This is a genomic window from Streptomyces sp. NPDC032822 (assembly GCF_055578825.1).
In genome coordinates this window covers 1-224,073 of sequence record NZ_JBVIOL010000010.1, presented here as the reverse complement: position 1 = coordinate 224,073, position 224,073 = coordinate 1, and the positions used below count along the sequence as shown (strand labels likewise).

At 69.9% G+C, this 224,073-nt stretch carries 212 protein-coding genes, 4 tRNA genes, 1 pseudogene and 1 riboswitch (1 of these 218 only partly in view); of the genes and pseudogenes, 70 read left to right on the top strand and 147 right to left on the bottom strand.

The genetic code is table 11. The annotated features are described in order from the left end of the window. Nucleotides 1-633: the start of an NAD(P)H-hydrate epimerase gene (locus tag ACZ5VD_RS27775; RefSeq protein WP_468683649.1), read on the bottom strand. The gene continues 849 nt to the left of window position 1, outside the view; the window shows 633 of its 1,482 coding nt (coding positions 1-633); its start codon is at nucleotides 631-633; the stop codon falls past the left edge of the window. Between the two features lie 154 nt (nucleotides 634-787). On the opposite strand from ACZ5VD_RS27775, the gene ACZ5VD_RS27770 reads away from it, so the two are divergent. After that, nucleotides 788-1,951 carry a hypothetical protein gene (locus ACZ5VD_RS27770; protein ID WP_468547621.1) on the top strand — a complete coding sequence of 388 codons (1,164 nt, stop codon included), beginning with the start codon at nucleotides 788-790 and terminating at the stop codon, nucleotides 1,949-1,951. A 592-nt stretch (nucleotides 1,952-2,543) separates the two neighbouring features. Here ACZ5VD_RS27770 and ACZ5VD_RS27765 read toward each other — a convergent pair. Beyond that, the gene (locus tag ACZ5VD_RS27765; protein ID WP_468547622.1) at nucleotides 2,544-2,915 is read right to left on the bottom strand and encodes a holo-ACP synthase; all 372 of its coding nucleotides are present in this window, start codon (nucleotides 2,913-2,915) and stop codon (nucleotides 2,544-2,546) included. A gap of 175 nt (nucleotides 2,916-3,090) precedes the next feature. After that, on the bottom strand, nucleotides 3,091-4,938 hold the full coding sequence (gene glmS, locus ACZ5VD_RS27760) for a glutamine--fructose-6-phosphate transaminase (isomerizing) (protein WP_468547623.1): 1,848 nt from the start codon (nucleotides 4,936-4,938) through the stop codon (nucleotides 3,091-3,093). A 197-nt stretch (nucleotides 4,939-5,135) separates the two neighbouring features. Between glmS and coaA the strand changes: the two genes are divergently transcribed. After that, nucleotides 5,136-6,104, top strand: coding sequence for a type I pantothenate kinase (coaA, locus tag ACZ5VD_RS27755; protein WP_468683703.1), 969 nt, complete (start codon nucleotides 5,136-5,138; stop codon nucleotides 6,102-6,104). 31 nt (nucleotides 6,105-6,135) lie between these two features. Next, nucleotides 6,136-7,071 (top strand): DUF389 domain-containing protein, encoded by a 936-nt coding sequence (locus tag ACZ5VD_RS27750; protein WP_468683648.1) that lies wholly within the window; start codon nucleotides 6,136-6,138, stop codon nucleotides 7,069-7,071. A gap of 133 nt (nucleotides 7,072-7,204) precedes the next feature. On the opposite strand, the gene glmM is transcribed toward ACZ5VD_RS27750, so the two are convergent. The 3 genes from glmM to rplM all read right to left on the bottom strand — a co-directional run bounded on the left by glmM (nucleotide 7,205) and on the right by rplM (nucleotide 9,767). Then, nucleotides 7,205-8,563, bottom strand: coding sequence for a phosphoglucosamine mutase (gene glmM, locus ACZ5VD_RS27745; RefSeq protein ID WP_468547626.1), 1,359 nt, complete (start codon nucleotides 8,561-8,563; stop codon nucleotides 7,205-7,207). Between the two features lie 188 nt (nucleotides 8,564-8,751). Continuing rightward, complete coding sequence (gene rpsI, locus ACZ5VD_RS27740) at nucleotides 8,752-9,279, bottom strand: 30S ribosomal protein S9 (RefSeq protein WP_468547627.1); 528 nt, start codon at nucleotides 9,277-9,279, stop codon at nucleotides 8,752-8,754. 44 nt (nucleotides 9,280-9,323) lie between these two features. Further along, entirely contained in the window at nucleotides 9,324-9,767 is a 444-nt protein-coding gene (gene rplM / locus ACZ5VD_RS27735) for a 50S ribosomal protein L13 (protein ID WP_468547628.1), read from the bottom strand. A gap of 524 nt (nucleotides 9,768-10,291) precedes the next feature. Between rplM and ACZ5VD_RS27730 the strand changes: the two genes are divergently transcribed. Then, nucleotides 10,292-11,185, top strand: a complete 894-nt coding sequence (locus ACZ5VD_RS27730; protein WP_468547629.1) for a hypothetical protein — start codon at nucleotides 10,292-10,294, stop codon at nucleotides 11,183-11,185. 19 nt (nucleotides 11,186-11,204) lie between these two features. Here ACZ5VD_RS27730 and truA read toward each other — a convergent pair whose 3' ends face one another. The 47 genes from truA to ACZ5VD_RS27495 form a co-directional block, all read right to left on the bottom strand. Further along, nucleotides 11,205-12,062, bottom strand: a complete 858-nt coding sequence (gene truA, locus ACZ5VD_RS27725; protein WP_468547630.1) for a tRNA pseudouridine(38-40) synthase TruA — start codon at nucleotides 12,060-12,062, stop codon at nucleotides 11,205-11,207. Nucleotides 12,063-12,202: 140 nt separating this feature from the next. Continuing rightward, the gene (gene rplQ / locus ACZ5VD_RS27720; RefSeq protein ID WP_468683646.1) at nucleotides 12,203-12,715 is read right to left on the bottom strand and encodes a 50S ribosomal protein L17; all 513 of its coding nucleotides are present in this window, start codon (nucleotides 12,713-12,715) and stop codon (nucleotides 12,203-12,205) included. 189 nt (nucleotides 12,716-12,904) lie between these two features. Then, complete coding sequence (locus ACZ5VD_RS27715) at nucleotides 12,905-13,927, bottom strand: DNA-directed RNA polymerase subunit alpha (RefSeq protein WP_003966937.1); 1,023 nt, start codon at nucleotides 13,925-13,927, stop codon at nucleotides 12,905-12,907. 124 nt (nucleotides 13,928-14,051) lie between these two features. Beyond that, nucleotides 14,052-14,456 (bottom strand): 30S ribosomal protein S11, encoded by a 405-nt coding sequence (rpsK, locus tag ACZ5VD_RS27710; protein WP_003956432.1) that lies wholly within the window; start codon nucleotides 14,454-14,456, stop codon nucleotides 14,052-14,054. Nucleotides 14,457-14,524: 68 nt separating this feature from the next. Continuing rightward, nucleotides 14,525-14,905 carry a 30S ribosomal protein S13 gene (gene rpsM, locus ACZ5VD_RS27705; RefSeq protein ID WP_053753917.1) on the bottom strand — a complete coding sequence of 127 codons (381 nt, stop codon included), beginning with the start codon at nucleotides 14,903-14,905 and terminating at the stop codon, nucleotides 14,525-14,527. Between the two features lie 209 nt (nucleotides 14,906-15,114). Further along, complete coding sequence (gene rpmJ / locus ACZ5VD_RS27700; protein WP_003998809.1) at nucleotides 15,115-15,228, bottom strand: 50S ribosomal protein L36; 114 nt, start codon at nucleotides 15,226-15,228, stop codon at nucleotides 15,115-15,117. Nucleotides 15,229-15,286: 58 nt separating this feature from the next. Next, a complete protein-coding gene (infA, locus tag ACZ5VD_RS27695) occupies nucleotides 15,287-15,508 on the bottom strand; it encodes a translation initiation factor IF-1 (RefSeq protein WP_003948620.1) in 222 nt (73 codons plus the stop codon). Nucleotides 15,509-15,770: 262 nt separating this feature from the next. After that, a complete protein-coding gene (gene map / locus ACZ5VD_RS27690) occupies nucleotides 15,771-16,607 on the bottom strand; it encodes a type I methionyl aminopeptidase (protein ID WP_468547632.1) in 837 nt (278 codons plus the stop codon). 120 nt (nucleotides 16,608-16,727) lie between these two features. Next, on the bottom strand, nucleotides 16,728-17,396 hold the full coding sequence (locus tag ACZ5VD_RS27685) for an adenylate kinase (protein WP_468547633.1): 669 nt from the start codon (nucleotides 17,394-17,396) through the stop codon (nucleotides 16,728-16,730). Then, a complete protein-coding gene (gene secY / locus ACZ5VD_RS27680) occupies nucleotides 17,396-18,709 on the bottom strand; it encodes a preprotein translocase subunit SecY (protein WP_468547848.1) in 1,314 nt (437 codons plus the stop codon). Before secY ends, ACZ5VD_RS27685 begins: the two co-directional genes overlap by 1 nt. 428 nt (nucleotides 18,710-19,137) lie before the next feature. Beyond that, complete coding sequence (rplO, locus tag ACZ5VD_RS27675; protein WP_266831346.1) at nucleotides 19,138-19,593, bottom strand: 50S ribosomal protein L15; 456 nt, start codon at nucleotides 19,591-19,593, stop codon at nucleotides 19,138-19,140. A gap of 2 nt (nucleotides 19,594-19,595) precedes the next feature. After that, nucleotides 19,596-19,778 carry a 50S ribosomal protein L30 gene (rpmD, locus tag ACZ5VD_RS27670; protein ID WP_005481207.1) on the bottom strand — a complete coding sequence of 61 codons (183 nt, stop codon included), beginning with the start codon at nucleotides 19,776-19,778 and terminating at the stop codon, nucleotides 19,596-19,598. Next, entirely contained in the window at nucleotides 19,778-20,386 is a 609-nt protein-coding gene (rpsE, locus tag ACZ5VD_RS27665; protein ID WP_217237693.1) for a 30S ribosomal protein S5, read from the bottom strand. The genes rpmD and rpsE overlap by 1 nt, the downstream gene beginning before the upstream one ends. 70 nt (nucleotides 20,387-20,456) lie before the next feature. Then, nucleotides 20,457-20,840: a 50S ribosomal protein L18 gene (gene rplR, locus ACZ5VD_RS27660; protein ID WP_468547634.1), complete on the bottom strand. Its 384-nt coding sequence runs from the start codon at nucleotides 20,838-20,840 to the stop codon at nucleotides 20,457-20,459. Nucleotides 20,841-20,843: 3 nt separating this feature from the next. After that, complete coding sequence (rplF, locus tag ACZ5VD_RS27655; RefSeq protein WP_468547635.1) at nucleotides 20,844-21,383, bottom strand: 50S ribosomal protein L6; 540 nt, start codon at nucleotides 21,381-21,383, stop codon at nucleotides 20,844-20,846. Nucleotides 21,384-21,407: 24 nt separating this feature from the next. Beyond that, nucleotides 21,408-21,806: a 30S ribosomal protein S8 gene (gene rpsH, locus ACZ5VD_RS27650; RefSeq protein WP_013001411.1), complete on the bottom strand. Its 399-nt coding sequence runs from the start codon at nucleotides 21,804-21,806 to the stop codon at nucleotides 21,408-21,410. A gap of 213 nt (nucleotides 21,807-22,019) precedes the next feature. Beyond that, a complete protein-coding gene (locus ACZ5VD_RS27645; protein WP_003948630.1) occupies nucleotides 22,020-22,205 on the bottom strand; it encodes a type Z 30S ribosomal protein S14 in 186 nt (61 codons plus the stop codon). A gap of 5 nt (nucleotides 22,206-22,210) precedes the next feature. After that, complete coding sequence (gene rplE / locus ACZ5VD_RS27640) at nucleotides 22,211-22,768, bottom strand: 50S ribosomal protein L5 (RefSeq protein ID WP_398401897.1); 558 nt, start codon at nucleotides 22,766-22,768, stop codon at nucleotides 22,211-22,213. Continuing rightward, entirely contained in the window at nucleotides 22,768-23,091 is a 324-nt protein-coding gene (rplX, locus tag ACZ5VD_RS27635) for a 50S ribosomal protein L24 (protein ID WP_266435029.1), read from the bottom strand. The genes rplE and rplX overlap by 1 nt, the downstream gene beginning before the upstream one ends. Nucleotides 23,092-23,093: 2 nt before the next feature. Then, complete coding sequence (gene rplN, locus ACZ5VD_RS27630) at nucleotides 23,094-23,462, bottom strand: 50S ribosomal protein L14 (RefSeq protein WP_003992364.1); 369 nt, start codon at nucleotides 23,460-23,462, stop codon at nucleotides 23,094-23,096. Between the two features lie 97 nt (nucleotides 23,463-23,559). Continuing rightward, entirely contained in the window at nucleotides 23,560-23,847 is a 288-nt protein-coding gene (rpsQ, locus tag ACZ5VD_RS27625; RefSeq protein WP_053753927.1) for a 30S ribosomal protein S17, read from the bottom strand. After that, a complete protein-coding gene (rpmC, locus tag ACZ5VD_RS27620) occupies nucleotides 23,847-24,071 on the bottom strand; it encodes a 50S ribosomal protein L29 (protein ID WP_003998824.1) in 225 nt (74 codons plus the stop codon). The genes rpsQ and rpmC overlap by 1 nt, the downstream gene beginning before the upstream one ends. After that, nucleotides 24,071-24,490, bottom strand: coding sequence for a 50S ribosomal protein L16 (rplP, locus tag ACZ5VD_RS27615; RefSeq protein WP_004927269.1), 420 nt, complete (start codon nucleotides 24,488-24,490; stop codon nucleotides 24,071-24,073). The genes rpmC and rplP overlap by 1 nt, the downstream gene beginning before the upstream one ends. A 5-nt stretch (nucleotides 24,491-24,495) precedes the next feature. Beyond that, nucleotides 24,496-25,332 (bottom strand): 30S ribosomal protein S3, encoded by an 837-nt coding sequence (gene rpsC, locus ACZ5VD_RS27610; protein WP_030619145.1) that lies wholly within the window; start codon nucleotides 25,330-25,332, stop codon nucleotides 24,496-24,498. Further along, nucleotides 25,332-25,679, bottom strand: coding sequence for a 50S ribosomal protein L22 (gene rplV / locus ACZ5VD_RS27605; RefSeq protein ID WP_030619142.1), 348 nt, complete (start codon nucleotides 25,677-25,679; stop codon nucleotides 25,332-25,334). The genes rpsC and rplV overlap by 1 nt, the downstream gene beginning before the upstream one ends. 42 nt (nucleotides 25,680-25,721) lie before the next feature. Continuing rightward, the gene (rpsS, locus tag ACZ5VD_RS27600) at nucleotides 25,722-26,003 is read right to left on the bottom strand and encodes a 30S ribosomal protein S19 (RefSeq protein WP_391352845.1); all 282 of its coding nucleotides are present in this window, start codon (nucleotides 26,001-26,003) and stop codon (nucleotides 25,722-25,724) included. Between the two features lie 12 nt (nucleotides 26,004-26,015). Next, complete coding sequence (gene rplB / locus ACZ5VD_RS27595; protein ID WP_020132633.1) at nucleotides 26,016-26,852, bottom strand: 50S ribosomal protein L2; 837 nt, start codon at nucleotides 26,850-26,852, stop codon at nucleotides 26,016-26,018. A 38-nt stretch (nucleotides 26,853-26,890) separates the two neighbouring features. Beyond that, nucleotides 26,891-27,310: a 50S ribosomal protein L23 gene (gene rplW, locus ACZ5VD_RS27590; RefSeq protein WP_468547636.1), complete on the bottom strand. Its 420-nt coding sequence runs from the start codon at nucleotides 27,308-27,310 to the stop codon at nucleotides 26,891-26,893. Next, complete coding sequence (gene rplD, locus ACZ5VD_RS27585) at nucleotides 27,310-27,966, bottom strand: 50S ribosomal protein L4 (protein ID WP_468547637.1); 657 nt, start codon at nucleotides 27,964-27,966, stop codon at nucleotides 27,310-27,312. Before rplD ends, rplW begins: the two co-directional genes overlap by 1 nt. A gap of 8 nt (nucleotides 27,967-27,974) precedes the next feature. Then, complete coding sequence (gene rplC, locus ACZ5VD_RS27580) at nucleotides 27,975-28,619, bottom strand: 50S ribosomal protein L3 (protein WP_468547638.1); 645 nt, start codon at nucleotides 28,617-28,619, stop codon at nucleotides 27,975-27,977. 17 nt (nucleotides 28,620-28,636) lie between these two features. Further along, complete coding sequence (gene rpsJ, locus ACZ5VD_RS27575) at nucleotides 28,637-28,945, bottom strand: 30S ribosomal protein S10 (protein WP_003948644.1); 309 nt, start codon at nucleotides 28,943-28,945, stop codon at nucleotides 28,637-28,639. Between the two features lie 594 nt (nucleotides 28,946-29,539). Continuing rightward, entirely contained in the window at nucleotides 29,540-30,745 is a 1,206-nt protein-coding gene (locus ACZ5VD_RS27570) for an acyltransferase family protein (protein WP_468683645.1), read from the bottom strand. 317 nt (nucleotides 30,746-31,062) lie between these two features. Continuing rightward, the gene (gene tuf, locus ACZ5VD_RS27565; protein ID WP_053753935.1) at nucleotides 31,063-32,256 is read right to left on the bottom strand and encodes an elongation factor Tu; all 1,194 of its coding nucleotides are present in this window, start codon (nucleotides 32,254-32,256) and stop codon (nucleotides 31,063-31,065) included. A gap of 143 nt (nucleotides 32,257-32,399) precedes the next feature. After that, nucleotides 32,400-34,526 (bottom strand): elongation factor G, encoded by a 2,127-nt coding sequence (fusA, locus tag ACZ5VD_RS27560; protein ID WP_468547640.1) that lies wholly within the window; start codon nucleotides 34,524-34,526, stop codon nucleotides 32,400-32,402. A 39-nt stretch (nucleotides 34,527-34,565) separates the two neighbouring features. After that, nucleotides 34,566-35,036 carry a 30S ribosomal protein S7 gene (rpsG, locus tag ACZ5VD_RS27555; protein ID WP_005481264.1) on the bottom strand — a complete coding sequence of 157 codons (471 nt, stop codon included), beginning with the start codon at nucleotides 35,034-35,036 and terminating at the stop codon, nucleotides 34,566-34,568. Nucleotides 35,037-35,038: 2 nt separating this feature from the next. Then, on the bottom strand, nucleotides 35,039-35,410 hold the full coding sequence (rpsL, locus tag ACZ5VD_RS27550; protein WP_003948652.1) for a 30S ribosomal protein S12: 372 nt from the start codon (nucleotides 35,408-35,410) through the stop codon (nucleotides 35,039-35,041). A gap of 303 nt (nucleotides 35,411-35,713) precedes the next feature. Further along, the gene (locus tag ACZ5VD_RS27545; protein WP_468547641.1) at nucleotides 35,714-36,274 is read right to left on the bottom strand and encodes a DUF1707 and DUF4190 domain-containing protein; all 561 of its coding nucleotides are present in this window, start codon (nucleotides 36,272-36,274) and stop codon (nucleotides 35,714-35,716) included. Nucleotides 36,275-36,422: 148 nt separating this feature from the next. Continuing rightward, nucleotides 36,423-40,322 (bottom strand): DNA-directed RNA polymerase subunit beta', encoded by a 3,900-nt coding sequence (locus ACZ5VD_RS27540; protein ID WP_468547642.1) that lies wholly within the window; start codon nucleotides 40,320-40,322, stop codon nucleotides 36,423-36,425. Between the two features lie 94 nt (nucleotides 40,323-40,416). Beyond that, on the bottom strand, nucleotides 40,417-43,902 hold the full coding sequence (gene rpoB / locus ACZ5VD_RS27535; RefSeq protein ID WP_468547643.1) for a DNA-directed RNA polymerase subunit beta: 3,486 nt from the start codon (nucleotides 43,900-43,902) through the stop codon (nucleotides 40,417-40,419). Between the two features lie 614 nt (nucleotides 43,903-44,516). After that, a complete protein-coding gene (gene rplL, locus ACZ5VD_RS27530; protein ID WP_468547644.1) occupies nucleotides 44,517-44,900 on the bottom strand; it encodes a 50S ribosomal protein L7/L12 in 384 nt (127 codons plus the stop codon). Between the two features lie 111 nt (nucleotides 44,901-45,011). Then, the gene (gene rplJ / locus ACZ5VD_RS27525; RefSeq protein WP_468547645.1) at nucleotides 45,012-45,542 is read right to left on the bottom strand and encodes a 50S ribosomal protein L10; all 531 of its coding nucleotides are present in this window, start codon (nucleotides 45,540-45,542) and stop codon (nucleotides 45,012-45,014) included. A 332-nt stretch (nucleotides 45,543-45,874) separates the two neighbouring features. Further along, nucleotides 45,875-46,732 carry an SCO4651 family lipoprotein gene (locus ACZ5VD_RS27520; RefSeq protein WP_468683643.1) on the bottom strand — a complete coding sequence of 286 codons (858 nt, stop codon included), beginning with the start codon at nucleotides 46,730-46,732 and terminating at the stop codon, nucleotides 45,875-45,877. Between the two features lie 120 nt (nucleotides 46,733-46,852). Continuing rightward, on the bottom strand, nucleotides 46,853-47,578 hold the full coding sequence (rplA, locus tag ACZ5VD_RS27515; protein WP_468547647.1) for a 50S ribosomal protein L1: 726 nt from the start codon (nucleotides 47,576-47,578) through the stop codon (nucleotides 46,853-46,855). Nucleotides 47,579-47,657: 79 nt separating this feature from the next. Then, nucleotides 47,658-48,092: a 50S ribosomal protein L11 gene (gene rplK / locus ACZ5VD_RS27510; RefSeq protein ID WP_355741501.1), complete on the bottom strand. Its 435-nt coding sequence runs from the start codon at nucleotides 48,090-48,092 to the stop codon at nucleotides 47,658-47,660. 180 nt (nucleotides 48,093-48,272) lie between these two features. Next, on the bottom strand, nucleotides 48,273-49,175 hold the full coding sequence (gene nusG, locus ACZ5VD_RS27505) for a transcription termination/antitermination protein NusG (RefSeq protein WP_468683642.1): 903 nt from the start codon (nucleotides 49,173-49,175) through the stop codon (nucleotides 48,273-48,275). A gap of 77 nt (nucleotides 49,176-49,252) precedes the next feature. Next, nucleotides 49,253-49,540: a preprotein translocase subunit SecE gene (gene secE, locus ACZ5VD_RS27500; protein ID WP_030039741.1), complete on the bottom strand. Its 288-nt coding sequence runs from the start codon at nucleotides 49,538-49,540 to the stop codon at nucleotides 49,253-49,255. Between the two features lie 108 nt (nucleotides 49,541-49,648). Continuing rightward, nucleotides 49,649-49,721, bottom strand: a tRNA-Trp gene (locus tag ACZ5VD_RS27495). 282 nt (nucleotides 49,722-50,003) lie between these two features. Between ACZ5VD_RS27495 and ACZ5VD_RS27490 the strand changes: the two genes are divergently transcribed. Next, on the top strand, nucleotides 50,004-51,230 hold the full coding sequence (locus ACZ5VD_RS27490; protein ID WP_468547649.1) for a pyridoxal phosphate-dependent aminotransferase: 1,227 nt from the start codon (nucleotides 50,004-50,006) through the stop codon (nucleotides 51,228-51,230). Between the two features lie 124 nt (nucleotides 51,231-51,354). Beyond that, nucleotides 51,355-52,386, top strand: a complete 1,032-nt coding sequence (locus tag ACZ5VD_RS27485; RefSeq protein WP_468547650.1) for an adenosine deaminase — start codon at nucleotides 51,355-51,357, stop codon at nucleotides 52,384-52,386. A gap of 14 nt (nucleotides 52,387-52,400) precedes the next feature. On the opposite strand, the gene ACZ5VD_RS27480 is transcribed toward ACZ5VD_RS27485, so the two are convergent. The 8 genes from ACZ5VD_RS27480 to ACZ5VD_RS27445 form a co-directional block, all read right to left on the bottom strand. Continuing rightward, on the bottom strand, nucleotides 52,401-53,456 hold the full coding sequence (locus ACZ5VD_RS27480) for a UDP-N-acetylmuramate dehydrogenase (RefSeq protein WP_468683641.1): 1,056 nt from the start codon (nucleotides 53,454-53,456) through the stop codon (nucleotides 52,401-52,403). Between the two features lie 562 nt (nucleotides 53,457-54,018). After that, complete coding sequence (locus ACZ5VD_RS27475; RefSeq protein WP_468683640.1) at nucleotides 54,019-55,467, bottom strand: DHA2 family efflux MFS transporter permease subunit; 1,449 nt, start codon at nucleotides 55,465-55,467, stop codon at nucleotides 54,019-54,021. A gap of 93 nt (nucleotides 55,468-55,560) precedes the next feature. After that, nucleotides 55,561-56,130 carry a TetR/AcrR family transcriptional regulator gene (locus ACZ5VD_RS27470; RefSeq protein WP_468547653.1) on the bottom strand — a complete coding sequence of 190 codons (570 nt, stop codon included), beginning with the start codon at nucleotides 56,128-56,130 and terminating at the stop codon, nucleotides 55,561-55,563. 146 nt (nucleotides 56,131-56,276) lie between these two features. Beyond that, nucleotides 56,277-56,705 carry a MaoC family dehydratase gene (locus ACZ5VD_RS27465; protein ID WP_468683637.1) on the bottom strand — a complete coding sequence of 143 codons (429 nt, stop codon included), beginning with the start codon at nucleotides 56,703-56,705 and terminating at the stop codon, nucleotides 56,277-56,279. A 4-nt stretch (nucleotides 56,706-56,709) separates the two neighbouring features. Continuing rightward, a complete protein-coding gene (locus tag ACZ5VD_RS27460; protein ID WP_468683636.1) occupies nucleotides 56,710-57,162 on the bottom strand; it encodes an FAS1-like dehydratase domain-containing protein in 453 nt (150 codons plus the stop codon). A 76-nt stretch (nucleotides 57,163-57,238) separates the two neighbouring features. Next, a complete protein-coding gene (gene rpmG / locus ACZ5VD_RS27455) occupies nucleotides 57,239-57,403 on the bottom strand; it encodes a 50S ribosomal protein L33 (protein ID WP_003948671.1) in 165 nt (54 codons plus the stop codon). 88 nt (nucleotides 57,404-57,491) lie between these two features. Next, nucleotides 57,492-57,564: transfer RNA gene (locus tag ACZ5VD_RS27450), tRNA-Met, on the bottom strand. Between the two features lie 45 nt (nucleotides 57,565-57,609). Then, a tRNA-Thr gene (locus tag ACZ5VD_RS27445) sits at nucleotides 57,610-57,682 on the bottom strand. 272 nt (nucleotides 57,683-57,954) lie between these two features. On the opposite strand from ACZ5VD_RS27445, the gene ACZ5VD_RS27440 reads away from it, so the two are divergent. Further along, nucleotides 57,955-59,298: an amidohydrolase family protein gene (locus ACZ5VD_RS27440; protein ID WP_468683635.1), complete on the top strand. Its 1,344-nt coding sequence runs from the start codon at nucleotides 57,955-57,957 to the stop codon at nucleotides 59,296-59,298. A gap of 109 nt (nucleotides 59,299-59,407) precedes the next feature. Further along, nucleotides 59,408-60,064 (top strand): SDR family oxidoreductase, encoded by a 657-nt coding sequence (locus ACZ5VD_RS27435; protein WP_468683633.1) that lies wholly within the window; start codon nucleotides 59,408-59,410, stop codon nucleotides 60,062-60,064. 10 nt (nucleotides 60,065-60,074) lie between these two features. Here the strand turns inward: ACZ5VD_RS27435 and ACZ5VD_RS27430 are convergent, their stop codons facing one another. Together ACZ5VD_RS27430 and ACZ5VD_RS27425 are read right to left on the bottom strand one after the other, a co-directional pair. After that, complete coding sequence (locus tag ACZ5VD_RS27430) at nucleotides 60,075-60,287, bottom strand: hypothetical protein (protein WP_468683632.1); 213 nt, start codon at nucleotides 60,285-60,287, stop codon at nucleotides 60,075-60,077. Nucleotides 60,288-60,458: 171 nt separating this feature from the next. Beyond that, nucleotides 60,459-60,540, bottom strand: a tRNA-Tyr gene (locus ACZ5VD_RS27425). Between the two features lie 234 nt (nucleotides 60,541-60,774). Between ACZ5VD_RS27425 and ACZ5VD_RS27420 the strand changes: the two genes are divergently transcribed. Then, nucleotides 60,775-61,263, top strand: a complete 489-nt coding sequence (locus ACZ5VD_RS27420; protein WP_468547659.1) for a YajQ family cyclic di-GMP-binding protein — start codon at nucleotides 60,775-60,777, stop codon at nucleotides 61,261-61,263. A gap of 122 nt (nucleotides 61,264-61,385) precedes the next feature. Here ACZ5VD_RS27420 and ACZ5VD_RS27415 read toward each other — a convergent pair whose 3' ends face one another. Next, nucleotides 61,386-61,652, bottom strand: coding sequence for a GlsB/YeaQ/YmgE family stress response membrane protein (locus tag ACZ5VD_RS27415; RefSeq protein ID WP_468547660.1), 267 nt, complete (start codon nucleotides 61,650-61,652; stop codon nucleotides 61,386-61,388). A 202-nt stretch (nucleotides 61,653-61,854) separates the two neighbouring features. On the opposite strand from ACZ5VD_RS27415, the gene ACZ5VD_RS27410 reads away from it, so the two are divergent. Beyond that, a complete protein-coding gene (locus ACZ5VD_RS27410) occupies nucleotides 61,855-63,084 on the top strand; it encodes an APC family permease (RefSeq protein ID WP_468683630.1) in 1,230 nt (409 codons plus the stop codon). A 961-nt stretch (nucleotides 63,085-64,045) separates the two neighbouring features. Here the strand turns inward: ACZ5VD_RS27410 and ACZ5VD_RS27405 are convergent. The 12 genes from ACZ5VD_RS27405 to ACZ5VD_RS27350 form a co-directional block, all read right to left on the bottom strand. Continuing rightward, nucleotides 64,046-64,438 carry a YccF domain-containing protein gene (locus ACZ5VD_RS27405; protein ID WP_468547662.1) on the bottom strand — a complete coding sequence of 131 codons (393 nt, stop codon included), beginning with the start codon at nucleotides 64,436-64,438 and terminating at the stop codon, nucleotides 64,046-64,048. After that, nucleotides 64,435-65,298, bottom strand: a complete 864-nt coding sequence (gene htpX / locus ACZ5VD_RS27400; protein WP_468547663.1) for a zinc metalloprotease HtpX — start codon at nucleotides 65,296-65,298, stop codon at nucleotides 64,435-64,437. The genes ACZ5VD_RS27405 and htpX overlap by 4 nt, the downstream gene beginning before the upstream one ends. 206 nt (nucleotides 65,299-65,504) lie before the next feature. Then, nucleotides 65,505-67,028 (bottom strand): NADH-quinone oxidoreductase subunit N, encoded by a 1,524-nt coding sequence (locus ACZ5VD_RS27395; RefSeq protein WP_468547664.1) that lies wholly within the window; start codon nucleotides 67,026-67,028, stop codon nucleotides 65,505-65,507. Further along, nucleotides 67,025-68,599 (bottom strand): NADH-quinone oxidoreductase subunit M, encoded by a 1,575-nt coding sequence (locus tag ACZ5VD_RS27390; protein WP_468547665.1) that lies wholly within the window; start codon nucleotides 68,597-68,599, stop codon nucleotides 67,025-67,027. Before ACZ5VD_RS27390 ends, ACZ5VD_RS27395 begins: the two co-directional genes overlap by 4 nt. Nucleotides 68,600-68,605: 6 nt before the next feature. Beyond that, on the bottom strand, nucleotides 68,606-70,600 hold the full coding sequence (locus tag ACZ5VD_RS27385; protein ID WP_468547666.1) for an NADH-quinone oxidoreductase subunit 5 family protein: 1,995 nt from the start codon (nucleotides 70,598-70,600) through the stop codon (nucleotides 68,606-68,608). Continuing rightward, nucleotides 70,597-71,049, bottom strand: a complete 453-nt coding sequence (nuoK, locus tag ACZ5VD_RS27380; RefSeq protein WP_468547667.1) for an NADH-quinone oxidoreductase subunit NuoK — start codon at nucleotides 71,047-71,049, stop codon at nucleotides 70,597-70,599. The genes ACZ5VD_RS27385 and nuoK (ACZ5VD_RS27380) overlap by 4 nt, the downstream gene beginning before the upstream one ends. Continuing rightward, nucleotides 71,049-71,771 (bottom strand): NADH-quinone oxidoreductase subunit J family protein, encoded by a 723-nt coding sequence (locus ACZ5VD_RS27375; protein ID WP_468547668.1) that lies wholly within the window; start codon nucleotides 71,769-71,771, stop codon nucleotides 71,049-71,051. The genes nuoK (ACZ5VD_RS27380) and ACZ5VD_RS27375 overlap by 1 nt, the downstream gene beginning before the upstream one ends. Then, on the bottom strand, nucleotides 71,768-72,361 hold the full coding sequence (locus tag ACZ5VD_RS27370; RefSeq protein ID WP_468547669.1) for a NuoI/complex I 23 kDa subunit family protein: 594 nt from the start codon (nucleotides 72,359-72,361) through the stop codon (nucleotides 71,768-71,770). The genes ACZ5VD_RS27375 and ACZ5VD_RS27370 overlap by 4 nt, the downstream gene beginning before the upstream one ends. 2 nt (nucleotides 72,362-72,363) lie before the next feature. Then, on the bottom strand, nucleotides 72,364-73,332 hold the full coding sequence (locus tag ACZ5VD_RS27365; RefSeq protein WP_468547670.1) for a complex I subunit 1/NuoH family protein: 969 nt from the start codon (nucleotides 73,330-73,332) through the stop codon (nucleotides 72,364-72,366). Next, a complete protein-coding gene (locus ACZ5VD_RS27360; protein WP_468683629.1) occupies nucleotides 73,329-75,032 on the bottom strand; it encodes an NADH-quinone oxidoreductase subunit C in 1,704 nt (567 codons plus the stop codon). The genes ACZ5VD_RS27365 and ACZ5VD_RS27360 overlap by 4 nt, the downstream gene beginning before the upstream one ends. After that, nucleotides 75,029-75,646, bottom strand: a complete 618-nt coding sequence (locus tag ACZ5VD_RS27355) for an NADH-quinone oxidoreductase subunit B (RefSeq protein ID WP_468547672.1) — start codon at nucleotides 75,644-75,646, stop codon at nucleotides 75,029-75,031. Before ACZ5VD_RS27355 ends, ACZ5VD_RS27360 begins: the two co-directional genes overlap by 4 nt. Beyond that, the gene (locus tag ACZ5VD_RS27350; RefSeq protein WP_468547673.1) at nucleotides 75,637-76,032 is read right to left on the bottom strand and encodes an NADH-quinone oxidoreductase subunit A; all 396 of its coding nucleotides are present in this window, start codon (nucleotides 76,030-76,032) and stop codon (nucleotides 75,637-75,639) included. Before ACZ5VD_RS27350 ends, ACZ5VD_RS27355 begins: the two co-directional genes overlap by 10 nt. 354 nt (nucleotides 76,033-76,386) lie before the next feature. Here ACZ5VD_RS27350 and ACZ5VD_RS27345 point away from each other — a divergent pair, with 354 nt between their 5' ends. From ACZ5VD_RS27345 to ACZ5VD_RS27320, 6 genes are all read left to right on the top strand, one after another. After that, nucleotides 76,387-77,616, top strand: a complete 1,230-nt coding sequence (locus ACZ5VD_RS27345) for a sensor histidine kinase (RefSeq protein ID WP_468683627.1) — start codon at nucleotides 76,387-76,389, stop codon at nucleotides 77,614-77,616. Nucleotides 77,617-77,851: 235 nt separating this feature from the next. Then, nucleotides 77,852-79,210, top strand: a complete 1,359-nt coding sequence (locus tag ACZ5VD_RS27340) for a sensor histidine kinase (RefSeq protein WP_468683626.1) — start codon at nucleotides 77,852-77,854, stop codon at nucleotides 79,208-79,210. 189 nt (nucleotides 79,211-79,399) lie between these two features. Continuing rightward, nucleotides 79,400-80,059, top strand: coding sequence for a response regulator (locus ACZ5VD_RS27335; RefSeq protein WP_468547676.1), 660 nt, complete (start codon nucleotides 79,400-79,402; stop codon nucleotides 80,057-80,059). Between the two features lie 289 nt (nucleotides 80,060-80,348). Continuing rightward, a complete protein-coding gene (locus ACZ5VD_RS27330) occupies nucleotides 80,349-82,274 on the top strand; it encodes a 2-oxoacid:acceptor oxidoreductase subunit alpha (protein WP_468683625.1) in 1,926 nt (641 codons plus the stop codon). Then, complete coding sequence (locus ACZ5VD_RS27325) at nucleotides 82,267-83,346, top strand: 2-oxoacid:ferredoxin oxidoreductase subunit beta (RefSeq protein ID WP_468547678.1); 1,080 nt, start codon at nucleotides 82,267-82,269, stop codon at nucleotides 83,344-83,346. The genes ACZ5VD_RS27330 and ACZ5VD_RS27325 overlap by 8 nt, the downstream gene beginning before the upstream one ends. Before the next feature lie 240 nt (nucleotides 83,347-83,586). After that, nucleotides 83,587-83,787, top strand: a complete 201-nt coding sequence (locus ACZ5VD_RS27320; protein ID WP_468547849.1) for a hypothetical protein — start codon at nucleotides 83,587-83,589, stop codon at nucleotides 83,785-83,787. 78 nt (nucleotides 83,788-83,865) lie between these two features. On the opposite strand, the gene ACZ5VD_RS27315 is transcribed toward ACZ5VD_RS27320, so the two are convergent. After that, entirely contained in the window at nucleotides 83,866-84,423 is a 558-nt protein-coding gene (locus ACZ5VD_RS27315; protein WP_468547679.1) for a DUF6082 family protein, read from the bottom strand. Nucleotides 84,424-84,888: 465 nt separating this feature from the next. Between ACZ5VD_RS27315 and ACZ5VD_RS27310 the strand changes: the two genes are divergently transcribed. Together ACZ5VD_RS27310 and rarD are read left to right on the top strand one after the other, a co-directional pair. Continuing rightward, a complete protein-coding gene (locus ACZ5VD_RS27310) occupies nucleotides 84,889-85,743 on the top strand; it encodes an SDR family oxidoreductase (protein ID WP_468547680.1) in 855 nt (284 codons plus the stop codon). A 164-nt stretch (nucleotides 85,744-85,907) separates the two neighbouring features. After that, complete coding sequence (rarD, locus tag ACZ5VD_RS27305; protein WP_468547681.1) at nucleotides 85,908-86,921, top strand: EamA family transporter RarD; 1,014 nt, start codon at nucleotides 85,908-85,910, stop codon at nucleotides 86,919-86,921. 80 nt (nucleotides 86,922-87,001) lie between these two features. Here the strand turns inward: rarD and ACZ5VD_RS27300 are convergent. Then, nucleotides 87,002-88,081, bottom strand: a pseudogene (locus ACZ5VD_RS27300) (MFS transporter); the annotation flags it as partial. A gap of 165 nt (nucleotides 88,082-88,246) precedes the next feature. Here ACZ5VD_RS27300 and ACZ5VD_RS27295 point away from each other — a divergent pair. The 3 genes from ACZ5VD_RS27295 to ACZ5VD_RS27285 all read left to right on the top strand — a co-directional run bounded on the left by ACZ5VD_RS27295 (nucleotide 88,247) and on the right by ACZ5VD_RS27285 (nucleotide 90,467). Then, on the top strand, nucleotides 88,247-88,690 hold the full coding sequence (locus tag ACZ5VD_RS27295) for a winged helix-turn-helix transcriptional regulator (RefSeq protein WP_468547682.1): 444 nt from the start codon (nucleotides 88,247-88,249) through the stop codon (nucleotides 88,688-88,690). Nucleotides 88,691-88,821: 131 nt separating this feature from the next. Further along, nucleotides 88,822-89,286: a VOC family protein gene (locus tag ACZ5VD_RS27290; protein WP_468547683.1), complete on the top strand. Its 465-nt coding sequence runs from the start codon at nucleotides 88,822-88,824 to the stop codon at nucleotides 89,284-89,286. A 230-nt stretch (nucleotides 89,287-89,516) separates the two neighbouring features. Beyond that, nucleotides 89,517-90,467: a M28 family metallopeptidase gene (locus ACZ5VD_RS27285; protein ID WP_468547684.1), complete on the top strand. Its 951-nt coding sequence runs from the start codon at nucleotides 89,517-89,519 to the stop codon at nucleotides 90,465-90,467. A 24-nt stretch (nucleotides 90,468-90,491) separates the two neighbouring features. Here the strand turns inward: ACZ5VD_RS27285 and ACZ5VD_RS27280 are convergent, their stop codons facing one another. Beyond that, on the bottom strand, nucleotides 90,492-92,426 hold the full coding sequence (locus ACZ5VD_RS27280; protein ID WP_468547685.1) for a DNA polymerase III subunit gamma/tau domain-containing protein: 1,935 nt from the start codon (nucleotides 92,424-92,426) through the stop codon (nucleotides 90,492-90,494). Nucleotides 92,427-92,694: 268 nt separating this feature from the next. Here ACZ5VD_RS27280 and ACZ5VD_RS27275 point away from each other — a divergent pair, with 268 nt between their 5' ends. From ACZ5VD_RS27275 to ACZ5VD_RS27265, 3 genes are all read left to right on the top strand, one after another. Further along, nucleotides 92,695-93,273 carry a DUF6668 family protein gene (locus ACZ5VD_RS27275; protein ID WP_468547850.1) on the top strand — a complete coding sequence of 193 codons (579 nt, stop codon included), beginning with the start codon at nucleotides 92,695-92,697 and terminating at the stop codon, nucleotides 93,271-93,273. Then, nucleotides 93,270-94,517 (top strand): amidase family protein, encoded by a 1,248-nt coding sequence (locus ACZ5VD_RS27270; RefSeq protein WP_468547686.1) that lies wholly within the window; start codon nucleotides 93,270-93,272, stop codon nucleotides 94,515-94,517. The genes ACZ5VD_RS27275 and ACZ5VD_RS27270 overlap by 4 nt, the downstream gene beginning before the upstream one ends. A 152-nt stretch (nucleotides 94,518-94,669) precedes the next feature. Then, nucleotides 94,670-95,266: a flavodoxin family protein gene (locus tag ACZ5VD_RS27265; RefSeq protein ID WP_468547851.1), complete on the top strand. Its 597-nt coding sequence runs from the start codon at nucleotides 94,670-94,672 to the stop codon at nucleotides 95,264-95,266. A gap of 15 nt (nucleotides 95,267-95,281) precedes the next feature. Here ACZ5VD_RS27265 and ACZ5VD_RS27260 read toward each other — a convergent pair whose 3' ends face one another. From ACZ5VD_RS27260 to ACZ5VD_RS27245, 4 genes are all read right to left on the bottom strand, one after another. Continuing rightward, nucleotides 95,282-96,154: an ABC transporter permease gene (locus ACZ5VD_RS27260; RefSeq protein ID WP_468547687.1), complete on the bottom strand. Its 873-nt coding sequence runs from the start codon at nucleotides 96,152-96,154 to the stop codon at nucleotides 95,282-95,284. Beyond that, entirely contained in the window at nucleotides 96,141-97,142 is a 1,002-nt protein-coding gene (locus ACZ5VD_RS27255; RefSeq protein WP_468547688.1) for an ABC transporter ATP-binding protein, read from the bottom strand. Before ACZ5VD_RS27255 ends, ACZ5VD_RS27260 begins: the two co-directional genes overlap by 14 nt. A 32-nt stretch (nucleotides 97,143-97,174) precedes the next feature. Then, nucleotides 97,175-98,413, bottom strand: coding sequence for a LolA family protein (locus ACZ5VD_RS27250; protein WP_468547689.1), 1,239 nt, complete (start codon nucleotides 98,411-98,413; stop codon nucleotides 97,175-97,177). Between the two features lie 360 nt (nucleotides 98,414-98,773). Then, nucleotides 98,774-99,784: a polyprenyl synthetase family protein gene (locus ACZ5VD_RS27245; protein WP_468547690.1), complete on the bottom strand. Its 1,011-nt coding sequence runs from the start codon at nucleotides 99,782-99,784 to the stop codon at nucleotides 98,774-98,776. A 207-nt stretch (nucleotides 99,785-99,991) separates the two neighbouring features. Here ACZ5VD_RS27245 and ACZ5VD_RS27240 point away from each other — a divergent pair, with 207 nt between their 5' ends. From ACZ5VD_RS27240 to ACZ5VD_RS27230, 3 genes are all read left to right on the top strand, one after another. Then, on the top strand, nucleotides 99,992-101,494 hold the full coding sequence (locus tag ACZ5VD_RS27240) for a peptide MFS transporter (RefSeq protein WP_468547691.1): 1,503 nt from the start codon (nucleotides 99,992-99,994) through the stop codon (nucleotides 101,492-101,494). Between the two features lie 18 nt (nucleotides 101,495-101,512). Next, nucleotides 101,513-103,555: a CocE/NonD family hydrolase gene (locus tag ACZ5VD_RS27235; protein WP_468547692.1), complete on the top strand. Its 2,043-nt coding sequence runs from the start codon at nucleotides 101,513-101,515 to the stop codon at nucleotides 103,553-103,555. 298 nt (nucleotides 103,556-103,853) lie between these two features. Further along, a riboswitch (cyclic di-AMP (ydaO/yuaA leader) is annotated at nucleotides 103,854-104,027 on the top strand. 4 nt (nucleotides 104,028-104,031) lie between these two features. Then, nucleotides 104,032-104,514 (top strand): transglycosylase SLT domain-containing protein, encoded by a 483-nt coding sequence (locus tag ACZ5VD_RS27230; protein WP_468547693.1) that lies wholly within the window; start codon nucleotides 104,032-104,034, stop codon nucleotides 104,512-104,514. A gap of 43 nt (nucleotides 104,515-104,557) precedes the next feature. On the opposite strand, the gene ACZ5VD_RS27225 is transcribed toward ACZ5VD_RS27230, so the two are convergent. The 5 genes from ACZ5VD_RS27225 to ACZ5VD_RS27205 all read right to left on the bottom strand — a co-directional run bounded on the left by ACZ5VD_RS27225 (nucleotide 104,558) and on the right by ACZ5VD_RS27205 (nucleotide 109,789). Further along, entirely contained in the window at nucleotides 104,558-105,376 is an 819-nt protein-coding gene (locus ACZ5VD_RS27225; RefSeq protein ID WP_468547694.1) for an HAD family hydrolase, read from the bottom strand. Between the two features lie 140 nt (nucleotides 105,377-105,516). Then, the gene (locus ACZ5VD_RS27220; RefSeq protein WP_468683624.1) at nucleotides 105,517-106,545 is read right to left on the bottom strand and encodes a LacI family DNA-binding transcriptional regulator; all 1,029 of its coding nucleotides are present in this window, start codon (nucleotides 106,543-106,545) and stop codon (nucleotides 105,517-105,519) included. 42 nt (nucleotides 106,546-106,587) lie between these two features. After that, a complete protein-coding gene (locus ACZ5VD_RS27215; protein ID WP_468547696.1) occupies nucleotides 106,588-107,466 on the bottom strand; it encodes a carbohydrate ABC transporter permease in 879 nt (292 codons plus the stop codon). Then, nucleotides 107,463-108,458, bottom strand: a complete 996-nt coding sequence (locus ACZ5VD_RS27210) for a carbohydrate ABC transporter permease (RefSeq protein ID WP_468547697.1) — start codon at nucleotides 108,456-108,458, stop codon at nucleotides 107,463-107,465. The genes ACZ5VD_RS27215 and ACZ5VD_RS27210 overlap by 4 nt, the downstream gene beginning before the upstream one ends. Continuing rightward, nucleotides 108,455-109,789, bottom strand: coding sequence for an ABC transporter substrate-binding protein (locus tag ACZ5VD_RS27205; protein ID WP_468547698.1), 1,335 nt, complete (start codon nucleotides 109,787-109,789; stop codon nucleotides 108,455-108,457). The genes ACZ5VD_RS27210 and ACZ5VD_RS27205 overlap by 4 nt, the downstream gene beginning before the upstream one ends. A gap of 265 nt (nucleotides 109,790-110,054) precedes the next feature. Between ACZ5VD_RS27205 and ACZ5VD_RS27200 the strand changes: the two genes are divergently transcribed. Then, complete coding sequence (locus ACZ5VD_RS27200) at nucleotides 110,055-112,121, top strand: beta-galactosidase (RefSeq protein ID WP_468683622.1); 2,067 nt, start codon at nucleotides 110,055-110,057, stop codon at nucleotides 112,119-112,121. Nucleotides 112,122-112,185: 64 nt separating this feature from the next. Continuing rightward, nucleotides 112,186-113,325, top strand: a complete 1,140-nt coding sequence (locus ACZ5VD_RS27195) for a glycoside hydrolase family 53 protein (protein ID WP_468547700.1) — start codon at nucleotides 112,186-112,188, stop codon at nucleotides 113,323-113,325. Between the two features lie 259 nt (nucleotides 113,326-113,584). On the opposite strand, the gene ACZ5VD_RS27190 is transcribed toward ACZ5VD_RS27195, so the two are convergent. Beyond that, nucleotides 113,585-114,076: a carboxymuconolactone decarboxylase family protein gene (locus ACZ5VD_RS27190; protein ID WP_468683621.1), complete on the bottom strand. Its 492-nt coding sequence runs from the start codon at nucleotides 114,074-114,076 to the stop codon at nucleotides 113,585-113,587. A gap of 74 nt (nucleotides 114,077-114,150) precedes the next feature. Between ACZ5VD_RS27190 and ACZ5VD_RS27185 the strand changes: the two genes are divergently transcribed. From ACZ5VD_RS27185 to ACZ5VD_RS27145, 9 genes are all read left to right on the top strand, one after another. Then, a complete protein-coding gene (locus ACZ5VD_RS27185; RefSeq protein WP_468683620.1) occupies nucleotides 114,151-114,780 on the top strand; it encodes a hypothetical protein in 630 nt (209 codons plus the stop codon). Between the two features lie 144 nt (nucleotides 114,781-114,924). After that, complete coding sequence (gene fahA, locus ACZ5VD_RS27180) at nucleotides 114,925-116,166, top strand: fumarylacetoacetase (RefSeq protein WP_468547703.1); 1,242 nt, start codon at nucleotides 114,925-114,927, stop codon at nucleotides 116,164-116,166. Nucleotides 116,167-116,423: 257 nt separating this feature from the next. Beyond that, nucleotides 116,424-117,362 (top strand): M56 family metallopeptidase, encoded by a 939-nt coding sequence (locus ACZ5VD_RS27175; protein WP_468547704.1) that lies wholly within the window; start codon nucleotides 116,424-116,426, stop codon nucleotides 117,360-117,362. Nucleotides 117,363-117,699: 337 nt separating this feature from the next. Continuing rightward, nucleotides 117,700-118,488: a GntR family transcriptional regulator gene (locus tag ACZ5VD_RS27170; RefSeq protein ID WP_468547705.1), complete on the top strand. Its 789-nt coding sequence runs from the start codon at nucleotides 117,700-117,702 to the stop codon at nucleotides 118,486-118,488. An 89-nt stretch (nucleotides 118,489-118,577) separates the two neighbouring features. Continuing rightward, nucleotides 118,578-118,805, top strand: a complete 228-nt coding sequence (locus ACZ5VD_RS27165; protein ID WP_030790138.1) for a 4Fe-4S dicluster domain-containing protein — start codon at nucleotides 118,578-118,580, stop codon at nucleotides 118,803-118,805. Nucleotides 118,806-118,822: 17 nt separating this feature from the next. Next, nucleotides 118,823-120,169: an ABC transporter substrate-binding protein gene (locus ACZ5VD_RS27160; protein WP_468547706.1), complete on the top strand. Its 1,347-nt coding sequence runs from the start codon at nucleotides 118,823-118,825 to the stop codon at nucleotides 120,167-120,169. After that, nucleotides 120,166-121,077, top strand: coding sequence for an ABC transporter permease (locus tag ACZ5VD_RS27155; RefSeq protein WP_468683619.1), 912 nt, complete (start codon nucleotides 120,166-120,168; stop codon nucleotides 121,075-121,077). The genes ACZ5VD_RS27160 and ACZ5VD_RS27155 overlap by 4 nt, the downstream gene beginning before the upstream one ends. Continuing rightward, a complete protein-coding gene (locus ACZ5VD_RS27150; protein WP_468547708.1) occupies nucleotides 121,061-121,834 on the top strand; it encodes an ABC transporter ATP-binding protein in 774 nt (257 codons plus the stop codon). The genes ACZ5VD_RS27155 and ACZ5VD_RS27150 overlap by 17 nt, the downstream gene beginning before the upstream one ends. 101 nt (nucleotides 121,835-121,935) lie before the next feature. After that, complete coding sequence (locus ACZ5VD_RS27145) at nucleotides 121,936-124,953, top strand: fumarate reductase/succinate dehydrogenase flavoprotein subunit (protein ID WP_468683701.1); 3,018 nt, start codon at nucleotides 121,936-121,938, stop codon at nucleotides 124,951-124,953. A gap of 60 nt (nucleotides 124,954-125,013) precedes the next feature. On the opposite strand, the gene recQ is transcribed toward ACZ5VD_RS27145, so the two are convergent. From recQ to ACZ5VD_RS27070, 15 genes are all read right to left on the bottom strand, one after another. Beyond that, nucleotides 125,014-127,077 (bottom strand): DNA helicase RecQ, encoded by a 2,064-nt coding sequence (recQ, locus tag ACZ5VD_RS27140; RefSeq protein WP_468683700.1) that lies wholly within the window; start codon nucleotides 127,075-127,077, stop codon nucleotides 125,014-125,016. Nucleotides 127,078-127,283: 206 nt separating this feature from the next. After that, complete coding sequence (nuoN, locus tag ACZ5VD_RS27135; RefSeq protein ID WP_468547709.1) at nucleotides 127,284-128,933, bottom strand: NADH-quinone oxidoreductase subunit NuoN; 1,650 nt, start codon at nucleotides 128,931-128,933, stop codon at nucleotides 127,284-127,286. Further along, nucleotides 128,930-130,525 carry an NADH-quinone oxidoreductase subunit M gene (locus tag ACZ5VD_RS27130; protein ID WP_468547710.1) on the bottom strand — a complete coding sequence of 532 codons (1,596 nt, stop codon included), beginning with the start codon at nucleotides 130,523-130,525 and terminating at the stop codon, nucleotides 128,930-128,932. The genes nuoN and ACZ5VD_RS27130 overlap by 4 nt, the downstream gene beginning before the upstream one ends. A 5-nt stretch (nucleotides 130,526-130,530) precedes the next feature. Continuing rightward, complete coding sequence (gene nuoL, locus ACZ5VD_RS27125; protein ID WP_468547711.1) at nucleotides 130,531-132,444, bottom strand: NADH-quinone oxidoreductase subunit L; 1,914 nt, start codon at nucleotides 132,442-132,444, stop codon at nucleotides 130,531-130,533. An 11-nt stretch (nucleotides 132,445-132,455) separates the two neighbouring features. After that, complete coding sequence (gene nuoK / locus ACZ5VD_RS27120; RefSeq protein WP_037929353.1) at nucleotides 132,456-132,755, bottom strand: NADH-quinone oxidoreductase subunit NuoK; 300 nt, start codon at nucleotides 132,753-132,755, stop codon at nucleotides 132,456-132,458. Next, a complete protein-coding gene (locus ACZ5VD_RS27115) occupies nucleotides 132,752-133,594 on the bottom strand; it encodes an NADH-quinone oxidoreductase subunit J (RefSeq protein WP_468683617.1) in 843 nt (280 codons plus the stop codon). The genes nuoK (ACZ5VD_RS27120) and ACZ5VD_RS27115 overlap by 4 nt, the downstream gene beginning before the upstream one ends. Next, nucleotides 133,591-134,202 (bottom strand): NADH-quinone oxidoreductase subunit NuoI, encoded by a 612-nt coding sequence (gene nuoI, locus ACZ5VD_RS27110; protein WP_468547713.1) that lies wholly within the window; start codon nucleotides 134,200-134,202, stop codon nucleotides 133,591-133,593. Before nuoI ends, ACZ5VD_RS27115 begins: the two co-directional genes overlap by 4 nt. Then, a complete protein-coding gene (nuoH, locus tag ACZ5VD_RS27105; RefSeq protein WP_468547714.1) occupies nucleotides 134,195-135,559 on the bottom strand; it encodes an NADH-quinone oxidoreductase subunit NuoH in 1,365 nt (454 codons plus the stop codon). The genes nuoI and nuoH overlap by 8 nt, the downstream gene beginning before the upstream one ends. Next, nucleotides 135,556-138,060 carry an NADH-quinone oxidoreductase subunit G gene (locus ACZ5VD_RS27100; protein WP_468683616.1) on the bottom strand — a complete coding sequence of 835 codons (2,505 nt, stop codon included), beginning with the start codon at nucleotides 138,058-138,060 and terminating at the stop codon, nucleotides 135,556-135,558. Before ACZ5VD_RS27100 ends, nuoH begins: the two co-directional genes overlap by 4 nt. Next, entirely contained in the window at nucleotides 138,057-139,406 is a 1,350-nt protein-coding gene (gene nuoF, locus ACZ5VD_RS27095; RefSeq protein WP_468547716.1) for an NADH-quinone oxidoreductase subunit NuoF, read from the bottom strand. Before nuoF ends, ACZ5VD_RS27100 begins: the two co-directional genes overlap by 4 nt. Next, the gene (gene nuoE, locus ACZ5VD_RS27090; RefSeq protein ID WP_468547717.1) at nucleotides 139,403-140,275 is read right to left on the bottom strand and encodes an NADH-quinone oxidoreductase subunit NuoE; all 873 of its coding nucleotides are present in this window, start codon (nucleotides 140,273-140,275) and stop codon (nucleotides 139,403-139,405) included. Before nuoE ends, nuoF begins: the two co-directional genes overlap by 4 nt. Beyond that, nucleotides 140,272-141,594, bottom strand: coding sequence for an NADH-quinone oxidoreductase subunit D (locus ACZ5VD_RS27085; RefSeq protein WP_468547718.1), 1,323 nt, complete (start codon nucleotides 141,592-141,594; stop codon nucleotides 140,272-140,274). The genes nuoE and ACZ5VD_RS27085 overlap by 4 nt, the downstream gene beginning before the upstream one ends. Continuing rightward, entirely contained in the window at nucleotides 141,591-142,346 is a 756-nt protein-coding gene (locus ACZ5VD_RS27080) for an NADH-quinone oxidoreductase subunit C (RefSeq protein ID WP_468547719.1), read from the bottom strand. The genes ACZ5VD_RS27085 and ACZ5VD_RS27080 overlap by 4 nt, the downstream gene beginning before the upstream one ends. Further along, nucleotides 142,343-142,897: a NuoB/complex I 20 kDa subunit family protein gene (locus ACZ5VD_RS27075; RefSeq protein WP_006382209.1), complete on the bottom strand. Its 555-nt coding sequence runs from the start codon at nucleotides 142,895-142,897 to the stop codon at nucleotides 142,343-142,345. The genes ACZ5VD_RS27080 and ACZ5VD_RS27075 overlap by 4 nt, the downstream gene beginning before the upstream one ends. Before the next feature lie 13 nt (nucleotides 142,898-142,910). Further along, complete coding sequence (locus ACZ5VD_RS27070; RefSeq protein WP_007383963.1) at nucleotides 142,911-143,270, bottom strand: NADH-quinone oxidoreductase subunit A; 360 nt, start codon at nucleotides 143,268-143,270, stop codon at nucleotides 142,911-142,913. A 746-nt stretch (nucleotides 143,271-144,016) separates the two neighbouring features. Between ACZ5VD_RS27070 and ACZ5VD_RS27065 the strand changes: the two genes are divergently transcribed. Next, nucleotides 144,017-144,826: a C40 family peptidase gene (locus ACZ5VD_RS27065; RefSeq protein ID WP_468547720.1), complete on the top strand. Its 810-nt coding sequence runs from the start codon at nucleotides 144,017-144,019 to the stop codon at nucleotides 144,824-144,826. Nucleotides 144,827-145,286: 460 nt separating this feature from the next. On the opposite strand, the gene ACZ5VD_RS27060 is transcribed toward ACZ5VD_RS27065, so the two are convergent. After that, nucleotides 145,287-145,499 (bottom strand): hypothetical protein, encoded by a 213-nt coding sequence (locus ACZ5VD_RS27060; RefSeq protein ID WP_468547721.1) that lies wholly within the window; start codon nucleotides 145,497-145,499, stop codon nucleotides 145,287-145,289. A gap of 141 nt (nucleotides 145,500-145,640) precedes the next feature. Between ACZ5VD_RS27060 and def the strand changes: the two genes are divergently transcribed. After that, nucleotides 145,641-146,297, top strand: a complete 657-nt coding sequence (gene def / locus ACZ5VD_RS27055; protein WP_468547722.1) for a peptide deformylase — start codon at nucleotides 145,641-145,643, stop codon at nucleotides 146,295-146,297. Here the strand turns inward: def and ACZ5VD_RS27050 are convergent, their stop codons facing one another. Continuing rightward, nucleotides 146,298-147,587: a geranylgeranyl reductase family protein gene (locus tag ACZ5VD_RS27050; protein WP_468547723.1), complete on the bottom strand. Its 1,290-nt coding sequence runs from the start codon at nucleotides 147,585-147,587 to the stop codon at nucleotides 146,298-146,300. Between the two features lie 97 nt (nucleotides 147,588-147,684). Here ACZ5VD_RS27050 and ACZ5VD_RS27045 point away from each other — a divergent pair, with 97 nt between their 5' ends. Beyond that, a complete protein-coding gene (locus ACZ5VD_RS27045) occupies nucleotides 147,685-148,191 on the top strand; it encodes a GNAT family N-acetyltransferase (protein WP_468547724.1) in 507 nt (168 codons plus the stop codon). A gap of 234 nt (nucleotides 148,192-148,425) precedes the next feature. After that, nucleotides 148,426-148,752, top strand: a complete 327-nt coding sequence (locus ACZ5VD_RS27040; RefSeq protein ID WP_468547854.1) for a PASTA domain-containing protein — start codon at nucleotides 148,426-148,428, stop codon at nucleotides 148,750-148,752. Nucleotides 148,753-148,773: 21 nt separating this feature from the next. Here ACZ5VD_RS27040 and ACZ5VD_RS27035 read toward each other — a convergent pair whose 3' ends face one another. The 4 genes from ACZ5VD_RS27035 to ACZ5VD_RS27020 are packed head-to-tail and all read right to left on the bottom strand — an operon-like array spanning nucleotide 148,774 to nucleotide 153,688. Further along, nucleotides 148,774-149,475 (bottom strand): demethylmenaquinone methyltransferase, encoded by a 702-nt coding sequence (locus tag ACZ5VD_RS27035; protein WP_468547725.1) that lies wholly within the window; start codon nucleotides 149,473-149,475, stop codon nucleotides 148,774-148,776. 35 nt (nucleotides 149,476-149,510) lie between these two features. After that, complete coding sequence (locus tag ACZ5VD_RS27030) at nucleotides 149,511-150,977, bottom strand: acyltransferase family protein (RefSeq protein WP_468547726.1); 1,467 nt, start codon at nucleotides 150,975-150,977, stop codon at nucleotides 149,511-149,513. Beyond that, nucleotides 150,977-153,364, bottom strand: coding sequence for a bifunctional polysaccharide deacetylase/glycosyltransferase family 2 protein (locus ACZ5VD_RS27025; RefSeq protein ID WP_468547727.1), 2,388 nt, complete (start codon nucleotides 153,362-153,364; stop codon nucleotides 150,977-150,979). The genes ACZ5VD_RS27030 and ACZ5VD_RS27025 overlap by 1 nt, the downstream gene beginning before the upstream one ends. 18 nt (nucleotides 153,365-153,382) lie before the next feature. Next, nucleotides 153,383-153,688 (bottom strand): hypothetical protein, encoded by a 306-nt coding sequence (locus ACZ5VD_RS27020; protein WP_468547728.1) that lies wholly within the window; start codon nucleotides 153,686-153,688, stop codon nucleotides 153,383-153,385. Between the two features lie 400 nt (nucleotides 153,689-154,088). Here ACZ5VD_RS27020 and ACZ5VD_RS27015 point away from each other — a divergent pair, with 400 nt between their 5' ends. Beyond that, on the top strand, nucleotides 154,089-155,132 hold the full coding sequence (locus ACZ5VD_RS27015; RefSeq protein ID WP_468547729.1) for a chitinase: 1,044 nt from the start codon (nucleotides 154,089-154,091) through the stop codon (nucleotides 155,130-155,132). A gap of 28 nt (nucleotides 155,133-155,160) precedes the next feature. On the opposite strand, the gene ACZ5VD_RS27010 is transcribed toward ACZ5VD_RS27015, so the two are convergent. The 5 genes from ACZ5VD_RS27010 to ACZ5VD_RS26990 form a co-directional block, all read right to left on the bottom strand. Beyond that, entirely contained in the window at nucleotides 155,161-155,616 is a 456-nt protein-coding gene (locus ACZ5VD_RS27010; protein ID WP_468547730.1) for an imidazolonepropionase-like domain-containing protein, read from the bottom strand. Nucleotides 155,617-155,623: 7 nt separating this feature from the next. Continuing rightward, nucleotides 155,624-156,838 carry a cyclic dehypoxanthinyl futalosine synthase gene (gene mqnC / locus ACZ5VD_RS27005; protein WP_468547731.1) on the bottom strand — a complete coding sequence of 405 codons (1,215 nt, stop codon included), beginning with the start codon at nucleotides 156,836-156,838 and terminating at the stop codon, nucleotides 155,624-155,626. Nucleotides 156,839-156,907: 69 nt separating this feature from the next. After that, entirely contained in the window at nucleotides 156,908-157,669 is a 762-nt protein-coding gene (locus tag ACZ5VD_RS27000; RefSeq protein ID WP_468547732.1) for a prepilin peptidase, read from the bottom strand. After that, nucleotides 157,666-159,369, bottom strand: a complete 1,704-nt coding sequence (locus ACZ5VD_RS26995; RefSeq protein WP_468547733.1) for a serine/threonine-protein kinase — start codon at nucleotides 159,367-159,369, stop codon at nucleotides 157,666-157,668. The genes ACZ5VD_RS27000 and ACZ5VD_RS26995 overlap by 4 nt, the downstream gene beginning before the upstream one ends. 64 nt (nucleotides 159,370-159,433) lie before the next feature. Beyond that, entirely contained in the window at nucleotides 159,434-160,282 is an 849-nt protein-coding gene (locus ACZ5VD_RS26990; RefSeq protein ID WP_468683615.1) for a menaquinone biosynthetic enzyme MqnA/MqnD family protein, read from the bottom strand. A 287-nt stretch (nucleotides 160,283-160,569) separates the two neighbouring features. Between ACZ5VD_RS26990 and ACZ5VD_RS26985 the strand changes: the two genes are divergently transcribed. Both ACZ5VD_RS26985 and ACZ5VD_RS26980 read left to right on the top strand, forming a co-directional pair. Further along, nucleotides 160,570-160,773, top strand: coding sequence for a cold-shock protein (locus tag ACZ5VD_RS26985; protein ID WP_003992177.1), 204 nt, complete (start codon nucleotides 160,570-160,572; stop codon nucleotides 160,771-160,773). Nucleotides 160,774-160,926: 153 nt separating this feature from the next. After that, nucleotides 160,927-161,592, top strand: a complete 666-nt coding sequence (locus tag ACZ5VD_RS26980; protein ID WP_468547735.1) for a class I SAM-dependent DNA methyltransferase — start codon at nucleotides 160,927-160,929, stop codon at nucleotides 161,590-161,592. Between the two features lie 347 nt (nucleotides 161,593-161,939). Here the strand turns inward: ACZ5VD_RS26980 and kstD are convergent, their stop codons facing one another. Further along, entirely contained in the window at nucleotides 161,940-163,715 is a 1,776-nt protein-coding gene (kstD, locus tag ACZ5VD_RS26975; protein WP_468683613.1) for a 3-oxosteroid 1-dehydrogenase, read from the bottom strand. A 136-nt stretch (nucleotides 163,716-163,851) separates the two neighbouring features. Further along, nucleotides 163,852-165,237 (bottom strand): FG-GAP and VCBS repeat-containing protein, encoded by a 1,386-nt coding sequence (locus tag ACZ5VD_RS26970; RefSeq protein ID WP_468683612.1) that lies wholly within the window; start codon nucleotides 165,235-165,237, stop codon nucleotides 163,852-163,854. Nucleotides 165,238-165,482: 245 nt separating this feature from the next. Here ACZ5VD_RS26970 and ACZ5VD_RS26965 point away from each other — a divergent pair, with 245 nt between their 5' ends. After that, entirely contained in the window at nucleotides 165,483-165,839 is a 357-nt protein-coding gene (locus tag ACZ5VD_RS26965) for an effector-associated constant component EACC1 (RefSeq protein ID WP_468683611.1), read from the top strand. A gap of 2 nt (nucleotides 165,840-165,841) precedes the next feature. Further along, nucleotides 165,842-168,271: a caspase, EACC1-associated type gene (locus tag ACZ5VD_RS26960; protein WP_468683610.1), complete on the top strand. Its 2,430-nt coding sequence runs from the start codon at nucleotides 165,842-165,844 to the stop codon at nucleotides 168,269-168,271. Here the strand turns inward: ACZ5VD_RS26960 and ACZ5VD_RS26955 are convergent. Further along, nucleotides 168,266-168,685, bottom strand: coding sequence for an ATP-binding protein (locus tag ACZ5VD_RS26955; RefSeq protein ID WP_468547740.1), 420 nt, complete (start codon nucleotides 168,683-168,685; stop codon nucleotides 168,266-168,268). The two genes, ACZ5VD_RS26960 and ACZ5VD_RS26955, sit on opposite strands and share 6 nt — an antisense overlap. Before the next feature lie 123 nt (nucleotides 168,686-168,808). On the opposite strand from ACZ5VD_RS26955, the gene ACZ5VD_RS26950 reads away from it, so the two are divergent. Together ACZ5VD_RS26950 and ACZ5VD_RS26945 are read left to right on the top strand one after the other, a co-directional pair. Continuing rightward, nucleotides 168,809-169,681, top strand: a complete 873-nt coding sequence (locus ACZ5VD_RS26950; protein WP_468683608.1) for a helix-turn-helix domain-containing protein — start codon at nucleotides 168,809-168,811, stop codon at nucleotides 169,679-169,681. After that, the gene (locus ACZ5VD_RS26945) at nucleotides 169,678-169,917 is read left to right on the top strand and encodes a DUF397 domain-containing protein (RefSeq protein ID WP_468683606.1); all 240 of its coding nucleotides are present in this window, start codon (nucleotides 169,678-169,680) and stop codon (nucleotides 169,915-169,917) included. Before ACZ5VD_RS26950 ends, ACZ5VD_RS26945 begins: the two co-directional genes overlap by 4 nt. Nucleotides 169,918-169,928: 11 nt before the next feature. On the opposite strand, the gene ACZ5VD_RS26940 is transcribed toward ACZ5VD_RS26945, so the two are convergent. Next, on the bottom strand, nucleotides 169,929-171,842 hold the full coding sequence (locus ACZ5VD_RS26940) for an AMP-dependent synthetase/ligase (protein ID WP_468683604.1): 1,914 nt from the start codon (nucleotides 171,840-171,842) through the stop codon (nucleotides 169,929-169,931). A 242-nt stretch (nucleotides 171,843-172,084) separates the two neighbouring features. Beyond that, entirely contained in the window at nucleotides 172,085-173,431 is a 1,347-nt protein-coding gene (locus ACZ5VD_RS26935; protein WP_468683602.1) for an acetyl-CoA C-acetyltransferase, read from the bottom strand. Nucleotides 173,432-173,516: 85 nt separating this feature from the next. Here ACZ5VD_RS26935 and ACZ5VD_RS26930 point away from each other — a divergent pair, with 85 nt between their 5' ends. Together ACZ5VD_RS26930 and ACZ5VD_RS26925 are read left to right on the top strand one after the other, a co-directional pair. After that, a complete protein-coding gene (locus ACZ5VD_RS26930; protein WP_468683601.1) occupies nucleotides 173,517-174,812 on the top strand; it encodes a 3-oxoacyl-ACP reductase in 1,296 nt (431 codons plus the stop codon). After that, entirely contained in the window at nucleotides 174,785-175,714 is a 930-nt protein-coding gene (locus ACZ5VD_RS26925) for a MaoC/PaaZ C-terminal domain-containing protein (RefSeq protein ID WP_468683698.1), read from the top strand. Before ACZ5VD_RS26930 ends, ACZ5VD_RS26925 begins: the two co-directional genes overlap by 28 nt. Nucleotides 175,715-175,742: 28 nt before the next feature. On the opposite strand, the gene ACZ5VD_RS26920 is transcribed toward ACZ5VD_RS26925, so the two are convergent. The 8 genes from ACZ5VD_RS26920 to ACZ5VD_RS26885 form a co-directional block, all read right to left on the bottom strand. Beyond that, nucleotides 175,743-176,429, bottom strand: coding sequence for a TetR/AcrR family transcriptional regulator (locus tag ACZ5VD_RS26920; RefSeq protein WP_468683599.1), 687 nt, complete (start codon nucleotides 176,427-176,429; stop codon nucleotides 175,743-175,745). A gap of 37 nt (nucleotides 176,430-176,466) precedes the next feature. Next, nucleotides 176,467-176,766, bottom strand: a complete 300-nt coding sequence (locus tag ACZ5VD_RS26915) for a DUF4229 domain-containing protein (RefSeq protein ID WP_468683596.1) — start codon at nucleotides 176,764-176,766, stop codon at nucleotides 176,467-176,469. Nucleotides 176,767-176,862: 96 nt separating this feature from the next. Next, a complete protein-coding gene (locus ACZ5VD_RS26910) occupies nucleotides 176,863-177,387 on the bottom strand; it encodes a GNAT family N-acetyltransferase (protein WP_468547748.1) in 525 nt (174 codons plus the stop codon). A gap of 230 nt (nucleotides 177,388-177,617) precedes the next feature. Next, nucleotides 177,618-178,781, bottom strand: a complete 1,164-nt coding sequence (gene mqnE / locus ACZ5VD_RS26905) for an aminofutalosine synthase MqnE (protein WP_468547749.1) — start codon at nucleotides 178,779-178,781, stop codon at nucleotides 177,618-177,620. Nucleotides 178,782-178,864: 83 nt separating this feature from the next. Next, nucleotides 178,865-179,320 carry an Lrp/AsnC family transcriptional regulator gene (locus tag ACZ5VD_RS26900; RefSeq protein WP_468547750.1) on the bottom strand — a complete coding sequence of 152 codons (456 nt, stop codon included), beginning with the start codon at nucleotides 179,318-179,320 and terminating at the stop codon, nucleotides 178,865-178,867. Nucleotides 179,321-179,475: 155 nt separating this feature from the next. Then, entirely contained in the window at nucleotides 179,476-180,147 is a 672-nt protein-coding gene (locus ACZ5VD_RS26895; RefSeq protein WP_468683595.1) for a UbiX family flavin prenyltransferase, read from the bottom strand. Nucleotides 180,148-180,349: 202 nt separating this feature from the next. Then, the gene (mqnP, locus tag ACZ5VD_RS26890; protein WP_468547752.1) at nucleotides 180,350-181,252 is read right to left on the bottom strand and encodes a menaquinone biosynthesis prenyltransferase MqnP; all 903 of its coding nucleotides are present in this window, start codon (nucleotides 181,250-181,252) and stop codon (nucleotides 180,350-180,352) included. Beyond that, nucleotides 181,249-182,706: a menaquinone biosynthesis decarboxylase gene (locus ACZ5VD_RS26885; RefSeq protein WP_468547753.1), complete on the bottom strand. Its 1,458-nt coding sequence runs from the start codon at nucleotides 182,704-182,706 to the stop codon at nucleotides 181,249-181,251. Before ACZ5VD_RS26885 ends, mqnP begins: the two co-directional genes overlap by 4 nt. 87 nt (nucleotides 182,707-182,793) lie before the next feature. Between ACZ5VD_RS26885 and ACZ5VD_RS26880 the strand changes: the two genes are divergently transcribed. Beyond that, a complete protein-coding gene (locus ACZ5VD_RS26880) occupies nucleotides 182,794-183,147 on the top strand; it encodes a PLD nuclease N-terminal domain-containing protein (protein WP_468547754.1) in 354 nt (117 codons plus the stop codon). An 80-nt stretch (nucleotides 183,148-183,227) separates the two neighbouring features. On the opposite strand, the gene ACZ5VD_RS26875 is transcribed toward ACZ5VD_RS26880, so the two are convergent. Together ACZ5VD_RS26875 and ACZ5VD_RS26870 are read right to left on the bottom strand one after the other, a co-directional pair. Next, nucleotides 183,228-183,842 (bottom strand): hypothetical protein, encoded by a 615-nt coding sequence (locus ACZ5VD_RS26875; protein WP_468683593.1) that lies wholly within the window; start codon nucleotides 183,840-183,842, stop codon nucleotides 183,228-183,230. 54 nt (nucleotides 183,843-183,896) lie between these two features. Then, on the bottom strand, nucleotides 183,897-184,256 hold the full coding sequence (locus ACZ5VD_RS26870) for an ArsR/SmtB family transcription factor (RefSeq protein WP_468683592.1): 360 nt from the start codon (nucleotides 184,254-184,256) through the stop codon (nucleotides 183,897-183,899). A gap of 111 nt (nucleotides 184,257-184,367) precedes the next feature. Between ACZ5VD_RS26870 and ACZ5VD_RS26865 the strand changes: the two genes are divergently transcribed. Together ACZ5VD_RS26865 and ACZ5VD_RS26860 are read left to right on the top strand one after the other, a co-directional pair. Beyond that, the gene (locus tag ACZ5VD_RS26865; protein WP_468683590.1) at nucleotides 184,368-185,345 is read left to right on the top strand and encodes a quinone oxidoreductase family protein; all 978 of its coding nucleotides are present in this window, start codon (nucleotides 184,368-184,370) and stop codon (nucleotides 185,343-185,345) included. Nucleotides 185,346-185,656: 311 nt separating this feature from the next. Further along, nucleotides 185,657-185,992 (top strand): ankyrin repeat domain-containing protein, encoded by a 336-nt coding sequence (locus ACZ5VD_RS26860; RefSeq protein WP_468547758.1) that lies wholly within the window; start codon nucleotides 185,657-185,659, stop codon nucleotides 185,990-185,992. Between the two features lie 108 nt (nucleotides 185,993-186,100). On the opposite strand, the gene ACZ5VD_RS26855 is transcribed toward ACZ5VD_RS26860, so the two are convergent. Both ACZ5VD_RS26855 and ACZ5VD_RS26850 read right to left on the bottom strand, forming a co-directional pair. Beyond that, a complete protein-coding gene (locus ACZ5VD_RS26855) occupies nucleotides 186,101-186,868 on the bottom strand; it encodes a CDP-alcohol phosphatidyltransferase family protein (protein ID WP_468683589.1) in 768 nt (255 codons plus the stop codon). 87 nt (nucleotides 186,869-186,955) lie between these two features. Further along, a complete protein-coding gene (locus ACZ5VD_RS26850; protein ID WP_468683588.1) occupies nucleotides 186,956-188,215 on the bottom strand; it encodes a PucR family transcriptional regulator in 1,260 nt (419 codons plus the stop codon). A gap of 98 nt (nucleotides 188,216-188,313) precedes the next feature. On the opposite strand from ACZ5VD_RS26850, the gene ACZ5VD_RS26845 reads away from it, so the two are divergent. From ACZ5VD_RS26845 to ACZ5VD_RS26830, 4 genes are all read left to right on the top strand, one after another. Further along, a complete protein-coding gene (locus ACZ5VD_RS26845) occupies nucleotides 188,314-188,772 on the top strand; it encodes a nucleoside deaminase (RefSeq protein ID WP_468683586.1) in 459 nt (152 codons plus the stop codon). Nucleotides 188,773-188,782: 10 nt separating this feature from the next. Beyond that, nucleotides 188,783-189,775, top strand: coding sequence for an isopenicillin N synthase family dioxygenase (locus tag ACZ5VD_RS26840; RefSeq protein WP_468547762.1), 993 nt, complete (start codon nucleotides 188,783-188,785; stop codon nucleotides 189,773-189,775). Nucleotides 189,776-189,908: 133 nt separating this feature from the next. Continuing rightward, entirely contained in the window at nucleotides 189,909-192,077 is a 2,169-nt protein-coding gene (locus ACZ5VD_RS26835) for a hypothetical protein (protein WP_468683585.1), read from the top strand. Next, nucleotides 192,077-193,651 (top strand): type 1 periplasmic-binding domain-containing protein, encoded by a 1,575-nt coding sequence (locus tag ACZ5VD_RS26830; RefSeq protein ID WP_468683583.1) that lies wholly within the window; start codon nucleotides 192,077-192,079, stop codon nucleotides 193,649-193,651. Before ACZ5VD_RS26835 ends, ACZ5VD_RS26830 begins: the two co-directional genes overlap by 1 nt. 18 nt (nucleotides 193,652-193,669) lie before the next feature. Here ACZ5VD_RS26830 and ccsB read toward each other — a convergent pair whose 3' ends face one another. The 7 genes from ccsB to hemL form a co-directional block, all read right to left on the bottom strand. Beyond that, nucleotides 193,670-194,764 carry a c-type cytochrome biogenesis protein CcsB gene (gene ccsB, locus ACZ5VD_RS26825; protein WP_468683582.1) on the bottom strand — a complete coding sequence of 365 codons (1,095 nt, stop codon included), beginning with the start codon at nucleotides 194,762-194,764 and terminating at the stop codon, nucleotides 193,670-193,672. Beyond that, nucleotides 194,761-196,488 carry a cytochrome c biogenesis protein ResB gene (resB, locus tag ACZ5VD_RS26820; RefSeq protein WP_468683580.1) on the bottom strand — a complete coding sequence of 576 codons (1,728 nt, stop codon included), beginning with the start codon at nucleotides 196,486-196,488 and terminating at the stop codon, nucleotides 194,761-194,763. Before resB ends, ccsB begins: the two co-directional genes overlap by 4 nt. 3 nt (nucleotides 196,489-196,491) lie before the next feature. Further along, nucleotides 196,492-197,262 (bottom strand): cytochrome c biogenesis CcdA family protein, encoded by a 771-nt coding sequence (locus tag ACZ5VD_RS26815; protein WP_468547767.1) that lies wholly within the window; start codon nucleotides 197,260-197,262, stop codon nucleotides 196,492-196,494. A gap of 1 nt (nucleotide 197,263) precedes the next feature. Further along, a complete protein-coding gene (locus ACZ5VD_RS26810) occupies nucleotides 197,264-197,872 on the bottom strand; it encodes a TlpA family protein disulfide reductase (RefSeq protein ID WP_468683579.1) in 609 nt (202 codons plus the stop codon). A gap of 78 nt (nucleotides 197,873-197,950) precedes the next feature. Then, a complete protein-coding gene (locus ACZ5VD_RS26805) occupies nucleotides 197,951-199,249 on the bottom strand; it encodes a polysaccharide deacetylase family protein (RefSeq protein ID WP_468683578.1) in 1,299 nt (432 codons plus the stop codon). 111 nt (nucleotides 199,250-199,360) lie between these two features. Next, a complete protein-coding gene (locus ACZ5VD_RS26800) occupies nucleotides 199,361-200,008 on the bottom strand; it encodes a histidine phosphatase family protein (RefSeq protein WP_468547856.1) in 648 nt (215 codons plus the stop codon). A gap of 47 nt (nucleotides 200,009-200,055) precedes the next feature. After that, complete coding sequence (gene hemL, locus ACZ5VD_RS26795; protein ID WP_468547770.1) at nucleotides 200,056-201,372, bottom strand: glutamate-1-semialdehyde 2,1-aminomutase; 1,317 nt, start codon at nucleotides 201,370-201,372, stop codon at nucleotides 200,056-200,058. Between the two features lie 747 nt (nucleotides 201,373-202,119). Here hemL and ACZ5VD_RS26790 point away from each other — a divergent pair. Both ACZ5VD_RS26790 and ACZ5VD_RS26785 read left to right on the top strand, forming a co-directional pair. Next, complete coding sequence (locus tag ACZ5VD_RS26790; RefSeq protein ID WP_010986216.1) at nucleotides 202,120-202,557, top strand: hypothetical protein; 438 nt, start codon at nucleotides 202,120-202,122, stop codon at nucleotides 202,555-202,557. A gap of 173 nt (nucleotides 202,558-202,730) precedes the next feature. Continuing rightward, on the top strand, nucleotides 202,731-203,207 hold the full coding sequence (locus ACZ5VD_RS26785; RefSeq protein WP_468547771.1) for a hypothetical protein: 477 nt from the start codon (nucleotides 202,731-202,733) through the stop codon (nucleotides 203,205-203,207). 21 nt (nucleotides 203,208-203,228) lie between these two features. Here ACZ5VD_RS26785 and ACZ5VD_RS26780 read toward each other — a convergent pair whose 3' ends face one another. After that, nucleotides 203,229-204,230 (bottom strand): caspase family protein, encoded by a 1,002-nt coding sequence (locus ACZ5VD_RS26780; RefSeq protein ID WP_468683576.1) that lies wholly within the window; start codon nucleotides 204,228-204,230, stop codon nucleotides 203,229-203,231. A gap of 431 nt (nucleotides 204,231-204,661) precedes the next feature. Here ACZ5VD_RS26780 and ACZ5VD_RS26775 point away from each other — a divergent pair, with 431 nt between their 5' ends. The 3 genes from ACZ5VD_RS26775 (at nucleotide 204,662) to ACZ5VD_RS26765 (ending at nucleotide 211,183) form a co-directional block, all read left to right on the top strand. Next, nucleotides 204,662-206,635: a hypothetical protein gene (locus ACZ5VD_RS26775; RefSeq protein ID WP_468683574.1), complete on the top strand. Its 1,974-nt coding sequence runs from the start codon at nucleotides 204,662-204,664 to the stop codon at nucleotides 206,633-206,635. A 23-nt stretch (nucleotides 206,636-206,658) separates the two neighbouring features. After that, entirely contained in the window at nucleotides 206,659-209,589 is a 2,931-nt protein-coding gene (locus tag ACZ5VD_RS26770) for a hypothetical protein (protein ID WP_468683573.1), read from the top strand. A gap of 217 nt (nucleotides 209,590-209,806) precedes the next feature. Continuing rightward, nucleotides 209,807-211,183 carry a histidine-type phosphatase gene (locus ACZ5VD_RS26765; RefSeq protein ID WP_468683572.1) on the top strand — a complete coding sequence of 459 codons (1,377 nt, stop codon included), beginning with the start codon at nucleotides 209,807-209,809 and terminating at the stop codon, nucleotides 211,181-211,183. Between the two features lie 49 nt (nucleotides 211,184-211,232). On the opposite strand, the gene ACZ5VD_RS26760 is transcribed toward ACZ5VD_RS26765, so the two are convergent. The 4 genes from ACZ5VD_RS26760 to ACZ5VD_RS26745 form a co-directional block, all read right to left on the bottom strand. Further along, nucleotides 211,233-212,678 (bottom strand): sensor histidine kinase, encoded by a 1,446-nt coding sequence (locus tag ACZ5VD_RS26760; protein ID WP_468683571.1) that lies wholly within the window; start codon nucleotides 212,676-212,678, stop codon nucleotides 211,233-211,235. 3 nt (nucleotides 212,679-212,681) lie between these two features. Further along, complete coding sequence (locus tag ACZ5VD_RS26755; RefSeq protein WP_468547857.1) at nucleotides 212,682-213,392, bottom strand: response regulator transcription factor; 711 nt, start codon at nucleotides 213,390-213,392, stop codon at nucleotides 212,682-212,684. 129 nt (nucleotides 213,393-213,521) lie between these two features. After that, nucleotides 213,522-214,136 carry an FMN reductase gene (locus ACZ5VD_RS26750; protein WP_468683569.1) on the bottom strand — a complete coding sequence of 205 codons (615 nt, stop codon included), beginning with the start codon at nucleotides 214,134-214,136 and terminating at the stop codon, nucleotides 213,522-213,524. Next, nucleotides 214,133-215,242 (bottom strand): LLM class flavin-dependent oxidoreductase, encoded by a 1,110-nt coding sequence (locus ACZ5VD_RS26745; RefSeq protein ID WP_468683568.1) that lies wholly within the window; start codon nucleotides 215,240-215,242, stop codon nucleotides 214,133-214,135. The genes ACZ5VD_RS26750 and ACZ5VD_RS26745 overlap by 4 nt, the downstream gene beginning before the upstream one ends. Nucleotides 215,243-215,371: 129 nt before the next feature. Between ACZ5VD_RS26745 and ACZ5VD_RS26740 the strand changes: the two genes are divergently transcribed. Continuing rightward, on the top strand, nucleotides 215,372-216,181 hold the full coding sequence (locus tag ACZ5VD_RS26740; protein ID WP_468683567.1) for a DUF6597 domain-containing transcriptional factor: 810 nt from the start codon (nucleotides 215,372-215,374) through the stop codon (nucleotides 216,179-216,181). A 131-nt stretch (nucleotides 216,182-216,312) separates the two neighbouring features. After that, nucleotides 216,313-216,660 (top strand): DoxX family protein, encoded by a 348-nt coding sequence (locus ACZ5VD_RS26735; protein ID WP_468547780.1) that lies wholly within the window; start codon nucleotides 216,313-216,315, stop codon nucleotides 216,658-216,660. 12 nt (nucleotides 216,661-216,672) lie between these two features. Here the strand turns inward: ACZ5VD_RS26735 and ACZ5VD_RS26730 are convergent, their stop codons facing one another. Both ACZ5VD_RS26730 and ACZ5VD_RS26725 read right to left on the bottom strand, forming a co-directional pair. Continuing rightward, nucleotides 216,673-217,164, bottom strand: coding sequence for a MarR family winged helix-turn-helix transcriptional regulator (locus ACZ5VD_RS26730; protein WP_468683565.1), 492 nt, complete (start codon nucleotides 217,162-217,164; stop codon nucleotides 216,673-216,675). A 96-nt stretch (nucleotides 217,165-217,260) separates the two neighbouring features. Next, nucleotides 217,261-217,761, bottom strand: a complete 501-nt coding sequence (locus tag ACZ5VD_RS26725) for a hypothetical protein (protein ID WP_468547782.1) — start codon at nucleotides 217,759-217,761, stop codon at nucleotides 217,261-217,263. 124 nt (nucleotides 217,762-217,885) lie between these two features. On the opposite strand from ACZ5VD_RS26725, the gene ACZ5VD_RS26720 reads away from it, so the two are divergent. The 3 genes from ACZ5VD_RS26720 to ACZ5VD_RS26710 all read left to right on the top strand — a co-directional run bounded on the left by ACZ5VD_RS26720 (nucleotide 217,886) and on the right by ACZ5VD_RS26710 (nucleotide 220,489). Then, entirely contained in the window at nucleotides 217,886-218,221 is a 336-nt protein-coding gene (locus tag ACZ5VD_RS26720; protein ID WP_468547783.1) for a YnfA family protein, read from the top strand. Between the two features lie 157 nt (nucleotides 218,222-218,378). Next, nucleotides 218,379-219,155, top strand: coding sequence for an SDR family NAD(P)-dependent oxidoreductase (locus ACZ5VD_RS26715; protein ID WP_468547784.1), 777 nt, complete (start codon nucleotides 218,379-218,381; stop codon nucleotides 219,153-219,155). A gap of 80 nt (nucleotides 219,156-219,235) precedes the next feature. Next, entirely contained in the window at nucleotides 219,236-220,489 is a 1,254-nt protein-coding gene (locus ACZ5VD_RS26710) for a tyrosine-protein phosphatase (RefSeq protein WP_468683564.1), read from the top strand. Between the two features lie 55 nt (nucleotides 220,490-220,544). Here the strand turns inward: ACZ5VD_RS26710 and ACZ5VD_RS26705 are convergent, their stop codons facing one another. After that, nucleotides 220,545-221,738: an RtcB family protein gene (locus ACZ5VD_RS26705; protein WP_468683562.1), complete on the bottom strand. Its 1,194-nt coding sequence runs from the start codon at nucleotides 221,736-221,738 to the stop codon at nucleotides 220,545-220,547. A gap of 240 nt (nucleotides 221,739-221,978) precedes the next feature. On the opposite strand from ACZ5VD_RS26705, the gene ACZ5VD_RS26700 reads away from it, so the two are divergent. Next, nucleotides 221,979-222,845: a DUF3558 domain-containing protein gene (locus tag ACZ5VD_RS26700; RefSeq protein ID WP_468683560.1), complete on the top strand. Its 867-nt coding sequence runs from the start codon at nucleotides 221,979-221,981 to the stop codon at nucleotides 222,843-222,845. A 118-nt stretch (nucleotides 222,846-222,963) separates the two neighbouring features. Continuing rightward, nucleotides 222,964-223,872 (top strand): DUF3558 domain-containing protein, encoded by a 909-nt coding sequence (locus ACZ5VD_RS26695; RefSeq protein ID WP_468547788.1) that lies wholly within the window; start codon nucleotides 222,964-222,966, stop codon nucleotides 223,870-223,872. Nucleotides 223,873-224,073: the final 201 nt, after the last annotated feature.

Here is a 224,073-nt window from a genome sequence, read left to right as displayed (position 1 = left end):
GGGCAGGGACAGCCCGATGTCGACGAGCAGCACGGAACCGGCGTACTTCCGCCCCGGGTCGACCAGCAGCCCCGGCTTGTGGGTGCCGAAGGTGACGGTCAGGTCGGCGCGGATCGCGGCCCCACCGACCTCACCGGTGTCGGCGTCGACACCACTGGGCAGGTCGACGGCGACGACGGCGGCCCGTGCCGCGGCGGCCAGCGCGGCGAGGGGTGCCGCGTCCGGCCGCAGCGGCCCCTTGCCGCCGATCCCGACGATCCCGTCGACCACGAGGTCGGCCCGTTCGATCAGCTCGGCGGCACCGCCCGTGGGGGCGCAGACGCCACCGGCCCGCCGCAGCGCGTCGAGCCCGCCGGCATGCACCCGCTCGGGCGCGAGCAGTACGGCCGTGACCCCGGCGCCCCGCCGGGCCAGCCGGGCACCGGCGTACAGCGCGTCGCCGCCGTTGTCACCGCTGCCCACCAGCAGCACGACCCGGCTGCCGTACACCCGGCCGTGCACCCGCCCCAGCAGGTCCGCGCAGGCGGCGGCGAGTCCGGCCGCGGCCCGCTGCATCAACGCCCCCTCGGGGAGCCGTGCCATCAGCTCCCGCTCGGCGGTCCTGACCGTCTCCACGCTGTACGCAGTACGCATGCCGTCGAGTCTCCCCCGTACCGCACGAACCTCGTCCCAGGCATTGACCCTTTACCACCCCTTTGCCAAACTCGCCGCTCCCCCATCGTGAATCGATTCAGTCGAACCGATTCGACGAGAGCTCTCCACGAGCTCCGAGAGAGGACGTCTCCCCATGGGACGCAGAGCCGCACTCTTCGCCACCACCTGTGCCACAGCGCTCCTGACCACCGCCGCCACCGCGACCACCGCGCCGAAAGCCGAGGCAGTCGCGGCAGCCCCGGCAGCCGCCTGCGGCGAGGGCTCCTACCAGGCCGAGGCCGTGCTCAACGGCAGCACCTGGACCGCCCGCCGGGGCACCACGACCGTCTACACCGGCACCGATCTGCGCGCGGCGGCCCAGGCGGCGGTCAACAGCCTCACCGCCGGCCGCACCGCCAAGGAGCGGGTGGTGGTCCGCGGCTCGGGCTCGATGTCCGCGGGCGCGCGCATCTCGCTGCCCAGCTACACGACCCTCGACGTCTGCGGCACCATCAACGTCACCGGCACCGGTTCCGGCGACCAGGCCCCGGTCTACTCCCGCGGCACCCGCGACATCGAGGTCCAGCACCTCACCCTCACCGGCAGCCCGCTCTACGGCGTCTTCCTGCGCAACGTGCAGAACGTGGTCCTCGGCCAGTTGGACATGCGTCTCTCCGCGGGCCTCGGCGTCCGCATCGACAACCGCGGCGACACCACCCAGTGGACGCGCAACGTCCGGATAGACAACGCGTACGTCTCCGGCGCCTCCAGTCACGCGGTGGAGACCTACGGCGTCGACGGCCTGACCGTCGGTACGGTCACGGCCCGCAACGTCGGCGAGTCGGGCCTGCTCCTCAACCAGACCGTCAACGCGACCGTCACCAAGGTCGACGCGGACGGCGCGGGCACCGGCACGGGGTACGCGGCCTTCCGCATGGCCAACCGCAACGGCCGGATCGGCAACGCCTACCCCACCAACATCCGCGTCGGCGAAGTGATCGCGCGCGGCGGCGGACGCGGCGTCTTCTGCGTCTCGGAGAGCGGCGGCGCGGTCATCGACAGGGTGACGCTGTCCAGCACCGGCAACAACGCGGTCCTCATCGAGAACTGCTACAACGTGAACCTCGCCGCCCAGAGCGGCACGGTCACCGGCGGCGGCGAGATCCGGCTGGCGGCCCGCTCGGAGTTCCCCAACAACTCCGACATCACCGTCCAGAACCTGAGGGTGACCAACTCCGCGATCCGGGAGAGCCCCTGCGGCACGAACACCACGTTCCGCAACAACACCCTGGTGAACAGCGCCCAGTCCATCTGCTGACGCGTCAACGAGGTTGCCTCGACCTGATGTTCCTCACGAACAGGCGGACAGCTCCGAAGAGGCACAGGGTCATCACCAGGACGACCCAGCCGCCCGAATTCCCCGCCACGATGAGAAACACCGACAGGACTGTTCCGGCGACCGTGAAAAGGGAGACGCAGAGCATCCACCTCTTCACGGCCGCCCGCTGTTCGAGCGACCATCCGACGTTCGGCATGTGCGCAACCTTTCCGATCGGTCTGATCGAGGGACGCTTCCATCAGGCCGGATCGGCCTCACCCCCTAGTGCCCGTCATCGCCGCCGATGATGACTATCCGGGCCTTCGAGTTCGAGGTTCCGGTACGCCGGACGCCCGCTGTGCCGGGACCTGGCTGTCGGCACGGTCACGGCCGCCGTCGACTCCACCCTCCACCGGCGCTCCCGTGGGTGGCACCTCACCTGGCCACCGCCCCGGTTTCCCACCTGCGCGTCCGCCGTCACCCGGGGCGTGCCGCGGGTCCACGAGAGGGCCGACTCCGCGCCACCGAGGGAAGGGGAACCCTTGAGGGAGTGGGGGGCGCGGCCTGACAGGTGGCGGGCCCCGGGCCTACGTCACCCCTCCGCGATCACCACGGCCGACGCCACACCCGCGTCATGGCTGAGCGACACGTGCCAGGACCGTACGCCGAGTTCCGCGGCCCGCGCCGCCACCGTCCCGGTCACCCGCAGCTTCGGCTGCCCGCTGTCCTCGACGTAGATCTCCGCGTCGGACCAGTGCAACCCGGCCGGGGCGCCGAGCGCCTTGGCGACCGCCTCCTTGGCGGCGAAGCGCGCCGCGAGTGAGGCGATGCCCCGCCGCTCCCCGGTGGGCAGCAGCAACTCGCTCTCCAGGAACAGCCGTTGGGCCATCTGCGGCGTACGCTCCAGCGACGCGGCGAACCGGTCGATCTCGGCAACGTCGATGCCGACCCCGATGATGCTCACCCGGGAACTCTACGGGGTGATCCAGCCCAGGCCGGGAGCCGCACAAGACACATCCGGTCCGTCGCCGAACCACTCCCCCACCCACCTGGCCGTCCGCGACAACGCCCCCCACCACCGCGACCCTCACCTTCCCGGCCGCGGCCTTCACCGCCTTCCCGAGCGGCGTGAAGGGCGGCTACTCCACCGTCACCGACTTCGCCAGATTCCGAGGCTGATCCACCTCGTTGCCCCGAGCCGTGGCCAGCTCGCAGGCGAACACCTGCAACGGCACGGTCGCCACCAACGGCTGGAGCAGCGTCGGCGTGGCCGGGATCCGGATCAGGTGGTCGGCGTACGGCACGACCGCCTCGTCCCCCTCCTCCGCGATGACGATGGTCCGTGCTCCCCGCGCGCGGATCTCCTGGATGTTGGACACCATCTTGTCGTGCAGCACCGACCGCCCGCGGGGCGACGGCACGACCACCACGACCGGCAGGTCGTCCTCGATGAGGGCGATCGGCCCGTGCTTCAACTCCCCGGCCGCGAAGCCCTCGGCGTGCATGTAGGCGAGTTCCTTCAGCTTCAGTGCGCCCTCCAGGGCCACGGGATACCCCACGTGCCGCCCGAGGAAGAGCACGGTCCCCTTGTCGGCCAACGACCGTGCCAGTTCCCGCACCGGCTCCATGGTCTCCAGCACCCGGTCGACCTCGCCGGAGACCTTCGACAGGTCACGAATGACGGCGGAGACCTCGTCCCCCCACTTGGTGCCGCGCACCTGCCCCAGGTACAGCGCGACCAGATAGCAGGCGACGAGCTGCGTCAGGAACGCCTTCGTCGACGCGACGGCGACCTCCGGGCCGGCGTGCGTGTACAGCACCGCGTCCGACTCGCGCGGGATCGTCGAGCCGTTGGTGTTGCAGATCGCCAGCACCTTCGAGCCCTGTTCCCGCGCGTGCCGCAGGGCCATCAAGGTGTCCATGGTCTCCCCGGACTGCGAGATGGCGATGACCAGGGACCGCCCGTCCAGGATGGGATCCCGGTACCGGAACTCACTGGCCAGCTCCACCTCGCATGGGATCCGCGTCCAGTGCTCGATGGCGTACTTGGCGATCAGCCCGGCGTGGAAGGCCGTACCGCACGCGACGACCACGACCTTGTCGATCTCCCGCAGTTCACCCGCCGGGATCCGGACCTCGTCCAGCGTGAGCGAACCGGACGCGTCGATGCGCCCCAGCAAGGTGTCGGCGACCGCCTTCGGCTGCTCGGCGATCTCCTTGAGCATGAAGTAGTCGTAGCCGCCCTTCTCGGCGGCCGAGACGTCCCAGTCGACGTGGTACGAACGGACCTCGGCCGGAGCGCCGTCGAAGCCCGTCACCGTCACCCCGTCGCGGCGCAGCTCGACGACCTGGTCCTGCCCCAGCTCGATCGCGGAGCGGGTGTGGGCGATGAACGCGGCGACGTCCGAGGCGAGAAAGGCCTCGCCCTCGCCGACGCCCACCACGAGCGGCGAGTTCCGCCGCGCCCCCACCACCACGTCCGGCTCGTCGGCGTGCACCGCGACCAGCGTGAACGCACCGTCGAGCCGCCGGCACACCAGCCGCATCGACTCGGCGAGGTCGGCGCAGGAGGAGAACTCCTCGGCGAGCAGATGGGCCACGACCTCGGTGTCCGTCTCGGAGCCCAGCGCGTGCCCGCGCTCCTCCAACTCGGCTCTCAGGAGGGCGAAGTTCTCGATGATCCCGTTGTGGACGACGGCGACCCGGCCCGCGTTGTCCGTATGAGGGTGCGCGTTCGCGTCCGTCGGCCCGCCGTGCGTGGCCCAACGGGTGTGCCCGATACCCGTGGGACCGGTCGGCAGCGGCCGGTCGACGAGATCCTTCTCCAGATTGACCAGCTTCCCGGCCTTCTTCGCCGCGGCCAGCCCGCCGTCCGCGAGCACGGCGACGCCCGCCGAGTCGTATCCCCGGTACTCCAGTCGCTTCAGTCCGGCCATCACTACATCGAGCGCCGGCTGCGACCCCACGTATCCCACGATTCCGCACATGGGCCGCAGCCTACGCACGAACCCCGGCCCGAAACCGCTCCCGTGTGCCCGATTTCGGAAATTCCCACGGCCATACGAGGCCTCCCGCAGCCCCCGACAGCCCCCGACAGCCCCCGACAGCCCCCGCGTGACGGACCCCACCCACCATCCCGTTCAAACTCCGTTAACAATGGACTGTGATCTCTCAGGTCTCCCCGATGCCCCGGAGCGCCCACCGGCACAGGCCGGAGGCGACTCCCTACGTCGACCTCACCCGCGCCGAGTGGAGCGCGCTGCGCGAGAAGACGCCCCTGCCCCTCACCGCCGAGGAGGTCGAGAAGCTGCGCGGTCTCGGCGATGTCATCGACCTCGACGAGGTGCGGGACATCTACCTCCCGCTGTCCCGCCTCCTGAACCTCTACGTCGGCGCCACGGACGGACTCAGAAGCGCCCTGAACACGTTCCTCGGCGAACAGGGCTCCCAGTCCGGCACCCCCTTCGTCATAGGGGTCGCCGGGTCGGTCGCGGTCGGCAAGTCCACCGTCGCCCGCCTCCTCCAGGCCCTGCTCTCCCGCTGGCCCGAGCACCCGCGCGTCGAACTCGTCACCACCGACGGCTTCCTGCTCCCCACCAAGGAGCTCCAGACCCGCGGCCTGATGTCGAGGAAGGGTTTCCCCGAGTCGTACGACCGCCGCGCGCTCACCCGCTTCGTGGCCGACATCAAGGCGGGAAAGGACGAGGTCACCGCACCCGTCTACTCCCACCTCATCTACGACATCGTCCCCGACCAGCGGCTCACCGTCCGGCGGCCCGACATCCTGATCGTCGAGGGCCTGAACGTCCTCCAGCCCGCCCTGCCCGGCAAGGACGGCCGCACCCGGGTCGGCCTCGCCGACTACTTCGACTTCAGCGTGTACGTCGACGCCCGCGCCGAGGACATCGAGCGCTGGTACCTCAACCGCTTCAAGAAGCTGCGCGCGACCGCCTTCCAGAACCCGTCCTCGTACTTCCGCAAGTACACACAGGTGTCCGAGGAGGAGGCCCTCGACTACGCGGGCACCACCTGGCGGACCATCAACCGGGTCAACCTCATCGAGAACGTGGCCCCCACCCGTGGCCGCGCCGCCCTCATCATCCGCAAGGGCCCCGACCACAAGGTCCAGCGGCTGAGCCTGCGCAAGCTGTGAACGGGTGACCGGCGCCTGTTAGAAAGACGTCATGCTGCACCTGCGCCTCATCACACCCGCCGACCGGACCGACGACGTGGTCCGCCTGATCGAGCGGACGGTCGGCACCACCCACCTCGTCGTCCTGCCGAACGCCGCCCGCGACCCGGCCGGAGACGTGGTGATGTGCGATGTCGCCCGCGAGGCCGGCGACGAACTCCTCACCGGACTCCAGGAGTTGGGCCTCGACACCACCGGCTCCATCGCCGTCGAGAACATCGACCTGTCGCTGTCCGAGCGCGCCGACAAGGCCGAGAAGGACGCCCCCGGCGAGGGCGCCGACGCGGTCCTGTGGGAACACCTGACGGAGGCCACCCACGAGGAGTCGACCCTCTCCGTCACCTACCTCGCGTTCCTCACCCTCGCCACGATGATCGCGGCCTGCGGTGTGGTCCTCGACAACGCGATCCTGATCGTCGGCGCGATGGCGGTCGGCCCGGAGTTCGGCCCCCTGGCCGGTATCTGCACGGCCGTGGTGCAACGCGCCCCGCGCCTGGCCCTGCGCTCACTGATCGCCCTGCTCGTGGGCTTCGCCGTGGCGATGGCGGTGACGGTGGGCTTCACCTGGATGATGGACGGCCTGGGCCTGTTCACCCGGGAACAACTGGAGGCCGACCGCCCCAACACCGGCTTCGTCTACGCCCCCGACGCCTTCTCCTTCGTGGTGGCGGTCCTCGCCGGCATCGCCGGCACCCTCTCCCTGACCTCGGCCAAGTCGGGCGCCCTGGTGGGCGTCGCCATCTCGGTGACGACGGTCCCGGCGGCGGCCAACGCGGCCATCGCCCTCAGCTACGGCGACACCGGCCAGACCACCGGCTCGACCAACCAACTCCTGCTGAACCTGCTGGGCATCGTCCTGGCGGGCACCGCCACGATGCTGCTCCAGAAGTGGCTCTGGTCAACCCAGAGAAAGCGAACGGCGACGTAGAAACGCCGGGTCGGCGTACCTCCAGGGGCGCGGGGCCCTGTCCACATGCGGCTCCGCCGCGTGGGCGCGACAAGCCACCACGAACCCGCGGCCCGCCCACCACGGCGCCCCCACCCCCGACCCGGCAAACCCCTTACCCCAGCGCCGACTTCACCGCATCGGCAAGCCGCCCGGCAACAGACCGGGCCTGATCGATATCCGCCGCCTCGACCATCACCCGAACCAACGGCTCGGTCCCGGACGGCCGCAACAGCACCCGCCCCGTCGCGCCCAACTCCCGCTCCGCGTCGGCGACGGCCGCCGCCAGCTCCGCGGACGTACCGACCCGCGAGCGATCCACGTCCGGCACGTTGATCAGCACCTGCGGCAACCGCTCCATCACCGCCGCCAGTTCCCGCAGCGACCGCCCGGTCTCCGCGACCCGCGCGGCGAGGAGCAGCCCGGTCAGCGTGCCGTCACCGGTGGTCGCGTGATCGAGGATGATCACGTGCCCGGACTGCTCGCCGCCCAGCGCGTACCCGTGCTCCTTCATCTCCTCCAGCACATAGCGGTCGCCGACCGCGGTCTGGATGAGCGTCAGGCCCTCGCGTTCCATCGCCAGTTTGAACCCGAGGTTCGACATGACCGTCGCGACAACGGTGCCGGAGCGCAGTGCGGAACGCTCCCGCATCGCCAGCGCGAGTACGGCCATGATCTGGTCGCCGTCCACCTCCTCACCGGTGTGGTCGACGGCGAGGCAGCGGTCCGCGTCACCGTCGTGCGCGATGCCGAAGTGCGCCCCGTGCTCGATGACCGCGGCCTTGAGCAGACCGAGGTGGGTGGAGCCGCAGCCCTCGTTGATGTTGAGGCCGTTCGGCTCGGCGCCGATGGTGACGAGGTCGGCGCCGGCCCGCTTGAAGACCTCGGGCGAGACCCCGGCGGCGGCGCCGTGCGCCTCGTCGAGGACGATCTTCAGCCCGTCGAGCCGGTTCGGGAGGACGGAGAGGAGGTGGGCGACGTACTGCTCGAAGCCCTCCTCGTGCGCGCGCACGCGGCCCACGCCCGAGCCGGTCGGCCGGTCCCAGGGGGCGCCGGTGCGGTGCTCCTCGTAGACGGCCTCGATCCGCTCCTCCAGCTCGTCGTCGAGCTTGTGCCCGCCGCGGGCGAGGAACTTGATGCCGTTGTCGGGCATGGCGTTGTGGCTCGCGGAGAGCATGACACCGAGGTCGGCTTCGAGGTCGGCGGTGAGGAACGCCACCGCGGGGGTCGGCAGCACACCCACCGTGAGGACGTCGACGCCGGCGCTGGCCAGGCCGGCGACCACGGCGGCCTGCAGGAACTCCCCGGACGCGCGCGGGTCCCGGCCGACCACAGCGGTCGGCCGGTGGCCGGCGAAGGTGCCCGCCTCGGCCAGCACGTGTGCCGCGGCGACGGAGAGGCCGAGCGCCATCTCGGCCGTCAGATCCGCGTTGGCGACACCGCGCACGCCGTCCGTGCCGAAGAGTCGTCCCACTTGTCCTCCTGATGAAGCTTCAGATTCGGAAATCATCCGATCACACGAGCCTTTGAGCACCTTGTGCCGTTATACGCCTAAGGCCGTGATAAACGAACGCCCCGGTGGCACTGTGGCGTGCCGCCGGGGCGTTCGGACGTACTGCGTGTACTGCGGGTAGTACTGCGCGTACGAGCAGGCAGCGAAGCTTAACGCTTGCTGTACTGCGGGGCCTTGCGGGCCTTCTTGAGACCGGCCTTCTTGCGCTCGACCGCACGGTCGTCGCGCTTGAGGTAGCCGGCCTTCTTGAGGGCGCCGCGGTTGTTGTCCACGTCGGCCTCGTTCAGCGCGCGGGCCACGCCGAGGCGCAGGGCGCCGGCCTGACCGGAGACGCCGCCACCCGAGATGCGGGCGATGACGTCGTAGCGGCCGTCGAGCTCCAGCACCTTGAAGGGCTCGTTAACTTCCTGCTGGTGCACCTTGTTCGGGAAGTAGTCCTCAAGCGTGCGCCCGTTGACCTTCCACTTGCCGGTGCCCGGGACGATCCGGACGCGCGCGATGGCGTTCTTGCGACGGCCCAGGCCGGCGGCCGGCTGCGGGTCGCCGAAGCGGCCGGCGAGCGACTCCGAGGTGTACTCGCCCTCGACGGGCACCTCGGACTCGGTGGTGTAGCTCTCGATGTCGACGTGCTCGGTCTCGGTCTCTTCGACCGGCTGCTCAACAGTGGTCTCGGCCACGATGCTCCTCAGATTCTTTTCTGTCTTAGGGGGTGTGGCCGGAACTACTGCGCGACCTGGGTGATCTCGAACGGCACCGGCTGCTGCGCAGCGTGCGGGTGCTGGTCGCCCGAGTAGACCTTCAGCTTGCCGAGCATCTGACGGCCCAGGGTGTTCTTGGGGATCATGCCCTTGATGGCCTTCTCGACGGCCTTCTCGGGGTTCTTCGCCAGCAGCTCGTCGTAGCGGACGGAGCGCAGACCACCCGGGTAGCCGGAGTGGCGGTACGCCATCTTCTGGGTCCGCTTGTTGCCGGACAGGTGCACCTTGTCGGCGTTGATGATGATGACGAAGTCGCCCATGTCCATGTGCGGGGCATAGGTCGGCTTGTGCTTGCCCCGGAGGAGGGACGCGGCGGTGGTGGCGAGACGGCCCAGGACGACGTCCTGAGCGTCAATGACGTGCCACTGGCGCGTCACATCGCCGGGCTTGGGGCTGTACGTACGCACGGTTCGTAGCCTTCGCTTCGAGTGAATGGTCCTAAACAAGGTCACCGAAGACGATCGACAGCCCTGACCGCACTGCGGTGACGCATACCGCGCGCTGGTCGCTGATCATCGGCCCGGTGGACCGGTGTAAGGGCCCGTCCCGTGAGAGTGAGCAAGCCAATACACAACGAAGAAGCAGGATACCTGCGCTCCCCCGGACGGGTCAAAACGAGGCGACTGGCGCAGTCCGATCCGATTCTACGCGCACCGCACACCCCTGTGACCTCGCACGACGCGCGACCGTGAACACAGGCGCACACAGCGTAACGGCTCGCGCCGCCCGCCCCTAGCCCGGGGCCGGCCCTGCCGTACGCGTCGGCGTGACCCTCGGCACAGCCGCCGGACCCCCCGGAGACACCCGCCCACCCTTCGCACCAAGCACCCGAAGATGTCGCTTTTGCGCACGCCCACCGGCCGAACGTCAGGGGTTCCAGCGCTCCTTGGGACTGACCGGTACACCGCTTCCCCCGTCTAAGATGCGGGCCATGAGCTATGGGCAGCAGGGGGGACCCCAGTCCCAGTGGGATCCCTGGAAACCGCAATCCCAGCAGCCGTGGGACGGCGCCGGCACCGACGAGACTCCGGACTGGGCCGCTCTCGCCGAGGCGTCGGAAACGCGCAACAAACGACGCCGGCTGCTGTTCATCGGCGGCGGGGCACTCGCCACGGTCGCGATCGGTACGGCCGTGGCCATGGCCGTGGTGTCGGCGAACGGCAACGACGAGGGGGCGGACCGCCCCTCCGGCCTGCCGGTGAGCGCGGACATCCCGAGCGGCACCGACACCGCGGACCCGTCGTTCGCGCCGACCAGCGCCCCACCGCCGCTGGACCCGAAGGACTTCGTCTCCAGCAAGAACAAGGACGTCACCCCGGTCAGCCCGAACATCCTCTTCCCGGGCACCCAGCTGACCATGGGCTCGACCGTCTACAAGAAGGGCCCGACGGCCGACAGCAAGAACTGCGCCGCGACCGACACCGTGCAGGCCAGCCTCGGCAAGATCCTCAACGCCAACGACTGCACCCGCGTCATGCGGGTCTCCTACACCAGGGACAACGTCGCGGTGACGGTCGGTGTGGCCCTCTTCGACACCGAGGCCCAGGCGACCAAGGTCAAGGGGCAGGTCGACACCAAGAAGGACTTCGTCAAGTCGCTCTCCGGGGACGGCGTCAAGGCCTTCTGCAACGCCGCCGTCTGCCGGTCGACCACCAACTCCTACGGCCGCTACGTCTTCATGACGGTCGCCGGCTTCACCAACGGCAAGGACGCGACGGAGAAGTCCACCACCGTCTTCAGCGCCGGCGACGACCTGGCCGAGTTCACGTTCCGCCAGATCCGCCGCCGCGGCGAGGCCCAGGCATCGGCCGCGGCGAACGAATGAGAGACCGTCGGGGCCGGCGTCAGCAGCAGCCGGCCCCGGGCAACGTCCGCTTGTTGCGGGCCTCCTTGTTGCGCGCGGCCAGCAACTCGTCGGCGGGATAACCGACTTCTTCGAGCGTCAGCCCGTGCGGCCGTACGACGTGCACCGCCGAGTCCCGCACCCCGGCCGCCAGCACCTTCCCGGGCCAGTCGGCGGTGCGGTGCCCGTCCCCCACGAACAGCAGCGCCCCGATGAGCGAGCGCACCATGTTGTGGCAGAAGGCGTCGGCCCGCACCGTCGCCGTGACGATCCCGTCGTCCCCGCGGACCAGGCTCAGCCCCTGGAGCGTACGGATGGTGGTCGCACCCTCGCGCCGCTTGCAGTAGGCGGCGAAGTCGTGCTCGCCCAGCAGTTCTTGCGCGGCCTCGTTCATCGCGTCGACGTCGAGCGGCCAGTCGTGCCACAGCACATGGTTGCGCAGCAACGGGTCGACCCCGCCGACGTTGTCGGTGACGCGGTAGGCGTAACGCCGCCAGATCGCCGAGAAACGGGCGTTGAAGCCCGCTGGGGCCTCGGCGGCGCTCCAGACCCGTACGTCCTTCGAGAGCCGCCCCGCGAGCCGCTTGAGCAGCTTCTCCCGGTGCTCCGCCCACAGCTCCTCGGGCAGATCGACGTGCGCCACCTGTCCGCGCGCGTGCACCCCGGCGTCGGTCCGCCCGGCCACGGTCAGCTCGTACGTCGTCTCCCCCGACCGCGTCACGGTCCGCAGCGCGTCCTCGATCTCGCCCTGCACGGTCCGCCGCCCCCCGGCCTGCTTGGCCCACCCGGAGAACGCCGTCCCGTCGTACGACAGGTCGAGGCGAACACGAACATGCCCGGCCGCTGCTTCATCACTCACCCAGAGATCCTCTCAGGAACACCGAAGCGGGCCCGCTCCTGAGAAGGAACGGGCCCGCGAACGCCCTTCAGGGGCGCGGGGAACTGCGCGAGCAACCACGACGAAGCCGCGGCCGCCGACGAACAGCGCCCGGCAGACGCTTACGCGTCCTTGGACTCCTCGGCCGGAGCCGCGTCCTCGACCTCGTCGGCCTTGGTCGTGTCGACCTTGGCCTCCTCGGCGGCCGGAGCCTCGGCGTCCTTGGCGGAACGCTTGGTGGCGGCCTCGGCCTCGCCGGTCGCCTCCTGCGCGACCGTCAGCGCCTCGACCAGCTCGATGACAGCCATGGGCGCGTTGTCGCCACGGCGGTTACCGATCTTGGTGATACGGGTGTAGCCACCGGGGCGGTTCTCGTAGCGCGGGCCGATCTCGGTGAAGAGCGTGTGCACGATGCTCTTGTCCGTGATCACCTGGAGCACCTGACGGCGGTTGTGAAGGTCACCCTTCTTCGCCTTGGTGACCAGACGCTCGGCGTACGGGCGCAGCTTGCGCGCCTTCGCCTCGGTGGTGGTGATACGGCCGTGCTCGAACAGCGACTTCGCGAGGTTCGCGATGAGCAGCTTCTCGTGCGCGGCGCTGCCGCCCAGACGGGCACCCTTGGTGGGCTTCGGCATGGTGTTTCTCCTAGGTGTCTGCCCCGGCCGTATCAGGTACCGAGGTCAGTATCCGAGCGGGCGGCTGCCCGTCGAAGATCCGGCCGCCTCTTTCGAGGCCCCGGAGACCCGCGCCCCGTGAGGGGCGCGGGGAACTGCGCGACCAGCCACAACGGCCCCGCAGCCAGGAACCGGCAGTCGGTCCCGAGCTCAGTACTGCTCGGTCTCGACGAAGCCGGCGTCCGCGTCGTCGTCCGCACCGAAGGCGTCGGCGGCGGCGGTCGGGTCGAATCCGGGCGGGGAGTCCTTGAGCGCGAGGCCCATCCCGGCCAGCTTCGCCTTGACCTCGTCGATCGACTTCGCACCGAAGTTGCGGATGTCGAGCAGGTCCGCCTCGGACCGCGCCACGAGCTCACCCACGGAGTGGATGCCCTCGCGCTTGAGGCAGTTGTACGACCGAACGGTGAGCTCGAGCTCCTCGATCGGCAGGGCGAGATCGGCGGCGAGGGCGGCGTCCGTCGGGGACGGGCCCATGTCGATGCCCTCGGCGTCGATGTTGAGCTCGCGCGCCAGACCGAACAGCTCGACCAGGGTCTTACCGGCCGACGCCATGGCGTCACGGGGACGCATGGCCTGCTTGGTCTCGACGTCGACGATCAGCTTGTCGAAGTCGGTGCGCTGCTCGACACGGGTCGCCTCGACCTTGTACGTGACCTTGAGCACCGGCGAGTAGATCGAGTCGACCGGGATGCGCCCGATCTCCTGACCGACCTGCTTGTTCTGCACGGCGGAGACATAACCACGGCCACGCTCGACCGTGAGTTCCATCTCCAGCTTGCCCTTGCCGTTGAGCGTGGCGAGGACGAGGTCGGGGTTGTGCACCTCGACACCGGCCGGGGGCGCGATGTCGGCGGCGGTGACCAGACCCGGGCCCTGCTTGCGCAGGTACATCACGACCGGCTCGTCGTGCTCCGAGGAGACGACCAGCTGCTTGATGTTGAGGATCAGGTCGGTGACGTCCTCCTTGACGCCCGGCACGGTGGTGAACTCGTGCAGCACGCCGTCGATCCGGATGCTGGTGACAGCGGCACCGGGGATCGAGGAGAGGAGGGTCCGGCGGAGGGAGTTGCCGAGGGTGTAACCGAAGCCCGGCTCCAGCGGCTCGATCACGAACCGGGAGCGGAACTCGTCGACGACCTCTTCGGTCAGCGACGGGCGCTGAGCAATAAGCATGGTGCGATCCTGTCAGTCATGGACGCCCGCTATTTGACGTCCTACTGGTACTGCAAGGGTACGGGCGGCACGTCTCCGAAGAGCCGTACCGCCCGAACGCCGGGAAAGCTAAGACAACCGTGCGTCAGACGCGGCGGCGCTTGGGCGGACGGCAGCCGTTGTGCGGCGTGGGCGTCACGTCCTGGATGGAGCCGACCTCAAGACCGGTCGCCTGGAGCGAACGGATGGCCGTCTCGCGACCCGAACCCGGGCCCTTGACGAAGACGTCGACCTTGCGCATGCCGTGCTCCTGCGCGCGACGGGCGGCCGACTCGGCAGCCATCTGCGCGGCGAACGGCGTCGACTTGCGCGAGCCCTTGAAGCCGACGTGGCCGGCGGAGGCCCAGGAGATCACGTTGCCCGAGGGGTCCGTGATCGAGACGATGGTGTTGTTGAACGTGCTCTTGATGTGCGCGTGGCCGTGAGCGACGTTCTTCTTTTCCTTGCGGCGCACCTTCTTGGCAGCGCCCTGACGACCCTTGGGGGGCATCTATAACTCCTACGGGAGGTGGTCGGTCCTACAGCGAAGACCGCTGATGAAGCGTTGTCCGCTGAGGACTACTTCTTGCCCGGCTTCTTCTTACCGGCGATGGCGCGACGCGGGCCCTTGCGGGTGCGGGCGTTCGTGCTGGTGCGCTGACCGCGGACGGGCAGACCGCGACGGTGACGGAGGCCCTGGTAGCAACCGATCTCCACCTTGCGGCGGATGTCGGCCTGAACCTCGCGACGGAGGTCACCCTCGGTCTTGATGTTGTTGTCGACGTACTCACGAATCGCGACGAGCTGCTCCTCGGAGAGGTCGCGAACGCGGGTGTTCGGGTCGATGCCGGTCTCGGCCAGCGTCAGCTGGGAAAGGGTCCGGCCGATGCCGAACACATAGGTCAGGGCGACCTCCACACGCTTTTCGCGCGGGATGTCAACACCGGAAACGCGTGCCATTCAATGGCTCCAGTTGATCTTCGGAGGTCTTCCACAGAACCGCGTCCCGACCGCCGGCCTCTTCTGTCTCGAAGATTTGGTACGGCAGGGTCCCCGGCCTCCGAACCGGGGGTGTCAGAGCGGCGCGCACGCCGTCTGGGCTCTGCGTATGAACATGTTCAGCTCGCGTCGCGCGAAGTTCTGCGAAGGTGCAGAGGGTGGGTCGTGCGTCAGCCCTGGCGCTGCTTGTGGCGCGGGTTCTCGCAGATGACCATGACCCGGCCGTGACGGCGGATCACCCTGCACTTGTCGCAGATCTTCTTGACGCTCGGCTTGACCTTCATGGGGTGAGGTTCTCCGGGTCAGTGCCACCACCCCGCCGGAACGGGGCAAAGGCAAGATCTACTTGTACCGGTAGACGATCCGGCCACGCGTCAGGTCGTACGGAGACAGCTCCACCACGACCCGGTCGTCAGGGAGGATACGGATGTAGTGCATCCGCATCTTGCCGCTGATGTGTGCCAGGACCTGGTGGCCGTTCTGGAGCTCAACCTTGAACATGGCGTTCGGAAGAGACTCGACGACAGTGCCCTCGATCTCGATGGCACCTTGCTTCTTGGCCACGCTTCGCCCTTCGAATCGACTACCTTGATCGACTCTCTTTGCGTCCCTTACGGGCGCATGCGGACATGCGGGTGCACGAGAGCCGACGAGTCAGTCTACGACAGCGCACCCGGAAAGACGAATCGAGGAAGGATGCCCCAGGAGGAAGATCATTAAGCGCGCCGGGGACCGCGGCGCCCCATAAGGGGCATGCGGCCGGATCGATCCACGGCCCCGCCACGGGGCGCGACAGGTCCCCACACACCCACGGACGGCGGACGGCTCACGCCGACGGATCCGGAGCCGCGACGACCCCGTGCTCCGCCAGCTTCGCCCGGCCGCCGTCCGGAGACGTCAGGACCAGCGGCCCCTCCTCCGTCAGCGCGACCGAGTGCTCCCAGTGGGAGGACCAGGTGCCGTCGGTGGTGATGACCGTCCAGTCGTCCTGGAGGACCTCGGTCTTCGGGGTGCCGAGGGAGACCATCGGCTCGATGGCGAGGCAGAAGCCGGGGATCAGCTTGGGGCCCTTGCCGCGGCGCCGGTCGACGTAGTTCAGCAGATGCGGGTCCATGTGCATCTCGGTGCCGATGCCGTGGCCGCCGTAGTCCTCGATGATGCCGTAGCGCCCGCCGCCGGGCTTCGGCTGGCGGCGGATGTACGTCTCGACGGCCCGGGAGATGTCGACCAGCCGACCGCCCTGCTTCATGGCCGCGATACCGGCCCACATCGACTCCTCCGTCACCCGGGAGAGCTCGATGAGCTCCGGGGCGTGACCGGAGCCCACGAAGGCCGTGTAGGCCGCGTCGCCGTGCCAGCCGTCGATGATCGCGCCGCAGTCGATGGAGATGATGTCGCCGTCCTTGAGGACGACCTCGTCGGACGGGATGCCGTGCACGACGACCTCGTTCACCGAGGTGCAGATGGTCGCGGGGAAACCGCCGTACCCGAGGAAGTTCGGCTTCGCCTGGTGCTCCGCGAGGACCTTGCGCGCGACCTGGTCCAGGTCCTTCGTCGTGGCCCCGGGCACCGCGGCCTCGCGCGTCGCCGCGTGAATGGCCGCAACGACCAGCCCCGCCTCACGCATCTTGGCGATCTGCTCGGGGGTCTTGATCTGCACCATGCGGACGGGGGCCTTTCTCTGACCGGGGTAGGACGGGTGCCGTCAACGATACGTGCACCCACACAGCAGCCGCGGCCCCCTCGGAAGGGAACCGCGGCTACGGCGGTGTACGGAGAGGAACTACTGGGCGGCGGGCTCGTCCTCGCGGTTCAGCGCCTCCATGGCCCGCGCGGTGACGTCCTCCACCTTGCCGAGCGCCGAGATCGTGACCACCAGGCCCTGGGCCTTGTAGTAGTCGATGATCGGCTCGGTCTGCGTGTGGTAGACCTCCAGCCGCTTGCGGACCGTCTCCTCGGAGTCGTCGTCGCGCTGGTACAGCTCGCCGCCGCAGACGTCACAGACGCCTTCCTTCACCGGCTGCTTGTACGTCACGTGGAAGACGTGCGCCGAGTCGTTACGGCAGATGCGGCGGCCGGCGATGCGCTTGACCACCTCGTCCTCGGGGACCTCCAGGTCCAGCACCGCGTCCAGCTTCATGCTCTCGGACTGCAGCATCTCGTCCAGCGCCACGGCCTGGGACTCGTTGCGCGGGAAGCCGTCCAGAAGGAAGCCGTTCTCGGCGTCCGGCTTCTCCATGCGGTCCTTGGCCATCGCGATGGTGACCTCGTCCGGGACCAGGTTGCCCGCGTCCATGTAGGACTTCGCCAGTTTGCCCAGTTCCGTCTGCTGGCTGATGTTGGCCCGGAACAGGTCGCCCGTGGAGATGTGCGGGATCGACAGGTTGTTGGCGAGAAACGCGGCCTGCGTTCCCTTACCGGCGCCCGGCGGCCCGACGAGGACGATACGCATCAGCGGAGGAACCCTTCGTAATTGCGCTGCTGAAGCTGACTCTCGATCTGCTTCACCGTCTCAAGACCCACACCCACGATGATCAGGATGCTTGTCCCACCGAACGGGAAGTTCTGGTTTGCCCCGAAACCAGCCAACGCCATCGTCGGCACGAGAGCGATCAGCCCCAGGTACAGCGAACCCGGCCAGGTGATCCGGTTGAGTACGTAGGACAGGTACTCAGCGGTCGGTCGGCCAGCCCGGATGCCCGGGATGAAGCCACCATACTTCTTCATGTTGTCCGCGACTTCCTCGGGGTTGAACGAGATCGCCACGTAGAAGAACGCGAAGAACACGATGAGGAAGAAGTACATGATGATGTGCGGCGTGGCCGCCGTGTCCGCGAGATTGTTGGTGATCCAGCTCGCCCAGCCTGCTTTCGAACCGGAGAACTGCACGATCAACGCCGGGATGTAGAGCAGCGACGAGGCGAAGATCACGGGGATCACGCCCGCCTGGTTGACCTTCAGCGGGATGTACGTCGACGTACCGCCGTAGGAACGGCGGCCGATCATCCGCTTCGCGTACTGCACCGGAATGCGGCGCTGGGCCTGCTCGACGAAGACCACCAGGCCGACCATCACCAGGCCGACGAGGATCACGGTGCCGAACTCGATCCAGCCGCCGGCCAGCGAGCCCTGCTGCTTGATGGCCCACAGCGCGGACGGGAAGGTCGCGGCGATCGAGATGAACATCAGGATCGACATGCCGTTGCCGATACCGCGGTCGGTGATGAGCTCACCGAGCCACATGACGACGGCCGTGCCGGCGGTCATCGTGATGACCATCGTGATGGTGGAGAAGATCGAGCGGTCCGGCACGATCGACGTGGCGACCGGGCAACCTTGGAAGAGGGCGCCGCTGCGGGCGGTGGCCACCAGGCCGGTGCCCTGCAGGATGGCGAGCGCCACCGTCAGGTACCGCGTGTACTGCGTGATCTTCGAGGTACCGGCCTGTCCCTCCTTCTTGAGGGCTTCCAGGCGTGGGATGACCACGGTCAACAGCTGGAGGATGATGCTCGCCGTGATGTACGGCATGATGCCGAGCGCGAAGATCGTGATCTGCAGCAGCGCGCCACCACTGAACATGTTGACCAGACCGAACAGACCCTGGTTCGCACTGGCCTGGTCGATGCAGGTCTGGACGTTCTTGTAGTCGATACCGGGGATCGGAACATGCGTGCCGACGCGGTAGACCACGATGATGCCGAGCGTGAAGAGCAGCTTCTTGCGCAGGTCGGGCGTCCTGAACGCCCGGGCGAACGCGGTGAGCACGGAGCCTCCTGCGCCCCCCGCACGCAGAGCAGGGAGGCTAGTCGTAGACAAGGCATTGAAGCCAGAAGATGGTCGCCCAACAGTGCTGCGGGAGACAGACATCTGTCACCACTAGCTATGGATGGACCACAGGACTCTAACAGTGCGGACCCCCTTGCAAGAAGCGGACGAACCCGACGATGGCCCCCCGGGAGCGACTGTGCGCCACGGCCAGGAATCACTTCTTCCGCACACATCGCCGCATTTCACGTCAATCACCTCTACGAAAGTGGCCGAGGTGTGCGGTGACGGGCTTCAAAGGGGTGCGGTGACACGCTTCATATGAAAAAGGCCCGCCGAAATATCGGCGGGCCTTTTTCGATCGGGGATACCCACAAAAGAGGTATCCCCGATCGGGGTCATGCACGTCAGGGAGACGTCCGAGAGACTCAGACGAGCTCGGTGACGGTACCGCCGGCGGCGGTGATCTTCTCCTTGGCGGAGCCGGAGACGGCGTCGACCGTCACCTGCAGCGCCACGGTGATCTCGCCCTGGCCGAGGACCTTGACGAGGCTGTTCTTGCGCACCGCGCCGTTGGCGACGAGCCCCTCGACGGTGACCTCGCCACCCTCCGGGTACAGCGACGCCAGCTTGTCGAGGTTCACGACCTGGTACTCGGTCTTGAACGGGTTCCGGAAGCCCTTGAGCTTCGGGAGACGCATGTGGAGGGGCATCTGGCCACCCTCGAAGCGCTCCGGAACCTGGTAACGCGCCTTCGTGCCCTTGGTACCACGACCAGCCGTCTTACCCTTCGACGCCTCACCACGACCCACACGGGTCTTGGCGGTCTTGGCGCCCGGGGCGGGACGGAGGTTGTGGATCTTGAGCGGGTTGTTCTCCGCCATGATCAGTCGACCTCCTCGACCGTCACGAGGTGGCGGACGGTGTGCACCATGCCGCGGAACTCGGGACGATCCTCCTTGACGACCTGCGTGTTGATGCCCTTGAGACCAAGGGAACGCAGGGTGTCACGGTGGTTCTGCTTGCTACCGATGTACGACTTCGTCTGCGTGATCTTGAGCTGTGCCATTACGCAGCACCAGCCCCGGCACGCGCACGCAGCAGAGCCGCGGGAGCGACGTCCTCAAGGGGCAGGCCACGGCGGGCCGCGACCTCCTCGGGACGCTGCAGACCCTTCAGGGCCGCCACGGTCGCGTGCACGATGTTGATCGCGTTGGACGAGCCGAGCGACTTCGACAGGATGTCGTGGATACCGGCGCACTCGAGCACGGCACGCACCGGGCCACCGGCGATAACGCCGGTACCGGGGGACGCGGGCTTGAGCAGTACGACGCCGGCAGCCTTCTCACCCGTGATCGGGTGCGGGATGGTGCCCTGGATACGGGGGACCTTGAAGAAGTGCTTCTTGGCCTCTTCAACACCCTTGGCGATCGCGGCCGGCACCTCCTTGGCCTTGCCGTAACCGACACCGACGGTGCCGTCACCATCGCCCACCACGACCAGCGCGGTGAAGCTGAAGCGACGACCACCCTTCACAACCTTGGCAACGCGGTTGATCGCGACGACGCGCTCAACGTAGGCGGTCTTCTCGGCGGCAGCAGCGCCACCGTCGCGACCCTTCCGGTCCCGCCGCTCGCCGCCACCGGCACCGCCACCGCGGCGCTGGGGTCCAGCCATTGGAATTACCTCTCTCTGTTTCCGCTAGCTACGCGCCAACGATTTGTGTCGCTGACGCGACGGGCGGCCTCTAGAACTTCAGGCCGGCTTCGCGGGCGGCGTCCGCCAGGGCAGCGATGCGCCCGGCGTACTGGTTGCCACCACGGTCGAATACGACGGTCTCGACACCGGCGGCCTTGGCACGCTCGGCAACGAGCGCGCCGACCTGCTTCGCCAGCGCCGACTTGTCGCCCTCGCCACCGCGGACCGAGGCATCCAGGGTGGACGCCGACGCAAGGGTGTGCCCCTTGAGGTCGTCGATCACCTGAGCCACGATGTGACGGTTGGAGCGGGTAACGACCAGACGAGGACGCTCCGCCGTTCCGTTGATCGACTTGCGGATCCGGATGTGGCGGCGCTTGATCGCGGCGCGCTTGTAGGCGTCGCCCTTGAGGATCTTCTGTCCGTATGCCATGGCTTACTTACCCGCCTTTCCGACCTTGCGGCGGATGACTTCGCCCTCGTACTTGACACCCTTGGCCTTGTACGGGTCGGGCTTGCGCAGCTTGCGGATGTTGGCCGCAACCTCGCCGACCTTCTGCTTGTCGATGCCCTCGACCGAGAACCGCGTGGGGTTCTCCACCTTGAAGGTGATGCCTTCGGGCGCCTCGACGGTGATCGAGTGGCTGTAGCCGAGCGCGAACTCGAGGTTCGATCCCTTGGCCGCAACGCGGTAACCGACACCGCTGATCTCGAGCTTCTTCACGTAACCCTGGGTCACGCCGGTGATCATGTTCGCCACCAGCGTGCGGGACAGGCCGTGCAGGGCCTTGTTCTGACGCTCGTCGTTGGGGCGGGTGACGTTGAGAACGCCGTCCTCACCCTTGGCGATGTCGATCGGCGCGGCAACGGTGTGGCTCAGGGTCCCCTTGGGGCCCTTGACCGCGACCGTACGGCCGTCGATGGTGACGTCCACGCCGGCGGGAACCGTGATGGGGAGCTTGCCAATACGCGACATAGCTTTTTCCTCCGTTCCCTTCCGCTACCAGACGTAGGCGAGAACTTCTCCGCCTACGCCCTTCTTGCCGGCCTGCTTGTCGGTGAGGAGACCGTGCGACGTGGAGATGATCGCCACGCCGAGGCCGCCAAGCACCTTGGGCAGGGAGGTGGACTTCGCGTAAACCCGGAGACCGGGCTTGGAGATCCGCTTGATGCCCGCGATGGAGCGCTCACGGTTGGGGCCGAACTTCAGCTCCAGGACGAGGTTCTTGCCGACTTCGGCGTCCTCGACCTTCCAGCCCGTGATGAAGCCCTCCTGCTGGAGGATCTCCGCGATGTGAGACTTGATCTTCGATGCCGGCATCGTCACGGAGTCGTGGTATGCCGAGTTCGCGTTCCGCAGACGCGTAAGCATGTCTGCGATCGGATCAGTCATGGTCATGAATTGGCCTTCGGCCTCTCTCGCCGGGGTTTCCTGGTGCGCCATCCCTCTCCCCGATCCGAGACGGGGCGGGTGCGGCGCGGTGGACCTACGGCGTAGTAAGTCGTATGGGCGGCAATCAGGCGCCCAACCCCCCTAGCCTAAGCCATGAAGGGGTGGGCACCTGACCGTGCCCTTTACTTACCGAGAGCTTCGGGAATCCCTAAGTGGGGATTACCAGGAGCTCTTGGTCACGCCCGGCAGCTCGCCACGGTGAGCCATCTCACGAAGGCACACGCGGCACAGGCCGAACTTGCGGTACACGGAGTGCGGACGGCCGCAGCGCTGGCAGCGCGTGTAGCCACGCACGCCGAACTTGGGCTTGCGAGCAGCCTTCGCGATCAGAGCCTTCTTCGCCATCTCGGTCACGCCTCCTTGAAGGGGAAGCCGAGGTGACGAAGGAGCGCGCGGCCCTCAGCGTCGTTGGTCGCCGTGGTCACCACGGTGATGTCCATACCCCGGGTGCGGTCGATCTTGTCCTGGTCGATCTCGTGGAACATGACCTGCTCCGTGAGACCGAAGGTGTAGTTGCCACGGCCGTCGAACTGCTTGGGGGACAGACCACGGAAGTCGCGGATGCGCGGCAGCGCGAGCGACAGGGTGCGGTCCAGGAACTCCCACATGCGGTCGCCACGGAGCGTGACGTGGGCACCGATCGGCTGACCCTCGCGCAGCTTGAACTGCGCGATGGACTTGCGGGCCTTGGTGACGGCCGGCTTCTGACCGGTGATGGTGGTCAGGTCACGGACGGCACCGTCCATGAGCTTCGAGTCACGGGCGGCGTCGCCGACACCCATGTTGACCACGATCTTGACGAGACCGGGGATCTGCATGACGTTCTCGTAGGAGAACTCCTCACGCAGCTTGCCCGCGATCTCCTCGCGGTACTTCGTCTTGAGACGCGGAGTCGTGGTGGTAGCCATCAGATGTCCTCACCCGTCCGCTTGGCAACGCGAACCTTGTTGCCCTCGTCGTCGAAGCGGTAACCGACACGCGTGACAACCTTGTTGCCGTCCTTCTCAACGACCAGCTGGACGTTGGAGACGTGGACGGGCGCCTCGGTCGTGACGATGCCGCCGGCCTGCGAACCCTTTGCGGTCGGGCCGGCCTTGGTGTGCTTCTTGACCCGGTTGACACCCTCGACCAGGACCCGGTCCTCACGGGGGAAGGCCGCGATGACCTTGCCCTGCTTGCCCTTGTCCTTACCGGTGATGACCTGAACCAGGTCGCCCTTCTTGATCTTCATGCTTACAGCACCTCCGGCGCGAGCGAGATGATCTTCATGAACTTCTTCTCGCGCAGCTCCCGGCCGACCGGGCCGAAGATACGGGTGCCACGAGGGTCGCCGTCGTTCTTCAGAATGACAGCGGCGTTCTCGTCGAAGCGGATGTACGAGCCGTCCGGACGGCGACGCTCCTTGACGGTGCGAACGATGACGGCCTTGATGACGTCACCCTTCTTCACGTTGCCGCCGGGGATCGCGTCCTTGACGGTGGCGACGATGACGTCACCGATGCCCGCGTAGCGGCGACCGGAGCCACCGAGCACACGGATGCAAAGGATTTCCTTCGCACCAGTGTTGTCGGCGACACGCAGTCGCGACTCCTGCTGGATCACGTCTATCTCCTGATTGTCTGCCGGTTCCCCGGGAGCCGCTCAGCGAGCGGCTCCCGGAGCCTGGCGGAACTGTCCTGCGAGTTTGCCCGCAGGAGATTTACTTGGCCTTCTCGAGGATCTCGACGATGCGCCAGCGCTTCGTGGCGGACAGCGGACGCGTCTCCATGAGGAGGACACGGTCGCCGACGCCGGCAGCGTTCTGCTCGTCGTGCGCCTTGAGCTTGTTCGTACGGCGGATGACCTTGCCGTACAGCGCGTGCTTGACGCGGTCCTCGACGGCGACGACAACGGTCTTGTCCATCTTGTCGCTGACGACGAGACCCTCACGGGTCTTGCGGAAGCCGCGGGCCTCTGCAGTCTGCTCAGTCACGTTGCTCTCACTCATCAGGCGCTCTCCACCGTCTCGATGCCCAGCTCGCGCTCACGCATCAGGGTGTAGATCCGCGCGATGTCCTTACGGACGGCCTTGAGCCGACCGTGGTTCTCGAGCTGACCGGTCGCCGCCTGGAAGCGGAGGTTGAACAGCTCTTCCTTGGCTTCGCGGAGCTTCGCGAGAAGCTCCTCGTCACCCAGTTCGCGCAGCTCGGACGCCTTGGTACCGGCCGACATCACGCTTCACCTGCCTCGCGCTTGACGATCCGGCACTTCATCGGCAGCTTGTGGGCTGCGCGAGTAAGGGCCTCACGGGCGATCTTCTCGTTGGGGTAGGACAGTTCGAACATGACCCGTCCCGGGTGCACGTTCGCGATCCACCACTCCGGCGAACCCTTACCGGAACCCATGCGGGTCTCGGCAGGCTTCTTCGTGAGCGGGCGGTCCGGGTAGATGTTGATCCAGACCTTGCCGCCACGCTTGATGTGGCGGGTCATCGCGATACGGGCCGCCTCGATCTGGCGGTTGGTCACGTACGCCGGCGTGAGGGCCTGAATGCCGTACTCGCCGAACGCGACCGTCGTACCACCCTTGGCCTGACCGCGGCGCTTGGGGTGGTGCTGCTTGCGGTGCTTGACCCGTCGGGGGATCAGCATGTCGGTCAGGCCTCCGTTCCGGTGCTCTCAGCCGGAGCGGCAGCCGCCGGAGCCTCGGCCTTGGGGGCCTCGGCAGCGGGAGCCTGCTGCGGCTTACGACCGCGACCGCCGCGCTCGCCACCACGGCCACCACGGGCCGGGCGGTCGGCGCCGCCGCCGCCACGGGCCGGGCGGTTGCCGGCACGGGCTGCGGCGTTCTCGGCGCGGACCTCGGCGATGTTCTTCACATCGCCCTTGTAGATCCAGACCTTCACGCCGATGCGGCCGAAGGTCGTCTTGGCCTCGAAGAAGCCGTAGTCCACGTTCGCGCGGAGCGTGTGCAGGGGCACACGGCCCTCGCGGTAGAACTCCGAGCGGGACATCTCGGCGCCGCCGAGGCGACCGCCGCACTGGATCTTGATGCCCTTGGCGCCGGCCTTCATCGTGCCCTGCATGCTCTTACGCATGGCGCGACGGAAGGAGACGCGGGAGGAGAGCTGCTCGGCGACGGCCTGGGCAACCAGCTGAGCGTCGGTCTCGGGGCTCTTGACCTCGAGGATGTTCAGCTGGACCTGCTTGCCCGTGAGCTTCTCGAGGTCACCGCGGATGCGGTCGGCCTCGGCGCCACGGCGGCCGATGACGATGCCCGGACGAGCGGTGTGGATGTCCACACGCACACGGTCACGGGTGCGCTCGATCTCCACCTTCGAGATGCCGGCGCGCTCCATGCCGGACGTCATCATCCGACGGATGGCGACGTCTTCCTTGACGTAGTCCTTGTACAGCTTGTCGGCGTACCACCGCGACTTGAAGTCCGTGGTGATGCCGAGCCGGAACCCGTGCGGGTTTACCTTCTGGCCCATTACCGGGTTCCTTCCTTGCTGCTGACGACCACGGTGATGTGGCTGGTCCGCTTGCGGATCCGGTAGGCGCGGCCCTGGGCACGCGGACGGAACCGCTTCAGGGTCGGACCCTCGTCGACGTACGCCTCGGAGATGACGAGGCTGTCGGCGTCGGTGTGGTCGTAGTTGTGTGCGGCGTTGGCAATGGCGCTGTCCAGCACCTTGCCGACCGGCACGCTCGCGGCCTGCGGGGCGAAACGCAGGACCGCCTGAGCCTCCGTGGCGTCCATGCCACGGATAAGGTCCACCACTCGGCGGGCCTTCATGGGCGTAACGCGGATGTACCGCGCCTGGGCCCTGGCTTCCATGGTTGTCCTTCCAGTGTCTGTCATGGTCGATTCCACCCCGCGTTAGCGGCGCTTCGACTTCCGGTCGTCCTTGACGTGACCCCGGAAGGTGCGCGTCGGCGAGAACTCGCCGAGCTTGTGGCCGACCATCGACTCGGTGACAAACACCGGAATGTGGGTCTTGCCGTTGTGCACCGCGATCGTGTGGCCCAGCATGGCCGGGACGATCATCGAGCGACGGGACCAGGTCTTGATGACGTTCTTGGTACCGGCTTCGTTCTGTACGTCCACCTTCTTGATGAGGTGTCCGTCGACGAAGGGTCCCTTCTTGAGACTGCGCGGCATCTAAACCCGCTCCTAGCGCTTCTTGTTCGTCTTGCGGCGGCGGACGATGTACTTGTTCGAAGCCTTCTTCGGCGAACGAGTACGACCCTCCTTCTGACCCCACGGCGAGACCGGGTGGCGACCACCGGAAGTCTTGCCTTCACCACCACCGTGCGGGTGGTCAACCGGGTTCATCGCCACACCGCGGACGGTCGGGCGGACGCCCAGCCAGCGCTTGCGGCCGGCCTTGCCCCAGTTGATGTTGCTCTGCTCGGCGTTGCCGACCTCGCCGACCGTGGCGCGGCAGCGCTGGTCGACCAGGCGGATCTCACCGGAGGGCATACGAAGGTGGGCCATCGTGCCCTCCTTCGCCAGCAGCTGCACCGAGGCACCGGCGGAGCGGGCGAACTTGGCGCCGCCACCGGGACGGATCTCGATCGCGTGGATCGTGGTACCGACCGGGATGTTGCGGAGCGCCAGGTTGTTGCCCGGCTTGATGTCGGCCCCGGGACCGTTCTCGACGCGGTCGCCCTGCGACAGGTTGCGGGGGGCGAGGATGTAGCGCTTCTCGCCGTCCGCGTAGTGCAGCAGCGCGATGCGCGCGGTGCGGTTGGGGTCGTATTCGATGTGCGCGACCTTCGCCGGCACGCCGTCCTTGTCGTGACGACGGAAGTCGATCACTCGGTAGGCGCGCTTGTGTCCGCCACCTTGGTGGCGAACGGTCACACGACCGGCGTTGTTACGGCCGCCCTTGCTGTGCAGCGGGCGGACCAGCGACTTCTCCGGCGTGGACCGCGTGACCTCGACGAAGTCGGCGACGCTGGAGCCACGGCGGCCCGGCGTAGTCGGCTTGTACTTGCGGATTCCCATTTCTCAGTCCTCGTCCGATATCGGACGATCCGACCCGCTTACGCGGTCGGACCGCCGAAGATGTCGATACGGTCGCCCTCGGCAAGGGTCACGATCGCGCGCTTGCTGTCGGCACGCTTGCCGAAGCCCGTCTTCGTCCGCTTGCGCTTGCCCTGGCGGTTGATCGTGTTGACCCCGGTGACCTTGACCGAGAAGACCGCCTGGACGGCCTGCTTGATCTGGGTCTTGTTGGAGCCGGGCGCGACGACGAAGGTGTACTTGCCCTCGTCGAGCAGCGCGTAGCTCTTCTCCGACACGACCGGCTTCAGCAGGACGTCACGGTGGTCCGTGAACGACTTGCTGACCGGGGTGACGACGGTGTTCTTGCCCTCGGCCTCGTGGCGCTTCGCCTTGGCGACGCGGGCGACCTTCTTGGCCTTGGCGGCCTTCGAGGCGATGCTCGGGTGACGCGTAGCCATCAGGCTTCGCTCCCTTCGGTGTCGGTGGCCTGCGGGCCGGACACGAAGGACTCGAAAGCGGCCTGGGTGAAGACCACGTCGTCGGAGACGATCACGTCGTACGTGTTCAGCTGGCCCGGCTCCAGGATGTGGACCTGGGGCAGGTTGCGGGCGGAGAGCCACGCGGCCTCGTCGGCGCGGTCGATGACCAGGAGCAGGTTCTTGCGCTCCGAGATCTTGCCGAACAGCGTCTTGGCGGCCTTCGTGGAGGGGTTCTCGCCCTCGATCACGCCGGTGACGACGTGGATGCGGTTGTGGCGGGCCCGGTCGGTGAGGGCGTGGCGCAGGGCCGCGGCCTTCATCTTCTTCGGGGTCCGCTGCGAGTAGTCACGCGGCTGCGGGCCGTGGACGACGCCACCGCCGGCGAACTGCGGCGCGCGGGTCGAACCCTGGCGCGCACGGCCGGTGCCCTTCTGGCGGTACGGCTTCTTACCGCCACCACGGACTTCACCGCGACGCTTGGTCTTGTGCGTGCCCTGACGGGCAGCGGCGTTCTGCGCGACGACGACCTGGTGGATCAGCGGGATGCTGACCTTCTCCACGCCGAAGATCTCCGCGGGGAGTTCGACGCTTCCGGTCTTCTCGCCTGCAGGCGAAAGGATGTCAACAGTGCTCATCGGTTACCTCAGGCCCCCTTGGCCGCAGTGCGGACCAGGACGAGGCCGCCGTTCGGACCGGGGATGGCTCCCTTGATGAGGAGCAGTCCCTTCTCCGCGTCAACGGCGTGGACGGTCAGGTTCTGGGTGGTGACCCGCTCATTGCCCATGCGGCCCGCCATGCGCATGCCCTTGAAGACACGGCCCGGGGTGGCACAGCCACCGATGGAGCCGGGAGAGCGGTGCTTGCGCTGGGTGCCGTGACCGGCGCCGAGGCCCTTGAAGTTGTGACGCTTCATGACACCGGCGAAGCCCTTGCCCTTGCTCTTGCCGGTCACGTCCACCTTCACGCCGGCCTCGAAGACCTCGGCGGAGATCTCCTGACCCAGCGTGTACTCGGAGGCGTCCGCGGTGCGGATCTCGACGAGGTGGCGGCGGGGGGTGACGTCGGCCTTGGCGAAGTGACCCTTGAGGGGCTTGTTCACCTTGCGAGGGTCGATCTCGCCGAAGGCGATCTGGACCGACTCGTAGCCGTCGGAGTCATTCGTACGGACCTGGGTCACGACGTTCGGACCGGCCTTGACGACGGTGACGGGAACAACACGGTTGTTCTCGTCCCACACCTGCGTCATGCCGAGCTTCTCGCCCAGGATGCCCTTGATCTGCTTAGCCATTCTCAGATCACCGGCCCCTAGAGCTTGATCTCGATGTCGACACCGGCCGGGAGGTCGAGTCGCATCAGGGAGTCAACGGTCTTGGGAGTCGGGTCGAGAATGTCGATCAGGCGCTTGTGCGTGCGCATCTCGAAGTGCTCGCGCGAGTCCTTGTACTTGTGCGGCGACTTGATGACGCAGTACACGTTCTTCTCAGTGGGCAGCGGCACCGGGCCCGCGACCGACGCACCAGTACGCGTCACCGTCTCGACGATCTTCTTCGCCGAGGAATCGATGACCTCGTGGTCGTAGGCCTTGAGCCGGATGCGGATCTTCTGTCCCGCCATGGCTACTAGTAGTCCTGTCTCTCGAAACGCTCTGGAACCCGGTGTTCCGAACACTTGCCTCCGACCCACGCGGTCGGGTGTGTCGCGCTCTCACTGACACAGATGTCCCATCTCTGGAACATCCCGTCGGGGAAGCACGGCCCTTCCGGAACCGCAAGCCGAAGGTGCGGCGTCAAACGTGCTGACGCGCGGCCCACCGGGTGCCTGGTCGGTGCTGCACTGTCACTTCCCGAAAGATTCCCGTACGTCCGCCCCAGCGCTGCCCTGGGGCAGTTGGGGCGACGAGTACTGTGGGACTCGCTTTCGGTCCTCCCGGCGGGAGGCGCGCAGCATCAACACTCGACCGAGCAACTCCGACAGTCTGCCATATGGGGCAGGGGGCTGGCCAATCGGGCCGGAGACCATACCCCGGGAGTGACGTAGGTCAAACCGACCGCCGCGCCGCACCGGGTGTTCCGGACAGGCGATTCCCCGCGATCCCCCCGCACGGACGGGCCGGTGACCTGCTCGGAGTCGGCGAAACCGACCCCGAACCCGACCCGGCTCCGACGCCCCGACCGAGGATGTCCGACGGGCTCCCGCCGCCCCTGAGCGCTATGCCCCCGCGTTCCGCATACGCGCGAACGACGTGTCCAGCCCCCGCTTCAGCGCCGCCGCCACCGGCCGCTCCACCGCCCGATGCACCACCCAGCTCAGCACCATGAACCCGGCGATCACGACCGCCACCAGCAACCGCGCGTCCATCGTGTCCCGCAGCCGATGGATGGCGGTCGTGCCGGCCGCGTAGTGGATCAGGTAGAGCGGATACGTCAACGCCCCCGCCGTCACCAGCCACTTGCCGCGCACACGGTCCGTGGCGCCCAGTGCGATCGCCACCATGGCCAGCAGGAACACCGTGAAGATCAGCACGCTCCCCCGCCAGCCCGACACCCGTTCGACCTCGTCGATCCGGTGCCCGAGTTCCAGCTGGCCCATCAGCCAGGCCATCCCGAGGATGCCCCAGAGCAGCAGGTCCTGGCCGAAGCGGTGCATGAGGTACAGCGCCAGGCCCGCGATGAAGTACCAGGCGCCCTCGGGGTTGGCGGCCAGCTCCAGCAGAGGGAGACCGGACACCGGTGCGAGCATCGCCGCCGCCCCCCACACACAGCAGAACACGACGACCTTCCGGTACGTCAGCCCGGTGGCGACGACGACCAGGAACAGCAGGTAGAAGCGGAGCTCGGACCAGAGCGTCCAGTAGACCCCGTCGACGTTGGCCACGCCCGAACCGGACTGCAGCATCGTGAGGTTGAGCAGGACCTCGCGCAGGCGCAGCCGCTCCCACACCCCCGGGAGCGCCGCCAGCACGCCCGTGGTGAAGAGGACCGCGAACCAGTACGCCGGGTACAGCCGGATCACCCGCGAGACGAAGAACTGCCGCGGGGTCCGCCCCCAGCAGGACATGCAGATCACGAAGCCACTGATCACGAAGAAGATCTCGACGCCGATCCAGCCGTAGGAGGCGAGGCGGAACACCGTCGGCATGATCTCGGACACCGGCCGGCCCCAGATCGCGTTGCCCGGCTGGTCGACGCGTCGGGTGCCGGCGTAGTGGTGCACGGCGACCATCAGGGCGGCCAGGAGGCGGATGCCGTCGATGGCGTAGAGCCGACGGCCCACCCGTTCCCGTACGGCGGTGTGGCGGCCGCTCACCGCGTCGGGCCGCGGTGGCCGCCTCGCGGGCGGGGCGGGCGGGGGCAGCCTGCCGCCCGGGCCCGTCACCCGCGTCGGGATCGTCGCACTGCCGTCCGGACCACGCATCGGCACCTGTCAGTCCATCCTCGCGAGGGGATCCCGGGCCGGGCGGCCCCCGACCGCCGGACACGCTACGACCGCCACAACCACCCCACAGGGAGCAGACAGGATCATTTACCCCTGCCCCGGCACGGAATTGGCGGAACCCTCGCGCACCCGTCCACCAGCGTTCCCCAACACTTCACCTGCTGCCCGGGGACAACCGCCCTGCCCACGAACGGCGTTCGACACCCACCGGGCACGGCAAAGGGGCCCGTACGACCGAAGTCGTACGGGCCCCTCCAGGTGCTCGCGGTGGAGCTACCAGGTCAGACCGACAAGAACTACTTGTTGATCTTGGTGACCTGGCCGGCGCCCACGGTCCGGCCACCCTCACGGATGGCGAACTTCAGGCCCTCTTCCATGGCGACGGGCTGGATGAGCTCCACCTTCATCTCGGTGTTGTCACCCGGCATGACCATCTCGGTGCCCTCGGGGAGGGTCACGACGCCGGTCACGTCCGTCGTACGGAAGTAGAACTGCGGACGGTAGTTGTTGAAGAACGGCGTGTGACGGCCACCCTCGTCCTTGGACAGGATGTACGCCTGGGCCTCGAACTCCGTGTGCGGGGTGACCGAGCCGGGCTTGATGATGACCTGGCCGCGCTCGACGTCCTCGCGCTTGATGCCACGAAGCAGCAGACCGACGTTCTCACCGGCCTGGCCCTCGTCGAGCAGCTTGCGGAACATCTCGATGCCGGTGACCGTGGTGGTGGTCTTCTCCTGCTTGATGCCGATGATGTCAACGGTCTCGTTGACCTTCAGGACACCACGCTCGATACGGCCGGTGACGACCGTACCGCGACCGGTGATCGTGAAGACGTCCTCGACGGGCATGAGGAACGGCTTGTCGACGTCACGCTCGGGGGTCGGGATCGCCTCGTCGACGGCGGCCATCAGGTCCAGGACCGACTGGCCCCACTCCTTGTCGCCCTCGAGCGCCTTGAGCGCCGAGACCTTGACGACCGGCAGGTCGTCGCCCGGGAACTCGTACTCGGAGAGGAGCTCACGAACCTCGAGCTCGACGAGCTCCAGGATCTCCTCGTCGTCCACCATGTCGGCCTTGTTCAGGGCGACGACGATGTACGGAACGCCGACCTGGCGGGCCAGGAGCACGTGCTCCTTGGTCTGCGGCATCGGGCCGTCGGTGGCGGCGACCACGAGGATCGCGCCGTCCATCTGCGCGGCACCCGTGATCATGTTCTTGATGTAGTCCGCGTGACCGGGGCAGTCGACGTGGGCGTAGTGACGCGTCTCCGTCTGGTACTCGACGTGCGCGATCGAGATCGTGATACCGCGCTGGCGCTCCTCAGGAGCCTTGTCGATCTGGTCGAAGGCCGAGGCCTCGTTCAGGTCCGGGTACGCGTCGTGCAGCACCTTGGTAATGGCGGCCGTGAGGGTCGTCTTACCGTGGTCGATGTGACCGATGGTGCCGATGTTGACGTGCGGCTTAGTCCGCTCGAACTTTGCCTTCGCCACTGGGGTCCTCCTGCGGAGTGGTTCTGGTACGCCTTACTCATCGGCGCCAGGTGATCTTTGCTGGGATGCCGCCCGCCGGGGTTTACCCTCCCGGGTCTGCCCCGGCGGTCGGTGTCAAGCCTAAAGCGTGTAACAGGGGTGTGTTACTCGCCCTTGGCCTTCGCGATGATCTCCTCGGCGACGTTCCGGGGAACCTCGGCGTAGGAGTCGAACTGCATCGAGTAGCTTGCGCGACCCGAGGTCTTGCTGCGGAGGTCGCCGACGTAGCCGAACATCTCCGAGAGGGGCACGAGGCCCTTCACGACGCGGGCACCGGCACGCTCCTCCATGGCCTGGATCTGGCCACGGCGGGAGTTGATGTCACCGATGACGTCACCCATGTAGTCCTCGGGCGTGGTGACCTCTACGGCCATCATCGGCTCCAGGAGCACAGGGCTCGCCTTGCGCGCGGCCTCCTTGAAGGCCTGCGAGCCGGCGATCTTGAACGCCAGTTCGGAGGAGTCGACCTCGTGGTAGGCACCGTCGAGAAGCGTGACGCGGACGCCCGTCATCTCGTAGCCGGCGAGGATGCCGAACTGCATGGCCTCCTGCGCACCGGCGTCCACCGAGGGGATGTACTCCCGCGGGATACGGCCACCGGTGACCTTGTTCACGAACTCGTACGAGGCGTCGCCGTCCGTGATCGGCTCGATCGCGATCTGCACCTTCGCGAACTGACCGGTACCACCGGTCTGCTTCTTGTGGGTGTAGTCCACGCGCTCGACGGCCTTGCGGATCGTCTCACGGTATGCGACCTGCGGCTTACCGACGTTGGCCTCGACCCGGAACTCGCGCTTCATACGGTCGACCAGCACCTCGAGGTGCAGCTCGCCCATACCGCCGAGGATGGTCTGGCCCGTCTCCTCGTCCGAGTGAACGTGGAAGGAGGGGTCCTCCTCCGCGAGACGCTGGATGGCGACACCCAGCTTCTCCTGGTCACCCTTGGACTTGGGCTCGATGGCGACCTGGATGACCGGCGCCGGGAAGTCCATGGACTCCAGGATCACCGGGTTCTTGTCATCGCAGAGCGTCTCGCCGGTCGTGGTCTGCTTCAGACCCATGACCGCGACGATGTCGCCGGCGCCCACCGCCTCGATCTCCTCACGCTTGTTCGCGTGCATGCGGTAGATCTTGCCGATGCGCTCCTTCTTGCCCTTGACGGAGTTCAGCACCGCGGTGCCGGTCTCCAGGCGGCCCGAGTACACCCGGACGAAGGTGAGCTTGCCCAGGTGCGGGTCGCTCATGATCTTGAAGGCGAGCGCGGACAGCGGCTCTTCCACGGACGGCTTGCGCTTGACGACGACCTCGGGGTCCTTGACGTCGTGGCCCTCGATGGCCTCGACGTCGAGCGGGGTCGGCAGGTAGCGCACGACCGCGTCGAGCAGGGGCTGGACGCCCTTGTTCTTGAACGCGGTACCGCAGAACACGGGGGTGACCGTGACGCCGTCGGACTTGCCGGAGGCGATGGTGACACGACGGATCGCGGCGTACAGCTGCTCCTCGGTGGGCTCCTGGCCCTCCAGGAACAGCTCCATGATCTCGTCGTCGTTCTCCGCGACGGTCTCGACCAGCCGGCCGCGGTACTCCTCGGCCGCCTCGGCGTGCGTGGCGGGGATGTCGACGACGTCGTACATCTCGCCCTTCGCCGCCTCGGCGGACCACACGAGCGCCTTCATGCGGACCAGGTCCACAACGCCCTTGAAGTCCATCTCGGCGCCGATCGGCAGCTGCATGATGATCGGCACGGCACCGAGCCGGTCCTTGATCATGTCCACGCAGCGGTGGAACTCGGCGCCGGTACGGTCCAGCTTGTTCACGAAGCAGATGCGCGGCACGCCGTAACGGTCGGCCTGACGCCATACCGTCTCGGACTGCGGCTCGACACCGGCGACACCGTCGAACACGGTGACGGCACCGTCGAGGACGCGCAGCGAGCGCTCCACCTCGACCGTGAAGTCGACGTGCCCCGGGGTGTCGATGATGTTGATCGTGTAGTCGTTGTCCTCAAGCGGCCAGTGACAGGTGGTGGCAGCAGAGGTGATCGTGATGCCACGCTCCTGCTCCTGCTCCATCCAGTCCATGGTGGCAGCGCCGTCGTGGACTTCACCGATCTTGTAGCTGACGCCGGTGTAGAAGAGGATCCGCTCGGTGGTGGTCGTCTTGCCCGCGTCGATGTGGGCCATGATCCCGATGTTGCGGACCTTGGCCAGGTCAAGTGAAGTGGTAGCCATAAGGCTTCGGTCTTCTCTCGGTCTCGTCGTGGGTAGCGACTACCAGCGGTAGTGCGCGAAGGCCTTGTTGGACTCGGCCATCTTGTGGGTGTCCTCGCGCTTCTTCACAGCGGCACCAAGGCCGTTGGAGGCGTCGAGAAGCTCGTTGAGCAGACGCTCGGTCATGGTCTTCTCGCGACGGGCGCGGGAGTAACCGACCAGCCAGCGCAGCGCGAGCGTGTTGGCGCGACCGGGCTTGACCTCGATCGGAACCTGGTACGTCGCACCGCCGACACGGCGGGACTTGACCTCAAGGGTCGGCTTGATGTTCTCCAGCGCGCGCTTCAGCGTGATGACCGGGTCATTGCTGGTCTTCTCGCGCAGGCCCTCCATGGCGCCGTACACGATGCGCTCGGCGGTGGAGCGCTTGCCGTTCAGCAGCACCTTGTTGATGAGGGAGGTCACCAGAGGAGAACCGTAGACCGGGTCGATGATGACCGGGCGCTTCGGGGCGGGGCCCTTACGAGGCATTTCTACTTCTCCTTCTTGGCGCCGTAGCGGCTGCGGGCCTGCTTGCGGTTCTTGACACCCTGGGTGTCGAGCGAACCGCGGATGATCTTGTAACGAACACCGGGCAGGTCCTTCACACGGCCGCCACGCACGAGCACGATGGAGTGCTCCTGCAGGTTGTGTCCCTCACCCGGAATGTAAGCAGTGACCTCGATCCCGCTGGTCAGACGCACACGCGCGACCTTACGCAGGGCCGAGTTCGGCTTCTTCGGGGTGGTCGTGAACACGCGCGTGCAGACGCCCCGACGCTGAGGGGAACCCTCGAGTGCGGGCGTCTTGTTCTTCTCGACCTTGTCCTGCCGGCCCTTCCGGACCAGCTGCTGGATCGTAGGCACTACTTCTCCGGTTTCTGTGTGCCGAATGGTGAAGCTAACCTGAAACATCGCCGACCCACGCGGTCGGGTGTGTCGAATCCGGCGTACTTCCGCCGCGAGGCGGGAAGAGGCGCGGATCGCGGTGGCCGCTGACGGCTCCCGAGTGCGGTTGAAGGCACGCACAGGAGCCAGGGCACACCCCAGGCACAAGGTCTGAGCGTACCTAGCTCATTCGCTGCGGTCAAAACAAATGCGATCCCACCGCATACCCAAGCGGTGCACGTCATATCCGTGCAGCGTCCGTGATCTTCGCCGCCCGTCCTCTCAGCCGGAAGCGAGCCCCACCGCGAACAGCAGGATCAGGATGAAGACCCAGGCCGCGGTGGACAACCAGCCGAGCACCAGACCGGTCAGCGCGAGCGCGTCCCCGCCCTCGCCCGTGCGCTGGATCTCCGTACGTGCCGTGTGCCCGAGAAACACCGCCGGGATGCCGGTGAGCCCGAACGTGGGCAGACAGAGCACCCCGCACAGCGCCGCACCGACCGCTTTCCCGTTCACCCTCTGCCTCGGGTCCGGCAGAAAGGTCTGGGGAACGGCCACAACGGCCACAGGCTGCGGCACAGGCCCCTGAGGCAGGTCGGCGACCAGGAGCGCCAGCTCCCCCACCGTTCGCGCCCCGTAGGCCCGCTCAACCCGCTTGTCGAACTCCGCCTTCTCCAGCCGCCCCTCGCCGTACCCCGCTCTCAGCACATCCACCGCGCGCTCACGGTCGGCGTGCGAGGCGAGCATGGCCGGAGCACCGGGACCCTGCCAGGGCCGCGGGCTGTGCTGGCCGTACTGGCCCTGGGACGGATGCCAGGGCTGCCAGGGCGACGGTTGCGACACGGAGACCCCTCCCCGGGACGACTGTGCCTACATCATCCCCCAACGCGGTATTTCCGGCACGGGTTCCCGCACAGTGCCCTCGACCCGTTTCCGGCACGCCGAAGGGCGGCCACCCGAAGGTGACCGCCCCTCAACTCAAGCGACCCGCTTACTGGTTGTACGGACCGTAGTCGTAGTCCTCCAGCGGAACGGCCTGGCCGGAGCCCGTGCCGAACGGCGAGTAGTCGATGTCGTCGTAGCCGACGGCCGAGTACATCGCGGCCTTGGCCTCCTCGGTCGGCTCGACCCGGATGTTGCGGTAGCGGGACAGACCCGTACCGGCCGGGATGAGCTTACCGATGATGACGTTCTCCTTGAGGCCGATCAGGGAGTCGGACTTGGCGTTGATCGCCGCGTCCGTCAGAACCCTGGTCGTCTCCTGGAAGGACGCCGCCGACAGCCACGACTCGGTGGCGAGCGAGGCCTTGGTGATACCCATCAGCTGCGGACGACCGGAGGCCGGGTGACCGCCCTCCTGGACCACACGACGGTTCTCGGTCTCGAACTTCGACCGCTCGACCAGCTCGCCGGGCAGCAGCTCGGCGTCGCCGGACTCGATGATCGTCACACGGCGCAGCATCTGCCGGATGATGATCTCGATGTGCTTGTCGTGGATCGACACGCCCTGCGAGTTGTAGACCTTCTGGACCTCGCCGACCAGGTGGACCTGGACGGCACGCTGACCCAGGATGCGCAGCACGTCGTGCGGGTTGGTGGCACCCACGGTGAGCTTCTGGCCCACCTCGACGTGCTCGCCCTCGCTGACCAGGAGTCGGGCACGCTTCGAGATCGGGAACGCCGTCTCGTCGCTGCCGTCGTCCGGGGTGACGACGATCTTCTTGGTCTTCTCGGTCTCCTCGATCCGCACGCGGCCCTGGGCCTCGGAGATCGGGGCGACACCCTTGGGCGTACGAGCCTCGAAGAGCTCGACGACACGGGGCAGACCCTGGGTGATGTCGTCACCGGCCACACCACCGGTGTGGAAGGTACGCATCGTCAGCTGGGTACCGGGCTCACCGATGGACTGGGCGGCGATGATGCCGACCGCCTCACCGATGTCGACCAGCTTGCCGGTGGCCAGCGAACGGCCGTAGCACATGGCGCAGGTGCCGACGTGCGACTCGCAGGTCAGGATCGAACGGGTCTTGACCTCCTCGACGCCGTGGTGCACCAGCTGGTCGATGAGGACATCGCCGAGGTCGACGTTGGCCGGCGCGATCACCTTGCCGTCGATGACGACGTCCTCGGCGAGCATGCGGGCGTAGACGCTGGTCTCGACGTCCTCCGTCTTGCGCAGCACGCCGTCGGCGCCGCGCGTGGCGATCTTCAGCTTCAGACCGCGCTCGGTGCCGCAGTCCTCCTCGCGGATGATGACGTCCTGCGAGACGTCCACCAGACGACGGGTCAGGTAACCCGAGTCGGCGGTACGCAGGGCGGTGTCCGCCAGACCCTTACGGGCACCGTGCGTGGAGATGAAGTACTCCAGCACCGACAGGCCCTCACGGAACGAGGCCTTGATCGGACGCGGGATGGTCTCGTTCTTCGCGTTCGACACCAGACCACGCATACCGGCGATCTGACGCATCTGCATCATGTTTCCTCGGGCACCCGAGTCAACCATCATGAAGATGGGGTTCGTCTTGGGGAAGTTCGCGTTCATCGCCTCGGCGACCTCGTTGGTCGCCTTGGTCCAGATCGCGATGAGCTCCTGCGTGCGCTCTTCCTTGGTGATCAGACCGCGCTCGTACTGCTTCTGGACCTTCTCGTCCAGCGCCTCGAAGCCCTTGACGATCTCCTTCTTCGCCTCGGGAACGACGATGTCGGAGATGGCCACGGTGACGCCGGAGCGGGTGGCCCAGAAGAAGCCGGCCGCCTTCAGGTTGTCGAGCGTCGCCGCCACGATGACCTTGGGGTAGCGCTCGGCCAGGTCGTTGACGATCTCGGAGAGCTGCTTCTTGCCCACCGAGTAGTCGACGAACGGGTAGTCCTCGGGCAGCAGCTCGTTGAAGAGCGCACGGCCCAGGGTCGTCCGCAGGCGGAAGGTGTCACCCTGCTGCCACTCCGGCTCGCCCTCCTCGCGCGCCGGCGGGGTCCAGCCACGCGGCGGGATGGTGCCCACCGGGAAGCGGACGTCGATCGCCGACTGCAGCGCGAGCTCGCCGGCGTCGAACGCCATGATCGCCTCGGCCGTGGAGCCGAAGGACCGGCCCTCGCCCTTGACGTCACGCAGTTCGCCGTCGGTGGTGAGGAAGAACAGACCGAGGACCATGTCCTGGGTCGGCATCGTCACCGGACGGCCGTCGGCGGGCTTGAGGATGTTGTTCGAGGACAGCATCAGGATGCGGGCCTCGGCCTGCGCCTCCGCGGAGAGCGGAAGGTGCACGGCCATCTGGTCACCGTCGAAGTCCGCGTTGAACGCGGTGCAGACGAGCGGGTGGATCTGGATGGCCTTGCCCTCGACCAGCTGCGGCTCGAAGGCCTGGATGCCGAGGCGGTGCAGGGTGGGAGCACGGTTCAGCAGCACCGGGTGCTCGGCGATGACCTCTTCGAGGACGTCGTACACGACCGTGCGGCCGCGCTCCACCATGCGCTTGGCGCTCTTGATGTTCTGCGCGTGGTTCAGGTCGACCAGGCGCTTCATCACGAACGGCTTGAACAGCTCCAGCGCCATCGCCTTCGGCAGACCGCACTGGTGCAGCTTCAGCTGCGGACCGACGACGATCACGGAACGCGCGGAGTAGTCCACACGCTTGCCGAGCAGGTTCTGACGGAAACGACCCTGCTTGCCCTTGAGCATGTCGCTCAGGGACTTCAGCGGGCGGTTGCCGGGACCGGTGACCGGGCGACCACGACGACCGTTGTCGAAGAGGGCGTCCACGGCCTCCTGGAGCATGCGCTTCTCGTTGTTCACGATGATCTCGGGCGCGCCGAGGTCGAGAAGCCGCTTCAGGCGGTTGTTGCGGTTGATCACACGGCGGTACAGGTCGTTGAGGTCGGAGGTCGCGAAGCGGCCACCGTCCAGCTGCACCATCGGGCGAAGGTCCGGCGGGATGACCGGGACGCAGTCGAGGACCATGCCCTTGGGGCTGTTGGAGGTCTGCAGGAAGGCAGACACGACCTTCAGCCGCTTCAGCGCACGGGTCTTCTTCTGGCCCTTGCCGGTACGGATGATCTCGCGAAGCCGCTCGGCCTCTTCGTCCAGGTCGAAGGACTCCAGGCGCTTCTGCAGCGCCGCGGCACCCATCGAACCGTCGAAGTACGTGCCGAAGCGGTCACGCAGCTCGCGGTAGAGGAGCTCGTCGCCCTCCAGGTCCTGGACCTTGAGGTTCTTGAACCGGGTCCACACCTCGTCGAGACGGTCGATCTCGCGCTGCGAACGGTCCCGCAGCTGCTTCATCTCGCGCTCGGCACCTTCGCGCACCTTGCGGCGCACGTCGGCCTTGGCGCCCTCGGCCTCCAGCTCGGCCAGGTCGGTCTCGAGCTTCTTGGCGCGGGCCTCCAGGTCGGAGTCACGACGGTTCTCGACCTGCTGCCGCTCGACGGAGACGTGCGCCTCCAGGGAGGGCAGGTCGCGGGTGCGGCGCTCCTCGTCGACGAACGTGATCATGTACGCCGCGAAGTAGATGACCTTTTCCAGGTCCTTCGGGGCGAGGTCGAGCAGGTAACCGAGGCGCGACGGGACGCCCTTGAAGTACCAGATGTGCGTGACGGGCGCGGCAAGCTCGATGTGGCCCATCCGCTCACGACGCACCTTGGCGCGCGTGACCTCGACGCCACAGCGCTCACAGATGATGCCCTTGAAGCGGACACGCTTGTACTTGCCGCAGTAGCACTCCCAGTCCCGGGTCGGACCGAAGATCTTCTCGCAGAAGAGTCCGTCCTTCTCGGGCTTGAGCGTGCGGTAGTTGATCGTCTCGGGCTTCTTGACCTCGCCGTGGCTCCACTGACGGATGTCGTCAGCGGTGGCCAGACCGATCCGGAGCTCGTCGAAGAAGTTGACGTCGAGCACTATGCGTCAATCCCTCTCAGGGTTGTAAGTCATGGGGTCTGATACGGGGGTCCTGGGGCCGGAGGCCTTCATGGCGAAGGCCTCCGAACTCCCGTCAGACCTCTTCGACGCTGCTCGGCTCTCGCCGGGACAGGTCGATGCCAAGCTCCTCCGCCGCGCGGAAGACGTCCTCGTCGGTGTCGCGCATCTCGATGGACATGCCGTCCGAGGACAGCACCTCCACGTTGAGGCACAGGGACTGCATCTCCTTGATGAGCACCTTGAAGGACTCGGGGATGCCGGGCTCGGGAATGTTCTCGCCCTTGACGATGGCCTCGTAGACCTTCACGCGGCCGGTCACGTCGTCGGACTTGATGGTCAGCAGCTCCTGGAGGGCGTACGCGGCGCCGTATGCCTCCAGCGCCCACACCTCCATCTCGCCGAAGCGCTGGCCACCGAACTGGGCCTTACCACCCAGCGGCTGCTGGGTGATCATCGAGTACGGACCGGTCGAACGGGCGTGCAGCTTGTCGTCGACCAGGTGGTGGAGCTTGAGGATGTACATGTAGCCGACCGAGATCGGCTCCGGGAACGGCTCGCCGGAGCGGCCGTCGAACATCCTCGCCTTACCGGTCGGCTGCACCATGCGCTCGCCGTCGCGGTTCGGGATGGTGTGGTTCAGCAGACCCGCGAGCTCGTCCTCACGCGCACCGTCGAAGACGGGGGTCGCGACGTTCGTGCCCGGGTCGACCTGGTCGGCGCCGATGACCTGCAGGCGCTTCGCCCAGTCCTCCCCGAGGCCGGAGACGTCCCAGCCGCGGCTGGCGAGCCAGCCGAGGTGGATCTCCAGAACCTGTCCCGGGTTCATTCGGGACGGGACACCCAGCGGGTTGAGGATGATGTCGACCGGCGTGCCGTCCTCAAGGAAGGGCATGTCCTCGATCGGAAGGATCTTGGAGATGACACCCTTGTTGCCGTGTCGGCCGGCGAGCTTGTCACCGTCCGTGATCTTGCGCTTCTGCGCCACGTAGACACGAACCAGCTGGTTCACGCCCGGCGGCAGCTCGTCGCCCTCTTCACGGTCGAAGACGCGGACGCCGATGACCTTGCCGATCTCGCCGTGCGGCACCTTCAGCGAGGTGTCGCGCACCTCGCGCGCCTTCTCACCGAAGATCGCGCGCAGCAGGCGCTCCTCCGGGGTCAGCTCGGTCTCACCCTTGGGCGTGACCTTGCCGACCAGGATGTCGCCGGCGACGACCTCGGCACCGATACGGATGATGCCGCGCTCGTCGAGGTCGGCGAGGACCTCCTCGGAGACGTTCGGGATGTCCCGGGTGATCTCCTCGGGGCCGAGCTTGGTGTCACGGGCGTCGACCTCGTGCTCCTCGATGTGGATCGAGGAGAGGACGTCGTCCTGCACGAGGCGCTGCGACAGGATGATCGCGTCCTCGTAGTTGTGACCCTCCCACGGCATGAACGCCACGAGCAGGTTCTTGCCCAGCGCCATCTCGCCGTTCTCGGTGGCCGGACCGTCGGCCAGGACCTGGCCGTCGATGATCCGGTCGCCCTCGTTGACGATGACCTTCTGGTTGACCGAGGTGCCCTGGTTGGAACGGGCGAACTTGGCCAGGCGGTACGTGATGTACGTGCCGTCGTCGTTGGCGGTGGTGATGTAGTCCGCGGAGACCTCCTGGACCACACCCGCCTTCTCGGCCTTGACCACGTCGCCGGCGTCGACCGCGGAGCGGTACTCCATGCCGGTGCCGACGAGCGGGGACTCGGACTTGATGAGCGGCACGGCCTGACGCATCATGTTCGCGCCCATGAGGGCACGGTTGGCGTCGTCGTGCTCAAGGAACGGGATCATGGCCGTCGCGACCGACACCATCTGGCGCGGCGAGACGTCCATGTAGTCCACGTCGTCACCGGGGACGTAGTCGACCTCGCCGCCACGACGGCGGACCAGGACGCGGTTCTCGGTGAAACGCATGTCGTCGTCGAGCGTGGCGTTGGCCTGCGCGATGACGAATCGGTCCTCTTCGTCGGCCGTCAGGTAGTCGACCTCGTCGGTGACGACGTCGCCGGCGACCTTGCGGTACGGCGTCTCCACGAAACCGAACGCGTTGACGCGGCCGTAGGAGGCGAGCGAGCCGATCAGGCCGATGTTCGGGCCTTCAGGGGTCTCGATCGGACACATGCGGCCGTAGTGCGAGGGGTGCACGTCACGGACCTCGAAGCCGGCCCGCTCACGCGAGAGACCACCCGGGCCGAGCGCCGACAGACGGCGCTTGTGGGTGAGACCCGACAGCGGGTTGTTCTGGTCCATGAACTGCGACAGCTGGCTGGTGCCGAAGAACTCCTTGATGGAGGCGACGACCGGCCGGATGTTGATCAGGGTCTGCGGCGTGATCGCCTCGACGTCCTGGGTCGTCATGCGCTCACGCACGACGCGCTCCATACGAGCCAGACCCGTGCGGACCTGGTTCTGGATGAGCTCGCCGACGCTGCGCAGACGACGGTTGCCGAAGTGGTCGATGTCGTCGGTCTCGACGACGATCGTCGTGCCGTTGTCGGCGGCCGTCTCGGTCTCGCCGGCGTGCAGCTTGACCAGGTACTTGATCGTCGAGATGACGTCCTCGACGGTCAGGACGCCCGCGTTGAGCGGAGCCTCCCCACCCAGCTTCTTGTTGACCTTGTAACGGCCGACCTTGGCGAGGTCGTAGCGCTTGGGGTTGAAGTAGAGGTTCTCGAGCAGGGTCTGCGCGGCCTCACGCGTCGGGGGTTCGCCCGGACGCAGCTTGCGGTAGATGTCGAGCAGCGCGTCGTCCTGGCCCTGGGTGTGGTCCTTCTCCAGGGTGGCGCGCATCGACTCGTACTCGCCGAACTCCTCAAGGATCTGCTCGGTGGTCCAGCCGAGAGCCTTGAGCAGGACGGTGACGGACTGCTTGCGCTTGCGGTCGATGCGCACACCGACCATGTCGCGCTTGTCGATCTCCATCTCCAGCCAGGCACCCCGGGACGGGATGATCTTGGCGGAGAAGATGTCCTTGTCGGACGTCTTGTCGATGGAGGAGTCGAAGTAGACGCCGGGTGAGCGGACCAGCTGCGACACCACGACACGCTCGGTGCCGTTGATGACGAAGGTGCCCTTGTTGGTCATGAGCGGGAAGTCGCCCATGAAGACCGTCTGGGACTTGATCTCGCCGGTCTCGTTGTTGGTGAACTCGGCCGTCACGAAGAGCGGTGCCGCGAACGTGAAGTCGCGGTCCTTGCACTCGTCGATGCTGTTCTTCGGCGGCTCGAAACGGTGGTCGCGGAACGTCAGCGACATCGACCCGGAGAAATCCTCGATCGGAGAGATCTCCTCGAAGATCTCCTCCAGACCGGACTTGGTGGGGACATCCTGACCGGACTCAAGTGCCGCCTCGACGCGAGCCTTCCACGCGTCGTTGCCGAGCAGCCAGTCAAAGCTCTCGGTTTGCAGCGCGAGAAGGTTCGGAACCTCGAGGGGCTCCTTGATCTTTGCAAAGGAGATGCGCAGCGGGGCAGTGCTGGCGGCGTTGTTCGTATTCGCGATCGAGGCGTTGCGCGAGGCGGCCAAGAGGGGGTCCTTCCGAGGGCTCGGACTCACTACGCGCGTACCGGTCCCCCTCAGGGGCACAGAGACAGCCGTTTCCTTCGCCGGCCGGAAAGGCCAGGTCGGATGCGGTCTGATCGTCGGTGCTCAAGTGAGGGCATGCCCCTGGTGACGGGCAGGGGACAGCTAACAGGCAGCGCAAAGGGTCAGTGTAGCCACTTGGCACACTGATGTCCAGTGCGGGTTTTTGAGACCCTCGTTGTTCTCAACACCTTCGGCAAGCCCACGCCCTCAACGCACGTTGATACTGCCCTCTTCGTCGCCGATCCATGCCTCGGATTCGGATCCTTGTGACGACGCGTCCTGAGAATTGCGCGCTGCGTGCGGTTCGTCAAGGCCCTCCTTGCCCGAACCGGGTGCTGCGCTCGTCACGTGCAGCCTGCACCGGGGGCGCCCGGAGACACGACGAAGATCACCATACTCCGCACGAACCTCGGTGCAAGGCAGTCGCCGCCCGGCTCCCCGGAACGCCGAAGAGCGACCACCCGGATGGATGATCGCTCTTCGGTGCATCAGCGTTACAGCCCTCTCAGAGGAACTGCGTCAGCCTGCGAAGGAGCCCTGTCGGACTCCCAGGGTCACTTGACCTCGACGGAGGCGCCGGCGCCCTTGAGGGCCTCGGCGGCCTTCTCCGCGGCTTCCTTGGCGACCTTCTCGACGACGGGCTTCGGGGCGCCGTCCACGAGGTCCTTGGCCTCCTTGAGACCCAGCGAGGTCAGCTCACGCACGACCTTGATGACCTGGATCTTCTTCTCGCCGGCGCCGGTGAGGATGACGTCGAACTCGTCCTGCTCCTCAGCGACCTCGGCGGCGGCGGCCGGGCCGGCCGGGGCAGCGGCAACCGCGGCGGCGGCGGTGACGTCGAACTTCTCCTCGAACGCCTTCACGAACTCGGAGAGCTCGATGAGGGTGAGGGTCTCGAACTGCGCGAGCAGCTCTTCCTGGGACAGCTTCGTCGCCATGTTGGGCGATCCTTCCACTTAATTCGGCAGGTGCCGGATGTACATGTCGGCGGGCGTACGTTCGGCCCGCGTCGACCACCGCGTCAGACGGTGGTCAGTGTGCGAGCCGAATTACTCGGCACCGCCCTGCTCGTCCTGCTTGGCGCGAAGAGCGTCCACCGTACGGACGAACTTCGACGGGAGCGCCTGGAAGAGCTGAGCAGCCTGAGTCTGCTTGCCCTTGAAGGCACCCGCCAGCTTGGAGAGCAGAACCTCGCGGGACTCGAGGTCCGCAAGCTTCTTGATCTCGTCGGCGGACAGCGCCTTGCCGTCAAGGACACCGCCCTTGATGACGAGGTTCGGGTTGTCCTTGGCGAAGTCACGAAGACCCTTCGCCGACTCCACCGGGTCACCGGTGACGAAGGCGACCGCCGTCGGACCGTTGAACAGGTCGTCGAGCGTCGAGATCCCGGCCTCGTTGGCCGCAATCTTGGTCAGCGTGTTCTTCACCACGGCGTACTGGGCGTTCTCACCGAGCGAACGACGCAGCGTCTTGAGCTGCGCCACGGTGAGACCCCGGTACTCGGTCAGCACGGCGGCGTTCGAGCTGCGGAACTGCTCCGCGAGCTCGGCTACCGCGGCAGCCTTGTCGGGCCTTGCCATGAGCGTCGGCCTCCTTCCGGGTGATGACGACCGCTCAAAAGGAGGCTGGGAAAACGAAACGCCCCGGCGCAGGCGCACGGGGCGTAGCTCCACCGGGCATTCACAGCGTGAGCAGCGAACTCCGGGAGCACATCCACATTCACCTGCGCGGGTCGTCCGCAGTTCAGCGGATCCTTCGGCCACCGCGCCCTCTTACGAGCACACGGCAACGACCAGCGGTCTTTGGCTTCTCCTGGAGAATACGCGACCGGATCGCCGTCGGGCAAATCCGGTGGTACGGGCCTCGACTCCCCTCGTTCTCCGGCTTCCTTCGGAGTGCGAAAGGCCAGGGCTCAACGGGTCGGGCTGCCGGTCTGCTTCTCCAGCAGGTCCTTGAAGTTCTTGGTGTCGGCGGCCGGAGGCTTCTGGACGGAGACCGGCACACCGTAGTCGCTGTAGTACGCGGTCTGGGTCAGCTCGCCGGTGGCCATCTCGCCCTTCTCGGCCTTCTTGACCAGCAGGTTCCGGTCGTCGATCCATATGTCGACGCGCTGTTCGGTGACGCCGGCCTGTTCGAGCTGCTTCCGCAGCTTCGCGTCGTCGACATCGCTCACCTCGACCGTGCCGGAGTAGTGCCGGGTCGACTGTCCGGCCACCGTCTCGGTGCCGACCTTGTACACGTCCTCGGAGTCCAGCAGCAGCTTCACCGACTGGTTCGGCGTGGTGTTGCGCATCTGGTCCGCGAAGTTGGCGCCACCACCGCCGAGGGTCTCAAGATCCTCGTACACGTACTTGAGCCAGTGCTTGCCGTCGGCCTTCTCGGCGAACGCGTCGCCCATCCGCGCGTAGTAGGCGTCGGACAGATAGCGGGCCTCCATCGACGTGACGCCCAGGTCGCGCATCGCCTCGGCCGTCGTACCGCCGGTGTACGTGATCCTCAGGTTGCCGGTGAGAGCGCCGGACCAGTCGAGGGCGCCGTCGGCCTTGAGGGAGAGCTGGGCGCCCATGACCGTCGTGGAGCGCACCCTGGCCGACTCGGCCCGGTCGGTGGACCGCTCGGCCGAGCGCAGGGCGGGCAGGAAGTCCGAGGGGACTCCGCGGTCCTTCTCCGGCTTCGTCGGGGATCCGGAGGAGGTACAGCCGGTCATCAGCGTCAGCGCTGCCGCCAGCACGGCCGGGAGAGCGGCGCGACGCCCCGTCGTGCACTTCATGCGTCCCCCTGTGCCGTTGCCGTGTCCGCACGCTAACCCAGGACACCGCCGCCAGACAGAGAAACGGGCCCCGCACCGTGAAGGTGCGGGGCCCGTCGCCGACTGGGCGAGCCGTCAGGCTCAGACCGCCGCCGGGTCCTCCTCGACGAGGAGGTTGCGGGTGCGGTTCGAGTCGAGCGGGATACCGGGGCCGATCGTGGTGCTGAGAGAGGCCTTGCGGATGTACCGGCCCTTGGCGGCGGACGGCTTCAGACGGAGGATCTCCTCCAGGGCCGCGCCGTAGTTCTCCACCAGCTTGGTGTCGTCGAACGACGTCTTGCCGATGATGAAGTGCAGGTTCGAGTGCTTGTCGACGCGGAACTCGATCTTGCCGCCCTTGATGTCGTTGACAGCCTTGGTGACATCGGGGGTGACGGTGCCGGTCTTCGGGTTCGGCATGAGACCACGGGGACCGAGCACGCGGCCGAGACGGCCGACCTTGCCCATGAGGTCCGGGGTGGCGACGACGGCGTCGAAGTCCAGACGGCCCTTCGACACCTCGTCGATGAGCTCGTCGGCGCCGACGATGTCGGCGCCCGCGGCACGAGCGGCCTCGGCACGGTCACCGGTCGCGAAGACCAGGACCCGGGCGGTCTTACCGGTGCCGTGCGGGAGGTTCACGGTGCCACGGACCATCTGGTCGGCCTTGCGCGGGTCGACACCCAGACGGAAGGCGACCTCGACAGTGCCGTCGAACTTGGACGTGGAGGTCTCCTTGGCGAGACGGACGGCCTCGAGCGGGGCGTAGAACTTCTCCCGGTCGATCTTGGCGTCCGCAGCGCGGAGAGACTTGCTGCGCTTGCTCACTACTGCTCCTGATGTGTTCTGAGGAGTCGTGGTGTGGGCCGAGCAGGCCCTGCCACTTCTGCTGCTGGGAGGTTGGGGCTCAGCCCTCGACCGTGACGCCCATGGAACGCGCGGTACCGGCGATGATCTTCGCGGCGGCGTCCAGGTCGTTGGCGTTGAGGTCGGGGAGCTTGGTCGTGGCGATCTCGCGGACCTGCGCCTGGGTGATCTTGGCGACCTTGGTCTTGTGCGGCTCGCCGGAGCCCTTCTCGATGCCCGCGGCCTTGAGGATCATCCTGGCGGCCGGCGGCGTCTTGGTGATGAAGGTGAAGGAGCGGTCCTCGTAGACCGTGATCTCCACCGGGATCACCCAGCCACGCTGCGACTCGGTCGCGGCGTTGTACGCCTTGCAGAACTCCATGATGTTGACGCCGTGCTGACCCAGCGCGGGGCCGACCGGCGGAGCCGGGTTGGCGGCACCGGCCTGGATCTGGAGCTTGATGAGCCCCGTGACCTTCTTCTTCTTGGGAGGCATTGCTCTCCGGGTCCTTTCGATTCGGGTCTACCCCCACCCGGGTCGCGTCCCAGGTGAAGGCATACCGCACAACGATAACGGGTATAGATGCGCGGCCAAAAACCGAGCAGGTCAGACGGGCTTTTGAGAGCCCCTCTGACCTGCTCGGACGTGATGGGTTCAGACAGAACCGGTCAGGAACTAGTTCTTCTGAATCTGGTCGAAGCTCAGCTCGACCGGCGTCTCGCGGCCGAAGATCTCGACGAGACCCTTGACCTTCTTCGAGTCGGGGTTGATCTCGTTGATGGTCGCCTGCAGCGTGGCGAACGGGCCGTCGGTGACGGTGACCGAGTCGCCGACCTCGAAGTCCAGCACCTGGACCTCGACCTTGCGCTGCGGAGCCGGCTTGCCCTCGGCCTCGGCTGCCTCACGGGCGGCCTTCTCCTCGGCCTCCGGGGCGAGCATCTTGACGATCTCGTCCAGGGTCAGCGGGTACGGGTCGTAGGCGTTGCCCACGAAGCCGGTGACGCCGGGGGTGTTGCGGACGACGCCCCAGGACTCGTTCGTCAGGTCCATGCGCACCAGGACGTAGCCCGGGAGCTTGTTCTGACGGATGGTCTTGCGCTCGCCGTTCTTGATCTGCGCGACCTCTTCCTGCGGCACCTCGGCCTGGAAGATGAAGTCCTCGACGTTCAGCGAGACGGCACGCTGTTCGAGGTTGGTCTTCACGCGGTTCTCGTAACCGGCGTAGGTGTGGATGACGTACCACTCGCCGGGGAGGGTGCGCAGTTCCTCGCGCAGGGCGACGACGGGGTCGACCGGCTCGGCCGGCTCCTCCTCGACGTCTTCTTCCGCTTCCACTTCCTCGACAGCCTCGACGTCCCCGCCGGACTCGGTCTCGACATCTCCGCCGGACTCCGTCTCGGCCTCGACGTCCTCACCGGACTCGTCCTCGACGTGGAGGGCGGCTTCCTCGGCGGGCTCTCCCAGTTCGGCTTCCGCAGCCTCGAACTCGTCTACCTCGTCTGCGCCCTCGACGATGTCGAGTTCGTCTTCCACGGACTCGTCCGGTTCGACGGCCTCGTTCAGGTTCGGGTCAGACACGGTGGCTGCTTCTTCCTGGATACATGGGGGTGGAACATGCGAAAGGGGCGCCGGTGACGGCGCCCTTCGCTCTTGGCTCAGCCAAAGACGTACTTGGCGGCGTGGTCTAGCCCATAGTCAATCACGGTGACCAGGCCGATCATGATGACGACGAAGACGATCACTACGGTCGTGTACGTCGTCAGCTGGCTGCGCGTCGGCCAGACGACCTTGCGCAGCTCGGCGACAATCTGACGGTAGAAGAGAGCGAGACGCTTCAGCGGGCCCTTCTTGGCACGCTTTCCGCCCTTACGAGTCTTCTTCTTGGACTCCGGCGCCTCGTCCTCGGCATCAGGCATGTCGATGGAGCCCACGGCGTCCGTCACTCGTCCTCACCTGATTCCGGGTCGTGGCCGTGCCGCGCCCGGTCTGAGCCGCACGGCGGTGCATTGCTGTACGTACATGCGCACACATCCTGGCGAAGGAGTGTGTAGCAGGGCCGGAGGGACTTGAACCCCCAACCGCTGGTTTTGGAGACCAGTGCTCTACCAATTGAGCTACGACCCTTTGTGCTTTCCCCAACGTACCGCATCCGACCGAGTGCTCGGTGTGCACCGGTTGAGCGCAGCCTGCTGGAGGCCAACGAGGTGAGAGTGTACGTGTTCCGTGGCCCCTCGTCGAACAGAAAGCGCCCGTAGGGGCCTTGTGGACGGAAGAACGGCGGAAGATCGACTGAGATCGCCCTGGCCGTGGCGGAGTTCCGGACGGGTGTTCAGGGGTTTGCCCGCACATGTTCAGTCTGTGAAACCCGCGTGCCGGGGTCGTTTCCGGTCTGAAACGATGGGCCCCATGAGCCCTGCAACCCCTCCCACCGAGCGCCGGGTCTCCGCCCGAGTCGGCGCGATCTCCGAGTCCGCCACTCTCGCCGTGGACGCCAAGGCCAAGGCACTCAAGGCCGCCGGGCGTCCGGTGATCGGTTTCGGCGCCGGTGAACCCGACTTCCCGACCCCGGACTACATCGTCGACGCGGCCGTCGAGGCCTGCAAGAACCCGAAGTACCACCGCTACACGCCGGCCGGTGGTCTGCCCGAGCTGAAGGCCGCGATCGCCGCGAAGACGCTGCGTGACTCGAACTACGAGGTCGACCCCGCGCAGATCCTCGTCACCAACGGCGGCAAGCAGGCCATCTACGAGGCCTTCGCCGCGATCCTCGACCCGGGCGACGAGGTCATCGTCCCGGCGCCGTACTGGACGACGTACCCGGAGTCGATCCGGCTGGCCGGCGGTGTCCCGGTGGACGTCGTCGCGGACGAGACGACCGGCTACCGCGTGAGCGTGGAGCAGCTGGAGGCGGCCCGCACCGAGAACACGAAGGTCGTCCTCTTCGTCTCCCCCTCGAACCCGACCGGCGCGGTCTACAGCGCCGAGGACGCCGAGGCGATCGGCCGCTGGGCCGTCGAGCACGGCCTGTGGGTGATGACGGACGAGATCTACGAGCACCTCGTCTACGGCGACGCGACGTTCACGTCCCTGCCGGCGATCCTCCCCGAGCTGCGGGACAAGTGCATCGTGGTCAACGGTGTCGCGAAGACATACGCCATGACGGGCTGGCGGGTCGGCTGGATCATCGGCCCGAAGGACGTCGTGAAGGCGGCGACGAACCTCCAGTCGCACGCCACGTCGAACGTGTCGAACGTGGCCCAGGTCGCGGCGCTGGCCGCGGTGTCGGGTGACCTGGACGCCGTCGCGACGATGCGTGAGGCCTTCGACCGTCGCCGCAAGACCATCGTGCGGATGCTCAACGAGATCGACGGAGTGGTCTGCCCCGAGCCCGAGGGCGCCTTCTACGCGTACCCCTCGGTGAAGGGGCTGCTCGGCAAGGAGATCCGCGGCAAGCGCCCGCAGGACTCGGTCGAGCTGGCCGCGCTGATCCTGGAGGAGGCCGAGGTCGCGGTCGTCCCGGGCGAGGCCTTCGGTACGCCCGGCTATCTGCGGCTGTCGTACGCCCTGGGCGACGAGGACCTCGTCGAGGGGGTCTCCCGGATCCAGAAGCTGCTCGCGGAGGCGCGCGACTGACGTTCCCCCTCAGGGCGCTCACCTCCGCAATTTCGGAAGTGAGCGCCCTGTTTGTTTGTGCGAGCAAGGCCACTAAAGGGGAAAGCGCTACCGGGACGGGTGGGACGTACGGCAGGATCCTGGAATGGAGCGTGTACGTGATGTCTCTGAGCTGCCTAAAGCCCATCTGCACCTGCACTTCACCGGTTCGATGCGGCCCGGCACCGTGCTGGAACTGGCCGACAAGTACGGCGTGCGTCTGCCCGAGGCGCTCACCGAAGCACTGACCAGCGGGGAACCGCCGAAGTTGCGGGCGACCGACGAGCGGGGCTGGTTCCGCTTCCAGCGGCTGTACGACGCGGCCCGCTCGTGCCTCAGAGAGCCCGAGGACATCCGGCGCCTCGTGCAGGAGGCCGCCGAAGAGGACGTGAAGGACGGCTCGGGCTGGCTGGAGATCCAGGTGGACCCCACGTCGTACGCACCCAGGCTGGGGGGTCTGATCCCGGCGCTCGAAGTCATCCTCGACGCGGTGGAGACGACGTCCCGCGAGACCGGCCTCGGCATGCGCGTCCTGGTCGCCGCCAACCGCATGAAACACCCCCTCGACGCCCGTACGCTGGCCCGCCTCGCTGTGCGGTACGCGGACCGGGGCGTGGTGGGCTTCGGGCTGTCCAACGACGAGCGCCGGGGCATGGCCCGTGACTTCGACCGGGCCTTCGCCATCGCCCGGGAGGGCGGGCTGCTCTCCGCGCCGCACGGGGGCGAGCTGACGGGACCGTACTCGGTACGGGACTGTCTCGACGACTTGCACGCGAACCGGCTCGGTCACGGGGTCCGGGCGGCGGAGGACCCCCGGCTGATGAAGCGGCTGGCCGACCGGGGCGTGACGTGTGAGGTGTGCCCGGCGTCGAATGTCGCCCTGGGCGTGTACGAGAAGCCGGAGGACGTGCCCCTGAGGACGCTCTTCGAGGCGGGCGTCCCGATGGCCCTCGGCGCGGACGACCCGCTGCTGTTCGGCTCCCGGCTGGCCGCCCAGTACGAGATCGCCCGGCAGCACCACGCCTTCACGGACCAGGAACTGGCGGAACTGGCCCGCCAGTCCGTGCGGGGGTCGGCGGCGCCGGAGGAGACGAAGGCGAAGCTGCTGGCGGGGGTGGACGACTGGCTGACGGCGTAGGGCCCTTACGGGTCCTACAGGCTGACGCCGATCGTCACCGGCTCGTTGACCAGCGTGACGCCGAAGGCGTCGCGGACGCCGGTGACGACCTCGCGGGCCAGGGTGAGCAGGTCCTCGGTGGTTGCCTCGCCGCGGTTGGTGAGGGCGAGGGTGTGCTTGGTGGAGATACGGGCGGGGCCGGTGCCGTACCCCTTGGTGAAGCCCGCCTTGTCGATCAGCCAGGCGGCGGAGGTCTTGGTGCGGCCCTCCCCCGCCGGGTACGCGGGCGGCTCCACGTCGTCGCCCAGGCGGTCCCGCACGCGCGCGTGGAAGGCCGTGAACTCCTCCTCCGTGAGGATGGGGTTCGTGAAGAACGATCCGGCGGACCAGGTGTCGTGGTCCTCGGGGTCCAGGACCATGCCCTTGCCGGAGCGCAGCTTCAGGACCGTCTCGCGGGCGGCGGCGAGCGGCACGCGGTCGCCGGGTTCCACGCCGAGCGCACGGGCGGTCTCGGCGTACTTGACCGGGCCGGAGAGCCCGCCCGCGTCCTCCAGCGCGAAGCGGACGCGCAGGACGACGTAACGCTCGGGGTGTTCCTTGAAGTGGCTGTGGCGGTACGAGAAGGCGCAGTCGGTGCTCGGGAGGGTGACCGTCTCGCGGGTGGTCCTGTCGTAGGCGACCACCTCGGTGATCGTCGAGGAGACCTCCTGGCCGTACGCCCCCACGTTCTGGATGGGGGTCGCGCCGGCGGAACCGGGGATGCCGGCCAGGCACTCGATGCCGGCGAGTCCGGCCTCCACCGTGCGGGCTACGGCGTCGGCCCACACCTCGCCGGCGGCCAGTTCGAGCGTCGTGCCGTCGAGGGCGAAGCCCTTCGTGGCGATGACGAGCGCGGTGCCCGCGAAGCCCTTGTCGCCGATGACCAGGTTCGATCCACCGCCGATGAGCAACAACGGCGTCCCGCTGTCGTCGGCCTCGCGGACGGCCGCGATCACCTCGGCGTCGGTCACCGCGGTGACCAGCCGGGCCGCGGGGCCTCCCAGCCGGAAGGTGGTCAGGGGGGCGAGGGGGGCGTCGTGGAGTTCCTGCACGCGCCCAAGACTACGAGACGGGTCTGACAGGTCCGGTTGTGGTGGGGTCGGGGACGTGTCGGGGGGTGTCCGTCCTCGGAACGGCGCGGAGACTGTCACTCGAAGAGGTACCGGCGTTGACCGCGCAGTCCACTGCGGGCGAACACCCCCCGACACGTCCCCTTGCCGCCGTACGACGGGACTGCCGGCGTGTGTGCCGTGCTGCGCCGGTGGCGGCCGAGGCGACGCCCACCTCGTGACCGACCGAGTCGACACCCCCCGACACGTCCCCTTGCCGCCGTACGACGGGACTGCGGGCGTGTGTGTGGGTGGGCACGTGCGCCTTGTTGCGCCGGTGGCGGTCGAGGCGACGCCCACCTCTTGGCCTACCGAGTCGGGTGGTGGGTGGGCATAGGTTTCGGGGGTCTGGGGGCGGAGCCCCCAGGGGCGGTCACCTCTTGGCCTACCGAGTCGGGTGGGGCGGGTGGGCAAAGGCTCGGGGGCTGGGGCGGAGCACATCGGTGCCGGGGCTTGGGGAGGGGGCTAGGCCCCGTTTCCGCCGCGCCCCGGCACCTCGTGTGGATCAGGAGTTCGTCGTCTCCAGTACCGGTGCCGGGACCTCGTCCTCCGAGACCGGCGCCCCCGCGAACCGCCTCCGCCCCGGAATCAGCAGCGCGGCAACCCCGGCGACACCTATGACCGCCGCACCGGTAACCAGCGCCGGCCGCAGCCCGTCCACGAAGGCCTGCCCGCTCTCGTAGCCGCCCTGGGCGGAGAATATCGACGCCATGACGGCGATGCCGAGCGCTCCGCCGACCTCACGCAGGGCGTTGTTCGCCCCGGAGGCGATGCCCTGTTCGTGGGCAGGGACGCTGGACATGACCAGGTTGGAGGCGGGAGCGAAGAACAGGGCCATGCCGATGCCGCTGATGATGAGGCCGGGCAGCTGGGCCCCGTAGGACGCGTCGGCGGTGACCACGTAGGCCATGTAAGCGAGGCCCGCGGCCTGGAGGAAGAGCCCGGCGGCTACGACCGGACGGCCGCCGATGCGGTCGGAGAGGATGCCCGCGATGGGCGCGACGAGCATCGGCATACCGGTCCAGGGCAGCATGCGCAGACCGGCCTCCGTGGGCGAGTAGCCGAGCACACCCTGCATGTACTGGCTGAGCAGGAAGATCGACCCGAACATCCCGAGGAACATCAGCAGGCTCGCGGCGTTGATCCCGGAGAAGGCCCGGGAGCGGAACAGTCGCATCGGAAGCATGGGGTTCTTGGCGCGGGTGCTGTAGAGGACGAACCCGGTGAGCAGCGTGGCCCCGGTGAACAGGCCCGTCAGGACGAGGGGGCTGGTCCAGCCGTCGACAGGGCTGCGGACCAGGCCGTAGACGATCCCGAAGAGCCCGCCGCTGGCGAGCAGGGTGCCGGGGAAGTCGAGCGGGGCGCCGGTGCCGCGGGACTCGGCGAGGCGGAGGCGGGCGAGCGGCAGGAGGGCGATGCCCAGGGGGACGTTCAGCCAGAAGATCCACTGCCAGGAGATGTGCTCGGTCAGGCTGCCGCCGATGAGCGGCCCGGAGGCCACGGCGAGTCCGTTGACGGCGCCCCAGATGCCGTACGCCATTCCGCGCTTGGCGGCGGGGACAGCGGCCGTGAGGAGGGTGAGCGTCAGAGGCATCATGATCGCCGCGCCCACTCCCTGGACCGCGCGGGCAACGATGAGGGAGTCGATGCCGGGTGCCAGGGCCGCGGCGGCGGACGCGCCGGTGAAGACGGCGGTGCCGATGATGAAGAGCCGGCGGCGGCCGAAGCGGTCACCGAGGGCGGCGCCGAACATCAGGAAGACGGCGAAGGTGAGGGTGTAGGCGCTCACCGTCCATTCCAGGTCGTGGAGCGCTCCGCCGAGGTCCTCGCGGATGGAGGGCAGGGCGGTGGTGACGACGAGGTTGTCGAGGGCCGCCATGAATCCGGCGACGCTGGTGATGACGAGGGCCCAGACGGCTCCCCCGCGACGTGCGGTCTGGATCTGCTGTGACATCGCTCCCCCAGAGAGTGATCATCGATGTTGATTAGTTATTGATAACTAACTTTCGCGGTCATGGAGAGAGGCCTGAACCATCCCTCCCGCGCTCTAGTGCTCCAGCCGGCCCTTGGCGCGCGCCGAGGGGTAGAGCCCCTCCCACACCCGGTGCTCGGGCGGGAAACCCATGCCCACCAGGCAGTTGACGAGCATTCCGTACGCCAGGAAGGTCGTCGTCTCGTTGACGTCGGCACCGAGCGGCACATGCACGGTGTCCCACAGCCGCATCCACCCGGCCCGCACCGACTCACCGAACTCGTGCTCGCCCGCGTCCTCGGCGGCGGCCACGGCGACGTACATCTGCATCTGCATCATCAGCCGCTCGGGCCGCTCCGCGATGACCTTGGTGTACGCGTTCGCCATGGCGTGCAGGGCCTCTTCGCCCTCAAGTCCCTCGGCAGCCTCCTCGAAGGTGCGAATCGTGTCCTCCACGCACCGCTCGGCCGCCGCGAGAAAGATCGCCTTCTTGCCCGGGAAGAGCCGGAAGAGGTACGGCTGCGAGACGCCGACGCGTTTGGCGATCGCCTCGGTCGAGGTGCCGTAGTAACCACCACGGGCGAACTCGGCCGTCGCCGCACGGATGACGCTCTCGCGCCGCTCTTCTGCGCTCATCCTGACCATGCGAGTAAGTTAGTGCTCAATCACTAACTTGGTCAAGGCGGCCGGGGGCACGAACTCCGGGGGGAGGTAGGTAGGGGTGTATGTATGGATGTGGATGCGTAAGGGGCGCTCTCCATGGGAGAGCGCCCCTTACTTCAGCTCGGGTCTCAGGCCAGTCGTACGACTGCCCGCGACATCCCCAGCACCTTCAGCCCGGCACTGGTCGCGGTGAGGTCCACCCGGACCGTGTTGTCGTCGAGCTTGGCCGCGACCTTGCCGCTGACCTCGATGGTGGCGCCCTCGTCGTCATTGGGGACGATGACGGGCTTGGTGAAGCGGACGCCGTACTCGACGACCGACCCGGGGTCGCCCACCCAGTCGGTGACCACACGGACCGCCTCGGCCATGGTGAACATGCCGTGCGCGATGACGTCCGGCAGTCCGACGCCCTTGGCGAACTTCTCGTTCCAGTGGATCGGGTTGAAGTCCCCGGAGGCACCGGCGTACTGGACGAGGGTGGCGCGGGTCACGGTGAAGGTCTGGGCGGGCAGCTCGGTGCCGACCTCGACGTCGGCGTACGCGATCATGGCGGTCATCTGCTCACGCCTCCTCGGCGGCACGGACCACGAGCTTGGTCCAGGCGGTCACGACGTGCTCGCCGGCCTCGTCGTGGACTTCACCGCGAATGTCCAGGATGTCGTTTCCGGCCATGGACTTGATGGCCTCGATGATCGAGGTGACCCTGAGTCGGTCGCCGGCGCGCACGGGACGGGCGTAGGCGAACTTCTGGTCGCCGTGCACCATCCGGCTGTAGTCCAGGCCGAGCTGCGGGTCCTTCACGGCCTGTCCCGCCGCCTTGAAGGTGAGGGAGAAGACGAAGGTCGGCGGGGCGATCACATCGGGGTGGCCGAGCGCCTTGGCGGCCTCCGGGTCCGTGTACGCGGGGTTGGTGTCACCCACCGCCTCCGCGAACTCACGGATCTTCTCCCGGCCCACCTCGTAGGCGTCGGTGGGCGGGTAGCTCCGCCCCACGAAGGACTGGTCGAGCGCCATGGCTCGGCACCTCCTGATGTAAACGACGTGAGGCCGCCCCCCAAATGCGGGGGCGGCCTCACGTACGAGCCTGAAATTATCGCGTTTCGCGGTGCGCGGTGTGCGCGTTGCAACGCGGGCAGTGCTTCTTCATCTCCAGTCGGTCCGGGTTGTTACGCCGGTTCTTCTTGGTGATGTAGTTCCGCTCCTTGCACTCCACGCAGGCCAGCGTGATCTTCGGGCGGACGTCGGTGGCAGCCACAGGAGTGCTCCTTGACGAACGGATGGGACGATTAACGCATAGAAGAGTAACCGATCGAAGGACCGACCCCGCAATCGGCTACTGTCAGTAGCGGTGACCGGACTTGAACCGGTGACACAGCGATTATGAGCCGCTTGCTCTACCGACTGAGCTACACCGCTGTGATGCGATCGGTCCCGCCTTGCGACGGGAACCTCTCACACCAGAGCCCCAATACGGAATCGAACCGTAGACCTTCTCCTTACCATGGAGACGCTCTACCGACTGAGCTATTGGGGCGAGCGATGAAGACATTACACGCTCGGTCGCCGTTCACCCAAATCCGTTTCGCGGCCCCCGTCCCACCCTGATCCACGGCCCTCCCAGAGGCCTCGGAGGCCTCTCCCGTACGGCGGACCACACCGGTACGACTATTGCGCTCCTCCCCGTCGTGAGCGTGTCGCCGCCCTAGGCTCGACTCACTCTGCGTGATCTTGCGCCCCCTTCGTGCGGCCCTGAACGCGCAGGCCCCGAGCCCCGCAGCCCCCGAGCCCCCGAGTCCCTGGAGCGCGATGCCCGACAGCCAGCCGCAGCCGCCCCACTCCTCCTCCGGTTCCTCGTCGGGTGCGTCATCGGGTTCGTCATCGGGTGCGTGGTCAGGTTCGTCGTCGGGTTCTTCGTCGTTCGGGCCTCCCGAGGGGGCGTCGCTTCTGTTGTGCGGGGCGCGTCTCACCGACGGCCGGACCGTGGACGTACGGCTGGGCGGTGGGCGCATCGAGGCGGTCGGTACGGCCGGGAGTCTCACGACGGGCGAGGCACGCGCGCGTGGTGCGCGCGTGGACCTCGGCGGCTATCTGCTCCTGCCGGCCCCGGTCGAGCCGCACGCCCACGCCGACACCGCGTTGTCGGCCGACGGCGAGGGGCCCGTCCCGTACGACGCCCAGGACGTCCAGCGGAGGGCCACTGAGGCCGCTCTGCTGCAACTCGGGCACGGGGCGACCGCGTTGCGGGCACACGTGCGTGTGGGGGACGTCCAGGGGCTCGGCGCGCTGGGGGCCGTACTCCAGGCGCGGCGTGCGCTGCGCGGGCTCACCGAGCTGACGACCGTGGCGATGCCGCGGGTGCTGACGGGGGTGGCCGGGGCCGACGGGCTCGCGATGCTGCGGGACGCGGTGAAGATGGGCGCCTCGGTGGTGGGCGGTTGTCCGGATCTGGACCCTGATCCGACCGGTTATGTGCAGGCGGTCCTGGACGTGGCCTCCGAGCACGGCTGCCCCGTCGACCTGCACACCGACGCAGCCGACCCGGCCCGTCTGTCCCGGCTCGCGGCCATGGCCGGCGGTCTGCGCCCCGGAGTGGCCCTCTCGCCGTGCGGCGGCCTGGAGCGGCTTCCCCCCGAGGTGGCCTCCCGGACCGCCGACCAACTCGCGGCGGCCGGTGTGGCGGTGGTCTGCCTGCCGCAGGGCGGCTGCGGGGGTATCGAGCGGCGGGGGGCGGCACCGGTGGCTCCAGTGGCCCCTGTACGGCTGCTGCGGGCGGCCGGGGTACGGGTCGCCGCGGGCAGTGGCGCCTTGCGCGACATGTCGAACCCGGTGGGGCGCGGGGACCCGCTGGAGGCGGCCTACCTGCTGGCCTCCCGCTACGGCCTGCGCCCCGAGGAGGCGTACGACGCGGTGAGTGGGTCGGCCCGGGCGGTGCTGGGCTTGCCCGAGGTGCGCGTGGAGGCCGGATTCCCGGCCGAGTTGCTCGCGGTGCGCGGTGACCGGCTGGCGGGGGCGCTCTCGCTCGCGTACAGCCGGATCGTGGTGCATCGGGGGCGTGTGGTGACGCGGACCAGCGCGGTACGGGAGTACTGCGACACGGCCACGACGGCGGAGCTGGGACTGCCCCGTCAGGGGCGTGGCGAGGTCTCGTAGGGGCGAGGAGAGGGTGGCTCTGGGGGCGGTGCAGCGCCTTGTGTGCGCCCCCTGAAGTGTGGCCGGGGTCGTGCGGCGGATGCGGCTGTGCGGGCGTACGGTCGGAGGCATGCGCATTGTCATCGCTGGTGGTCATGGTCAGATCGCGCTGCGGCTGGAGCGGTTGCTCGCCGCGCGTGGGGACGAGGTCGCGGGACTCATCCGCAAGGCCGAACAGGGCGACGACCTGCGGGAGGCCGGTGCCGAACCGGTCCTGCTGGATCTGGAGTCGGCCTCGGTGGAGGAGGCCGCGGCATATCTGCAGGGCGCGGACGTGGCGGTCTTCGCGGCGGGTGCGGGCCCGGGCAGCGGGGTGGACCGCAAGGACTCGGTGGACAAGGGCGCGGCCGTCCTGTTCGCCGACGCGGCGGTCCGGGCGGGCGTACGGCGTTTTCTGGTCGTGTCGTCCATGGGTGCGGATCCGGCGCACGAGGGTGACGAGGTCTTCGACATCTACCTGCGCGCCAAGGGCGAGGCGGACGCGTACGTGAGTGGCCTGGACGCGCTGGACTGGACGATCCTGCGCCCGGGTTCGCTGACGAACGACGTCGGCACCGGCCTCGTACGTCTGCAGGCCCATACCGGTCCGGGCAAGGTGTCGCGCGACGACGTGGCCGCCACGCTGGCGGAGTTGGTGGACACTCCGGCGACCGCGGGGCTGACCCTGGAACTGATCGGCGGGTCGCTGCCGGTGTCGGTGGCGGTGAAGTCGGTGGCGGGGAACTGAGCGGGACCGCTCAGAACAGGGGCATCTGGCCGGGGAAGACGGGCACGCTGTAGCCGTCCAACGTCGGCTGTGCCGCTCCGAGTTCCGCCTGCCGCCGCGAGCCGGGGCACGAGATGAGTTCGCCGCTCTCACGGGCGCCGGGCGGGTCGTGCCGGGCGAAGCGTCCGGCGACTACGGCGATCTCGCGACGGCATTCGGGGCAGTGTCTACGGCGGCTGGACATGGAGTCAGTGTGCCCCGGTCGGGGTTCCCCGTATCGGAGGCCGGTTTCCGTCGTCTCGGAGGCCGGTCTCGGCCACGCCGAGGGCCCTCTCGGCCGCTTTCCGGCACAGGTACACGACCAAGGGCCCGTGACCTGCTGAGACAGCAGGTCACGGGCCCTTGATTTCCCGTGTGGCGGCGCCAGGATTCGAACCTGGGAAGGCTAAGCCGGCAGATTTACAGTCTGCTCCCTTTGGCCGCTCGGGCACACCGCCAGGGGTTGCTGCCTCTCGAACCGCTTTTCGGCGGTGCTCCGTGGCAACGACGTAAACAATACCCGATAGGGAGGGGTGCTTCGCCACCCGATTGATCTGCGCCCGGAGGCCGGTGGGTGGCTACGCTTGTCCGGATGCGGCCCGGGACCACACCGGGCTCGGCGCCCGCCCCCACGTACGCCGATACGCATGTACGCACCCCGATACGCACCCTGATACAAGGAGCCACAGGACATGGCCGACTCCAGTTTCGACATCGTCTCGAAGGTCGAGCGGCAGGAGGTCGACAACGCCCTCAACCAGACCGCCAAGGAGATCTCGCAGCGCTACGACTTCAAGGGCGTGGGTGCCTCGATCTCGTGGTCCGGCGAAAAGATCCTGCTGGAGGCGAACTCCGAGGACCGGGTCAACGCCGTCCTCGACGTCTTCCAGTCCAAGCTGATCAAGCGCGGGATCTCGCTGAAGGCGCTGGACGCGGGCGAGCCCCAGCTCTCCGGCAAGGAATACAAGATCTTCGCGTCGATCGAGGAGGGCATCTCCCAGGAGAACGCGAAGAAGGTGGCGAAGATCATCCGCGACGAGGGGCCCAAGGGCGCGAAGGCTCAGGTGCAGGGTGACGAGCTGCGGGTCAGCTCGAAGAGCCGTGACGACCTGCAGGCCATTATCGCGCTTCTGAAGGGCAAGGACTTCGAATTCGCGCTGCAGTTCGTGAACTACCGGTAAGCCGCTGACGGGGCTACACAGACTGCCCGGACTGCGTGCACGAGGAAGGGTGGGTCCCGGCGGTAATCCGTCGGGACCCACCCTTCTCGCCTGCTGGCTGCGGTCCGGGGTGTTTCCTGCGCTCAGTCGCGCGAGTTGCCGAACAGGAGGCGGTAGGCGACCAGGAGGACGAGTGAGCCGCCGATCGCCGCCGCCCAGGTGGTGCCGTCGTAGAACTCCTTGGTGATCGGGTGGTCCAGCCAGCGGGCCGAGATCCAGCCCCCGATGAACGCGCCCGCGATACCGATGAGTGTCGTGCCGATGAAGCCGCCCGGGTCGCGGCCCGGCAGCAGGAACTTGGCGATGGCTCCGGCCAACAGGCCGAGAATGATCCAGCTGATGATGCCCATGCCCTGAACCTGCCCTTCCGTTCTGTGCCCGCACTGTCCTCGGCCTGTGATTTCCGTCGCGGCCGGCTGTGTCGCGGGCCGAGCGCGTGCTGCTCGTCGCGCGACCGTTCATGCGGTTGTTCATACGGTTGTTCGTGCTGTGTTGTCGGAGAAGACGTCACCGCTGCACTCGGCGGTTGCAGCGATCACTAGGGTGCGGTTCATGACACGTTCCGACGCCGGGCTGCAGCGCACCCTGGGGGTGGGTGACGCGGTGCTCATCGGGCTGGGCTCGATGATCGGCGCCGGGATCTTCGCCGCCCTGGGGCCGGCGGCGCGTGCAGCCGGGTCGGGGCTGCTGCTCGGGCTGGCGGTCGCCGCTGTGGTCGCCTACTGCAATGCCGCCTCCTCGGCGCGGTTGGCGGCCCGGTATCCGGTCTCCGGCGGTACGTATGTGTACGGGCGGGAGCGGCTCGGGCCGTTCTGGGGTTATCTCGCGGGCTGGTCGTTCGTGGTCGGGAAGACGGCTTCCTGTGCGGCGATGGCTCTCACCGTGGGGACGTACGTCTGGCCGGGGCAGGCGCACGCCGTGGCGGTGGCGGCCGTGGTGGTGCTGACAGTGGTGAACTACGGCGGGGTCCAGAAGTCGGCCTGGCTGACCCGGGTGATCGTGGCGGTGGTCCTGGCTGTCCTCGCCGCCGTGGTGGTCGTGTGTCTGGGGTCGGGAGTGTCCGATGCCGGGCGGCTGGGTGCCGGAGCGTCGGGCGGTGTGAGCGGCGTGCTTCAGGCGGCCGGTCTGTTGTTCTTCGCGTTCGCCGGGTACGCGCGAATCGCGACCCTCGGCGAGGAGGTGCGGGATCCGGCGCGCACGATCCCCCGCGCGATCCCGCTGGCCCTGGGCATCACGTTGGTGGTGTACGCGGGTGTGGCGGTGGCTGTCCTTTCCGTGCTGGGGGCGGGTGTTCTGGGGCGCGCGGACGCTCCGCTGGTGGACGCGGTGCGTGCGGCCGGGGTACCGGGGTTGGTGCCGGTGGTGCGGCTGGGGGCTGGCGTGGCGGCGCTGGGTTCGCTGCTCGCCCTCATCCTGGGCGTCTCACGGACCACGCTGGCCATGGCGCGGGACCGGCATCTGCCCGGCGCGCTGGCCGCCGTGCATCCGCGTTTCCGGGTGCCTCACCGGGCCGAGCTGGCCGTGGGCGCGGCGGTCGCCGTCCTGGCCGCCACGGTGGACGTGCGAGGTGCGATCGGGTTCTCCTCCTTCGGTGTGTTGGCGTACTACGCGGTGGCCAACGCGTCGGCCTGGACGCTCGGTTCGGCTCCAGCAACGCGGGTGGTGCCGGCGGTCGGGCTGCTCGGGTGTGTGGTGCTGGCCTTCTCGCTGCCGGGGGTGTCGGTGATGGTGGGGGCGGGTGTGTTGGCGGTGGGCGCGGTCGCGTACGGGACGCGGCGGTGAGTGGCGGGCTGGACGGGATGGGATGGGGCGGGGCAGTGACGGGCCGAAGTGAGGGCGGGAGCGAGTAAGGCGGGAGCGGGTGACCGCACGTCCGGTCACCTGATGGGGCAATTGGACGTTTCCGGTCATGGGTTCATCATGCAAGGCCCCACCGACATTCGCTCGGGGCTGTGGATAACCGTCGGCCTGTGGAAAACCTGGCCCGGGGAGAACCTGGCCTGACGGAACGGGCTTCAGGCGAGGCGGACTTCGACGCCTCGCTCGGTCCTGCAGCTGAGCAACTCGTCGAAGGTCGGCAGGTGGTGGTCAGCGGGCGGAGTGCGGCTGTCCAGGCAGGCGCGGCGACGTGGGCGTCGTGCCAGCAGGCGAGGGTGAGGGGCGGGGCGGTGTCCCATCGGCCACGGAGGCTGTCGTCCCGGGCGCTGAGGCCCAACCGAAATACCCACCGGGTCCGTTCACCGCTTCGCTCAGCATGCAGTGGAGGTCGGGGGTGGCGCTGATGCGACGGCCGTCGAGGTGGTGGGTGGTGTCTGAGGGCTGGTCCGGGCGGCCGTACACGTGGCCCTCCCTGGCCGTGTCGGTCCGGAACCGCCGTCCGGCGGCCTCACATCGCCCACCGGTTCGGCTCCGTGGGTCGAACCGGTGAGCCCACGGTTCCTCGGCCGCCGTACCGGACTTGTCGAGGATCTCCGGGGTGAGTTCGCCGAGGGGTGCCGAGCCTTGGGCGAAATGCGTGTACGACGGCCGTGGACAGCTCGCCCTGGGGTGTGCGGCCCAACAGTTGTACAGGTCCCGCCGGGGCGCAGATCCCGCCGGGCGGAAGAGGGCAGCGAAGAGGTCGTCGGCGCCCTGGCTGGAGGGCCCGCCTACGTCTCCTCGTGGTCGTCCTCGCGCTCGACTCCGCGCTGCCGTCGTACGACAGCAGGAGGGGTTTCGGCGTCCCCACCCCCGGGTCCGCCCCTCAGCGGTTCGCGAACGGCTGGTCGGTCGGGACGATTTCGCGGCCCAGTGGGAACAGCGAGACCGGGATGAGTTTGAAGTTGGCGATGCCGAACGGGATGCCGATGATCGTGATGCACAGGGCGATGCCGGTGACGATGTGGCCGATGGCCAGCCACCAGCCGGCGAGGACCAGCCAGAGCACATTGCCGACGCAGGAGGGGGCACCGGCGTCACGGCGCTCGACCGTGGTGTAGCCGAAGGGCCAGAGGGCGTAGACGCCGATACGGAAGGCGGCCACGCCGAAGGGGATGCCGATGATGGTGATGCACAGGAGTACGCCCGCGAGCAGGTAGGCGAGGAACAACCAGAAGCCGCTCAGGACGAGCCATATGACGTTCAGGATGGTTTTCACTGAGTGCGACCTGCCATCTTCTCGAGCCGGGCGATGCGTTCTGCCATCGGCGGGTGTGTCGAGAACATCTTGGAGAGTCCCTGGCCTGGACGGAAGGGGTTCGCGATCATCATGTGGCTCGCGGTCTCGATACGGGGCTCAGGGGGCAACGGCAACTGTTTGGTGCCCAGTTCGAGCTTGCGCAGGGCGCTGGCGAGGGCGAGCGGGTCGCCGGTGAGCTGGGCGCCGGACGCGTCGGCCTCGTACTCCCGGGAGCGGCTGATGGCCAGTTGGATGAGGGTGGCCGCGAGCGGACCAAGGATCATGATCATCAGCATGCCGAGAAGGCCGGGGCCGTCGTCGTCGTTGGAGCGGCCGATCGGGATCAGCCAGGCGAAGTTGACCAGGAACATGATCACGGAGGCGAGGGCGCCGGCGACGGAGGAGATCAGGATGTCGCGGTTGTAGACATGGCTGAGTTCGTGGCCGATGACGCCGCGCAGTTCGCGCTCGTCCAGAAGGCGCAGGATGCCGTCCGTGCAGCACACCGCGGCATTGCGCGGGTTGCGTCCCGTCGCGAAGGCGTTCGGCGCCTCCGTCGGGGAGATGTACAGACGGGGCATGGGCTGGCGGGCCTGGGTGGAGAGCTCGCGGACCATGCGGTAGAGGCCGGGGGCCTCGAACTCACTGACGGGGCGGGCACGCATCGCGCGTAGAGCCAGCTTGTCGCTGTTCCAGTACGCGTACGCGTTGGTCCCCAGGGCGATCACGACCGCTACGACGAGCCCCATACGGCCGAAGAAGCTGCCGATGACGATGATGAGCGCGGACAGTCCCCCGAGGAGTACTGCGGTCCTTAGCCCGTTGTGCCGGCGGTGCACGGTACGCCCTCCAAGTCGTGCAGCAGGGGAACCCTTTGCTTGCTGATCTCGCTTGCTGATCTTGCTCGGTGACTTCGATGTCACTGGTGTCGAGGTGTCACGTCCAGTGGAACCTCCCGCTTTGGTCAACGCCAGGCGAGGGCCCCTAGTTCCCTTGTGCGTACGGCGGCGGGTATGGGCCGTCCGGGTGAGGGCGGTGTGACGTGCTAGAAGAGCCCGGTGTCCGTGAAGCGCAGGACCAGCTGGGGCGCTCCGGAGAGGGCGACGGCGAGGACGCCGGTGAGCGCGATCGCGGCGGTGAGAGGAGCCGGGACGCGGTGTCCGGCGGGCTCGCCCTCGGGGGCACGGAACAGCAGGGTCGTCCACTGGAGGTAGTAGAACAACGCGATCACCACGTTGACGGCCATGACGACGGCCAGCCAGCCGAGGCCCGCGTCGACGGCCGCGGAGAACACGGTGACCTTCGCGAAGAGACCGATGATGCCCGGCGGCAGTCCGGCCAGGCAGAGCAGGAAGAAGGCCAGGAGCAGCGCGGCGAAGGGGTGTGACGCGTACAGGCCCCGGTAGTCGGAGAGGCGGTTGAGGGACTTCGTACGGCCGACCAGGGCGGCCACCGCGAAGGCACCCAGGTTCACGGCCGCGTACATGAGGGCGTACGCGACCGTGGAGCCGATCGACCGCTCGGCGTCGTCGGAGTACGCGGCGGCGGCGATCGGGACGAGGAGGTAGCCGGCCTGGCCGACGGACGACCAGGCGAGCAGCCGTACCGCGCTGTACGCGCGCGTGGCCTGCTGGCGGAGGGCTCCGACGTTGCCGACGGTCATGGTGAGGGCGGCCAGCGCGGCGAGCGCCGGGCCCCAGACGTCGGCGTACGACGGGAGGGCGACGACCGTGAGGAGGATGAGGCCGGAGAAGCCGACCGCCTTGCCGACGACCGACAGATAGGCGGCGATCGGGAGTGGCGCTCCCACGTAGGTGTCCGGTACCCAGAAGTGGAAGGGGACGGCGGCCGTCTTGAAGGCGAAGCCGATGAGGGTCAGGACCACGCCGGTCTGGGTGAGGGTGTGGAGCTGTCCGTCGACGTTCTGGATGCGGTCGGCGATCTGGGTGAGGTAGAGGGTGCCGGTGGAGGCGTAGACGAAGCTGACGCCCATGAGGCTGACCGCGGTCGCGGTGACCGAGGACAGGAAGAACTTCAGGGCCGCTTCGGAGGACTTCCTGTCGCCGTGCCGGAGGCCGACCAGCGCGAAGGCGGGCAGGGAGGCGACTTCCAGAGCCACGATCAGGGTCGCGAGGTCGCGGGAGGCGGGCAGGAGGGCGGCGCCGGAGGCGGAGGACAGCAGCAGGAACCAGTACTCCCCTTCGGGGAGTCCCTTGTCGGCGTCCTTGAGGGCGGTGACCGACAGGAGGGCCGCGATGAGGGCGCCGCCGAGGACCAGGAGCTGGAGGACGAGGGTGAAGCGGTCGGCCGTGTAGCTGCACACCTCGGGGGCGCCGGTCAGGCAGAAGGTGCTGCGGTCGCCGTCCAGGAGGGGCAGCAGCATGAGCGTCGAGGCGGCCAGGCCCGTGACCGACAGCCAGCCGAGGAGCGGCTTGCGGGACTCCCCCACGAACAGGTCGGCGACCAGGACGACGAGTCCGAAGACCGCGGCGAGGGTGGGCGGCGCGATGGCGAGCCAGTCGACGGACTGGACGAGGTTCGCGGCCTGCGACTGGGCCAGGGCGCTCATCGGGTGCCTCCTGCGAGGAGCTGCTGCACGGCCGGGTCGGTCAGGCCGAGGAGTGCCTTCGGCCAGAGGCCGGCGGCGACGGTGAGGACGACCAGCGGGGTCCAGGCCGCGAGCTCGTACGTGCGGACGTCGACAAGCTTCGGGGCTTCCTGCCGTACCGCTCCCATGCAGACGCGGCGGACCACGATCAGCATGTACGCGGCGGTCAGCAGGGTGCCGACCGCGCCGATGGCCATGAAGGTGAGGAACGCGGGGCGGCTGAGGCCGTCGGCGGGCCGGAACGCTCCGAACAGGGCCAGCATCTCGCCCCAGAACCCGGCGAGGCCGGGCAGGCCGAGCGAGGCGACGGCGGCGAAGGCGAGCAGGCCGCCGAGGCGGGGTGCCTTGCCGTAGAGCGCGGCGCCGGTCTCCTCGGCGAGGGTGTCGAGGTCGCTGCTGCCGGTACGGTCCTTCAGCGCTCCGACCAGGAAGAAGAGCAGGCCGGTGATGAGGCCGTGGGCGATGTTGGCGAACAGCGCGCCGTTGACGCCGGTCGGGGTCATGGTCGAGATGCCGAGCAGGACGAAGCCCATGTGGCCGACGGACGAGTAGGCGATGAGCCGCTTGAGGTCGCCCTTCGCTCCTGGTCTCGCCAGGGCCAGACAGGCCAGGGAGCCGTAGATGATCCCGACCACGGCGAACGCGGCGAGGTAGGGCGCGAAGGTGCGGAAGCCGTCCGGCGTGATCGGCAGCAGGATCCGGACGAAGCCGTACGTACCCATCTTCAGCAGGACGCCGGCCAGCAGGACCGAGCCGACGGTCGGGGCGGCGGTGTGGGCGTCCGGAAGCCAGCTGTGCAGCGGCCACATCGGCGTCTTGACCGCAAGCCCGATCCCGATCGCCAGAACGGCGATGACCTGCACGGATGTGGTCATCGACCGGCCGTTGTCAGTGGCGAGTGCCACCATGTCGAATGTGCCCGCCTTGATTCCGATCAGAAGCAGGCCGAGCAGCATGACCACGGATCCGAGCAGGGTGAAGAGGATGAACTTCCAAGCCGCCCGGGTCCGTTGCTCACCGCCCCAGCGGGCGATGAGGAAGTACATCGGGATGAGGACCATCTCGAAGGCCAGGAAGAACAGGAGCAGGTCGAGGACGGCGAAGGTCGCGAGGGTGCCGGACTCCAGGACGAGCAGCAGTGCGACGAAAGCCTTCGGGGTCGGGCCCGCGGGCATCTTGAAGTAGGAGTAGAGCGCGCAGAGGAAGGTCAGCAGCGCGGTCAGGACCAGAAGGGGGAGGGAAATGCCGTCGATGCCGAGGTGGATCCGCACATCGAGTGCGGGGATCCAGCTGATGTCGGTCGTGGCCTGCATCTTCGACGGGTGGTCGTGGTCGAAGCCGAGGGTGAGGACCACCGCGGCGACGAGGATCGCGCCGGTGACCGTCACACCGTGCCGGAGCACGGCCTGCTCGGATGACTTCCCCTTCAGTCCGGGCGGAGCCGGCAGCAGAGCGGCGACGGCACCGATAAGCGGCCCGGCGACGACGAATGCCAGAAGGACCTGCATCACGGACTCGTTGATATCGATCACGCCTGCTCACGCTCCCGTGGCGACGAGGACGGCGGCGACCACCAGGACGACGGTGCCGGCGAGCAGCGCGCTCATATAGGTCTGCAGATTGCCGGTCTGGGCTCTCCGTACGGCGGCTCCCAGCAGGCGGGGCAGCGCGCCCGCGCCGCGGACGTAGGTGTCGACGACCTCGCGGTCGAGGAACCGGACGAGGGTGGCTCCGGCCTGGACGGGGCGGATGAAGAGGGTCGTGTACACGGCGTCGAGGTGGAAGCCGACGGCCGCGTGGCGGTGCAGCGGGCCGAGCAGGAGACGGCCCGGGTCCGCCGGGTCGGGGGCCGACGCCACGTCTCCGTACGCGGGTGCGTGGCTGGCGATGGCCTCGGCCTCGACGAGTCCGGCATCGCCCTCGGGGTGGGCGGCGACCGCGCCGATCGGGGTGTCCGCCGCGAGCGCGGTGGTGGTCCGCCAGGCCCCGTAGGTGACGATGCCGCCGACCAGGGCCACCCCCGTGCCGAGCACGGACGTGGTCAGGGTCGGGGTGAGGTCGCGGCCGTCGAACCAGTCGGGCAGTACGCGGTAGGCGAGCCCGCCGACGGCGAGGGAGGGCACGGCGAGCACCCACAGCACCAGCGTCATGGAGAGGGGCTGCCTGCCGTGGTCGGGGGCCTCGGTGCCGTGGCCCTGGAAGGCCAGCAGCCACAGCCGGGTCGCGTACGCGGCGGTGAGGAGGGCGGTGACCAGACCGGCGAGCAGGATCGTCCAGCCCGCGGCACCGGGAGCGTGTTCGGTGTGGCCGGTGGCCACGTGTTCGGCGGCGCCGAGCACGGACTCCTTGGAGAAGAAGCCGCTGAAGGGCGGGATCGCGGCGAGCGCGAGGAGCGCCACGGTCATCGTCCAGAACGCGTCGGGGACCCGGGCCCGCAGGTGGCTCATGCGGGACATGGCGGCCAGCGAGTTGGTGCCGGCGGCGTGGATGATCACGCCCGCAGCGAGGAACAGCAGCGCCTTGAAGGCGCCGTGCGAGAGGAGGTGGAAGACGGCGGCACCGCGGTCGCCGACGGCGAGGGCGCCGGTCATGTAGCCGAGTTGGCCGATCGTCGAGTAGGCAAGGACCCGCTTGATGTCGTCCTGGGCGAGCGCGGCGAGTGCCGAGCCGACCATCGTGACGGCGGCCATGACGGCGAGGACGACCATCGCGGCCTGGGAGGCCTCGAAGACCGGAAGGAGACGGGCGACGAAGTAGACACCGGCGGCGACCATCGTCGCGGCGTGGATCAGCGCGGAGACGGGCGTCGGGCCGGCCATCGCGTCGGGCAGCCAGGTGTGCAGCGGGAACTGCGCCGACTTGCCCGCGACGCCGGCCAGGAGCAGCAGGGCGATGAGCGTCGGGTGGTCGAGTCCGCCGTGCGCGACGGCGCCGAGGACGCGAGTGACGCGGAAGGACCCGGCGTCCGTGGCCAGCGCGAACAGGCCGATCAGGAAGGGGACGTCGCCGAGCTTGGTGACCAGGAAGGCCTTGAGGGAGGCGGCGCGGGCCTCCGGGGTCTCCCAGTAGTGGCCGACCAGGAAGTACGAGCAGATGCCCATGATCTCCCAGCCGACCAGCAGCACCATGAGGTCGCCGGAGTAGACGACGAGCAGCATGGCGGAGGTGAAGAGGGAGACGAGGGCCGCGTACGAGGGGTAGCGCGGGTCGTCGCGGAGGTAGCCCGTGGAGTAGATCTGCACGCAGGTGGCGACGAGGCCGACCAGGACGGCGACGAGGGCGGCGAAGCCGTCGATGTGCAGGGCGAGTTCGATCGGGACCGAGCCGGTCGGGGTGAGTTCGGTGGCGGCGTCGAGGGCGTGTTCGCCGCCCTGGCGCAGGGCGACCGTCGCGGCGAGCGCGAGGGCGGCGAGGGTCGGCAGGACGGCGAGCGGGCGGACGAAGCCGGGGGCGGTGCGGCCGAGGAGCAGACCGGCGACGGCACCCAGGAACGGGAGGAGGGGGACGAGGACGGCGAGGGTGGTCGTGGTCACGCGGTGGCCTCAGCCTTCCCGGCCCGGTCGGCCCGCTCGGCCGTGAGGGCGTCACTGTCGGAACCACCAGGACCGTCGGAATCGTCGGGACTGCCGGAGTCGTCGGAGCCGTCGTCCGGGTGGCTCTCGTGCCCCTCGGCGGTGTCGCGGAGCCGGTCGATGTCCGCGGTGCCGCGGTTGCGGTGGACGGCGAGGACGATCGCCAGGCCGATGCCGATCTCGGCGGCGGCGATGGCGATGGTGAACAGGGTCAGGGCCTGGCCGGAGTGCAGGGTCTCCTCGGCGGTCCGGCTGAGCCAGACGTCGAAGGCGACCAGGTTGAGGTTGACGGCGTTGAGCATCAGCTCGACCGACATCAGAACCAGGATCGCGTTGCGGCGGGCGAGGACTCCGTACAGGCCGGTGCAGAAGAGGAGGGCGGAGAGGACGGCCGGGTAGGCGAGGTGCATCAGTGGGCGCCTTCCTGATCGGCCGGGTTGTTCCTGGCGTCCGGAGCGGCGGAACCCTCCGAGGCGGAGGAGGAACTCTCCGTGACCGATTCGAAACTCTCCGTAACGGATCGGGAACTCTTGGTGGCTGCTCGGGAGTTCACAGGGGGAGAGCTCGTCTCCGTCTTCGTCTTGCGGGACAGGACGATCGCGCCGACCAGGGCCGCGAGGAGGAGGACGGAGAGGGCCTCGAAGGGGAGCACCCAGTTCTGGAAGAGGCTGGCGCCGGTGGCCTCGGTGGAGCCGGCGGCGGGGCCGTCCAGATCGATCCAGGTGGTGCGGAAGGCGTCGACGACGACCCAGACCAGGGCCGCCGCGGCGGCGACGGCCACGGTGAGGGCGGCCCAGCGGTTGCCGGAGTCCGCGTCCGGGGAGCGGCCGATGGGGGCCCTGGTGAGCATCAGACCGAACAGGAGGAGGACGACCACGGAACCGACATAGATGAGTACCTGCACCCAGGCGATGAACTCGGCGGTGAGCAGGAGGTATTCGACAGCGAGGCCGCCGAGGGCGACCACCAGCCACAGGGCGGCGTGCACCAGCTGCTTGGTGGTGACGGTGACCAGTGCGGCGCCGAAGGTGACCAGGCCGACGAGGAGGAAGGCGATCTCGACGCCGGTCGGGGAGAGGAAGCCGTGGGACTCGGCGGCGGCCGTGGTCAGCGCGGTGGAGGTGGGGCTCACGCGTCTCCCTCCAGCGGCTTCGGGGCGTCACCGGGCTCGGGGGCGGGGTCGATGGCCTGCGCGGCCTGCGCCGCGGCGAGCTTCTCCGCCGTCTTGCGGGCGGCGGCGATCTCCTTCGGCTCCTCGGCGGCGGGGTCGAGGGCGGGTGGGGCCGGGACGGTCCACATCCACTCGCGGAGCTTGTCGCGTTCGTGGGTGAGGTCGCGGATGTCGGTCTCGGCGTACTCGAACTCCGGGGACCAGAACAGGGCGTCGAAAGGACAGACCTCGATGCAGATACCGCAGTACATGCACAGGGAGAAGTCGATGGCGAAGCGGTCGAGGACGTTGCGGCTGCGTTCGCGACCGCCGGGGGCCGCCGCCGGGACCGTCTCCTTGTGGGAGTCGATGTAGATGCACCAGTCGGGGCACTCGCGGGCGCACAGCATGCAGACCGTGCAGTTCTCCTCGAACAGGCCGATCACACCGCGGGTGCGGGGCGGGAGATCGGGCTGAACGTCCGGGTACTGCTCGGTGACGGTCTTCTTCGTCATCGTGCGGAGGGTGACGGCCAGGCCTTTGGCGAGGCCAGCGCCGGGAATGGGGGCCATGGTTACTGGATCACCACCTTGACGATGCCGGTGAGGGCGATCTGGGCGAGGGAGAGGGGCACGAGAAGGGTCCAGGAGAGCTTCTGGAGCTGGTCCTCGCGCAGGCGGGGATAGGTGACGCGGAGCCAGATCACGACGAAGGCCAGCACGGCCGTCTTCAGGAGGGTCCAGACCCAGCCGAGACCGTCGGCGCCCCAGGGGCCGTGCCAGCCCCCCAGGAAGAGGACGGTCGTCAGGCCGCACAGCACGACGATCCCGGCGTACTCGGCGAGGAGGAACAGGGCGAAGCGGAGGCCGGTGTACTCGGTGTACGCGCCGAAGATGATCTCCGAGTCGGCTACGGGCATGTCGAAGGGAGGCCGTTGCAACTCGGCGAGGCCGGCCACGAAGAAGACGATCGCGCCGACGATCTGCCAGGGCAGCCACCACCACTCGAAGGCGTCGAGGATGCCGGGAAGGGAGACCGTGCCGGCCGCCATCGCCACCGAGGCGGCGGTGAGCAGCATCGGGAGTTCGTAGGCGAGGAGTTGGGCCGCGGTGCGCAGGCCGCCGAGGAGGGAGAACTTGTTGGCGGAGGCCCAGCCGGCCATGAGCGAGCCGAGGACGCCGACGCCCATGACGGCGAGCACGAAGAAGATGCCCGCGTCGACGACCTCGCCGACGGCTCCCTCGCCCGGGCCGATGGGGATGGCCAGGAGGACCAGGAGATATGGGAGGAGGGCGACGGCTGGGGCGAGTTGGAAGATACGGCGGTCCGCACCCGCGGGGACGATGTCTTCCTTCTGGGCGAACTTCACACCGTCCGCGACGAGTTGGGCCCAGCCGTGGAAGCCGCCGGCATACATGGGGCCGAGGCGGCCCTGCATATGGGCCATGACCTTGTGCTCGGTCTGGCCCACGATCAGAGGGAAGGTGAGGAAGACGACGAAGACGATCAGGAGTCGCAGGGCGACGTCGAGAGCGTCGTTCACTGCGGGCCTCCTGTGGGGTCATCGGGGGTGGGGTCGGGCTTGGGGGCCGGCTTGAGGCTCGGCCGAAGGTTCGGCTCGGGACCGGGCTCGGGGTCCGGCTCGGGGGTGGTGGCCTGGTCGGGCTTGTTGGTGGCCTGATCGGGCTCGGCATCCGGCACCGGTTCGGCTTCGGAGTCGGGGGCGGGGTCGGGGTCGACCTCGGGCTCTGCGGTTCCCTCGGGCCCGGGGTCCGGCTCGGGTTCCGGTTCTTCGAAGGCCGGGCGGGCGTGGTGCCAGGGGGCGTCCGAGCTGCGCGGGGTGGTGGGGACCTTGGCGGGTGGGCTCTCGGCTTGTGGCGGGGCCCCTGCCTCGCCGGCGTCGCCTGTGTCACCGGCCTTGGCGCTGCCGCCCGCATCGCCGACCGCGCCGCTCCCGCCGGTGTCGTCGACCTTGCCGGTGCCTTCGCCTTCAGTGCCTTCGCTTTCGGGGCTGTCGCCTTCAGTGCCGTCGGCGGACACCGCCGCACCGGGGGCGGCCTGCTGGCTCGCCGACCCGTCCGAAGCGGTGCGTGTCCGGCGCGGGGCAGCCGACGCTCCGGTGGCCGAGGCCCTGCTGCTCGGGGCGTCCAGGGCAGGCGCATCCGTGCTCTGGGGCGTCTCGGTCCGGGGCGTCCCGGCCGGAGGCACCTCGGTCTGCGACGCCTCGGTCTCGGTCGGAGGCGCCCCGGCCTGCGGAGTCTCGGTCTGAGGCGTCTCGGTCTGGCTCGTCGAACCCTCCGCCGCCGTACGAGACCGCCTCGGCGAAGCCTGCGAACCCGCAGCTCCTGCCCCTGCCCCCGGCACGGCCCCTCCGCCTGGCACAGCCGACGCACCAACAGCCCCTGCCGTCCCCGACGACCCGGCCGTCTCCGCCACGCCCGCAGCCCCCGCAGTCGCCTCCGTCGGAGTCGTCGTCTGGCTCGCGGATCCCTCGGATGCCGAGCGTGCGCGGCGTACCGGGCGATCGCCCACCGCCCGGGCCGGACGGTCGCCCGCTGGGCGAGCCGGGCGTTCGTCCGATGCCCGAACGGGGCGGTCGCCCGCAGTCCGGGCCGGGCGGTCGGCGGTGCCTGTTGTGGTGCGGCCTCGGGTGGGGCGGGTCGGGGCCGGGGGGAGTTGGCCCTTCAGTGGGCCCCATTCGTTGGGGTCGGGGACGCCGGGCGGGAGCATCTGGCGGCGCTTGGGGCCGCCGTGTTCGGACTCGCCGGGTTCCTTGGCTCCCGGCCAGGCCTTGGCGACTCGGGCCGCGAGGACGAAGTCCTTGCGGAGGGGGTGGCCTTCGAATGTCTCCGGGAGAAGGAGGTGGTCCAGGGAGGGGTGGCCCTCGAAGACGACGCCGAACATCTCGTGGGTCTCGCGCTCGTGCCAGCCGGCGCCCGCGTACACGTGGACGGCGGTCGGCAGGGCAGGCGCCTCGCGCGGGACGGTCGTACGGACGAGGAGGCGTCGTACCGGGGAGAGGGCGACGACGTGGGCCGAGACGCGGAAGCCCGTGCCGGGTTCGTCGACCGCGCTGAGCCAGTCGAAGTAGGTGCAGCCGAGGCGGTCGCGGGCGGTTTCCAGGGCCGTGATCCAGGAGGCGGGGGGCACGTCGACCGTCAGGACCTCGTACGACTCCTCCGCCGTGGCCTCCGGGCCGAACAGGTCCGCGGCGGGGGCGGGCAGCCAGCCGGCCTCGGTCATCGCGCGTCCCCCGGAGCAGCGGCAGCGGTGGAGGCCGCCGGCGGTCGTACCAGGTCGCTCTGCAGAGCCGCCGCCGACGGGCGGGCCGTTCCGTACCGCTCCGCCAGTGACTCCCGGGCGATCTTCTCCTGGAGTTTGAGGATGCCCTGGAGGAGGGCTTCGGGGCGCGGCGGGCAGCCGGGGACGTAGACGTCGACGGGGATGATCTGGTCGACGCCCTTCGTCACGGAGTACGAGTCCCAGTACGGGCCGCCGCAGTTGGAGCAGGCGCCGAAGGAGATGACGTACTTCGGTTCCGGCATCTGCTCGTAGAGCCGCTTCACCGCCGGGGCCATCTTGTCCGTGACCGTGCCCGACACCACCATCAGGTCGGCCTGGCGCGGGCCGGGGGCGAAGGGGATCACGCCGAGGCGGATGAAGTCGTGGCGGGCCATCGACGCGGCGATGAACTCGATCGCGCAGCAGGCGAGTCCGAAGTTGAAGACCCAGAGCGAGTAGCGGCGGCCCCAGTTGAGGACCACCTTCATCGGCTCGGGGGCCAGGCGGGAGAGCACGCCCAGCCGCTTCGGCTCCGGAAGGTCCACCGGAGTGGCGGGAGCGGGGGTCACGTCCATGCCAGGACGCCCTTCTTGTATGCGTACAGCAGGCCCACGGCCAGGAAGCCGAGGAAGATGAACATCTCCACGAGGGTGGTGGCGCCGTAGCCGGGGGCGGCGAAGACCGTCGCCCAGGGGAACAGGAAGATCGAGTCGACGGCGAAGATGACGTACAGGAAGGCGTAGACGTAGTAGCGGACCTGGGTGTGGGCCCAGCCCTCGCCGACGGGGTCGACGCCGCACTCGTACGTCAGGAGCTTCTCCGGGGTGGGGACCACGGGGCGCAGCAGGCGCCCGGCTCCGAAGGCGACGGCCACGAACAGCACGCCGACGGCGGCGAGCAGTCCGACGACCGAGTACGACTGGAAATATCCCGCCGCGACGACGACGGTCGGTTCCGGCACGTCGGTCCCTCGCTCTCCCTGACCCAGGACTCTGTCTGATCGACTCTGATCGGTTCTGTATCGGCTCTGAACCGACTCAGAATCGGCTCCGAGTCGACTCTGTGTCTGTTCGCGTCTGCTCGACGATCTGTACGCACGGGAGTCTAGGCCCTGTTAAAGACGGGGTAAGCAGCCCGTCACGCCTCGGTGGAAACCACGGCCCGAACCGGACGGGAGCCACGGCCGGATCCACGGCCGGATCCACGGCCGAAACCCCCGCAGGCGCCACAGGTGGCCGAGGTGGGGTTTTCCCCCGGCGCAACGCGGCGGCCCACCTCATGGCGCGGCGGCCCGCGGCGCGGCACGCTAGCCCATATGACCGAACGTCTTCCGTCCTCGATCTCCCGCGGGGAAGCGGACAGCGAGCGCCTGCCGCCCGTCCGTTTCGCCTTCGACCGGCACACCTGGAAGGAGATCGCGCACCTCCTGGCGAACCTTCCGGTGGCGCTGCTCGGATTCACCTATGTCATGACGGTGCTGGTCACCGGCTTCTGGTTGACCGTCACGGTGATCGGTTTCCCGCTGCTGGCGGCCGGGCTGCTCGGTGCCCGGCAGCTGGGCAAGCTGGAGCGGGCGCGGGCCAGGAAGCTGCTCGGGGTGCGGATCGACGAGCCGAGCCCGCTCCCTCTGCGCGGCCGCGGCAACGGCTTCTTCGCGCAGCTGTGGATGAGCGTCAAGGACCCGGTGGGCTGGCGCACGGTGCTGTACGACTTCGTCCGGCTGCCCTGGGGTGTCCTCACCTTCACCCTCACCCTGACCTCGTTGTTCGTGCTGTGGCCGGTGCTGCCGTTCATCGCGCGGGGGCTGACCAACGTGGACCGGGCGATGGTGCGCGGTCTGTTGTCGCCGTCCGACGAACTGGAGCGGCGGATCGCCGAGTTGGAGTCGGACCGGGGGGTCGTGGTGGACACGGCGGCGGCCGATCTGCGGCGGATCGAGCGGGATCTGCACGACGGGGCGCAGGCCCGGCTGGTGAATCTGGCCATGGGCCTCGGCCTGGCCAAGGAGAAGCTGCTGGAGGACCCGGACACGGCGGCGGAGATGGTCGCGGAGGCGCACGGCGAGGTCAAGCTCGCGTTGCAGGAGCTGCGGGATCTGGCCCGGGGCATCCATCCCGCCGTCCTGACGGACCGCGGTCTGGACGCGGCGCTGTCCTCGGTCGCCACGCGCTGCACGGTGCCGGTGAAGGTGACGGCCGATCTGCCCGCCCGGCCGGCCGCGGCCATCGAGGGCATCGCCTACTTCACCGTCTCGGAGCTGCTGCAGAACATCAGCAAGCACAGCGGGGCGCGGACCGCGTCCGTCGACGTGTGGCGGACCGACGACCGGCTGCTCATCCAGGTGTGGGACGACGGCCGCGGCGGTGCCCGCCTCGACGGCGGTACGGGCATGCGTGGTCTCGCCGACCGGCTGGGTGCCGTGGACGGTCTGTTCGTCATCGACTCGCCGCCGGGCGGGCCGACCGTGGTCACCGCGGAACTGCCGTGGCGGGACCGGTCGCTCGACGCCCGGGAGTCGCAGGGGGCCTGGGGCTCCGGGAGGTAGGGAAAACCCCCCTCCCAAGACGCCGACGGACTCCATGGTCCGCGGACCTGCGGCCGAGCAGTCTGGTGGTAGGACGGCACCGCTCGGGACGGGACCAGCAGGATCCGCGCCCGCCTCGGGGCGAGGGGAATCCCGCCCCAGGACGCCTCAGGACGCTTCAGGACGCTTCAGGACGCTTCAGGACGCTTCAGGACGCTTCAGGACGCTTCAGGACGAGTAGAAACGGACGACGCCGATGGCCACGGACTACGGACAGGGCTACGGGCACGACAGCGGGCTCGATCTCGCCGGCGAGCGGCGGCATCGGCTGCCCGCCGCGCTGCGGGCGCCGTTCGCGGCACGCAGCTGGGGCGAGCTGGCCTACGTACTGCTGGGCCTGCCGATCGGCATCGTGCTGTTCACGTACGCCGTCACGATGGTCTCCCTCGGTGCGGGTCTGCTGGTGACGTTCCTCGGCATTCCGGTGCTGGCGGCGGCGCTGGCCGGCTGCCGGGGGTTCGGGGCGCTGGAGCGGGGCCGGGCGCGCGGGCTGCTGGGTCTGGAGGTGGACAACCCGGAGCCGCTGCGGATGAAGAAGCCGGGCGCGGTGGCGTGGATGGGTGCCGTCCTCAAGAGCGGCACCTCGTGGCGCACCCTGCTGTACTCGCTGATCTACCTGCCGTGGTCGGTGTTCTCGTTCGTCGTCGCGGTGAACTTCTTCGCCCTCGGCTGGACGCTGATGACGTACCCGCTGTGGTTCTGGCTCTTCCCGATGTACGGCGGGCAGGACGGGCTTCAGCTGTACGGCGCCGAAGGCCACCACGTCTATCTCGACAACCCGTTCGAGATCGTCGTCACGGCGCTGGTGGGGCTGCTGTTCACGATGGCCACGCCGTGGATCGTGCGGGCGCTGACGATGGTGGACCGGGTCATGGTGCACGGGCTGCTCGGGCCGACGCGGCTGTCGGCGCGGGTGGTGGAGCTGGAGTCGGACCGGGGGATCGTCGTCGACACCGCCGCGGCGGACCTGCGGCGCATCGAGCGGGATCTGCACGACGGGGCGCAGGCCCGGCTGGTGGCGTTGGCCATGGATCTGGGGATGGCGAAGGAGAAGCTGACGGAGGACCCGGAGGCGGCGGCGCGGATGGTGGACGACGCGCACGGTGAGGTGAAGACGGCGCTGCAGGAGCTGCGGGACCTGGCGCGCGGGATCCATCCGGCGGTGCTGACGGACCGCGGGCTGGACGCGGCGCTGTCGTCGGTGGCTTCGCGGTGCACGGTGCCGGTGCAGGTGGAGGTCGAGCTGCCGGCGCGGCCGGCGGCGGCCATCGAGGGGATCGCCTACTTCACCGTGTCGGAGCTGCTGCAGAACATCAGCAAGCACGCGCGGGCCACCTGGGCCGGGGTGGATGTGTGGCGGGTGGAGAACCGGCTGATGCTCCAGGTCGTGGACAACGGGGTGGGCGGCGCGGACACCACCGCCGGGTCGGGGCTGGCCGGGCTCGCGGAGCGGCTGGACGCGGTGGACGGGATCCTGGTGGTGGACTCGCCGCCGGGCGGACCCACCCGGATCACCGCGGAACTGCCCTGGCGGACGGAGCCGTCGCTGCGGTGACCGGAACGGGCGGTGCGGGCGGCGGGGTGTCTCACCCCGCCGCCCGCACCCGTGTGTGTGCCACCTCTGATTCCCGCTGATTCCCGCTGCCCGGGCCCGCACGGGTCCCAATCCTGGAATGCTGGACTTCGTCGTCCGGTCGGGCGTGTGTTCGGGGGCTGTGGGGGGCCGAAAGTCGTGGAGGACAGAGTGCGTGTGGTCATCGCCGAGGATTCAGTGCTGCTCAGGGAGGGGCTGACCCGGCTGTTGACCGACCGCGGGCACGAGGTGGTGGCCGGCGTGGGAGACGGACAGGCACTGGTCAAGACCATCACGGAGCTGGACGCGCAGGGCGAGCTGCCGGACGTGGTCGTCGCGGACGTCCGGATGCCGCCCACGCACACCGACGAGGGGGTCCGGGCCGCCGTACAGCTGCGCAAGGCGCATCCGGGGCTCGGGGTGCTGGTGCTGTCGCAGTACGTGGAGGAGCGCTACGCCACCGAACTGCTGGCCGGTTCCAGTCACGGGGTCGGCTATCTGCTGAAGGACCGGGTAGCCGAGGTGCGTGAGTTCGTGGACGCGGTGGTGCGGGTGGCCCAGGGGGGTACGGCACTGGACCCCGAGGTCGTCGCGCAGTTGCTGGGGCGCAGCCGCAAGCAGGACGTGCTCGCGGGACTCACCCCGCGGGAGCGCGAGGTCCTGGGTCTGATGGCCGAGGGCCGGACCAACTCGGCCGTCGCGCGGCAGCTGGTCGTGAGCGACGGAGCCGTCGAGAAGCACGTCAGCAACATCTTCCTGAAACTGGGGCTGTCCCCGAGCGACGGAGACCACCGGCGCGTCCTGGCGGTGCTCACCTACCTGAACTCCTGACCGTCTGACACCCTGTCAGGCGGGACGGGACGGGCGGCGGCCCCGGTCCGCGGAGTCGGCCTCCGAGCGAGACCGAGCGAGCGAGAACCGGTGAAGGCGCGAGAGCGTCTTCAAGGAAAGCGCCGGGGGGCGGGTAAATCGTGACAAGTCAGGGTGCTTAACCGTCTCAAAAGCGTGTCCATCATGCGAATGACCCAGGGAAGGCGACCCTCACGGTCGTAGGGTTGATCCTGGGAGGGCCTGCGGGAAGGCCGCTCCCAGACAGCCGCCTCTAGGGAGGTCCAGTTCAGTGACGCAGGTCAGTAGCCCAGCGGAACAGGCCGACGGAACCATCGTGGGAGAGCAGCGCAAAGCGGCGGGCGTGAAGGACGTCCGCCGCCTGGACCGGGTGATCATTCGCTTCGCGGGCGACTCGGGTGACGGTATGCAGCTCACCGGCGACCGCTTCACCTCGGAGACAGCGTCCTTCGGCAACGACCTCTCGACCCTGCCGAACTTCCCGGCGGAGATCCGCGCCCCCGCCGGCACCCTGCCCGGCGTCTCCTCCTTCCAACTGCACTTCGCCGACCACGACATCCTCACTCCGGGCGACGCCCCGAACGTCCTGGTGGCGATGAACCCGGCGGCCCTGAAGGCGAACGTCGCCGATCTGCCGCGCGGCGCGGAGATCATCGTCAACACGGACGAGTTCACCAAACGGGCGATGCAGAAGGTCGGATACACCGGCTCGCCCCTGGAGGACGGCTCGCTCGACGGCTACCACCTCCATCCGGTGCACCTGACCACGCTGACGGTGGAAGCCCTCAAGGATTTCGACCTCACCCGCAAAGAGGCCGAGCGCAGCAAGAACATGTTCGCGCTCGGCCTCCTGTCGTGGATGTACCACCGGCCGACCGAGGGCACGGAGAAGTTCCTGACCACGAAGTTCGCCAAGAAGCCGGAGATCGCGGCGGCGAACATCGCGGCGTTCCGGGCGGGTTGGAACTTCGGCGAGACGACGGAGGACTTCGCGGTCTCCTACGAGATCGCCCCGGCGACGACGGCGTTCCCGACCGGCACCTACCGCAACATCTCCGGGAACCTGGCCCTGTCCTACGGGCTGGTCGCCGCGTCCCGACAGGCGGACCTGCCGCTGTTCCTGGGCTCGTACCCGATCACCCCGGCCTCCGACATCCTGCACGAGCTGAGCAGGCACAAGAACTTCGGCGTCCGCACCTTCCAGGCCGAGGACGAGATCGCCGGCATCGGCGCGGCACTGGGCGCGGCCTTCGGCGGCTCGCTGGCGGTGACCACGACGTCCGGTCCGGGCGTGGCCCTGAAGTCGGAGACGATCGGCCTCGCGGTGTCCCTGGAGCTGCCGCTGCTGGTGATCGACATCCAGCGCGGCGGCCCCTCGACCGGTCTGCCGACCAAGACCGAACAGGCCGACCTCCTGCAGGCGATGTTCGGCCGCAACGGCGAGGCGCCGGTGCCGATCGTGGCCCCGTGCACCCCGGCCGACTGCTTCGACGCGGCCGTGGAGGCCGCCCGCATCGCGCTGGCGTACCGCACACCGGTGATGCTGCTGTCGGACGGCTACCTGGCCAACGGTTCCGAGCCCTGGCGCATCCCCGACATCGACGAACTCCCAGATCTGCGGGTGCAGTTCGCCCAGGGCCCCAACCACACGCTGGACGACGGCACCGAGGTCTTCTGGCCGTACAAACGCGACCCGCAGACCCTCGCCCGCCCCTGGGCCGTCCCCGGCACGCCCGGCCTGGAGCACCGCATCGGCGGCATCGAGAAGCAGGACGGCACCGGGAACATCTCCTACGATCCCGCCAACCACGACTTCATGGTCCGCACCCGCCAGGCCAAGATCGACGGCATCGACGTGCCGGACCTGGCGGTCGACGACCCGCACGGCGCCCGCACCCTGGTCCTGGGCTGGGGTTCGACCTACGGCCCCATCACCGCGGCGGTACGCCGGCTGCGCACGGCCGGCGAGTCCATCGCGCAGGCCCATCTGCGCCATCTCAATCCCTTCCCCAGCAACTTCGGCACCGTCCTGAAGAGCTACGACAAGGTGGTGATCCCCGAGATGAACCTCGGTCAGCTCGCCACCCTCGTCCGGGCGAAGTACCTCGTCGACGCCCACTCCTACAACCAGGTCAACGGCATGCCGTTCAAGGCAGAACAGCTCGCCACGGCTCTGAAGGAGGCCATCGATGGCTGAGACGTCCACAGAAGGCACGGACACGATCGAGGCACTCTCGCTCGTGCCCAAGGCCGAGGCACGCCAGTCCATGAAGGACTTCAAGTCCGACCAGGAAGTGCGCTGGTGCCCCGGCTGCGGCGACTACGCCATCCTCGCCGCCGTCCAGGGCTTCATGCCGGAACTGGGCCTGGCCAAGGAGAACATCGTCTTCGTCTCCGGCATCGGCTGCTCCTCCCGCTTCCCGTACTACATGAACACGTACGGCATGCACTCCATCCACGGCCGCGCACCGGCCATCGCGACGGGCCTGGCGGCGTCCCGGCGCGATCTGAGCGTGTGGGTGGTGACGGGTGACGGCGACGCGCTCTCGATCGGCGGCAACCACCTCATCCACGCCCTGCGCCGCAACGTCAACCTGAAGATCCTCCTCTTCAACAACCGGATCTACGGCCTGACGAAGGGCCAGTACTCCCCCACCTCCGAGGTCGGCAAGATCACCAAGTCGACCCCGATGGGGTCCCTGGACGCCCCCTTCAACCCGGTGTCCCTGGCGATCGGCGCGGAGGCGTCCTTCGTGGCCCGCACCGTCGACTCGGACCGCAAGCACCTCACCGAGGTGTTGCGCCAGGCCGCCGCCCACCAGGGCACCGCGCTGATCGAGATCTACCAGAACTGCAACATCTTCAACGACGGCGCCTTCGAGGCGCTGAAGGACCGGCAGCAGGCCCAGGAGGCGGTGATCCGGCTGGAGCACGGCCGGCCGATCCGCTTCGGCACGGACGACTCCCGCGGTGTCGTCCGCGACCCGGCCACCGGTGACCTGAAGGTGGTCGAGGTGACCCCGGACAACGAGGCCGACATCGTGGTCCACGACGCCCACGCGACCTCCCCGACCACCGCCTTCGCCCTCTCCCGCCTGGCCGACCCGGACACCCTCCACCACACCCCGATCGGGGTACTGCGCTCGGTGGAACGCCCGGTGTACGACACACAGATGGCCGAACAGCTGGACTCGGCGGTCGAGCAGAACGGCAAGGGGGATCTGGGGGCGCTGTTGGCGGGTGGGGATACGTGGACGGTGGTGGGGTGATGGCGGGGGCCCGGAAACACTGAGTCAAGGGGCGCGCGGCGCGTGCTGCGAACGGGGGAAAAAACCCGGGAACGGTGCAACCCGGTAAGGCGGTTGGGATAATCTTCTGCCGCGCGAAGTGCCGCGCGAAAGACGGTCCACTGAAGCGCCTCTCTGGAGCGCTCTGTCCAGAGAAGGCTCCGAGTGCCCCGCGAAATCCCCGCTCTCAGTGTTCTGCGCCGTCTCGGCGATCCCCCCAAGATGCGGGGCAGTCAGACCGCCGAAACCTGCCCCGACGTCTTCGAGTTGAGCGACGGCAACTTCGCCGTCATCGGCACCGAAGCCACCGCCGCCCTGGACTCCCTGCTCCCGCCCGACGCGGCGCGGGCCGACTACGAGCGGATCGTCGTGATCGACCGCGAGACGCTCATCCGGGCCAAGCGCGACATCCCCGACGCCTGACCGACCACACGCCGGACCGCACGACGGACAGAGGGCCCTGGTCACCAGACCCGGGCCCTTTCCGCGGCCGATCGCCCCTCAGGAGCGCGGCTCCGACGTGGGGCCGACGATCCACCACTCGTCCGGGTCGTCGGCCAACTCCTCGAGCATGATGTCGACGGCCGTACCGACCCGCGACTCCGTCGAGTCCCCCGGCAGACTTCTCCGGTGTTCGACCGTGCGGTCCCAGTACTCGGCGAACGCCCCGTTGCGGCACAGCACGCGCAGGTGCCCGAGCAGTTCGTCCCAGTCGCACACCCCGACCCGGTGGGCCAGCAGCAGGTTGCCGTACTGCCGGTTGGCGAAGATCATCTGACGTCGTCTGACCTCGGACAGACCCTGCAAGGTGCTCGCGGCGTCGGCCAGGGTCGGATCGTCGACCATCCGGTCCATCTGGTCCACGGTGAGGCGGTACTGCTGGATCAGGTTCGCCCGGTGGATCTCCTCGGTCATGAGGGTGAGCTGGTGCAGGAGTTCGGCCAGGATGTCCTCCTGTCGTCGTCGACGAGGGCCACGAGCAAAGAACGCCCGCATCAGGCCGAGTCCCGCAGCAGCCGCAGAACCGATACTGCGTGCGGGCCGTTTCTGTGTGGCCATGTCAAGGCATCCCCCTGGATCCGGTGACCGTGCGCCGAAGGGTGGCATCGCGGATGGCACACGGCGGGTGCAGCACTCCGCATCCAGCGTGCCCGGCGACTTGAGGCGGCGCGGGAGGCGGAGAGGGGGCGCACGGATGGACGTGCCGCTTCAAGCGTCCGACGCCCTGACATATGTGTGCCCCCTGGCGCCGTCCGCATTCCTTCAGACGGGGGCACCGGAGAGCGTTACCCCTGCTCAGAGCGCCTCTTACGCGCGTCATATGCCTCTCGCACCTCCGTCGTCCGCCCCCGAGCGCACGGCGTACTCCGCCACCTGTTCCGTGACCTCGCGACAAGGCCCTGCCTGGGTACTTACCTGAACACCAGTACCTCACTTCAAAGTGGGTACTTTCGCAGAGTTAGCGCACCTCCTAGGGTTAGTGCCGCAGACGCCCCGCACCCCCGCAGAAGGAGTTCGCAGATCATGAGCATTGTCGTCACCGGAGCCACCGGACACCTGGGTCGCCACGTCGTGGAGCAGTTGCTGGAGAAGGTTCCGGCCGAGCAGATCACCGCGGTGGTCCGCGACGCGGAGAAGGCCTCCGGCTTCGCGGCCCGTGGGGTGAGGATCGCGCTCGCCGACTACAACGCCCCCGCCTCCTTCGACGGGCTGTTCTCGGCCGGTGACAAGGTGCTGCTCGTGTCGGGCAACGAGTTCGACAAGGGCCGTGTCGGCCAGCACAAGGTCGTCATCGACGCCGCGAAGGCGGCCGGTGTGGCGCTGCTCGCCTACACCAGCGCCCCCGGCAGCCTGACCGCCGCGCTGGCCGACGACCACCGCGGCACCGAGGAGGCCCTGCTCGCCTCCGGCGTGCCCTACGCGCTGCTGCGCAACGGCTGGTACCACGAGAACTACACCGAGAACCTCGCCCCGGTGCTGGAGCACAACGCCGTCGTCGCGGCCGCCGGCGAGGGCCGGGTCTCCTCCGCCGCGCGCGCCGACTACGCCGCCGCCGCGGTCGCCGTACTGACCGGCGAGGGCCACGAGAACCAGACGTACGAGCTGGGCGGCGACGAGTCGTGGAGCTTCGCCGAGTACGCGGCCGAGCTGAGCCGGCAGACCGGCAAGGAGATCGTGTACTCCGCCGTCCCGCCCGAGGCTCTCATCGGCATCCTGACCGGTGCCGGGCTGCCCGAGCCGTTCGCCGCGATCCTCGCCGGCGTGGACGCCTCCATCGAGAAGGGTGAGCTGGTCGTCGACAGCGGCGATCTCTCCCGGCTGGCGGGCCGTCCGACCACCCCGTTCGCCGAGACGATCGGCGCCGCGGTCAAGGGCTGACCCTCGGAGCAGGTAGCGCCTGTGCGGTGTCCGTAGTGCCGTGAAATCCGCGGTGGGAACCGGCGCCCCCGCCTGTCATGACCGTATGCCGATACGGGCATGACAGGCGGGGGCGCCCGGCGTTACCTTCTTGCAGGCGAGCAGGACGTGAGAAGGAGGGGCCCGTGAGCGGGAAGCCGAGGGGTGAGCGGCACATAGGACTGCTGAACGGCTTCGCGGCGTACGGGATGTGGGGGCTCGTCCCGCTCTTCTGGCCGCTGCTGAAGCCCGCCGGATCGGTGGAGATCCTCGCCCACCGGATGGTGTGGTCCCTGGCCTTCGTGGCCGTCGCGCTCGTCGTCATCCGGCGCTGGGCGTGGGCCGGCGAGCTGTTGCGGCAGCCGCGCAAGCTCGCACTGATCACCGTGGCCGCGGCCGTCATCACCGTGAACTGGGGCGTCTACATCTGGGCTGTGAACTCAGGTCACGTCGTCGAGGCCTCGCTCGGCTACTTCATCAACCCCCTGGTCACCATCGCGATGGGCGTCCTGCTCCTGAAGGAGCGGCTGCGGCCCGTGCAGTGGACGGCGGTCGGCGTCTGTGTCGCCGCCGTGCTGGTGCTCACCGTGGGCTACGGCCGGCCGCCGTGGATCTCCCTCACCCTCGCCTTCTCCTTCGCGACCTACGGCCTGGTGAAGAAGAAGGTCAACCTCGGCGGAGTCGAGTCGCTGGCCGCGGAGACCGCGATCCAGTTCCTGCCCGCGCTCGGCTATCTGCTGTGGCTCGGCGCCCAGGGCGACTCCACCTTCGCCACCGAGGGCGCGGACCACGCGGCCCTGCTCGCCGCGACCGGCATCGTCACCGCGATCCCCCTCGTCTGCTTCGGCGCGGCCGCGATCCGGGTGCCGCTGTCCACGCTGGGGCTGCTGCAGTACCTGGCCCCGGTCTTCCAGTTCCTGCTGGGCATCTTCTACTTCCACGAGGCCATGCCGCCCGAACGCTGGGCCGGATTCGCGCTGGTCTGGCTGGCACTGACACTGCTCACCTGGGACGCGCTGCGCACCGCCCGCCGGACCTCCCTCGCGCTGAGGGCCGAGACGAACAGGCCCAGCGTCACCATCCCGACGGGCACCAGCAGTGCCGTACGGAAGGCGGAGAGTGTGGCCTCGGGGCCCGACCCCGTGGACGCCAAGCCGTAGACGGCGGTCACCGCCGAGATGCCGATCGCCGAGCCGAACTGGGTCGCGGTGTGCAGCAGTCCGCTCGCCAGGCCCTGTTCGGCGTCGGCGACCCCGTCGGTCGCGGCGATCGTCAGCGGCCCGTACGCCAGCGCGAAGGCCGTGCCCGCGATGATCAGCGTCGGGAACATCGCGGCGTACGACCAGTCCATGCCGACCGGCAGGAACAGCGCGTAGGCGACGGCTGCCAGCGCGAAGCCGGCGACGGTCACCCGGGCGTTGCCGAAGCGGACGACCAGTCTCGGGGTGAGGGTCGGGGCGAGCACCGCGTCGCAGCCCATGATCACCAGGGCGATCGCCGTCCGGAGCGAGGACCAGCCGCGCAGCTCCTGGAGATACAGCGTCACCACGAACTGGAAGCCGAAGAAGGCCCCGACGAAGAGCAGGGCGCCGAGGTCCGCGCGCACCACCGAGCCCGTGCGCAGGATGCCGAGCCGGACCAGCGGGGCGGCCGTGCGCCGCTCGACGGCGACGAAGACGAGGGCCAGGAGCAGCGCCGCGAGGGCCGCCGCCGCGGTGAGCGACCAGCCGTCGAGGCCGTGTTCCAGGCGTACGACGGCGTAGGCGGCCAGCAGCATGGCGCCGGCGGCGGTCAGCGCGCCGGGCAGGTCGAAACCCCGGCGCCGGACGGGCGGGACCGGCTGCCGCGGCACCAGGCGTACGGCCGCCGCCAGCAGCGCGCCCGCCAGCAGCACCGGCGCGAAGAACACCCAGCGCCAGCCGAGCTCGGTGAGCAGGCCGCCGACGACGAGGCCGAGCGAGAAACCGCCGGCCGCGGTGCCGGCGAAGACCAGCAGCGCCTTGTCGCGCCGGGGGCCCTCCTCGTAGGACGTGGTGATCAGGGACAGTGCGGCCGGGGTCATGAACGCGGCGGACACCCCGGTCACGAACCGGGCGACGACCAGCATCCAGCCCTCGGTCGCGAAGCCGCCGAGGCCCGAGAAGAGCAGGAAGACGGTCAGCCAGACCAGGAACATCCGGCGACGGCCGAGGAGGTCCGCGGCCCGGCCGCCGAGCAGGGTGAACCCGGCGTACCCGAGGACGTAGGCGCTCATCACCCAGGCCGCGGTGCCGGTGGTGAGTCCCAGATCGGATCTGATCGACGGGATCGCGATGGCCATCATCGCGACGTCGATGCCCTCCAGGAAGATCGTTCCGCAGAGGACGAGTAGCAGCGCCCGCGCGCGTGTGCCCATGGCAGTGCTCCACAAGAAGAGGGGTGGTTACGGGAGTGAGGGTCGGTTCCCTCTTGTAACCGACCTCAGCGTGCGGCAGCATCGACGGACATGGAAGAAGGCACTTCAAAGTCACCGAGTAACTGCGCGGGCACCGTGGACTACGGCGATGCCGACCCCTTCCAGTGGGACACCCGGGAGGACTGCCAGGTACGGCAGATCCTCGACCGGGTGGCCGACAAGTGGTCGCTGCTGGTCATCGCCCTGCTGGAGCACCGGCGCCTCAGGTTCACCGAGCTGCGACGGGAGATCGACGGCATCAGCCAGCGGATGCTGACCGTGACCCTGCGCTCGCTGGAGCGGGACGGGCTGGTGAAGCGGACGGTGCATCCGGTGGTACCGCCGCGGGTGGACTACGAACTGACGCCGCTCGGCGGGACCCTGCACGCCACGATCCAGTCCCTGGTGAAGTGGACCGAGGCGCACCAGGAGGAGATCGCGGTGGCGCGGGCGGCGTACGACGTGCGGTCGGCGGAGGCCGGTTCGCCGGCGTAGACCGGCGTTGTCGGACGCGGACCGGTCCGGGCCCGGCACGGGTCGGACCCGGCACGGGTCGGACCCTGCGTTGTCGGACCCCGCGTTGTCAGACCCCGCGTTGTCAGACCCGGCCGCTATAACTGGTGGGCATGACGCAGACACCCGCACCCGTGCACTGGAAGCTCGTCATCGACGCCGCCGACCCGCACGCGCAGGCCGACTTCTGGGCCGGCGCGCTGCGCTACGAGACCGAGGACAACAACGCGCTCATCGAGCGCCTGCTGGAGCTCGGCGCCCTGCCGCGCGAGGCCACCGTCGAGCACGACGCCCGGCTCGCCTTCCGGGACCTGATCGCCGTACGGCATCCGGACGACCCGTACGACGAGGACAGCGGCACCGGGCTCGGACGGCGGCTGCTGTTCCAGCGGGTGCCGGAGGCGAAGACCGTCAAGAACCGGCTCCACCTCGACCTGCACCCCGGCGAGGGGCTGCGCGCGGCCGAGGTCGAGCGGCTGAGAGGGCTCGGGGCGAGCGTGTTGCGGGAGGTGAAGGAGCAGGGCGGCGAGTGGGTGGTGATGGCGGATCCGGAGGGGAACGAGTTCTGCGTGCACTGACCCGTCGCGGGCGGACGACCCGACCGCGCCACGGACCGCCCGGCCACCGATCCACCGGCCCGCCGTTCCACCAGTCCGTCGGCCCGCCGGCCCGTCGGTCCGGTATACGAACACCGCTGACCTGATTGCGCCCTTGACGGAGAGTCAAGCTCAGCTTCACGATCCAGGCACCCCATTCACTGTGGAATCCCTGTGGATACAGGATTCCCACGGAATTCGGAGCCCCCCACATGAAGCTCTCGGTTCCCGGACGCGCCACGGCCACCGCCGTCGTCGCGGCCTTCTCGCTCCTGGCCGGCGGATCCATAGCCGGCGCGGCCCCCGCGGCCGAACCCGCGGTGGCCGCCGCGCCCGACATCCCCGTGGCCAACGTCAAGGCCCATCTGACCCAGTTGCAGTCCATCGCCACCGCCAACGGCGGCAACCGGGCCCACGGCCGCGCCGGCTACAAGGCCTCCCTCGACTTCGTGAAGGCCAAGCTGGACGCCGTCGGGTACACCACGACCATCCAGCAGTTCACCTCCTCCGGTCGCGTCGGCTACAACCTCATCGCCGACTGGCCCGGCGGGAACGCGAACCAGGTCCTGATGGCCGGATCCCACCTCGACAGCGTCACCTCCGGCGCCGGCATCAACGACAACGGATCGGGTTCGGCGGCCGTCCTGGAGACCGCGCTCGCCGTGGCCCGGGCGGCCTACCAGCCCACCAAGCATCTGCGGTTCGCCTGGTGGGGCGCGGAGGAGCTGGGCCTGGTCGGCTCCCGCTACTACGTCAACCGCCTTGCCACCGGGGACCGTTCACGGATCAGCGGCTATCTGAACTTCGACATGATCGGCTCGCCGAATCCCGGCTACTTCGTCTACGACGACGACCCGGCCATCGAGAAGACCTTCAAGGACTACTTCACCGGCCTCGGCGTCCCGACCGAGATCGAGACCGAGGGCGACGGCCGCTCCGACCACGCGCCCTTCAAGAGCGCGGGCGTGCCGGTCGGCGGGCTCTTCACCGGCGCGAGCAACACCAAGTCGGCGGCGCAGGCGGCCAAGTGGGGCGGTACGGCGGGGCAGGCGTTCGACCGCTGCTACCACTCGTCGTGCGACACGACCGCCAACATCAACGACACGGCGCTGAACCGGAACAGCGACGCGCTCGCCTACGCGGTGTGGGAGCTCTCGGAGTAAGGCTCCCGGAACTCCCCGGCCGTCTCAACGGGCGTTCTGCGCGCGCTCGGTGAGGCGGCCCATCCGGGCGCGGGCCTTCTCCAACTGCTCGATGTCGTCGGCGGCGGGACCGCCCTCGGCCGTCAGCTCGGTCCACAGGGCGATCAGCGCGTGGCCCAGCTCCAGGCCCCGTGAGGGGTCGCGGACGGCACGCCAGGCGGTGAACGCGCTCTGGATGTTGCCGTACGCGGCCTCCGTGTCCCGCGCCCGGCGGCGGGCGTGGGCGAGGTCGAGGGAGAGCTGGAAGGAGCGCACCGGGTCGTCGGCCAAGTAGGCGATGTAGGAGGCCAGTTCGCGCAGGTGCAGCACCTCCGGGTGCTCCGGCCCGAGCGTTCCGGAGGCCTGCTCCAGAGTCTGGTCCGCCAGTTCCACCGCCCGGTCCGTCCGTCCCGCCTTCACGGCCTCGTTGATCCGCGCCAGCGGCTCCGCGAGCAACGGGGGCGCACCGCCCTCGCCGGACACGGCGGTCAGCGGATCGTCCCCGAGCACGGCCTCGGCGACCGCGTCGAAGCCGCGGGGCGGGGTCGGCCTGGGATCGGGGCCCGGGTCGGCGAGCAGGGAGGGGTCGGGGAAGAGGGACGAGGCGAGCGGATTGGGACGGGCAGGAGTGAGGGGCTGCGGGGGCTGTAGAGGCTGCACGGAGCCCGCGGGGTGCGGGGGCTGTCGTACGGCGTCCGCGAGGCGCGGGGGCTGTGCCGGATCCGCGGGACGCGGGGGTCGCGCGGCGTCCGCGCGGTTCGGGGGCTGGGTGGCGTCCGCCGGCCGCGAAGACTGCGCGGGTCGTGCGGGGTCGCCGGGCCATGCGGGTTCGGCGGGCCATGCCGGCTGCACGGAGTCCGCGGGTTCGGCTGGTTCGGCGGGCCACGGGGAGCGCGCCTGCTCCTCGGACTCCGCGCGCGCGGCGGGCCACACCGACTCCGAGGGCCGCACGGACTCGGCGGGCCACCCGGGCTCCGCGGGCCGCGTGGATTCCGCGTGACCTACGGCGTCCCGCGACGCGTCCATCACCGGGGGCGGGCCGAACTCGCCGGTCGGTGGGGCGACCGTACCGGGGGCGTGGTTGGGGTGTGGGTCCGGGAGGGCTCGGAGGGTGAAGGTCTGCGGGGTCTCGCCGGTCGGCGGCGGTGAGGCGGGGGGCGTGTCCTCCGCCGCCGCCCCCTCCGACCCGGTTTCCAACCCCGTTTCCGATCCCGTCTCCGGCCCCTTTTCCGATCCCGTTTCCGACACGGTCCGCATCCGGAAGGTGGGGGCCGCGTCCCGCACCGGCTCGTCGACCGGGTGCGGCAGGTGCGTGGGCAGGTCGTGCCGGGGCTCCGCGAAGACCGTGGAGGCGGCGGGAGCATCGGGGAAGGCGGAGGAGGCCGGGACGCCGGCCAGTGGTGCGGGCGGTGGTGCGGGTGGGCCCGGCACGTCGGCCGGAGCGAAGGGTGCCGACGGCCCGGGCCTGCCGGGCTCACCCTCACCCCACGCGGGTGGTGCCTCGGACGCCCCCGAGCCCGACGCCGGTGCCGACGCCTCCGGCCTCGGTACCGAGTTGGACTCCGGCTCCCCCGCTCGCCCGGGATCGGCCTCCGGCGCATGTCCCCGTTCCTCCGGCGGAGCCATCGGTACCGGGTCCGCCGTGAAGCGGCTCGCGCCGTCCGGATCGACCTGGAGGGGGACGACGTAGCCGATGCGCTCGTCGTGGATCACGGCGTGGACGGGGTGGCCGGTGCTGAAGGCCATGTGGTGGAGCTGGGTGAGGACGGCCTGCTGGACCTCCTCGCCGGGGGCCGCGACGACCCGTACGCCACCGACCGACGCGGCGCCCGCGCCGGGGCCGGACGCCGGGACGTGGACCTCGATCGGCGCCGCCACGGGGGCGGCCGGGTGCCCGGCGCGCTGCTGGCCCCGCTTCTTGTCGCGGCTGAGTCGAGCCATCGGTTCCCTCACTCGGATGCGTCGGGGAGTCGCCGGACAACACGTTCGGGTTCCATGGTGCTCCCTCCCGCGTCGGGCTTCCGCACCCTCGGCGCAAGATCCGGTCGTACACGTACTGTCGAGTCTCTCCGTTCTCGCACGGTTCTCACGTCACCGCGACGTCACAGACTCGTTCCAGGAACTCCCGCCACGTCAGGGCACCTCCCGGATGCCGTGCGCGGTGCCGGGTAGCAGGGGGGTGTCGGGGATGACGAGGGAGGACGCGGGGATGCGGACGGACGCGCGGGCGGGCATACAGAGCGGCGTACGGATGGAGAGGCCGCGAGGGCCGGAGATCTGGCTCCGCGGACCGGTACCCGCACCGGCGAACGGACCGACGGGCGGATTGACGGGCGGCTTGACGGGCGGACCAGGGGGCGGGCCGGGGGCCGGACCGGGGCGTCGTTCCTTCGTCGGCGCGCACGGCGGCGCCGGCACCTCCACCCTCGCCACGGTCTACGGCGGCCACGACTGCGGACGCGACTGGCCGGGCCCCGCCGACCCGCGGTCGGTCCTGCTGGTCGCCCGTACCCACGCGTCCGGGCTGAACGCGGCCCTGGGCGCCGTGGAACGCTTCCGGCAGGGCGGGGCCCCGTCCGGCCTCGATCTCGCCGCACTCGTCCTGGTCGCCGACGCACCCGGCCGGCTGCCCCGCCCGCTCGCCCAGCGCGTCAAGGACATCGAGGCGGCGATCGGCCTCCACCGTGTGCCCTGGGTGCCCGCCTGGCGCCTGGGCGACCTGAGCGGGGCACCGCCGAGGGAGACCGAGGCGCTGGCCCGCCTCGCCGGGGCGACGGCGGGGCGTTGACCCCCCGCACCCGCGTCACCTCCGAGTTCGCCGCGCTCTCCGCGACGGAGACCGCCGCCGCCGTACGGTCGGGTGCGGTGCGGGCCGTCGACGTGGTCGCGGCGGCGCTGGAGCGGATCGGACGGGCGGACACCGAACTGTGCGCGTTCGTCGAGGTGTGGGGCGAGGAGGCGCTGCGGCGGGCGGCCGGGGTGGACGCGCGGGTCGCGGCGGCGGACGGCCCGCTCCCCGGTGGCCCGCTGGCCGGGGTGCCGATCGGGGTGAAGGGACGGTACGGCCTGCGCGCGGCGGCTCCGCTGCTCGCGGCCGGGTGCGTGGCGGTGGGCGCGACGTCCGTGCCCGGACCCGGAACTCCCTGGCAGACCTGGGGACTTGGCGCCCATGGCCGTACCGTCAACCCCTGGCGCGCGGACCGTACGCCGGGCGGTTCCTCGGCCGGGTCGGCCGCCGCGGTGGCCGCCGGACTGGTGCCGCTCGCGACCGGCAGCGACGGGGCGGGGTCGGTGCGGATCCCGGCGGCGTGGTGCGGTGTGGTGGGCCTGAAGGTCACGAACGGTCGGTTGCCGACGGCCGACCGTACGGGGCTCACGGCGCCCGGGGTGCTCACCCGCTGCGCGTCGGACGCGGCGGCGTACTGGCGGGTCATGTCGGGGAGCCCGGACGCGGCCCCGGAAGATCCCGCCCCGACCACCGCTCCACCCCCCGTCCCCGTCCCCGCCCCACTCTCCGTCCCCGTCCCCGCCCCGCCCGCCGTACCGGCGGCCGTCTGGTCCGCCGACCTGCGTTTCGCGCACCCCGACCCGGAGCTCGTCGCGGTGGCCCGGGCGGCGGCGGTGCGGCTCGCGGACGCCGGCGCCCTACGGCTCGTACGGCCGTCCGCTCCCCTCCGTCTCGAAGACCCCGCGCGCGCCTGGCTCGCCCTCCGCTCCCCCGGCGCGGATCCGGCTTCCGTCGGGCCCGCCCGGGTGACGAACGACCGTCGCCTGGCCGCGCTCTTCGCCGGCACGGACCTGCTGCTGACGCCCGCCACCCCGCACCCGCCGCACGGCCACGAGGGCCCGGGTGAGCGCTACTCGACCGCTCTGACCTGGGCGTTCAATCTGAGCGGGCATCCTGCGGTCAGTATTCCGGCGGGGGTCGGCCCCGACGGGTGCCCGGTCGGGCTCCAACTCGTGGCGCCGCCCGGGCGGGAGGATCTGCTGCTGCGGACCATCGACGGCGTGAGGACTGACCGCGCGCCTTGACCACGTACCTTGACCGCGTGTCTTGACCGCGTGCTTTCACTGCGCTCTTTCACTACGCGCTGTGACCGTCGGCTGTGATTGTGGGCTTTGATTGCGTGTGCATATGATGCGTGCGCATGATTTCGTCGCACGCCGACCACTTGGGGGATTTCATGACCCGCCGTTTCCTGTTCGTCCTGGGCAGCAGCCGCACCGAGAGCAACACCGAGATGCTGGCCCGCCGGGCCGCCGAGCAGCTCCCCGCGGACGTCGAGCAGGAGTGGATCAGTCTCACCGAGCACCCGCTGCCGGACTTCGTGGACCTGCGGCACGACAGTGACCACGTCCGCCCGTCCGAGGGCAGTGTGGCGCGGCTGCTGGACGCGACGCTCGCGGCGACGGACATCGTGATCGTGTCCCCGCTGTACTGGTACTCGGTCTCCGCCCCGGTCAAGCGCTACCTGGACTACTGGTCGGGCTGGCTGCGCACCCCCGGCACGGACTTCCGGGCCACGCTGGCCGGGCGCACCCTGTGGGGCGTCACCGTGCTCGCGCACGAGGAGCAGGAGGTCGCCGACCCGCTGGTCGGGACGCTCCACAACTCGGCCGCGTACATGCGGATGCGCTTCGGCGGGGTGCTGCTCGGCAACGGCACCAAGCCCGGTGACGTCCTGAAGGACACCGAGGCGCTGACGCGCGCCAAGACGTTCCTCGCGGGCGAGGCACCGCTCGCGCGCTTCCCCCACGAGGCCGGACGAGAGACCGGCTGACCGACCGGACGACGTCTAGGACGCGATGTCCTTCGTCGTGAACCGCGCCCAGGCCGCCGAGCCGAACACCGCCGCGTACAGGGCCTGGAGGCCGAGGTTCTTCACCAGGTCGTCCCAGTAGACCGGTTCGCGCATCAGGTCGGCGAAGGACAGCCAGTAGTGGGAGAAGAAGTACGGCTGGATCGCGTGCAGTTGGGGGATCTGGTCGAGGATCTGGATGGTGATCAGCAGACCGACCGTGGTGGCCATCGCGGCGATCCCGCTGGTGGTGAGGGTCGAGACGAAGAGGCCGAGCGCCGCCATGCCCACCAGGGACGCGGCGACGGCCAGCGCGATCAGCAGGGCTCTGCCCAGGCCCTCCGCGAAGCTGATCCGCGTACCGGAGATGGTCGTCAGGTCGCCGAGCGGGAAGAGCAGTGCCCCGACGGTCAGCGCCGAGACCGTGACCACGAGAGTGGCCAGCACACAGAAGGCCAGCACGGTCGCGTACTTGGTGAGCAGCAGCCGGGTGCGGCCGGCGGGGGCGACCAGGAGATAGCGCAGGGTGCCCGCGTTGGCCTCGCCGGCGATCGAGTCGCCCGCGATGACGCCGATGGCCATCGGCAGGAAGAAGGGGAGTGTCGCCGCGAGCGCGGTGAACACCAGGAACAGGCCGTTGTTGGTGATCTGCGAGATGAACGCCGGGCCCCCGCCGCCTCCGCCACCGGGTGAGGAGCCGTCGCCGGTCTCCATCCGCACGGCGATGCCGACCAGGACCGGCACGGCGGCCAGCACGCCGAGCAGGGCGAGGGTGCGCCAGCGCCGGAAGGTGGTCCACAGCTCGTTGCGGAGCAGTCCGAAGGTCCACAGCACGCTCGGCGTACGGACCGCCGCCTCAGCCCGCGACATCGAAGCCCTCCCCGGTCAGCGCCACGAACGCGTCCTCCAGTGAGGCCCGTTCGACACCGAAGCCGCGGACCCGGACGCCCGCCGTCACCAACGCGGCGTTCAGTTCGGCGAGTTCACGGTCCTGGGGCGGCTCTGCGCTGACCCGCTCCTCGGCGATGACCACGTCCGTCGCGCCCTGCTCCTTCAACGTGCGGGCCGCGTCGGCCGGGTCCGGGGTCGTCACGACCAGCCGGCCGCGGGTGCCCGCCGCCAGGTCGGCGACCGGTCCCTGGGTGATCAGCCGGCCCCGGGTCATCACCGCCGCGTGGGTGCACACCTGCTCGATCTCGTCGAGGAGGTGGGAGGAGAGGAAGACGGTCGTGCCGTCCGAGGCCAACTCCCGGACCAGGGAGCGGATCTCGCGCATGCCCTGCGGGTCGAGTCCGTTGGTCGGCTCGTCCAGGACGAGCAGTCTGCGCGGCTGGAGCAGGGCGGCGGCGAGGCCTAGCCGCTGCTTCATGCCGAGCGAGTACGCCTTCGCCTTCTTGCCCGCGGCGGCTGCCAGGCCGACCCGGTCCAGGGCCGCCGCGACGCGGATGCGCCGGGTGCGCGGGTCGGCGGTCGGGTCGGCGGCGTCGTAGCGGAGCAGGTTGTCGCGGCCGGAGAGGAAGCCGTACAGGGCGGGGCCCTCGATGAGCGCGCCCACGTGCGGGAGCACCGCGCGCGCTGAGCGCGGCATGGGCCGGCCCAGGACACGGGCCGACCCTGACGTGGGCTCGATGAGGCCCATCAGCATGCGGATGGTGGTGGTCTTGCCGGAGCCGTTCGGACCGAGGAAGCCGAAGACGCTGCCCGCCGGGACGGCCAGGTCGAGACCGTCTACGGCGAGCTGTCCGCCGCGGTAGCGCTTGGTGAGGGCGCGAGTGGCGATGACGGTGTCGCCATCGGTGTCTCCCGCGCCCTCCGGTGCCGGTTCGGACTCCGGCTCCGTGGCGGACGGTTCGCCCATCGGCTCCCTCGATTCGTCGTGCGACCGGAGACCTACTTCGCCGCGTTCGCCGCCTTCACCAGGACGTCCTTGTTCACGGCGCCGACGTAGACCTTGCCGTCGTCGGTCATCAGCGCGTTCACCAGGCGGGTCGAGAAGACCGTGCCCGAGCCGAACTTGCCGGCCACATCGGTACCGAGGGAGTCGAGGAACCCGCCGAGGTCACCGCCGGCGCCGGACGGTATGCCCTCGCCGCCGGTGTCGAACGTGGCGACGGAGTTCCAGCCCTCGCCGATGACCTTCAGGCCGTCGAGGCCCTTGCCGAGGTCCTCCTCGGGCTTGGCGTCCGCCCTGTCGTGCGGCCTCTTCGCCCCTTCCGTGCCCTTCTCGCCCTTATCACCCTTCTCGATGGAATCGCCCTCGGTGACCTTCGCGCCCTTGGGCGCGCTGAAGTCGAAGGTGGACGCGGCGGGCTTGGCGAACTCGACCTGGGTGAAGCCGGCGTCGATCACGGCCGCGCCGCCGCTCGCCGGGGTCAGCGTGAACTTCAGGGGCAGTCCGGTCTTGGCGTCCACGGCCACGGTGATCTGGCCGACCGTGGAGCCGGACTCCTTGGGCTTGACGACGAGCCGGTAGGCGTCGCGGCCCGCGACCTGCGCGGTGCCGTCGACGGTCACGGACGTGGTGTCGTCGACCGCCTTCAGGGCTTCCTCGGCCATGTCCTTGGGCGTGGCCGGGACGTCGCGCTCCTTCTCGGCCTTCCCGCTGTCGGACGTGGCCGAGTGGTAGACCTCGTTGGACTCGCTGTCGTAGCCCCAGACGTCCTTGCCGTTGTGGATCACGCTGTACTCGGAGCCGCTCTCCAGCAGGGACAGCTTCTGCCGGTCGGGGCCGTCGGCCGCGACGCGCAGGGTGTGGGTGCCGGACGCGAGTTCGGTGAGCTTGCTCGACGGGTCGGCGGAGGAGCCGTCGCCCGAGTCCATCGCGCCGGAGGCCAGGCTGTTCTCCAGGCCGCCGAGGTCGGGCAGCCCCAGATCGGTGCTGATCTTCACCGTGCCGGACAGCTGCTGTACGTCCGAGGCGGCGATCTTCTCGATGAGTTCCTGGGCGCTGATCTTCGGCAGGTCGGGGTCGCCGGAGTCGGCGAGCGCCGGGACGAGCCCGATGGTCACCGCCGCCACCCCCACCACCGCGACCGGGACGACGTACCGCGCGGCCTTGCGCCGCCGTGCCGCGCGCAGGTCGTCGGCCTCCGCGGCGGTCGTGCTGTCGTCGGTTTCGAACGGTGCCATGTGTGCCTTACCTCCGTCGTCGGCGGCGGCTGGTCCAACTCCCGCGTGTCCACCCCGTAGCCGCCATTCTCACCCGAATCGGTGAGGAGTGGTGTTTTCCGTGGTGTCCATCTGACCAAATCGGCCGGGTGTATTCGTCAACCCCCGGGCGCAACTCCGCGTACACCTGGGGGATGACACACGGAGGCGATGCCGCCCCCGACCCGTAGGGGTCGGGGTGGAGACGCCGTCGACGGAGGGGGCCCGGAGGTCTCCCGCGGAGGTCACGGCAGCCGCGGGATCTCCTCGGTGCCGACGGGTGGGAGAGCGTCGCCGCGGAGCCGGTCCCCGTGCGGACGTGATCCAGGAAGGTGACCTACGTCACCCCGCCCGGTGCACCACCGCGTCGCACAGCTCCATCAGCGCGGCCTTGGCGTCGCACTCCCGCAGCGGCGCCAGCGCGGCCCGGGCGTCCTTCGCGTACCGCACGGTGTCCCGCCGGGCCTGCTCCAGCGCGGGGTGCGCGCGCAGGGCCTCCAACGCCTCGGCGTGCCGTGCGTCGTCGGTCAGGTCGGAGTCCAGCAGCTCGCACAGCGCGATGTCCTCGGCCAGCCCCAGCCGCTCGGCCCGTTCCCGCAGCCGGAGCACCGGCAGGGTCGGGATGCCCTCGCGCAGGTCCGTCCCCGGGGTCTTGCCCGACTCGTGCGAGTCGGACGCGATGTCCAGGACGTCGTCGGCCAGTTGGAAGGCGACGCCCAGCCGCTCGCCGTACTGCGTGAGCACGTCGACCACCGTCTCGTCGGCGCCCGACATCATCGCCCCGAAGCGGCAGGAGACGGCCACCAGCGAGCCGGTCTTGCCGCCGAGGACGTCCAGGTAGTGCTCGACCGGGTCGCGTCCGTCGGTCGGTCCGGCGGTCTCCAGGATCTGGCCGGTGACCAGGCGTTCGAACGCCTCGGCCTGGACCCGGACCGCCTCGGGCCCGAGGTCGGCCAGGATGTGCGAGGCGCGCGCGAACAGGAAGTCGCCGGTGAGGACGGCGACCGAGTTGCCCCAGCGGGTGTTGGCGCTGGACACCCCGCGCCGCACCTCGGCCTCGTCCATCACGTCGTCGTGGTACAGCGTCGCCAGGTGGGTCAGCTCCACGACCACGGCGGACGGCACGATCCCGGGGGCATAGGGGTCCCCGAACTGGGCAGCGAGCATCACGAGCAGCGGCCGGAACCGCTTTCCGCCCGCCCGCACCAGGTGCTGGGCGGCCTCCGTGATGAAGGGGACCTCACTCTTGGTGGCTTCGAGCAGTCCCTCCTCGACGGCCGTCAATCCGGCCTGGACATCGGCTTCCAGAGCCTGGTCCCGCACGCTCAGCCCGAACGGCCCGACGACGGTCACGAGGGATCTCCTGTCTGCTGGTGTCTGCTGGCGGTCACACGGTTTGTCGATAGGTCGCTGCCATCACTCAAGTCAGCGTATCCGGTCATGTTTCGATCACCGCTAGCGCCCGCCGGTCCAGGCCGGGCGGTATCGGATCACGACGGGTATGTTTTTGATCACTTGAAAAGAACGGATATCTATCGACTTACATGGAAGTAGTGGAGCGTGCCCCGAACCGACGTCGACACCGCGCCCGGCAGCCGACCGCCCCCCGAGGACGACACCGCCTTCTTCGGCCAGCCCAAGGGCCTGCTCACGCTCTCCGGCCTGGAGGTCTGGGAACGCTTCTCGTTCCTCGGCATGCAGGCGATCCTCGTCCTCTACTTCGCCGACACGGTGGCCCACGGCGGCCTGGGCATGTCGGCCGGCACCGCGGCCTCCGTCTCCGCCGCCTACGGCACGCTGGTCTACCTCGTCTCCGTGGCCGGCGGCTGGCTCGCCGACCGCATCCTCGGCTCCTACCGCGCGGTGCTGTGGGGCGGCGTCCTGATCGCCTGCGGGCACTACTCCATGGCCGTCCCCACGGCCACCATGACCTGGGTGGGCCTGGGCCTGATCAGCGCCGGCACGGGCCTGCTGAAGCCCAACGTGGCCACCATGGTCGGCAAGCTCTACGCCACCGACGACGACCGCCGGGACGCCGGGTTCGCCCTCTACTACATGGCGATCAACATCGGCGCCTTCGCGGGCCCGCTGATCACCGGCTGGCTCGGCGACCACCGGGGCTGGCACTGGGGTTTCTCGGCCGCCGCGATCGGCATGACCTTCGGTCTCGTCCAGTACGTGCTGGGCCGCCGTCACCTGGCCGGGCGCAGGAACGCGGCGGAGTTCGCCCTCCCGCCCGACGCCCTGCGCCGCACGGTCCGCACGATCGTCGCCGGGGTGGTGGCCGTCGCGGTGCTCGCGACCGTCCTCGCCCTCACCGGCCTGCTCACCATGGACCGCTTCGTCGACCTGCTCACCCTGGTCTCGGTGATCGCTCCGGTCGTCTACTTCACGGTGATGTTCAGGAGTCCCCGCGTGACCGCCGAGGAACGCGGCCGGCTGCGCCCGTACGTGGTGCTCTTCCTCGCCTCCACCGTCTTCAACTTCATCCTCTTCCAGGCGTACTCGACGATGATGCTGCTGGCCGCGTCGAACGCCGAGACGACCCTCCTCGGCTTCGACTTCCCGGCAAGCTGGTACGCGTCCGCGCTGGGCGCCTTCGAGGTCGGGCTCGCGCCCGTGGTCGCCGCGCTCTGGGTCCGGATGGGCCACCGCCAGCCGCACGCGTCGAACAAGATCGCGATCGGGGTCGTCCTCGGCGGCCTGTCGTTCCTGCTGATGGCCCTGCCGACGTCCGGGCACTCCTCCGACGACTACCTGATGTCCGCCTGGTGGATCGTCGGCTCGTACTTCCTGCTCGGCCTCGGCGACATCCTGCTGGAGACCTCCGGCATGTCGGCCACCACCAAGCTCGCCCCGGCCGCCTTCTCCAGCCAGACCATGTCCCTCTGGTTCCTGTCCCTCGCCCTGGCCAACGGCATCCAGGCCCAGACGGTGAAGCTCTACGACGACGTCTCCCAGCCCGCCTACTTCGGCGTCAACGGCGCGATCGCGGTGGCCGCGGGTCTGGCCGTGATGGCGGCCGCCCCCTGGCTGCGCCGCACCATGCATCCGGTCCACTGAACTCACGGGGTCACGCTCATGCACATCCGTACGTCCTTCCCCTACGAGACGGCCCACCAGGACCTCCGCATCCCGCTGTCGGACGGGACCCTGCTCTACGCACGCGTGTGGCGTCCCCTCACTGACGAACCGGTACCCGCGATCCTCGAATACCTGCCGTACCGCCTCACCGACTGGACGGCACCCCGCGACTGGCAACGCCATCCCTGGTACGCGGGCCACGGTTACGCCTCCGTACGAGTGGACGTGCGCGGACACGGCAACAGCGGGGGCATGCCGACCGACGAGTACTCGGCGACCGAGCTGGCCGACGGTGTCGAGGTCGTCGACTGGCTGGCCGCACAGCCCTGGTGCGACGGCAAGGTCGGCATGTTCGGCATCTCCTGGGGCGGCTTCAACTCCCTCCAGATCGCGGCCCTGGCACCCGAGCCGCTCAAGGCGGTCGTCACGGTCTGCTCCGCCGACGACCGCTATGACAACGACGTGCACTACATGGGAGGTTCCGTCCTCGCGGTGGACATGCACGCCTGGGCGGCCACCATGCTCGCCTTCGTCTCCCGGCCGCCGGACCCGCGGTATGCGGGCGAGGCCTGGCGGGAGATGTGGCTGGAGCGCCTGGCGGGGGTCGAACCCCTCATCCACACCTGGCTCGACCACCAGACCCGGGACCGCTACTGGCGTCACGGCAGCGTCTGCGAGGACTACGGCGCGATCCAGGCCGCCGTCCTCGCGGTGGGCGGCTGGCACGACCCGTACCGCGACACGGTCCTCCGGCTCGTCGAGCACCTGCCCTCCGACCGCGTCCGCGGCCTGATCGGCCCCTGGTCCCACCAGTACCCCGACCGCGGTCTGCCGCCGGGACCGGCGATCGGCTTCCTCCAGGAGACCCTGCGCTGGTGGGACCACTGGCTCAAGCCCGATTCGCGCGGCGCCTCGGGCACGGGTGACACCGGCGTCATGAACGAACCCCTGCTGCGCGCCTACCTCAGCGACTCCCACCCCCCGGCCACGGTCTACGACACCCTGCCCGGCCGCTGGGTCGGCGAGCCGGCCTGGCCCTCCCCCAACGTCGCGATGGTCGCGCACGCCCTGCAGGGCGCCCCCTCCCCGGTGCGCTCCCCGCAGCACACGGGCGTCGACGCCGGCCGCTTCTTCCCCTTCGGGAACGACGCCGACCTGCCGCCCGACCAGCGGGAGGAGGACGCGCGGTCGGTGAGCTTCGAGTTCGAAGTCCAGGAGGAGACCTGGGTGTTGGGGCGGCCCCGGGTGCGGCTCAGGCTGACCTCGGAGGTGACGCGCGGTCAGGTGATCGCCCGGGTCTGCGACGTGGCCCCGGACGGCTCCTCGACCCTGGTGACCCGGGGTGTGCTGAACCTGTCGGCGCGGCACGGGCGGGAGCAGGCCGTGCCGTGGGCGCCGGGCACGACGGAGGACGTCGAGTTCGAGCTGAACGGCATCGGGCACGTCTTCCCCGTCGGCCACCGCATCCGTCTCGCCGTCTCCTCCGCGTACTGGCCGTGGATCTGGCCGCAGCCCGGCTCGGCGGCGGGCTTCACCCTGGACCCGGCGGGCAGCCTGCTGGAGCTGCCCGTGCGCGGCCACGAGGTGGGGCAGGAGATCGTCTTCGAGGAGCCCGAGCAGGCCGAGCCGCTGGGGGTGACCGGCGGCGTGGCCGCTGCCGGAGGGAGCCCGGACACGCCGGACGAGCCGCGCCCCGAGCGGCTGGTCGTCCGCGACGTGGCCAAGGGCGAGTGGCGGCTGGAGGTCGATCCGCGCTACGGCGGCACCCGGGTGTACCCCGACGGCCTGGAGTTCGCCGAGGACGCGCTGGAGACGTACACGATCGACGAGCGGGACCCCCTGTCGGCCCGGACCCGCTCCGACTGGACGGTCCGGTTGCGCCGGCCGGAGCTGGGCTGGGACGCGACGGTCCGCACCCGGTCGGAGATCCGCTGTGACGAGACGGACTTCCTGACCACCAACGAGGTGGTCTGCACGGACGGCGGCGAGGTGGTCTTCCACCGGACGTGGGAGAAGCGGATCCCACGCACTGCCGGTTGACTCCGAGTTGGGAACATTGCCCGATTTGCCATGCTTGCGCATGTCCGTGAGTTGGGTCACTTCCAACCGCCTCCGCGCCCCCTTCGGCGCGTCCGCGTTCCCTTCCCGCCGGACCCCGCCCCGCCTTGCGCCGTGCGCCAGTTGAGTCTTGGCAACCGCAAAGGATCAAGCACCCCATACGCCTCAGACCAAGGTCAATAGGTGTGATGTGTGAATCCGCTACTTGTTTCGGACATGTGCTCTCGCATACGTTCCCGGCCTGTCGAGCGGACGCCTAATCCTGCCGCCGCTCGCGGACCACCCATCGACGACCATTCGCACGGCAGGAGCGGGGGACCCAGGTAAGTCGCCGCACCGGAGATCACGCCGGTACGGCTCGGGGTTAAGTCGTGCCGCCCACCCGGGCGGCACGGCCGGGCACCTCCCAGCCCGCACCCGACAGCTCACCTCGCAGGCGACGGAGAGGACATTTCGCCATGCCTGCTGCCGCTCAGCACCGTCGTTCCAGGACGACCCGCCTCACCCGCACCCTCGCCGTCGCCGTCACCGGCGCCGCCGTGCTCGCCCTCCCGGTGATCGGCGCGACCAGCGCGTCCGCCGCGACCCCGACCGTGACCACCGCCACCTCGCTGGGGTACTCCAACACCCTCGACGGCTGGATCCGGGCGTCCCTCCAGGTCATGGCGCAGAACGGCATTCCGGGCACGTACGACGGCATCTACCGCAACGTCATCCGGGAGTCCTCGGGCAACCCGTACGCCATCAACAACTGGGACTCCAACGCCGCCGCCGGCACCCCGTCCAAGGGTCTGCTCCAGACCATCGACCCCACCTTCCAGGCCTACCACGTGGCCGACACCTCGTGGGACCCGTACGACCCGGTCGCCAACATCACCGCCGCCTGCAACTACGCGGCGGCGCGGTACGGGTCGATCGACAACGTGTGGGGCGCGTACTAGAGATCCCGGGGGCCGACTCCCGGGGCGTGATCCCCGGGGCCGGTCAGAACTTCCCGTCCGGGAAGAGACGTTCGAGGACGACGGCGACGCCGTCGTCCTCGTTCGACAGGGTGACCTCGTCGGCCACGGACCGGAGTTCGGGATGGGCGTTGGCCATGGCGATGCCGTGGGCGGCCCAGTCGAACATGGGGATGTCGTTGGGCATGTCCCCGAAGGCGACGGTGTGCTGCGGGCCGAGACCGAGATGGTCGGCGGCCAGCGCCAGCCCCGTCGCCTTCGTGATGCCGCATGGCTGGAGTTCGACGGTCCCGGGCCCCGACATGGTGACCGTGGCCAGCGAGCCGATCACTCCGCGCGCCGTCGCCGCCAACTCGTCGTCGGACAGGTAGGGATGGCGCAGCAGCACCTTGCTGATGGGCTCGCGCCACAGGTCGTCGCGTCTTGCGACCCGGACCGCGGGCAGGGTCGGGTGGGGCATCAGATAGCCCGGCTCGATGAGGGTGAGCCCGTCCACGCCGTCCTGGTCGACGGCCGCGTACACCTGGCCGACCTCGGCCTCGATCTTGCCGAGCGCGGTCTCGGCCAGTTCCCTGTCCAGGGTGACCGACCAGAGCAGACGGTCCGCGCCGGCGTCGTACACCTGCGCGCCCTGCCCGCACACCGCGAGTCCCTCGCTGCCCAGGTCGTCGAGGAGTGGCCGCACTCTGGGCGCCGGGCGGCCGGTCACCACGAGATGCCGGGCACCGGCCGCCGTCACCCGCGCCAGTGCGGCGAGGGACCGGTCGGACAGCGTGTCGTCGCCTCGGAGCAGCGTTCCGTCCAGGTCGGTGGCGATGAGTGAATATGCGGTGGGTGCGGCCATGATCAGAGAATACGGATGGAACGCCCCGCCGACTCGACGCGAACCGGACGGCTACAGCATTCACATGCATTGACGTCTGCTCCGGTTGCGAACATCCGTTCCGGTCACGGCAGTCGGTGCGTTCACCGCCGTCGGTGCGTTCACGCGGACTCCCGCACCACCAGTTCCGTCGGCAGGATCACCCCGGCCGTGTCCTCGCCGGCGATCTGGGCGAGCAGCATGCGGACCATCTCGGCGCTGATGCGCTCGTAGGGCTGTCGCATGGTGGTGAGGGCCGGGGTGACGGCGGTGGCCGCGGCCGAGTCGTCGAAACCGCCGACAGCGATGTCATCGGGGACCGAACGGCCGCACTGGTGCAGGGCGTTGACGACTCCCTGGGCCATCAGGTCGGAGGCGACGAACACCGCGTCCAGGTCGGGGGCCCGGTCGAGCAGCCGGTGCGCGGCCTGTTCGCCGCCGGCACGGCGGTAGTCGCCCTCGGCGACCAGTGCCGGGTCGTAGGGCAGGCCCGCCTCGGCGAGGACCTCGCGGTAGCCGGCCAGCCGGTCGGTGCCGCCGGGGGTGTCCAGCGGGCCGGTGATCATGCCGATGCGGCGGCGGCCGGTGTCGAGGAGGTGGCGGACCATCTCCCGGGCGCCGTCACGGTCGTCGGCCGCCACGTAGCTCACCTTGGAGCCGAGCCCCATCGGCTTGCCGCAGGCCACCAACGGCATTCCGGCGGCGCGCAGTTCGGCGGCGACCGGGTCCCCGCTGTGGCTGGAGACCAGCAGCACGCCGTCGACATGGCCCGAGGTGATGTAACGGGTCAGCCGGCGCCGGTCGTCGTCGGTCGCGGCCAGCATCAGCAGCAGCGGGATGTCGTGCCGGGCGAGGTGCTCGGTGCATCCGCGCAGCAGGACGTTGAAGTTGGGGTCCTCGAAGAACTTCTCCTGCGGCTCGGTCAGGAGGAACGCCACCGAGTCCGAGCGGCCCGTACTCAGGCTGCGGGCATGCCGGTTGACCACGTATCCGGTCTTCCTGACGGCGGCCTCGACGGCCCGCCGGGCGGCCGGCGAGACGTAGTGGCCGCCGTTCAGGAAGCGGGAGACGGTACCCCGCGACACACCCGCCTCCCGGGCCACGTCGTGGATGGTGGGCGGCTTGCGGCGGCCGTTCGCGCTGGTGGTCATGTTCCTCGTTCGGGGCGGGGTTTGCTGCGGGCGGCCGACTGCTCAGGCCTTGACCGAGCCGCTCAGCAGGTCCAGGGACCAGAACCGCTGGATCACCAGGAAGAGCGCGATCAGCGGGAGGATCGCCAGCAGACATCCGGTGATGACCAGGGTGTAGAGGGCGGGCTGCGAGGCGCCCTGGGCGAGCAGCGTGTAGAGCCCGAGGGTGAGCGGGAACTTGGTGTCGTCGGCCAGCATCACGTACGGCAGCAGGAAGTTGTTCCAGATGCCGACGAACTGGAAGAGGAACACCGTGATCAGGCCCGGCATCATCATCGGTACGGCGATCCGCGAGAAGATCCGCCACTCGCTCGCCCCGTCCATGCGGGCTGCCTCCATGAGTTCGGTGGGCACCGAGGCCGCCGCGTAGATGCGGACCAGGTAGACGCCGTACGGGGAGAGGATCGACGGCAGCAGCATCGACCAGTACGAGTCGGCCATGCCCGTCTTCGACAGCAGCAGGTACTGCGGGACGGCCAGCACGATGCTCGGCACGAGGACGCCCGCGAGGATCATCTTGAAGATGGCCTCGCGTCCGCGGAACACGAACCGGCCGAGCGCGTAGCCGCCGCCGGCGGAGACCGCGGTGGACAGCAGGGCGCCGAAGCCCGCGTAGAACGCGGAGTTGGCCATCCACTGCCAGTAGATGCCGTCCCGGTAGTCGGTCAGGTCGCTCAGGTTGCCGAGGAGTCCGGTGCCGGGGGCGAAGGTGAAGGTGGAGAACAGCTCCGACCGGTCCTTGGTGGCCGCGACGACCACCCAGGCGATGGGGACCAGGCAGTACAGGGCACCGAGGATCAGCACGAGGGTGGGGATCCAGGCGGTGCGCCGCACACGGCTCGCGGCGGGGGACGTGTCGGCGGTGAGGGTGAGGGGGGTCATGCCCGGTCCTCCCGGGTGTAGCGGTCGGAGACGCGCAGCAGGCTGAAGGAGAGGAGATAGGTGGCCAGGGCCAGCACGACCGCCGTGGCGGAGGCGCCGTAGATGTCGGACTGCAGGAAGGCCGTGTCGTAGATGGCCATCAACGGGCTCCAGCCGCTGGGCAGTCCGTTGGTCAGCGGCTTCAGGGCCATCGGTTCGGTGAAGACCTGGAGGGTGGCGATCACCGAGAAGAAGAAGGTGAGGACCAGCGAGGGCATCACGATCGGGATCTTGATCTTCAGGGCGATGTGCAGGTCGGAGGCGCCGTCGATGCGGGCCGCCTCGTAGATCTCCTGCGGGATCGCCTTGAGCGCGGTGTAGATGACGATCATGTTGAAGCCGGTGCCGCCCCAGACCGCGATGTTCGCGAAGGAGAGGTAGAGGTTGCCGCCCTCGAAGAGGTCCGGCTGCGGCAGGCCGAACTTGTTCAGCAGGTAGTAGAAGGGGCTGACGTCCGGCAGGTAGAGGAAGCCCCACATCAGGGCGGCGATGATGCCGGGCACCGCGTACGGCAGGAAGATCATCAGCCGGGCGAAGGGCGCGCTGCGCGCCTTCGGGGTGTCCAGCATCAGCGCGAACAGCAGCGCGAGGCCGAGCATGGTCGGGATGACGATGAGGCCGTAGCCGAACGCGCGCAGCACACTGTGGCCGAACGCGGAGTCCTGGAGGACGGCCGTGTAGTTGCCGAAGCCGTTCCAGACCTGTTCGCGGGCGCCCTTGCCGAGCCCGATGCCCTTGACCTGGACCTTGTGCAGGCTGAGCCAGATCGCGTACCCGATGGGGACGACGGTGAAGGCGGCGAATAGGGCCAGCGTCGGCGCCAGGAACCAGTACGGTGCGCTGCGGCCTTGGCGGCGGGGGCGGCTGGGGCGGACGGACGGGGCGGTGCCGATGCCGTCCGCCAAGGGCCCGACCGTGACGCGGTCGGAGCCCTTGAGCGGAGCGCTGGTCATGCCTCGGTCACCTCGAAGCCCTGCTTCTTCATGTCGGCGAAGGTCTTCGACTGCATGGCGCCGAGGGCGGAGTCGAACTGGGACTCCTTCTTCGCCTTGGTGGCCTTGCCGAAGCCGTCCATGAAGCTGGTGTAGGCGATCTGGACGTTGGGGCCCCAGGCGGAGGCGGCCGTGGTGGCGGCGATCGCGGCGGCCGTGGTGTAGAAGTCCGCCTGGTTCGAGAAGAACTCGGGCGTCTTGAGGATGTCGCCGGACTGGCCCTTCGTGGCGGCCGGGTAGACCGCGGCCTCCTTGACCAGGGCGGCCAGCGCCTCCGGGTCGGTGTTGATCCAGCGCGCGAACTTCGCGGCGGCCTCGGCGTGCTTGGAGTCGGTGGAGACACCGGTGGAGGAACCGCCCCAGCTGCCGGTGACGTCGTCGCCGGACTTCCACTGCGGGAGCGGGGCCATGCGCCACTCGCCCTTGGTGTCGGGCGCGGAGGAGACCAGCACACCGGGCGCCCAGACGGCCGAGACCCAGGCCAGGTGGGTGCCCTTGTTCAGGGCGTTGTTCCAGGCCGGGGTGTACATCGGCTGGTTGTCGATGACGCCCTCCTGCACCAGGCCGCCCCAGAACTCGGCGACCTGCCGCGTGCCGGCGTCGTCGATGCCGACGGTCCACTTGCCGCCGCCGTCGACGGTCCACCACTTGCCGCCGGCCTGCTGGGCGAGGCCCGCGAACAGACCGGGGTCGTTGGAGGAGAAGGTGGTCAGATAGGCGTCCGGGACGGCCTTCTTGGCGGCGCGCGCGGTCTCCGCGAACTCGGTCCAGGTCTTCGGCACGCTCAGGCCGTGCTTCTTGAAGAGGTCCTCGCGGTAGTAGAACATCAGCGGCGCCGAGTCCTGCGGCACCGCGTACAGGGCGTCGGTGCCGAGGGTGACCATCTTCCACAGGCCCTCGGAGAAGTCCGACTCGGCGTCACCGGCGTACTGGGAGATGTCGGCGAGGACGTCGTTGGAGACCAGGGTCGGCAGGGACTGGTACTCGACCTGGATGAGGTCGGGGGCGTTGCCGGCCTTCTTCGCGGTGATCAGCTTGGAGACGATCTCGCCGCCGCTGGCCTGCTTCGACACCGTGACCGTGATGTCCGGGTTCTTCTTGTTCCAGATCGCGGCGACCTTCTCCATGTTGGGCGCCCACGCCCAGTAGGTCAGCTTGACCGGCCCGCTGCTCTCGCCGGAGTCGTCGTCGGAACCGCCGCAGGCGGCGAGCGTGCCGGTAAGGCCGAGGGCGGCGGCCCCGGCGAGGATGTTGCGCCTGCTGATCTGGTGGCGGTGGATCGACATCTTCATCTCCCCTGACTTGGACGAGCCTGCCTCGGGACGTCCCGCGTACGCGGCAACCGCCGTGGGGGGAGGTTCTGCGGACGTGACCGAGGGGCTGTGCGCGAGGGCCGCGCGGCTCTGTGATCGTGCACAGTAGAGAATTGTTTCCGGCCCTTGTCAATGGCGAGAGCCTGGGGTTACCTACTTGTTGCTCGCAGATGGCGGCCGTCATGAGTACTGTGCACGATCACAGAAACGAGCACTATCTTTGCCGATCTCCGGGAGTCACCGCATGCCCTCCGCCGCCCCGCACGACCGCCTGCCACTCGCCTTCGGGGGCGACTACAACCCCGAGCAGTGGCCGCAGGAGGTGTGGGAGGAGGACGTCCGGCTGATGCGCGAGGCCGGGGTCACGATGGTCTCGCTCGGCATCTTCGCGTGGTCCCGGACCGAACCCCGGCCCGGCGAGTACGACTTCGCGTGGCTCGATCGGATCATCGGAATGCTCCACGACGCCGGGATCCTCGTGGACCTGGCGACCCCCACCGTCGTACCGCCGGCCTGGTTCTACCGCGCGCACCCGCAGGCGCTTCCGGTCACCCAGGAGGGGGTGCGGCTGGCGTTCGGCTCACGCGGGGCGATCTGCCACTCCGACCCGGACTACCGGGCGGCGGCGGCCGCGATCACCACCCGGCTCGGGGAACGCTACGGCCGCCACCCGGCGGTCGCGCTGTGGCACGTCCACAACGAGTACGGCGCCCCGGTCCTGAGCTGCTACTGCGACACCTGCGCCGGCGCCTTCCGGGTCTGGCTCCAGGACCGCTACACCACCCTCGACGCCCTCAACCAGGCCTGGGGCACCGCCTTCTGGGGCCAGTTCTACGGCGACTGGGAGGAGATCGGCGTGCCCCGGGCCACGCCGACCGTGGGCAACCCCGCCCACCGGCTGGACTTTCAGCGGTTCGGGGACGCCCAGGCCCGCGCCAACTTCCGTGCCGAACGGGACATCCTGCACCGCCTCTCCCCCGGCGTGCCCGTGACCACCAACTTCATGGTCGCGCCCAGCCAGTGCGCGTCCATCGACTACTGGGCCTGGGCGCGCGAGGTCGACCTCGTCACCAACGACCACTACCTGATCACCGACGGCCGCCGCACCCACGTCAACCTGGCCCTCGCCGCCGACCTCACCCGCTCGGTCGCGGGCGGCGCCCCCTGGCTGCTGCTCGAACACTCCACCTCGGGCGTCAACTGGCAGGCGCACAACCCCGCCAAGGAGCCCGGCCAGATGGCCCGCAACTCGCTGGGCCATGTCGCCCGCGGCTCCGAGGGTGCGATGTTCTTCCAGTGGCGGCAGTCCCGCAGCGGCGCGGAGAAGTTCCACTCGTCGATGCTGCCGCACGGCGGAACGGGGACACGGGTGTGGCGGGAGGTGGTGGAGCTCGGGGACCGGCTGGCCGGCCTGGCCGACCTGCGCGGCACCCGCACCCGGGCCGACGTGGCCATGGTCTGGTCGTGGGAGTCGTGGTGGGCGCAGGGCCTGGACTGGCGGCCGAGCGAGGATCTCGACGCGCGGGAGAGGCTCGACGCGTTCTACGAGGCGGTGTACGACCGCCATCTGACGGTGGACTTCTTCGCGCCGGAGGGCCTCGGTGACGTGGACCCCGCGCGGTATCCGCTGCTCGTCGTCCCGCAGTTGTACTCCGCGCCCGCCTCCGTCGCCGCGGACCTGGAGCGGTATGTCGCGCGGGGCGGCACCCTCCTCGTCTCCTTCTTCTCCGGCATCGTCGACGAGCACGACTCCGTGCACCCCGGGGCGTATCCCGGGGCGCTGCGGGATGTCCTCGGACTGACCGTGGAGGAGTTCGATCCGTTGCTGCCGGGGGAGACCGTCACCGTACGGATGGCGGCCGGGGAACCCGGTGGGGAGCCGGCCGAGGAACCGGGTGGGGAACCGGGCGGGGAGTCGTCCGGTGCGCTGTACACCGCCGACGTGTGGTCCGAGTACGTCGTCCCCGGCGAGGGCTGCGAGACGGTGGCCGTCTTCGCCGACGGGCGTACGGCGGGACACCCCGCGCTCACCCGGCGGGCGCTCGGGGACGGGGCCGCCTGGTACCTGGCCACCCGGCTCTCCGGTGCCGACCTGGCGGCGGTCGTGGACCTGGCCCTCACGGACGCGGGCATCGCCCCCGCCGATCTTCCCCAGGACGTCGAACTCGTCGTACGGGAAGGCGAGTCGGGGACGTTCCGGTTCGCCGTCAACCACACGGACGCCGAGGTGAAGGTGGTGCTGGCGGACGGGAGCCGGGCCGCCGTACCGGCCGGGGCGGTCGAGGTGTTTCGCGAGCCGCGCTCCCTCTGAGCGTTCCGGCCCGCTCAAGGCTGTTGTTCTTCTCCTGTGAGTTTCACCGTGAAGGGACCCTGACATGCGTAGACGCAGTGTTCTGACCGCTGCCGGAGCCGCCGCGCTGGCCGTTCCCGTGCTCGGCGCGGCACCCGCCGCCGCGAGCACCCCGACGGGTGGTCACCGCCGCCTGGCGATCCGCGGCGTGGACATCTCCTCGCTGCCGAAGAACGAGGACAAGGGTGCCGTATACCGGCGGGCCGACGGCCGCCGTGAGGACCCGATCCGCATCCTCGCCTCGTCCGGCGTCACGCACGCCCGGCTGAAGGTGTGGGTCGACCCGGTCGACGGCTACAACAACAAGGCCCACGTCCTCCCGCTGGCCCGGCGCCTGAAGCGGGCCGGCATCGGCATCTGGGTCGACTTCCACTACTCCGACACCTGGGCCGACCCGGCGCACCAGACCAAGCCGGCCGCCTGGGCCGACCTGGACGTGCCCGGACTGACCCGGGCCGTCCACGACCACACCGCCGACGTGCTCGGCGCGCTGAGGCGGCAGGGCACTCCGGCCGACCTGGTGCAGATCGGCAACGAGCTGAACGGCGGCATGATCTGGCCCGAGGGCGACTGGGCGCACTGGGACAACCTCGCCGCGTTCCTCAAGGCCGGGCTGAGCGCGGCCCGCGACACCACCCCGCGCGTCCGCACGATCCTGCACCTGGCCAACGGCGGCGACAACGGGCTCTACCGGTGGTGGTTCGACAACGCGGTCGCCCTCGGCGTGGACTTCGACATCATCGGGCTCTCCTACTACCCGTTCTGGCACGGGCCGGTGGCGCAGGCCGCCGCCAACATGGCCGACATCACGGCCCGTTACGGCAAGCCGTGTGTGATCGCCGAGACGGCGTACCCGTTCACGCTGGAGAGCGAGGACGACGTCAACGACATCATGAACGACCCCTCGCAGCTCACCGAGGGCTTCCCCGCCACACCCGCGGGCCAGGCGGCCTGGCTGCGCGAGGTGGCCGACCTCGCGGCCGCCGTCCCGGGCGGGCAGGGTCTTGGCTACTGCTACTGGGAAGGCGTGTGGACGTACCGCGCCGGCAGCGGCTGGGACCCGGCGGACCCGACGTCCGGCAACGCGTGGGAGAACCTCGCCCTGTTCGACTTCGAGGACCGGGCACTGCCGGGGCTTCGGACGTTGGGTCGGTATCGGGGCTGAGGTATTGGGGCCGGGGTATCAGGGCCGGGGTATCAGGGCTGAGGTGTGGGGCGCGGTGGGGCCCGCATCGGGGCTGAGGTGTGGGTCGCGGTGGGGACGGGATCCGGGCCGGGGTGTTGGTCACGGTGGGGCCGCACCGGGGCTGAGGCGCTGGTCGCGGTGAGGGCCGCATCGAGGTCGAGGCGTTGGGCTGGGTGCGGCGTCGTTGGAGCCGGGGCGTCGGTCGGGCCGGCGTCCTGAGCCCTGGGGGTGTAGCGGACTACACCGGGGATACGGGGGGACGGTCCCTCGTGGCGGCGGTCGTGCCCGCCGGCTCCTTGATGGTGGTGTTGATGCGGTTGAACATGTTGGTGACGGCGATGGTGAGGATGAGCGCCGACAGTTCCCTCTCGTCGAAGTGGTCGGCGACCTCGTCCCACAGCGCGTCCGGCACGGACGCGTGGGAACGGTCGGCGAGCCGGGTGACCGACTCGGTCAACTGCAGGGCAGCGCGCTCGGCTTCGGAGAAGCAGGGGGCCTCACGCCAAGCGGCGACGGAGGCGATGCGCTCCTCGCTCGCGCCTCCCTCGCGCAGGTTCCGCACATGGCCGTGGACGCAGGCGCTGCAGCCGTTCACCTGACTGGCACGCAGCCCGACGATCTCGGCGAGCTCCTGCGGCAACCCTCCCTCGCCGATCGCCTGGAACAGGGTGCCGATACCCTTCAGGGCGCCGGGAAGGACGTACGCCGGGTTCGTCATCCGAGCCTGCATGGTGATGCATCCTGTGTCAGTGCTTTCGGTCTCGTTCTCGGTGTCGCTGCACTGACGGAGCGGAGGCAGGGGTTGTGACAGGTCCGCCGGAGGAGTTTCCGAGCGATTTCCAGACGCATCTGCGGGAGGCGGCCGTCGGCGTCCTGGACCGTTTTCCCGAGTCCCTGCGGCCCGAGATCTACGCCCTGTCCTTCCGTGTCTGGCGCATCGACTACGACAGCCGCCGCCCGTACGTGGCCATCGGCTACAACACCGAGAGCCAGTACGCGCGGACGACGTACCCGCAGGACCCGGGCGAGGCCCGTTGGAACTACGCCTGCTGGCTCCTCGACGGCTTCGAGACGCTCGGCAACGTCCCCGAGGATCCGGCCGGCGGCCCGCTGTACGTCGAGGAGATCAAGCGGCTCGGCCTCTGGTACGACGGTGAGGACGACGAGGTGGAGGTGGGGGACGACGATGAGATCGACGCCCTGCGCGACCTGCTCCACCTGCACTTCGCCGATGCCTGCGTCGACCTCGCCCGTCATCTCCATGCCGGCGGCCGGATCGAGAAACTGTTCGGCCGCCCCCTGCCCGTCGTGGTCTTCGACATGGACTGCCCCGGCTGGGAGATCGAGGCGACCGAGGCAGCGAATCCACCCGAGCTGATCGAGGAGTTCCTGACCTGGCAGCGGGCGGGGGTGACGGAGGCGGAGGCGGAGTGACTGCCGGGTGCGGGTGGTGCGGGATGTGCGGTCTGCCCAGGACAGGCAACACGGACGTAACGTGTGGCCCGACCATGTGTGGCGCGACCACGTGTGGCCCGACCACATCGAACGCACGGTTCGTACGAGAGCGAGGCAGCACCCATGCCCCCCTTCGATGTCCCCGAGGGCGACCCCTTCGGCCCGCACAACCTGCCGTACGGCGTCTTCTCGCTCCCCGGGTCCGGCGGTGCGGCCGACCGCCGGGTCGGTGTCCGCCTCGGCGACCACGTCCTGGACGCGGGCGCGGCAGCCGCGGCTCTCGGTTCCCCGTACGTCTCCCTCCTCGCCCGGCCCTCCCTCACCCCGCTCCTCGCCGCGGGCCGCACCGCCTGGTCGGACGTGCGGCGCGCGCTGACGGCGTGGCTGTCGGTGCCGTCGCACCGCGAGACCATCGAACCGCTCTTCCACCCCCTGTCGGACGTGACCCTGCACCTCCCCTTCGAGGTGGCGGACTACGTCGACTTCTACGCCTCCGAGAACCACGCCAGGAACGTCGGCCAGATCTTCCGCCCGGACGCCGCCGACTCCCTGACCCCCAACTGGAAGCACCTGCCGATCGGTTACCACGGCCGCTCCGGCACGGTGGTGGTGTCCGGCACGGACGTCGTGCGCCCCTCCGGGCAGCGGAAGGCCCCCACCGACCCGGCCCCCGTCTTCGGCCCCTCCGTCCGCCTGGACATCGAGGCCGAGGTCGGCTTTGTGGTCGGCGTACCGTCGCAGACGGGGCAGCCGGTGGGGCTCGCCGACTTCCGTGAGCACGTCTTCGGGCTGTGCCTGCTGAACGACTGGTCCGCCCGTGACGTCCAGGCCTGGGAGTACGTCCCGCTCGGCCCGTTCCTCGGCAAGTCCTTCGCCACCTCGGTGTCGGCGTGGATCACCCCGCTGGACGCCCTGGAGCCGGCCCGGGTGGCACCCCCTGAGCGGACCCACCCGTTGCTGCCGTACCTGGACGACGCGGACGACGAACCCGGCGGCTACGACCTGCGTATCTCGGTCGCCGTCAACGGCCACGTGGTCTCCGAGCCGCCCTTCTCCACCATGTACTGGACAGCCGCCCAGCAGTTGGCCCACATGACGGTCAACGGCGCGTCCCTGCGGACCGGCGACCTGTACGGCTCGGGGACGGTGAGCGGCCCTGCCGCACACGAGCGGGGATCGCTGCTGGAGCTGACCTGGAACGGTCGCGATCCCCTGGAACTCCCCGACGGGAAGCGGACGTTCCTGGAGGACGGCGACGTGGTGACCATGTCGGCCTGGGCGCCGGGGCCGGACGGGACCCGGGTGGGACTGGGAGAGGTCACCGGCCGTGTCGTGCCGTCGCCACGCCACCCCGCCTCCCACTGAACGACCTCCGACACCTGCCGTACGCCGCCCGCTGCCGCCATACTGACGGCGGGCGGGGTGCCGTGTCGGCAGGCCGGCAGGTCGGCAGGTCGGCAGGTCGGCAGGTCGGCAGGTCGGCAGGTGAGGACGACACCTCGGCCGTGCACCCGTGGCCGTAGCCGTCCGTCCTTGTTTTCCCGCCGTCCTTGCCCGCCGTCCGCTCTCCCTTCCGTCCCGCCTTCCGTCTGTCCTTCCGATCAGGATCCGGAGCCCGTGGCATGACTGTCTGCCTGCTCCTGCTGAGCGTCGTCGCCCTGGCGGCGGCCGTGCCGGTTCCGCGCGCGCTGACCCGGGCCGCGTGGCCCGAACGCGACCCGGTGGTCGGGCTGTGGGTGTGGCAGTGCCTGGTCGCCACCGTCCTGCTGTGCTGTCTGGCGGCCCTGGTGCTGAGCACCGCGGCCGTCTTCCACACCGTCCGCGACCACGTCTTCGCCCCGGCGCCGCCCGCCGTGACCGCGGCGTACGACCTCTCCGCCGCGCCCGCCTGGGCCGTCGCGCTCACGCTGCTGCTGGCGTGCGGGGCCGCCTGGACGACCGCGATGCTCGCCCGTGAGCTGGTCGAGGCCCGCCGACGCCATGGCCAGGCCCGTGCCCGCCTGCGCGAACGTGCCCCCGACCTGCCGGCCGGGCTGCCCGAGGCCCGCGGGCCCCTGCTCGTCCTGGAGGACGAGTACCCGGACGCCTGGTGGATGCCGGGCAGCCCGCCCCAGCTGATCGTCACCACCGGCGCCCTCCACCGGCTCACCGACCACCAGCTGGACGCCGTCCTCACCCACGAACGCGGCCATGCCCGCGCCCGCCACGACTGGCTGCTCCACCTCTCCACCGCCCTCGCCACCGGCTTCCCCCGCGTCCCGCTGTTCGCCCATTTCTGCGACCAGACCCACCGCCTGGTCGAACTGTCCGCCGACGACACGGCCTCCCGCCGCTGCGGCCACCTGACCACGGCCCTCGCCCTGATCGAGCTCAACCAGCACCGGGGCGTGCTCTCCTGTTCGTCCACCCACCGCCTCCTCGGCGAACGCGTGGGCCGCCTCCTGGAACCCCAGCCCCGCCCGCGACGCCGCCACCGCGCCCTCACGACCGCCACGGCAACGCTGATCCCCCTCCTCCCTCTCCTGATCACCTTCGCCCCGGGCCTGACCGCACTGTCCTAGCCGGAGCGACAGGGGCTGAGCCGCGGCCGATCGACACCGCCCAACCTGCGGGCAGTGGTGCCGTGGTGCCGTACGCCGTGGGGCTGCAAGGTCGCAGGGCGGCACCAGCGGCAGGATGGCGCGGGCGGGCGCAGGCGGCCCTCGGCAGCGCCGGGCCCCGCCGCACCCCACCCCATCCCCTGTCCAGCCCTCACCCCGGGCGCAAGCGTGCCCCCAGGTGGCAGATCTCCCCCAAAGGGACCGGGAACCGCAGGTCAGCGCCCCACCCCGCGCCGTACTGGGTGGCGCAACAATCCCGCAACACGACTTTCCCTACCGCCTCGCTATGGTTCAGAACATGTCCCCCTCCGACCGCGTCCGAGACCACGCCGGCCAGGGCGCGACCACCGTCGCCGCCCACCGCACGCGTCGTCGGCTGCGTGCGGACCAGGCCCGTCAGCTCGCCGACCTCCTCCGTCACCAGCTCCTCACGGACGGCTTCCCGGACGGCACCCTCCCCCACGAGTCGTCCCTCGCCGTCGACTACCGCGCCTCCCGCAACACGGTCCGCCAAGCCCTGGACCTGCTGCGCGCCGAAGGCCTGGTGGAACGCCTGCCCGGGGTGGGCACGGTGGTCGTCGGCCAGAAGTACCCCCATGGCCTCGACCAGCTGATGGGCCTCGCGGAAACCCTCCGCGAGCACGGCCGGGTCACCAACGAGGTCCGCACCATGGGCCCCGCCCCCGCTCCCGTCCCGGTCGCCGAGCGCCTGCGCATCCCGCCCGGCACCGACGTCCTCTACATCGAACGCCTGCGCCGCCTGAACGGCCTCCCCCTCTCCCTCGACCTCACCTACATCCCCCTCGACATCGGCACCTCCCTGCTCGGCGCCGACCTGGAGAACACCGACGTCTTCCGCCTCCTGGAAGCCATCACCGGCGGGCGCCTCGGCCACGCCGAGATCACCCTGGAGGCGGTGAACGCGGATGCCCACTCCGCCGCCGTCCTGGAGGCCCCGCGCGGCGCGGCCGTCCTGATGCTGGAACGCCTCACGCACCTCGCTGACGGCCGCCCGGTCGACCTGGAGTTCATCCGCTTCCGCGGCGACCGCATCACGATGAGCGGCCTGCTGCACCGCTCGCGATAGGCCCCGGTCACCGGTCGGGGCCGCCCCGGCGAGCCCCACTCACTCCCCCTCCCTGCTCGCGCACACAGCGCACATTCCTGGAGACAGCCATGCCCTTGGTGCCCCAGCGGGCCGACGTGCCCGTGACCATCGACGAGTCGAAGTGCATCGACGGCTGCACGCTCTGCGTGGACATGTGCCCGCTGGACTCCCTCGCCATCGACGAGAGCAACGGCAAGGCCTATATGCACGTCGACGAGTGCTGGTACTGCGGCCCGTGCGCGGCCCGCTGCCCCACCGGAGCCGTCACGGTCAACATGCCCTATCTGCTCCGGTGAGAGGCCCAGGAACTCCCATGAAACGCACCGCAGTCGCCGCCGCCGCTGCCGTCACCCTCCTGTTGCCCCTCACCGCCTGCGGTGGCAGCGCGGAGGCCGGCGACGGCTCCACGGTCACCGTGACCGTCGGCTACCAGTCCAAGACGATCAACACCGTCACGGCCGGCACCCTGCTGCGCTCCCTCGGCTCCTTCGAGAAGCAGCTCAACTCCCTCCACGACGGCATCACCTACAAGGTCGACTGGCAGGACTACGCCACCGGTGCCCCCATCACCGCCCAGATGACCGCCGGGAAGATCGACATCGGCTCGATGGGCGACTTCCCGCTCCTCATCAACGCGGCCCGCGGCAAACAGCTCGGCAAGCCCACCCGCCTGGTCTCCGTCACCGGCTACAACCTCCGCGGCGGCCTGAACACGATCGTTACCTCCCCCGACTCGAAACTCACCTCGCTCGACGACCTCCGCGGCAAGAAGGTCTCCACGAGCATCGGCTCGGCCGCCGACGGCACCCTCGTCCGCGCCCTGCAACGCGCCGGCATCGACCCGGACAAGGGCATCGAGAAGCTCAACCAGCAGCCCGCGGTGGGTGCTTCGGCCCTCTCCGCCGGCAGCACGGACGCGCTCTCGCAGTTCGTCGCCTGGCCCGGCCTGCTGGCCTTCCAGGGCAAGGCGAAGGCGCTGTACGACGGTGCCCGACTGAACCTCCCCACCTTCCACGGCGTCACCGCCCGCGAGGACTTCGCCAAGGAGCGCCCGGCCGTCCTGGAGGCCTTCCTCAAGGCCCAGGCACAGGCCACCGACTATCTGAACGCCCACCCGGTGGCCGCCGCCGAGCAGGTCGCGAAGGCCACCGGCCTGCCCGCCGAGGTCGTCTACCTCTACAACGGCGCCCACGGCATCGCCACCTTCGACCCGGCGATCAAGCCCCAACTGGTCTCCGCCCTCAAGCAGGACGTCTCCGTCCTCAAGTCGGCGAAACTGACGGGCGACGTGGACGTGGACTCCTTCGTCGACGACCAGTACGTCAAGAAGGCCCTCGGCGCGGACTACGCGAAGCGCCTGACCACCACCCCCGCCCCGGCCGCGAGCGAGGTCTGGCCCAAGGGCGCCTCGGAGACCCGAGCCTTCACGTCCCCTGCCGAGCTGCTCGGTTACGTCGCCCGGCACAAGGACGACATCCGCGCCGCCTACGTCCCCGACACCACCACCGGCACCCTCTGGTTCGCCGACAGGGCGGTCTGGGTGGCCGACGGCGACCGGCTCCTGCCCTTCGTCGCACCGGCGACCGCCGAGGACTACGTCACCGCACACGGCGGTGCCCGCGTCATCACGTACGCCGACGCACTGGACCGGGCGTCATGACCGGGTCCGCACCCGGCGCGGGCCGGGTCGCGCCCCGGTATCCCGGGCGGGCCGGCCGGTTCGTCCTGCGGGTCGGCTCCCTCGGCGTCGCCCTCGGTCTCTGGCAGCTGCTGACCAGCCTGAACATCGACCTGTGGCTGCGCTTCTCGCAGTTCCCCACGGTCGCCGACGTGGCCCGCACCTTCGCCGACCGGGTCGCCGGCCCCGACTACTGGACCGACCTCACCGACAGCCTCACCCGCATCCTCACCGGTTTCCTCCTGGCCGCCGTCCTGGGCGTGGCCACCGGCGTGCTCGTGGCGCGCTCGCGGCTCGCCGAGGATCTGCTCGGCCCGGTGCTGGAAGTGATCCGCCCCGTCCCGGCCATCGCGCTGGTCCCCGTCGCGATCCTCCTCTTCCCGTCCAACGAACAGGGCATCGTCTTCATCACCTGTACCGCCGCCTTCTTCCCGGTGCTGGTCTCCACCCGGCACGCGGTCCGCGCCCTGACCCCGGTGTGGGAGGAGGCGGTGCTCACCATGGGCGGCGGGCGGTGGCGGATCCTCGGCTCGGTGGTCCTGCCGGGCGCGCTGCCGGGCATCTTCGGCGGTCTCTCGGTCGGCATCGGCGTCTCGTGGATCTGCGTCATCTCCGCCGAGATGATCTCCGGCCAGTACGGCGTCGGCTACCGCACCTGGCAGGACTACACGGTCGTCGACTACCCGGGCGTGTTCGTCGGCATGGCCACCATCGGTGTCCTCGGCTGGCTCACCTCCACCACCGTGGAACTCCTCGGCCGCCGCCTCACCCGCTGGCTGCCCCGCACGTCCTACGTCCCCGGCGTGCGTGTGCCCCGGGGCCGGAGCGCCTCCCCCGTGCCACCGCGTCACCAGACACAGGAAGTGGTGTCCCATGACCAGCTCGTCTGAGGCCCGCTCCGCGGAGGCGACACGGGCCGGGGCCGGGTTCGGCCTGCGTGCGGCCACGCTCGGCCGGCCGGGCGCCGTCGCGCTGGACGAGATCGACCTCGATGTGGTGCCCGGCGAGATCCTGGCCGTCGTCGGCCCCTCGGGCTGCGGCAAGTCGACGTTGCTGCGCACGCTCGCCGGACTGCTGCCGCCGCTGGCCGGCACGGTCACCCAGGACGGGATCCCGCTGACGGGTCCCGCCGCCGACCGCGCCCTGGTCTTCCAGGAGGACGCTCTCCTGCCCTGGCGCACCCTGCGCGCCAACGTCGAACTGCCGCTCGCCATCAAGGGATTGCCGCGCGGGCAGCGCAGGGAACAGGCCGACGCCTGGCTCGACCGGGTCGGACTCGCCGACCGGGCGGGGCGGTTGCCGCACCGCGTCTCGGGAGGCCAGCGCCAACGCGCGCAGCTGGCCCGCGCCTTGGCCGGGCATCCCCGCACCGTCCTCATGGACGAACCCTTCGGCGCCCTCGACGCCCAGACCCGCGCCGGCATGCAGGACCTGCTGGTGGAGGTGTTGCACGGCACGGGCGCCACCGTCGTCTTCGTCACCCATGACGTGGACGAGGCCCTGTTCCTCGGCGACCGCGTGGCCCTCCTCGGCTCCGGACGCCTCACCGCCGTACGCGACGTACCGCGCCCCCGCGACCGCACCGCGCACGACGACCCGGCGCGCGTGGCGCTGCGACGCGACGTCCTCACCTCCCTCAGTACGTGAAAGGCACCCTGGTGGACACCACCCCGGACACCCCCACGGCCGATGCCGCGACCGACGCCACCACCGGAGCCACGGACCGCCCGGCGGAAGGCCTCTTCGCGATCCCCGCCCTCGCCGACGCCGAGGAGCTGACCTGCGACGTCCTCGTCATCGGCGGCGGCACCGCGGGCACCATGGCGGCCCTGACCGCGGCCGAGCACGGCGCGAACGTGCTGCTCCTGGAGAAGGCCCACGTCCGCCACTCCGGTGCCCTCGCGATGGGTATGGACGGCGTCAACAACGCGGTCGTCCCCGGCCGCGCCGAGCCCGACGACTACGTCGCCGAGATCACCCGCGCCAACGACGGCATCGTCGACCAGTCCACCGTCCGCCAGACCGCCACCCGCGGCTTCGCCATGGTGCAGCGTCTGGAGTCGTACGGCGTGAAGTTCGAGAAGGACGAGCACAACGAGTACGCGGTCCGCCAGGTCCACCGCTCCGGCTCCTACGTGCTGCCGATGCCGGAGGGCAAGGACGTCAAGAAGGTCCTGTACCGGCAGCTGCGGCGGCGCGAGATGCGGGAGAGGATCCGCATCGAGAACCGGGTGATGCCGGTGCGGGTCCTCACCGCGGAGGGGCGGGCCGTGGGAGCGGCCTGCTTCAACACCCGCACGGGACGGTTCGTCACCGTCCGCGCGGGTGCGGTCATCCTCGCCACCGGCGCCTGCGGCCGGCTCGGCCTGCCCGCCTCCGGCTACCTGTACGGCACGTACGAGAACCCGACCAACGCGGGCGACGGCTACGCGATGGCGTACCACGCGGGCGCCGAGCTCACCGGCATCGAGTGCTTCCAGATCAACCCGCTGATCAAGGACTACAACGGCCCGGCCTGCGCCTACGTCGCCAACCCCTTCGGCGGCTACCAGGTCAACCGGCACGGCGAACGCTTCGTCGACTCCGACTACTGGTCGGGCCAGATGATGGCGGAGTTCGCGGCGGAGGTCGCCTCCGACCGGGGCCCGGTGTACCTGAAGCTGAGTCATCTCCCGGAGGAGTCGGTCTCGGCGCTGGAGTCGATCCTCCACACGACGGAGCGGCCCACGCGCGGCACCTTCCACTCCGGCCGCGGTCACGACTACCGCACCCACGACATCGAGATGCACATCTCCGAGATCGGCCTGTGCGGCGGCCACTCGGCCTCCGGCGTCCGTGTCGACGAGCACGCCCGGACGACCGTCCCGCGGCTGTACGCCGCCGGCGACCTCGCCTGCGTCCCGCACAACTACATGATCGGCGCGTTCGTCTTCGGTGACCTGGCGGGCGCGGACGCGTCCCAGTACTCCCCTTACGAGGGCGAACTTCCCGCCGACCAACTGCGCGACGCCCATGAGCTGGTCTACCGCCCGCTGCGCAACCCGGACGGTCCGCCGCAGACCCAGGTCGAGTACAAACTGCGCCGCTTCGTGAACGACTACGTGGCCCCGCCCAAGTCCGGTGCCCGGCTCTCCCTGGCCCTGGAGGCCTTCGAGCGGATGCGCACCGACATCGCCGAGATGGGTGGCACCACCCCGCACGAGCTGATGCGCTGCGCGGAGGTCACCTTCATCCGGGACTGCGCGGAGATGGCCGCGCGTGCCTCCCTGGCCCGTACGGAGTCCCGCTGGGGCCTCTATCACGACCGCACCGACCATCCACGGCGCGACGACGCGTCCTGGTTCCACCACCTCGATCTGCACAAGTCCCCCTCTGGTGCGATGGAGTTCACGGCTCGTCCCGTGGCTCCCTATCTGGTCCCGATCGAGGAGTTCACCCCGACCGGCGGTCCCTCCCGCCATATCGGCGAGGTCCACGCGGAGCAGGTGGCGACCGCCGGGGCCCGGGAGGTGGCCCCGGTGGCCACCGGTACCGAAGGAACCGGGCCCGCGGATACCGGCGTCCCCGCGGACCTGTCCTCCCGCCCTGCCTCCGAGCGGTCCTCGGCCCGTCTCCTGGAGCTGGTCGCCCTGGCCGAGGAGCAGCCCGAACTCGATGCCCTGCGGCCGTACTTGACCGACCCGGTGGCCGCGGTCCGCCGCGAGGCCGTCGCCGTCCTGACCGAGGCGCTGCCGCCGGGAACGGGACCGGCCCTCGCCGGCGCGCTCCGTGACAGCGCCGCGGAGGTGCGCGCCGCCGCGGCGGCCTCGTTGCGCGAACTCGTCGAGACGCTGCCTCCCGAACCGGCCCTGCGTGACGGCCTGGTCGCCGCCCTGACCGAGCCCGACCCGGTCGTCCGCGCCACTTCTCTGGACATGCTGCGTGCCCTGCTCCTGGGGGACGCCGCCCTGTTCGCGGGCTCCTTGGCGGACTCCGACGTCGCCGTCCGCATCGAGGCCGTGCGTGCCCTGGTATCGGTCGACGCCGCCGAGGAACTCGCCCGCGCCGCGACCGCCGACCCGTCCCGCGAGGTCCGCGTCACCCTCGCCAAGGCCCTGGCCACGGTGTCCGCGGGCCACCTGAGCCCGACCGGCACCGCGAGCCCAGTGACTACGGCAGGTCCGAACGGCACCGCGAGCCCAGTGACTACGGCAGGTCCGAACGGCACCGCGAGCCCAGTGACTACGGCAGGTCCGAACGGCACCGCGAGTCCAGCGACTACGGCAGGTCCGACGGGCCCGGCAGGCCCGGCAGGCTCGGCGAGCCCGGCAGACACCTCAGGTCGGGCCGGCACCGCCGGTCCGGCCGCCGTCGGACCAGGTCGGCAAGGCGCACCCGCTCTCGTCCAGGCCGCCCTCACCGACCTCGTCGACGACCCCGACGCCCTGGTGCGCGCGGCTGCCTACGGCGCGCTCGGCACCACCGGCTGCCCGGCGCCACTCGCCGCACGGGCCACGGTCGCGCTGGCCGATCCGGCGTGGCAGGTCCGGGCCGGCGCGGCCGGCGCACTGTCGGCCGCGGCTCCCGACGTGGCCGTCCCCGCCCTCGGCAAGGCCCTCGCCGATCCCAACGCCGATGTCCGCAAGGCGTCGGTCCTGGCGCTGACCCGGCACACGGACACCGAGGAGGCCCGCGCGGCCCTGGCCACGGCGACGACCGACTCCGACGCGGATGTCAGGGCGTACGCGGCACGAGCCCTGGAACGGAGCCCGAGCCCTGCCCTGTGACAGCACCGACGCCAATGCCGGTACCGGGGCCTGAGCCGGGGCGGTGGCCGGAGCGCTGGTCTATATCCAGTCCTCCGGCTCCGGCTCCGCGTCCATCTCGGGCCAGTAGTCCGCGCCCGGGTCCGCATCCCGCTCCGGCTTCAACTCCGGCTCTGGCTTCGGCTCCGGTTTCGGCGCGGTGCCGCCCGGCGACCCGGCGCTGCCCTGCGTCGCGTCCCCGGGCGGGCCGTCCAGACCGGCGAGTACCCCGACCACGCCCTCCCCGTACGTCACCAGCTTCTTCTCACCCACACCGCTGACCCCACCGAGCTGCGCCACCGAGGTGGGCCAGACCGTCAGGATCTCCCGCAGTGTCGCGTCGTGGAAGATGACGTACGCGGGAACGCCCTGCTCACGAGCCTGCTCGGCCCGCCAGGCCCGCAACGCCTCGAACGCGGGCACCAGTGCCTCGGGCAGCTCGGCCACCGCGGCCTTGGCCTTGCGCTCGCCCCGTCCGGAGCCGGACGATCCCGACCGTGAGGTCGCCGCCTTCTTGGGCTCCTTCCGCAGCGGCACCTCCCGCTCCCGACGCAGCACCGTCCCGCTGGCCTCGGTCAGCACCAGGGTGCCGTAGTCCCCCTCGACCGCGAGCAGCCCCTGCGCCAGCAACTGCCGCACGACGCCGCGCCATTCGCCCTCGGAGAGGTCCTCGCCGATGCCGAACACGGACAGCTGGTCGTGGTCGAACTGGATGACCTTGGCGGTGCGCTTGCCCATCAGGATGTCGACGATCTGGACCGCGCCGAACTTCTGCCCACGCTCCCGCTGCAGCCGCACCACCGTCGACAGCGCCTTCTGTGCCGCGACCGTGCCGTCCCAGGTCTCCGGCGGGGTGAGGCAGGTGTCGCAGTTGCCGCAGCCCGCCGGGTCGGGGTCCTGGCCGAAGTAGGCGAGGAGCTGCCCGCGCCGGCACTGGGCCGTCTCGCACAGCGCCAGCATCGAGTCCAGGTGGGACGCGGCCCGGCGGCGGAACGCCTCGTCGCCCTCGCCCGACTGGATCAGCTTGCGCTGCTGTATGACGTCGTTCAGGCCGTAGGCCATCCATGCCGTGGACGGCAGTCCGTCGCGGCCGGCGCGGCCGGTCTCCTGGTAATAGCCCTCGACCGACTTGGGCAGGTCGTAGTGGGCGACGAAGCGGACGTCCGGCTTGTCGATGCCCATGCCGAAGGCGATGGTCGCGACCACGACCAGGCCGTCCTCCCGCAGGAAGCGGGACTGGTGGGCGGCGCGGGTGCCCGCGTCCAGGCCCGCGTGGTACGGCACGGCCTCCACGCCGTTGCGGGACAGGAACTCGGCGGTGGCCTCCACCGACCGGCGCGAGAGGCAGTACACGATGCCGGCGTCGCCCGCGTGTTCCTCGCGCAGGAAGTTCAGCAGCTGCTTCTTGGGGTCGGCCTTGGGCACGATCCGGTACTGGATGTTGGGCCGGTCGAAGCTCGCCACGAAGTGGCGGGCCGTCGGCATGTTCAGCCGCTGGGTGATCTCCTTGTGCGTGGCGTCCGTGGCCGTCGCGGTGAGCGCGATCCTCGGGACGTCGGGCCAGCGCTCGCCGAGCAGCGACAGGGAGAGATAGTCGGGGCGGAAGTCGTGCCCCCACTGGGACACGCAGTGGGCCTCGTCGATCGCGAAGACCGCGACCTTGCCGCGCGAGAGCAGGTCCAGCGTGGAGTCGAGCCGCAGCCGCTCCGGTGCCAGGTACAGCAGGTCCAGCTCGCCGGCCAGGTACTCGGCCTCCACCACCCGCCGCTCGTCGAAGTCCTGCGTGGAGTTCATGAACCCGGCGCGCACGCCGAGCGCCCGCAGCGCGTCCACCTGGTCCTGCATCAGGGCGATGAGCGGCGAGACCACAATGCCCGTACCGGGTCTGACCAGGGACGGGATCTGGTAGCAGAGCGACTTGCCGCCGCCGGTCGGCATGAGGACGACGGCGTCTCCGCCGGCCACCACATGCTCGATGACCTCGCCCTGCTCGCCGCGGAAGGCCTCGTACCCGAAGACGCGGTGCAGCGTGGCCAGTGCCTCGCTCTCCGTCGCCGGCGCCTCGGTGATCCCTGGCATCTCGATGATCCCGCCCGTCCCGCCCATTGCCGTGCCCCCCGTACGTCGTCCCTCGACCACTGCCTCAACGATAGGGGTCCGGACTGACACCGTCGGAGTTATCCACAGGCTGGTTCGACAACGCTCCGCATGCGGTCCGCCACCCGGCGGTGTCGTGCCCGGATCCCCGACCGCACGCAGGTGGGCCCCGGCTCCCTCCGGGGAACCGGGGCCCACCTCGCGGACACCGAAGGTCAGCGCACGAACACTCCGGCCTGGTTGGCCAGCTCCAGGAAGTACTGCGGCGCCACACCGAGCACCAGCGTGACCGCCACGCCGATCCCGATCGCCGTCGACGTCAGCAGTGACGGCACGGCCACCGTCGGGCCGTCGGGCCTCGGCTCGCTGAAGAACATCAGCACGATGACGCGGATGTAGAAGAAGGCCGCGATGGCCGACGAGATCACACCGACCACGACCAGCGGGGCCGCTCCGCCCTCCGCCGCCGCCTTGAAGACGGCGAACTTCCCGGAGAACCCGGAGGTCAGCGGGATACCCGCGAAGGCCAGCAGGAACACCGCGAACACGGCGGCCACCAGCGGTGAACGCCGGCCGAGGCCCGCCCACTTGGACAGGTGTGTCGCCTCGCCGCCGGCGTCCCGCACCAGGGTCACCACCGCGAACGCGCCGATCGTCACGAACGAGTACGCGGCCAGGTAGAAGAGGACCGAGGACACCCCGTCCGGTGTGGTCGCGATGACACCCGCGAGGATGAATCCCGCGTGGGCGATGGACGAGTACGCGAGCAGTCGCTTGATGTCGGTCTGCGTGATCGCGACGATCGCGCCGCCGAGCATGGTGACGATCGCGACGCCCCACATGACCGGCCGCCAGTCCCAGCGCAGGCCGGGCAGGATGACGTACAGCACCCGCAGCAGCGCGCCGAAGGCCGCCACCTTGGTCGCCGCCGCCATGAAGCCGGTCACCGGGGTCGGCGCGCCCTGGTAGACGTCGGGCGTCCACATGTGGAACGGCACCGCGCCGACCTTGAACAGCAGGCCCATGATGATCATCGCGGCGCCGACGAGCAGCAGCGCGTCGTTGCCCATGGTGTCCGCGAGCGCCGGGTCGACGGTCTGGACCTGGCCGTCGACGACCTGTGCGATCGTCGCGTACGACATGGAGCCCGCGTAGCCGTACAGCAGGGCGATGCCGAACAGCGTGAACGCGGAGGCGAACGCGCCGAGCAGGAAGTACTTGACCGCGGCCTCCTGCGACAGGAGCCGCTTGCGGCGGGCCAGCGCGCACAGCAGGTACAGCGGGAGCGAGAAGACTTCCAGGGCCACGAAGAGTGTCAGCAGGTCGTTGGCCGCGGGGAAGACCAGCATCCCGGCCACCGCGAACAGCAGCAGCGGGAACACCTCGGTGGTGGTGAACCCGGCCTTCACGGCGGCCTTTTCGCTGTCGCTGCCCGGCACGGAGGCGGCCTGCGCGACGAAGGAGTCGACACGGTTGCCGTGTGTCTCCGGGTCGAGCCGCCGCTCGGCGAAGGTGAACAGACCGACCAGGGCGGCCAGCAGGATCGTGCCCTGGAGGAACAGGGCGGGCCCGTCGACGGCGATCGCGCCCATCGCCGCGATCCGCGCCTTGGTCGTGCCGTATCCGTCGGCGGCGAGCGCCACGACCGCGGCGAAGGCGGCGACGAGCGCCACGGCGGACACGAACGTCTGGACGTAGTAACGGGACTTGCGGGGGACGAACGCCTCGATCAGCACCCCGACGATCGCCGCGCCGACGACGATCAGGGTGGGCGACAGTTGTGCGTACTCGATCTTCGGCGCGTCGATCTTCGTGATCGGTTCCGCCGCGGTTGTCCACAGGCTGTGGACGGCTGCTGCGCTCACTTGGCCGCCTCCACGTCGGGCTGGGGGTCCTTCTTCTGGACGTCGGACATGGTCTGCTTGACGGCCGGGTCGATGATGTCCGTGACCGGCTTCGGATAGACGCCCAGGAAGATCAGCAGGACGACCAGCGGGGCGACGACCACCAGTTCCCGCAGTCTGAGGTCGGGCATCGTCGCGACCTCGGGCTTCACCGGGCCCGTCATCGTCTTCTGGTAGAGGACGAGGACGTAGAGCGCGGCGAGCACGATGCCGAAGGTGGCGATGATCCCGATCACCGGGTAGCGCTCGAACGTGCCGACCAGGACGAGGAACTCACTCACGAAGGGCGCGAGCCCCGGCAGCGAGAGGGTCGCCAGACCGCCGATCAGGAAGGTGCCGGCGAGTACCGGAGCGACCTTCTGCACCCCGCCGTAGTCGGCGATGAGCCGCGAGCCGCGCCGGGAGATCAGGAACCCGGCCACCAGCATCAGAGCGGCGGTCGAGATGCCGTGGTTGACCATGTAGAGCGTGGCGCCCGACTGGCCCTGGCTGGTCATCGCGAAGATGCCCATGATGATGAACCCGAAGTGCGAGATCGACGCGTACGCCACCAGCCGCTTGATGTCCCGCTGGCCGACGGCGAGCAGCGCCCCGTAGACGATGCTGATGAGCGCCAGGACGAGGATCGCGGGTGTCGCCCACTTCGACGCCTCCGGGAACAGCTGGAGGCAGAAGCGGAGCATCGCGAAGGTGCCCACCTTGTCGACGACCGCGGTGATGAGGACGGCGACCGGTGTGGTGGCCTCCCCCATCGCGTTGGGCAGCCAGGTGTGCAGCGGCCACAGGGGCGCCTTCACCGCGAAGGCGAAGAAGAAGCCGAGGAACAGCCAGCGTTCGGTGTTGGTCGCCATGTCCAGCGTGCCGTTGGCGCGCGCTTCGGCGATCGACTGGAGCGAGAAGTTCCCGGCCACCACGTAGAGGCCGATCACCGCGGCCAGCATGATCAGACCGCCGACCAGGTTGTAGAGGAGGAACTTCACCGCCGCGTACGACCGTTGGGTCGACGCGACCTCCTCTCCGTGCTCGTGGGCACGGTCCCCGAAGCCGCCGATGAGGAAGTACATCGGGATCAGCATGGCTTCGAAGAAGATGTAGAAGAGGAAGACGTCGGTGGCCTCGAAGGAGATGATCACCATCGCCTCGACGGCCAGGATCAGGGCGAAGAAGCCCTGGGTCGGCCGCCAGCGACCCGCGGCGAAGCTGCCGAGGGATTCCGCGCCGGTCTCCATCGGGTCGGCGTCGTGCCAGCCCGCGAGGATGATGAACGGGATCAGCAGCGCGGTCAGCGCGATGAGCGCCACCCCGATGCCGTCCACGCCCAGTTCGTACCTGACCCCGAAGTCGGCGATCCAGGCGTGGGACTCGGTGAGTTGGTAGCGGTCGCCGTCCGGGTCGAAACGGACCAGGACGACGATCGCGAGGGCGAGCGTGGCGAGCGAGACGAGCAGCGCCAGCCACTTGGCGGCGGTGCGCCGCGCGGCCGGTACGGCGGCCGTGGCGATGGCCCCGAGGGCCGGGAGCGCTGCCGTGGCTGTCAGCAGGGGAAGGGACATCGGGATCAGACCGCCCTCATCAGCAGGGTCGCGGCGACGAGGACCGCCGCGCCGCCGAACATCGAGACCGCGTACGACCGCGCGAAGCCGTTCTGCAGCTTGCGCATCCGTCCGGAGAGGCCGCCGACCGAGGCCGCCGTGCCGTTGACGACGCCGTCGACCAGGGTGTGGTCGACGTACACCAGGGACCGGGTGAGGTGCTCGCCGCCGCGGACCAGGACCACGTGGTTGAAGTCGTCCTGGAGCAGGTCGCGCCGGGCGGCCCGGGTGAGCAGGGACCCGCGCGGGGCGACGACCGGGACCGGACGGCGCCCGTACTGCGCGTAGGCGACGCCGACGCCGATGACGAGTACCACCATGGTGGCGAGCGTGACCGTCAGGGCGCTGATCGGGGCGTGCCCGTGGTCATGCCCGGTGATGGGCTCCAGCCAGTGCAGGAAGCGGTCGCCGACGCTGAACAGGCCGCCCGCGAAGACCGATCCGAAGGCCAGCACGATCATCGGGATCGTCATGGACTTCGGGGACTCGTGCGGGTGCGGTTCATGGCCTTCGGCGTCCGGCTGCCAGCGCTTCTCTCCGAAGAACGTCATCAGCATCACGCGCGTCATGTAGTACGCGGTGATGGCCGCGCCCAGCAGGGCGCACCCGCCGAGGATCCAGCCCTCGGTGCCGCCCTTGGCGAAGGCCGCCTCGATGATCTTGTCCTTGGAGAAGAAGCCGGACAGGCCCGGGAAGCCGATGATGGCGAGGTAGCCGAGGCCGAAGGTGATGAAGGTGACCGGCATGTGCTTCCTCAGGCCGCCGTACTTCCTCATGTCGACCTCGTCGTTCATGCCGTGCATGACCGAACCGGCGCCGAGGAACAGCCCGGCCTTGAAGAAGCCGTGCGTCACCAGGTGCATGATCGCGAAGACGTAGCCGATGGGGCCGAGGCCGGCCGCGAGGACCATGTAGCCGATCTGCGACATGGTCGAGCCGGCCAGCGCCTTCTTGATGTCGTCCTTCGCGCAACCGACGATCGCACCGAACAGCAGCGTGACGGCGCCGACGATGGTGACCACCAACTGCGCGTCGGGCGCGGCGTTGAAGATGGCCCCGGAGCGGACGATCAGGTAGACGCCCGCCGTCACCATGGTCGCGGCGTGGATGAGGGCCGAGACCGGGGTCGGGCCCTCCATCGCGTCCCCGAGCCAGGACTGCAGCGGCACCTGGGCGGACTTGCCGCAGGCGGCCAGCAGCAGCATCAGGGCGATACCGGTGAGCGTGGCCTCGCTCGCGCCGGGGACGAGTCCCGGCTCCTCGTGGGTGCCGAGCACCGGGCCGAAGGCGAAGGTGCCGAACGTCGTGAACATCAGCATGATCGCGATCGACAGGCCCACGTCGCCGACGCGGTTGACCAGGAAGGCCTTCTTCGCGGCGGTGGCGGCGCTGGGCTTGTGCTGCCAGAAGCCGATCAGCAGGTAGGAGGCGAGACCGACGCCCTCCCAGCCGACGTACAGCAGCAGGTAGTTGTCGGCGAGGACGAGCAGCAGCATGGCCGCGAGGAACAGGTTCAGATAGCCGAAGAAGCGGCGGCGGCGCTCGTCGTGCTCCATGTACCCGACCGAGTACAGGTGGATCAGTGAGCCGACGCCGGTGATGAGCAGTACGAACGTCATCGACAGCTGGTCGACGCGGAAGGCCACGTCGGCCTGGAAGCCCTCGACCGGGACCCAGCTGAACAGGTGCTGAGTCAGCGTCCGGTGCTCGGCGTCCTTGCCGAGCAGGTCGGCGAAGAGGACGACGCCGAACACGAAGGACACGGCGGCGAGCGCGGTGCCGATCCAGTGGCCGACGGCGTCGAGACGCCGGCCGCCGCACAGCAGGACCGCGGCTCCGAGCAGAGGCGCCGCCACCAGCAGCGCAATCAGGTTCTCCACGATTCAGCCCCTTACAGCTTCATCAGGCTGGCGTCGTCGACCGAGGCCGAGTGGCGGGAACGGAACAGGGACACGATGATCGCGAGCCCGACCACGACCTCCGCGGCGGCGACGACCATCGTGAAGAAGGCGATGACCTGGCCGTCGAGATTGCCGTGCATCCGGGAGAAGGCGACGAACGCGAGGTTGCAGGCGTTGAGCATCAGCTCGACGCACATGAAGACGACGATCGCGTTGCGCCTGATCAGCACGCCGGTGGCGCCGATCGTGAACAACAGGGCCGCGAGATACAGGTAGTTGACGGGGTTCACTTCGACGCCTCCTCGGCCCGGTCGCGGTTCGACGGCTCGACCGCGGTGCGCTCCAGGCGCTCCTCGGCGCGCTGCTCCAGGGCCCGCAGGTCGTTCAGCGCCTCCTGCGAGACGTCACGGACCTGGCCTCGGTCCCTCAGCGTCTTGCTGACGGTGAGGTCGGAGGGGGTGCCGTCGGGCAGCAGGCCCGCGATGTCCACGGCGTTGTGCCGGGCGTACACGCCGGGGGCCGGCAGCGGCGGCAGGTGCTTGTTCTCGCGCACCCGCTCCTCGGCCAGCTCGCGCTGGGTCTTGGCGCGCTCGGTGCGCTCGCGGTGGGTGAGCACCATTGCGCCGACGGCGGCCGTGATCAGCAGGGCGCCGGTGATCTCGAAGGCGAAGACGTACTTCGTGAAGATGCGGGCGGCGAGGCCCTCCACGTTGCCGCCCGCGTTGGCCTGCGCGAGGCCGTTGAACTCCGTGATCGAGGCGTTGCCGATGCCCGCGAACAGCAGGACGACGAAGCCGAGCCCACAGACGAGGGCCAGCCAGCGCTGGCCCCTGATGGTCTCCTTGAGGGAGTCCGCCGCGGTGACGCCGACGAGCATCACCACGAACAGGAACAGCATCATGATCGCGCCGGTGTAGACGACGATCTGGACGACGCCCAGGAAGTAGGCGCCGTTGGCGAGGTAGAACACCGCCAGGATGATCATGGTTCCGGCGAGACAGAGCGCGCTGTGCACGGCCCTCTTCATGAAGACGGTGCACAGGGCGCCGATCACGGCGACGGTACCGAGGATCCAGAACTGGAAGGCCTCGCCGGTGGAGGTGGAGTAGGCGGCGAGCTGCGCGCTCATGCCCCCACCTCCTCGTCCTTGGGCTTCTCGCCCTTGGAGAGAGCGGTCTGCTGCACCGTGCCGGGCGCCGCTTCCGTCACCAGACCCCGGTAGTAGTCCTGCTCGTCCGTCCCCGGGAAGATGGAGTGCGGGCTGTCGACCATGCCCTCTTCGAGGCCGGCGAGCAGTTGTTCCTTGGTGTAGATGAGGTTGGCGCGGCTGGAGTCGGCGAGCTCGAACTCGTTCGTCATCGTCAACGCGCGGGTGGGGCACGCCTCGATGCACAGACCGCACAGGATGCAGCGGGCGTAGTTGATCTGGTAGACGCGGCCGTACCGCTCGCCCGGCGAGTAGCGCTCCTCGTCCGTGTTGTCGGCGCCCTCCACGTAGATGGCGTCGGCAGGGCAGGCCCAGGCGCACAGTTCACAGCCGACGCACTTCTCCAGTCCGTCCGGATGGCGGTTGAGCTGGTGCCGTCCGTGGAACCGGGGGGCAGTGGTCTTCTGCTGCTCCGGGTACTGCTCGGTCAGCCGCTTCTTGAACATGGCCTTGAAGGTCACGCCGAAGCCGGCCACGGGGTTCTGGAAGCCGGGTTTTGTCTGCCCGGTCTCCTTCGGCTCCTCAGCCATCGGACGCCTCCTTTCCATCCGAAGATCCGTCACTCGCAGTATCCGGCCCACCACTGACAATCAACTCCCGCTCGCGGTGCGGGCGGCGCCGCGGCACCGGTGGGAGTTCCTGTCCCGGCAGTGGCGGCACGGGGAATCCACCCGCCATCGGGTCGAAGCCGACCGGTTCCTCGACGGCCTGTCCGGCGGCCTTCGTCTTCTCGCGGAACATGTCGACGACGAAGGAGAGCAGCAGCAGGACGAGGACGCCGCCGCCGATGTAGAGGGCGATGTCGGCGAAGTCGTAGTTCTCGTTCCGCAGGGTCCGCACGGTGGCGACGAGCATCAGCCAGACCAGCGAGACCGGGATGAGGACCTTCCAGCCGAGCTTCATCAGCTGGTCGTAGCGGACGCGGGGGAGCGTGCCGCGCAGCCAGATGAAGAAGAACAGCAGCAACTGCACCTTGATCACGAACCAGAGCAGCGGCCACCAGCCGTGGTTGGCGCCCTCCCAGAAGGTGCTGATCGGCCACGGGGCCCGCCAGCCGCCCAGGAAGAGCGTCACCGACACGGCCGAGACCGTCACCATGTTCACGTACTCGGCGAGCATGAACAGCGCGAACTTGATCGACGAGTACTCGGTGTTGAAGCCGCCCACCAGGTCGCCCTCGGACTCCGGCATGTCGAAGGGGGCGCGGTTGGTCTCACCGATCATCGTGATGATGTAGATCACGAAGGAGACCGGCAGCAGGAGCACGTACCAGCGGTCGTGCTGCTGCTCGACGATCGTCGACGTGGACATCGACCCGGAGTAGAGGAACACCGAGGCGAACGCGGCGCCCATGGCGATCTCGTACGAGATCATCTGCGCGCAGGAGCGCAGGCCGCCGAGGAGCGGGTAGGTGGAGCCGGAGCTCCAGCCGGCCAGGACGATGCCGTAGATGCCGACCGAGGCGACCGCGAGGATGTAGAGCATCGCGATCGGCAGGTCGGTGAGCTGCATCGTGGTGCGCTGCCCGAAGATCGACACCTCGTTGCCGGCCGGGCCGAAGGGGATCACGGCGATCGCCATGAAGGCCGGGATGGCCGCGATGATCGGCGCGAGGACGTACACCACCTTGTCCGCGCGCTTGACGATGACGTCTTCCTTGAGCATCAGCTTGATGCCGTCGGCGAGCGACTGGAGCATGCCCCAGGGGCCGTGCCGGTTGGGGCCGACGCGCAGCTGCATCCAGGCGACGACCTTGCGTTCCCAGACGATGGAGAACAGCACGGTCACCATCAGGAACGCGAAACAGAAGACGGCCTTGACGACGACCAGCCACCAGGGGTCGGTGCCGAACATCGAGAGGTCTTCCGCTGCGAGGTACGGGCTCATGCCTCCACCTCCTTGGGGGCGTCGGCGGCGGGCGTCGCCGGACCGATGCGGACGAGTGAGCCGGGCCGCGCCCCGGTGTCGGAGGCGACGCCCCCGCCCACGGAGTTCAGCGGAAGCCAGACCACCCGGTCGGGCATCTCGGCGGTGCGGAGCGGGAGTTCGACCGTTCCGGCGGTGCCGGTCACCGCGAGCAGGTCGCCGTCCTTCACGCCCGCCTCGGCGGCCGTGGCGGGCGACACGCGCGCGTGAGCCGCGTGCCGGGTCCCGGCGAGCGCCTCGTCACCCTGCTGGAGGACGCCCTGGTCGAGGAGCAGCCGGTGTCCGGCCAGTACGGCCTCCCCGGCGGCCGGCCGCGGCAACTGCGCGGCGCTCTCCCCGGGTTCGGTGGCCCGCGGTCCGTCCCAGGCACCGAGCCGGTCCAGCTCCGCGCGCGCGGTGCGCAGATCCGGCAGCCCCAGGTGGACGTCCATGGCGTCGGCCAGCATCTGCAGGACGCGCGCGTCGGTGGGTGCCAGGCGCCGGGTCATCTGGTCGGGCTTGAGGGCGGTCTCGAAGAAGCGCACCCGGCCCTCCCAGTTGAGGAAGGTGCCGGCCTTCTCGGCGACCGCGGCCACCGGAAGAACGACGTCCGCGAGTGCGGTGACCTCGCTGGGCCGCAGTTCCAGCGACACCAGGAAGCCGACCTCGCGCAGCGCTTCCCGCGCGCGTGCCGGGTCGGGCAGGTCGGCGACCTCGACGCCCGCGACGACCAGCGCCTGGAGTTCACCCCCGGCTGCGGCCTCGACGATCTGGCCGGTGTCGCGCCCGTAACGGTGCGGGAGTTCGGCCAGGCCCCAGGCCGTGGCGACCTCGTCCCGCGCGCGCGGGTCGGTGGCGGGACGTCCGCCCGGCAGCAGCGTGGGCAGCGCACCGGCCTCAAGGGCGCCGCGCTCCCCGGACCTGCGGGGGATCCACACCAGTTGGGCGCCGGTCGCGGAGGCGGCCCGCACGGCGGCGGTCAGCCCGCCCGCCACGGCGGCGACCCGCTCGCCGACGACGATCACCGCGCCCTCGGTGCGCAGCACCTCCGAGGCCGTCGCCCCGTCACCCTCCAGACCGACACCGCTCGCGAGCGCGTCCAGCCACTCGGTCTCGGTGCCGGGAGCGGCGGGCAGCAGGGTGCCGCCGGCCTTCTCCAGTCCGCGGGTGGCGTGCGTGGCCAGGGAGAACACCTTCTGCCCGTGCTTGCGCCAGGCCTTGCGCAGCCGCAGGAAGACGCCGGGCGCCTCCTCTTCGGCCTCGAACCCGATCAGCAGGACGGCAGGGGCCTTCTCCAGGGCGGTGTACGTGACGCCCGTACCGTCGAGGTCCCGTCCGCGTCCGGCGACCCGGGCGGCCAGGAAGTCGGCCTCTTCACCGCTGTGCACGCGCGCGCGGAAGTCGATGTCGTTGGTGTCGAGCGCCACCCGCGCGAACTTGCTGTAGGCGTAGGCGTCCTCGATGGTGAGCCGGCCTCCGGTGAGGACACCGGTCCGGCTTCGCGAGGCGAGCAGCCCCTGCGCGGCGATCTGCAGCGCCTCCGGCCAGGACGCCGGCACGAGGTCGCCCTCGGCGTTGCGCACCAGCGGGTTCTGGAGCCGGTCCCGCTGCTGCGCGTACCGGAACCCGAACCGCCCCTTGTCGCAGATCCACTCCTCGTTGACCTCGGGGTCGTCGGCCGCGAGCCGCCGCATGACCTTGCCGCGCCGGTGGTCGGTGCGGGTGGCACAGCCGCTTGAGCAGTGCTCGCACACCGAGGGCGAGGACACCAGGTCGAACGGGCGGGAGCGGAAGCGGTAGGCCGCCGAGGTCAGCGCGCCGACCGGGCAGATCTGGATGGTGTTGCCGGAGAAGTACGACTCGAACGGGTCGCCCTCGCCGGTGCCGACCTGCTGGAGCGCGCCGCGCTCGATCAGCTCGATCATCGGGTCGCCCGCGACCTGGTTGGAGAAGCGGGTGCAGCGGGCGCACAGCACGCACCGCTCACGGTCGAGCAGCACCTGTGTGGAGATCGGCACGGGCTTCTCGTAGGTCCGCTTCTTTCCCTCGAAGCGGGAGTCGGACTGGCCGTGCGACATGGCCTGGTTCTGCAGGGGGCACTCGCCGCCCTTGTCGCAGACCGGGCAGTCCAGCGGGTGGTTGATGAGGAGGAGTTCCATCACACCGTGCTGGGCCTTCTCGGCGACCGGCGAGGTGAGGTGGGTCTTCACCACCATGCCGTCCGTGCAGGTGATGGTGCAGGACGCCATGGGCTTGCGCTGGCCCTCGACATCGACGATGCACTGGCGGCAGGCGCCGGCCGGGTCGAGGAGGGGGTGGTCGCAGAACCGGGGGATCTCGATGCCGAGTTGCTCGGCGGCCCGGATGACCAGGGTGCCCTTGGGCACGCTGATGCCGACGCCGTCGATGGTCAGCGAGACGAGATCCTCCGGCGGGACCGCCGCGTCTCCCCCACCGCTGGGAGCGTTGGTGGTCACGGTCATGCGTTCACCTCCGTGCGGTCGGCCCAGGCCGTCGACTTGGCCGGGTCGAAGGGGCAGCCGCGGCCCGTGATGTGCTGCTCGTACTCCTCGCGGAAGTACTTGAGCGAGGAGAAGATCGGCGAGGCGGCACCGTCGCCGAGGGCGCAGAAGGACTTGCCGTTGATGCTGTCGGCGATGTCGTTCAGCTTGTCGAGGTCGGACATGGCGCCCTTGCCGGCCTCGATGTCGCGGAGCAACTGCACGAGCCAGTACGTCCCTTCGCGGCAGGGGGTGCACTTGCCGCAGGACTCGTGGGCGTAGAACTCGGTCCAGCGGGTCACGGCACGCACGACACAGGTCGTCTCGTCGAAGCACTGGAGGGCTTTCGTGCCGAGCATGGAACCCGCGGCGCCCACTCCTTCGTAGTCGAGAGGGACGTCGAGGTGCTCGTCGGTGAACATCGGCGTCGAGGAGCCGCCGGGTGTCCAGAACTTGAGCCGGTGCCCGGCCCTGATCCCGCCGCTCATCTCCAGCAGCTGGCGCAGGGTGATACCGAGCGGGGCCTCGAACTGGCCGGGGTTCGTGACATGGCCGCTGAGCGAGTAGAGCGTGAAGCCCGGGGACTTCTCGCTGCCCATCGACCTGAACCAGTCTTTTCCTTTTTGCAGGATGGCGGGAACCGACGCGATCGACTCGACGTTATTCACCACAGTCGGGCACGCGTAGAGGCCCGCGACGGCAGGGAAAGGGGGACGGAGCCGCGGTTGACCCCGGCGGCCTTCGAGCGAGTCGAGCAGTGCGGTCTCCTCACCGCAGATGTACGCGCCGGCGCCCGCGTGCACGGTGAGTTCGAGGTCGAGGCCACTGCCCAGCACGTTCTCGCCGAGGTAGCCGGCCTCGTAGGCCTCGCGCACGGCCTCGTGCAACCGCCGCAGCACAGGGACGACTTCACCACGCAGATAGATGAAGGCATGCGAAGACCTGATGGCATAACACGCGATGACAATGCCCTCGATGAGGCTATGCGGGTTCGCGAAGAGGAGCGGAATGTCCTTGCACGTTCCGGGCTCCGACTCGTCGGCGTTGACAACTAGATAGTGCGGCTTTCCATCCCCCTGGGGAATGAACTGCCATTTCATTCCCGTGGGGAATCCCGCACCACCGCGGCCGCGCAGACCGGAGTCCTTGACGTACGCGATCAGGTCGTCCGGCGACATGGCGAGCGCCTTGCGGAGTCCCTCGTACCCTTCGTGCCTTCGGTAGACGTCCAGCGACCAGGACTTGTCCTCGTCCCAGAAGGCCGACAGCACGGGTGCGAGCAGCTTCTCGGGGCTGGTGTCTTTGATCTCGGGTGCCAAGGTCATCACTCCCCCTCCTCGGCAGTGGGACCTGCCGGGTGGGCCGGGTCGGAGGCCGACGTGTCCTGCGGTGCGTCGTGTGAACTGAGGTGTTCCGTCGGAGACGGCTGGTGCACCGCCTTGTCCTGCGGCTGATCGTGCGGTCCGCCGTCGCGCGGATGGACCACGCGCGCGGGTGCGGCCTCTCCCCTTGCCAGGCGAAGGCCCACCAGCGACGCGGGTCCCGCTCCGCCGCTCGCCTCGACGGCCCCGGGCCGCTCGTCGGGGAAGCCGGCCAGGATGCGGGCGGTCTCCTTGAAGGTGCACAGCGGCGCCCCGCGCGTGGGCTCGACCGGTCGTCCCGCGCGCAGGTCGTCGACGAGGCCCTTGGCGCTCGCCGGGGTCTGGTTGTCGAAGAACTCCCAGTTGACCATCACGACCGGCGCGAAGTCGCAGGCCGCGTTGCACTCGATGTGCTCCAGGGTGACCTTGCCGTCCTCGGTGGTCCCGCCGTTGCCGACGCCCAGGTGCTCCTGGAGGGACTCGAAGATCGCGTCGCCGCCCATCACCGCGCACAGCGTGTTGGTGCAGACGCCGACCTGGTAGTCGCCGCTCGGCCGGCGCCGGTACATGGTGTAGAAGGTGGCGACCGCGGTGACCTCGGCCGTGGTCAGGTTCAGCACGTCCGCGCAGAACCGCATCCCGGTGCGCGTGACATGGCCCTCCTCCGACTGCACGAGATGCAGCAACGGCAGGAGCGCCGACCGGGAGTCCGGGTAGCGGGCGATGATCTCCCGCGCGTCCGTCTCCAGCCTCGCTCGAACGTCGTCCGGGTAGGCGGGCGCGGGCAGTTCGGGCATGCCCAGGCTGACGCCCCGCTCCGAAGAAGAGGTGGTCACCGGTCGACGCCTCCCATCACGGGGTCGATGGACGCCACGGCGACGATGACGTCGGCGACCTGGCCGCCTTCGCACATCGCCGCCATGGCCTGCAGGTTGGTGAAGGACGGGTCCCGGAAGTGGACCCGGTAGGGGCGGGTGCCTCCGTCGGAGACGGCGTGCACCCCGAGTTCGCCCTTGGGCGACTCGACCGCCACGTACGCCTGTCCCGGCGGTACGCGGAAGCCCTCGGTGACCAGTTTGAAGTGGTGGATCAGGGCCTCCATGGAGGTGCCCATGATCTTCTTGATGTGGTCGAGGGAGTTGCCCAGGCCGTCCGGGCCCAGGGCCAGTTGGGCGGGCCAGGCGATCTTCTTGTCGGCGAGCATGACCGGTCCGGGCTGCAGCCGGTCCAGGCACTGCTCGACGATCCTGAGGGACTGGCGCATCTCCTCCAGCCGGATCAGGAAGCGGCCGTAGGAGTCACAGGTGTCCGCGGTGGGGACCTCGAAGTCGAACGTCTCGTAGCCGCAGTAGGGCTGTGCCTTGCGCAGGTCGTGCGGCAGGCCGGTGGAGCGCAGGATCGGGCCGGTGGCACCGAGGGCCATGCAGCCGGTCAGGTCGAGATAGCCGACGTCCTGCATACGGGCCTTGAAGATGGGGTTCCCGGTGGCGAGCTTGTCGTACTCCGGGAGGTTCTTCTTCATCTTCTTCACGAACTCGCGGATGTGGTCCACCGCGCCGGGCGGCAGGTCCTGGGCGAGTCCGCCGGGGCGGATGTACGCGTGGTTCATCCGCAGGCCCGTGATGAGCTCGTAGATGTCGAGAATCATTTCACGATCACGGAATCCGTAGATCATGATCGTGGTGGCGCCGAGTTCCATGCCGCCGGTGGCGATGCACACCAGGTGCGAGGACAGCCGGTTCAGCTCCATCAGGAGCACCCGGACGAGGGTGGCGCGGTCGGGGATCTGGTCCTCGACGCCGAGGAGCTTCTCGACGGCGAGACAGTAGGCGGTCTCGTTGAAGAAGGACGTCAGGTAGTCCATGCGCGTCACGAACGTGGTGCCCTGCGTCCACGTGCGGAACTCGGTGTTCTTCTCGATGCCGGTGTGGAGGTAGCCGATGCCGCAGCGGGCCTCGGTGACCGTCTCGCCGTCGATCTCCAGGATGAGGCGGAGCACTCCGTGGGTGGAGGGGTGCTGGGGACCCATGTTGACGACGATGCGCTCGTCGTCGGCCCGGGCCGCGGACTGGACGACCTCGTCCCAGTCGCCGCCGGTGACCGTGTAGACGGTGCCTTCCGTGGTCTCCCTGGGGGAGGCGTGCGAAGTGCTCACGAGTACGACCTCCGCTGGTCCGGAGCCGGGATCTGGGCGCCCTTGTACTCGACGGGGATGCCGCCGAGGGGATAGTCCTTGCGCTGCGGGTGGCCCTGCCAGTCGTCCGGCATCATGATCCGCGTCAGGGCCGGGTGACCGTCGAAGACGATGCCGAAGAAGTCGTAGGTCTCGCGCTCGTGCCAGTCGTTGGTCGGGTACACGGCGACCAGCGACGGGATGTGCCGGTCGGTGTCCGGAGCGCTGACCTCCAGGCGGATCAGCCGGTTGTGGGTGATCGAGCGCAGGTGGTAGACGGCGTGCAGCTCGCGGCCCTTGTCGTGCGGGTAGTGGACTCCGCTGACGCCGGTGCAGAGCTCGAAGCGCAGGGCCGGATCGTCCCGCAGGGTGCGGGCGACGCGCAGCAGGTGCTCGCGCTCGATGTGGAAGGTGAGCTCGTCGCGGTCGACGATCGTCTTCTCGATCGCGTTCGCGGGGAGGAGCCCTTGTTCCTCCAGTGCGCCCTCCAGCTCGTCGGCGACCTCGTCGTACCAGCCGCCGTAGGGGCGGCTGGTGGGTCCCGGGAGGCGGACGGAGCGGACCAGACCGCCGTAGCCGGAGGTGTCGCCGCCGTTGTCGGCGCCGAACATGCCGCGCTGGACGCGGATCTCCTCGCCGCCCTCGCCGCGCTGGCCGGGGAGGTTGGAGGCGCCTGTGTCCTTTTCGGGGTTCACCCCGTTCGACGCCCCGTTGGTGCCGTTCGCGTCGCTCACCGCAGCAGCCCCTTCATCTCGATCGTCGGCAGGGCCTTGAGCGCCGCTTCCTCCGCCTCCCGGGCCGCCTCCTCGGCGTTCACGCCGAGCTTGGAGGACTGGATCTTCTGGTGAAGCTTGAGGATGGCGTCGATCAGCATCTCGGGCCGTGGCGGGCAGCCGGGCAGATAGATGTCGACCGGGACGATGTGGTCGACGCCCTGGACGATCGCGTAGTTGTTGAACATGCCGCCCGAGGAGGCGCAGACCCCCATGGAGATCACCCACTTCGGGTTCGGCATCTGGTCGTAGACCTGCCGCAGCACCGGCGCCATCTTCTGGCTGACCCGGCCGGCGACGATCATCAGGTCGGCCTGCCGCGGTGAGCCGCGGAAGACCTCCATACCGAAGCGCGCCAGGTCGTAGCGGCCGGCGCCGGTGGTCATCATCTCGATGGCACAGCAGGCGAGGCCGAAGGTGGCAGGGAAGACGGACGCCTTGCGCACCCAGCCCGCGGCCTGCTCGACGGTGGTCAGCAGGAATCCGCTCGGCAGCTTTTCTTCGAGTCCCATGTCTAAAGGCCCCTCAGTCCCATTCCAGGCCGCCGCGCCGCCATACGTACGCGTACGCGACGAAGACGGTGAGCACGAAGAGCAACATCTCCACGAGCCCGAAAACACCCAGGGCGTCGAAGGTGACGGCCCAGGGGTAGAGGAAGACGATCTCGATGTCGAAGACGATGAAGAGCATCGCCGTCAGGTAGTACTTGATGGGGAAGCGCCCGCCGCCGGCCGGCGTGGGGGTCGGCTCGATTCCGCACTCGTAGGCCTCAAGCTTGGCGCGGTTGTACCGCTTCGGACCGATCAGCGTGGCCATGACCACGGAGAAGATCGCAAAGCCTGCCCCGAGGGCTCCCAGTACGAGGATGGGCGCATACGCGTTCACCGCTCCTCGCTCCTCTCAGTCGGCACTGACTGCTGGCGATGGCACATCGGGCTCACAGCCGCCCCACTCGTTCCACAACCCCCGTACGTCTCGACGAAGATCGCGAACATGTGAAGCAGGTCACAAGCCCAACTGACCCGCATCTTATGCCTGCCGGTCTGTGATCTGCGACACGGGGTATTGCACAAGCTTTGTGATCTCCACCACCTGACGAAGGATCATGAAGTCGGATGAGCGTCGATCTTCGTACGCGAAGCGCCCGAGTGATCACCAGAGGTGACATTTTCGCTCGTCGGCGCAGGTCGAAGGCGGAGTCTCCATATCAAGAGACTTCTCTTGCATGCAAATTGGAGTTGGACGCCACCCCTTGATAGAGGATCGCGTTCACACATCAGAGGGAGTCGGTGTGCACGGTGTGGACGCGTGCACACATTCACGAGCGCGGCTCGACGGATTCCGCATACCGGACGCACCCGTACCCGTAACCGTTGCGTGACCTCCGCCACATCCGCACGAGGTGCCCGAGAAGCGGGGTTGGCCACTGGTCCCAACCGGTGGTAGGTCACGGGCAATTCGGGCGTAACAGCGAAAGCCCATGATCACAGGCATGATGGCCTGCGTCCGCAATGTCCGTTACGGCGTCAATAAAGAACGACACGCCCGGCGTTCGGGAAGTCGATTGAACAACTGTGGCGCACCACACGTTTCTTGAAGGTATGGAGGAGCCCCTGATACCGGTTGTTCTCATGTCCCACACCGCTCACATACGCAGCCACCGGAAACCCCGCCGCAGCGCGTCGAAAATCGCGATGCGGGCCGGAGTTGCCGGTGGCGTTCTCAGCACGCTGGCTGTCGCCGGTGCGTCCGGCGCGGCCAACGCCGCCGAGCCGGTGACGCAGACGCTCGAACTGCCCACCCTGACGGCCGACCTGGACTCCCAGGTCGCCGAGTCCGCCGACGCCATGCAGCAGGCCGCGGCCAACTACCAACTGCAGGCCGAGCGCGACGCCGCCGCCACAAAGGCCGCGAAGCAGGCCAAGACGGACCTCGCTGAGGCGAAGAAGACGGCCGCCGCCAAGAAGAAGGCAGCCGACGAGGCCGCTCGCAAGGCCGCTGCCGAGCGCGCGACCCGCAGCACCGAGCGGGCCACCCTGTCCGCCTCCGCGGGCGCCAGCACGTCCACCAGCACCTCGACGGCCACCGGTTCGGCCGCCGCGGTCATCGCCTTCGTCAAGGCTCAGGTCGGCGACGCCTACGTCTCCGGCGGTACCGGCCCCAACTCCTGGGACTGCTCCGGCCTCGTCCAGGCCGCCTTCAACCAGATCGGCGTCAGCCTGCCGCGGGTCTCCCAGGACCAGTCCACGGCCGGCACCCAGGTCTCGCTCAGCAACCTGCAGCCGGGCGACATCCTGTACTGGGGCAGCGCGGGCAGCGCTTACCACGTGGGGGTGTACGTCGGCGACGGCATGTTCGTCGGCGCGCAGAACCCGTCCACCGGCGTCGCCGAGAAGCCGATGTCGTACGACCCGCCGACCGGCGCGGTGCGGGTGCTCTGACCCACAGGGCACCCAGGACACACGCAGTCGTACGGAAGGGCCGCAGCCGCTCGGGGGCAGCGGCCCCTCCGTCGTACCCGCTGCCCGCCTGCCTCCCCTGTCCGGCTGCCTGGCAGCCCAGCTGTCCGAGGACGAGGGTGTGGGGCAGGCCCAGCTTGTAGCGCAGTTCGTCCACGCGCTTCCGAGGGGCTCCCTCTCCGGGGCCGGTACGGCTCCCGGACCACACAGCGCTCGGCGTCCGAACGGTCCGCGCCCAGGAGCGCGCGTTGACCGTCGGCCGCGCGGATTCGTCGCCGCCCTCCATCACGGCCAGATCCACATCGGCGCGGACGTGGTCGCCCGCCAGGATGAGGCTCAAGGGCCGCGGTTTCGCCCGGGCCCGTCACCGCCGGATCCACGAACCAGCCGAGCCGGTCGGCGTCCGTGAGGGGCGTCTTCCCGGCGTCGTTCGGACCGTCTTTCACGGCCGGGCCCGGAGTTCGGCGCGTTCATGGGCGGCCCTGAAGCCGGAGATACCGCCGCCGAACACAGCGACGCGCTTGCCGGACGCGGCGCTCGCGCGGTGGGCCGGACACCACGCGAGGGTGCCCGCCGCTCCCCCGACGCCCGCGAGGAACCGACTGCGGGTGTGGCCGGTCTGGTCCTGGGGTCGCTGTGCCTGTTCTGTTGTCATGGGCAACGGAGGGTGGGGAGGGGCTCCGGAAGGCGGAACCCGGATGTCCCTCCGCCCACAACCTCCACCCATCACCTCCGTACAGAGCAGCTGTACGGAGCAGTGGCTACGGAGCAGTTGTACAGAACAGGAGAGACAGTCATGCCGAGTGTGTTCGTACAGGGCAGGCCCGTCCCGTCGTATCCCTCGCTCGCGCCCGACGCCCGGCGTGGGTCGGTGCGGCGGATCACCGAGGTCGGCGAGGAGGTCCTGCACAAGCCGTGCCGGGACGTGACCGAGTTCGGGCCCGATCTCGCCGCGCTGATCGACGACATGTTCCTGACGATGTACCTCGCCGACGGGGCCGGCCTCGCGGCGAACCAGGTCGGCGTCGATCTGCGGCTGTTCGTCTACGACTGCCCGGACGACGACGGTGTCCGGCATGTCGGGCACATCGTCAACCCGGTGCTGGAACCGCTCGCCCCGGCCGGGCGACGACTCCTCGACGAGCACGAGGGGTGCCTGTCGGTGCCGGGCGCGACGATGGACGTACCGCGTCCGGACCGGGCCGTCGTGCACGGGCTCGACAAGGAGGGTGAGCCGCTGGTCGTCGAGGGCACGGGGTATTTCGCCCGCTGCCTCGCCCACGAGACGGACCACGTGAACGGACACGTCTATCTGGACCGGCTCTCCAAGCGGGAGCGGAAGGACGCGCTGCGGCAGGTGGCGGACCGGCGGAGCGAGGTGTTCGCACGCCGGGCCGCCAAAGCAGCCGCGTTCAGTGGCCGATCCGACAACGGCCGATCGGACAACGGCTGATCACGCCTTCGGCGCCACCTTGCTCAGGCCGTTGATGATGCGGTCCATCGCGTCGCCGCCGGTCGGATCCGTGAGGTTCGCGAGCATCTTGAGCGTGAACTTCATCAGCAGGGGGTGGGACAACCCGCGCTGGGTCGCGATCTTCATGACCTTCGGGTTGCCGATGAGCTTCACGAAGGCGCGGCCCAGCGTGTAGTAGCCGCCGTAGGTGTCCTTGAGGATGCGCGGGTAGCGCTGGAGGGCGAGTTCGCGTCCCGCGGGGGTCGAGCGGGCGTGGGCCTGGACGATGACGTCGGCGGCGATCTGGCCGGACTCCATGGCGTAGGCGATGCCTTCGCCGTTGAAGGGGTTCACCAGGCCGCCGGCGTCGCCGACCAGCAGCAGGCCCTTGGTGTAGTGGGGCTGGCGGTTGAAGGCCATGGGGAGCGCGGCGCCGCGGATCGGGCCGGTCATGTTGTCCGGGGTGTAGCCCCAGTCCTCGGGCATCGAGGCACACCAGGCCTTCAGCACCTCGCGCCAGTCCAGCTCCTTGAAGGAGTCGGAGGTGTTGAGCACACCGAGGCCGACGTTGGAGGTGCCGTCGCCCATGCCGAAGATCCAGCCGTAGCCGGGGAGCAGCCGGTCCTCGGCGCCCCTGCGGTCCCACAGCTCCAGCCAGGACTCCAGGTAGTCGTCCTCGTGGCGCGGGGAGGTGAAGTACGTGCGGACCGCGACGCCCATCGGGCGGTCCTCGCGGCGGTGCAGGCCCATCGCGAGGGAGAGGCGGGTGGAGTTGCCGTCCGCGGCGACGACCAGCGGGGCGTGGAAGGTCACTTCCCGCTTCTCGCCGGTGTCACCGAGCTTGGCGTGCACGCCGGTGATGCGCCCGGTGCGGTCGTCGATGATCGGGGCGCCCACGTTGCAGCGCTCGTACAGCCGCGCGCCGGCCTTCTGTGCCTGGTGCGCGAGTTGCTCGTCGAAGTCGTCGCGTTTGCGGACGAGGCCGTAGTCCGGGAAGGAGGCGAGATCCGGCCAGTCGAGCTGCAAGCGCATCCCCCCGCCGATGATCCTGAGGCCCTTGTTGCGCAGCCAGCCGGCCTCCTCGGAGATGTCGATGCCCATGGCGACGAGCTGCTTGGTGGCGCGCGGGGTGAGTCCGTCGCCGCAGACCTTCTCGCGCGGGAACTCGGTCTTCTCCAGGAGGAGTACGTCGAGTCCGGCCTTGGCGAGGTGGTAGGCGGTGGTGGAGCCGGCTGGCCCCGCGCCGACGACGATCACATCGGCGGTGTTTTCGGAGAGGGGCTCGGTCACGGCGGGATCTCCCCAAGTTCGGAATCTGCGTGCCGACGGGCACTGAACATGGGCAGTCTATTCAGCAGAATTGATCACCCGGCTGAAGGGCTGCCCAGTGAACCGAGCTCTCCCCGTAGTACGGCTGCGTGTTCCCACCGACGAGGACGCCGTCGCCTGGCATCGGACCTTCGCCCACCCGGACGTCATGGAGTTCCAGGGCGGCAGGGCCGCGGAGCTGTCCGTCTACGAGGAGCTCACCGCCCGCCAGCGCCGGCACGACGCCGAGCGCGGGTTCTGCCTGTGGACCGTGCTCGACGAGTCCGGGCAGGTCATCGGCTTCACCGGCGCCCAGCCGTGGGAGCGGGACTGGGGGCCGCGGGGCGAGATCGAGATCGGCTGGCGGCTCGGCCGCGAGCAGTGGGGCCGGGGGTATGTCACGGCGGCCGCGCGGATGACACTGGAACGGGTGCGGGCGGCGGGGGTGCCGAGCGTGGTCGCCATGGTCGACGCGCGCAACACCCGGTCCGTCGCGGTCACCCAGCGCCTGGGGATGCGCCTCGTCGAGGCCTTCCGGACGCCGACGTCCCAGCGCGAGGGGCACTGCTACCGGCTGGACCTCTGACCGCCGAAGATCGCCGGAGACAGCCGGGGACAGCGGGAGCCGGCCGGAGCCGGCCCGGAACCGACCGGGACCGACCGAGGCCGACCAAGATGGACCGAGACCGCCACTCCATAACAGACAGTAACCAACTGTCACAGAAAGACACTTGGCGCTTCCGGGTGATGTGCCGCCGGAGTTACCCTGCCAGTACCGCTGGGGGTGACATCTGTGCGCATAACACCCAAATCGCCCGAGGTGCGTGTGCCGAGGCTGGTCGGTCTGATGGCCGTGGACGCACGGGAGGCGGCCGATACGGGCGGCGTGCTGCTCGCCGCCCCCGACCGGCCCGACTTCCGTCGCACGGTCGTGGAGTACGTCGTACGCCAGTACCCGCCACCCGGCGCCGAGGTGCCGCGCGGGACCGTGGTGACCGTCTGGTTCGAGTTCGGCGAGGGTGAGGGCGGTGGCGGCGCGGGTGTGCACGAGCCGCGTCTGCCGCGCCCGGGCGGCGGCGGCATGCAGCGCGAACTAGACGAGCCGCGCGATCCCTTCGCCGTGGCCGGGTTCAGCTCACCCTGCTGACCACCGGGGCACCCCGCGCCGCTACCGCTCCTCGGCCTTGAAGCCCCGGTGCAGGGACACGATCCCACCCGTCAGGTTCCGCCAGGCCACCTTCGACCAGCCGGCCTTCTGGAGGCGCTCGGCCAGCGCGGGCTGGTCGGGCCAGGCGCGGATGGACTCGGCGAGGTAGACGTAGGCGTCGGGGTTGGACGACACCGCGCGCGCGACCGGCGGCAGCGCGCGCATCAGGTACTCGGTGTAGACGGTCCGGAAGGGCGCCCAGGTCGGGTGCGAGAACTCGCAGATCACGACCCGGCCGCCGGGCTTGGTCACCCGGTACAGCTCGCGCAGCGCGGTGTCCGTGTCCTGCACGTTGCGCAGCCCGAAGGAGATGGTGACGGCGTCGAAGGTGTCGTCCTTGAAGGGCAGCCTCGTCGCGTCGCCCGCGGTGAACGGCAACCAGGCGTGCTTCCGCTTGCCGACCTGGAGCATGCCGAGCGAGAAGTCGCAGGGGACGACGTAGGCACCGGTCTGCGCGAAGGGCAGCGAGGACGTGGCCGTACCGGCGGCCAGGTCCAGGATCTTCTGCGCGGGACGGGCGTCGACGGCCCTGGCGACCTCCTTGCGCCACACCCGGTCCTGGCCGAGCGAGAGCACGTCGTTCGTCAGGTCGTACCGTTCCGCCACGTCGTCGAACATCGAGGCGACTTCGTGCGGCTGCTTGTTCAGGGAGGCGCGGGTCACGGGCCCATTGTTGCAGGACGTCCCTCCGCGCCCGGTCACGGGAGGAGCCGTGGCCGCTTCTTCCCCGCCACGTCCTCGACCCACCCGCACAGCAGGATGAACACCGCGATCAGGACCCAGCCGATCCCGAACATGAACCACTGGCTCTCCAGCGGCAGCCACTTCTCGAAGGCCGGCACGTTCCAGAACCGGTCGATCAGCGGGACGGCCAGGATCAGCGCGATCTCGTGCCAGAGGTAGATCGTCACCGCGCGCGCGTTGAAGACCGTGACGATCCGGTCGAGGTGCCGGAAACGGGTCAGGCCCGCGAAGTCGATCCGGAAGTACGACTTGGCCCACATCAGCAGCATCACGTACCCGGCCGACCAGTACGTCTGCGCGAGCGGGTTCTCGTCCAGGTCGTAGGTGCCCGCCTCGGCCTGGTGCGTGAAGGCGTACCAGCCGCCGAAGCCGATCGCGGCGAGCGACAGGACGACCACCAGGAACGGCTTCAGCCGCTGCAGCACACCGTCGCGGTGGGCGAAGCCGAGGACCCAGCAGAAGAGGTACGTCGACAGGTCCCACAGCGCGTTGCCGAGCCGGTTGTCCGGTCCCGACCACACGAACTTCAGGATCACGATCGGCACGAGGGTCAGCAGCAGCACCGGAACCGGCGCCTTGCGGAAGAGCCACAGCAGGACCGGGGAGAGCAGGACGAACCAGATGTACGTCCGCAGGTACCAGAGGATCTCCCAGGCCTGGACGCCCCACTGGTTGCCCGGCGGGTCGCCGAGCGGCACGATCCAGAAGACGATCTGCCAGCCCGGCATCCAGTCGTGGACCAGCATCGCGACGACCACGAAGAAGCCCCAGAACCAGAACGGGGGCAGGAGCCGCCGGAGCCGGCTCTTCACCACCTGGTACGCGGGGCGCTCCAGGGACTTCGCCATCAGCGTGCCGGCCAGGCCGAACATGATCCCCATGGACGGGAAGACCATGCCGCACCAGGCCCAGCCGAAGGTGTGGTAGGTGACGACACGGACGAGGGCCACGGCCCGGAGCGTGTCGAAGTAGCGGTCGCGGCCGGCCGACTTCGCCGGTGGCGCAGGCTTCTCCTCCTCCGCCCCGACAGCAGCCTCGGCCCCCGGTTCCACCCCCGGCCCCGGATCCGGCCTCGGCTCCTCCATCACGAGCAGGCTCGCCGTCGCGCCGGGCGCCGGCTCCCCCTGCCCGTAGTCCACGTACTGCTGCGGGTACCGCTGCTGCGGATACGGCTCTTGCGGGTACGACGGTTGCGTGTACGGCTGTTGCGGATGGGACTGCTGCGGATAGGGCTGCGGGGCGTACGGCTGCCGTCCGTAACCCTCGTATCCGTTGCCGTATCCGTATCCGTCGCCGCCGCCCTGACCTTGGCCCTGGCCCTGGCCTTGGTCGGGCTGCTGCCCGTACCCGTCGCCGTATCCCTGAGGCTGTGCCTGGGGCTGTCTCTGCGGATACCCCTGCTGCTCCTGTCCCCAGCTCATCAGCTCGCCCCTGCCGGGGTGCCGACCTCGCCGGTCCGCTTCAGCTTCTGCCAGCGCAGTCGGCCGCCGGTGAGGGCGGTGATGCAGGAGTGGATGAGGACGAGGTACATCATCTGGCGGTAGGCCAGCTGTTGCAGCGGCATCATCAGCAGGTAGCGGTACTTCTCGCGGTCGAGCCGGAAGGCGTAGGCCGCGCAGAACAGTTGGACGCCCAGGACCGCGAGCCAGGCCAGCAGTGCCGCCCGGAAGTCGACGAAGATCATCGAGTAGACGGTGAACACGTCGATGAGCGGGGCGAAGACCGGCGTGACGATCTGGAAGATCACCACCAGCGGCATGCCTACCCGGCCGAAGCGGCCCGAAGGCCCCTTGTCCGTCAGCGACTTGCGGTGCTTCCAGAGCGCCTGCATCGTGCCGTAGGACCAGCGGTAGCGCTGCGACCACAGCTGCTTCAGCGAACCGGGCGCCTCCGTCCAGGCCTTGGCGTGCTCCTGGTAGACGACCTGCCAGCCCGCGCGGTGCATGGCGATGGTGATGTCGGTGTCCTCGGCGAGGGTGTCCTCGCTCATGCCGCCGACCTCCAGCACGGCGTCGCGGCGGAACGCGCCGATCGCGCCGGGGATGGTGGGCATGCAGCGCAGCAGGTCGTACATGCGGCGGTCGAGGTTGAAGCCCATCACGTACTCGATGTGCTGCCAGGCGCCGATGATCGTGTCGCGGTTGCCGACCTTGGCGTTGCCGGCGACCGCGCCGACCTTCGGGTCGGCGAAGGGCTGCACGAGCTGGTGCACGGCGTCCGGCTCGAAGACCGTGTCGCCGTCCATCATCACGACGATGTCGTAACTGGCGTTGCGCACCCCGTTGTTGAGGGCAGCGGGCTTGCCCGCGTTCTCCTGACGGATGACCCGGACGTTCGACATGCCGAGCGAGCGGGCCGCTTCGAGCGAGATCTCGGAGGTGCCGTCCGTCGAACCGTCGTCCACGACGATGATCTCGATCGGATGGGTGCTCTTCGCCAGCGACTTGAGGGTGTTGGCGATGCACTCCTTCTCGTTGTACGCCGGGACGATCACGCTCACCGGGCGGGTGACCGTGGGCCCCCAGGTGAACCGCCGTTTGTTGCGCTGTCTGTGGTGGCGGCGGGCGAGGACCAGCATCATGCCGAACCTGCCGATGACGGCCACGCCCACGACGATCAGCCCGACCGAGAGCGTCGGCACGGCCAGCTCGGCGACGGCGACGGCGACGATGAGCGCCTTGCCCTCGTAGAGGGTCGCGCCGGTGGCCTCGCGGTGCGCGGCCTGCAGCCGGTCGGAGGCCGAGACCTGACCGCCCGCCTGTCCGTTTGCCTGCCCGTTCGGCGCTCCCCCGGGCTGCTCACCACCGTTCGTCCCCGTCGTCCCGGTCGCCCCCGGCGCGCTCGCCGAAGCACCGGCCCCGCTCCCGGCCCCAGTCCCCGTCCCGCCCCCGCTCCCGGTCGCCTGCGTGCCCGTGCCACCGCCGCCGTTCTGCTGCTCGATGACACCGCTGATGGTGGTGAAGGTGTACCCCTTCTTCCGCATCTTCTCGATGTACGTCGGCAGCGCCTTGATGGTCTGCTCGCGGTCGCCACCGGCGTCGTGCATCAGCACCGAGGCGCCCTTGTTCTTCGACGGCGTGGCCCACTTGACGATCTTCGAGACGCCCGGCTTCTTCCAGTCGTCGCTGTCGGTGTCGACGAAGACGCTGGTGTAGCCCTCCGCGCCGAGCGCCTTGTAGACGGGCCAGCTGTAGTTGTCGATGGCGTCCGTCTCCGAGGAGTACGGCGCCCGGAACAGCGTGGTGGTGATGCCGGCCGCGCCCGCGAGCGCCAGCTGCGTCTGCTCCATCTCACGCCGGATGCGGGCGTCGCTCTGGTAGGAGAGGTCGACGTGGGTGAACGTGTGGATGCCCACCTCGTTTCCCTGGTCGACCATGTCCTTCACGATGCCCGGGTAGCGCGAGACCATGGAGCCGACCAGGAAGAACGTGGCGGGGACGTCGTACTTCTCCAGGATCTCCAGGACCCGGGGCGTGTACGTCGGGTTGGGGCCGTCGTCGAAGGTGAGCGCGATCGTCTTGTCCGGCACGGACGTCGTCGTGGCCCGTCCGCCCTGGAAGGTGATGATCGGCCCGCCGTCGAGGATCTTGTCGGGCACCTTGCTGCCGCTGGCCCCGTCGCGCACCCGCTGGTCGCCGCCGACCTCGGCGCGCAGATAGCCGTCGAGCAGCATGATGCTGGTCAGGCCGAGCAGGAGCAGCAGGGCGAGGATGACCCGGGGTTTCTGGAGCGCCGAGGCCCTGCCCGCCGCCCGTTCGATCCGGGAGGGGGCACGCCTGCGTCCGCGTGAGGGTGTCGTCGTAGTCATGGGGTGGCTGCGTTCCGGTCAGTCGGCGGCCGCGGCGGACGCGGTCGGAGCGGAGCTGGGCGGCTCGCCGGTGGCGACGCCGGTGGGCGGGGTGCCGCTGGGCTTCACGGGCGGGGTGCGGGTGGCGCCCTGCGGCTGCCCGGGGCCGGGCCCGGCCCCGGGTCCGCCGTCGGCGAAGGGCACGAGTGACGACGGGCTGATCGAGGTGCCGATGCCCATGAAGGCCATGCCCAGCACGACCGCGTACCCGAGGCACACGACGCCGAGGAGGATGCCGATGCGGCGCAGTGCCTTGGACCGGCGTCCGGAGTTGTCAACGAACACGGGACCCTCGGCGGACCCATTGCCGCGTTTGCGGCGGCGACCACGCACGGCCGGCGCGGCAGCGCGATTTTCGATGGCGGGCTCGGAATGCATTCCCCGGATATTAGGGACCCTTTATGTGGCCCAAACTCCGACTTGCTTGTGAGAGGAGCATGAGAAACAGCGAAAGCTGTCCTTTCTCTGAGAGATTCCCGGAATCCTTGCGCAACCCGGAGCGGAGAGAAAGGAGTTGAATGCCCGGATTGAGCGCCCGCTCGGCGCCCTTTGACCACATCTGCCCGCGGAGTGTCTGTGTGCTTGCTGTCCGCCCGAACCTCAGCTCCGTGTGAGACATTTCCGATGCGGAAACGGGTTTTGTTTCCGTCCTGAGACAGAAATCACGAGAGCGGGAGCGTGCTCAATGCGGAGTTTCCTCAAGCCGGCGGCCGGGCTCACCTGCCTGTTTGCCCTGGCCACCGCGGGGTGCTCCGCGGAGTCCGCGGATTCCGACGACTCCGCGGACACCTCCTCCGCCGCGCCGCGGCAGTCGAGCGCGTCCCCGACGACGGAGGCCACGTCGGCCGCGTCGACGACGTCGTACGCCCCCTATGTGAGCGCCACGGAGGCGTCCGGCAACGACTCCAAGGGCTCCCCCACGACGTACAACCTGGCCTTCGTGATCTCCGGCGGCAGCGACTGCACGCCGGAGTGGAACGGGACGACGGCCATCGGCGACTCCGCGGTGAAGTCCCGCATCGCGCGGCTCAAGGAGGACGGCGGCACGGTCCGTGTCTCCTTCGGCGGCGCCTCCGGCGACGAACTCGCGGCGACCTGTGACAGCGCGTCCGCGCTGGCGAAGGCGTACGGCAAGGCGCTGGACGCGGCCGGCTCCACCCAGGCCGACTTCGACATCGAGGGCACCGAACTCACCGACTCCGACTCGGTCGACCTGCGGTCCGAGGCCATCGCCGCCCTCCAGGAGGAGCGCTCCGAGCTCCAGGTCTCCTTCACGCTCCCGGTCATGCCGTCCGGCCTCGACGCCGACAGCCTGGCCCTCCTCGCGTCGGCCAACGAGCACGACGTACAGGTCTCCACCGTCAACATCATGACGATGAACTACGCCGAGTCGTACGACGAGGACATGGGCGACTACGCGCTCACCTCAGCGAAGGCCACGCACGCCCAGATGAAGGACATGTTCGGGCTGTCGGACGCGGCTGCCTGGCGGGGCATGGCGCTGACCTCGATGATCGGCGTCAACGACGTGGACAACGAGACGTTCACGCTCTCCGACGCGGCCCAGGTGCGGGCGTTCGCGGAGGAGAAGGAGATCGCGTGGGTGTCGATGTGGTCGACCTTCCGCGACCAGCAGTGCGAGAGCGGGACCGCCAACGACGACGCGGCGACCGACTGCAGCGGGGTGGAGCAGAGTGCGGGGGCGTTCGCGGAGGCCTTCGCCGAGTGAGCCCGACCCGCCGGGTGAACCGGGCGGGCTAACGCCGCCTGTGCACCAGGCGTCCCGCGCACACCGTCGCGATACACGCCCCGGTCCCGTCGAAGACGGCGAGGTCGGCGCGGCCGGCCTCGACGAGGGCGGCGGGGCGCGGGCGCGGGAGCACGACCAGGTCGTTGCGCTCGGCCGCCGCCCGGAGCCCGGCGGAGTCGACGTACTCCTCCAGCACCGCCACCGCACCCAGTTTCAGCACGGCGTGGACGCGTTCCCGCGGGCTGGGCGCGTCCGGGAGCGGTCCCTCGTGGACGAGGGCGGGGCCGAGTGTGCCGGGCCAGCGGCGGATCCTGGCCCCCGGGAAGCGGTCCGCCAGCTCGGCGAGCGGCCCGACCGCCGCGACCCGGGACCCCTCGACGGCGACGGCGCCGTCCTCGACGGACTCCGGCTCCGGAGCGTCCCAGCCGCGCCGCACCTCGTCCGCGGCGTGAATCGTGAGCACGGGAACGCTAGTTGGCGTTCAGCAGCTTCAGCTCCGGGTGAGCCGTGCCGCCCTCGATCGCCGTGGACGAGATGTGGGACATGACCCGCTCGTCGACGGGGTCGTTCGCCGGGTCGTCGTGGACGACGAGGTGCTCGTACGTCGTGGCCCGCTGGGCCGGGACGCGTCCCGCCTTGCGGATCAGGTCGATGATCTCCATGCGGTTGGAGCGGTGCTTGGCCCCGGCGGAGGAGACGACGTTCTCCTCCAGCATGATCGAGCCGAGGTCGTCCGCGCCGTAGTGCAGCGACAGCTGGCCGACCTCCTTGCCGGTGGTGAGCCAGGAGCCCTGGATGTGGGCGATGTTGTCCATGAACAGCCGGGCGATGGCGATCATCCGCAGGTACTCGAAGAGCGTGGCCTGCGTACGGCCCTTCAGATGGTTGTTCTCGGGCTGGTAGGTGTACGGGATGAAGGCGCGGAAGCCGCCGGTGCGGTCCTGTACGTCACGGATCATCCGCAGGTGCTCGATGCGCTCGGCGTTGGTCTCGCCGGTGCCCATGAGCATGGTGGAGGTGGACTCGACGCCCAGGCCGTGCGCCGCCTCCATGATCTCCAGCCAGCGCTCGCCGGACTCCTTGAGCGGGGCGATGGCCTTGCGGGGGCGGGCGGGCAGCAGCTCGGCACCGGCGCCGGCGAAGGAGTCGAGCCCGGCCGCGTGGATCCGCGAGATGGCCTCCTCGACGCTCACCTTGGAGATCCGGGCCATGTGCTCGACCTCGGACGCCCCCAGCGAGTGGATCACCAGCTGCGGGAAGGCCTGCTTGATGGCGGAGAAGTGCTTCTCGTAGTACTCGACGCCGTAGTCCGGGTGGTGGCCGCCCTGGAACATGATCTGCGTACCGCCGAGTTCGACGGTCTCCGCGCACCGGCGCAGGATGTCGTCGAGGTCGCGGGTCCAGCCCTTGGCCTCGTCCTTGGGGGCCGCGTAGAAGGCGCAGAACCTGCACGCCGTGACGCACACGTTCGTGTAGTTGATGTTGCGCTCGATGATGTACGTCGCGATGTGCTCGGTCCCCGCGTACCGCCGCCGCCGTACGGTGTCCGCGGCGGAGCCCAGCGCGTGCAGCGGGGCGTCGCGGTAGAGGACGAGCGCTTCCTCCGGGGTGATGCGCCCACCTTCGGCGGCACGGTCGAGGACGGCTGTGACATCAATAGACGTGAGGTCGGCCTGCTCGGTCACCGGGGGCGTCCCTTTCGTCAAGGTGGACGGACTGAACCAGCCTACGCCAGGCGGTTTCCCCGTCGGCCCTCAGGCCGCGTAGGCGCCGACCAGCAGCCCCAGGTACGCGCCCGCGATCAGGAACGGCCCGAACGCGATGGTCGTCCTGCGCCCGGCCCGCCGCGCCACCACGAGCGCACCGCCGTACAGCGCCCCCAGCAGGAACCCGGCGAGGGTCCCCAGCAGCAGGGTCCCCCAGCCGTACCAGCCGAGCACCGCCCCGACGCCGAGCGCCAGTTTCACGTCGCCAAGGCCCATGCCCGCGGGGTTGACCAGCCACAACACGAGGTAGCCGGTGCCGAGCGCGAGCGCGCCCAGCACCGCCGACGGCCAGTTCCCGACGTGCTCGGGCAGCAGCGCGACCAGCCCGAGCAGCAGCAGGGCGGCGCCCGCGAGCGGCAGGGTCAGCACGTCGGGCAACCGTTTGACCCGCAGGTCTACGAGGGCCAGGAGCACTCCGACGGGCGCGAGCAGCAGCCAGACGGCGAGCTCGGGCCGGGTGTCGGTGGCGGCGGCGAGACCCGCGCAGAGGACCGCGGTGGCGAGGGCGACGGGGAGTACGCGGGGGCCGTACGCGCCACCGCGACGGGCGCCACCGACCTGGTCCGTACCGTCGTCGGCACACGTCCCGCAGCGCGCCCTTCCCACCCAGCCCCGGATCGGATGCCCCCCGGGGCACGTCTCCCGCCACGCCTCCTGCGCGGGCACCGAGAACCGGTGGGCGGCCCGCGGGACCAGCGCCCCCGCCACCGCTCCCCACAGGGAGGCGACGGCGATCAGCAGAGCGGTCATCCGGTCGTGACCTTCGACAGCCGTGCCCGCGGTCGCCCGGAGTCCGTGCTGTCCGAGTCGTACCGGAGGTCGTCGCCGACCGGCGTGATGCGGACCGTGTGGGCGGCCTGGCTGCACACGCCCCGGTTGGACTCGGCGCCGACGGCACTCGCCACGATCTGCTTCGCCGTCACCTTCTTCAGGGTCAGGACGTCGTCGCAGACGCCGCCGAGCACATCGGTGTGGCGGAGCGTGCCCAGCTTCTCGCCCACGTCGACGCGTGCGACGGTCAGCCGGAAGGTCCCCATGGGGAGCGTGCCGTCCAGGGCGACGGCCTGCCCCTCCCAGGTACCGGCGTACCGGCGCGGCACCGCGCCCGCGGCATCGCTCGCGCTCGGCGCCGGGGAGTGGGAGCCGCTGTCCGAGTCGCCGGCGGCGTCGGAGCCGCCGCCGCGATCCGGCATCAGGTCGAACACCAGCACCGACCCGACGGTCACCGCCGCCAGCGCGCCCGCGACCGCGAGGGCCACCGTGCAGCTGAGCCGGCGTCCCCGGCCGGTGGGCGCGGGGGCCGCCGTGGCGGAGATCGAGACGGAGAGTTTGCCGGGGCCGCGATCGGAGGGCGTGGTGCCGGACGCGTCACGGGGTTCGGGGACGGCCCCGGCCTCCCGCGCCGGTGTGTCCATGGAGGCCATGACCGGCGGCGGCCCGAACACCCCGGCCGGGACGGCGGGCGAGGAGGGTGCGGCGGGCCCCACCGATCCCTCGACCACCGCCGCCTCCGAGGTCCGGCTGAAGTCCACCGGCCCGGACGTCACGTCCTGCGCGGTCTCCAGGTTCAGCAGCCGTACGGCCGACCGGCTCACCTGTTCCACCAGCGCGCCCGGCAGCCAGCCGCCCGCCACCAGTCGCGCGGCCCCTTCCGGAGCGAGCCGCCGGGCCACTTCCGCGGGCGTCGGCCGGTCGGCGGGGTCCTTGGACAGACAGGCCTCGACGAGCGACCGCATGTCACCGTCCAGGGAGCCGAGTTCGGGCTGCTCGTGGACCACCCGGTAGAGCAGGGCCGCCGAGGAGTCGCCGCGGAAGGGCGCCTCGCCGGTCGCCGCGTACGCGAGGACCGCGCCCAGCGAGAAGACGTCCGCCGGTCCGGTGGCCCCCTGGCCGAGGATCTGCTCGGGCGACATGTAGCCGGGCGAGCCGATGGAGACTCCGCTGGAGGTCAGGGAGGCGGTCCCGTCGGTGGCTCGGGCGATACCGAAGTCGATCAGGAGAGGGCCGTCCAGCGTCAGCAGCACGTTCGACGGCTTCACGTCCCGGTGCACCAGGCCCAGTGCGTGTACGGCCGTCAGCGCCTCGGCGAGCCCCGCGCCCAGCGCTCGTACCGAGGGGGCGGGCAGTGCGCCGGCGTCCGCGACCGCCGCCGACAGCGAGGGCCCGGCCACGTAGGCGGTGGCCACCCACGGCACCGCGGCCTGCGGGTCCGCGTCCAGGACCGGCGCGGTCCAGGCGCCGCCGACCCGGCGTGCCGCGTCGACCTCGCGGCGGAAGCGGGCGCGGAACTCCTCGTCCAGCGCGAAGTGCGGGTGCACGATCTTCACCGCGACCGTGCGGCCCCCGGCGCTGCGGCCGAGGTAGACCCGGCCCATCCCGCCGGAGCCGAGCCGGCCGAGCAGCCGGTAGGGCCCCACGACGGTGGGTTCGTCGACTCCGAGCGGCTGCATGGCGTCGCTCCTCCCCCGTACGCCTCAAGTCGGCAGCAGCCTAGTCGCCCGGGCCGTCCGGGCCTCAGGGCTGGAGCAGATCGACCTTCACCTCCGCGGGGAAGCCGGTCGTCGGGCCGACCCGGCGGGCGAACTCCGCGACCGCGGCGAGCTGCGGGCCGCCGAAGCGGAAGTCGAGGGTGGTGAAGTAGCGCTCCAGGACCTCCTCGTCGAAGGCCTCCCAGCGGGCCGCCTGCTCGGCGACCTTGCCGACCTCCTCTAGGGAGAGGTTGCGGGAGGCGAGGAAGGCCTCGTGGACCTGGCGGGTGATGGCGGGCTCGCGCTCCAGGTAGTCCCGCCGGGCCGCCCACACCGCGAACACGAACGGCAGCCCGGTCCACTCCTTCCACAGCGCGCCCAGGTCGTGGACCTCAAGGCCGAACCTCGGCCCGTCCAGCAGGTTGGCCCGCAGCGCCGCGTCCCCGATGAGGACGGCGGCCTCGGCCTCCTGCATCATCAGGCTGAGGTCGGGCGGGCAGGTGTAGTAGTCGGGCCGGACGCCGTAGCGGTCGGACAGCAGGAGCTGCGCCAGGCGTACGGAGGTCCGCGAGGTCGAGCCGAGGGCGACGCGGGCGCCGTCCAGCTCGTCCAGCGGGACCTTCGAGACGATCACGCAGGACATCACCGGGCCGTCGCAGCCGACCGCGATGTCGGGGAAGGCGACCAGATCGTCCGCGTTCTTGAGGAACTCGACCAGCGTGATGGGCCCGATGTCGAGGTCCCCCCGCACCAGCCGCTCGCTCAGCTTCTCCGGAGTGTCCTTGGTCAGTTCGAAGTCGAGCAGCGTGCCGGTTCTCGCGAGCCCCCAGTAGAGGGGCAGGCAGTTGAGGAACTGGATGTGGCCGACGCGCGGCCGGGTGCGAGAAATGTCCACATCGCGAGACTAGACCCATTGGAGTAGGCTCCAGACTCCGACCCCGAAGTCAACCCCTTTGTGATCTTCAAACGTCTGAGTGACGTGATCTTGGCCTCTATTGCTTTCGGCTGCCTGCGTGCTAGGCTCGCCGCAAGTTGCAGTTTGGTTTCCCTTGCAGTACAGAGCCTGCGGAGCATGTGACCGCGGGCTCTAGTCGTTTTCAGACGTATGCAGTTGTGCGGCATTTTGTTTTCACACTTGCAGGGTTCTGGAGCAGGGCAACCCTTTGGGCCCAGGGAGGGCTTATGGCTACCGGAACCGTGAAGTGGTTCAACGCCGAAAAGGGCTTTGGCTTCATCGCCCAAGAAGGCGGCGGCCCCGACGTCTTCGTCCACTACTCCGCGATCAATGCGAGCGGCTTCCGCTCGCTGGAGGAGAACCAGCAGGTCTCCTTCGACGTGACCCAGGGTCCGAAGGGCCCGCAGGCGGAGAACGTCACGCCTGTCTGAGTTCATGAGCCCAAAGCTCTGATCCGGAATGAACAGCACCACCCAAGGAGCCCCAGCCGCAAGGCGACGGGGCTCCTGCCTTTTTCCCGCGGGACCGGGCGGGGTCGGGCAGGGCCGGTCCGCTGTCAGTGGCGACCGCTAGGGTCCCCGCCCATGACAGACACAGACGCCGGCACCGGCACCGACTTCGTGACCACCACGCGCACCTTCTACGACGCCGTCGCCGAGGACTACGCCACCCTCCTCCCGGACCCGCTCGCGCGGCAGCCGCTGGACCGGGCCGTGCTCGCCGGGTTCGCCGAGCTCGTCGGGGAGCACGGTGAGGTGGCCGACCTGGGCTGTGGGCCGGGCCGGGTGACCGCCCACCTCGCCTCGCTCGGCCTCCGTGTGTCCGGTCTCGACCTGTCGGAGTCGATGCTGGCGATCGCCCGCCGCGAGAACCCGGAGCTGCGGTTCGAGCAGGGCTCGATGCTGGAGCTGGATCTTCCCGACGGGGCGCTCGCGGGGGTCGTGTCCTGGTACTCGTCCATCCACACCCCGGTGGAGCGGCTGCCCGACCTCTTCGCCGGGTTCCTCCGGGTCCTGGCCCCCGGCGGCCACCTCCTCCTCGCCTTCCAGGCCGGTGACGAGGACCGGCACCACGACCGGCCCTGGGGTCACCCGGTGGCGCTGACCTTCCTGCGGAGGCAGCCGGAGCAGATCGCCGGGCTGCTTCGGGCGGCCGGGTTCGCGCTCGTCTCGCGGACCGTGCGCGAACCGGACCGGGAGGATCCGACGCAGCAGGCGTTCCTCATCGCCCGCAAGCCCGAGGCCAGTTGACCCTCGGACGCCGACGTCCCGGCGGACCTCGTCGCCGTCGTCGGGGGCATCGGCCATGAGGTCGGCGTCGTGCGGGGCGAGGGTCGACGCCGTCGTACCCGAGGTCGCCGTGCACGACACCGCCCGGCAGTGGGCCCGGCGCTCCGCCCGCTCTCCCACCGCGACGGTCGCGGCGGGAGAGCGGGCGGGCGGGGGACGCCTGTCCGGAGGGCTCCCTGGAGCAGGGGCCGGATCTCGGACTCGCCCTGCTCACCCCCTCCTGGCGACCGGCGAACGCACCGACCGCTTCCGTGGCTCCGGGCGCTCCCCGCACAGCACGGGAGTCCGTGATCCCGTGGTCCGTGGTCCTACAACACCCCGGCGATGTCCCGGGCCGCGATGTACCCGAAGGTCATCGCCGGGCCGATCGTCGAGCCCGCGCCCGCGTAACTGTGGCCCATGACGGCGGCGCTGGCGTTCCCGGCGGCGTACAGGCCGGGGATGACGGAGCCGTCCGCCCGCAGGACACGCGCCCGGGCGTCCGTCACCAGCCCGCCCTTCGTACCCAGGTCGCCGGGGACGATACGGAGGGCGTAGTACGGGGCCAGCCACAGGGGTGCGAGGCAGGAGTTGGGCAGGACGGACGGGTCCGTGTAGTAGTGGTCGTAGGCGCTGTCGCCACGGTGGAAGTCGGTGTCCTTTCCTTGCAGGGCAAGGGAGTTGAAACGGTTGACGGTGGCGCGGAGGGCGGCGGGCGCGACGCCGACGGCCGTGGCCAGGGCGTCGAGTGTCCAGGCCTTGTGGGCCGCCCCGGAGCTGTACCAGGCGTCGGGGAGGGCGAGGGTCGGGGCGATGTCCTTGAAGAGGTACCGGTTGCGGTAGTTCTGGTCGACGATCAGCCAGGCCGGGATGTCCGGGTCGGTGGGGTGGCGCTCGTACATCGTGTGGACGACGTCGCCGTAGGGGGCGGCCTCGTTGACGAAGCGGCTGCCCGCCGCGTTGATCATGAGCCCGCCGGGGAGGGTGCGTTCGGCGAGGCAGAAGTACGGATCGCCGGGGGCGGGGATCGCCGGCCCCCACCAGGCGTCGTCCATGAGGGCGAGGGCGGCGCCGAGCCGCTGCCCCGCGCGGATCCCGTCGCCGGTGTTCTCCTTGGCGCCGACGGTCCACTCGGTGCCGATCGGCTGCCGCTGGTACTGCGCGCGCATGGCGGCGTTGTGCTCGAAGCCGCCGGAGCCGACGACGACCGCACGGCGGGCGCGGACGAGGCCGGGGACGCCACCCTTCGTGACCACCGCCCCGGCGACGGCACCGCCCTCGGAGTACAGCTCGGTGAGCGGGGTGTCGAGCCACACCGGGACGCCCGCGTCCAGCAGGCCTTTGCGCAACGCGGCGGCGAGCGCCTGCCCCATCGTGAGCGGCTTCTGCCCGAGCAGGGCCGCCCGGGTCCCCCGCGCCAGGCACTCGGTGGCGACGGCGAGACCCTTCGCGCTCACGGCGGTCAGGGCGAGCCACTTGTAGTCGGCGCTGAACACGACCATTCCGTCGGGGACTTCGAGATACGGCGGGTTCAACCGGGCGAGTTCGGCACCGAGGATGTTTCCGTCGAGCTGGGCGGGCTCGATGGAACGGCCGCCCGGGAGACCGCCGGGGAGCTCGGGGTAGTAGTCGCTGTAGCCCTGCATCCAGCGGAAGCGGAGCGGGCTGTTCGCCATGACGAAGGAGATCATGGCGGGACCGTGGGCCAGGAACGCCTGCTGCCGGGCGGCGGGGACGTCCGATCCCACGACCGCGGCGAGGTAGGCGGCGGCCTTCGCGGGAGTGTCGGGGACGCCGGCGGCGAGGATGACGGGGTTGTTGGGGACCCAGACCCCGGCGCCGGACCGGGCGGCGGAGCCGCCGAAGGTGGCCGCCTTTTCGAGGACGACGCAGGTCAGGCCCTGGCGGGCGGCGGTCAGCGCGGCGGTCATCCCGGCCGCACCCGACCCGATGACGACGACGTCGTACGTCCCGAGGGGCGTCAGGTCGGCCGCGCTTGCCGCCTGTTGGACGCCGGCTGCGACGGCGAGTCCGGCGCTCGTCGCCAACACCCGTCTTCGGGAGGGGAATCCGGTTTGCCGTGCGGTGTTCGCGCTCGTCGTCATGGCCACTCCAGCCCACCCGGAACGGATAAAGGGGACGGGAATGTGGCGCGGGGGTCTTGAGAAGTCAAGTGCCGTGCCGTCGAAGGCCCGGGCGTCGGCGCGGGTGGATGACCGCCGGTGGGTCACCGCCGGTGGGTTACTGCGGGAGCTCCGCGACCACGTTCAGCTTCTGGGCGCCCGTCGCGGTGATGCCGGACTTCGTGCCGTGCAGCAACAGGCTCGGGCTGTAGTACGTGCTCGACACCAGCAGGTCCTTGTCCCCGTCGCGGTCGATGTCGCGCAGGCGGACGAAGAGGCCGAACAGCTCGGCCTCGGTGGGGTCGCCGGGCACGCCCGCCGTCGCGCGGCTGAACCACTGGGAGTGCGTGCCGGTGAGGCCGGACCTGCCGCCGCGCAGGACGTGGACGCCGCCCGCGTACTTCACGGAGCCGATCTTCTCCTCGCGCACGCCGACCGCGAGGTCCGGGTAGCCGTCGCCGTCGGTGTCGCCGGCGGAGAGGTCGGAGCCGAAGGTGTCGTTCTTCGTGGCGGCCGTGGCCACGCCCGAAGTCGCCTGGGAGAGACGGTACTTGGTGGTCGGCCCGGTGCTGCCGCCGCGCCAGACGACCACGGAACCGGCGCCGGCGCGGTACGCGGTGTCGCTGACCGCGAGGTCGCCGTAGCCGTCCTTGTCGAAGTCGGCGACGACTCCGGTCGGGTCGTAGGCGGGGGCCGAGCTGTTGATGACCGTGGCCTTGCCGGACTTGACGGTGGAGCCGCCGCGCAGGAACCAGGCGTCCTGGGTCTGCTTGTCGTGGTGGAAGCCCGCGCCGAGGACGTGGAGGTCGGTCGCCTTGTCCTTGGTGACCTTGCCGGCGACCAGGCCGGTGACCTCGATGACGTAGCTGCTGCTGATGCTCGGGCTGTGCTGGGTGACCTTGCCCGTCGCACCGGACTTGGCGAAGCCGCCGCGGTAGATGTACACGGTGTCGGCGCCGGTGGCGACGGCCAGGTCGGCCTTGCCGTCGCCGTTGAAGTCGCCGGTCTCGATCTCGTTGCCGAAGCCCTGGTGGGAGTCGGCGGTGACCTTGAGGCGGACGGCGCCGGTGCCGGAGAGGCCGGTCCTCGAGCCCCACAGGATGGTGACCGCTCCCGAGGAGACCTTGCCGCCGGCCTTCTCGGTGCGGTCGGCGACAGCGAGGTCGGCGTATCCGTCGCGGTTGAGGTCGGCGGCGGCGAGGTCCTCGCCGAACCCGTCGGCGTAGCCGCCCGCGTCACCGGCCGTTCCCGGGATGCCCGCGGTGGACTGCGTGAACGTCTTCGTGGTGGTACCGGGGCCGGTGGCCGTCCCGTACGTCACGACGACTCCGTCGCTGAAGTTGTGGGTGGCGAAGTCGCGGTAGCCGTCGCCGTTGAAGTCGTCGGCGTACTTCGCCGGGGTGGCCGCGCTCGCGGCGCTCACGGAGAGCGTGAGCAGCCCGCCGGTCAGGGACACGGCCGTGGCCGCGGCGAGCGCCGGGCGGAGGGTGGTGCGCGTGAACATGCGTCTCCTGCGGTGCACGGGACCCGTGGGCGGCCCGCGATGATCTGAGTCTGGCGGGGAGGAGACTCACCGTGCCGGGTAATGGTTGTGCCAAGGGAGAACCGGGTGTTTCGCCTTCGGGGACCAGTACTCGTCATTCACCACCGTTCGTGACCGATCGGCGCCACACTGTGCATCACAGGCTTCAGGGACGAATCGCCATCGGGGGACACATGGCCGACGGTTCGGTGGATGTGGAGTTGGTCGTGACGCCCGATCCGGAGCTCGATCCGGAAGCGGGCGAGCGGGTGGTACGGCGGCTGCGGGCCGAAGTCGCCGCCCTGGACGTCGAATCGGTCCGCATGAGGGCCGGGGTCCCGGCTCCGCCCGGCGCGAAGGGCACCGACCCGGTCACCCTCGGCGCCGTCGTCGTGGCGCTGAGCGCCTCCGGCGGGGTGTTCGCCGCGCTCATCGACACGGTGCGCGACTGGCTGGGCAGGAGCTCCGCACGGCATCGGGTGTCGGTGACCATCGACGGCGACACGATCGAACTGGACCGGGCGTCGGACGCCGAACGCCAGGCCCTGATCGAGGCGTACATCCGCCGGCACTCGGGCGGTTGACCATGGGACGCCGACTCGCGCTGCTCATCGCCACCTACGAGTACCAGGACGCCGGACTGCGGCAGTTGGCCTCTCCGGCCCACGACGCGGAGGCGCTGGCCGCGGTACTGCGGGACCCCGACGTCGCCGGGTTCGAGGTGACCACCCTCCTCAACCAACCGCACCACGTCGTCGGCGAGGCCATCGGTGACTTCTACCGCGACCGCCGCAGCGACGATCTCGCCCTCCTGTACTTCACGGGCCACGGCCTCAAGGACGAGGAAGGCCGGCTCCATCTGGCGATGTCCAACACCCGGCGCGACAGCCTGCTGTTCACCGCGCTGTCCGCCGAACAGATCGACCGGGCGATCGAGGGCTGTGTCTCCCGGCAGAAGGTGCTGATCCTCGACTGCTGCTACAGCGGGGCGTTCGGGGCCCGGGGCACCAAGGGAGACACCTCGGTCCAGGCGCTGGAGCGCTTCCAGGGCCGCGGCCGTACGGTGCTGACCGCCTCGGACGCGACGCAGTACTCGTTCGAGGGCGACCGGGCGCTCGGTCACGCGGCGCAGTCGGTGTTCACCCGCTACCTCGTCGAGGGCCTGCGCAACGGCAGCGCGGATCTCGACGGCGACGGGGACATCACCCTCGACGAGCTCTACAGCTACGTCCACGACCGGGTCGTCGAGGAGATGCCGCAGCAGCGGCCCAAGAGGCAGGACAACGTCGAGGGCCGCACGGTCATCGCCACCAACATCAACTGGACGCTTCCCTCCTACCTGCGCAACGCCCTCGGCAGCCCCCTGGCCCACGACCGCCTCGGCGCCCTCGACGGCCTCGCCCACCTGCACCGCATCGGTAACGCCCGGGTCCGCGCGACCGTCGTGGAGGAGCTGCGCCGCCTCACCGACGACGACAGCAGGACGGTGTCGGGGGCGGCGACCGAGCGGCTGCGGACGCTCGTCGTACGGCCGGACGCGGACACGGGCGCCGAAGCGGGCGCCGACGCGAGGGAACAGGGACCGGCGTCACCGCCCTCGCCGACCACACCGACGCCGGCCACACCACCTCCATCTCCGGCTCCGGCTCCGGCTCCGGCACCACCTCCGACACAGGCACAGGCACCGGAGCAGGCGGCCGAGCCGCGGCCTCGACGCCGGCCCCGGTCCTCGCCCGTGCAACCGGCACGAACCCGCGCGCGGACCACCCCGTCGCCGTCCGCGCCGCCACCGAGACCGAGCCCGGCCCCGGACCGGCCGACCCCACCCGCACCGAGATCGGCGCCCGCGAGGTCACTCGCCCTTCCCCGCAGCCGCCGGGCCAGGCTGGTCATGGCCGGTGCCATCGCCCTGGCGGTGGCGGTCACCATCATCTCGGTGGTCCTCGCCAACAGCGAGGGAAGCCCCGACTTCGCGTCGGACGGCTCCGTGTCTTCGGCCGACCTGATCACCCCTGACCAGACCCTCAGGGGTGCCGGTACACAAGTCGAGTTCAGCTCCGACGGAAAGACACTGGCCACGGACGACGGGCATGCCGTAGGGCTGTGGAGCGGGGGCACGAGGCCTGCCGCCACGCTCAGCAAGCAGAGACTCAGGGGGTTCAGCCCCAACGGGAAGATCGTCGCCACCCAGGGCGGTGAACTGACGACGGACGGCGTCGAGGTTCGCCTGCGGAACGTGGCCATGGGCAAGACCGTCAGCATCCACGCCAGCGGGGGCAACGTCGTCACGGCATTCAGCCCCGACGGCAAGACACTCGCCACAGCAAGCACGATCGTCGCCAAGGAGGACGGCCGTGACGTGCCGGTGCAGGTCTGGAACGTCCCCGACGGCACCCTCCGCGCCACCCTCACCGGCCACACCAACGGCGTCGAGAGCATGGCCTTCACGCCCGACGGAGCCCTGGTCACCGCGAGCACGGACCACACGGTGCGGCTGTGGAACGTGACCACGAAGAAGGCCACCAAAATCCTCGGTGGCGAGGACCTCGCCGTCTACGACATGGCCCTGAGCCCAGACGGCAAGGTGATCGCCACGTGGGCCGGTGACAAGCAGCCTGTCCGGCTGTGGAAGACGGCCACCGGCGCGCTGATCACCACCCGCAGCGCCCTCAGGCCCGGAGGCGTGTTCAGCCCTGACAGCAAGCTCTTCGCGTACGCGGACAGCGTCGGCATACAACTGTGGGACATCGCCGCGGGCAAGGTTGCCAAGACTCTCAGCGGTGTGGGTCCGCTCCGGTTCGGTCCGGACAGCAAGACGCTGGCATCGGGCATGGCGGGCTACCCCTCGCTGGGGCTGCTGTGGAACGTGAGCACAGGTACGGTCACGTTCCACCTGCCGGTGATGGGCGGGAACGACGCTCTCACGGACATCGCGTTCAGCGAGGACGGCGGAATCCTGGCCACGGCCGACAAGAAGGGCACGGTACGGCTGTGGGACGTCCCCGCTTCCTCATGACTCCGCGAGAGCGATCTCGGCCCACACCGTCTTGCCGACGTCCCGCTCCGCGACGCCCCACGTCCGGGCGAGCAGTGTCACCAGGACGAGCCCGCGTCCGCCCTCGCTCTCCGGCTCGGTGACGAACCGGAGTCGGCGGTCGCCACGCGGATCACTGACCTCGATACGCAGCGTGTTCTCCGGGAGCAGGAGCAGACGCAGTTCGAAGTCGCGGCCGGGGACACGGCCGTGGGTGACGGCGTTGGCGGCCAGCTCGGCCACCAGGTGCTGGGCCGTGTCGCTCACCTCGCTGTCGTACGGGTGCCCCCACTCGGCGAGTTGCTGCGCGGTGAGCCGTCTGGCCAGGCGGGCGCCCCGCGGGGTGGCGCTGAGCCGCTGGGTCAGTTCGGGGAGGGTGGAGATTTCGGCGTTCACGTGACTGAGCGTGGCCGGTTGTATCTACCCTGACCAGGGGCGACTTGGCGACGCTGGGTAGCCGTACGGATGCGGTGGCGTGGGTGTACGGCTCGTCGGCCGTGACCAAGGGCGGGAAGGCGGGTGAGCTGCGTGACGGGCGAGGGCGAGCGGCGACCGGAGACCCCGGCGGAGGCGGAGGGCACGACCGGGCTCTTCACCGCGCTGGGCAAGATGGTGAAGTTCCTGCGCGAACGGAAGGGGCTGACCCAGAAGGAGTTCGGCCAGCTGGTGGGGTACGGCCCCGACGCCATCTCCGCGATGGAGCGGGGCGTACGGCTCGTTCGGCCCGAGGTGCTGGAGAAGGCAGACGAACTCCTCGATGCCGGGGGCCTGTTGAAGGAGGTCATCCCGGACGTCGAGGAGGCGATGACGCGGTCCCGGACACGGCATCCGGAGTGGTATCGGAGCTATGCGGCGTTGGAGGCAGAGGCTGTCGAGCTGCACTTCTACGCCAATCAGGGCGTGCCGGGGTTGTTGCAGACCGCGGACTACGCGCGGGCAGTGTTCTCCCGCCGACGGCCGCTGCTGGACGAGGAGACCATCGAGAAACGCGTGACCGACCGGCTGGCGCGGCAGCAGGTCTTCGACAGGTGGCCCGCTCCGATGTGCGGCTATGTGCTGGAGGAGGCGGTGTTGGACCGTCCGATCGGCGGGCAGGGCGTCCACGAGGCGCAGTTGAAGCAGTTGCTGCACATCGGCCGCATGCGAAACGTGGAGATCCAGGTGATGCCGACCCGCGTTCAGGAGCACCCCAACATGGACGGCGCGTTCAACCTGCTGACACCCCAGAAACACCCTCAGGTGGCATACACGGAGGTCCAGGGGTACCCCCGGCTGATCACCGACCTCCAAGAGGTCCGCAAGATCGCCGATCGCTATGGAATCATGCGGGCGATGGCCCTCCCTCCCACGGAGTCCCGGGCCCTGATCGAGAAGAAGCTGGGGCAGCTGTGAACAACCACGAACTCACCTGGTTCAAGTCCAGCTACAGCGGCGGCGAAGGCGGCGAATGCCTCGAAGTCGCCTACGCCTGGCGCAAGTCCAGTTACAGCAGTGGCGAGGGCGGCGAATGCCTAGAAGTCGCCACCTCCCCCCGCACCATCCACATCCGCGACTCCAAGGCCCCCGACGCGGCCCACCTCGCCGTCTCCCCCACCGCCTGGTCGGCGTTCCTCGTCCTCGCCCGCTAGCCCGCTAGGGGCTAACGCTCGTACAACCCCTCCACCTCGCCCGCGAAGTCCTTCATCACCGCTTCCCGGCGGAGCTTCATCGACGGGGTGAGGTGGCCGGCCGACTCGGAGAAGTCGACCGGGAGGATGGTGAAGCGGCGGATGGATTCGGGGCGGGAGACGAGTTTGTTGGCGTCGTCGACGGCTCGCTGGATGACCGCCTTCAACTCCTCGTCCTCGACGAGGAGTTCCGCCGGTACGGCGTGTTTGCCGTTCATCTGGCGCCAGTGGGAGACGCCGTCCATGTCGAGGGTGATGAGGGCGGAGATGTAGGGGCGGGTGTCGCCGAGGACCATCGCCTGGGAGATCAGGGGGTGGGAGCGGAGCCAGTTCTCCAGGGGAGCCGGTGCCACGTTCTTGCCGCCCGCCGTGATCAGGATCTCCTTCTTGCGGCCCGTGATGGTCAGATAGCCCTCGTCGTCGAGGCTGCCGATGTCGCCGGTGGCGAACCAGCCGTCGGGAGACGAGGGGATGAGGCCGGCGCCGTGCGGGTCCCAGTAGCTGCGGAAGACCTGGCCGCCGCTGAGGAGTATCTCCCCGTCCGCGGCGATCCGGACCTTGGTGCCGGGGAGCGGCCAGCCGACCGTGCCCAGGCGGGGCCGGAGCGGGGGCGTGACGGTGGCCGCGCCGGTGGACTCGGTGAGGCCGTAGCCCTCGAAGATCTCCATGCCCGCGCCGACGAAGAACGCGGCGATCCGGCTGCCGAGCGGGGAGCCGCCGGAGATGAGGTAGCGGATCCTGCCGCCCATCGCGTTGCGGATGCGGCGGTAGACGAGCGGGTCGTAGAAGGTGCGGGCGGCCTTGAGGGCGGCGCCGGGTCCTGAGCCGGTGCCGGCCTGGCGGGCCTCGGTGGCCTCGGCGTAGCGGCAGGCCACGTTCGTGGCGCGGTCGAAGACCTTGACCCGGCCGCCGGTCTCCGCCTTGGCCCGCGCGTTGTTGAAGACCTTCTCCAGCATGTACGGGATGACCAGCAGGAACGTCGGCTTGAAGCTGCCGAGGTCGGCCAGCAGATCCTCCGCATTCAGGCTCGGCGCGTGGCCGAGCCGGACCCGGGCACGGATGCAGGCGACGGCGACCATACGGCCGAAGACGTGGGACATGGGAAGGAAGAGGAGCGTACAGAGTTCCTCGTCGGACTTCGCTCTGAAGACGGGGTGCAGGAGTTCGATCGCGTTGTCGACCTCCGCGAGGAAGTTACCGTGCGTGAGCGCGCAGCCCTTGGGGCGGCCGGTGGTGCCCGAGGTGTAGACGACGGTGGCGAGCGTGTCCGGCCCCAGCACCCCACGCCGTACGCCGATCTCCTGGTCGGGGACCGCCTGGCCCAGTTCGGCGACGCGCTCCAGGTGGTCCTTCTCCAGGATCCACAGGTGGCGCAGGTCGGGGAGCTGGCTGAGTTCGGGGCCCAGTGCCGCCGCCTGGGCGGCCGTCTCCGTCACCAGGGTCACCGCGCCCGAGTCCTGGAGGATCCACCGGGTCTGGAAGAGCGAGGAGGTCGGGTAGATGGGGACGGTGACCAGACCGGCGGCCCAGGCGGCGAAGTCGAGGAGTGTCCACTCGTACGTCGTCCGCGCCATGATCGCGATCCGGTCGCCCGGTACCAGCCCCTCCGAGATCATGCCCTTCGCCAGGGCGAGCACTTCGGCGGCGAACTCGGCCGCCGTCACATCCGTCCAACCGCCCTCCGCGTCACGGCGGCTGAGCACCCGGTCCGTGGGGGCCGCCTCCGCGTTGTCGAAGGGCAGGTCGGCGAGCGAGCCGTGGGTCACGGAGGGGACGATCGGGGGCACGGACACTTCCCGGACCTCTCCGTCCAGGCGACGGATCTCCGGTTCCACGAGCACGGGCGCACCGTCGTAGTCGTGACCGGAGGTGTAGGAGAGGGACATGGGCAGCTCCAGAGGCGTACAGCAGGTTTCCGCTCTGCTGCATGTGGTACGCGCGGTGCGTACCCGGGCGTTCACCAGCGGTGTACAACTGGCGTGTTACCGCAGGTTAGGACGGTGATCCTACGAGGCCCCGGTGGAAAGTTGGTGCGGGTTCGGAGAGGGTACGGGGCCGGGCCTGTGCAACCTCGGAGGTTACGTGAGGGGGGTTCGCCTTCCTATCCGGCGCGCCCCGCTCACTACGCTCACGGCCGTTCCAGTACCGCCGTCACTCCCTGTCCGCCCGCCGCGCACACGGAGATCAGTCCCCGCCCCGAACCACCGCGCTCTGCAAGCGACTTGGCCAGGGTGGCCACGATCCGCGCGCCGGTGGCCGCGAAGGGGTGCCCGGTCGCCAGCGACGATCCGACGACGTTCAGCCGGGCGCGGTCCACCGGGGCGAGTCCCCGCTTCTCCCAGGCGGCCAGGGTGGCCAGCACCTGGGAGGCGAACGCCTCGTGGACTTCGAGGAGTTCGAAGTCCTCCAGGCCGAGTCCGGCCCGCTCCAGCATGCGCGGGACGGCGTAGGCGGGGGCCATCAGCAGTCCGTCCTCGCCGCCCGCCACATCCCCCGCCACGAAGTCCACGGCCGCGCTCTCGTACGCGGTGAGATACGCCAGCGGCTCCAGACCGCGCCGCTCGGCCCAGTCCTCGCTCGCGAGGAGGACGACCGCCGCCCCGTCGGTCAGCGGAGTCGAATTGCCCGCGGTCATCGTCGGGTCGGGGCCGTCGAGGCCGAACACCGGCTTCAGGGCGGCGAGTTTCTCCACGGTCGAGCCGGGGCGCAGGTTCTGGTCGCGGGCCAGGCCCCGGAAGGGGACGACCAGGTCCTCGAAGAAGCCGCGTTCGTAGGCGGCGGCCAGCCGCTGGTGGCTCGCCGCGGCCAGGTCGTCCTGGGCCTCGCGCGGGATGCCCCAGGTGCGGGCGGTGACCGCCGCGTGCTCGCCCATGGACAGGCCTGTGCGCGGTTCGGCGTTGCGCGGGATCTCGGGGACCAGCTGGCCGGGGCGCAGCCGGGCCAGCGCCTTCGCCCGGCCCGAGAGGGACTTCGCCCTCCGCACCTCAAGGAGCAGCCGCCGCAGCCCGTCATTCAGCGCGAGCGGTGCGTCGCTGGCCGTGTCCGCGCCGCCCGCGATCGCCGACTCGGTCTGGCCGAGGGCGATCTTGTTGGCGGCGGCGACGACGGCCTGGAGACCGGTGCCGCAGGCCTGCTGGATGTCGTACGCCGGTGTCCGCGCGTCCAGCTTCGAGCCGAGGAGCGTCTCGCGGGCGAGGTTGAAGTCGCGGCTGTGCTTGAGGACGGCCCCGGCGACGAACTCCCCCACCGCGCCCGGCCCGTCGAGCCCGTGCCGTTCGACCAGGCCGTCGAGCGCGGCCGTCAGCAGCTCCTGGTTGGAGGCGGTGGCGTACGGCCCGTCGGAGCGGGCGAAGGGGATGCGGGTACCGGCGACGACCGCGACGCGCCGTACGGCGGGCGGCTTCGGGAACGGCTTCCGGGACGGCTCCACGGCCGGTTTCGCCGGCGGCTCCACGCGCGATTCCTGTGGGGTCATCTCGACCTGCTCCTCACCTTTGACGTAGGCTTACCTCCGGTAACCTTACTCCAGAGTAAGAAGCAGACCCAGCTGGGAGTTGGACATGGCCGACCGTTATCTGAGCTTCACCGGTACCGCGCCCGGCCGTTTCCTGAGCCGCCGGCTGGGACTGCCACAACCCGCGCCCCTCATACGCCGGTCCCCCGGACGGCCGACGCTCGACGGCGCCCTGCTCCACCTCACCGCCGGCAAGTCCGACCTCGACCTCACCGCTACGGGACTCTCCCTGACCGGTACCGCCGAGCGGCCCGCCGCCGTCCTCCTCGACGCCACCGGCGTACGGGACGTGGACGGACTCGCCGAGGTGCATGCCGCCCTGCACCCCGTCGTCCGGTCGGTCGGCGCGAGCGGACGGGTCGTCGTGCTCGGTGCCCCGCTCGACCCCGCCGACCACCACCAGTCCGCCGCCCAGCAGGCCCTGGAGGGCTTCACCCGCTCGCTCGGCAAGGAGATCGGCCGCGGCCGGACGGTGAACCTGGTCCGGCTGACCGACGCGCTCGCCGCCGAGTCGACCCTGCGCTTCCTGCTCTCCCCCGCGTCGGCATACGTCAGCGGCCAGGTGATCGAGGTGGGCGACCAGCAGTCCCTCGCCCCCGACGACTGGGACCGCCCCCTCGCCGGCCGCACCGCCCTGGTCACCGGCGGCGCGCGCGGGATCGGCGAGGCGGTCGCCGAGACGCTGGCCCGGGACGGGGCGCATGTCGTCGTCCTGGACGTGCCGGCCGCCGAAGAGGCGGCGCGGAAGGTCGCCGAGCGGCTCGGGGGCACCGCCCTCGCCCTCGACATCACGGCCGCCGACGCGGGCGAGCGGATCGCCGACGCGCTGCCCGACGGGCTGGACGCGCTCATCCACAACGCGGGGATCACGCGCGACCGGCGGCTCGTCAACATGCCCGCCGAGCGGTGGAGTTCGGTACTGGAGGTGAACCTCGCGAGCGTGCTGCGCACCACGGACGCGCTGCTGGCGGCGGGGACGCTGAAGCAGGGCGGCCGGATCGTCGCGACGGCCTCGATCGCGGGCCTGGCGGGCAACGCGGGACAGACGAACTACGGCGCGAGCAAGGCGGGGATCGCCGGTCTCGTCCGCGCCCTCGCACCGCACACGCTCGCCGAGCACGGGGTGACGGTCAACGCGGTCGCACCCGGGTTCATCGAGACGAAGATGACCGCGGCCGTCCCCCTCCTCATCCGGGAGGCGGGCCGCCGGATGAACTCCCTCGCCCAGGGCGGACTGCCCGTCGACGTCGCCGAGACCACCGCCTGGTTCGCCCACCCCGCCTCCGGCGCGGTCAACGGGCAGGTCGTACGGGTCTGCGGCCAGAGCCTGCTGGGGGCGTAGTGGCCACCGTCCTCACCCGGCTCCCCGCGCTGCCCCCTCTGCTCGCCCGCGGCGCCCTGCGCTCCCCCTTCAAACGCCCCCGCCCGGCCGCCGACTTCCCGCGCACCCGGCTCGTCCTGCCCGGCCTGCGCGTCGACCTCGCCCGTCTCGCGGCCTACGAGCGGGTGTGCGGCTTCGCCACCGGCGACGACGCGCTGCCGGTGACCTATCCGCATGTCCTCGGCTTCCCGCTCGCCATGCGACTGATGAGCGACCGCGACTTCCCGCTGCCCCTGCTCGGGCTCGTCCACACGTCGATAGAGATCACCCGGCACCGCGACCTGACGGCCACGGGGGCGTACGAACTCACCGTGTACGTCCATGAGTTGGCACCGCACCGACGGGGCACCGAGGCCGTCGTCGTCACCGAGGTACGGGCGGGGGACGCGCTCGTGTGGGAGTCGAGGAGCACCTACCTGGCCCGGCACCGGACGGACGGCGGCACGGCCACAGCTCCCGCGGCCCCCGCAGCCTCCACGGCCTTCCCGGAACAGCGGCGCGAGCCGCTTCCCGCCGTCGCCGAGTGGCGGCTCGCCGGGGATGTCGGACGGCGCTACGGCGCGGCCTCCGGAGACCGCAACCCCATCCACCTCCACCCGCTCACCGCCCGCCTGTTCGGCTTCCCCCGGGCCATCGCCCACGGCATGTGGACCGTCGCCCGCTGCCTGGCCGCCCACGGCACACCGACGGCGGTGCGGATCCGGGCGGAGTTCCGGGCACCGGTACCACTGCCCGGGACGGTGACGTACGCGGCGGCGGACGGGGCGTTCGAACTGCGGGACGGAGAACCGCGGGGCGCGAAACGGCGGGACGGGGAACGACGGGTGCAGGTGGCCGGGGAGATCCGGCCGTTGACCCGGTAGGCGGTACGACGCGGTAGGCGGTGGGCGGCTATCCGGTACGCGGCTGTCCGCCGGCCTTCCCGGCCTCGTCGGCCGTGTCCGGCGGCGACCAGGACCGGCCCTCCATCAGGTTCCCCAGTCCCGCCCACGCGAAGTTCATCAGGGTCGCCGCCGCCTGCCGGGCGGTGACACCGGGGGTGGCGTTGGCCCATGCGGCGAGGGACTCGGCGGCGCCGACCAGGGCCTCGGCGAGACCGGCGACCTCGTGCTCGGGGAGGTCCGGATCGCGGTGGGCCTCGCGGGCGGCGACGGCGATCAGATGGGTCACGAAGGTGACGATCTCCTCGCGCATCGCGGTGACCTCGGCGGCGAACGGCTCACCGTGGGTGCGGGCCTGGAGATGCAGGACGGACCAGGCGTCCGGATACAGCGCGGTGTGGGTGAAGAACGCCCCCAGCCCTTCCCGGAGTTGGCGGTCTGCGGGCAGCTCGGCGCGGACACCTGCCCGGACGGCGTCGGTGAGGGCCTTGGCCTCGCGGCGGATGCAGGCCGTGAAGAGGTCTTCCTTCGAGTTCAGGTAGAGGTAGACCAACGGCTTGGACACGCCCGCGAGTTCGGCTATCTCGTCCATCGACGCGGCCATGTACCCACGCTGCCCGAAGGTCCGCACGGCGGCGTCCAGCATCTGCTGCTCACGGACGGCACGCGGCATCCGCTTGCTCTTCACAGCACCCATGGGGCAAGACTATGTGCGGCCCGACAGGAGCCGTTCCTCAGGAAGCGGTGCCCTGTGCCCGCGCGCTGTCGTCCGCGACGTCCTCCTGGCTGCGGTTCGCCTCCAGGTTGGCCTTCACGCGGTCCACCTTCTGGACGACCTGTACCGAGGCGCGGTCCCGCTCCTTGCGCAGCACGACGAAGCTGATCGGGGCGGAGACCACCAGGGAGAGCAGCACGACCCACATGCCGTTGGAGTCACCGAGGCCGCGGGGGGCGACGCCGGAGTAGACCAGGCCCCAGACGACCACGAGGCAGGCCACGAAGACTCCGAGGCGCATCAGCGTGTAGCGGAGCATCTCAATCCACTCTTCCGATTCCAAAAGGGGGCACCGTGAACGGGCACTGTCCAGTGAAGCACGCGCCGCGCCCGGTCTTGCAGTGGGGTGCACCGCTCACAGCAGGGGCAGCAGCATGACGATGTCGTCGCGTTCGTCGCCGGGCGCGACGCGTATCGCGCCGGGTATCCGCCCGACCTCCTTGTAGCCGCAGGAGCCGTAGAACGGCTCCAGGCCGTGGCCGCCGCGGCAGGTGAGGCGGATCGCCTCGATGCCGTCGAGGGTGCGGGCCGCGTCCGCGGCGGCGGCCATCAGGTCGCGGCCGTACCCCTTGCCCTGGTGCCGGGGGTGGAGCATCACCGTGTACAGCCAGACCCAGTGGGTCATCAGGCGGTGGGTGTTGAAGGCGAGGAAGGCCGTGGCGGCGACCTGTCCCTCCTCGTCGTGCCCGACGAGGAGCCGGGTGCGCCCCTCCGCCATCGCCACGAAGTGCTTCACCAGCTCGGGCCGGATCGTCTCGCGCTCCACCGGCGCCACGAATCCGACGGCACCACCCGCGTTGGTGACATCCGTCCACAGGTCGAGCAGACCGTCTCGCAGGTCGGGCGTCACAGCGGGGTCGAGGGTGAAGGTAAGGGGCATGAAAGCAGGCTAGCCATTACGGCCTACTGGCCTCAAGTGCGTTCCGACGTCACGTACGTCACGCGCTTCCTCCGCCCCCGCCGCCCCTACCCGTTCCCGTCCCCTGGGGGCTCCGCCCCCAGACCCCCGTGTCGCGCTCCGCGCTCGTCCTCAAACGCCGGACGGGCTGGAGGGCCGGGGCGCAGCCCCCACCGGACCCGCACCCGACCTCACACCCGACGCGTCACACGTCACACCCGCATCGGCTGCGGCGACTCCCGACGCCCCGCGTCCGGGCCCTCGTACTCGCGGATGATCTCGTACCGCGTGTTCCGCTCCACCGGCTGGAACCCGGCGTCCCGGATCAGGTCGAGCAGGTCGTCTCGGGTGAGCTTGTTCGGCGTGCCGTAGTTGTCGGCGTCGTGCGTGATCTTGTACTCGACGACCGAGCCGTCCATGTCGTCGGCGCCGTGCTGAAGGGCCAGCTGTGCGGTCTGGACGCCGTGCATGACCCAGAAGACCTTGACGTGCGGGACGTTGTCGAAGAGCAGCCGGGAGACGGCGAAGGTCTTCAGGGCCTCCGCACCGGTCGCCATCTGGGTCCGGGCCTGGAGGCGGTTGCGGACCTTGCCGTCCTGCACGTCCACGAAGTCGTGCTGGTAGCGCAGCGGGATGAAGACCTGGAAGCCGCCGGTCTCGTCCTGGAGTTCACGCAGCCGCAGCACGTGGTCCACGCGGTGGCGCGGCTCCTCGATGTGGCCGTAGAGCATGGTGCACGGGGTCTTCAGACCCTTCTCGTGCGCCAGCCGGTGGATGCGCGACCAGTCCTCCCAGTGGGTGCGGTGGTCGACGATGTGCTGCCGGACCTCCCAGTCGAAGATCTCCGCGCCGCCGCCGGTGAGCGACTCGAGACCCGCGTCGATCAGCTCGTCCAGGATCTCCGACGCCGACAGACCGCTGATCGTCTCGAAGTGGTGGATCTCCGTCGCCGTGAAGGCCTTCAGGGAGACGTCCGGCAGGGCCGCCTTCAGCTCGCGCAGCGACCGCGGGTAGTAGCGCCACGGCAGGTTCGGGTGCAGGCCGTTGACGATGTGCAGCTCGGTGAGGTTCTCGCCCTCCATCGCCTTGGCGAGCTTCACCGCCTCCTCGATGCGCATCGTGTACGCGTCCTTCTCGCCCGGCTTGCGCTGGAAGGAGCAGTAGGCGCAGGACGCCGTGCACACGTTGGTCATGTTGAGGTGACGGTTGACGTTGAAGTGGACGACATCGCCGTTCTTCCGCGTCCGCACCTCGTGCGCCAGGCCGCCCAGCCAGGCCAGGTCGTCCGACTCGTACAGCGCGACACCGTCCTCGCGGGTCAGCCGCTCCCCCGCCCTGACCTTGTCCTCCAGCTCGCGCTTGAGCCCGACATCCATGCCCACACCTCTCTCCGACGACTTCCCAACGGTACGCCCCCGCCCTTCTGGCGGGACGTGCCCCCAAACGGCGCCGAAGGCGCCTACTCCTCTTCGGGGAGTTCCCCGACCCGGTTCTCCCACTTCGTGGACAGCACGATCGTGGTACGGGTCCGGGACACACCCTTGGTCCCGCTGAGCCGCCTGATGATCTTCTCCAGGCCGTCCACGTTGTCCGCCCGCACCTTGAGCATGTACGAGTCGTCGCCGGCGATGAACCAGCAGTCCTCGATCTCGCCGAGGTCCTTCATCCGGACCGCCACGTCCTCGTGGTCGGCGGCGTCGGAGAGCGAGATGCCGATCAGGGCGGTGACGCCCAGGCCGAGCGAGGCCGCGTCGACCGTCGCGCGGTAGCCGGTGATGACGCCGGCCGCCTCCAGCCGGTTGATCCGGTCGGTGACGCTGGGTCCCGACAGTCCGACGAGGCGCCCCAGCTCCGCGTAGGAGGCCCGGCCGTTCTCCCTGAGGGCCTGGATGAGCTGCCTGTCCACCGCGTCCATGCGATCGAAGCCTTCCGATGAAGAGGTCTGAGAGGTCTGACGGGATCGGTGCAGATCCGTGGAGATCTACGGCGATCCGAAGAGTCCGTGCGTTCCTTGAAGTGATGAGTACCGCTGGTCCGGCGTGATGCCCACCGTTCTGCCCCCTGGGCCGCTCACTCGGGGCGCGAGCCGCCCAGTTCGCCCTTCCAGCGGCGGTACAGCCGGTGTTCGACGCCCGCCGCGTCGAGGACCCGGCCGGCCACGAAGTCCACCAGGTCCTGGATGTGCGTGGCGCCCGCGTAGAAGGCGGGCGAGGCGGGGACGACACGCGCGCCCGCGTCGTCGAGCGCGACCAGATGACGCAGGGTCTGCCCGTTCAGCGGAGTCTCCCGGACGGCCACCACCAGCGGCCGGCGTTCCTTGAGCGTGACGCTCGCGGCCCGTTGCAGCAGGTCCTTGGAGAGGCCGAGCGCGACCCCGGCGACACAGGCGGTGGAGGCCGGCACGATGAGCATCCCCTTGACGGGGTACGACCCCGAGGACGGCCCCGCCGCCAGGTCCCCGGCGCTCCAGTGCCGTACGCCCGCGATGTCCGCCTCGAAGGTGCCGGGCTTGCCGTCGGCCCCCCGGGACAGCCATTCCCGCAGGTCGTCCTGCCAGTGGGCGTCCCGGAAGGAGATCCCGGTCTCGTCGAGGAGGGTCAGCCTGGAGGCCCGCGACACGACGAGGTCGACACTCTCACCGGCTCCGAGGAGCGCACGCAGCACGGCGGCGGCGTACGGCGTCCCGGACGCCCCCGACACCCCCACGATCCAAGGCGTGCGCTGCGTTTCTCCTGCGTTCACACCCTGAGCCTACCGGCGGGTCGCCCAACGCTCCGGACTGGTGGCGCGCTTTCGGGTCGGCGGGGAGCCGGTCGGCGACGATCGTGAGCCTGCCGGGCGGTGAGCCGACGGTCGGGCCGGGCCCGTTCCCCACCGTGTGGTCGCGGCCGACGTCACCGTGGAGGAGGTCGGCGGGGGCGCGTGCCGGTCGGCGCCGGCCGGGCTAGACGGTGAGCCCTCGGACCAGCAGGTCGATGAGCGCGCACACGAAGAGGCTGATGCCGATGAACCCGTTGGTCGAGAAGAACGCCCTGTTCAGGCGGGACAGATCGTGCGGCCGGACGATCGAGTGCTCGTACACGAACGCACCCGCGACGATCATCAGGCCCACCCAGAAGAAACCGCCCGCGTCGGTCGCCACGGCGTACCAGACGAGGAGGGACATCGTCAGGGCGTGGCAGACCCGGGCGCCCCACACGGCCGCCGGGATGCCGAAGCGGGCCGGGACCGACATGACGCCGACCTCGCGGTCGGTCTCGACGTCCTGGCAGGCGTAGATCAGGTCGAAGCCGCCGATCCAGATGCCGACGGCGAGGCCGAGGATGACCGCGTCCCAGGACCACTCGCCGGTGATCGCGAGCCAGCCGCCGATCGGGCCCATCGACTGGGCGATGCCGAGGATGGCCTGCGGGAAGTTCGTGAACCGCTTGCCGTAGGGGTAGACGACCATCGGGATCACCGCGATGGGGGCCAGCGCCAGGCAGAGCGGGTTCAGCAGGGCCGCCGAGCCGAGGAAGATCACCAGGGCGACCAGGGCGCCCGTCCAGGCGTGCTTCACGGACATCGCGCCGGTGACCAGTTCGCGGTGGGCCGTGCGGGGGTTGCGGGCGTCGATCTCCCGGTCGATGATCCGGTTGACCGCCATCGCGAAGGTGCGCAGGCCGACCATGCAGACGGTGACCAGGAGCAGGCGGCCCCAGTGGACGTTCCGGTCCCACTGGAACATCGCGGTGAGCGCGGCGATGTAGGCGAAGGGCAGCGCGAAGACCGAGTGCTCGATCATCACGAGACGCAGGAACGCCTTCGTGCGCCCCGGCTGCGGAAGCGCCGCGGAAGCTGAACTCACAGCCCGTACTCCTTCCAGCGGCGGTCGACCGTCGCCGCCGTCTCCGGGTCGGACAGCACCATCTCGGGCCAGCCGCCGTCCCGCGTGTAGCCCTCCTCGGGCCACTTCCTCGTCGCGTCGATGCCCGCCTTGCCGCCCCAGAACTGCTGGTAGGAGGCGTGGTCGAGATGGTCGACGGGACCTTCCACGATCGAGAGGTCACGGGCGTAGTCGGTGTTGCCCAGCGCCCGCCACGCGACCTCGTGCAGATCGTGGACGTCGCAGTCGGAGTCGACGACCACGATCAGTTTGGTCAGGGACATCATGTGTGCCCCCCAGATCGCGTGCATCACCTTCTGCGCGTGCTTGGGGTACTTCTTGTCGATCGAGATGATCGCGCAGTTGTGGAATCCGCCCGCCTCGGGCAGGTGGTAGTCCACGATGTCCGGCACGATGATCTTCAGGAGGGGGAGGAAGAACCGCTCCGTGGCCCGGCCCAGCGGTCCGTCCTCCGTCGGGGGGCGGCCCACGACGATCGACTGGAGCAGCGGGCGCTTCCGCATCGTCACGCAGTCGATCTTCAGGGCGGGGAAGGGTTCCTGCGGGGTGTAGAAGCCGGTGTGGTCGCCGAAGGGGCCCTCCGGGAGCATCTCGCCCGGTTCCAGCCAGCCCTCGATGACGACCTCGGCCTGCGCCGGCACCTGGAGCGGGACCGTCTTGCAGTCGACCATCTCGATGCGCTTGCCCGCGATGAACCCGGCGAAGAGGTACTCGTCGATGTCACCGGGGAGCGGGGCGGTGGAGGCGTAGGTCACGGCGGGCGGGCAGCCGAAGGCGATGGCCACCGGGAGGCGCTCGCCCCGCCGCGCCGCCACCTGGTAGTGGTTGCGGCTGTCCTTGTGGATCTGCCAGTGCATGCCGATGGTGCGCTTGTCGTGGCGCTGGAGGCGGTAGAGACCGAGGTTGCGGATGCCGCTCTCGGGATCCTTGGTGTGGGTGAGACCCAGGTTGAAGAACGAGCCGCCGTCCTGCGGCCAGGTGTAGAGGGCGGGCAGGGCGTCGAGGTCGACGTCGTCGCCGTGCAGCACGACCTCCTGCACCGGGGCGTCCGAGGCCTTCACCTTCTTCGGCGGTACGTGGGTCATCGCGCCGAGCTTGCCGAAGGCCTCCCGCACGCCCACGAAGCCGTGCGGCAGTTCGGGCCGCAGCAGTCCGCCGATCTTCTCGGAGATCTCGCCGTACGACTTCAGCCCCAGGGCCTTCAACAGGCGCCGGTCGGTCCCGAAGACGTTCATCGCGAGGGGCATGTCGGAGCCCTTCACGTTCTCGAAGAGCAGTGCCGGGCCGCCGGACTTCTGCACCCGGTCGACGATCTCCCCGACCTCCAGGTACGGGTCCACCTCGGCCTTGACACGCTTGAGGTCGCCCTCGCGTTCCAGGGCCCTGAGCAGGGAACGAAGATCGTCGTAAGCCATGCGGTCAAGTATCCCCGAGCCGCTACCCTGACCAGGTACCTGGGGTCCGTGCCCGTGGCCCCGCCGACCGTTCCACTCTGGAGGCCCATGCTCCGGGTACTGATGTTCCTCGTGCCCCTGGCGCTGAGCGTGTACGCGTTCATCGACTGCATCAGCACGAAGGACGCGGACGTCCGTCACATGCCCAAGCCGCTGTGGGCGATCCTCGTCCTGGTGTTCCCCCTCGCCGGTTCGCTGTCCTGGCTGATCGCGGGCAAGAAGCGGCACCCGGCCGGGGCCGCGGGTTCCGTCGGCTCTCCGTGGAGCCGGGGCGGCGGGCAGCGGTGGGTGGCGCCCGACGACAATCCCGAGTTCCTCAAGTCCCTCAAGGACGACGAGGGCGGAGAGACGGACGGGGACGGGGACAAGAAGAAGCGCGACGAGGACCCCCGGGGCGACTGACAGGTCGTACGCCGGCGGTCCGCCCGTGAACGAAGTACCGCGCCTGGGGGCGAAGAACCGCGCCCGGTGCCGAACAGGCCCTAGAAGGACAGCAGATGGGCCTGTTCCACGTGGACGACCTTGAGGTACCGGTGGCCGAAGGCCTGCTCCAGGACCGGCCTCGCCTTCTCCGGGTCGTCGACGCCGACGTGCACGAACCCCTCCTCGTCCACGGCGACCTCGCGGAGCTGGAAGGTGCCGTCCCAGCGGTGCATGTCCTCGCCGACGCGGTCGGCGAGGGTGGTGAGGTCCGCACGGTTCACGTCGGTGCCGTGCAGCCGTACGGTCACGCCCTTCTCGGCGGTCGCGCAGACGGCGTCGTCGAAGGCGGTGGAGGGGATGCGCCACACGTCGGCGGCGTTGTCGTCGTCGTCGACGGACAGGCCGGTGTAGACGGCGGCGTGCCGGCCGGCGGCGAGCTTGTCGATGCGGGCGAGGGTGCGGTCCAGCGGACTGTCGTAATCGGTGTCACCCTCGGTGGGCCCGGGGCGGGTGCCGACGCACGTCCGGTCCGTGGCCGCCGACTTGATCTCGACGGGCGCCGCCCGGAGACCTCCGTCGGTGTGGCCGGTGTGCAGGGCGTCGACGTACAGCCCCGCGGCCACCGTCACCGCGGCCGTCGCGAGACCGGCCGCGACCCAGCTGTGGTTCCTCATGTCCCCCTCCGTTCCTCGCCGTCAGCACTGTGACGCAGGAAGGGGCGAAGGCGTTCAGAAAAGGACATCCCCACGCAGGACGAGGTTCAACAGCCCGGGAAAACGGGCGTCGAACTCCTCCCGGCGCAGCCGGTTGACGCGCCTTGGCCCCTCGTCCCGCTGTTCCACGAGCCCTGCCGCGCGCAGCACCGCGAAGTGGTGGCTGAGGGCCGCCTTGCCGACCGGCACGTCGAAGGTGCCGCAACTGCGCGACCAGTCGGCGGACCCGGCCAGCTCCCGGAGCAGTCGGGCACGGACGGGATCGGCGAGCGCGGCGAGCGCCGTGAGGACGGGGACGTCGTCGGGGTGGGTGTGCTCGGGGGCGGCCCGATGGCCGGTGCCGGCGCCATGACCGGTGGTGGTGCGCTGTGCCACGCCGTGCTCCCTCAGCGCTTGCGGAGTGTTCGACGAAAACCATACAGTCACGGGTGTTCGCTTTTCGTTGAACAGTTGAGTGGGCCGGTCCGGTCCGTCCAGGGGTGTGGCATGCGCGCGGTCGAGTTGCGGGAGTACGGCGGTCCCGAGGTCCTGAAGGTCGTGGAGGCGCCGGTCCCCGAGCCCGGCCCCGGCCGGGTGAGCGTCGACGTGGCCTACGCCGGGATCAACTTCGCCGATCTGAAGGCCCGTTCGGACGGCTACCGGGTGCCCGCGCTCCCCTTCCGCCCCGGCCTGGAGGTCTCCGGTCGGGTGCGGGCGCTCGGCGAGGGGGTCACCGGGCTCGCCGTCGGCGAGGAGGTGACCGCCCTGACGGAGGGCGGCGGCTACGCGGAGGTGGCCGTGGCCGAGGCGGCGACGGTCTTCCCGCTGCCGAGGGGCGTCGACCTGCGCACGGCCGCGACCCTCCCGACCGTGCTGCCGACGGCGTACGCCCTCGTCCACACGGTGGGCCGGCTCCAGCCCGGCGAGAGTGTCCTGGTGCAGGGTGCGGCGGGCGGAATCGGCACGGTGGTGGGCCAGTTGGCGAAGGCGGCGGGCGCCGGGGCGGTGTACGGGGTGGTGTCGGCGGAGCCGAAGGCCGGGTACGCCCGCGAGCACGGCTACGACGAGGTGTTCGTCGGCGAGTTCGAGAAGGCGGTACGGGAGTCGACCGGTGGCCGCGGGGTCGATCTGGCCCTGGACCCGGTGGGCGGCGACACGTTCCGGGGCGCCCTGGCCTCCCTCGCGGTCTTCGGCCGGCTGGTCTCCTTCGGCAACGCGAGCGCGGCCGAGCCGTGGCAGGTCGGCCAGCCGGAGCTGTACCCGTACGGCGTCTCGGTGGGCGGCTTCTCCGTCCTCACCCTCGCGAAGACCGCCCCGGCCGCGCTCCGCGCACTGTCGGAACGCGCCTTCACCACGGTGGCCGACGGCACGGTGACCCTGCCGGTGACGGCGGAGTTCACGTTGCCCGAGGCGGCCCAGGCCCACCGGTTGATGGGGACACGGGCCAGCACGGGGAAGCTGCTGCTGAGGGTCGGCGGCGGGTGACCGCGGGGGCCGCCCACGGGGGAACACCGCACGGATCAGTGACCACGGCCCACACGGGGGAGACCCGCCGTGACGCCCTCGAAGGCAAGCCGCGCCGACCGGATCACTGGAACCGGAACTGGAAGGGAGGGGGATACGCAGACGTTTCCGGCAACAAACGGGGAAGCCCATCCAATACCAGGGGCCGCCTCACACTGCACTCGCCCCAGGCAGCCCACCTGTCCTGCAATTCAATAAGTGGGAAATTCGCTAAACAGTTCCCGACTCTTCGAATCAACCACACTGCCAGGCTGGACCCCTCGGAGTTACCTATGACAGATCCCACGGTTGCTGACGTGAGAAATCTATGGAGCCCTGCTCACCAGGCCGTTGAGGACGGGAACGCGGTCGAGCTGGCCCGACTGCTGGATTCCGGCGCCGACCCGGATGAAGTCTGCTCCGGAATGACACTGTTGACCCATGCTGTTGACTATGAGGCGGACACGGCCATCCAAGCCGATCAGGAAATGGAGGTCACCCTTATTGCGGTGCTCCTGGCCTATGGAGCCTCTCCGCGAATTTCGGACGGCACAGGAAAATCTCCCTCCGAGATCGCTGATGATTATCAACACGTAGCGGCCGAGCGACTGCTGCGACGTTTCATGTAGGGAATTCCGTTACGTGCCCCACTCGATCGTGCCGGACGCCTCGGCGCATCCGGAGGACCGGGCCCTCCGGCCGGAAGGGACGGGCCGGAGGGTGGTGTGGCGGCTTCGTCAGCGCAGGCGCGACGAGGACAGGATCGACAGCAGGTGGGCCGGGACCATCACCCAGGTGATGACGGCGAGGGCGCCCAGGGCCCAGCGGGTCGGGTCGATGCCGCCGGTGATCTGGTCGGCCACGGCCGCGACCAGCAGGACCAGGGACGCCTCGATGCCGTTCGTCACGCGGTGGATCTTGAAGGCGGCGGCGAGGCGGCGCACGTTCGCCACGCCCTGTGAGCGCGGGCGGGTCGACTCGTCGTCGACGACGCCCAGACCGCGCCGGGCGCGGGCCACGTCCACCAGGTCGGTCGAGGCCTTCAGCAGCACGACGCCGAGGGCGGTCGCGATGCCGATGGACAGCCAGCCGCCGACCCCGGACTCCGCCGCGCGGTACCCCGCACCGGCCAGCAGCGCCGCGTCCGCGAGGTAGGCGCCGAGCCGGTCCACGTAGATGCCGGACGCGCTGTTCTGGCCCTTCCAGCGGGCGACTTCGCCGTCCACACAGTCGAAGAGCAGGAACAGCTGCATGAGGATCACGGCCAGGACCGCGCCCGTCAGGCCCGGGATCATCAGCGCGGCGCCGGACGCGACCCCGCACACCACCATCGTCCAGGTCAGCTGGTCGGGGGTGACCGGCGTCCGCACCAGTTGCCGGGTGAGCCGCAGCGAGAGGCGCCGCATGTACAGCCGGCCCGCCCAGTGCTCGCCGTTGCGACTGGCCAGCTTGGCCTGCGGCTGGCAGACCTCGCGCAGCTCCTCCAGAACCGGAGCAGCAACCATGAACGTTCCTCCAAGGAAGCCCAACTGCCGCATGCGCGGCGGTGATCGGCCCAGAGTACAGACGGTTCCGGCGTCGGCCGCGCGGGCTCAGGCCGCCGGCCTCAGTCCGTCGACCGTCGCCCCCGCCGTCCCCCGCACCACCCGATGCGCACAGGCCGCCGTCAGCAGCTCCCCCAGCAGCTCCGGATCCCCGATCTCCAGCCCCAGCAGGGACTCGATCCGTTCCAGGCGCTGGTAGAGGGACTGCCGGCCGATGTGGAGGAGGGCGGCCGTGCGGGTGGGTGAGCAGCCGTGGCGGAGGTGGACCTCCAGGGTGCGGACGAGGTCGCTGGGGTGGGCCGCCTCCCAGGCGAGGAGGGGGCCCAGGGTGTGCTGGACCAGGCCGGCGAGCCGCTCCCGGTTGGCGTCGACGCCTCCCCGGGTGAGTTCGCGTTCCAGGGCGAGGGCCCGGGAGGACGTCACCAGCGGGCCGTCCGGTACGGCCGGCTCGGCGGCCGGCACGGTCAGCGCCAGTTCCAGCGTCGTACGGGCCGCGCGCAGCGTGTCGCTCCAGCGCAGCCAGCCGCCACCGGCGGCCACGGCGTGCCCGACGGCGACGGTGAGGCCGGGCTCGGCGGCCGTACGGAAGGCCTCCTGGACGGCCCGGACCGGGTCGCCCGCGCGGGAGCCCGGCAGTGACAGCAGCGCCAGCACGTCACCGGGGAACGCCGCCCGCAGCACCCCGGCCCCGCCGAGCAGCCGTACCGCCCGGTCCACCGTGCCGACGTCCCGCGTGCCGTGCAGGGACACCCCGAGCAGCCGCGCCCCCGACCGGGGGTGGAAACCGGCGAGGGCGGCCCGCGCCTCCACCTCCGGCTGGTTCAGTGCCGCCCGGTCCGCGAGGTCGGCCAGCAGCGCGGCCGTGTGGTCGTCGCCCCACGGCCGTACGGCCGACCGCCCCGACAGTCCACGGGCCACGATCGCCCGGTTGGCGGCCTCCGTGATCCGCACGAAGGGCACCACCCGGTGCAGGGACAGCAGCGGCAGGCCGAGGCGGCGGGCCTCGTCGGTCACCTCGGCGGGCATGCTCGACAGGGCGCGGCCCACCTCCACCGCGAGACCGGCCGCGCCCCGGGCGGCCAGCTCGCGCACATACCGTCGCCGGACCTCCTCGTCCGCGTCCGTCAGCCCGAAGCCGTTGGTGAGGAGCAGTTCGCCGCCGTCCAGGAAGTTCGCGCCCTCGTACACCTCGCTGGAGTGCACCCAGCGCACCGGCCGGTCCAGGGCTCCCTGCCCGGCCAGCAGCTCGGGCTCGGCGGCGCGGACGGGGTCCAGTTCCAGGATTTCGCGGAGGGTGAGTGCGGGCACGGGACCTCCAGGGCGCTGACACTTCGTCCGGCTGCGGGCTGCCCGGAGAGTACTTTCCGCACGTTGCCCTCGTGTTTCCGCCCAAGGAGAGTGAAGCCATGAACCCTGTGGATCAGGCGACGGCCCGCACCTGGCTCGCCACCGCCGTCGAGGAGGCCCGCGCCGGGCTCACCGAGGGCGGCATCCCGATCGGCGCCGCCCTGTACGGCGTGGACGGCACCCTCCTCGGCCGCGGTCACAACCTCCGCGTCCAGGACGACGACCCCTCCATGCACGCGGAGACGGCCGCGTTCCGGGCGGCGGGACGGCAGCGGACGTACCGCGGCACGACGATGGTGACCACCCTCTCCCCGTGCTGGTACTGCTCCGGGTTGGTCCGCCAGTTCGGCATCTCCCGGGTCGTCGTCGGCGAGGCCGTCACCTTCCACGGCGGCCACGACTGGCTGGCCGAGCACGGTGTGGAGATCGTGCTCCTGGACGACCCCGAGTGCGTCGCGCTGATGCGCGACTTCATCGAGAAGAACCCGGCACTGTGGAACGAGGACATCGGTGAATGACATCCGAGCCGTGAGTGACATCCAAGACGTGCGGGGCGTCCAGGCCCCCCGCATCCCCACCATCGACCTCCGGCCCTGGCTGGACGGCGACCCCGCCACCCGCGCCGCCATCGCCGAGACCGTCGACGAGGCCCTCCAGACCGCGGGATTCCTGCTGGTCACCGGGCACGGCGTCGATCCGGCGCTGCGCTCCGCGATCCGGGAGGCGTCGCGGGCGTTCTTCCGGCTGCCCGTCGACGTCAAGCAGCCGTACACCGCGAAGGTCGGCGGCCGGGGCTGGCTCGGGCCCGGCGCGGAGGCCAACGGGTACGCGGAGGGTACGCCGACCCCGCCGGACCTGAAGGAGTCGCTGACGTTCGCGACGCACGAGCACTTCGAGGACCCGGTGGTCGACGCGGAGTGGGCGGCGCCCAACGTGTGGCCCGCCGAGCTGCCGGAACTGAAGGAGCTGTGCGAGGAGTACCTCGCGCGGATGGCCGACCTGGAGAAGGAGCTGCTGTCGCTGCTCGGCGTGGCACTCGGCCTGGAGGCCGACTTCTTCTCGAAGCACATGGACCGTCCGACGTACGGCTTCAACATCAACTGGTATCCGGGGACCGAGGTCGTCGGGGAGCCGCAGCCGGGGCAGTTCCGGATCGGCCCGCACACCGACTTCGGGACGGTGACGATCCTCGACCGGCAGGCCGGCAAGGGCGGACTCCAGGTGTACACGGACGCGGGCGGCTGGGAGGACGCGCCCTTCGACCCGGCGGCGTTCACCATCAACATCGGTGACCTGATGGCCCGTTGGACCGGCGACCGGTGGCGGTCCGGCCGGCACCGCGTCCTGCCGCCGCCGGCCGACGCGCCCGCCGAGGAGCTGATGTCCCTCGTCTACTTCGGCGAGTGCACCCCGGGCACCCTGGTGGAGTCGGTGCCCGCACCGGTGGGACGGGTGGCGTACGAGCCGGTGGACTCGCATGTGTATCTGCGGGCGAAGCTGGACTCGATCACCGTCGGGTGACGGGCCGGCCGGCACCGAGGACCGCTGTCGGCTGACGGTCCGACCGTTTCGTGATCCAACGGACATCACGCGGTCTGGCACGCATCAACACCCTCTCCCTACTCTGAGGTCGGGCTCTGGGGGGAGAGATGCGGTGGGCAGACCATTGCACGGGCGCGGGGCGTTGTTCGACACCGATCCGGCAGGCCTTGCCCCGCGCCTCGTGGGCCTGCGTCCCCACCAGCACCGGGCCACCCCTGTCGAGCATCCGAGGGAACTGCCCTTCGTGCTGCTGGCCGGCGGGCGGGGGCTCGGCAAGAGCGCGGTCCTCGGCGAGCTGCGGGCGGCCTACCGGGGGCACACGCCGATCGCGTGGATCGACTGCGAGGACGCCCAGTTCGCGGGGCCGTCCGGCGGGCGGCCCGCCGAGGCCTGGTCGCCGGTGTCGCAGGCGCTGCTGGTGGTCGCCGAGCAGTTGGCCGAGCCGGTGACCGGGGCCGGGCGGATCACCTTCCCGCGGCTGATGTCGGGGCTGGTCGCGGTCGCGGCGGGCGGCTGGGGCGACGCCGACTCGGAGCGGATCCGGCGCGAGGTGGAGCGGATCCTGCTGCTGAACGAGGGCGGGTCGTGGATCGCCGGGTTCGCGGGGCGGATGGCGGGCCGGGTCACCGCCAACGTCGTCGCGGCGGTGAGCGGCACCGGTCCGCTGGTGGCGTCGGCGATCGAGGCGACCCTGGAGTCCTTCTCCGACAGTTTCGTGAACCGGCGCCAGGGGCGGGCCTCCGCCTGGTGGCGGGCCTATCCGAACGCGGGCCGGGACGCCCGGCGCGGCCTCATCCTGATGTCCGGGCACTTCCGGGCCGGCGGCTCCTCCCGGGAGCACGCCGAACGCCATCTCGTCCGGGCGCTGCTGGCCGACCTGACGGACGCCTACGCGGGCGTGCTGCCGCGGATGCAGCGGCTGGGGCGGCCGGTCGTGCTGGTCGACAACGCGCAGCGGGCCCCCGGCCCGGGTCTGGCGGACGCGGTGCTGCGCGACCGCGCGGACGGGTTCGCCGACCAGGTCGTGTTCGTCGGCACGCTGCGCGGCACCGGCCGTCCCGCGCTGCGCAGTGCCGTACGGCGGGCCCTGCCGGAGGTGGCCCGGCACAGCGACTGGATGCCGGACCCGGCGGCCCCGTCCTCCCGGGCCCTGCTGGTGGCGCTGCCCCCGCTCAGCCCGGACGACACCCTGCACCTGATGGGCGCCGTCTGCGCGGACGTCACGCTGCCGCCCCACCTTCCGTACGCCACCTACCGGTTGACCGGCGGGAACCCGCTCGGGGTGGTCCGGCTCGCCGACTCCGCCGCGCAGAACCTGCCGGGTGCCGCCTCCCTGGGCGAGCTGCTGACCTCGGAGATACGGCTCCACGACGACGGCGAGGGGCGGCCCGCCTACGTCGAACTCCTCGACCGGCTGGTGCCCGCCGACCGCCTGGACGAGCTGACCGTGCTGGCCGCCGCCCACGACCACGACTCGGCCCGCGCGCTCGCCGACGCGCTGCTCCCGGACGACTTCGGCCCGGCGGACGTGCGGGCGCTGGAGACCCGGCTCGTCGCCGAGGGGCTGCCGGAGGTGCCGGGCCGGTTCGTCGGGGACTCCTTCGTACGGACCCTGCTGTTGCTGCGGCTGCACCACCGGGCGGCGGACGACGGGGCGCCGCTCCCCGGGGCGGCGGACCACGGGCTGTGGCGGCAGGCCCACGAGACGCTGATCCGGTACTACCGGCCGGCGGGCGGCGACGCCGACCCGGTCCGCGCCCGCTACCGGCTGCACCACGAACTCGCCCTGGGCGACCCTGAGTCGGCGGTGGCCTACCTGCGGGACGCCTTCCCGTCCCTGGACATCCGGGTCTGGCTGCGCTCGCTGCGGTTCATCGCGTCGGCGCCCTACTTCCACGCGCACGACGCCGAGGGCCACGACTTCACCGGAGCGGGAGCCGGAGACGCGGGCGACCGGCGGGCCGCGGTCGCGCTCGGCCGCACGGACGACCGGTACGCGGTGCCGGACGGCGTGGATCCCGTGCTGCATCTGCGGATACGGCGGCTGCTGCACGCCGTGTGGCAGCTGACCGACCCGCTCGCGCTGCCCGACCCCAGGGTGTGCGACCGGCTGCGCTTCGAGCTGGAGCAGCTGTCCAACCTGCGTCCCGCGGGCAACGCACTGCTGTGGCGGGCCTCACGGGACTGGCCCGAGGACGCGCGCGCCGGGCGGGCACTGCGCGTGCCGGACGACGACGGCACGGACGGCACCGACGGCGACGACCGGGACGGGGAGGCGTGATGGCGGGCAGGTCGGGCGGGGCCGGCGGATCGGGCGGGGGCTTCGGCACCTGGTTGCGCGAGGGCGTCTGGGAGATCCCCCTGCGCCGGTATCTGGCGCTGCTGGTGGCCGGCGTGGTGGTGGCCGGGCTGGTCGTCGGGGGCCGGGTGCTGCTGCACGACGACCGTTCCTGCGCCCCCGGCGTGGTCCGGCCCGAGGACAGCGACGAGTGCGTGGGCGTGTCCGCGACGGACTTCTCCTTCGACCGGCCCCGGCTCCGCGAGACGGTGAAGGCGATCGACCGGGAGAACCGGTCGCTGAAGAAGGACAGTTACGTCACCGTCGCCCTCCTCGAACCCTTCACCGCGACCGACTCCGACAACCTCAGGGACGTCCTGCACGAACTGCAGGGCGCCTATCTGGCCCAGTACCAGGCCAACCACAAGTCGGCCGGGCAGACCCCGGCGATCCGGCTGGTGCTGGCCAACCCCGGGTCGACCGGCGCCCATTGGGAGCACACGGTCGACCAGCTGGAGGCGATGACGAAGGGCGCCGACCGGCTGCGGGCGGTGACCGGGGTGGGGCTGAGCACCGAGAACAACAAGAAGGCCGTCGCCGAGCTGACCCGGCGCGGCATCCCGGTGATCGGCACCTCCATCACCGCCGACGACCTCGCCAACGGCCAGGACGGCGTCGACTCCTTCCCGGGGCTGGCCCGGGTCTCCCCCACCAACACCGACGAGGCCCGCGCGCTGGCGTCCTTCGCGCAGGTGACGGCGGGCAACGCGCTGCTGGTGTACGACAAGCCGGGCGACCCGTACACGACGACGCTGCAGAAGTCGTTCGCCGACCTCATCGAGGGTTCGCCGTACGAGCCGCAGCCCTTCACCCCGCCCGACGACCGCAGCCAGGAGGGCACCACCGCCAACACGTTCCGGCAGATCACCCATCTGGTGTGCGACACCGCGCCGGACACCGACACCATCCTGTTCGCCGGACGCCACACCCAGCTGCGGCAGTTCATCAACGCGCTCGGCGGACGCGGCTGCCAGGACCGGAAGTTCACCCTGCTGACCGGCGACGAGGGCTCCTACCTCACCGGCGACAAGGACCTCGACCGCAGCGCCCTCACCCACAACCTCTCGGTGCGCTACACGGCCCTCGCCCATCCGGACGCGTGGACGAAGGACCCGGTGAAGACCGGCGGTTCGGCGAAGGACGGCGAGGTGCTGAACGGTCTGCTGGCGAGCAGCAAACGCGAACCGGTCGGCCCGCTCGGCCCGATCACCCTGGAGGACGGCCAGCTGATCATCGCCTTCGACGCGATGCAACTGGCCGTCAAGGGGATCCGCGAGGCCACCCCCGACGGCCGCGTCGTCCCGCCGCTCGCCGACGTCGGCCTCCAGTGGCCGCAGGTCAAGGGCTCGCTGAAGGTGAGCGGGGCGAGCGGCTGGATCTGCCTGGACGTCCACGGCAACCCGTACGACAAGGCCGTCCCCGTGGTCGAGGTGACCGCCCGGGGCACCAACCGCTTCGTCAGGATCGCCTGGCCGGAGGGGAAGCCACCGGCGAAGGAGTGCCTGCCGCCGTCCTAGGGGTCCTGCGGGTCCGGGTCAGACCCCGGCGTAGGAGTGCTTGCCGGAGACGAAGATGTTGACGCCGTAGTAGTTGAACAGCCAGCAGCCGAAGGCGATCAGGGCCAGGTAGGCGGCCTTGCGGCCCTTCCAGCCGGCGGTGGCGCGGGCGTGCAGGTAGCAGGCGTAGGCGACCCAGGTGATGAACGCCCAGGTCTCCTTGGGGTCCCAGCCCCAGTAGCGGCCCCAGGCGTCGCCCGCCCAGATCGCGCCCGCGATGATCGTGAACGTCCACAGCGGGAAGACGGCCGCGTTGACGCGGTAGGAGAACTTGTCGAGGGACGCCGAGGCGGGCAGCCGCTCCAGGAAGGACGTGGCGAACTGGCCGGGCTTGCCGCCGTTCGCCAGCTTGTTCTCGTAGCTGTCCTTGAAGAGGTACAGGATCGTGCTGACCGCGCCCACGTAGAAGACCGCGCCGCACAGGATCGCCGTCGAGACGTGGATGTACAGCCAGTACGAGTGGAGCGCGGGAACCAACTGGTCGCTGGCGGTGTACAAGACAGTGACGGCGATGCCGAGATCGAGGAGGACCGTCGTGATCAGGAACAGCCCGAGCCAGCGCACGTTCTTCTTCAGCGCGAGCAGGGTGAGGTACACACCGACGGCGACCGTCGAGAAGGTGATGTTGAACTCGTACATGTTGCCCCAGGGCGCCCGTTCCACGGAGGCCGCTCGGGCGACGACCCCGCCCAGCTCCACCAGGAACGCGAGCACGGTGAGGGACACCGCGATACGCCCGTAGAGGTCGCCCTGCGCGTCCCCGCCGTGCGCGCCGGGCCCGTCGGGCACGTCACGCGCCCCGGCCGCGGCCCGCACCACGACCTTCGGCCGCTCCAGCACGGCGGTGCCGCCGGCGTTCTGCACCGTCACGGCCGGCGTCTTCGCCCCGTTCTCGGAGGTGAGCGCGGCGGCGGTGCGGCCGATCCTGCTGCGGCTGCCGAAGATCCATTCGGTGATGTAGGCGAAGAAGGCCAGGGTGTAGACGGCCATCGCGGAGTAGATCAGCGTGTTGCTGAGGTTCGCGAGGTTTTCGTTGGTGGCGGCAGCCAGATCGGTTGCGGCGGCGAGAGTCATTTCTCGGCCCCTTCGGCAGGTACGACTGGGGTATCGGGGGTTTCGGGGGTGTCCTCGTCGGGGTCGGGCGCCCCGGGGGCCTGGTCGTACAGGACCCCGGCGAGATCGCCGAGTTCCTCGGGCAGCCTGGCGGACTCGCTGCGGCCCAGGCCCGCCATCTCGACGACGGTCACACCGTCGGCGCCCTTCACCGCGCGCACCCACACGCGGCGGCGCTGGATGAACAGGGAGCCGGCGAGGCCGAGGACGGCGCCGACGGCACCGGCCAGGGCCCAGCCGCTGGCGGGCTGCTGGGTGACCTGGAAGTTCGCCCACTCCTGGGTGCCCTCGTAGGTGATGGTGCCCGCTCCGCCCGGGAGTTTCATGGACTCGCCGGGCTTCAGGTTCTCCCGGACCTGGTCGCCCTTGGAGTCCTTGAACTCCTTCACATGCGACTTGTCGAGCTGGTACACGCTCTGCGGGATGCCCGAGTCGACGCCGAGGTCGCCGTGGTACGGCGTCAGGTTCAGCACCGGGTTGTCCAGCGCCGGGAAGGTCGAGGCCGTCTCGCTGCCCTTGGTGTACGTCGGCAGGAAGAAGGCCGAGATGCCCAGCTGTTCGCCGACGCCCTCGGCGTTCTTGTAGCCGTCGAGGACCTTGACGACACCGGTGGAGGTGACGTTGGAGTCGAGCGGAAGGAGGGGGACGGCTTCGCGGTAGACGACGTTGCCCTTGCCGTCGCGCACGGTGACGACGGGCGCGTAGCCGTGGGCGGTGAGGTAGACCTTCGAGTCGCCGATCTCCAGCGGCTCGTTGACCTTGACGAGGGTCTTCCTCGCCTTTCCGTAGGCGCCGTCGCGGTAGGTGACGGCGGCCTGGTAGGTACGCGGAGTGCCCTTGTTCGGGCCCGAGGTCTCGTAGGTGCCGGTGAACTTGTTCAGGAGGAAGCTGAACGGCACCAGCTCGTCGGTGTCGAAGAGGTTGCCGGACTTGAAGTCGTCGTACTGGGTGAGGGTGTTGGAGAAGCCGTCGCCCTCGACGACCAGCTTGTTGCCCTCGGTCCTGAAGAGCTGGCCCCAGGCGAAGGCGATCAGCATCACGATGAGCGCGATGTGGAAGGCGAGGTTGCCGACCTCGCGGAGGTAGCCCTTCTCGGCGGCGACGGCGTCACCGGCGAGGTGCGCGCGGAAGCGGCGCTTCTTGAGGAGGGCGAGGGCGGCCTCGCGAACCTCCTCGGGCTCGGCCCGGGTGCGCCAGGTCGTGTGGGCGGGCAGCCGGGTCAGGCGCCTCGGGGCACCCGGCGGGCGGCCCCGCAGCTGGCCCACGAACTGCCAGGTGCGGGGAATGATGCAGCCGACGAGGGAGACGAACAGCAGGATGTAGATCGCGGAGAACCACACCGAGCTGTAGACGTGGAACAGGCCGAGCTTGTCGTAGACGTTCCCGAGGGTGGGGTTGGCCTTGACGAACTCGGCGACCTTCGTCGCGTCGGTCCCGGACTGCGGGATCAGCGAGCCGGGGATCGCGCCGAGCGCCAGCAGCAGCAGGAGGAGCAGGGCGACGCGCATCGAGGTGAGCTGGCGCCAGAACCAGCGGGCCCAGCCGATGACGCCCAGACCGGGGATGCTGCTCAGCGAGTCGACGGGCGCGGTGGACAGCTGGGAGCCGGCGGCGCCGAGGTCCTGGTCGTCCTGGGCCGCGGCCGGGGGCCGGTCGGCCGGTGCGCCGGTGGTGGTCTTGCTCATGGATCAGATCCCCACAGTGAAGCCGTTGGACCAGGACTGCATGTCCTGCACGAGGGCGTCCCACGCGCCGGTCAGCAGCAGCAGACCGGTCACGATCATCATCGTGCCGCCGACGCGCATGACCCAGACATAGTGCCGCTTGACCCAGCCGAAGGCGCCGAGGGCCTTGCGGAAGGCGACCGCCGCGAGCACGAAGGGCAGACCGAGACCGAGACAGTAGGCGACCGTCAGTATGGCCCCGCGGCCCGCGCTCCCCTGCTGGGAGGAGAGGGTCAGCACGGAGGCGAGGGTCGGGCCGATGCAGGGCGTCCAGCCGATGCCGAAGAGCGCGCCGAGCACCGGGGCGCCGACCAGCCCGGTGGCGGGCTTCTTGTGGAGGCGGAACTCCCGCTGGGTCATCCAGGGCATCAGGCCCATGAAGAAGACACCCATGAGGATCATGAGCACGCCCAGCACCTTGGACAGCACGCCCTGGTTCTCCAGGAGCGTCGTACCGAAGTAGCCGAAGAGGGCCCCGCTGGAGACGAACACGGCGGTGAAGCCGAGGACGAACAGGGAGGCGCCCGCGACCATCCGCCCGCGGCGGGCCTCGGCGAGGTCGGTGCCGGCGACCCCGGTGACGTAGGAGAGGTAGCCGGGGACGAGCGGCAGGACGCACGGGGAGAAGAAGGAGACGAGACCGCCGAGCAGGGCGACGGGCAGGGCGACCAGCAGGGCGCCGTTGAGGACCGTGCCGTTGTAGCCGTCGGCGGCGAGCGTGGTGAGAGCGCTCACGTCACTTCTCCGCGAGGACCGGATTGATCATCTTGCGCAGCTTCTCCTCGCTGAGCGCGGCCAGCGAGCGGGCGGCGATCTTGCCGTCCCGGTCGATGACGAGCGTGGAGGGGATGGCCTGCGGGTTGAGCGTGCCCTTCTCGAAGCGGAGCATCAGCCTGCCCGTGGGGTCGTACAGGCTCGGGTAGGTGACGCCCTGGTTCTTCTCGAAGGCGAGGGCCTTGCCGGTGTTGGCGTCGCGGGTGTTGATGCCGACGAACGCCACGCCGTCGGCCTTGAGGTCCTGGGAGACCTTCTGGAAGCCCGGCGCCTCGGCACGGCACGGGGCGCACCAGGAGCCCCACACGTTCAGGACGACGATCTTGCCCCGGTATTCGGCGACGTCGAGCTGTTTGCCGTCGACGGTCTTGCCGGACAGGTCGGGGGCCGCGGCGCGCTCTCCCGCCTTGACGGTGGAGATGCCGTCCTTGCCCATGACGAAGTTGGTGTCACCGCCGCCGCCCGAGGTGCCGCCCGAACCGCACGCGGACAGGAGCAGCGCGGCGGCCACGGCACCTGTGGTGAGCAGGATGGCGCGGGAACGGGAGCGGCTACGGCCGGCGGCACTCATGTGAAAAGTTTCGCATGTCCGTTCCGGGGATCTTGCGCACCCCCCTTGCGGGCGGAAACCCGCATATCAGGCAGGCTTTCAGGCTGCGTTCGCGGAGTCCGTCGAGGAGGGCGAGGCCGTGTCCTTGAGGAACTCCTTCCAGCCGCCCGCCGGCTGCTGGCCGACATCGAGCGTCCGCAGCTTGGCGAGCACCTCCGGCTTCTGTACGTCCATCCAGTCGACGTACTGCCGGAAGGAGACCATACGGACGTCCTCGCCCTTCTCCTTCTCCTTCGCGATGTGCTTGAAGGCCCGCTCCACGGCGTCCATGTAGATGCCGCCGTTCCACTGCTCGAAGTGGTTGCCGACAAAGAAGGGGGCGCGGTTCGTCTCGTATGCCCGCTTGAATCCCGCTATGTAGGCACCGGCGGCCTGCTCACGCCAGGCCGGGTAGTTGGAGGCGGGTGCGTTGGTGGAGTTGATGGACTGGTTGGCGAGCATGTTGTAGTCCATCGAGAGAACCTCGAACTGGCGGCCGGGGAAAGGTATCCCCTGCAACGGCAGATCCCAGATGCCCTGCCGCTTCTGCGGCCAGACCTGACGGCCGCCGGGCGAGGAGGCGTCGTAGCGCCAGCCGAGTTCGCGGGCGGTCGGCAGCAGATTGCCCTGGCCGAGCAGACAGGGGGTGCGCCCGCCGACGAGTTCCTTGTCGTAGTCGAAGGGCAGCGCGGGCAGCTCGGTCCACCCGGTGTTGGTCCGCCACTCCTTGACGAAGGACTTCGCCTGGTCGATCTCGCTGCGCCACTGCCGGGGCGTCCAGTTGCCGACGGTGCCGGTGCCGCCGCAGAAGTGGCCGTTGAAGTGGGTGCCTATCTCGTGTCCTTCGAGCCACGCCCGCCGGACGTTCGTCAGGGTCGCCTTGACGTGCTCGTCGGTGAGGTAGCCGATGTCGGAGGCGCCACGCGGATTGTTCGGCGGGTCGTAGAGGCGCTTCTTCGACTCGGGCAGCAGATACAGCCCGGAGAGGAAGAAGGTCATGCCCGCCTCGTGCTCCTTGGCGAGGTCCAGGAAGCGCGGGAAGAGGCCGTTGCCGACCTCGCCCGCCCCGTCCCAGGAGAAGATCACGAACTGCGGCGGGGTCTGCCCCGGCTCCAACGGCTCGGGCTTGGCGGGCTGGTGGGGCTGCCTGCCGGTGAAGGAGGTCGACCCGTCGCCGAGGGGGCGCGCGGTGGGCTTCGGAGTGCCGGTGCCGGACCCGGATCCGGACCCGCCCTTGCCGGAACCCCCGGCATGGCTCGGCCCGTCCGACGAGGTGAGAGTGCCGCACCCCGCCAGTCCTGCGGCGACCGCGGCACCCAGGCCGAGTCCGAGTGCTCCCCGTCGGTCGAGCGTGCGCATCGCATCCCCGTTCATCACGTTCTCTGGTGGTCACCCAGTCAGAGGTGGTGACGAACGGGGAGGTTCCTTCGGGAGTTCCGGATTCGGTAACAGCGGCAAACCGGACGGGGGCTACGCCCCGAAGGCCTTGTCCTTCCCCTTCACCGGCTTGGCGCCGGCGAGGAGATGGGCCGGGACGAGATCACGGGCCGGCTCCGCATAGCCGACGGAGACGATCCTGTCGCCCTGGTACGTGAACGTCGTCAGGGAGGCGAGGGTGCACTGCCGCTTGCGCGGGTCGTGCCACAGCCGCCGCTTCTCGACGTACGACCGCACGATCCAGATCGGCAGCTGGTGACTGACGACCACGGCCTCGTGCCCCCGCGCCCGGTCCTTCGCCGCGTCCAGCGCCCCCATCATCCGGACCACCTGGTCGACGTAGGGCTCGCCCCACGACGGCCGGAACGGATTGACGAGGTGCTTCCAGTTCTCGGGCTTCTTGAGCGCCCCGTCGCCGACGCCGAAGGTCTTCCCCTGGAAGACGTTCTCGGCCTCGATGAGCCGCTCGTCGGTGGCGAGGTCCAGACCGTGCGCCTTGGCGATCGGCGTCGCCGTCTCCTGCGCCCGCTCCAGCGGGGAGGCGACGACATGCGTCACATCACGGGGGGCGAGGTGCTCGGCGACCCGGTCGGCCATCCGCCGGCCCAGGTCGGAGAGGTGGTAGCCGCCGAGACGGCCGTAGAGGACACCGTCCGGGTTGGCGACCTCGCCGTGCCGCATGACGTGGACGACGGTGATGTCGTTCTGCCGGGGGTTCTCGGGGGTGCTCACGCGGTGGCCTCCGCAGCCGCTCGGGCCGCCGCCGGAAGGGCGTCGGCGATCCGCTGGAGGGCCCGCTCGTCGTGGGCCGTGGACACGAACCAGGACTCGAAGGACGACGGCGGCAGATAGACGCCGTTCGCCAGCATCGACTGGAAGAAGGCGGTGAAGCGGTACGACTCCTGCGCCTTGGCGTCCTCGTAGTTCCGCACCGGCCGGTCCGTGAAGAAGACGGAGAACATGTTGGAGGCGTTCTGCACGGTGTGCGCGACGCCTTCCTTGGCGAGGGCCTCGGAGACCAGCGCCTGGAGCCGCTCGGACACGGCGTCGACCGTGACGTACGCCGCCTCGTCGAGCAGCCGCAGCTGGGCGAGACCGGCGGCGGTGGCGATCGGGTTACCGGAGAGGGTGCCGGCCTGGTAGACGGGCCCGACGGGCGCGAGGTGCCCCATGACGTCGGCGCGCCCCCCGAAGGCGGCGGCCGGGAACCCGCCCCCCATGACCTTGCCGAAGGTCATCAGGTCGGGCCGGACGCCGTCGATGCCGTACCAACCGCTCCGGCTGGTCCGGAACCCGGTCATGACCTCGTCGGAGATGTAGAGCGCGCCGTTGCTCGCGCACACGTCCTTCAGCCCCTGGTTGAAACCGGGCAGCGGCGGCACGACGCCCATGTTGCCCGGCGACGCCTCGGTGATCACGCAGGCGATCTCGCCGGGGTGGGCGTCGAAGGCGGCGCGCACGGCGTCGAGGTCGTTGTAGGGGAGGACGATGGTGTCGGCGGCCTGGGCGCCGGTGACACCGGGGGTGTCCGGCAGCGCGAAGGTCGCCACACCGCTGCCCGCCGCGGCGAGCAGCGAGTCGACGTGACCGTGGTAACACCCGGCGAACTTGATCACCTTGGTGCGGCGCGTGAACCCGCGGGCGAGCCGGATGGCCGACATCGTGGCCTCGGTCCCGCTGGACACCAGCCGCACCTGGTCGACGGGCTCGACCCGGGCCACGATCTCCTCGGCGAGCGCGACCTCGCCCTCACCGGGCGTGCCGAAGGAGGTGCCGCGGGAGACCGCGTCCTGCACGGCGGCGATCACCTCGGGACGGGAGTGCCCGAGGATCATGGGCCCCCAGGAACAGACCAGGTCGACGTACTCCCGCCCGTCCGCGTCCGTGAGGTACGGGCCGCTGCCGGACACCATGAACCGGGGTGTTCCGCCCACCGCGCGGAAGGCGCGCACCGGGGAGTTCACGCCGCCGGGCGTGACGGCGGTCGCACGGTCGAACAGGGCCTGCGAGACAGGCGCATCGTATGAATAAGGCAATTCGCTCATGTCCTGCGACTTCTCCGACCTTCTCCGACTGCTCGGACTCCGGCTTTGCCAGTGACCTTCTCAGGGTAGGCCAAGGGCCACGGACGACAGCGGGCCACCACTGGACGAGAGCGAAGCGGCTGCCGAACGCCTGCTGACGGGCCCCGGCCGGCCGGACCGGCGGCCCGACCGGACAACCGGACCGGACAGCCGTCGGCCCGCTGCCGAACCGACCGCCGCTCGGCCACCGATCGACCGCCACTCGGCCTTCCGTCGGCCGCCGTTCGGCCCGTGATCGGCCCGTGATCGGCCTCCGGACGAGCGCCTTCGCGGCTACTGACCCGGCAACCAGTCTCCACGCCCCCGTAATCTGCGAGACTGGCACCTGATACACACAGCTCACGGGGACCACGGCGTGGGGAGCCTTCTCCAGAGGCTGCGCAGATCCTGCGGACAGGTGTTTCCACGCACGTTTCGGCGGGCGGCCGTGGGGGAGGTCACTGACACGATGATCGGGTTGCGCGGCGGGGGCCACGCGTCCTAGAAAAGCAGTCGGGTGGAGATATGCATCGCGGTGGCGGGCTGGGCGAGGGGACTGACGACCTGGGTCCTCGACGTGCCCGGCGGGGTAAACACCGGCGCGACGCGGAGGAAGCAGCCGCCGAGGCACGTCAGACTCAGGGCGTGCCGAGTGAGTCGGAGACGGACGATCGACGTATCGAACGTCGGATCGATCGGTTGAGGGCTGGGAGCCGGAATGGTGGTCGGGTGGGGGTGACGTACAAGTACTTCGGCGCGCCCGACGGCGCGACCGCAGCCCGCGTCCCGATCTCGATGCGTCCCGAAGAACTCGGCGGCGACGAGCTCGGGATGAACGGCATGTTCACCAAGATCAAGCCGGAGACCATGGCCGCCATGGTCCTCACCGGCATCGAGGGCGTCCCCCTCAGCAAGGTCCCCCCGCTCGAACTCGTCGTCCTCCACCCCGACTACGCGGTCGTCAAGCTCCCCATGACCGTCGTCGACCCCCTCCGTGGCATCGGTGAGGAAGCGGTCGGCGCGGCGGCCTTCATCTGGTCGACGGTCCCGGACCGGGGCGGACCGCGGGACGCGTTCAACGTGTACCAACTCCTGCACGAGTGGCAGGACTTCAGCCATCGACTGCACGAGGCCGGACACCAGCCGTACTGTCTGGTGTGGCCGTGATCTGAGATCTCACGAGATTCGCCCTGGCGGGACTTCCGAGTCCCGCCTTCGTCGTGTGGTGGGAGAGGGCTCCGGACGGCCGGGGCACATGTCACTCGTCGCCGACGGACCACGAGCCGCGTGCCCGCCCGACTCGGCGAACGGCACCGGCAGTTCGTCGAGGAGGACCGTGTATGACGCGCATCGGGATCACCGGGCATCAGGGCCTGCCCAGGGCGGCGGTCTCCTACGCCACGGAGAGGATCCGTGAACTCCTCGCCGGAGCCGCGGCACCGCTGATCGGCTACAGCAGCCTCGCCGAAGGCGCGGACCAGCTCTTCGCACGGGAGGTGCTCTCGGCGGCCGGGTCCCTCCATGTGATCGTCCCGGCGAGCGGCTACGAGGGCACGTTCCCGGAGTCCGGCCGGAGCGCCTATCTCTCGCTCCTCGACCAGGCGGCGGAGGTGACACGTCTGCCGTATCCGGCGCCGGGCGAGGAAGCGTATGACGCGGCGGGCCGATGGGTCGCACGCCACTGCGAGGTGCTGATCGCGGTGTGGGACGGGCAGCCGTCTCGCGGCCTGGGCGGCACCGCCGACGCGGTGGCCCACGCGCGGACGCTCGATCGCACCGTGCACGTCATCTGGCCACCGGGGGTACGCAGAGACTGATCCCGGTGCCGCGGACGCGTCTCACAGCACCCTCCGGTGAGCCAGCTTCCAGAAGTAGCGGCCCATGCTGGTCAGATAGACCTCGCCGCTCTCCAGGGCGACCCAGTAGTGATCGCGTCGGCCGTCCGTGGTGACCAGGTTGGCGTTTCGCAGCCGCCCCAGATAGTCGAACTGCTGCTGTTCGGGTGTGCCGGTCACGCCGGGCGGCAGCGGCCGGCCCTCGCCTTCGTGTGCCGGGGTGAGCCGCACCCGGCTGTCCGCGGTCGGGAAGTGGTTCGGCAGTTTCCTCAGCAGGTCGGCGTCGAGCCAGGGCGGGCCGAATCGCATGACGACGGAGTCGGTCAGATTCGTCTTGAGGACAGGACGCTGCTGCCACGCGTCGAAGGCCGGACTGATGTACCCGTAGAGGCTGAGAGCGGTCACTTTTCCCAGGTGATCCGTAGCACCGCCCTCAAGCCCTTCGAGGAGAATACGAGTGAAGGCTCCGTGCCCATCCGATTCCTTGGAGGACTCCGTGCCGCGGCTTGCCGCGAGTATGGTGACGTTCTCCCGCAGAGTGCTTTTATTGAGGCGGAAACTTTCCGCGACACCCGCCGCCTGGTATCCCGGCGCGTTTCCCAGATCACCGCTGAAACAGCAGTCGAGGATGAGCGTCACACTGCGCGCCGGGGAATCGTTGGCCAGAGTGATCAGGTCGTTCATGGATACGCCCAGGTTGTGTGCCGTGGCGTCCTGGGTGACCAGATCGGCTCCCCAGACCGTCTGCGCTCCGTGACCGGCGAAGTAGAACAGTAATTCGGTGTCACGCGAGTTGGCGAAGAGGTGGGTGAGGGCCCGTCGGAGGCTGTCGCGTGTGACGGCGGGGCCGTCAACCGCACCGGTTCTCAGCTGGGTGCGCCAATTCGGGCTGCCGTCGGCGTGGAAGGAGAGTAAGTCGTCCAGGGCTGTCGCGTCGGCGACGCATCCTTCCAGCGAACCGCCCGACGGATAGTGGTCGATGCCGACAAGAATGGCTCGCTTCATGCATTCTTACCTTCTCCCAGCATCCGGGGAAAGCGCCGGGGGCCCTCATGATCTCCCGTAACCCCAAAAACCCCAAGAAGAGGATCTTCGGGATCACACTCTAGAGCCGGGGCCTCGGATGCGTTTCCCTTTCCCCAAGATCTGTTCGCGCTTTCCACTCCCTGCCGCCTGCCGTCGCCTCTCCTCGCCACTCCGGCCTCTCCCGCACCGCGCGCTCACGCGTCGCCGGGTCAGCGCCCGTACGTTTCCGGCGGAACTCGTCCCGGCGTCTGGCCCCACGTCGTCAGACGTACGTACTTCTTCCGGGGAGACGGGCCTGTTCCGGTCGTTCCCCCTGCTTCACCACCACGCCGACCTAGCGTCATTCCTCACGAGGGAGTGCGCAGCGGCTCACGCCCCGGTCCCGTGACGACGAGGCGCAGAGGCGGACCGTGCACACCAGAGCCACGACAGGTCGCCCTCACGGCAGGACGCCCCTGCCCCCGCTGCTGTGTCTCCTGTTCCTGTTCCTCCTGGCCGGTGTCACCGCTCCGCCCGGTGCCCGGGCCGCGACGCCCGCCGAGCGCCCGGGCACCGCGACCGGTGACGCCACTCCGGCCCTCTCCTCGCTGCTGATCGGGGACCCCGGGCTGGGCCCTTCGCAGCGGCTGGTGTCCGAAGGGCCCTGGGAGGGGGAGACGGAGACGAAGTGGCTGATGAGCGTGTGCGAGAGCCGGCAGCGCACCTGGCGTTCGCGGAGCGGCGAGGAAGCGCAGGCCGTGGTGTGGCGCTGCCCGGACGCCAGGGACGCGGACACACTCGTGTGGTTCGACATGTTCGACCCCGACTTCTTCGCCGGCCCGACGAACCTGCGCTCCCTGCCCGGCGTCTGGCTCACTCCCGAGGTGCGCTACGTCAGCGGTGCGCGCAGTCGTACGGCGCTGTTCGCCCAGGGCAACCGAGCGGTGCGGGTGTCCTTGCGGACGCCGGCCGGAGGCCGCCTCGGCGCCTTGTCCGAGCGGGTCACCGCAATGGCCGCGCGGCAGACCGGACTTGTCCCCGGCGAGCGGGCCGAACTGAACCAACCGGAGTACACCAAGGGGACGGTGGTCCTGCTCACGGTGCCCGCCGTGAGCTATCTCGTCTACATCCTGCCCTGGCGGATGATCCGCACCCGGCACGTCTGGCGTCGTTACCGCGTCCGGCGTGGGGACCCCGCGTGGCGGGACGTGTCCCGCGATGCCCTCAAGCTGGCCGTCCTGGTCCGCGTTCGGGCGGTGTTCCGCGTGTTCGGCTTCTTCGTGCTGTTCCTGCTCGTCGCCACCCGGAACCTGACCGTCGACCCGGTGGTCATGCTGGCCATCGCCTTCGTCGGGGGCTGGCTGCTTCCCGGCCGCAGCCGCCTGTTGAGGCGGGCGTGGCAGCCGCGCCCCGTGCGCGGTCGCTGGGACGTACGCGGCAGGCACGCGTGGTGGGTGCGGGCCTGTGGTCTGGCGAGCCTCCTGCTCTACGCGGCCGGCCTCGCCCTCTTCTTCCTCTTCTACGTCGCCCAACTCTCCGGCCTCGGGGCCTCCCCCCTGATCGACGGCGGTCTGCCCAGCGCCCGATACCTCCAGGTGCAGTCCCTCGGGCATCTGATGGTCTACCTCGTCCTGGCGGTCGTCGGCCTCGGCGCGGGCGGCGCGGTCATCGTGATGTCGGCCCTTCTGATGCTCGGTGGAGTGCTGGTGCGCAGGCGGGGGCGTTCCTACGCGTTGAGGGACGCCGAAGCCGCCCAGCAGGAGAGCGCCGAGCCGCCCGTGCTCTATCTGCGCAGCTTCACCGACGACTCGGCCACGATGCCGTCGAGCGCCATCGCGCGGACGAGCGTGCTGGAACGTGCCAGTTTCGCCTGGCGGCAGCCCTTCGAGGAGATCACGGTCCGACATGTCTGGGCGCTGGGGCCGGTCATCGCCGCTTCCCATCCCGCGGACAACAGGAGCAGGTCCGACATCGGCGCGGCCCGCATGAAGCTGGGCGAGAACTGGCAGGCGGAGATCGAGGCCAAGGCGCTCGCCTCCCGGCTCGTCGTGGTGGGCGCCACCCCGGAGGCCATCAACGAGGGCCTGCTGCAGGAGCTGGAGATCCTGGACCGGCACCCGTCGATCCCCGTCGCTCTGGTCCTCGCGCCACTGCCTCGGCGTGAACTGTGCGCCCGCTGGCACGCGTTCATCGACGCCACCCTCACGCTCGGCGGCCCCCGAACCGGCAGCCGGTCGCGCTTCGAGGGACTGCGTGCGCACCGGAACGACGTGAGCGGTGCGCTGGTCCTGCTCAACACCGGGGGCACCGAGTGGCGCGCCTGGGGAGCCCGCAGGCGTACGGAGTTCACCTTCGCGATGGCCTGGGGCGAGGCCCGCGACGCTCTCACCGCCGGCAACCACTGACATCGGAAGACGGGGGTCGCGTCATGCGGTCGTATCGGGTGCGTTGGGCCGCGTGGAGAGCACTGTCCGTCCTCGCGCTCGTCCTCATGGCCATGGCCGTCCTCTGGCACCGCGAGGTCGTCCCACCGCCGGTGAAGCCGGTCGTTCCGCCCTACTCCACCCCCGTCGTCGAGCGGAAACTCCTCGCCACCTCCGACCTGCCCTCGACCGGGGGGAGCTTCTGGCTCCCCCTGCAGGACGGCCCTCCGGACACCGGCCTGTTCGTCGGCACCGGCCGACTGAGGGCCGACTTGCGGCGTCTGACGGTCGCGGGGGCCTGGCAACGCACCTGGGAGTCCGCCGACGCCAGGGAAACCGTGCTGCTCAGAGCGCTGGAAATGCGTCGGGCCGCCTTCGCCCGGACACAGGCGACGCAGTCCTGTTCCCCGGAAACGGACCTGCGGGTGGCGGGGGCCGACGAGGCGGGATTCCTCATCCGTGACGCCGACTACTCCACCGCCTGTGCGTCTGTGGTGCGGGGGCGGACGGCGGTGGTCGTTCTCGTCCGGTCCAGCCGTGCCGAAGCGCCCAAGGTCACCGAGGGGATGCTCAGGGATCTGGTCCGACTGCAGGAACCCCGGGTGCCGGTGCTGCCCGACCTCCCGGCGGCGAACTGGCGCGACACCGACACCCGCACGGCGCTCAACGCGGAAGCGATGAGCGCGGCCATCGGACTCCCCCTGTTCCTCGGGCTGCTGGCCCTCCTGCGCGATCCCGCCAGCTGGCGTCGCCTTCGATCGTTCGGGACTCTCCCCCGTCGGGACGGGGTCTTCCGAGTGGACCGGCTCGTGAGCATGCGGCTGGCCGTCGGTACGGCGGCGGTCCTGGTCCGGTTCTGCGTGTACGCCTGGACCGTTCGCCTCACCGAGATGCTCTATCTGGGCGTCTGGGCCACGGTCGCCGTCGCCCTCGCCGCCGTGGTGGGTGTCCTGGTCGTCGAGTGGCTGTTCCGCAGACGTCGTGCCGACCGGTGGCGACCGGCCGTGTTCCGGGGACGCGGGCGGATCCTGGCCGCCCTCGGCTCACTCTGCACCGCACTGATCGCCGGCGGTGGAGTGCTCCTGGTGGTGTTGGGGTCGGATCTCCAGGCGATGGGCATCAGCCCGGGTTCGTCGGACTACGTGGCCACCGGACTCGGGGGCCTCATCAGGGTGTTGGGCGTCGTGGTCGTGCTCCTCGCGCTGGTGCCCTTCATGCTGGTGAGGCGGCTGGGGATGCGGTACCTGCGGCAGCAGGTCGAGCGGGACCAGCGCCCCCCGACCCTCATGCTGCGCTCCTTCGCCGACGACCGCCGCACCCTTCGGGCTCGCCGCCTGGACCGCGCGTCGGTGGTCGAGCGGCTCTGCATGCGTCGCTTCGAACGCTTCGAGGAAGTCGCGGCCTCCGCCCTGGCCGTGCACGGTCCGGTCGAGGCGCTGAGCCAGGTGGGGGAGAGACTGCCGCCGCCACTGGGAGCGGCACGGCGCAGTTTCTCGATGGACGACTGGCAGGACGGGGTGCGCGCACTGATCGCCCGATCGCAGCTCATCTGTGTGACGGTGGGCCGCTCGGAGTCCCTGCAGTGGGAGATCCGCCAGATCAGGGCAGCCGGCGCCCTGGGACGGGCCATCTTCCTCCTGCCTCCCACCGGCCGCCGCGAACAGCGTCTGCGGCTGGCGGCACTCGGCCAGACGCTGGGCATCGAGTGGGGCGTACTGGACCGGGCCCGCCCCGGCACCGAGGTCCTGGCCGTCACCTTCCCCTCCGGCTCTCCGGTGATCATCGCCGCACGAGCCCCGAACGACGTCGGTTACGAGGCCGCCGTCGAGATCGCCGCGCTGGCCGTGACCGCCATGGAGCCCGCGTCGTCGGCCGACGTCCGCGAAGCGGTACGCGCCTACGCCACCTTCGCGCGGCGAGCCGGCAGCGAAAGCGGGCAGCGGAACCCCCGCGCGACGCGGCCGGCTCCCCCGGTCCTGATCCACGCGCCGGGCAAGGCACCCATGTTCCGCCCGTGGTGGCGCCGGTGGTGGCAGGTGTGGCCCTGGGTGGCCGCGGGCGTCATTCCCGTGGTCCTCGCGCTGGCGTTCGGCACGTCCCGCGACAACGACTCGGACACCGTGCGGTACAACGCCCCGGTGACGGGCATCGCCCAGGACGAGACCTCGGACACCGACTACGCGGTGGTCGACGGCCACTCCCTGTCCCGGTTGGACTTCGGCCGGAGCACCGGTCACACGGTCGCGCGCGTCGACGCGTACATGGACGAGGTCGTCGTCCGAGGAACCGCCGCGTACTACCTGTCCGTGCGGTCGGGTGACGTCGGCCGGGTCGATCTGCGGACCGGACACACCCTGTGGACGAAGTCCGCGGGCGCCGGTGCGCGCGCCCTCGCGCTGGCCGACGACCGGGTCGTGGTGGTGTCCCCTGCCGTCGGCAGGGTCGACGCCCTCGCGGTGAAGGACGGCCGACGGGTGGCCAGGCGGTCCCTCGCGGGTGCCCCGTACGGCATCACCGAAGCCGACGGGCGCCTCTTCGTCAGCCTCGCCCGACGGAACCAGGTGGTCGAACTGGCCGCCGACGACCTGCGTCCGGTGGCCCGCCTGAGCGTCCCCGAAGGCCCGCTCCAACTGATCACCCGGGGCGAACAGGTGTGGGTGCGCTCGGTGTTGGACCATGTCCTCCAGGCGGCCGTGACGCCGACCGGCGACGCGGACGCCGGGAGAGGGCTGCTGCTGAGCGACCAGCACGCCCGCGTCTCGGGCAACGGAGCGTGGCTCGCCGTGCAGGGCATGGAACGGGTGACCGTGCTGCGGCCCGACGGAACCCTGCGGCGGATCCCCCTGCCCGACGCCGCGTTCCTCGCCCTGCTGGTCCAACGCGACGGGGCCGTCGTCGTGACCTACGAGTCCGGCCGGGTCACCCGGCTCCACTGACCGAGGCGGCCCGAGCCCTTCACGGGCCGTAGCCGGCCCCGAAGAACGGGTCGGTCTCCCGGCGGCCCGGCCGAAGGACACGACTCACCGGTGGGAGGTGGTGCGTGGGGAGGATCGGACGCCGATGTCCCGACTTGACCGTAGCCGGTCCTCCCCGCAGGCCGGCCGCCGTCCCACGGCCACCGGGAGTTCACGTCCCCCACACAGCATGCGCGTCATGAACCGTGTTCCGCCCGCCCTGGCCACCCTCGGCCTCGCCGCGCTCCTCGTCTCCGCGGCCCTGCCCGCCCAGGCCACCACCGCCACCTCCCCCGTCACCTCCGTCGCCGCCCCCTCGGACAGCACGAGCTACGGCACGAAGGCCACGTACACCCCCGGCCGGAACGCCCGCGCCTACCAGCGGCCGCCCACCGGCTTCACCCCCGTCCTCACCGAGAACGTCTCCCGGCACGGCTCCCGTGCCGCCACCGACAGCTCCGACGGGGACCTGGTCCTCGCGCTGCTGACCAAGGCCGCCGGCGAGGGTGAACTCACCGCCAAGGGCAGGCAGTTGAAGCCCAAGGTGCGGGCACTGCTCGATGCCATGAGCAGCGTCGGGTACGGCGAGCTCAGCGCGCGCGGGAAGCGGGAGATCCAGCAGACGGCCGTCCGGATGGAGAAGCGGCTGCCGGGGCTGTTCGACCGGATCGCCGCGGACAAGGAGCCCATCGACGTCGTCAGCTCCGGGCAGGGGCGGGCCGTCGACAGCGGGAACCTCTTCGCCGCCGCCCTCGCCGGCACCGACCCGGCGCTGAAGCCGCTCATCGGGACGGCCCGCACCGACAAGGACCTCCTCTACTTCCACAAGGCCGACGGCGGCGCCGCGTACCGCGACTACCTCGCGAACGACCAGCGGCTGGCGAGCACGCTGAAGAGCATCACCGACCAGCCGGCCACCCACCGCGCCGCCGACAACGTACTGAGGAAGCTGTTCAGGACCGGCTTCGTCGACGGGCTCTCCGCGGACGACCGGGTAGCCGCCGCCGAAGCCGTCTACCACCTGTACGCCATCGCGCCCGCCATGAGCGAGGAGAGCCCGGGCGGCAGGGGCTGGGGCCTGGAGAGGTTCATCGCGCGGCGCGACGCCGACTGGTTCGGGTATCTCAGCGACGCCGAGGACTTCTACGAGAAGGGGCCGGGCTTCGCCGACAGCGACATCACCTACAAGATGGCCGGCGTGCTGCTCGACGACTTCTTCGAGAAGGCCGAGGCCAAGCGCGACGGCACCAGCGACCTGGGCGCCGAACTCCGGTTCACGCACGCCGAGGAGATCATCCCGCTGGCCGCGCTGATGAGCCTGCCCGGCAGCACGAAGGGCGCCACCGCCCAGCACCCCTACACCTACGCCGACAACCCCTGGCGGGGCGCGTCCGTGGCCTCGCTCGGGTCGAACATCCAGTGGGACGTCTTCCGCAAGGGCCACACCTACCTGGTGCGGATGCTCTACAACGAGAAGGAGACGGCGTTCCGGGCGGGCTGCCGGCCGATCGCCAAGGGCAGCACGTTCTACGACCTGAACGAGCTGGAGCGCTGCTTCGGGCGTACGACGTCGTAGTCCCCGTCCGACGTCCCGTCCGACGCCCCCCTGTCCGGCATCCCCCGCCTCACGCCCCGCCGACCGTGAACCCGATCACCGCCCCGCCTCCCGCCCGCCGCTCGGCGAACGGGGCTCCCCCGTGCGCGAGCGCCACCTCCCGCACGATGGACAGGCCGAGGCCCGAGCCGGGCAGGGAGCGGGCGTCGGCGGCGCGGTAGAAGCGGTCGAAGACCCGGATCAGGTCGGGGCCGGCGATACCGGGCCCCCGGTCGAGGACCTCGACCCGGACGGTGCCGGGCCGGGCCGGGCCGCTGACCCTGATCTCGATGGGCGCGGTGCCCTCGCGGTCGAACTTGGCCGCGTTCTCGACGAGGTTGGAGAACGCGCGCTGCAGCATCGCCGGGCGGCCGTCGGTCGTGGTGTCGCCGCTCGCCCGGACCAGGACCGGCCGTCCGGTACGGCGACGGGCCAGCCCGGCGACGTCCTCGGCGATGTCGGCGAGGTCGACCCGCTGGGGCGGCTCGGTGTCGGACTGCCCGGCCGCGAGGTCGACCAGTTCGTTGACGAGGTCGGTGAGTTCACGGGCCTCCTGGCCGAGGTCGGCGACCAGCTCGTCCCGGGTGGCCGGGGGCAGTTCGTCGATGCGGCGCAGCAGGGAGATGTTCGTACGGAGCGAGGTGAGCGGTGTGCGCAGCTCGTGGCCCGCGTCCTGGACCAGCCGGCGCTGGTCCTCCTCGGACTGGGCGAGCCGGCCGAGCATACGGTCGAAGGCGCGGCCGAGCCGGCCGACCTCGTCGTAGCCGGCGACGGGTACCTGGATGCCGAGGCGGCGGGTGCGGGCGACGTCCTCGGCGGCGGAGGTGAGGATCACCAGCCGGCGGGTGATGCGGCGGGCCAGCCACCAGCCGAACAGGCCGGCCGCGACGACCACCGCGGCCATGAGGATCAGCGTCCGCTGTTGCAGGGCCCGCAGCAGGTCCTCGGTGTCGCTGAACTCCTGCGCGACCTGGACGGCACCCCGACCGCTCTTGGCGTCGTCCTTCCCGTCGCCGCCCTCACCTCCGAGTGCGACGGTCGCGATGCGGTAGACGTCGTCGCCGACGTCGACGTCCTTGTGCTCGATCATCGTCCCGGCCACCGGGTCGGCGGCGATCCGCCGGTCGCCGGCGGTGACCGGCAGCCCCGGCCGGCCGGGGTCGGCGACGGTGCCGTCCGGCACGAGCACCTGGACGTCGGTGCGGGCGGGCCGGACCAGGTCGTGGCCGGGCTCGGCGGAGGAGAAGTCGTCGGGGGTCATCCGGTGCGTGCGCACCTCGTCGCGCAGATCCTGCACGACCTGGTCGAACACGGACTCCTGGTCGACCCGGACCAGCCGGGCGGCGGCACTGTAGGAGAACACGCCCACCAGCAGGGTGACGGCGGCGGTGACGGCCGCGAAGGACACGGCGAAGGTGGTCCGCAGCGACAGGAGCCGGGGTCTGCGTCGCACCAGCAGCCGCCGGAGGCGGCCCACCGCTCAGTCCTCCCGCAGCACGTAACCCACACCGCGGACCGTGTGGATCAGCAGGGGTGCCCCCGGCTCGTCGAGCTTGCGGCGCAGATAGCCGACGTACACGGCGAGGTTCTTGGAGCCCGGCCCGAAGTCGTAGCCCCAGATCCGGTCGTAGATGGTGGAGTGGTCGAGGACGATGCCCGCGTTGCGGACCAGCAGTTCCAGCAGCTCGAACTCGGTGCGGGTCAGCTCCAGCTCGCGCCCGCCGCGCCAGGCCCTCCGCGCCTGTACGTCCATCCGCAGCCCGGCCGCCTCGACGCGCCCCTCGGAGACCTCCGGCACCGGCTGCGGCTTCGGCGCGCCGGACAGCGCGGCGACCGGCCCGGTGCGGCGCAGCAGCGCGCGCAGCCGGGCGAAGACCTCCTCGACGTCGAAGGGCTTCACCACGTAGTCGTCGGCGCCCGCGTCCAGGCCGGCGATCCGGTCCTGGGTCTCCACGAGCGCCGTGAGCATCAGGATCGGCGTGCTGTCGCCCTCGGCGCGCAGCACCCGGCAGACCTGCAGTCCGTCGATCCCGGGCATCATCACGTCCAGGACCAGCACGTCCGGCGGACTCTTGTGGGCCTGCGCCAGCGCCTCGACGCCGTCGGCGACCGCGGTGACGGAGTAGCCCTCCAGGGTCAGGGCGCGCTCCAGCGCATGACGGATGGCGCGGTCGTCTTCGGCGAGCAGCACAGTTCGGGGCACGCCCTCAGTGTGCCAAGGCCTCCGGCGGTTGGGCCGGGCGAGCGGTCATGCGGTCACCCTTCTTACTGGGATCTCACCGTCACAGCCGACTGCCCGGCCCCTCCGGAGGCGGTCCGGTCACACCCGCAGCGCCGCGAGCCGCTCCTCGAAGGGCACCACCGCGTCGAACCCGTCGGCCCGCTTCGGGACACCCCCGGCCGACGCTCCGCCCGTCAGCCCCGTCAGCCCGGTCATCAGCGCCACCAGTTCCCCGGCCGCCCGCTCGATCCGCCCGTCCAGCCCCTCGGCACCCCAGTCCTCGGAGGCCGCGTACACCCCGGTCGGGACGACGACGGCCCTCAGGTGGGCGAAGAGCGGACGCAGCGCGTGGTCCAGCACGAGCGAGTGCCGGGCCGTACCGCCGGTGGCCGCGATCAGCACCGGCCTGCCCGCCAGCGCGTCCTTGTCGATCACGTCGAAGAACGACTTGAACAGCCCGCTGTACGACGCCGAGAACACCGGCGTGACGACGATCAGCCCGTCCGCGCCGGTCACCGCGTCGAGCGCGGCGGCCAGCTTCTTCCCCGGGAACCCGTTGGTGAGGTGGTGGGCGATCTCCACGGCGAGGTCGCGCAGCTCGACGACCTGGAGGTCGACCGGGCTCTGCCGGCCCACGGCGGCGGCCAGCCGGTCGGCCAGCAGCCGCGTGGACGACGGAACGCTCAGTCCGGCCGAGACGACGACGAGCTTCATTCGGACGTCACTCCCTTCGAGGCGTTCGCGTCCTTCGAGGAGGCCGCGAGCAGGGACTGGTGGGTGGGCGCCTCCGGCACCCCGGCCGGACGCCGCGCGGCGAACTCCTTGCGCAGCACCGGCACGACCTCCTCGCCGAGCAGGTCGAGCTGTTCGAGGACGGTCTTCAGCGGCAGTCCGGCGTGGTCGAGCAGGAACAGCTGGCGCTGGTAGTCGCCGGCGTAGTCGCGGAAGGCGAGGGTCTTCTCGACGACCTGCTCCGGGGAGCCGACGGTCAGCGGGGTCTGGTCGGTGAAGTCCTCCAGCGACGGCCCGTGTCCGTAGACCGGCGCCTCGTCGAAGTACGGCCGGAACTCCCGCACCGCGTCCTGCGAGTTCCGCCGCATGAAGACCTGGCCGCCGAGCCCGACGATCGCCTGCTCCGGGGTGCCGTGCCCGTAGTGGGCGTACCGGCTGCGGTAGAGCTCGACCATCCGCTTGGTGTGGTCGGCCGGCCAGAAGATGTTGTTGTGGAAGAAGCCGTCGCCGTAGTACGCGGCCTGCTCGGCGATCTCCGGCGAGCGGATGGAGCCGTGCCAGACGAAGGGCGGTACGCCGTCCAGCGGGCGGGGCGTGGAGGTGAACGACTGCAGCGGCGTACGGAACTTGCCCTCCCAGTCGACGACGTCCTCGCGCCACAGCCGGTGCAGGAGGGCGTAGTTCTCGACGGCGAGGTTGATGCCCTGCCGGATGTCCTGGCCGAACCACGGGTACACCGGGCCGGTGTTGCCGCGCCCCATCATCAGGTCGACCCGGCCGTCCGCGAGATGCTGGAGCATCGCGAAGTCCTCGGCGATCTTCACGGGGTCGTTGGTGGTGATGAGCGTGGTGGAGGTGGAGAGGATCAGCTTCTCCGTCCGCGCCGCCACATAGCCGAGCATGGTCGTCGGGGACGACGGCACGAACGGCGGGTTGTGGTGCTCCCCGGTCGCGAAGACGTCGAGCCCGACCTCCTCGGCCTTCAGCGCGATGGCGACCATGGCCTTGATGCGCTCGCGCTCGGTCGGCGTACGCCCCGTGGTCGGGTCCGGCGTGACGTCGCCGACGCTGAAGATCCCGAACTGCATGGTCGCTCACCCTCCAAAGTTGTTGACCGTTCAACTATACCTCGGGAACGACCCTACCGCCGCAGGTATTCCCCTGTCCGGGCGCCCTGCCCGAGCGCCCCTGTCAGTACCCCGTCCTACGCTTTCGGTATGGCCCCCGTACGCCGCGACACCCGAGGCATCGTCGACGCCGCGGAGCTCTTCACGCACGTGGACTTCCGCCGTGTCGAGCCCGCCGAGCCGCTGCGCCGGTATGTCGAGCAGTACTGGCTGATCGACTGGGACCTCTCCGAGCCGTACGTCTCCCAGGTGGTCCCGCACCCCTCGGTCAACATCGTCTTCCAGCGGTTCGAGGGCCAGGACCCCTTCGTCGAGGTGGCGGGCGTACAACCGGGCCTCTTCACCCAGAAACTGGGGGGCCGGGGCCGGGTGTGCGGCGTCAAGTTCCGGCCGGGCGGCTTCCGCCCCTTCACGCCGGAACACCCGGTGACGGAGTGGACGGGCCGCCGGGTCCGCTCCCCCGAGGTCCTCCCCGGCACCGACCCGGCGACGATCCTCGCCCCGGACGACGAGCGGGCCCGCATCGCCGCCCTGGACACCTTCCTCCTCGCCCTGGACCCCCGCCCCGACCCGCAGGCCGACCTCGCGACGGCCCTGGTCGACCGCGTCCGCACCGACCGCACGATCCGCCGCGTCGCCGACTTCGCCCACGCCGAGGACATGTCCGTACGGCTGCTCCAGCGGCTGTTCGCCGCGTACGTCGGCGTCGGCCCGAAGTGGGTGATCCTCCGCCACCGCATCCACGAAGCCCTGGAGCGCGCGGAGACGGAGGAGGACCTGGACTGGGCAGCCCTGGCCGCCGACCTCGGCTACGCCGACCAGGCCCACCTGGTCCGGGACTTCACGGCGACGGTGGGGGTGCCGCCGACGGCGTACGCCCGCACCCAGGCCGCGCGCTGACCGCACCCCGAAAAACTTCCCGGAAAAAAACTCGGCCGCCCTGTCACACTCCCGCCGCGCCGCGCGTCAACCCGGTGAACCCGAGATCGATCACCACCCGGGTCCGATCCCGCATCACCGAGGAGCACACCATGTCCGTCGCCCACATCGTCGTCACCCTGCTGGCCGCCGCCATGGCCGGGTACTCCGGATTCGTCGTCCTCACCCGGGCCCAGTGGATCGTGCGGGCCCTGACGGACTACCGGGTGCCGCAGACCTGGTGGCCCTGGCTCGGGACGGCGAAGGTCGCCGGGGCGGCGGGACTGCTGGCCGGCCTCTTCGTACCGGTCCTCGGCATCGCCGCCGGGACCGGCCTGGTCCTGTACTTCACCGGCGCGGCCGTCACCGTCGCCCGGGCCCGCTGGTACTCCCACATCCCGTTCCCCCTGGTGTACGCCGCCCCGGTGATCGCCGCGATGACCCTGGGCGCGCTGGCCTGAGACAGCGGACCCTCACACCTCGCCCGCCCGCAGCCGCGCGATCTGCGCCGCGCCGAACTCCGTCGTACGCCTCATGTGGTCGACGATCAGGGCGAGTCGGGAGTCGTCCAGGTCGTCGAAGAGGTCGTACCAGCCGCCGCCCAGCCGCTCCCACACCCGCCCGAACTCGACGATCCGCTCCGGCACCGTCGCCACCAGCACCCGGCGCCGGTCGGCCACGTCCCGCTTCCGCACGACGTACCCCGACCGCTCCAGACGGTCCACCAGGCGGGTCGCCGACCCGGTCGTCAGCCCGGTCAGCTCGGCGACCCGGCCGGTCGTCACCGGACCGCCCTCCAGCGAGAGCAGGTTCAGACACTGCAGGTCGGTGGGGTGCAGCCCGAGGTGGTCGGCGACCGCCTGGTTGAACAGGGCGTACGCGGCCATGTAACGGCGCGAGACGGTCGTCAACTCCTCCAGCAGCCGCCCACGCGCCCCACCCGCCGCCGCCCCGCCGCCCGCCATCCCGTCCACCTCTCCGCCACGCCGCTGCGCCGCTGCGCCGCGCAGAGATCGTACGCCGCACCCCCCGACACCCGCTCAGCACTCAGCACTCAGCACTCAGAAGTAGTACTCGTCCCCCGTGTCCAGGACGAGCACCCGCTGCCGGTCGTTGCTCCGGTCGCGGTCCACCACCCCGCCGTTCCACATCGTGTCGATCTCCAGCAGCACCTCCGACGGCTCGCCGCGCAGCCGCACCCCCAGCTCGACCCGTTCCCCCAGCCCGTCCGCGGCCAGTGCCCCGACCCGGCACAGCACCACCCGCGGCCCGGACCGGGCACACCCGTCCGGCAGCGTCTGCCGAAGCTCCAGCGGCTTGGACCAGCGCAGCCGCACCGTCGCGTCCGGCACGGCGGACGGCCCGTGGTTGCGCGGTGTGAGCCGCACGTCGACCATGCCGGAGGCCATGGCCGCGGACCCGTGATAGGCGAGGTCGGCCTCCGGCACCCCGTCGTGGGCGACGGCGACTCCCGGTGTCACCCCGCCCACCGCCGCCGCCGTCACCACCGTCAGCGCCACGGCACCCCACACCGCGCGCCCCCGCAGAACCCGCTTCCGCATGCCACCACTCCTCAGTCAGCCGTCAGCCGTGGTCGTACGGGATGTATCCCACGCACGGCCCACCCCAGGCGCAGCCCATCAGGTGACACCCGCCCCTCCGGGCCCGCGTGAAAGGCTGACGCGCATGCTCGTTCTCCGCTCCGCCGCCCTCTTCGTCGTCGCCGCGCTCTTCGAGATCGGCGGCGCCTGGCTCGTCTGGCAGGGCGTGCGCGAACACCGCGGGTATCTGTGGATCGGCGCGGGGGTGCTGGCCCTGGGCGCGTACGGCTTCGTCGCCACTCTCCAGCCCGACGCGAACTTCGGCCGCATCCTCGCCGCGTACGGCGGTGTCTTCGTCGCCGGTTCCCTGCTCTGGGGCATGGCCGCGGACGGCTACCGCCCGGACCGCTGGGACGTCACGGGCGCGCTGGTCTGCCTCGCCGGCATGGCACTGATCATGTACGCGCCCCGGAGCGACTGAACGGCGACCACCGGGCGCCGGAGAACCGCCCGACCGGCCCCCACACGCACCCGCACCCCACCCGCCACACCCGTACCCGGCCCACGCACCCGACCCCCGCCCGGCAAGGCCGCCTATCCTGACGGAAGTCAGCCCCGCGTACGTCCGAGGAGCCCTCATGCCCACCGCCGCCCCCTCCGCCGCCTCCCGCATCGCCGTCGTCACCGGTGCGAGCAGCGGAATCGGCGCCGCCACGGCACGCCGCCTCGCCGAGGCCGGCTACCGCGTCGTCCTGACCGCCCGCCGCAAGGACCGCATCGAGGCGCTGGCGGAGGAGCTCAACGCGGCCGGCCACCAGGCCACCGCATACACCCTCGACGTCACCGACCGCGCCGCGGTGGACGAGTTCGCCTCGGCCTTCAAGGCGATCGGCGTGCTGGTCAACAACGCCGGCGGAGCCCTCGGCGCCGACCCGGTGGCCACCGGCGACCCCGCCGACTGGCGCACGATGTACGAGACGAACGTCATCGGCACCCTCAACCTCACCCAGGCCCTGCTCCCCCGGCTGGACGCGAGCGGCGACGGCACGATCGTCGTCGTCTCCTCGACCGCCGGCCACGGCACGTACGAGGGCGGCGCGGGCTATGTCGCCGCCAAGCACGGCGCCCACGTCCTCGCCGAGACCCTCCGTCTGGAGATCGTCGGCCGCCCGATCCGCGTCATCGAGATCGCCCCCGGCATGGTGAAGACGGACGAGTTCGCCCTGACCCGCTTCGCCGGCGACCAGGCGAAGGCGGAGAAGGTCTACGAGGGTGTGGCCGAACCACTGACGGCCGACGACGTGGCCGACACCATCGCCTGGACGGTCACCCGCCCCAGCCACGTCAACATCGACCTCCTGGTCGTCCGCCCCCGCGCCCAGGCCTCGAACACCAAGGTCCACCGCGACCTGTGATGCCGGGCGGCCCGGCGGACGAGGAGCCGAACAGGGGCGCCCCGTAAGGGCCCGTCCCCGTCCCCGTAAGGTCCCACCCCGTGGACAGACACCTACCGTTCTCCCGGCTGCACAACTTCCGCGACCTGGGCGGCTACCCGACGCCGGACGGACTCCGCGTCCGCCCGGGCCGGCTCTACCGCGCCGACTCCCTCGGGAAGCTGAGTCCCGGCACATCCGACTGGGACCGCTTCCTGTCCCTGGGCATCCGTACGGTCATCGACCTCCGCCACCCGTGGGAGGCCGACGGCCAGGGCCGTGTCCCGGAGCACCCGTCCCTCGCGTACCACAACCTCAGCATCGAGCACCGCCCCTACGACCAGCCGGCGTTGACCCCGGACATCGATCCCGGCCCCTATCTGGCCGAGCGGTACCTGGAGGTGGCGCAGGACGGTACGAAGGAGATCCGCAGGGCGCTGGAGCTGATCGCGGAAGCGGACGCGCCGCTGGTCTTCCACTGCGCGTCGGGCAAGGACCGTACGGGCCAACTGGCCGCCCTGGTCCTCGGGTTGCTGGGAGTCCCGGACGCCACGATCGTCGAGGACTTCAGCCTCACCGAACTCGCGGCCCCGGCCCTGCTGGCCGACTGGACCGCGCGCAACGACGGCCGGGTCCCGACCTGGCCGGCCTTCGGCAGGGCTCCCGCGCCGGCGATGCGCCTGTTCCTGACCGCCCTCAGGTCCCGCCACGGCTCGGTCGAGTCCTATGTCTCCGAGGCCCTGGGCCTGAACCCGGACATCCTCACCGACACCCTCCGCGGCAAGTTCCTGGAGCAACCCCCGTCCGTCCAACCGGAGTTGACCTACCGCAAGGCCACCCCGGACGAAGCGGGCCTCCTGGTCCGCCTCCGCGACACGGCCGCCCTGTGGCAACTGGCCCGCGGAATCACCCAGTGGCTGCCCGGCGAGAAGGACGAGACCCACTTCCGCACCCGCATGGCGGAGGGCGAGGTCTGGCTGACCTACGCCGGCGCCCATCTGACAGGCGCCTGGGAACTCTGGTGGGACGACCCGTCGGCCTGGGGCCCCCGACCGCCGGACGCGGGCTACATCCACCGCCTGATGACCACCCCGCACACCTCCCCACCGGGCACCGGCCGCCGCATGCTGGCCGAGGCGGAATCCCGCATCGCCACCACCGGCCGCCCCTACGCCCGCCTCGACTGCCTCTCCTCCAACGCCCACCTCCGCACCTACTACGAGTCGGCCGGCTACACGGTCGTCGGAGAGCAGGCCAAGGGGGGCGGAACGGGCAGCCCGTACGCGGTGACACTGCTGGAGAAACGACTGCGGTGACGGAACCCGAGAGGGGGGCGGCGCACCCGCGCCGCCCCCCTCTTTCTCGCCCTGTCTAACCCTTCACGCAGACGACCTGCTTCAGCTTCGCCACGACCTCCACGAGGTCTCGCTGCTGATCGATGACCTGCTCGATCGGCTTGTAGGCGCTCGGGATCTCGTCCACGACACCGGAGTCCTTACGGCACTCCACGCCCCGCGTCTGCTCCTCCAGGTCCTTCGTCGAGAACCGGCGCTTCGCCGCGTTGCGGCTCATGCGCCGACCCGCGCCGTGCGAGGCCGAGTTGAAGGACTTCTCGTTGCCGAGACCCTTCACGATGTACGAACCGGTGCCCATCGAGCCGGGGATGATCCCGTACTCGCCGGCCCTGGCGCTGATCGCCCCCTTGCGCGTGACGAGCAGGTCCATGCCCTCGTAGCGCTCGCGGCTCACATAGTTGTGGTGGCAGCTCACCTCGGGCTCGAAGCTCACCCCGGCCTTCTTGAACTCCTTGCGGATCACGTCCTTGAAGAGGGCCATCATGATCGACCGGTTGTACTTGGCGTACTCCTGAGCCCAGTAGAGGTCGTTCTGGTAGGCCGCCATCTGCGGGGTGTCCGCGACGAAGACCGCGAGGTCCCGGTCGATCAGCCCCTGGTTGTACGGAAGCTTCTGGGCCACGCCGATGTGGTGCTCGGCCAGTTCCTTGCCGATGTTCCGGGAACCGGAGTGGAGCATGAGCCACACCGAGCCCTGATCACTTATGCACACTTCTACGAAATGATTTCCGGATCCAAGCGTTCCCATCTGCTTTTCGGCCCGACTGTGACGGAACTTGACCGCCTCCGCCACCCCGTCGAACCGCCCCCAGAAGTCGTCCCACCCCGCGGTGGCCAACCCGTGGAACCGCCCGGGCTCCACGGCCGAGTCGTGCATACCCCGTCCCACCGGAATGGCCTGCTCGATCTTCGACCGCAGCCGCGACAGATCCCCGGGAAGATCGTTCGCCGTCAGTGACGTCCTCACCGCCGACATCCCGCACCCGATGTCCACCCCCACGGCCGCGGGGCAGACCGCCCCCCGCATCGCGATGACCGATCCGACCGTCGCGCCCTTTCCGTAGTGCACGTCCGGCATCACGGCCAGGCCCTTGATCCACGGCAGGGTCGCCACGTTCCGCAGCTGCTGGAGCGCGCCCTCCTCGACGGTCGCCGGGTCGGCCCACATACGGATCGGAACCTTCGCGCCCGGCATTTCCACGTACGACATATCGTCCTCATTCCCCCGGAATCACAACAGAAGTCTCGCAACGCAAAACCGGCGCCAAGATCGACGTAAGGGACAACGGACCGGCATCCACGGCCATGCGTGCGATACACATTGTCTGCAGGGCACGCCCCGGTGCGGCAAGCGATTAACCAGCGGGGACACTGAAGGACCGGCACGGAGCCCTGCGCCGAGCCACACCCGGACCCACGGCACCGAGCCACCGTCGAGAGGAGCCTGACCGTGCAGCGGAAGGCCTACGTACCCGGCGTCGCCGCCCTCCTCGCGGCCCTGCTGGCCGGCTGCACCGGCAGCTCGGACAACGGCGGCAGCACGGACGACTCGAACCCCGGCGAGGCCGGCACGACATCCGCCGCCGCCCAGCCGGGCAAGTACCGCACCCTCCCGGAACCCTGCGAGGCGGTAGGCCAGAGCACCCTCGACTCCCTGCTGCCCGGCATCAGGCAGCTCACGGACGAGGAACAGCGCGACAAGGCCTACTCGGGCGAGGCCACGGGCACCTTCGACACCGACCGCAAGGTCGGCTGCCGTTGGAAGGTGCAGTCCACGGACGCCACCGACCATCTGCTCATCGCCTTCGAGCGCGTGGTCTCGTACGACAACTCGGTGAGCGACGACACCCAGGCGCAGCAGCTCTTCGCGACGAAGCAGGAGGCGGCCGACCTCCCCGAGCCGACGACCAGCTCCGGCACCCCGTCCGACACCGACACCGGGAGCCCGACCGGGAGCCCCACGGCCACCCCGACCGACGCCGCCTCCGCATCACTGTCCCCCTCCTCCTCGGCCTCGTCCTCCTCCTCGCCGGGCACCGCCTCCCCCTCCGACTCGACGTCCGCGACTCCGGCCGACCTCCAGCCCCGCATCCTCGACGATCTCGGCGACGAGGCGTTCCTGGACGACGCGTTGAGCAGTTCCGGTTCGACGGCCCAGCAGCGCACGGTGACTGTGGCGTTCCGCACGTCCAACGTGATCGTGACGATCGAGTACGAGGAGCAGCCGGCGACGATCGGCGTGACCCCGGACAGTGAGGAAATGCAGGACAAGGCCAGGAAACTGGCGGCTCAGCTGGCCGACGTACTGGCCGGTTAGGGCCCCTTCACACCGCTCTCACGCCCGCGCACAAAGCGGGCCGATCGAAGCCGCACAACTCCCTCACCGCGTACCGTGGCCCCTCGGACCAGATCCGACGTCAGGAACCACAAGCGTCATGAGTGAAGGAACCATGCAGCGACCAGCACAGGTAGACCAGCGTGACGAGCGAGACCAGCGGGCGAAGCGCCGCCACCGCGTTCTTGTCAGTGCGGCCGCAGTCCCCGTGATGCTGATCGCCGCCGGCTGCTCCTCGGGCTCCGGCTCCGACTCCGGCTCCGACGACACCGGCGGCAAGAGCGCGGACACCTCCGCGTCGGCGTCCGCGAGCCCCTCGCCGACGGTGCAGGCGGCGGCGTACAAGTCGCTCCCCAAGGCGTGCGGGGTGTTCTCGAAGAAGACCCTGGGCGAACTGGTGCCGAAGGCCTCGAAGTCGGGCAAGCAGGGCACCTCGGACGATGTGTCGACCCGGGGCAGCTGCTCCTGGAGCAGCCTCGACAACAACGGTGTGAAGGGCTCGCAGTTCCGCTGGCTGAACGTCTCGCTGCTCCGCTTCGAATCGGACACCTCGCGGGGCTCGGGCGCGGACCAGGCGCAGGCGTACTACGAGCAGCAGCTCCAGGACGCCCAGTCGGTGGACGGCGCGAAGAACGCGAAGTCGAAGTCGGTGACCGGCACGGGTGACGCGGCGACGACGGTGACGTACGACCTGAAGAAGAAGGAGGGCTCCTTCAGGCAGCAGACGGTCGTCACGCGCGTCGAGAACGTGGTCATCAGCCTCGACTACAACGGGGCGGGCCTGGCCGGCGAGAAGACGCCGAGCGCGGCCACACTGACGAAGCGCGCGGAGAAGGCCGCCAAGGAGGCGGTGTCGTCGGTGTCGTCGGCGAACGGCGAGGGCGCGGGCAGCGGTTCGGGCGCGAGCGCGTCCCCGTCCGAGTCGGCGTCGAAGCCTCCGTCGAAGTCGGCGTCCAAGTCCGCGTCGCCGTCGGCGTCCGCGACCAAGTCGGCTGCGAAGAAGAGCTGACGAACAACTACCGGCCACCCGTGCGCCGCACACATGTGCCACTCTGTTGCGCGCAACAACACGCATCGGGAGGGGAGTACGGGTGGCCGCGCCACTACAGCTGACACGGATGCACCGGATTCTGATCGGCGTGGTCGTCGCCGGTGCGGTCGTCATCGCCGGGATCGGCTTCGCCGGTTCGTACGCGGCGGTCCGTGAGCT

Excerpts from the sequence above, each read along its gene's own strand:
- rplR (WP_468547634.1), bottom strand. The coding sequence starts at position 20,840 with ATGGCATACGGACAGAAGATCCTCAAGGGCGACGCCTACAAGCGCGCC.
- ACZ5VD_RS26995 (WP_468547733.1), bottom strand. The coding sequence starts at position 159,369 with ATGCAGCCGCTCGGAGTCGACGAACCCACCGTCGTGGGGCCCTACCGG.
- ACZ5VD_RS27230 (WP_468547693.1), top strand. The coding sequence starts at position 104,032 with ATGCCTGCTGCCGCTCAGCACCGTCGTTCCAGGACGACCCGCCTCACC.
- ACZ5VD_RS26785 (WP_468547771.1), top strand. The coding sequence starts at position 202,731 with ATGACGCGCATCGGGATCACCGGGCATCAGGGCCTGCCCAGGGCGGCG.
- ACZ5VD_RS26845 (WP_468683586.1), top strand. The coding sequence starts at position 188,314 with ATGAACCCTGTGGATCAGGCGACGGCCCGCACCTGGCTCGCCACCGCC.
- ACZ5VD_RS26880 (WP_468547754.1), top strand. The coding sequence starts at position 182,794 with ATGCTCCGGGTACTGATGTTCCTCGTGCCCCTGGCGCTGAGCGTGTAC.
- ACZ5VD_RS26720 (WP_468547783.1), top strand. The coding sequence starts at position 217,886 with ATGCTCGTTCTCCGCTCCGCCGCCCTCTTCGTCGTCGCCGCGCTCTTC.
- rpsK (WP_003956432.1), bottom strand. The coding sequence starts at position 14,456 with ATGCCCCCCAAGGGTCGTCAGGGCGCTGCCAAGAAGGTGCGCCGCAAG.
- ACZ5VD_RS27015 (WP_468547729.1), top strand. The coding sequence starts at position 154,089 with ATGCGGAGTTTCCTCAAGCCGGCGGCCGGGCTCACCTGCCTGTTTGCC.
- rpmD (WP_005481207.1), bottom strand. The coding sequence starts at position 19,778 with ATGGCACAGCTCAAGATCACGCAGACGAAGTCGTACATCGGTAGCAAG.
- ACZ5VD_RS27465 (WP_468683637.1), bottom strand. The coding sequence starts at position 56,705 with ATGACCGCCATGATCGCGTACGCCGACGTCGAGGTCGGCACCGAGCTG.
- ACZ5VD_RS26770 (WP_468683573.1), top strand. The coding sequence starts at position 206,659 with ATGCGGTCGTATCGGGTGCGTTGGGCCGCGTGGAGAGCACTGTCCGTC.
- ACZ5VD_RS27685 (WP_468547633.1), bottom strand. The coding sequence starts at position 17,396 with ATGCGTATCGTCCTCGTCGGGCCGCCGGGCGCCGGTAAGGGAACGCAG.
- ACZ5VD_RS26900 (WP_468547750.1), bottom strand. The coding sequence starts at position 179,320 with ATGGACGCGGTGGACAGGCAGCTCATCCAGGCCCTCAGGGAGAACGGC.
- ACZ5VD_RS27355 (WP_468547672.1), bottom strand. The coding sequence starts at position 75,646 with ATGGACGTGACCCCCGCTCCCGCCACTCCGGTGGACCTTCCGGAGCCG.
- def (WP_468547722.1), top strand. The coding sequence starts at position 145,641 with ATGCCGAGTGTGTTCGTACAGGGCAGGCCCGTCCCGTCGTATCCCTCG.
- fusA (WP_468547640.1), bottom strand. The coding sequence starts at position 34,526 with ATGGCTACCACTTCACTTGACCTGGCCAAGGTCCGCAACATCGGGATC.
- rplF (WP_468547635.1), bottom strand. The coding sequence starts at position 21,383 with ATGTCGCGTATTGGCAAGCTCCCCATCACGGTTCCCGCCGGCGTGGAC.
- ACZ5VD_RS26800 (WP_468547856.1), bottom strand. The coding sequence starts at position 200,008 with ATGCGGCACGGCGAGGTCGCCAACCCGGACGGTGTCCTCTACGGCCGT.
- ACZ5VD_RS27395 (WP_468547664.1), bottom strand. The coding sequence starts at position 67,028 with ATGAGCGCCCTGGCCCAGTCGCAGGCCGCGAACCTCGTCCAGTCCGTC.
- ACZ5VD_RS27470 (WP_468547653.1), bottom strand. The coding sequence starts at position 56,130 with ATGGTCAGGATGAGCGCAGAAGAGCGGCGCGAGAGCGTCATCCGTGCG.
- ACZ5VD_RS26910 (WP_468547748.1), bottom strand. The coding sequence starts at position 177,387 with ATGCCCCTTACCTTCACCCTCGACCCCGCTGTGACGCCCGACCTGCGA.
- ACZ5VD_RS27160 (WP_468547706.1), top strand. The coding sequence starts at position 118,823 with ATGAAACGCACCGCAGTCGCCGCCGCCGCTGCCGTCACCCTCCTGTTG.
- rplD (WP_468547637.1), bottom strand. The coding sequence starts at position 27,966 with ATGAGCACTGTTGACATCCTTTCGCCTGCAGGCGAGAAGACCGGAAGC.
- ACZ5VD_RS27195 (WP_468547700.1), top strand. The coding sequence starts at position 112,186 with ATGCGTAGACGCAGTGTTCTGACCGCTGCCGGAGCCGCCGCGCTGGCC.
- ACZ5VD_RS26940 (WP_468683604.1), bottom strand. The coding sequence starts at position 171,842 with ATGTCCCTCTCCTACACCTCCGGTCACGACTACGACGGTGCGCCCGTG.
- ACZ5VD_RS27065 (WP_468547720.1), top strand. The coding sequence starts at position 144,017 with ATGTCCCACACCGCTCACATACGCAGCCACCGGAAACCCCGCCGCAGC.
- ACZ5VD_RS27220 (WP_468683624.1), bottom strand. The coding sequence starts at position 106,545 with ATGACCACCAGCGCGAACGGCCGCCGCAAGCCGCCCACCATCCACGAC.
- rplE (WP_398401897.1), bottom strand. The coding sequence starts at position 22,768 with ATGGCTACCACCACGACTCCGCGTCTCAAGACGAAGTACCGCGAGGAG.
- rpsJ (WP_003948644.1), bottom strand. The coding sequence starts at position 28,945 with ATGGCGGGACAGAAGATCCGCATCCGGCTCAAGGCCTACGACCACGAG.
- kstD (WP_468683613.1), bottom strand. The coding sequence starts at position 163,715 with ATGACGACGAGCGCGAACACCGCACGGCAAACCGGATTCCCCTCCCGA.
- ACZ5VD_RS27175 (WP_468547704.1), top strand. The coding sequence starts at position 116,424 with ATGACTGTCTGCCTGCTCCTGCTGAGCGTCGTCGCCCTGGCGGCGGCC.
- ACZ5VD_RS26810 (WP_468683579.1), bottom strand. The coding sequence starts at position 197,872 with ATGAGTGCCGCCGGCCGTAGCCGCTCCCGTTCCCGCGCCATCCTGCTC.
- ACZ5VD_RS27295 (WP_468547682.1), top strand. The coding sequence starts at position 88,247 with ATGGAAGAAGGCACTTCAAAGTCACCGAGTAACTGCGCGGGCACCGTG.
- rpsE (WP_217237693.1), bottom strand. The coding sequence starts at position 20,386 with ATGGCTGGACCCCAGCGCCGCGGTGGCGGTGCCGGTGGCGGCGAGCGG.
- ACZ5VD_RS27750 (WP_468683648.1), top strand. The coding sequence starts at position 6,136 with ATGCTGCACCTGCGCCTCATCACACCCGCCGACCGGACCGACGACGTG.
- ACZ5VD_RS27360 (WP_468683629.1), bottom strand. The coding sequence starts at position 75,032 with ATGACCGAGGCCGGCTGGCTGCCCGCCCCCGCCGCGGACCTGTTCGGC.
- ACZ5VD_RS27570 (WP_468683645.1), bottom strand. The coding sequence starts at position 30,745 with ATGCGTGGTCCGGACGGCAGTGCGACGATCCCGACGCGGGTGACGGGC.
- rplJ (WP_468547645.1), bottom strand. The coding sequence starts at position 45,542 with ATGGCAAGGCCCGACAAGGCTGCCGCGGTAGCCGAGCTCGCGGAGCAG.
- ACZ5VD_RS27290 (WP_468547683.1), top strand. The coding sequence starts at position 88,822 with ATGACGCAGACACCCGCACCCGTGCACTGGAAGCTCGTCATCGACGCC.
- rplW (WP_468547636.1), bottom strand. The coding sequence starts at position 27,310 with ATGGCTACGCGTCACCCGAGCATCGCCTCGAAGGCCGCCAAGGCCAAG.
- ACZ5VD_RS27100 (WP_468683616.1), bottom strand. The coding sequence starts at position 138,060 with ATGACCGTGACCACCAACGCTCCCAGCGGTGGGGGAGACGCGGCGGTC.
- ACZ5VD_RS27215 (WP_468547696.1), bottom strand. The coding sequence starts at position 107,466 with ATGACCCCCCTCACCCTCACCGCCGACACGTCCCCCGCCGCGAGCCGT.
- glmS (WP_468547623.1), bottom strand. The coding sequence starts at position 4,938 with ATGTGCGGAATCGTGGGATACGTGGGGTCGCAGCCGGCGCTCGATGTA.
- ACZ5VD_RS27075 (WP_006382209.1), bottom strand. The coding sequence starts at position 142,897 with ATGGGACTCGAAGAAAAGCTGCCGAGCGGATTCCTGCTGACCACCGTC.
- ACZ5VD_RS26695 (WP_468547788.1), top strand. The coding sequence starts at position 222,964 with ATGAGTGAAGGAACCATGCAGCGACCAGCACAGGTAGACCAGCGTGAC.
- ACZ5VD_RS27255 (WP_468547688.1), bottom strand. The coding sequence starts at position 97,142 with ATGGGCGAACCGTCCGCCACGGAGCCGGAGTCCGAACCGGCACCGGAG.
- rplV (WP_030619142.1), bottom strand. The coding sequence starts at position 25,679 with ATGGAAGCCAGGGCCCAGGCGCGGTACATCCGCGTTACGCCCATGAAG.
- rpsM (WP_053753917.1), bottom strand. The coding sequence starts at position 14,905 with ATGGCACGCGTTTCCGGTGTTGACATCCCGCGCGAAAAGCGTGTGGAG.
- ACZ5VD_RS26715 (WP_468547784.1), top strand. The coding sequence starts at position 218,379 with ATGCCCACCGCCGCCCCCTCCGCCGCCTCCCGCATCGCCGTCGTCACC.
- ACZ5VD_RS26935 (WP_468683602.1), bottom strand. The coding sequence starts at position 173,431 with ATGACCCCACAGGAATCGCGCGTGGAGCCGCCGGCGAAACCGGCCGTG.
- ACZ5VD_RS26765 (WP_468683572.1), top strand. The coding sequence starts at position 209,807 with ATGAACCGTGTTCCGCCCGCCCTGGCCACCCTCGGCCTCGCCGCGCTC.
- ACZ5VD_RS27430 (WP_468683632.1), bottom strand. The coding sequence starts at position 60,287 with ATGTCCAGCCGCCGTAGACACTGCCCCGAATGCCGTCGCGAGATCGCC.
- rplB (WP_020132633.1), bottom strand. The coding sequence starts at position 26,852 with ATGGGAATCCGCAAGTACAAGCCGACTACGCCGGGCCGCCGTGGCTCC.
- ACZ5VD_RS26970 (WP_468683612.1), bottom strand. The coding sequence starts at position 165,237 with ATGTTCACGCGCACCACCCTCCGCCCGGCGCTCGCCGCGGCCACGGCC.
- rpmC (WP_003998824.1), bottom strand. The coding sequence starts at position 24,071 with ATGTCGGCCGGTACCAAGGCGTCCGAGCTGCGCGAACTGGGTGACGAG.
- ACZ5VD_RS27190 (WP_468683621.1), bottom strand. The coding sequence starts at position 114,076 with ATGCAGGCTCGGATGACGAACCCGGCGTACGTCCTTCCCGGCGCCCTG.
- ACZ5VD_RS27025 (WP_468547727.1), bottom strand. The coding sequence starts at position 153,364 with ATGACTACGACGACACCCTCACGCGGACGCAGGCGTGCCCCCTCCCGG.
- ACZ5VD_RS27485 (WP_468547650.1), top strand. The coding sequence starts at position 51,355 with ATGGAGCGTGTACGTGATGTCTCTGAGCTGCCTAAAGCCCATCTGCAC.
- rplL (WP_468547644.1), bottom strand. The coding sequence starts at position 44,900 with ATGGCGACGAAGCTGTCCCAGGAAGAGCTGCTCGCGCAGTTCGAGACC.
- ACZ5VD_RS26860 (WP_468547758.1), top strand. The coding sequence starts at position 185,657 with ATGACAGATCCCACGGTTGCTGACGTGAGAAATCTATGGAGCCCTGCT.
- ACZ5VD_RS27320 (WP_468547849.1), top strand. The coding sequence starts at position 83,587 with ATGCGGGGCAGTCAGACCGCCGAAACCTGCCCCGACGTCTTCGAGTTG.
- ACZ5VD_RS27420 (WP_468547659.1), top strand. The coding sequence starts at position 60,775 with ATGGCCGACTCCAGTTTCGACATCGTCTCGAAGGTCGAGCGGCAGGAG.
- ACZ5VD_RS26875 (WP_468683593.1), bottom strand. The coding sequence starts at position 183,842 with ATGAGGAACCACAGCTGGGTCGCGGCCGGTCTCGCGACGGCCGCGGTG.
- rplX (WP_266435029.1), bottom strand. The coding sequence starts at position 23,091 with ATGAAGATCAAGAAGGGCGACCTGGTTCAGGTCATCACCGGTAAGGAC.
- ACZ5VD_RS26740 (WP_468683567.1), top strand. The coding sequence starts at position 215,372 with ATGGCCCCCGTACGCCGCGACACCCGAGGCATCGTCGACGCCGCGGAG.
- ACZ5VD_RS27170 (WP_468547705.1), top strand. The coding sequence starts at position 117,700 with ATGTCCCCCTCCGACCGCGTCCGAGACCACGCCGGCCAGGGCGCGACC.
- ACZ5VD_RS26865 (WP_468683590.1), top strand. The coding sequence starts at position 184,368 with ATGCGCGCGGTCGAGTTGCGGGAGTACGGCGGTCCCGAGGTCCTGAAG.
- ACZ5VD_RS27460 (WP_468683636.1), bottom strand. The coding sequence starts at position 57,162 with ATGGCGCTCGACCAGTCCTTCGTGGGGCGGAGCTACCCGCCCACCGAC.
- ACZ5VD_RS27435 (WP_468683633.1), top strand. The coding sequence starts at position 59,408 with ATGCGCATTGTCATCGCTGGTGGTCATGGTCAGATCGCGCTGCGGCTG.
- ACZ5VD_RS26780 (WP_468683576.1), bottom strand. The coding sequence starts at position 204,230 with ATGAAGCGAGCCATTCTTGTCGGCATCGACCACTATCCGTCGGGCGGT.
- ACZ5VD_RS27000 (WP_468547732.1), bottom strand. The coding sequence starts at position 157,669 with ATGACCGCTCTGCTGATCGCCGTCGCCTCCCTGTGGGGAGCGGTGGCG.
- ACZ5VD_RS27315 (WP_468547679.1), bottom strand. The coding sequence starts at position 84,423 with ATGGCCACACAGAAACGGCCCGCACGCAGTATCGGTTCTGCGGCTGCT.
- ACZ5VD_RS26705 (WP_468683562.1), bottom strand. The coding sequence starts at position 221,738 with ATGTCGTACGTGGAAATGCCGGGCGCGAAGGTTCCGATCCGTATGTGG.
- nuoI (WP_468547713.1), bottom strand. The coding sequence starts at position 134,202 with ATGGCTGAGGAGCCGAAGGAGACCGGGCAGACAAAACCCGGCTTCCAG.
- ACZ5VD_RS26920 (WP_468683599.1), bottom strand. The coding sequence starts at position 176,429 with ATGGGTGCTGTGAAGAGCAAGCGGATGCCGCGTGCCGTCCGTGAGCAG.
- ccsB (WP_468683582.1), bottom strand. The coding sequence starts at position 194,764 with ATGACTCTCGCCGCCGCAACCGATCTGGCTGCCGCCACCAACGAAAAC.
- ACZ5VD_RS26915 (WP_468683596.1), bottom strand. The coding sequence starts at position 176,766 with ATGCTCCGCTACACGCTGATGCGCCTCGGAGTCTTCGTGGCCTGCCTC.
- ACZ5VD_RS27645 (WP_003948630.1), bottom strand. The coding sequence starts at position 22,205 with ATGGCGAAGAAGGCTCTGATCGCGAAGGCTGCTCGCAAGCCCAAGTTC.
- rplO (WP_266831346.1), bottom strand. The coding sequence starts at position 19,593 with ATGGCGGAGAACAACCCGCTCAAGATCCACAACCTCCGTCCCGCCCCG.
- ACZ5VD_RS27730 (WP_468547629.1), top strand. The coding sequence starts at position 10,292 with ATGAGCTATGGGCAGCAGGGGGGACCCCAGTCCCAGTGGGATCCCTGG.
- rplP (WP_004927269.1), bottom strand. The coding sequence starts at position 24,490 with ATGCTGATCCCCCGACGGGTCAAGCACCGCAAGCAGCACCACCCCAAG.
- ACZ5VD_RS27520 (WP_468683643.1), bottom strand. The coding sequence starts at position 46,732 with ATGAAGTGCACGACGGGGCGTCGCGCCGCTCTCCCGGCCGTGCTGGCG.
- rpsH (WP_013001411.1), bottom strand. The coding sequence starts at position 21,806 with ATGACCATGACTGATCCGATCGCAGACATGCTTACGCGTCTGCGGAAC.
- map (WP_468547632.1), bottom strand. The coding sequence starts at position 16,607 with ATGGTGCAGATCAAGACCCCCGAGCAGATCGCCAAGATGCGTGAGGCG.
- rpsC (WP_030619145.1), bottom strand. The coding sequence starts at position 25,332 with ATGGGCCAGAAGGTAAACCCGCACGGGTTCCGGCTCGGCATCACCACG.
- rpsG (WP_005481264.1), bottom strand. The coding sequence starts at position 35,036 with ATGCCTCGTAAGGGCCCCGCCCCGAAGCGCCCGGTCATCATCGACCCG.
- ACZ5VD_RS27415 (WP_468547660.1), bottom strand. The coding sequence starts at position 61,652 with ATGGGCATCATCAGCTGGATCATTCTCGGCCTGTTGGCCGGAGCCATC.
- rpsQ (WP_053753927.1), bottom strand. The coding sequence starts at position 23,847 with ATGAGTGAGAGCAACGTGACTGAGCAGACTGCAGAGGCCCGCGGCTTC.
- ACZ5VD_RS27440 (WP_468683635.1), top strand. The coding sequence starts at position 57,955 with ATGCCCGACAGCCAGCCGCAGCCGCCCCACTCCTCCTCCGGTTCCTCG.
- ACZ5VD_RS27475 (WP_468683640.1), bottom strand. The coding sequence starts at position 55,467 with ATGTCACAGCAGATCCAGACCGCACGTCGCGGGGGAGCCGTCTGGGCC.
- ACZ5VD_RS26855 (WP_468683589.1), bottom strand. The coding sequence starts at position 186,868 with ATGGTTGCTGCTCCGGTTCTGGAGGAGCTGCGCGAGGTCTGCCAGCCG.
- ACZ5VD_RS26830 (WP_468683583.1), top strand. The coding sequence starts at position 192,077 with ATGGCGGGCAGGTCGGGCGGGGCCGGCGGATCGGGCGGGGGCTTCGGC.
- rpsS (WP_391352845.1), bottom strand. The coding sequence starts at position 26,003 with ATGCCGCGCAGTCTCAAGAAGGGACCCTTCGTCGACGGACACCTCATC.
- ACZ5VD_RS27200 (WP_468683622.1), top strand. The coding sequence starts at position 110,055 with ATGCCCTCCGCCGCCCCGCACGACCGCCTGCCACTCGCCTTCGGGGGC.
- fahA (WP_468547703.1), top strand. The coding sequence starts at position 114,925 with ATGCCCCCCTTCGATGTCCCCGAGGGCGACCCCTTCGGCCCGCACAAC.
- ACZ5VD_RS27770 (WP_468547621.1), top strand. The coding sequence starts at position 788 with ATGGGACGCAGAGCCGCACTCTTCGCCACCACCTGTGCCACAGCGCTC.
- ACZ5VD_RS26750 (WP_468683569.1), bottom strand. The coding sequence starts at position 214,136 with ATGAAGCTCGTCGTCGTCTCGGCCGGACTGAGCGTTCCGTCGTCCACG.
- ACZ5VD_RS27345 (WP_468683627.1), top strand. The coding sequence starts at position 76,387 with ATGACCGAACGTCTTCCGTCCTCGATCTCCCGCGGGGAAGCGGACAGC.
- ACZ5VD_RS27030 (WP_468547726.1), bottom strand. The coding sequence starts at position 150,977 with ATGAGCTGGGGACAGGAGCAGCAGGGGTATCCGCAGAGACAGCCCCAG.
- ACZ5VD_RS27165 (WP_030790138.1), top strand. The coding sequence starts at position 118,578 with ATGCCCTTGGTGCCCCAGCGGGCCGACGTGCCCGTGACCATCGACGAG.
- ACZ5VD_RS27715 (WP_003966937.1), bottom strand. The coding sequence starts at position 13,927 with ATGCTTATTGCTCAGCGCCCGTCGCTGACCGAAGAGGTCGTCGACGAG.
- ACZ5VD_RS27310 (WP_468547680.1), top strand. The coding sequence starts at position 84,889 with ATGAGCATTGTCGTCACCGGAGCCACCGGACACCTGGGTCGCCACGTC.
- recQ (WP_468683700.1), bottom strand. The coding sequence starts at position 127,077 with ATGGGCGGGACGGGCGGGATCATCGAGATGCCAGGGATCACCGAGGCG.
- ACZ5VD_RS26805 (WP_468683578.1), bottom strand. The coding sequence starts at position 199,249 with ATGCGCACGCTCGACCGACGGGGAGCACTCGGACTCGGCCTGGGTGCC.
- ACZ5VD_RS27225 (WP_468547694.1), bottom strand. The coding sequence starts at position 105,376 with ATGGCCGCACCCACCGCATATTCACTCATCGCCACCGACCTGGACGGA.
- ACZ5VD_RS26735 (WP_468547780.1), top strand. The coding sequence starts at position 216,313 with ATGTCCGTCGCCCACATCGTCGTCACCCTGCTGGCCGCCGCCATGGCC.
- ACZ5VD_RS26985 (WP_003992177.1), top strand. The coding sequence starts at position 160,570 with ATGGCTACCGGAACCGTGAAGTGGTTCAACGCCGAAAAGGGCTTTGGC.
- ACZ5VD_RS27275 (WP_468547850.1), top strand. The coding sequence starts at position 92,695 with ATGCGGACGGACGCGCGGGCGGGCATACAGAGCGGCGTACGGATGGAG.
- ACZ5VD_RS27340 (WP_468683626.1), top strand. The coding sequence starts at position 77,852 with ATGGCCACGGACTACGGACAGGGCTACGGGCACGACAGCGGGCTCGAT.
- ACZ5VD_RS27490 (WP_468547649.1), top strand. The coding sequence starts at position 50,004 with ATGAGCCCTGCAACCCCTCCCACCGAGCGCCGGGTCTCCGCCCGAGTC.
- rplQ (WP_468683646.1), bottom strand. The coding sequence starts at position 12,715 with ATGCCGAAGCCCACCAAGGGTGCCCGTCTGGGCGGCAGCGCCGCGCAC.
- ACZ5VD_RS27410 (WP_468683630.1), top strand. The coding sequence starts at position 61,855 with ATGACACGTTCCGACGCCGGGCTGCAGCGCACCCTGGGGGTGGGTGAC.
- mqnE (WP_468547749.1), bottom strand. The coding sequence starts at position 178,781 with ATGGATGTCGGGCTCAAGCGCGAGCTGGAGGACAAGGTCAGGGCGGGG.
- rplK (WP_355741501.1), bottom strand. The coding sequence starts at position 48,092 with ATGCCTCCCAAGAAGAAGAAGGTCACGGGGCTCATCAAGCTCCAGATC.
- ACZ5VD_RS27285 (WP_468547684.1), top strand. The coding sequence starts at position 89,517 with ATGAAGCTCTCGGTTCCCGGACGCGCCACGGCCACCGCCGTCGTCGCG.
- ACZ5VD_RS26730 (WP_468683565.1), bottom strand. The coding sequence starts at position 217,164 with ATGGCGGGCGGCGGGGCGGCGGCGGGTGGGGCGCGTGGGCGGCTGCTG.
- ACZ5VD_RS27150 (WP_468547708.1), top strand. The coding sequence starts at position 121,061 with ATGACCAGCTCGTCTGAGGCCCGCTCCGCGGAGGCGACACGGGCCGGG.
- nuoH (WP_468547714.1), bottom strand. The coding sequence starts at position 135,559 with ATGAGCCCGTACCTCGCAGCGGAAGACCTCTCGATGTTCGGCACCGAC.
- ACZ5VD_RS27280 (WP_468547685.1), bottom strand. The coding sequence starts at position 92,426 with ATGGCTCGACTCAGCCGCGACAAGAAGCGGGGCCAGCAGCGCGCCGGG.
- ACZ5VD_RS26960 (WP_468683610.1), top strand. The coding sequence starts at position 165,842 with ATGGGACGCCGACTCGCGCTGCTCATCGCCACCTACGAGTACCAGGAC.
- hemL (WP_468547770.1), bottom strand. The coding sequence starts at position 201,372 with ATGAGCGAATTGCCTTATTCATACGATGCGCCTGTCTCGCAGGCCCTG.
- ACZ5VD_RS26885 (WP_468547753.1), bottom strand. The coding sequence starts at position 182,706 with ATGGCTTACGACGATCTTCGTTCCCTGCTCAGGGCCCTGGAACGCGAG.
- ACZ5VD_RS27130 (WP_468547710.1), bottom strand. The coding sequence starts at position 130,525 with ATGTCCCTTCCCCTGCTGACAGCCACGGCAGCGCTCCCGGCCCTCGGG.
- rplC (WP_468547638.1), bottom strand. The coding sequence starts at position 28,619 with ATGGCTAAGCAGATCAAGGGCATCCTGGGCGAGAAGCTCGGCATGACG.
- rpmJ (WP_003998809.1), bottom strand. The coding sequence starts at position 15,228 with ATGAAGGTCAAGCCGAGCGTCAAGAAGATCTGCGACAAGTGCAGGGTG.
- ACZ5VD_RS27060 (WP_468547721.1), bottom strand. The coding sequence starts at position 145,499 with ATGACAACAGAACAGGCACAGCGACCCCAGGACCAGACCGGCCACACC.
- nuoK (WP_468547667.1), bottom strand. The coding sequence starts at position 71,049 with ATGCACCTCGCCTACCCGGCCGTCCTCTCCGCCCTCCTCTTCTGCACC.
- coaA (WP_468683703.1), top strand. The coding sequence starts at position 5,136 with ATGCCCCGGAGCGCCCACCGGCACAGGCCGGAGGCGACTCCCTACGTC.
- ACZ5VD_RS26930 (WP_468683601.1), top strand. The coding sequence starts at position 173,517 with ATGGCCGACCGTTATCTGAGCTTCACCGGTACCGCGCCCGGCCGTTTC.
- resB (WP_468683580.1), bottom strand. The coding sequence starts at position 196,488 with ATGAGCAAGACCACCACCGGCGCACCGGCCGACCGGCCCCCGGCCGCG.
- ACZ5VD_RS27370 (WP_468547669.1), bottom strand. The coding sequence starts at position 72,361 with ATGGCCCCCATTCCCGGCGCTGGCCTCGCCAAAGGCCTGGCCGTCACC.
- ACZ5VD_RS27325 (WP_468547678.1), top strand. The coding sequence starts at position 82,267 with ATGGCTGAGACGTCCACAGAAGGCACGGACACGATCGAGGCACTCTCG.
- ACZ5VD_RS26725 (WP_468547782.1), bottom strand. The coding sequence starts at position 217,761 with ATGCGGAAGCGGGTTCTGCGGGGGCGCGCGGTGTGGGGTGCCGTGGCG.
- ACZ5VD_RS27155 (WP_468683619.1), top strand. The coding sequence starts at position 120,166 with ATGACCGGGTCCGCACCCGGCGCGGGCCGGGTCGCGCCCCGGTATCCC.
- ACZ5VD_RS26745 (WP_468683568.1), bottom strand. The coding sequence starts at position 215,242 with ATGCAGTTCGGGATCTTCAGCGTCGGCGACGTCACGCCGGACCCGACC.
- ACZ5VD_RS27235 (WP_468547692.1), top strand. The coding sequence starts at position 101,513 with ATGCACATCCGTACGTCCTTCCCCTACGAGACGGCCCACCAGGACCTC.
- ACZ5VD_RS27250 (WP_468547689.1), bottom strand. The coding sequence starts at position 98,413 with ATGGCACCGTTCGAAACCGACGACAGCACGACCGCCGCGGAGGCCGAC.
- ACZ5VD_RS27265 (WP_468547851.1), top strand. The coding sequence starts at position 94,670 with ATGACCCGCCGTTTCCTGTTCGTCCTGGGCAGCAGCCGCACCGAGAGC.
- ACZ5VD_RS27260 (WP_468547687.1), bottom strand. The coding sequence starts at position 96,154 with ATGTCGCGGGCTGAGGCGGCGGTCCGTACGCCGAGCGTGCTGTGGACC.
- ACZ5VD_RS27210 (WP_468547697.1), bottom strand. The coding sequence starts at position 108,458 with ATGACCAGCGCTCCGCTCAAGGGCTCCGACCGCGTCACGGTCGGGCCC.
- ACZ5VD_RS27115 (WP_468683617.1), bottom strand. The coding sequence starts at position 133,594 with ATGAGCGCGCAGCTCGCCGCCTACTCCACCTCCACCGGCGAGGCCTTC.
- ACZ5VD_RS27205 (WP_468547698.1), bottom strand. The coding sequence starts at position 109,789 with ATGAAGATGTCGATCCACCGCCACCAGATCAGCAGGCGCAACATCCTC.
- ACZ5VD_RS26980 (WP_468547735.1), top strand. The coding sequence starts at position 160,927 with ATGACAGACACAGACGCCGGCACCGGCACCGACTTCGTGACCACCACG.